This is a genomic window from Polynucleobacter sp. MWH-Aus1W21, assembly GCF_018687275.1.
Lineage (GTDB): Bacteria > Pseudomonadota > Gammaproteobacteria > Burkholderiales > Burkholderiaceae > Polynucleobacter.
In genome coordinates this window covers 1,030,923-1,261,608 of sequence record NZ_CP061287.1, presented here as the reverse complement: position 1 = coordinate 1,261,608, position 230,686 = coordinate 1,030,923, and the positions used below count along the sequence as shown (strand labels likewise).

Here is a 230,686-nt window from a genome sequence, read left to right as displayed (position 1 = left end):
AGGGCGCCTGGAACCGATCAAATGACTGCCAGGGCATTACGACGGGATTTATTAGGCAGTGATGATCGCTTTCCGCAAGATGTGAGAGAGCTTCAACATTACTTTGGTCCACTGCAGGAAGGTCAATCCGTTAAAGCAATTCCCGGCATGAATACCAACGTACCCATTTGGATTTTGGGATCCAGTCTTTACGGTGCCCAATTAGCTGCGCACTTCGGTTTGCCGTATGCCTTTGCTTCTCACTTTGCCCCTGAGCAGCTACTGGAGGCAATGAAGATTTATCGTGAACTCTTTAAGCCATCTGCGCAACAGGCAAAACCTTATAGCGCCTTCGTAATGAATGTAGTAGCTGCCGATACTGATGAAGATGCGCAACACCTATTTACTACTTTGCAACAGAATGTCGTGAGGATGCGTAGGAATACCAGAGGTCAGTTGCCACCCCCAATTGTAGATATGAATGAATTTTGTGAGCCTCATGAGAGAGCTGCTGCAGACCAAGCCTTACAAGTCTCGGTTGTGGGGTCGCTAGAAACGGTGAAGAAGGGTATGCATCATTGGTTAGAAGCTACCGGTGCAGATGAAATCATTTGTACGGGGCAAATATTTGATCATCAGGCTCGTCTCAAGTCATTTGAGATAGCCGCTCAGGCCGCGCAAAGTCTATAGGTCGATTGCCGTGTAGTCTGCGGTAATCAGGATCTGCTCTACAACCGCTTTATTTGCAAATCGAAGCACTTCATTGTCTTTGCTAATGAGGGTGCAGGGCTTTGCAGTAAAGGCAAGATCTAAAAAGACCTGATCATCAGAATCTTGGCATATCCAATGCGACTTAAGTAGGTCTTTATCATCAATCACCCTTGCTAAATCCCGCCATTGAAGAAAGATCTGCTCTTGCTGCGCTTGGTCCAATGAAAATAATGGGCGCGCAATGACATCTGCAAATTCTTCTAAGGTCGCTGGGGTTGCCAGAGCATCTATCTTACCTTCGAGGAGAGCTTGCTTCAAGTGCAGCGCCCTAAAGTCATTAAAGACAAATAGATCTAATAAGACATTGGTATCAAAAACCACTACTGTCATTTTTGATGCCTATTGATTGTTGCGCCAAATCTCTGGAGTAATCGTCACTTGACCCTGGTCAGATGAAACGTATGCTTCGCCATCTTGAATATTGACATGGATGACCATACTGCGCTCAACCAATTTATTTAAATCTTCAGCTTGTTCAGCTGGAATGGAAAACACTTGCAAATTGCGAGCGCGGGTCAATTTATTAGCAATACCATCCCACCAGATTTTGCTCGTTTGACCACCATAGCAATAGACAACGACTTGATCTGCTCGACCACAGGCTTTCAGAATACGACGCTCATCGGGTTGACCAATTTCAATCCATAGCTTAATGGCGTCAGTAAGGTCCTTGATCCAAAGATCGGGCTCGTCGGCATCGCTCAGGCCTTTTGTGAAGACCAAGTCTTCGTGCGCCTGCAACGCAAAAGCGATGATCCGGATCATCATGCGCTGCTCAGTTTCTGAGGGGTGCTTAGCGATGGTTAATGAATGACTGCCGTAGTAATGACGGTCAGAATCTGCGACATGAAGGTCGGCTTTGTGGATAGTTGCGCGTAGAGCCATAACGCATTATCGCCTTTATGTGCGATCTCCTAGCCTGAGCGAGCTCATAACCAGTATTATTTGACTTATGGCTTCTTCGGGGGCTAAAAAGGCCTTAAATCACTGTGTATCGTAAAACTCCATGATCCGTATTACTGAATTGCGTTTACCCATCGACCATGCTCCAGAAGCTGTGGAGCAGGCAATTCTGAAACGCTTGGATTTGAGCGCTAAAGAATTAATGGGCTTTGACGTTTTTAAGCGAAGTTACGATGCCCGCAAAAACGTTGCCTTATCTTTTATCTATACCGTAGATTTATCTGTAAAGAATGAAGATGCTCTGCTGAAAAAATTTGCAGGCGACATTCATATTAGGCCATCCCCAGATACGAGCTATCACTTTGTAGCCAAAGCGCCTGAATCCATTGATTCAGGAAAAGTGCTGCGCCCAGTAGTAATCGGTTTTGGACCTTGCGGAATTTTTGCTGCTTTAGTGCTGGCACAAATGGGCTTTAAGCCCATTGTTTTAGAGCGCGGCAAAAAAGTGCGCGAACGCACCCAAGATACTTGGGGCTTATGGCGAAAAAATACACTCAATCCAGAGTCCAATGTTCAATTTGGCGAGGGCGGAGCCGGTACCTTCTCAGATGGTAAGTTATATAGCCAGATTAAAGATCCTAAGTTTTATGGGCGTAAAGTCATTCATGAGTTTGTGAAAGCCGGAGCCCCAGAAGAGATTACTTATGTAGCCAAGCCTCACATCGGCACCTTTCGCCTGGTTGGCGTAGTGGAAAAGATGCGCCAGGAAATTATTGAACTAGGCGGTGAGATACGGTTTACCCAAAAAGTGATTGGCTTTGATATTCAGAACGAGCAAATTACCGGGGTCAAAATAGAAGGGCAGCCAGACTTAGCTGCGAGCCATGTGATTTTGGCTTTAGGACATAGTGCGCGCGATACTTTTGAAGCATTGCATCATGCCGGTGTCTATATGGAAGCCAAGCCATTCTCGGTAGGCTTTCGAATTGAGCATCCGCAGTCAATGATTGATCGGGCGCGTCTCGGTCCTCATGCAGGCAATGAACTCATTGGTGCCGCAGATTACAAATTGGTTCATCACGCCAAAAATGGTCGCTCGGTCTATAGCTTTTGTATGTGCCCTGGTGGAACAGTGGTTGCCGCAACCTCAGAGCCTAATCGTGTTGTCACCAATGGCATGAGTCAATACTCGCGCAATGAACGCAATGCAAACGCTGGCATCGTAGTGGGTATCACTCCAGAGGATTACCCTGGTGGTCCATTGGCAGGTATTGAGTTTCAGAGGGCGATCGAGTCCAAGGCGTTTGAGTTGGGTGGTGGCACTTATGAAGCACCAGGACAGTTAATAGGAGATTTTTTAGAGGGCAAGGCCTCTACTGAGTTCGGTAGTGTTTTGCCATCCTATAAGCCAGGTGTTCATCTAACGGATCTTGCTGATAGCTTGCCTGCCTATGCCATTGAGGCCATTCGAGAGGCCATCCCTGCGTTTGAGAAACAAATTAAAGGTTTCTCCATGAAGGATGCTGTATTGACAGGAGTCGAGACGCGCACTTCCTCCCCTTTGCGAATTACACGCGGCACTAACTATCAAAGTCTCAATATCAAAGGGCTTTACCCGGCAGGCGAGGGCGCAGGTTATGCGGGTGGAATCTTGTCTGCAGGTGTCGATGGGATTAAAGTAGCAGAAGCAGTGGCGCTAGACTATTTGTCAAAGTAACTCCATATAAGTCCTCCATGAACTCTGTAGCAAATCCATCTTCAACCCAAGAGAAAGAAGTTTTATTTCATCCTGAGTTGTTGAAAAAGTTTGATATCAATGGGCCTCGCTATACGTCTTATCCTAGTGCCGATCGTTTTCATAATGAGTTCTCCGAAGCTGATTATTTAGGGGCGCTAGAGCGGGTGGCGAAAGTGGATGAACCTCTTTCTCTCTATTTTCATTTGCCGTTCTGCCCCAATATTTGTTACTACTGTGGCTGCAACAAAATCATCACCAAGGATCATGGGCGTAGCGCCAAATATATTAAGTATCTGGCGAAAGAGATGGCGATGGTGACTAAAGCCATGGGCGCCCAGAAAAAGATTCCAATCACTCAATTACATTGGGGTGGCGGCACGCCAACCTTTCTGTCTCATGAAGAGATGATTGAGCTCATGCATCACACTCACGAGCATTTTGAGTTATTGCCTGGCGGTGAATATTCTATTGAGATTGACCCAAGGCGCGTTACCGAAAAAGATATCGCACTCCTTGCTGATTTGGGCTTTAACCGCATTAGTTTAGGAGTGCAGGATTTCAACTTAGCAGTGCAAGAGGCCGTGCATCGGATTCAAACAATTGAAGAAACTCAAGCGGTCATGGATTGGTCCAGAAAATATGGATTTAAATCGCGCAGTGTTGATTTAATCTACGGACTTCCCAAGCAAACGCCAGCGACCTTTAAAGAAACTGTAGATGCAGTCTTGGCAATGAATCCTGATCGCCTATCGGTCTATAACTACGCACATCTGCCGCATATCTTCAAACCGCAGCGCCGGATTGCTGAAGCGGATTTGCCGCCCGCTGCAGATAAGTTAGATATTCTTTCTAATACGATTGAGCGACTAGGCGAAGCTGGCTATGTCTTTATTGGCATGGATCATTTTGCTAAACCCGATGATGAATTAGCAATCGCTCAAAAAGAGGGTAAGCTCCACCGTAATTTCCAGGGTTACTCTACACAGGCAGAGTGCGATCTTTTGGCCTTTGGTATCTCTTCTATTGGCAAGGTGGATGATTGCTATTCCCAAAATGTACGAACCCTTGATGAGTATTACGAGGCGCTCGATCATGGACATTTACCAGTGCTACGCGGCTTAAGGCTCGATCAAGATGACTTACTACGGCGTGAGTTAATTGGCGAACTCATGTGTCAATTCGCGTTGGATACAAAATCCTTTGCAAAATCACACCAGATTGATTTCCAGACTTACTTCAAAACGGAGATTGAAGAGTTAAAACATCTAGGCGAGGCCGGCCTTCTGGATTGGGAGGGCGAAACGATATTGGTTCCCACAAAGGGGCGTCTACTAGCTAGACGGGTCGCCATGACTTTTGATCGACACCTCAGGGAATCACAAGCAAAAGGAACTTACTCTAAGGTTCTATAGGGTAATTCTCTAGCCATTTGATCTAGATCAAATAAGCTTTATAAGTGTGTTGCTTTTTAGCAATCAAAAAATTCTCAAGCACTTTGCCTTTGATTTACATCAAATTCTCACATTGGTATCAACTCGAAAATAGTTTCATCGAAATTGATAACAAAAAGGGAAACCATCATGCGTATTAAGTCACTCGTAGCAGCAATGGCTGCAGTAGCATCTTTAGCTCCAATCGCGGCTCAAGCTCAAGCGGAAGAAAATCCTTGGATGCTGCGTGTCCGTGCAGTTGACTTGTTATTTCAAAACGGTCAGTCAAATACTGTATCCACATTGAATGTAAAAGCACAAAACGAATGGATTCCTGAAGTTGATGTTTCTTACTTCTTTACAAAAAATATTGCTGCAGAGCTAGTATTGACATATCCACAACAAGTTAATATTACGGCTGGCTCAGGTAATTCCAATGTCGGTAAAGTTTCTGCTTTGCCACCTTCATTATTGGTTCAATATCACTTTACTGAGCTAGGTGCATTTAAGCCATATGTAGGCGTCGGCGTGAATTACACCATCTTTGGCAACCGTCAAAATTTCCCAGCACTAGGTAACTCCGTACAAGTTGATCAAAATAGCGTAGGTGTTGTTGGTCAGATCGGTGCAGATTACATGTTTGATAAAAACTGGGGTTTGAACTTGGATGTTAAATATGCAACTATGAGCACCAATGTAACAACAGTGCAGGGCGGAACAAACCTTGGTAAGTTGACATTGAACCCATGGATGCCTGCTGTAGGTGTGACTTATAAGTTCTAAGAATTCAGTTCTTAGGTCTTGCGATAGGGCTCCTTAGGGGGCTCTATTTTTTTATCTACAACTTACTGAACTATGTCATCGATGAGTTTCTCAAAGGAAACTTCATTAAAAATGGAGTTATCGAATCGATGCAATAAGGCGTGTGTAGGTGGCTCTGTCCTGCGCCTGGTGTATTGGTCCCAATGTGCCAGTTTCCACTCATCTCTGGGGTCAGCGCGCTTCTCCATGCGTTTTTTGGCTTCAGACTCGTCTAAATCAATCCAGGCAATCTGAATGGTAGTTTGCGGCGGCACACCAAGTGCTAGCGCATCAAACATTCTGCCGCTCTGAATTTCTCTCGAGAATGGTCCAACTAAAATGACATTCACCCCTAAGAGTAAATTTTCTCTAGCGATATCAATGAGCCCTTGGTATTCCCAATCGCGAAGATTTTCAAGATAGAAGGGACTATCCCGATCATTTGGATTTTGGGTAGTGAGTTGCATGACGTGGGCACTAAAGGCGCCATAGGCAGTATCTTTGTCGAGAAAGAAAAAATCTTCCCCAGTTTTTTCAATGATGAAAGGCAAGGCTTTTTTTGCCAAAGTAGATTTGCCAGTGCCCGCATGACCGGCGAATAGGATGAGGCGGGGCGCAGAAGGGGTTAATTTGCAGGCCATATAGGGCTAGTCTCGCAGAAATTGCTCAAAATATCTCGTCTTTTGGGGAAGTGACGATAATGTCGCCATGGCTTTAATCGTACTTACAGATGCAAAACTGGCTTTTGGCCACGTTGACCTCCTCGCAAACACTGCTTTTTCACTGGAATCCGGTGAACGTGTTGGCTTAATTGGCCGTAACGGCACCGGCAAATCTTCTCTACTGAAGATCCTGGCTGGCATTGAAAAAATGGATGATGGCCTCCTGCAGTATCAGCAGGGCCTGCGCATTGCTTACGTTCCTCAAGAGCCTATTTTTGAGGCTGAGGAAACCGTTTTTGATGCAGTGTCCAAGGGTGTGGCGCAAGCAAAAGCTTTGCGCGAAGAATATGAGGCGCTCAGCGTTGGCGAGTGGGATGACGCTTCCCATCATCGCCTAGATGAAGTGCAATCCCAGCTGGAAGCTCTAAGTGGTTGGAACTGGGAACAGCGCGTTCATGAAACTCTAGATCGCCTCCACCTAGAGGCTGATCTGAAAATCAATACACTTTCTGGTGGCACCAAAAAGCGGGTTGCTCTGGCGCGCGCTTTAGTAGAGATGCCCGACGTACTCTTGTTAGATGAACCAACCAACCATTTGGATTTGGATTCGATTGCTTGGCTAGAAGAGTTGCTGAAGGAATATCAAGGCTCGGTCATTTTGATTACCCATGATCGCGCCTTCTTAGACAACGTCTGTACTCAAATCGTAGAGCTTGATCGTGGAATTCTGCGTAGCTATCCCGGAAACTTCACACAATATGAAGTGCTAAAAGAGCAAGAGCTGAACTCCGAGTCTTTAGCAAATGCACGTGCAGACAAATTATTAGCCCAAGAAGAGGTTTGGATTCGCAAAGGGGTTGAGGCACGTCGCACTCGAAGTGTTGCCCGTATTGCGCGTTTAGAGAAGTTGCGTAGTAGTCGTGCTGAACGTAGAGATGCCATGGGGCAGGTGAAGTTGGCAGTTTCTGCTGGTGACCGAAGCGGCAAGATTGTGGCTGACCTCCAAAATGTCAGCAAGACTTATGATCGACCGATCGTGAAGGATTTCACAGCTACGATATTGCGTGGTGATAAGGTTGGTCTATTAGGACCTAATGGTGCCGGCAAGACAACCCTACTAAAATTGATTTTAGGAACCATTGCACCAGACTCAGGAACTGCAACGATGGGCACTCGTATAGAGGTTGCCTATTTTGATCAAATGCGCGAAGGTCTTGATCTCAATGCTTCATTGGAAGACTACATTAGCCCGGGTAGTGAGTGGATCGAAATCAATGGCAATAAAAAACACGTTAAAAGCTATCTGAGCGATTTCTTATTCGCGCCTGAGAGAACGAATTCACCTGTGAGCACCTTGTCTGGCGGTGAGCGTAATCGTTTGTTGCTTGCTAGGCTTTTTGCAAGACCAGCCAATGTGCTGGTATTAGATGAGCCAACCAATGACTTAGATATTGATACTCTCGATTTGCTTGAGCAGCTCTTGCAAGATTACAAGGGCACCGTTTTCTTGGTCAGTCACGATCGTTACTTCTTAGATAACGTGGTGACGAGCATTATTGCGAATGAAGGCGATGGCTTCTGGCGTGAATACGAAGGCGGCTATGAAGACTGGAAGATTCAGAAGGCCCGTTCAGACAAGATCCGTGCTTCTAACGCCAGCTCTAAATCAGCAGAGAAGACAGAGGTAAAGGCTGAAGTAAAGGTGGAGGCTAAAGTAGAGGCAAAGCCGGCAGCCAAAAGCGGTGTTCAAAAGCTCAATGGTAAAGAACGCCAAGAGTTAGAAGCTTTGCCATTGCAGATCGAAGGACTAGAAACTGAGCAAGCGGATATTGGGATCGCAATGAGCAATCCAGATCTGTACAAGAATGAGCCTGAGTTAGCAGCGAGCATGCAAGCTCGTCTGAGTGAAATTACGGCCGATTTAGATCAAAAGCTACAGCGTTGGGAGCAACTCTTAAGTCGCTCTGAATCTTAAGTTGTCGCGAGTTTAATCGTCTTACTTTAAACGCGCGCGCAGCTGAGCGATTTCATCAAGCAGGTCGAGTGCTAGGGCAACCCCAGGTACATTCAACTCAAGATCGTGCGTGAGATGGGCTGCAGTTTTAGCTCTTCTTAAAGAGTCGCCACTAAAACGCCAATCTTCTGGCGATGATCCTGCAGGGCTTAGTACGCCTTCAGAAACCCAAGTCATGATGAGATCTTCTGGTGTGCGTGATGCGTGCGAGAGTTCAACAATCGTCATATGAACTTCGTTCTCAACAACTTCGCCTTCAATCCAAGTGATATTAGTTTGTGTCATATCTATCATCCCTTCAAGTGAGATCTAGGGTTGAAATCAAAAGCCTTCTCAAAGTTTTGATAGGCTTCTTTTTGAGCATCAGTTTGTGCTGGTGGCAGGGCAATCGTAGGGACAACATATAAATCACCCGGTTCAGCACTAGGAATGCCTTTACCTTTCAGGCGCATCTTGCGACCTGCTACTGTTCCTGCTGGGATTTTTAATTCCAGAGTGCTGCCAGCTGGAGTAGGTACATTGACTGTTGTGCCTAAAGCCGCTTCCCATGGTGCCAAAGGAATGTCAATAAATACATCCTTGCCATCTACGCGATAGATGGGGTTTGGATGAAAGTCGATTTCTAAATAGAGATCACCAGCAGAGCCTTCGCCCATACCAAGACCACCTTGGCCAGAAAGGCGCAGGTTTTGACCGGCTTTAATACCTTTGGGAATGCTGACGTCTAACTTGCGCTCTTGCGTGCTGACATGACCACTCGCATCTTGTGTAGGCATGTGTAAGGCAATGGTGCGTTTGGCGCCGTTATAAGCATCTGCGAGATCAATCAAGATTTTGGCATGGTGATCTTGGCCTTTGAAGTTCATGCCCTGACGACTATTTCCACCACGTCCACCTTGGCGATGTTTGCCTCTACCAAAGAGTGATTCAAAGAATTCACTTTGATCACCCTCAAAGCCGCCGCCATAACCTGGATGACCGCCACCAAAGCCAGCATCAGAATATTCAAAGCCTTCATTCCAATTAGGGGGAGGGGTGAAGTCTTGACCGTTTTTCCAATTCTCGCCAAAACGATCATAGGCTGCACGTTTTTCAGTGTCTTTTAAAACGGCATAAGCTTCACCGATTTGCTTGAACTGCTCTTCAGCGCCAGCCTCTTTGTTGACGTCCGGATGGTATTTGCGTGCCAGCTTGCGATAAGCTGATTTGATTTCTGCTTCGGTAGCACCGCGTGCAACACCGAGTGTTTCATAGTAATCCCTGAATTTCATATGCTCGCTTCAGTCCTTGTGAATCAATAAGTTCAATTCTACAGTTGTCTGAGCTGATTTCAATCCACTTGTAGGCAAAGAAAAAGCGGGAGCAGGGCCCGTTTTTGATCAATGAGCGTTTGAGGTCTACTTAGCTCATAACTCCAATTTGCCACGGTACAAATTCATAATCTCCAAGCCCTAGTAGCTCGCTCTTAGAAGGTTCCCCAGAGGCAGTGCGTAAGAAAAGCTCAAAGATGCGCTGACCCATTTCCTGAACAGAGACTGTGCCATCGAGGATTTCTCCGCAATTGATGTCCATATCTTCAGTCAGGCGTTGATACATTGGGGTATTGGTAGCCAGCTTGATGCATGGCGCTGGTTTTGAGCCAAACATGGAGCCACGTCCTGTTGTAAAAGCGATCAGGTTGGCACCACCAGCAATCTGACCAGTAGCGGAGACAGGATCAAATCCAGGCGTATCCATAAACACAAAGCCTTTAGCAGTTACAGGCTCTGCATAGCGATAGACTTCCATTAGGGGGCCGGTGCCACCTTTCATTGAAGAACCAAGTGATTTTTCAAAGATGTTGGCTAGACCACCAATTTGATTGCCTGGACTAACTTGCCCATTAATTTGTACATCTCGCCCAACCGAGTATTCGTCCTTCCACCAGCGAATTCGTTTAATCAGTTTTTCACCAATTTCTTTGCTAGCAGCTCTGCGGGTGAGGGTGTGCTCTACGCCATAAATTTCTGGTGTCTCCGAGAGAATTCCGGTTCCACCATGGCGAGCCAGGATATCAATCGCCGCACCTAAGGCAGGGTTGGCGGTAATGGAAGAAAAGCCGTCTGAGCCGCCGCACTGCAAGCCCACACACAAGTGACTTGCAGAGACAGTCTGACGTTTTACTTTGTTGGCTTCTGGTAAGAGGGCTTTAACTGCTTCAATACCTGCTTCAATCGTTTTACGCGTACCGCCAGTTTCTTGCATGATGAAAGTATGCAGGGTGGAGTTTTCTTTAAGGCTCTCTTGCTCCATTAATCCTTTCAGTTGATTACGCTCACACCCAAGTCCAATAATGAGCGCTGCCGCAAGATTAGGATGCTGCGCATATCCCGCCATAGTTCTCCGCAGCAGTTGCATCGGTTCACCACTCATTTCCATTCCGCAGCCGATCCCGTGGCTGAAAGCGACAACGCCATCAATATTTGGAAAATCTTTTAAGCGCTCAGGAGTAAACCATTCAGCAATTTTGTTAACTACTGTTGCAGAGCAATTAACGGTTGAAAGAATGCCAATGAAATTACGTGTTCCCACTTTGCCGTTCGATCTGACATAGCCCTGGAATGTCGCGCGCTCTGACTCGGGAAGTAGCTTGGTAGGCTTGTATTCACTTGCATAGGCATAGTCTCGATCAAACTCCCTAAACTCCGTGTTGTGGCTATGAACCATCATGCCTGGCTCAATATCCGTATTGGCAAAACCAACCGTCACGTTATATTTGAGAATCGGCTCGCCTTTGAGTATTTTCTTGGCTGCGATTTTGTAGCCAGCTGGAACTTGACTACGGCTAGTAAAGTTTTCGCTAGGGACAGATTCACCAATGGCAACATCAATGCGAGCCACAACCACATTATCGTTAGGGTGAAGGCGAATAATGGGGCCAGCTAGCTTTTTCTCAGAAGTTTCAATCATTACTATCTTTCAATGTATATATGTAAATTACTCAGCACTGGCGCCTGATTTTTTCACAATCGGACCCCATTTAACAACTTCAGACTTAATGTAGTCTGCTGTTTGGGCTGGGGTGCTTGTGACGACATCAAAGCCCTTGGAGTTTAATTGCGTCTTGATTTCAGGATTATTTAGCACGCTAATTAACTGGGAGTTGAGCTTATCCACAATTGCTTTTGGAGTGCTGGCTGGAGCAACAATGGCATAAACCAATTCAACTTCAAATTTTGGCAAGGTTTCAGCAATCGCAGGAATCTCAGGAGCATTTGAGCCACGCTTTAGACTTGTTACCCCAAGCCCAGTTAACTTTCCAGATTTGACATAGGGCAATGCTGCAGGCGTACCTACAATGGCGGTTTGAATTTGACCACCTAAAACATCTGTCAATGCTGGTGCCGCACCTTTGTATGGCACATGCAAAATGTTTGTACCAGCCTGTGTATTAAAGAGCTCTCCAGCGAGATGTAATGGGGTACCTGCACCAGAAGATCCAAAGCTCACTTTCCCTGGATTGGCTTTTTCATAGGCAATAAGTTCAGGAACAGTCTTTACTGGAACCGAGGGGTTTGCCACCAGCATCAGGGATGATGATGCTACCAAGGATATTGGAGAGAAGTCTTTAACGACGTTGTAGTTTAATTTTTTGTACAAGGTTTCATTGATGGCTTGAGTACCTACCATCATTAGAAACAGTGTGTACCCATCACTTTTTGAATTAGCAACATATTCGGCGGCAAGATTGGCGCCAGCCCCCGGTTTATTTTCAATAATGATGGGCTGACCTAGGCTTTCCCCTAATTTTGGTGTAAATCCACGTGCTAAGACATCTGATGGGCCACCTGCAGCAAATGGAATAATTAACTTGATGGCTTGAGTGGGGTAGCTTTGTGAATTTACTACAGCAGGTAACAGAGCGCCTAAAACTGACAGTGTCAAAATAATTTTTCTCATGTATCGTCTCCTTAATTTTTTAAAATATATAGTGCGTAAAAATTCCTAGTAAATCAAAAAATGAAAATCCAGAACGCTAAAATCTATCCTCTTTCGATTCCTCTGATTGAACCTATCAAAATGTCTCGAGAGATTGTTGCTGATGCGAAAACAGTTTTACTTTGTCTAACTGATGAGCAAGGTAGACAGGGTTGGGGTGAAGCGTCTGTTGCGCCCTTAATGACTGGTGAAACCTTAGACAGCTTAGTTGGCAGTCTTAAATACTTGGTGGAAAAGGCTGTACAAGTAGATTGGGAATCTCCAGATGGTTTCGCAGAAATTTTTAATGCCATTTTGTATTCAAATGCATCTGCAAAATCATGTTTGGAGATGGCGCTCTTAGATTTGTATACACAAGAGGCATCAATACCACTATGGAAATTCTTGGGTGTCAATGAAGGGAAGTCAACATCACCAGCCCCAATCCCTATATTGCGTATGCTGGGTGGATCTTTAGATAAGGAGCTAAGTGATGCAAAAGCGTTACGTGAATTAGGCTTTAAGCACTGGAAAATTAAAATCGGCTCACTCTCTTTAGAAGAGGATCTCCATCGAGTAAATGTGCTGTGCGATTTTCTTGAGGGCGATATTGTTTCTGTAGATGCCAACTGCGCCCTCAAGCTGGCTGATGCGATTCGTTTTTGTGAGTCGACAGAGGCTGCTCGACTCACCTTTGTTGAGCAGTTAATTCCTGCGGACTTGCCGATGAGTGATTTCGTGGAGCTTAAAAGACGATCACCCCTTCCAATCGGTCTTGATGAATCTATCCACGGCATCAAGGAGCTTGAGGAGTTTATTGAGGCAAATGCATTTAATGGAGCAAGCTTAAAACTCATTAAAACGGGTGGGCTTATTCCCGCTCTGGAGTGCGCTAAGCTACTTACAAAGCATAAGTTGGCATTGAATTTGGCATGCAAAGTTGCTGAAACATCATTGTCAGTTGCAGCTACCGCATCTCTCGGCTTTGCTGTTGGCAATGTGGCTTGGGGATTTAGCATGTCAAATCAGTATCTGCAGGTGGATATCTGTGATAACCCGTTGACGGCGATAAATGGACATATAGAGGCGAGCCAGCTCGCAGTTAGCGGAGTTGGAATCACGCCAAATATCAGTCGCGTTAAGGAGGTCATTGCTAAAGGCTACTCCGTTATTCAATGTTGAGAACATCGAAAGCGGCTTTCAATCTTCTGGAGTAAGAGTCAGAAGTCTTTTTGATTTCCTCTGGTGACCACGTTCTGAAGCCTTCACCAGCCTTCATACCTGTCTTCCCTTCGCTCATCAGTTGAACGACTTTTGGGGGGAGGGTAGTGATATTGGATAGGGATGGATAAATTTCTTTTGCAGCATTAGCCATTCCATCCCAGCCTGAAATTTCTTTTTGGGTCATTGGCCCAACGGCAGCGTATCTAAATCCGAAGCTATAGCGTACAGCATCATCAATATCCTCTGGAGTGGCAATTCCTTCTTGGACTAAGGAGAGGGCCTCTCGCATTAAGGCGTGTTGAATGCGATTTGCTAAAAATCCGGGGATATCCTTTTTCACTAGCACCGGCTTTTTATCGATGGCTTTGTAAATTTGACATGCCTTTTCAGCAAAAGCGATGTCTGTTTTTTCGCCCATCACAATTTCTACTAATGGGACCACTTCAGCTGGCATGAAATAGTGCGCACCGATCATGCGGTTAGCCGTCTTTAATCCAAGTGCAATTTTGCTAATGGGAAAGCCAGAGCTATTGCTACCAATGGGGATATGCGCTGGAACAACTTCATCTAGATGCTTGAAGATAGCTTGTTTAAGTGCCAGGTTTTCGGCGATCGTTTCTATGACCCACTCACAGTCATCCCAATTTTTCCAAGCCTCAAGTACTTCAGTGGTTTGAGTGGAAAAAATTTCACTGGATTGTTTTTTTGAATTTTCACCGGAGAGGCCAATTTTTTCGGCAAGTGCTATTGCCTTGCTCAAGCAGGCATCCGATTTCTCTTTGTTTCTTCCAAGAATGACGACAGGGATGCTTTTGGCGATGAAGCCAGCGGCAATGCCTGATGCCATGATGCCGGTTCCAATAACAGCTACATAATTCATATATAAGACCTATACGGATGAGTTATAAATACCAGTAAGAGTAAAAACATAGATAATGTCTTAAGATTATCATTAATTATGGTTTAATGCTTTACCCACTAAATAAACTTGTCCGTATAACTTGAATAAGGATTTCTACAAATGACTATGCATAACCCCTTTCAGCCAGTTGAGAAAATTAAGGCCGAAGTATTTATGTCGATGCCGGCTAAATTTAGAAAGAAGTCACGCACTGGCTGGTCCGATCCAAATCGTCAAAATGCTGAAGTGGAGTGCTTCTTAGAGGGGCCTTCTTTTGACCGTGAGGGCAACCTATGGTTTTTGGATATCCCGTTTGGTCGAGTCTTCAGAATTACACCAAAGGGCGATTGGGATTTAGTAACCCAGTTTGATGGTTGGCCTAATGGATTGAAGTTTCACAAAGATGGTCGGGCATTTATTTGTGATTACAAGTTAGGCTTATTGGCCCTTGATCCAAAGACTGGAAAAGTCGAGACTATTTTGGGGTCAATGTATAGCGAGAGCTTTAAGGGATTGAATGATTTGCATTTTGCTTCCAACGGCGACTTGTACTTTACCGATCAAGGTCAAACTGGCATTGCAGATCCAACCGGTAGAGTATTTAGATTGCGCGAAAACGGTCAATTAGATCGTCTAGCGATTAATGTTCCAAGCCCTAATGGCATTACCTTAAACACACAAGAAAAGCATGTATTCGTAGCTGCTACACGCTCACAGCAAATTTGGCGTTTGCCACTGATGGCTGATGGCTCTATATCTAAGACAGGTGTAGCTGTTCAGTTGACTGGTGGCGTTGCTGGACCTGATGGTATTGAGATGGATTCTGAAAACGGTTTGTTAGTTTGCCATCTAGGTATTGGAATCTGGAGATTTGATAGCAATATGTTGCCAACACATCTCATTTACTCTGAAAACCCACATCATCATCACCTAGCAAATATGTGCTTTGGTGGAGAGGATGGTAAGGACCTCTACATTACTGAATCTCTATCTGGAGATATCTTGAAGGCTCGCTTGCCAGTTGCAGGCAAGAAAATGTTCGGTCTATCTTAAGTTGAAAGAAAGCTTACCCCTTTATAAGACTTTGGCGAATGCGCTGGGTAAGCGCATTCACGATGGCGACTGGGCTGTTGGATCCAATTTGCCTTCCGAGGCTGCGCTTTGTACTACCTTTAACGCTAGTCGGCATACCCTGCGGCATGCTCTACAAATCTTAGAGACCGATGGTTTAGTGTTACGCCGTCAGGGTGCGCCCACTCAAGTGATTTCAAGGCAGAAGGTCAGAAGATTTACCCAAAGCTTTAATTCGCCGATTGATATTTTGAGTTATCCAAGGGATACCTACCGAGAAAACATCATTGAAGAATTTATTGAGCTCGATAAGTCTCTCAGTGAAATGATTGGGGGTGCTGTCGGCTCCTCTTGGTATCACATCGGCGGTCTTCGCAAGCAGCGTGAGTCCCAGCAGGTAATTGCCTGGACTGATATTTATATTCTTCCTCAGTTTGCCTCACTAACATCTGATCCTGAGCATAGCCAGGTAATGGTCTTTGAACAAATCGAGAAAAAGTATGGCACTAGAATTGATCGAGCAGAGGTTGACGTTTATGCCGTTGGCGCTCCAGTGAATGTTGCTAAAAAACTCCAGCTAAAGCCGCATGACCCCTGTTTAGTGATTGTTCGGCGTTACTTCGACGATCAAGACAAGCTCTTTGAAACTACGTTTACCTACCACCCTGAAAATAAATATATCTATAAGATGGAGTTTAAGAGTGACTCAGGAAAATAATCATTTAGATCTGATATGAAATATTTACCAATAGATAAAGCCGAAGAATTCATTGCGACTGCGTTGCAGGCCAATCAAGTGCCTGCTGCCGATGCTAAGCGTGTTGCGCAGTTGATGATCCAGTCGGATATGGTTGGGGCTGATGGTCATGGGATTTTTAGATTGCCTGCGTATATTAAAAGAATTCGGGCTGGCGGTATTAATCTCAACCCCAATATCCGTATCGAGCGGGAGCAGGGTGCAACTGCGCTAATTAACGGTGATAACGCTTTGGGTCACCTGGTGATGAATCGCGCTGTTGAGGTCGCCATTGAGAAAGTGAAGCAACACAGTGTGTGTTGGGTAGGTAGTCACTTTGGCAATCATTCTGGCGCAGCATCTGTTTATGTGAGGAAGTTGGCCGAGCAAGGCTATATCGGAATCTATATGGCGGTTGGTAATGCAAACCACATGGCACCTTGGGGTGGCATTGATTTATTGCTGTCAACTAACCCAATTGCGATTGCAGTTCCAGCAGGCGATCATCCTACGGTGTTGTTGGATATTGCCACTACAGTTGCAGCCTATGGCAAGGTAAAAGTAGCAGCCCAAAAAGGGGAATCGATTCCGGATACGTGGATGATTGATAAAAAAGGTCAGCCGATTACAGACCCGCAAAAATCAAGTGAGGGCTCTTTGCTTCCAATTGGTGGGTATAAGGGTTATGGGCTGGCCGTGATGATTGGCTTACTTGCGGGGACGCTCAATAACGCAGCTGTTGGCAAGGATACGATTGACTTTAATGCTCACCACGATCTGATTACCAATACTGGGCAAACTATTATTGCGGTTGACCCAAACGCCTTTGGGGATCGTGAGCAGTTCGTGCAGCGTGTGATTACCTTGGTAAATGACTTGAAGGCTTCTTCGAAGTTGCCCGGCGTTAATCAAATTCGAGTACCAGGAGATGGGGCTGCCAAAGTAATGGCAGAGCGGAGCAAGCAGGGCATTCCAATTTCACCTGAATTAAAAGAAGCTTTGAATCAGTGCGCTAAGGAGTGTGGAATTTCAGTTTTAGATTTATAAACTCAATGGAGGAGACAGAATGATTAATAAAACCATTAAAAAAATAGTATTAAGTTCTTTGTTAGCACCCTTTGTTTTTGGAACAGCATTTGCTGCATACCCAGATAAGCCAATTAAGATGTTGGTTGGTTATGCGCCTGGTAGTTCAACTGACATTGTTGGTAGGATGGTTGCTAATGAGCTCAGCATTGCCTTAAAGCAGTCGGTCATTGTTGAGAATCGTGGCGGAGCGGCTGGCAGCTTGGCTGCAGATGCTGTGGCTAAAAGTGCACCAGATGGATATACCGTTTTGTTTGCTCAGAATGGCTTAGCTATTAACGTTGCGGCAAATCCAAGACTGCCATTTAATGGCCAAAAGGATTTATTGCCGGTGGTGGGGGTAGCTGCTACACCGCATATATTGATTGTGAACAACAATTCAAAAGCCAAGAATGTTGCTGATTTGATTGCCATGCTTAAAGCGGATCCTGGCAAGATGAGCTTTGGTTCTTCAGGCATTGGTAACTCTGATCATATGGCTGGAGAATTATTTCTAGCAACTACTGGCACTCAAGCAATACATATCCCATATAAAGGTGGATCTCCTGCTGCTACTGATTTGGTAGGTGGGCAAATCGACTTTTATTTTGCCGGCATGCCAGTTGGCCTTCCTTTGTATAAGGGCGATAAGGTAAATGCTTTGGCGGTTACTAGCAAAAACCGTTTTAGTGGTGTACCTGACTTGGTCACTATGCAAGAGGCGGGTGTCAAAGGTTACGAGATGGCACTCTGGCAAGGGATGTTTGTTCCTGCAGGCACTTCACCAGCGATCATCAGCACCTTAAATAATGCGGTTCTCAAAATTCTAGAAACCCCAGAAATGAAGGAGCGATTTGTGAAGGCAGGAGTTCAGATTGCCCCAATGAATACCCAGCAATTTACTGATTTATATATTTCTGATATTGCACGATGGAAAGTAGTCATCGAAAAAGCAAAGATTAAACTGGATTAAATTCAATCCATAAACTGCGGGGGTATTGACGAAAGTCGATACCCCTTTTTTATTGCGGGCTGAGATCAAAAATCAGGACTTCAGCATTGTTGCCGCCCTTGATGACAAGCTCATTCTCGCCTTCAATGAAGAGTGCATCGCCACCCTGCAGGGTAATGTCATTCACAACTAACTCACCTTTGATGAGGTGAATATATCCTTTGCGGCTGGGGTCGAGAGTAAGCGTAGTGGATTCACCCGCGTTAAATAGACCTGCATACATCTTGGCATCCGCATGAATCTTGACTGCGTTGTCGCCACCTTGGGGTGATGCAACTAGACAAAGTTTGCCCTGCTTATTGTTTTCTGGAATCGTTTTTTGCTCATAACTTGGAGCAACTTCCATGACATTGGGCTCTATCCAGATTTGCAAAAAATGAGTCGTTTGATCTTTGGCATGATTGAACTCACTATGAGTCACACCGCTACCAGCACTCATACGTTGAACATCCCCTGGAGGTATGGACTCAATGTTTCCCATGCTGTCTTGATGGGCTAATTCACCTGAGAGAACATAGCTAATAATTTCCATGTTGCGATGGCCGTGTTTACCAAAACCCATTCCGGCTGCAACACGATCCTCATTGATCACGCGCAGGTTCCCCCAGCCCATAAATTGTGGGTCATGGTAGCCAGCGAATGAAAAGGAGTGAAAGCTTTTTAGCCAGCCATGGTCGGCATAGCCACGATCTTGGGATTTTCTGAGATTTATCATGGTTTTAGGGGGTTTAAATGCGAATTGAAAGAATCTGCATAAGGACATTATCATTAGCTTTAATGAATTTTGCAGATTGCTAGCTCATGGGAAGTTTTAAACAAAATTTACAAGATACCTACTTAGGTCTTTCTGAGAGCCTTCAGGAGAAGTGGAGCGACTTCACCCAATTTTTGCAAGAGACTTGGCCCTTACTAATCCTGTTACTCATGGTTTTGATGGGTGTTTGGTGGTATGCAGACCCTCCGCCTCCAAGGCATGTTCTCATGGCTACCGGAACTCCGGGGGGATCCTATGAGGACCTAGGCAAAAAGTACGCTGAATTTTTTGCAAAGAGAGGGATCACGCTAGAGCTAGTCCCCACTTTAGGTGCGCAAGAAAATATTGATCGCTTAGCCAATCGCGACGATCCCATACAAGCTGGCTTTGTTCAGGCAGGTGTAGAACATGCAAATGAGGTTAAGGGCATTCAATCACTGGGCGCGATTGCCTATGACCCTATTTGGTTTTTTTATCGCGGGCCAGAACTTAAGAATGGTGACTTAGAAGCACATTCTGGAAACTTTAAAAACTTTACTTCTAAAACAATTTCAATTGGCATTAAGGGTGGCGGCACTTATGCGCAAGCCTTTAAGATCCTTCAGATTTCAGGATTTGAGCATATTCCACAATTCGTCAATTTATCTGGCGAGGAGGCTGTTAAGGCATTAAAGGCGGGGAAAATTGATGGTGCTTTTATCGTTGACTCCTTCGAAGCCCCCAATATCCAGGAATTACTAACCGATCCTAACTTGCATTTAGTTACCTTTAAACGTGCTGAGGCATATGTCAAGGTGATCCCACATCTTCATATATTGAATGTGCCGCAAGGATCCTTTGATTTAGCTCGCAACTTTCCACCGACTGATATGAAGCTGTTGGCTACAACAACCAATCTTCTGATTGATGATCGCATGCATCCAGCAATTCAATTTTTATTTATGGAGGCCGCCCGAGAAATTAATGGGAAGGAATCCTTCTTCTCGGAACGCGGAGAGTTTCCATCGTTCAAGGATTCAATGTTGCCCGAAAGCCCTGTTGCGGTTCATTATGAGAAAAATAATTACCCTATATTGATGGCTTATTTCCCATTTTGGATTGCTGAACTCATTAACCGTCTTATTTTTGTATTGCTGCCTTTCTGCGTTTTGGGTTACCCGCTTCTACAGTCTCTACCTGGCTACCGCGCTAAGCGGATGCAAAATAAGATCAATCGTTTATATGGCTCATTAAAAGCTTTAGAACAAGAGTTGCTGAATGGGTTTAACGATGAACAGCGAGATGAGTATCTAAAGAGATTAAATCTGCTTGAGTATCAGGCACTCAGAATCAAAATCTCCAAGCGCTTATCAAGTGATTACTACGCTTTACGTACTAGCATAGATTACGTTCGTAATTGCTTGAATAGAGGTGAGCACCCCTATGGGTACGAGGATTTGGATAGCAATATCACACCCATTTAGATTCATAGGTATGTTTTAGATGGCTTAGGTATATGATCTAAAGAAATAAAAAATTATATAAGCCATGAGACCATACGATCACCCCTCTAGAGCGCTGTTGCATGAAGAGGTTCACGCTCGACCTCCCATACCATTGTGGCCAAACGAGAGGGTGATTTCGCAATCCTTCTTATTAGACGCTGCTACACGTCAGCAGCAAATAGCCTGGGTACAAAAACTAAGCAATGCTTTAGGATGTGCCCCCAGTAGGGATGACCACTCATTTATGACGCTGCAGTTAGCGCCAGAACCAGAAAGAGTTTTGGTGAAATGGGAGTTACATGGTGAATTTTCAACCATTGCAGTTATTGTTCACAATCAAACTAAGGTTAAGGAACCTTTACTCAAGTCGAGATTAGAAATTGAGCGTGATCTGGATTTGCTTTTTAAGGGATTGGGTTGCCCAACTATTTCTGAGGCTGGTGGCCAACGAATTTCGGCCTTAGATTTGGTTTTTGAGCATCGCCCTCTATTTGCTGAGGCACAAGAAGTATCTGAAATTTTTAGCGGCAATACTGTACTGGGCAGTTTTATTCTTTCCAGCAAAAAGGCGCAGCTTTGGACCGACTTGCAGCTTGACCAAGACGGATTTATATCTTTCTTTATACCGCATGATGTTTTAGGCTCCAGACAGCTAGGTCGAATAGCTAGGGGTTTAGCTGAGGCTGAAACTTACCGCATGGTTGCCATGGTTTCGTTTCCAGTAGCCAAAAGCCTTTCGTTGCCTTTAAGGGAGGCGGAATCAGAGTTGGCGGCGGTATCTGAAAAAATCTCTAAACTACAAGCAGAGTCTGGAGTGAATACCGAAAAAGATGGCATTTTTCTAGAGGAGCTCTCTCGTCTGGCTTCCCGTATTGAGCAATGGATCTCGGGATATGGTCTTCGCTTTACTGCGGCTGAGGCTTATAGCCAGTTGCTATCAAAAAATTTACTCGAATTAAATGAAACATCTCTTCCTGGAGTGCAAACGTTGTCAGAGTTTATGGATCGACGTTTTCAGCCGGCCATGGGGACTTGTATTTGGACTCAACGTCGCTTGCGAGAATTATCTGACCGTATCTCTAGAACAACGCAAACCCTCAGAACCCGTATCGAGTTTGTGAATGAGCAGCAAACGCAAAGGTTATTAGCCAGTATGGATCAGCGCGCTAGACTGCAACTTAGACTTCAAGAAACAGTGGAGAGTTTGTCAGTGTTGGTGCTGACATATTATGCGGTTGGCTTGTTGGCATACATCGCCAAGGGGGGTAAAGAGGCTGGACTCGCTATTCATCCTGAGATCATTGCTGCAATAGCTGCCCCAATCATTGCCATTACATTTTTGGTGATAAGTAGGCGCAGACGGCGTAGGCAAAAGTCATAATTAACCTATGTAATAAAAAAGAGACCCGAAGGTCTCTTTTTTATTAACAGCGAAGGCCTTAGCTTCTTAACCCAAACTATCAGCCCAGATGTTGTGAGCCCAGCCCCAGGCATAGACTCCCTCCAGGGTCGATGGAGCAGGGGATAAGCCGCCAGAGCCAGGAACCGTTTTAAAAGTCTTTTCCGCTGCGTTGTATTGATGAACGCTAGCAACGTGAACGACTTCCTTGGAGTTAACAAAGCTATAGCAAGTATTGGTTAATACTGGCGCTGGGTTAACTTCCCAACCGCTGAGTTCCGCGACGATGGCAGCAGCAGCTACCTTGGCATGTTGGTTGGCCATATGCCCAGACTTGGGCATTGCTGGCGCAATTTGAATCGCATCGCCTAAGACGTGAATATCTTTACGTGCAGTCGATTCAAAATTGAGGAAGTTCACATTCGCCCAGCGACCATTAGAATTTGCTAAACCAGTCTTAATAGCAATTTCACCAGCGGCCATTTGTGGCAATACATTAAGCACATCTGCCTTCACGTCATCCTCAACTTCGAGTTTGAGTGTTCTGGTTTTGGCGTCTACACCAACCACATTACTCTTTGGTCGGTACTCAATGATTCCAGCATACTGCTCAGCCCAAACTTTCTTGAACAAAGCACCCTTAGAGGTGACGTCTTGGTTTGCATCCAAGATCAGTACCTTGCCACGCGGGTTATTTTGTTTCAGGTAGTTAGCTACCTGGCAAGCGCGCTCGTATGGTCCAGGAGGGCAGCGATACGGGGCCTCAGGAATGCTAATGGCAAAAGTTCCGCCTTCACGCATTGCTGCAATTTGCTTATGTAGTGCAATGGTTTCTGGACCAGCTTTCCAGGCTTGGAGGGTAACTCCATCTTTATTGGCTTGTGCAAGACCTTCAATGCTCTTGAAGTTGAGTGATACACCTGGAGACACAACTGCTTTGTCGTAACGCAAAGTCTTGCCAGAGGCCAGTTTTACGATCTTCTTGTCTGGATCAATGCTACTCACGCTATCTTGAATAATCTTGATGCCATGACGTTTGCTGAGTGTGTCATAAGGTGAAGTGATTTCAGCGAGAGTGCGTGAGCCACCAATCACTAAGTTAGACATAGGGCAAGAAATGAAAGAGGTATTAGGCTCAATCAATGTGACCTTGGCTGTGTTGTTGGAAAACAGGCGTAGATATTTAGCGGCAGTAGCACCGCCATATCCGCCACCAATCACCAGAATTTCTGCTTTTTGTAAATTTGCGTTAGCTTGTCCAGAGAAGCCAGCCAGCAAGCCAATTGCTGCTGCGCCTTGGCCAATAAAGTGTCTACGATCCATGATGGGCTTCCTTATTATTTCTTGCCAAGTTGATTGGCGATGGTTTCGAGTTGCTCGTCGGTATAGCCTTTAGCTAACTGCGGCATGATGGTGCCTTCACGCGCGCCAGACTTAAATGCTTTCATTTGAGTCAGAATTTGTTCGCTCGTGAGGTTGTTAATTAATGGCATACCGCCATCAACTACACCCTTGCCATCGGTTCCATGACAATTGGCACAGGTGGCTGCAAGGCCACGTTTATATAAATTACTGGCATCGGCATTCTGCGCGAGAGCAGCGCCACTCCAGTGGCTAATGCCAATATAAATAGATGCTAGGATTGCGGGTTTTAAATACCTTGCTCGCATATGGTGGTTCTCCGTTCGGATTATTTCTAAGTAATAAATTGCAAATTCGTTTGTAGGTATCTTAATCAAGAAACTCTTGTAAATGGATATTCACATCAGATTCGTTTTTCATAAGCTCATTCAAAAATACAGGCATTAGTTGTTTTATAGGGCTTTCCTGCAAGCCCTATAAACTATAGCTATGCGTGCCTCATTTTCTTACCGTTCTGCCGTATTAATACTGCTTTTAGGTGTATTTACCTATCTTTACGGCTTGGATAGTCGTTTTGCCCCTAAAAACGGTGACGAGTATCCCTATATGCATATTGTGCGCATGACGGCAGACTCAGGGCAGTGGTTGCCTTTGCAGTCTGAGATGGAGGGCATCAAAAATACTAAGCCCCCGCTTATTTTCTGGCAGGGCATTGCGAGCACCAACTGGGCGTCTGATTGGACTTTGGCTCATTTGCGCTGGCCTAGCGTTTTATATACCGGCCTAACTGCCTTCTTCTTATTTTTAGCAGTTCGTCGGTTTAGTGGCAAAACACAAACAGGGCTATTGGCTGCATTAGTCTGGCTATCCTTTTTTGCGACGTATCGTTATGGTCGCCCATTTTTAGCCGACCCTCCTGAGGTCTTCTGGATATCACTGCCATTTTTTGTAATCCTATATTGGGGCAAGAATGCATTTGAATCCAAATTCTTTTTCCCGCTCGTCGCGGGGATATGTTTCGGCTTTGCATTATTTGCAAAATCCTTTGCGTATATTGTGCCTGCAACATTAGCATTGGGTCTTTATTACTGGCGCTGGCGACAGTGGAGTATTCCGCAACTGGTGATACGGGATCTTTACAAGTTGATTCTCATTGTCGTGCTTGCCTTGGGTGTATTTGCCATTTGGTTTGCCTTGGACCCATATCCTGAGGCAGTTTGGATGGAGTTTGTTCTTGGCGAGAATGCAGGCAAGTTTGCTGCGCGTCAATCTAGTTACATCATGGACTTACTGCATGGTGGCGATAGCATTTGGTTCTTATTGGCCACTACGATTGCAAATGCTGGCTTATTCAGTTTTGTACTGATATCGACTTTGATGCAATGCTGGCGTGCGCGACGTTTTCTGGCTCTAGAAGAAGTTCTCTTGCTGTTATTGGTGGCTGCCTTCTTCATTGTGTTTAGTTTCCCTAGCCAGCGATCGGGGCGTTACTTACTCCCGGTCATGCCAGCGTTTGCTGCATTGATTGCCTTGTATTGGGATAAGTTGCCTTTTTGGGGATTCCGTATTGCCTTACTACTGCAGTTGCTGGTGATATCCCTATTGATATGGATTGGTGGCAATTTGCATTTTTCCCAATTGATGGGTGCTGCAGGTCAGTGGGCGTATTCATATTGCCATTGGATCTTGATGGCAGCGAGTTTACTGGTGGTGTTAGTTGGTTTGTTCAGACATGGTCAAACTAAGGTACTTGCATTGGCTGCTTGCTTTCTGGTCTATTGCGCTTTGACTAGCAGTCTTTCTCCCTTAGAGGGGCGTTTGGGGCACTACTCCACGGAGACTATTGCCCAGACACAAGGCAAGGACGTTTGGATTCCTTGTGACTACCGCGCTAAAGATGAGGAGTATCGCCTTCTTTTGCCGGGTGTAAAGTTGCACGGCTACTTGGCCAAAGATGCCGCTGATATCAATGGATTGACGGCTAAATATCCTTTGGTAGCAGTGCATGCACCTCTTGGTGTTGTGCCCACCTTATGTGAATCTTGTCAGATTGTTGGGCAAAGAATGGAGATGCGAGCCCGCCACTCCAATGAAGAAATTGCGGAGATGTTGGCAGGACAAATTAGCAAACACTTATTTGTAAATGAATATTTAATTGCCACTCCAGCTGCTATGCCAGATTTATCAAACCTGAAGGATGTTTGTAGATGAGCCGTATTGTTGCCCTCTGTTTTTTATTGCTTGCTGCCGTATTGGGCTTTCTTCATATTGATAGTCGTCCTGCTTGGGCGCCATTTGTAGTATCGGCTTTTCCTCAAGCAGAGGAAGCTGCGGATGAAGTCTTGACTACAACAGCCAAGACCAAGGTCCCATCTAAGGCTATTGCGCCAGCATCGCAGGCGAATTGGTTGCCCGATACTGGAGCTCCATCGGTTCACGCGGCTTCATTAATTGCTTTAAAGGATGGTGCTGTTCGGGCATTCTGGTTTGCAGGTAGTCGTGAGGGTGCTGCTGATGTCTCGATCTATAGCTCGGTATACGATGCGCATTCTGCCAACTGGAGTGCACCTACTGTTGTGATAGATCGCATTAGCGCCGAGAAGGGTTTGTCGCGCTACATTGCCAAATTAGGCAACCCTGTACCAAGTAGATTGCCCGATGGAAGGCTGCAACTATTCTTTGTAACCGTTTCTATCGGTGGTTGGGCAGGAAGCTCAATCTCTGCGATTACTTCGGATGACGAGGGATTGACATGGAGTCATCCGCAGCGCCTGATCAGCTCACCATTATTGAACTTAAGCACCCTTGTAAAATCCCCGAGCATCTCGTTCACCGATGGCTTGTTGGGCTTGCCTTCCTATCATGAGTGGATAGGGCGCTTTGGCGAGTTTTTGAGGGTAGATGCAGGGCGTGTAATTGATAAACGCCGCATGAGCTCTGGGCGGAGTGCAATTCAGCCACTGGTGTTTGTGAGTGACCCTCAAGATGCTAGCGCTTATTTTCGACAAACACGCAGCTCTGGATTGCCAAAGCAAGTACCGGTTAGTTACACCCAAAATGCAGGACAAAGCTGGCAACAGTCAGAGGATTTGGCAATTGCCAACCCTAATTCTGCAGTGGCAGGCATAACTCTTAAGAACGGCACTCGCATCTTGGCTTTAAATAATATTGAACATGGTCGCTATCGATTAGTGTTAATGATGAGCAGTCCCAAGCCAGGTCAATGGCAAACCGTCGAGGTATTAGAAGATGACGAAGCCTTGCCGGATGCACAGCGTAAAGAGTTTTCTTATCCGTACATGATTACTGTAAATGGTGATGATGCCCATTTGGCATACACCTGGGACCGTAAAAAGATTCGCCATCGTTATTTTTCGGGCGCTTGGCTAAAATATGCTTTTACTAAGATACAGACTCAAGCGCAAGAGACAGAAGCGCAGCGTTTGGAGGTTCAACAATGAATTCATTAATGCAAATCTTGCCTTTGATTGAGCTATCCATCACGACCTCAGTTATTTGTATTTGGATATTGCAAAAATTCTCCCCAAATCCTTTTCCATTCGCCGTAAAGCTTTTCTTGGTTCTGTTAATTGGCAATGCATTGTTCTGGCCGCTAGGCTTAGGCATGGAATTACCCTTAGTGGCTTATGTACGCGGCGTCACTGGAGATCTCAGCATTGTTTTAACTCTATTGCTGTGGAGCTCCTTGCTGCCTTCAAGCAAGCCGACACCTATGGCGTTTAAGTTTGCTGTTGCCATCGTGGCGTTCTGCTTTTATCCATTTGCCCTGGGATTGGGGATGATTGATCCCTACACATGGGGATATGGATCTATTACATTCTTAATAGCGGTTCTAGTATTCGCAGTAGTTTGCGCCTTAGCCAATTGGATTAAGGGCGTTTGGATTATTGCGATTGCCATCATTGCTTGGGCGGCTCAGTGGCATGAATCCAGCAATCTTTGGGATTATTTGCTCGATCCATTCCTCGCGATTTGGGCTTTGATTGCCTTTGTTGGAATGCTTTACAGAAGGCGTCGCGATAAGGCTCGCTCTGGATACTTATTTAGACCGGGCTAAGATTATTTAGCGACTCGCTAGCTCAACCGAGTATTTATTAAGAAATAAAAAAGCCAGCATTGCGCTGGCTTTTTTATTTGATGCGATTAATGCTTAGTCTGGAATGTTCGCTTTACGAATCACTGGGCCCCAAACGTTGATCTCTTTATCAAGATGATCTTTCAAGCCTTTGGCAGAAACTTTCTCTGCTGGAACGATGTCAATATTGGCATCTTCCAAACGCTTCTTCACATCAGGATTATTCAATGCTTTCTTCAAAGCAGCATTGATCTTATCCAAGATTGGCTGTGGAGTGCCTTTTGGTGCATAAACGCCGTGCCAAACTTTAACTTCGAAGCCTTTGAGGCCTTGTTCGTTCAAAGTTGGAACATTCGGAATGGCTGGCAAACGCTTCATGGTGGTTGTACCAAAAGCCTTTACACGACCATCCTTGATGTACGGAATAGTCTGAGTTGTTTGGTCACACAAGAGGTCAACTTGACCACCCAAAAGGTCTGTTAGAGCAGGGCCGGTTCCTTTGTAAGGAATGTTAGTTAACTTAACGCCCATGCGACTCTGAAATAACAATCCGCATAACTGGGAAACTGCGCCTGGACCAGCATTGGCCATGGTGACTTTAGAGCCATTGGCTCTGATATACGCCTCAAGTTCTTTAAAGTTGTTTGCTGGCAAATCTTTTTTGCCCAAAAGTACCATTGGTACGTCAGCAACTTGACCGATATATTCAAAGCTAGTCATAGGATCGTATGGGAGCTTGTCATACAAAGCCTGCGCAGTGGCCATGCCCATGTGGTGAATGTAGATGGTGTAGCCATCTGGTGCAGCGCGCGCTACTTTGGTAGAGGCGATTGTGCCGCCAGCGCCTGGAACGTTCTCAACAACCACAGTTTGGCCGAGGGCTTGACCCATTGGCACTGCAATTAAACGGGCGATAGAGTCAGTAGGGCCACCAGCTGCAAATGGAACGACCAATTGAATTGATTTAGTAGGCCAGTCTTTTTGCGCAAGAGCGCTAGTGCTTAGAAATGCGCCAGCGGTTAATGCTGCAGCAATTCCTGAAAATAAAAATTTCTTCACTTTCAATTTGATCTCCATGTTGTTGTTATGTTTGTCAATTTTGCCACTTATAAAGGGCTTTTGTGTTGAAAGACCCTAGTGTTTACCAGTAATTGCTAGGGTTCTTTGGGCCAATAACACCACTGGCCTATCAATCATGCGGCCATCCAGCTTTACGGCACCCCCTTTGGAGGATTTGTCCGCGTCAATCACTCGCTGGGCCCATGCCAGCTCTTCTTCAGTGGGTGTGAATGCAGCAATGACGATTCCTACCTGTTTGGGATGAATGCAGAGCTTTCCACCAAAACCCATGCGTTTTGCGCGTTCTGCATCTTCTGCAATACGCTCAACATCATCGGTAGAGGGCGTAACCCCATCAATTGGAGGGGCAATTTGTGCCAGGCGAGAGGCTAAAACAATTTGATAGCGAGCAGTTTGCAGTTCCGTTTCTTGGCGATCACAAACCATACCAAGGTCAGCCTGTAAATCTAGATTGCCTAAAGCAAGGCGAATAACCTGATTGGCGTTGGCGATTTCTTTCAGCTGATCCAAGCCGACTGCAGTTTCAATCATGGGAATAATTGCGGTGTTGGGCAATATCAAAGCGGCGCCGTTAATTTGATCGAGCGATTCGCTTTTGGGAATGAGTAGGCAGGCAACCTGGAGTTCTTGCGCCAGGATTAAGTCAGCCGCATAAAACTTGCTGCCTGGTGAGTTCGTACGAATCACCAAACGTTTCTTTTGCTCAGCACTAAAGCTTGGCCAAGCCGTACGAATGGCATCGCGTGCGCTGACTTTATCTTCCTCGGCAACAGCATCTTCAAGATCTAATACAACACCACTGGCACCGCTATCAAGTGCTTTTATAAAACGCTCAGGACGAGTACCTGGAACAAATAAAAAGTTGGTGCTAAATCCTAAAGGTGTATCAAGTGGGTTCATAGGTGGGTATGTGCTTAATTCGAAGGAAGTAGAAAGCCTATCTTGGCTTGTTTGCGGATATTCCACAAGAGATCAATTGCTTTATTCATCTCGGCTGGGCTGGCGCCACCACTAAAGGCGGCTAGACGCATCGCTTTGTCGGTAATTTCTGCGCGAGACAGGGTATTGCCGGGATCGCCCTTAGGTTCGTCTACACGACCATCCAATACTTGCCCATTCTTTAAATGTACTTTGACTTTACCAATCCAGCGTTGTGGATAGGCACCATCCACTTCAGGATCCAGAGTCATCGTAACGCGCTCGCGGAATGCGCAGATCTCATCATCATGAAAGTGCTTGTCGAACTCTTGAAGACCGGCAAATTGATAATGAGCAACTAAAGCCAAGACTGTGCCCATAGAAAACTTCGATTGATGGACGGTGGCCGGATTAGTGACCGGTCCTAAAACATCGATAGCGCCCTGATGAACTAAAGTCTCGACCTTGGCGATATCGCTAGGGGATAGCTTATTAGCCAACATCACTTGTAATAAGGCGTCAGCAGCAGGGTGGGTATGACGGCATGAGGCGTAGTACTTAAAACTAGTCTCTGCTAAAGCCCAGCGACTACCCAATCGATCTACGAGCTTACTTGGATCGCTATCGCTGGACATGCCAGCAGCGAGTCCTTGCTTGCCCTCAAGGATGTGCTGCGCACCTGTAAAGCCAGCTTGAGCAATATAAGCAGACATTAAGCCGGTAGAGGCTGCATGTGCGGTATGTAGTTGCTTAGAGTCGGCAGCATCGCGTAAAAATTCCCAAAGACCAGCTGACTGTGTCCCCGCTGAACCAAAGGCGTTGAGCATTTGCTCTGGCAAAAGTTTCAGAAGTCTTCCAGCTGCAGCCGCCGCTGCAAGAGTGCCAGCGGTTCCAGTGGTGTGAAACACTTTGTAATGAGAGCGACCTAGAAATTCACCAACTCGAATACCAACTTCATAGCCCGCTATTGCGGCAACCAATAATTCTTCACCAGATGCACCAATTGCTTGAGCACAAGCAAGTGCCGGCGGAAATACAACCGTTGCCGGATGAAAGACCGAGCCATTGTGTACATCATCTTGCTCTGCTACGTGGGATGCTGCCGCATTTGCCATTGCCGCCAAAAAAGGGCTCGAGGTTTTACGAGAGACGAGAACCTCGGATGGGCCAGCGTGGTTTGTATCAAACCCACCCATATTTTGTGCAAATTGGGTAATGAGCTCAACGGGGCGCGAGCCTTTCCCAGCGATGGCAGAGCCAAACCAGTCCACCAATAAATCTTCGGCGCGGCTCATGACTTCATCAGGTATGTCTGCGGATTTAAGGTTGGCCGCAAAGTTAGCTAGTTCACGAGAAAGATGTTGATTGGTCATAAATAAAAGTATTTGATTAGGCTAAAACAGCGGTTGCTTGCATGGTGAGCCAGCCTTCATGGTCTTGTGCCCAGATCGAAATCGTTTTACCACTAGGATCTTTTTCTAAATCAGGTTTGGCATTTACTTTAAATATATTGATATCAAAAGTAGGCCGTATTGCACGGAACTCAAAACTCTTGAGTTTGCACCCTGGAATACTTTGACGTACTAAATCAACCAGTAGGGTTGCAATTAAAGGACCATGCACGATTAAGCCTGGATAGCCCTCAACCTCAGTGACATATTTGCGATCATAGTGAATGCGATGACCATTAAATGTCAGTGCTGAGTAGCGAAACAGCAATACATCATCTGGCGTAATTGTTTTGCTCCATTTGGCATCTGTTGGTGCGGGGGTGGGTGCTACGGGCTTTTCGTCTGGTCCAGGAGCATCGCGATACACGATGTCATGTTCTTCAATAATTGCGAGTCCATTTTGATTGGAGATCTTGTGATTGACCAATACGAAAATCAAATCACCAGTGCGACCTGCTTTATGAGTGACAGACTCAATTGTGGAAACTCTTTCAATTTCATCGCCAACAGCTAATGGTTTTAGCCATTCGATTCGGCTGCCTGCCCACATGCGACGTGGCAAGGGAACGGGAGGCAAAAAACCGCCGCGTTTTGGATGGCCGTCAGGACCAATTTCAGATTCGCGGGCATGAGGTAAGAAGTACAGCCAGTGCCACAACTCCGGTAAAAAAGTGCCTTTACTTGGCGCAGGATCTTCACGATCTAAAGTGGCCGATAGGGCGCGCACTGGCGCTGATGTAACGGTGTCTTGTAATGACTCCGTTTTACCGAGCCATTCTTGAAGATGGGAGATGGTTTGAGGTTCGATTCGCATAACTTCCATTATGCCAATCTTGGGGAAAACTCACCCCATCAATATTGAGATGTAATAGAAGAGTAATCCAGCTAAGGCTGACCCACCCAATACCGTGAGAACACCTTTTTGAAATTTAAATAAGGCCAATCCAGCTAAGGCGCAGATTAAGATCGAGATCCAAGAAATCGAACCACCAAAGCCCCTCGGTAAAAAGACATGATATGCAAAAAAGAGACCTAGATTGGCGATGACGCCAACAACAGCGGCGGTGATAGCAGTTAGCGGGGCTGTAAAACCAAGTTTCCCGTGAGTTGATTCAATCAGCGGGCCGCCAACCAGGATAAAAAAGAAGGAAGGCAAGAAAGTAAACCAAGTAGCAACACATGCCCCCAGCACTCCAAACCAAAAAGGATTGCTAGCGCCTATCAAATGTTGAATATGACCAGCAAGGTAGCCCACAAAAGCAACCACCATGATCAACGGTCCTGGGGTGGTTTCACCAAGCGCCAAACCATCAATCATTTGATTCGCGCTCAGCCAATGGAAGTGATCAACGGCGCCTTGATATACATAGGGAAGTACTGCATATGCACCACCAAAAGTCAGAAAGGCTGCCTTACTAAAGAACCAGGCTATCTGTGGATATAACGTCTTCCAGCCAAAGAGAGCAATCAATCCACCCATAGGTAGCAACCAAAAGCTGAGTGCAATTAGCGAATGACGAATCGTTTTTTGATAACTAAATTGCGCATGTTCGGGAGTCGGAGTGTAATCATCAACGATTGCATTGCCGAATCCGCTAGGCTCTTTGCTGTCATGAATATTTTTTTGTTGAAAATATTCGGGATATTTTTTGCCACCCCAATAGCCAATAGCAGCAGCAATCGCCACGATGATCGGAAAGGCAAGATTGAGAATGAAGATGGCCAAGAAAGAACCTAAGGCAATCCATTGCAGTGCTTGGTTGTGAATGGTGCGCTTACCAATACGTACGGCAGCGTGCAATACGATGGCAGTGACTGCGGGCTTAATACCAAAAAAGATGGCTGCAATCCAAGGAACTTGTCCAAATGTAAGGTAAACCCAGGATAAGCCAATCAATATGAATAGAGAAGGCAGTACAAAAAGTATGCCCGCCAGAATGCCGCCCCAACTGCGGTGCATGAGCCAGCCTATGTAGGTCACGAGTTGTTGGGCTTCAGGCCCAGGGAGCAGCATGCAATAGTTCAGTGCATGTAAAAAGCGCCGCTCAGAAATCCAGCGACGCTTTTCAACTAACTCTTGGTGCAGAACGGCGATTTGTCCTGCTGGCCCACCAAAACTAATGAAGCCTAGCTTAGCCCAAAATTTCAGGGCCTCGCGTAGAGGAACGCTCAAACTTCGTCCATTCCGCCAACTACTTGGCTAAAGCCGTTATCTACATAAATGATTTCAGCAGTAATGCCGTTTGCTAAATCGGACAACAAGAATGCTGCAGTGTTGCCCACATCATCAATGGTTACATTGCGGCGGAGTGGTGCTGTTTGTTCAACTGCTTCCAAAATCTTGCCAAAGCCTTTGATGCCAGATGCCGCCAAAGTTTTAATTGGGCCAGCAGAAATACCGTTAGCACGAATGCCCTTAGGGCCAACCGAGCCAGCTAGGTAGCGCACGGAAGCTTCAAGAGAAGCTTTAGCTAAACCCATGGTGTTGTAGTTAGGAACATTCTTCATCGAACCCAAATAAGTCAGGGTGAGTAAAGACGATTTATCGCGCAACATCGGTAAAGCTTCTTTTGCCATCGCTGGAAAGCTGTACGCTGAAATGTCGTGGGCAATCTTGAAGCCTTCACGTGAGAGGCCATCTAAAAAATCACCAGCAATCGCTTCGCGCGGTGCAAAACCAATTGCATGTACAAAACCATCAAACTGAGGCCAGGATTTAGCTAAATCCTTAAAAAGGGCGCTGATTTGCTCATCGCTGCCCACATCACAGTCAAAAATGAGGTTGGTATTGAATTCTTTTGCAAAATCGACAATGCGGTCCTTGAAGCGTTCACCCACGTAGGTAAAGGCTAGTTCAGCGCCTTCGCGGTGGCAGGCCTTGGCGATGCCATAGGCAATGGAGCGGTTAGAGAGGAGGCCGGTAATGAGGATTTTTTTGCCGGAGAGAAAGCCCATGTTGTGTCCTTTGCTTCAAATATGATTAGCTATCTACAATTGTTGCATATATGCCCACCTTAAAACCCATTCGCCAAATTGCCCATTTCCTGCTGCTAGCCCTGCTAGTAGGGCTAGGAGTCAATGCAGCCATGGCGGGACAGGGCATTGCGCAATACGGCAAACCCAAGTATCTCGATGGATTTGCCCATTTTGATTACGTTAATCCAAATGCTCCCCGTGGGGGAACCTTGGTATTGCCCAATCCAGGGCAAAGAACCAGTTTTGATAAATTTAATCCGTTTACTCTGCGTGGCATTACCGCTCCGGGTATAGATTTGATGTTTGAGTCTTTGGCTGAGGGAAGCGCTGATGAGGTGTCGAGTATTTACGGGTTATTGGCAGACGATATCCAAGTAGCCAAAGATCACAAATCCGTGACGTTTCATATTCGTTCAGAAGCAAAGTTTTCTGATGGCAGTCCAGTATTGGCAGCTGACGTTAAATATAGCTTTGATACTTTAATGAGTGGTAAAGCCCACCCACGCTACAAGACAACTTTTGCTGATATTAAAGAAGCGGTAATTTTATCTGAGCGCTCCATCCGCTTTGACTTTAAAAATGACAATGCAGAGCTGCCAATTCTCGCTGGCACCTTTCCTGTGTTTTCACGCAACTGGGGTAAGCGGTCTGATGGATCGATGATTCCATTTGAGAAACTCGCCTTTGAAGCGCCTATCGCAAGCGGTCCTTATTTGATTGAGTCATTTAAAGCTGGCAAGTCGATTGTTTATAAAAAGAACCCAAACTATTGGGCCGATCAACTCAGCAAACCCTTGAATGTGCGCGTTGGTTTTTATAACTTTGATCGAGTGCTGTACAAGCTCTACAGTGATGATGCTGTCAGGTTAGAAGCCTTTAAGGCAGGGGAGTTTGATGCTCTAGTGGAGTATCGCGCCAAAATCTGGGCCAAAGGCTATGTTGGTTCAAAGTTTGATAAAGGCATCTTATTAAAGAAAGCATTCCTTAATCACAATGGCGCTGGTATGCAAGGTTTTGCAATGAATGTACGTCGCCCAATCTTTAAGGATGCGCGTGTTCGCGAAGCATTGGGATATGCCTTAGATTTTGAGTGGCTCAATCGTCAGATATTTTTTGATCAATACAGTCGCATCAATAGCTACTTTACGAATAGCGACTTAAGTGCCAATTTTGACGGCCCTCGTAAACCAACTGAAGCTGAGTTGAAATTACTTAAACCTCTGAAAGTTAAATATCCACAGTGGGTTCCAGATGCTGTTTTTGGTCCAATGCCTGCGGCACCATCAACTAAGCCACCTGGAAGTTTGCGTCAGAACCTGAAAAAAGCGCGAGAGCTTCTCATGCATGCGGGATGGCAGTATCGCGACGGCGCATTGCGCAATGAAAAGGGTGAGCCATTTCGTTTTGAGATTGTGGAAGATGGCGGTTTCTTCTTGCGGGTGATATCTGCGTATGTCCGGAACTTAGAGAAGTTGGGTGTACAGGTAGATATTCGTACGAGCGACTTTGCCTTGCATCAAAAGCGTATGAATGAATATGACTTTGATATGACCACCGTACGATTCCAGGATTCTCAAAACCCAGGCAACGAACTCTGGGACCGCTTTGGTAGCCAAGCAGCTAAAGAAAAGGGTTCCGATAATGTGATTGGTGTGCAATCACCCGTAGTTGATGCTTTGATTGAAGAAATTACCAAAGCGCAAAATCGTGAGCAGTTAAGAACCGCTACGAGAGCACTTGATCGTGTCTTGTGGAATAGTTATTACGTAGTTCCTCAGTGGTACAACCCAACCCATCGCGTTGCCTTCCGTCACGAGATGCGCTACCCAGAGCCACCTCTGTACTATTCAGCAGAGCTGTGGATCATGCAAAATTGGTGGAAAGAGGAGTCTAAATAATGCAGGGTCAAATGCGCGCCTACATCTTCAAACGTTTGCTCTTGATGATCCCAACGATCTTAGGTGTATTAACTCTTACCTTCGCCGTAGTGCAATTTGTTCCGGGTGGACCAGTAGAGCAAATGGTATTGGAATTAAAAGGCAAAGGCAGTGCAGCCACGGGTGGTTCTGAGTCTTCGGGTTCTGGCGCGACGTATCGCGGGCGTCAGGGTGTCGATGCGCAACGCCTCGAGGAAGTAAAAGCCTTATATGGTTTTGATAAGCCACCTCTTGAGCGTTATTTCATGATGTTGGGCCGTTTTGCTAGATTCGATTTAGGTCAAAGCTATTACCAACATGAAAGCGTTTGGCGTTTAGTAGTTTCTAAATTGCCGGTATCGATCAGCATCGGTTTATGGACCTTCTTTATTACCTATTTAGTTTCTATTCCTTTGGGAATAGCGAAGGCAGTCCGTGATGGCTCACGTTTTGATGCCATCACTAGCAGCATGATCCTCGTGGGCTATGCGATTCCAGGATTTGTGTTGGGCGTCTTATTGCTTGTTGTCTTTGGTGGAGGAAGTTTTTTACAAATCTTCCCGCTAAGAGGCTTAACTTCCGATAACTGGAGTGATCTCAGTCTCATAGGTAAGGTGATGGATTACTTGTGGCATTTAGTGTTGCCAATTACCGCATCTGTTCTAGGAAGTTTTGCAGTGGTCACGATGCTGACTAAGAATTCATTCTTAGAGGAGATTCGTAAGCAATACGTTCTGACTGCACGCGCAAAAGGACTTACGGAAAAACAAGTTCTTTGGAAGCATGTCTTCCGCAATGCACTCTTGCCACTGGTAACAGGTTTCCCTGCAGCGTTTATTGGCGCATTCTTTACGGGCTCCTTATTGATAGAGACTTTGTTCTCTTTGGATGGGCTTGGCTTGCTTTCATATGAGTCAGTGATGCGCCGTGACTACCCAGTAGTGTTTGGCACTCTGTACTTATTCACCTTAATTGGTTTATTTACAAAGTTAATTTCTGATCTTTGCTATGTATACATAGACCCACGCATTCAGTTTGGTGCGGGAGGCGGTTCATGAATCGTTGGCAACGTTTTAAAAATAGTCGCATGGGCTACGCCAGCCTATGGATTTTCATGGTGCTCTTCGGTTTATCGATGTGCGCCGAGTTGATTGCTAATGACAAGCCTTTGGTGGTTCGCTATGAAGGCCATTTCTATTTTCCGATCGTGAAGAGTCAGCCAGAAACGGTATTTGGTGGAGACTTCGCCACGCCGACGGATTTCTTGGATCCAGACATTCGTCAAAATATTACGAGTAACGGTAACTGGGCAATCTATCCACCGATTCACTATAGCTACGAGACACTTAATTACTTCTCTAAAGTGCCTAATCCAGCACCACCTTCATGGGAAAACTGGCTGGGGACGGATGACCGCGGGCGCGATGTGCTGGCACGTTTGATCTACGGCTTTCGCTTATCCATTCTTTTTGGTTTGGCGCTCACCATTGTTGGTGTCAGTGTGGGCATCATTACTGGATCCCTGATGGGATTCTTTGGCGGTAAGTTTGATTTGATTTCTCAGCGACTGATTGAGATTTGGTCGGCCATGCCGGAGTTGTACTTACTTATTATTTTTGCTTCGATCTTTAACCCCAGCGTTTCCTTGCTCATCATTTTGCTGGCAGCCTTTGGTTGGATGGGCTTATCGGATTACGTTCGTGCGGAATTCTTCCGCAACCGCGCCTTGGAGTATGTGCGTGCGGCACGCGCATTAGGTCTTACCAATGTGCAGATTATGTGGCGCCATATCTTGCCCAACAGCTTGACACCAGTGATTACCTTTTTGCCATTCCGCATGAGTGCAGCAATTCTTTCTTTAACGAGCTTGGATTTCTTGGGCTTGGGAGTGCCTCCAGGAACGCCAAGCTTGGGTGAGCTGTTATCTCAAGGCAAGAGTAATCTTGATGCTTGGTGGATCTCCTTATCAACCTTTGTGGTTTTGGTAGCAACCTTGCTGCTATTAACCTTTATGGGCGAGGCATTACGTAACGCATTTGATTCTCGTAAAGCCGGCTTGATGAGTGGAGGTCGCTCATGAGTTTGTTGCGCTATGAAGATCTGTGCATTTCTTTTGGAACGGGTCGTCGCGAAAAGTTTGCCGTCAATCATCTTGATTTAGAAATCGGTATAGGTGAACGTGTTGCACTCGTAGGTGAGTCTGGTTCTGGTAAGACCCTGACGGCGCTAGCGCCACTCAGACTTGAGCCGGAAGGCGCGAAAGTTTCTGGAAAGATTCTCTGGAATAGAAAAGACGGGAAGGGCGAAGTCGATTTGCTATCCATGTCTATTCAGGACATTCGAGAGATTCGTGGCCGCGAAATTGCCATGGTTTTTCAGGAGCCGATGACGGCTTTAAATCCGCTATTTACGGTAGGCAATCAAATTATTGAAGCGGTGCAGATTTATCAGCCATTGATCTCTAAAGCAGATGCGGTGGATGCCGCGGTTGATTTACTGCGCAAGACAGGCATTCCTGAACCAGAGCGCCGTTTTCACTCTTATTCGCATCAACTCTCTGGTGGTCAGAGGCAGCGCGCCATGATTGCGATGGCATTGGCATGTAAGCCACGCCTTCTGATCGCTGATGAACCGACAACAGCGTTAGATGTGAGTTTGCGTTTACAGATTTTGGAATTACTTAAAGAGCTACAAGAGGAGTCTAAAGATGATGGTGGCATGGGGATTTTATTGATCACTCATGACCTTAATTTGGTGAAGCATTTTGCGCAGCGTGTAGCAGTGCTAAACCAAGGCAATTTGATGGAGTCTGGAGCAACGAAACAAGTGTTTGAGCATCCTGAAGATCCATATACCCGCGCTTTGGTCAATAGCGAGCCTGTACGTGACTTGGCACCGCTGATGCCACTGGCTCCCGTGTTATTAAAAACAGAAGAGTTGTCTGTCGCCTACCCAAGCGCAGAGCCGGTATCTTGGTTTAAAAAAGCGCCACCACATAAGGTTCTGAAAAAAGTCAGCTTCTCGCTAAAGCAGGGCCAAACCATTGGCGTGATTGGTGAATCTGGTTCTGGAAAGACAACCCTGGGTATGGCCGTCCTGGGGCTATTGGGCGACTCAGCAGCGCAGGTCACTGGTGAAGTTGATGTCCTTGGTAGTGACTGGCAGAAGCTAAAGCCAGTTGAGAGAAGGGCGTTGCGCTCCAGTTTGCAAGTGATCTTTCAGGATCCATTTGGATCTTTATCGCCGCGCATGAATGTATTGCAAATCGTTTCCGAAGGTTTGGATGTCCACTTTCCGAAGCTGTCTGCTACTGAGCGCGAAACTCGCGTGGTGGATATGCTTAAAGAGGTTGGGTTAGATCGATCCGCTCTGCTACGTTATCCCCATGAATTTTCTGGTGGCCAGCGTCAGCGCATTGCGATTGCCCGTGCACTTATCTTGCGTCCCCAAATTTTGGTTCTAGATGAGCCTACCTCTGCGTTAGATGTTTCTATCCAGAAGCAGGTACTTGCCTTATTGACCGAGCTGCAAAAGAAGTACAACTTAGCCTATCTGATGATCAGTCATGATTTAGCAGTTATCAGAGCCATGTCTCACGAGGTAATGGTCCTCAAAGGCGGCAAAGTGGTGGAGTTTGGTGATACGGAAACTCTGATCAAGCACCCCCGCCAAACCTATACCAAAGAGCTTTTTGCAGCTGCAGAGCTGACCTAAGAGAGTTAAGGGCTTAGGCCAAAAACCCTGTTTTATGGGCTAAATTGGTGCATTTGCCCCTCTATTGTGAAAATTTATCTTTATAAACAAGGACTTGAGTCTAAATTGAGGACTTGGTTAATTAAGAGTTCTTTGTTAAACTGATTCGATGTCACTGAAAAAAGCGATGCTTACTAAAACCCTGGGCTTTGGCCTGGGCGTATTCATTTGCGTTTTCGCTTATGCGGCAGATCCTGTGGTCGAGGCAAGCGTAGATGCGGCTGAGCCTAAAGAAAGCATGTTTCAAGCTGGCCGTTCTTACATTGCGCGCGTTTCTGATCGATTGGCGGATACCGTTACAGGCAAATCAGAAGAGTTGATTAATCGCGCTATGGAAGTGATTGGTGTGCGTTATCGCTGGGATACGGAGCTGCCACAGTCTGGATTAGATGGTAGTAGTTTTGTCGGCTATGTTTTTAAAGATAAGCTTGGATTTTTATTGCCACGTAAATCTACTCAGATGAGTCGTGTTGGCAAGCCCATTACTCGTGAAGAATTACAACCAGGCGACCTCGTTTTCTTCAACACCATGCGTTTAACTTTTTCTCACGTTGGTATTTACGTGGGCGATAACAAATTTATTCATTCGCCTTCCAAAGGTACGAATGTCAGAGTGGATGATCTCGGTAGCCTCTACTGGGATAAGCGTTTTGATGGGGCGCGCCGTTTGGATGGCAGCGACAATCTTAATGATTCAGAGCGTCAAGAACTTCTCAACGAAGTAAAAAATCTTAAGCGTAAATCACGCAACCTTTAAAGTATAAGGGCTTTAAGCCTGATGCCTATTAGCCTTTCAGCTTTTCTTTAATTAGCCCCATTTGTTCTTGAGCGGCGGCTTCGCCAGCCAGAATAGCTGCGTTTCTGGATTTGAAATCCCCGCCACCCATTTGTTTTAATTGCGGTTGAATCACAATGTCAGCGCTTTTTAATTCGTATTGATTAATGCTTCGCTGCATGATGGAAATAGTTTGCTGCAAGACGCCAAGAGTTCCGCTGGCATCTTGATGAACCGGCTCAGAAGAGATGTTGACCGCAATTACTATAGTTGCGCCCATTTGTCGTGCGTAGCTAACGGGTACCGGGGCTACCAAACCACCATCCACATATTCCTTGCCACTAATCACCGCTGGCTGAAAAACGCCTGGTACGCTGCAAGAGGCGCGAACTGCCAAACCAGTATTTCCTGTCCTAAATAAAACACCTTTGCCTGACTGTAATTCCGTGGCAACAATGCCCAGGGGTATGCGCATTTGTTCAATGGATTTGTTTTGCACCTCTCGGTTCACCATGTTTTGCAGGGCATCGCCTTTAATGAGTCCCCCAAAACGTCCAGCAAAAGGGAGTCCCCAGTCAGCAATGGTGGCCTCATCAAGATTGAGGGCTAAGCGATTGAGTTCGTTACCCGTGGCTCCAGAGGCCAATAAGGTGGCAATCACGCTGCCAGCACTGCTGCCAACAACAATGTCGGGTCTGATGCCTTGGGCTTCTAAAGCCTTAATAACACCTACGTGAGCGAAGCCTCGGGCCGCCCCAGCGCCCAAAACCAAGCCAACAACTGGCTTTTTGGTGCTTATAAGACTGCAGGAGCTCAAGCTTGCGCCCCCAAGAATGGCGCCCACACCAATCCCAAGGCCCAGGAGTTTGCGACGCTCTATATGGACTGGGGCATTAGATGTCAGAAAAAGGGGTTTGGTGTATTTCTTATGCATGTGGCTATTGTATTGAGCCTACCTTATAATGGGCACAAGGTGAACGAAAAGGACTTCGTTTCAGCGCGGACATATTCCAATAAGAACTGATGAGATGGATTGTCCGTAGTCGCTAGAGAACACCAAAACCCATTACTAAATACATTTTTAAAGCCTAATCAGGATGATTCCTGGTAGCCCGACTTTTATGGACGATCACAATAAGCGCGTAATTGAAACAGCCCTCCTGTGCGCACAGGAGCCACTCACCGTTGCTGATTTGTCTCGCTTATTTGTTGAAGACATCACTACGGCAGATATCGATGAGGCATTGGTCGAACTGCAACGTGCTTGGGAAGACAAGGGTATGGAATTGGTTCATATCGCAACAGGTTGGCGTTTTCAGAGCCGTCTGTCGATGCGTGAGTACCTCGATCGCCTCACACCTGAGAAGCCGCCTAAGTATTCCCGTGCAGTAATGGAGACTTTGGCCATTATCGCTTATCGCCAGCCAGTGACTCGTGGTGAGATTGAAGAGATTCGCGGTGTAGCAGTTAGCAGTAATGTGATGAAGCAGTTAGAAGATCGCGGTTGGGTTGAAGTGATTGGCCATAAGGAAACAGTTGGCCGTCCTGGTTTATACGCAACCACTAAACAATTTTTAGACGACCTCAGTCTGACCAATTTACAAAGCTTGCCAATTTTGGAAGACGCGGCGCCAATGGCGGCTGCAGAACAATTAGGTCAAGCAGTAATGGAATTTGATCCGTCTGCAACTGTAGAAACAGTCATCATTGATGCAGATGCACAAGAAGTGAACGAGACTGAAGAGATAACTGAATTCACTGTAGAAGAAACAGTGATTGAAGTGACAGAAGAACTTACCGAAGAAGATACCCCTGAGTCAGATGACAAATCAGACGAAACAAAATAATTATTAATGACAAGCTCTAACGAAAACGATTCATCCCCGGTAGCAAATCCATCGGCAACCCCATCTAATACAGATGCTGCACCATCGAATGCTGATGGTCAGAAGACTGAGGGTGGGGAGCGCGGAGAACGTGGTGATCGTCGCCCACGCCGTCAAGGCTCGGGCAAACACCCATTTAATAAGAAGCGCCCATTTAATAAAGATCGGCCACGCCGTGAGGGTGGTGAATCTAATGGCCCACGCGAAGGTGGCAATCATCAAGGTAATAACCAATCCGCAAAACTGGCTCCAAACCCAGCCGAGAGCGAAGCTTTATTTGCTTCAGTAGTTTCTGGTGAGTTTGATGCAGCTTTGGATGCCCCAGAAGTTGAAGATGTTAAAAATCCTGATGGTCTAAATGAGAGTGAAATCTCTCATCAAACTGGAGCAGAGCGTCGCGCACAACGCGCTCAGCGTTCACGTGAGGATGAAGATCCAGATGCGCCAACAGAGGATGAGGTAAGTAGTTTGCAATTTGCAAACGTTGATGACTTGCCTTTGAGTTTGCGTGATGAAGTGTGGTCAGATCTTGATGGTCTAGATGATGACGCTGATGATGAAGATACTGTTAAGTTGCATAAAGTATTGGCTGACGTTGGCATGGGATCACGTCGCGACATGGAAGACTTGATTATTCAAGGACGTGTTTCTGTAAATGGATTACCAGCTCATATTGGGCAACGTATTGGACCAACGGATCAAGTGCGTATTAATGGTAAGCCGGTTCATCGCAAGATTCAAACTAAACCGCCACGCGTGATCATGTATCACAAGCCTGCTGGTGAGATCGTCAGTCAATCTGATCCTGAAGGTCGTCCGACTGTGTTTGATCGTTTGCCAAAGCCCCGTCAAGGACGTTGGATCGCAGTTGGTCGCTTGGACTTTAATACTGAAGGACTGTTGTTGTTTACTACTTCAGGTGAATTAGCAAATCGTTTGATGCATCCGCGTTATGGTGTTGAGCGTGAATACGCTGTTCGCATATTGGGTGACTTGAGCCAAGAAAACACCGCGCTATTAAAGAGTGGTATTACGCTTGATGATGGCCAAGCCAAATTCTTACGCCTAGCAATGGGTGGTGGTGAAGGTGCAAACCGTTGGTACCACGTTGCATTAAGTGAAGGTCGTAATCGCGAAGTGCGCCGCATGTTTGAAGCAGTTGGTCATACGGTATCTCGCTTGATCAGAACTCGTTACGGCATTTTCTTATTGCCTCCACGCTTAAGGCGCGGAAAATGGGAAGAAATTGAGGCGGGCGGCATCTATAACTTGATGAAGTCTGCTGGTCTAAAAATGCCGCAGCCACAAGACAAGGGTCGCAACCCTAACGCCAATTCAAATAATCGCGATCGTCGCCCTATGGGGGAAGATTTTCAGCCAGACCCAATGCAAACCTCGGTTTCTTACTGGGGCTCCCGTGACGCTTTGACCCTTGCTAGCGGTCATAACGGCCTGACTCATCAAGGTAGGGGTGGCAAACCTGGTGGTGGCGGTGGTTCTGGTGATGGGCGCGGTCCTTTCCGTGGTCGTACGCAGGGTGGAAGACCTGGTCAGGGCGGCCAAGGTGGCCGTGGAGGTCAAGGCGGTCAGGGCGGCGGCCAAGGTCAAAACCGCAGTAAAGGCGGCAAAGTGCACCATGGACAGTCCGCATTTGTGACTGGAAACCCTCAAAGCCCCGGAAATGGGCCTAAAAGAGGTGCACCAAAGGGGCGCAAACCCTTCAACAAGGGACCTAGAAAACCGCGTAATCCGGGCGAAAGCTTCTGATTTGTATCGGTTTTCTGCCAAATAGGCTATAATTTTGGTCTTACAGCAGGATTCTGCTGTTTTAAGTTGTTACCGACTGATGTTGCGATCAACGTAAGTCGGCCTGTTCTGAATTTCGAGAATATGGGCTTTGAAGCCCATTTTTTTTTGCCATTTTGGTATGAAGGGTAGTTGTGAAAGATCAGCAGGTTATTTCTGCAGAGCTGGAAAACTTAGGTTACACGCTAGTTGAGATTGAGCGTGAAGCCGGAGGTTTGCTACGCGTCACGATTGAAAACCCAGATTACGAGCGCTTGATTACGGTATTGGATTGCGAGAAGGTGAGTCATCAGTTGAGCTACACCCTACCGGTTGAAAATATTCCATACGAGCGCTTAGAGATTTCATCTCCAGGATTGGATCGTCCAGTGAAAACTGCTGCTGATTTTGAGCGCTTCGCTGGCATGCAAGTAGATTTGAAGTTGCGTGTTGCTGTTGGCAATCGCAAGAATTTTCGTGGTGAGTTGCAAGGTTTGCTGAGTGGTGAATTGAATTCACCTGATGCAAAGTTTGGTTTGGTATTTGAGGGTGCTGATGGTCAGCCTTCTCAATTGGAGTTCTCTTTAGCCGAGGTCGATAAGACTCGGTTGGTCCCTGTTATTGATTTCAAAGGAAGAAAGTCATGAGCCGAGAAGTTCTCATGTTGGCAGACGCGCTAGCGCGTGAAAAGAACGTAGATCAAGCTATCGTATTCGAGGCGTTGGAGATGGCTTTAGCCTCTGCAACCAAGAAGCGTTATGCCACAGAAGACGTGGATATCCGCGTTTCGATTGATCGCGAAACTGGTGAATACGAAACCTTCCGTCGCTGGTTGGTAGTTCCGAACGAAGCTGGTTTGCAAGAGCCTGATAAAGAGATCCTGCAATTTGAAGCTCAAGAGCAACTTGCTGACATGGAAGTTGGCGACTATATCGAAGAGCAAATCGAATCTTTAGCTTTCGGTCGTATCGGTGCACAAGCTGCTAAGCAAGTGATCTTGCAGCGTATTCGTGATGCTGAGCGTGAGCAAATTTTGAACGACTACCTTGAGCGTGGCGAAAAAGTCATGACCGGCACCGTGAAGCGTGCCGACAAGAATGGTCTCATTATTGAATCTGGTCGTGTTGAAGCGTTGCTGCGTCGCGATCAAATGATTCCAAAAGAGAACTTACGTTCTGGTGACCGTGTACGCGCTTACATCCTTAAAGTGGATCGCGAAGCACGTGGCCCACAAATCGAACTCTCACGTACTTGCCCAGATTTCTTGATTAAGTTGTTTGAGAACGAAGTTCCTGAGATGGAGCAGGGCTTGCTCGAGATCAAAGGCGCCGCTCGTGATCCTGGTGTCCGCGCAAAGATTGCCGTAATTACTTATGACAAGCGTATCGACCCAATCGGTACTTGCGTTGGTGTTCGTGGCACACGCGTTACAGCAGTGCGTAACGAAGTAGCTGGCGAAGCAGTAGATATCGTGTTGTGGTCTGAAGATCCAGCGCAGTTTGTGATTGGTGCTTTGGCTCCAGCCCAAGTTTCTTCTATCGTGGTTGACGAGGAGCGTCACGCCATGGACGTAGTAGTTGATGAAGAGAACTTGGCAATTGCGATTGGCCGCAGCGGACAAAACGTTCGTTTGGCGAGCGATTTGACTGGTTGGCAGATCAATATCATGACTCCAGAAGAGTCAGCTGAGAAAACTGAAAAAGAAGCTTCCTCTGTACGCCAGTTGTTTATGGACAAGTTGGACGTAGACCAGGAAGTAGCTGATATTTTGATTGAAGAAGGCTTCAATACGTTAGAAGAAGTAGCTTACGTACCATTGTCTGAAATGTTAGAAATCGATTCATTCGACGAAGACACTGTGAATGAGCTACGTACTCGCGCTCGCGATTCTTTGTTGACGATGGAGTTGGCAAAAGAAGAACGTATTGGCGAAGTTTCACAAGACTTGCGTTCCTTAGAGGGAATGACAACAGAGTTGATTGCGAAGCTTGCTGACAATCAAGTACATACCCGTGACGACCTTGCTGAACTGGCTGTTGATGAGCTAGTTGAGGCGACACAAATTGACGAAGAAACTGCGAAAACGCTCATCATGAAAGCGCGCGAACATTGGTTTACTTCATGAGAGGAAGTAGTGCATGGCAACAACAGTAAAAGTACTCGCTAAAGAATTAAAACGTACCGCGCCAGACCTCTTGGAGCAGTTGAAGGCGGCCGGTATCGAAAAAGGTTCTGAGGACGACAGCATTACCGAGAAGGACAAAACAGTCCTGCTTGAGCACTTGCAAAAAGCGCATGGTAGCGCTGACACGGGCGCGCGCAAAAAGATTACTTTAATCAAGCGCGAGAGCTCAGAGATTCGTCAGGCAGACTCTGCTGGACGCACTCGTACAGTTCAAGTTGAAGTTCGTAAAAAGCGCGTGCTAGTCAAGGCGGGTGACAAAGCTCCTGAGCCAGCAGTTGAAGAAGCTCCAGCGAAAGCGGCAGCTAAAGCTGCGCCAGCTAAACCAGTTATTTCTGAAGAAGAGTTAGAAAAACGCGCGGCTGAGGCAACCCGTCAAGCTGAGTTGCTAGCTCGTCAAGAAGCAGAAATGAAAGCAGCTGAAGAAGCGCGCCAAAAAGAAGTTGCTGCTCCAGTTGCGAAAGAAGTTACTCCTGTTGATGAAGCTCCAGCTGCAGCTGCAGCTGCAGCAGAGAAAAAGGCGACCGCTGAAAAAGCCGCAAAAGATTTGGCTGCAACTAAAGAAAAAGAATTGGCAGACATTCGTGTGCGTCGCGCTGCTGCTGAAGCGGAAGCTTTAGCAATTCGCGACATGATGAGTGCTCCTGCTCGCGTTCTGAAAGCGCCAAGTGAAATTGCTGCTGAAGAAGCGAAAAAAGGTACTTTGCATAAGCCTGCGAAAGCTGAAGGCGCTGATGATAAGAAGAAGGCTGTTGCCAAAGTTGGTGGCAAGACTATTAAATCTTCTGAAACATCATCTACCTGGCAAGAAGAGGGTGCTAAGAAACCTGGTGGCTTAAAAACTCGTGGTGATTCATCTGGTGGTGTTGGTGGTTGGCGCTCAGGTGGCGGTCGTAAGAAGCAGCGTCAAATCGCTGAAGCAAACGTCGACACAAACTTCCAAGTGCCTACTGAGCCAGTAGTACGCGATGTGCATGTTCCAGAAACCATCACTGTTGCAGAGTTAGCTCATGCAATGGCAGTGAAGAGTGCGGAAGTGATCAAGTTGTTGATGGGTATGGGCCAAATGGTCACTATCAACCAAGTGCTTGATCAAGATACGGCAATGATCATTGTTGAAGAAATGGGTCATAAAGCCTTCGCTGCGAAATTGGATGACCCAGATTTGGATCTTGGCACCGATGGTCACGATGCAGAGTTATTGCCACGTCCACCGGTTGTAACGGTGATGGGTCACGTTGACCACGGTAAAACTTCTTTGCTCGATAAGATTCGTGCAGCAAAAGTAGCTACTGGTGAAGCTGGTGGCATTACCCAGCATATTGGTGCATACCACGTTGAAACTCCACGTGGCATGATTACGTTCTTAGATACCCCGGGTCACGAAGCCTTTACGGCAATGCGTGCGCGCGGTGCTAAAGCAACCGATATCGTGATCTTGGTAGTGGCTGCTGATGACGGTGTGATGCCACAAACTAAAGAAGCGATTCACCATGCAGTAGCGGGTGGCGTACCTTTGGTTGTAGCAATCAATAAGATTGACAAACCAGAAGCAAATTCTGAGCGCGTTAAAACAGAATTAGTTGCTGAGCAAGTAGTTCCCGAAGAATACGGTGGCGATGTGCCATTCATTCCGGTATCTGCAAAAACCGGTGAAGGCATTGACGCTTTGTTAGAGAACGTTCTCTTGCAAGCTGAAATTCTGGAACTCAAAGCTCCAAAAGATGCTCCAGCTCAAGGCTTGGTCATTGAAGCACGCTTGGATAAAGGTAAGGGCCCGGTTGCAACTGTATTGGTTCAGTCAGGCACTCTTAAACGTGGTGACATGTTGTTGGCTGGCTCTACATTTGGGCGCGTTCGCGCCATGATGGATGAGAACGGAAAACCATGTAATGAGGCTGGTCCATCTATTCCAGTAGAAATTCAAGGTTTGTCAGAAGTGCCTGCAGCGGGTGAGGCAGTGCAAGTGGTTCCTGATGAGCGCAAAGCTCGTGAGATTGCATTGTTCCGTCAAGGCAAGTTCCGTGATGTGAAGCTGGCTAAACAGCAGGCATTCAAGCTTGAAACCATGATGGAAAACATGGAAGAGGGCGCAATTGAAGCGAAGTTGTTGCCACTCATCATCAAAGCGGACGTTCAAGGTTCACAAGAGGCTTTGGCTCAATCATTGATGAAGCTCTCTACTCCAGAGGTGAAGGTGCAAATCGTTCACGCTGCTGTAGGTGGCATTACTGAAACTGACGTGAACTTAGCTGTTGCTTCTAAGGCAGTCATTATTGGCTTTAACTCCCGTGCGGATGCAGCAGCACGTAAGTTGGCCGAGAACAATGGCGTGGATATTCGTTATCACAACATTATTTATGACGCAGTTGATGAAGTGAAGTTGGCTCTGAGTGGCATGTTGACTCCAGATAAGAAAGAAGAAATCACTGGTCTCGTCGAGATTCGTCAAGTCTTCTTGGTATCTAAAGTTGGCGCTATTGCTGGTTGCTTGGTCGTTGACGGTATCGTTAAACGCACTTCAAGCGTACGTCTCTTGCGTGACAACGTGGTTGTTTGGACTGGCGAACTGGATTCTCTTAAGCGCTTTAAAGATGACGCGAAAGAAGTTCGTGCCGGTGTTGAGTGTGGCTTGTCATTAAAAGGCTACAACGACATCAAAGAGGGTGATCAACTCGAGGTATTTGAAGTTACTGAAGTTGCTCGTTCACTCTAAGCACCATAGGCAATATGCATAAGACTAGTCCGCATCGCAACCAGCGTCTCGCCGATCAAATTCAGCGAGACCTGGCCGAGCTCATTCCTCGTGAATTGCGCAGCCCAAGTTTGGGTTTGATTACTTTGCAAAGCATTGAGCTTACTCCTGACTTGGCACATGCCAAAGTGTTCTTTACTGTTTTAGGCGCAGAGCCTGAGCATGCATTAAAAGCACTTCAGGAAAAAGCGGGCTACTTGCATTCATTATTATTTAAACGTTTGCACATTCATACGGTGCCTACATTGCATTTTCACTATGACAGTTCTGTAGAGCATGGCATAGAAATGTCTCGTTTGATCGATCAGGCAGTCGAGAGCGATCACAAAGACGAGACAAAGTAATTCATGGCTATCAGAATCGACGGCGTAGTGCTGCTAGATAAACCCGCTGGAATGAGTTCACAGGGCGCAGTTACTGCCGTCAAGCGTGCTTTCAACGCGGACAAAGCAGGGCACACCGGTACCTTAGATCCGATGGCCACTGGCTTACTGCCAATATGCTTGGGTGAAGCTACTAAGTATTCGCAAGACTTGCTCGAAGCAGACAAAACTTATATTGCTCAAGTGAAATTTGGTTCACGCACTGATACGGGTGATGCAGAAGGCCAAATTATTGAAGAGTTGCCTTTACCAGCATTCGCAAGTGACGCAGAAATGAAAGCCGCCTTAGATGCGCTGCTGCCTAAATTTACTAGTGCCATTTCACAAGTACCGCCAATGTATTCGGCATTAAAACGTGATGGCAAACCTCTTTATGAATATGCTCGTGCTGGTGTTGAATTAGAACGCGCACCACGTGACATCATTATTCACTCCATTCGCTGGACTAACATCAACTGGCCTGAAGCTACCCTAGAAGTGAGTTGCAGCAAGGGTACCTATATTCGTGTTCTGGCTGAAGATATTGGTAACGCCCTGGGTTGTGGCGCTCATTTAGTCGGCTTGCGCCGTACTGAAGTAGGGCACCTCACTCTCGAACAGTCTTTTACGATTGAATCAATTCAAAGCGGTCTACAAAATACTGCTGACTATATATTGCCAGTAGATGCTCTCTTGCAAACCTTGCCACACCTAACGGTAGATGAGCAACAGGCTAAGCGTCTGGAGATGGGGCAACGTGTTCCGCTCAATTTACCTTCTATCGAGGCATTGGTTCGCATCTATCGCGCCACTGCTGCTCCCCATAACTTTATTGGTACTGCCGATTGGCGTTCTGGAGTATTACATCCAAAGCGTTTAATTTCACAGGCACATTAAACAATCATTATTGAATCACTATTAACAACCCTTTTACTTATCTTTAACTTTAGAAGCTTCACATGACTAAACGCGCACTTCGTAACATCGCCATCATCGCCCACGTTGACCACGGTAAAACTACTCTGGTTGACCAACTCTTGCGCCAATCTGGCACATTCCGCTCCAATGAAAAAATGACCGAACGGGTCATGGACTCAAACGACTTGGAAAAAGAGCGTGGTATTACTATTTTGTCCAAGAACTGTGCGGTTGAGTATGACGGCACACATATCAATATCGTTGATACCCCAGGACACGCGGACTTCGGTGGTGAAGTGGAGCGCGTACTCTCTATGGTTGATGGTGTATTGCTTTTAGTTGATGCGGTTGAAGGCCCAATGCCACAAACTCGTTTCGTAACCAAGAAAGCCTTGGCTTTAGGTTTGAAACCAATCGTTGTTATTAATAAAGTTGACCGCCCAGGCGCTCGTACTGATTACGTTATCAATGCAACTTTTGAGTTGTTTGATAAATTAGGTGCAACTGAAGAGCAGTTGGACTTCCCGGTTGTATATGCTTCCGGTTTGAATGGCTATGCTGGCTTGACTGATGATGTTCGTGAAGGCGATATGCGTCCATTGTTTGACACAGTGTTAAAGCACGTTCCAGTTCGTGATGACAATCCAGAAGGTCCTTTGCAGCTGCAGATTACTTCGATTGAGTACAGCACATACGTAGGTAAGATTGGTGTTGGCCGTGTTAACCGCGGAACTGTTAAGCCTTTGATGGACGTTGTATTTATGGATGGTCCTGATGGCGTTCAACGCAAAGGCCGTATTAACCAAGTATTGAAATTCCGTGGCTTAGAGCGCGAAATCGTTGACGAAGCGCAAGCTGGCGACATCGTATTGGTAAACGGTATTGAAGATTTGGCAATTGGTACAACGATCTGTGCACCAGACGTTCCAGAAGCATTGCCAATGCTCAAGATTGACGAGCCAACATTGACTATGAATTTCATGGTGAACACTAGCCCATTGGCTGGTCGTGAAGGTAAGTTTGTAACTAGCCGCCAGATTCGTGAGCGTCTTGACCGCGAGCTAAAGTCAAACATGGCTTTACGCGTTAAAGAAACTGACGACGACACCGTATTTGAAGTGTCCGGGCGTGGTGAATTGCACCTTACCATCTTGGTAGAAACAATGCGTCGTGAAGGTTACGAATTGGCTGTTTCCCGTCCACGTGTTGTGTTCCATGAGGAAGATGGCGTGAAGATGGAGCCATACGAGAACTTAACGGTTGATGTTGAAGATACGACTCAAGGTGCCGTGATGGAAGACTTGGGCAAGCGTAAAGGTGAATTGCTCGATATGGTGAGTGACGGTAAAGGTCGCACACGTCTTGAGTACCGTATTCCAGCGCGTGGTTTGATCGGCTTCCAAGGTGATTTCATGACCATGACTCGTGGTAACGGCTTAATGAGTCATACATTTGATTCATATGCCCCAGCTAAAGACGGTATCTTGGGTGAGCGTCATAACGGCGTATTGATTAGCCAAGATGATGGCGAAGCAGTTGCTTACGCATTGTGGAAGTTACAAGACCGTGGTCGTATGTTCGTAAGCCCTGGCGATCCTTTGTACGAAGGCATGGTAATCGGTATCCATAGCCGTGATAACGACTTGGTTGTGAACCCAATTAAAGGTAAGCAATTAACTAACGTTCGCGCCTCTGGTACTGACGAAGCGGTTCGCTTGGTTACTCCAATCGCTATGAACTTGGAATATGCAGTTGAATTTATTGATGATGATGAGTTGGTTGAAGTGACGCCGAAGAGTATTCGTATTCGTAAGCGCTACCTCAAGGAGCATGAGCGTAAAAAAGCCTCACGCGAATAAGCTAGCTTAGCTTCACAACAAAAGTCACCTACGGGTGGCTTTTGTTCTTCAATCAATAGCAATATTCCAAAAATATAAACATCAGAGTAAGAAAACCAAATAAATGCTGCCATCCATTGAACAACGTCTTGCCCAAGAACTTTCCGCCAAACCTGCACAAGTAGCTGCAGCTATTGCCCTAATGGATGAAGGTGCCACCGTACCGTTTATCGCTCGTTACCGTAAAGAAGCGACTGGTGGATTGGACGACACGCAATTGCGTTTATTGGAAGAGCGTCTTAGCTATCTTCGTGAATTAGAAGACCGTCGCAAAACAATTGTTGCCTCAATTGAAGAGCAGGGCAAGATGACGCCAGAGTTACTCAAAGCCATCATGCTGGCGGAGGATAAGACTCGCTTAGAGGATCTTTATCTTCCCTACAAGCCCAAGCGCAGAACGAAGGCGCAGATTGCTTTGGAAGCTGGCTTAGAGCCGCTGGCAAATGATTTACTCGCTAACCCCAATTTGGATCCCGAAACAGAAGCCGCTAAATATATTAAAGAAGCATTTGACGTCGATGGCACCAATAACCCTGGAGTACCTGATACCAAAGCTGCTCTCGAAGGCGCTCGTCAAATTCTGATGGAGCGTTTTGCTGAGGATGCAGGCTTAGTTCAGTCCTTAAGGGAATATTTGCAAGACCACGGCGTAGTAGAGTCTAAAGTGATAGCCGGTAAAGAGCAGGAGGGCGAGAAGTTCGCTGATTACTTTGATTACTCTGAACCTATTAAAGCTATTCCATCGCATCGCGCATTAGCTTTATTTAGGGGTCGCCGCGAGCAAATGTTGATGGTGAACTTGCGTTTGGATTCCGAAGAAGAGAAGCCAAAGTGGGATTCACCTCACAATCCTTGTGAGAATCGTATTGCTAATCACTTCAAAATTAAAAATGATGGCCGCCCAGCCGATGCATGGTTAGCAGATACCGTGCGCTGGACTTGGCGTATTAAGTGCTCATTACATTTAGAGTCAGAGCTTATGACTGCTTTGCGTGAGCGCTCAGAAACTGAGGCAATTAATGTGTTTGCTCGCAATCTCAAAGACCTGCTTTTAGCCGCTCCAGCTGGCCCTAGAGTAACGATTGGTCTTGATCCCGGAATGCGAACTGGAGTGAAGGTGGCAGTCGTTGATGCTACCGGCAAAGTGGTTGACACCGATGTGATTTATCCGCACCAGCCTAAGAATGATTGGGCGGGTTCATTGCATACCTTGGCTAAATTGGCCGAGAAACACAATGCAACTCTAATCTCTATTGGTAATGGCACGGCATCGCGCGAGACCGATAAATTGGCTCAAGAGCTGATTAAAGCAAAGCCTGAGTTAAAGCTGACCAAGATTGTTGTCTCTGAAGCGGGTGCATCCGTTTATTCGGCATCAGAGTACGCTTCAAAAGAATTACCAGGTATGGATGTCTCATTGCGTGGTGCAGTATCTATTGCTCGACGCCTACAAGACCCACTTGCAGAATTGGTCAAGATCGATCCTAAATCGATTGGTGTTGGTCAGTATCAGCATGATGTGATGCAAACCCAATTAGCCAAATCGTTGGTTGCGGTTGTGGAGGACTGTGTAAACGCGGTTGGTGTTGATGTGAACACAGCCTCTGCGCCATTGCTGGCAAGGGTTTCAGGGCTAAGCACTACCGTAGCGGAAGGCATTGTGGCCTATCGAGATAGCAAGGGCGCATTCAAGTCCAGATCGGATCTCAAAAGTGTTCCGCGCCTTGGAGACAAAACCTATGAGCAGGCTGCGGGTTTCTTGCGCATCATGAATGGCGATGATCCATTAGATGCCTCTGCAGTTCACCCAGAATCCTATCCATTGGTTGAAAAGATTCTGAAGGACATTAAGAAGGGTGTAAAAGAAGTGATTGGGGATTCCAGTCTCCTTAAATCACTCTCACCAGAAAAGTATGCCGATGGTCAGTTTGGTGTCCCAACAGTGACTGACATCATTAAGGAATTGGAAAAGCCTGGTCGCGATCCGCGTCCTGAATTTACTACTGCCACCTTTAAAGATGGCGTAGAAAAAATCAGCGATCTGAAAACGGACATGATCTTAGAGGGGGTTGTGACAAACGTTGCAGCCTTTGGCGCCTTTGTCGATATTGGCGTTCATCAAGATGGCTTGGTGCATATTTCAGCGCTCTCTAATACCTTTGTAAAAGATCCGCATAGTGTTGTTAAAGCAGGGCAGGTCGTTAAGGTTAAAGTGCTTGAGGTGGATGAAAAGCGCAAGCGTATCGCCTTAACAATGCGTTTGAGTGATGAGGCGCCAAGAGAAGGATCTAAGGCCGGTGGAAAGCCCGAACAAAGAGCCCCAAATCGCCCTAGAACCGCTGAGCCTAGAAAGCCCCAAGAAGATAGAAGACAAGCGCCACCCATGAATAATGCGATGGCAGCGGCGTTTGGCAAGCTCAAAAAGTAAAGAGCGAACAAACTCAGGCTAAGTAGTAAAACATTTACAGGCCCTAGCGGCCTGTAATATTGCTGTCATATATTTCTATATAATTGGAAATATGAAAAATACAGATGCTGTTCAAGCTTTTCTGGCCCTAGGCCAAGAGTCTAGGCTTAACGTCTTTCGCTTGATTGTGCAACGTGGGGATGTTGGCCTAACGCCAAGCCAAATTATTGAGAAATTAGGCATTCCGAACGCTACTTTGAGTTTTCATCTCAAGGAGTTGGTGCATGCGGATCTCTTAATTGTTGAAAGGCAGAGTAGGAATTTAATTTATCGCCCCAATGCCAAGCTTGTGCAAAATCTCAGTGAATTTTTATTAGAAAACTGTTGTGGTGGGCAAGATTGCAGCACTGTCAAAGTAGTCAAAAGGTCTAAATCGGTATGAAGCAATACAACATTCTTTTTCTTTGCACTCATAATTCAGCACGCTCAATTTTGGGTGAGGCATTGGCCTCCACTCATCCAAGTGGCAAGTTTAGCGGTTTCTCAGCAGGCTCTACACCTGGAACCAGTGTCAATCCGATAGCAGCAGATATCGCAGTAGAGCTAGGCATGGACCGCGCCTTACTCAAATCCAAAAGCTGGGATGTTTTTGGCGAGCCTAATGCCCCAAAGATGGATTTCATTGTTACGGTTTGCGATAACGCTGCTGGAGAGGTCTGTCCATTCTGGCCAGGCAACCCTGTAACGGCACACTGGGGCTTTCCTGATCCATCACAAGTGCAAGGTAGTGATTTGAAAAAGAGGGCTGCTTTTAATGAAGTCATGAACGGCCTCAAAAAGCGCATCGATATCCTGGCTTCTATGCCTTTGGAAAAATTAGACTCCATGAGTCTCAAGAATATTCACACGCAGAGATAAATAGCACCATGACTTCATTAACTAAAAAACTATCTTTTCTGGATCGCTACTTAACGGTGTGGATCTTTGCCGCCATGGCACTTGGTATTGGTTTGGGGTACTTTTTTCCTGGGGTGGAGGGATTTATCAATTCATTTCAGGTGGGTAGCACCAATTACCCCATTGCCATTGGCTTGATTTTGATGATGTATCCACCGTTTGCAAAGGTGCGCTACGAAGATTTGCCTGATGTCTTTAGGGATAAGAAGATCTTTGCCATTGCCTTCTTAATGAATTGGATCATTGCACCTGCATTCATGTTTATTCTGGCGATTACATTTGTGCCTGACCAACCAGAATACATGGCTGGACTGATCTTGATCGGTATTGCGCCGTGTATCGCCATGGTCATCGTTTGGAATGACATCGCTAAAGGCTCTACAGAATACGCAGCTGGCTTAGTTGCATTTAATGCCATTTTTCAGGTTTTGTTCTTTAGTCTGTATTCCTATTTCTTTTTAACTGTACTGCCGCCATACTTTGGCTTGGCCGGATCCAATGTCAGCATAACAATTGCAGAAATTGCCAAAACTGTTTTTATCTATTTGGGCATTCCTTGTATCGCCGGATTACTCACTAGATACATTGCACTTAAATTTGTTTCTAAAGAGTGGTATCACGAACACTTTGTGCCAAAGATTGGGAAGATCACTTTAATTGCCTTGCTATTCACAATCGTGGTGATGTTTAGCTTGAAGGGTAAATTGATTCTACAGTTGCCTGGCGATGTATTCACTATTGCCATTCCATTGCTCGTTTATTTCGGTGTGATGTTTGTGATTACCTTTGTTATCACGACCAAGATGGGCATGGATTACAAACGCTGCTGTACTTTATCTTTTACTGCTTCGAGCAATAACTTTGAACTGGCTATTGCGGTAGCTATAGCTGTTTTTGGTATTAATTCTGGGGCGGCATTTGCTGCAGTGATTGGTCCTCTTGTTGAGGTACCCATCATGATTGGCTTGGTTACTGTAGCCTTATGGATAAAAGATCGGTATTTCAAAGCTATTTGAGATTAATTTAAACTAAGCTCCTAAGGGCATTTTTCAGTGGAGCTTTATGAAGGTTAATTCTGAAGGGGTATCAGCATCGCGGGTATATCTACCTGCTGATCAAGCCCATTCGAATTTGCTTTCCTTTTTTCTAAAACAATTTCCTCATATCGCAGAAGGCGAGTGGGTATCCCGTTTCAATGAGGGGCTGATACTTGATCAAGAGGGTCATGCTCTGGCGGCCAATGATGCATATCTCCCCAATGCCCATTTAGTCTATTTCAGGAGGTTGGCGCGCGAGCCAGAAATTCCTTTTGAAGAGAAAATTCTCTACCAAGACGAACATATTCTTGTTGCTGATAAACCCCACTTTTTACCGGTAACACCGAGCGGTCTTTACTTGCATCAAACATTGCTCAATCGCCTTAAGAAAACTACAGGCATACAAACGCTAAGCCCCATTCATCGGATTGATCGGGATACCGCTGGATTGGTAATCTTTTCGGTTAACCCGAATGAGCGGGCTCAATACCAAAACCTATTCAGAGATAGAGTGGTGAAGAAGGTGTATGAGGCTATTGCGCCATACTCAAAAGAACTCGAACAAAAGCTTCCAATGACTTATCAAAGTCGCCTGGAGGAATCTGAGCACTTCTTGCAGATGTGCGAAGTGCAGGGTGCCCCAAACTCGGATACCTTAATCGAGTTGCTAGAGGCTCAAGACATCTGGGCTAAATATCGATTAACGCCTGGTAGCGGTAAAAAGCATCAGCTTCGATGCCATCTAAATGCCCTCAGCATTCCCATTAAGAACGATCAGATCTACCCAGTTCTGACCCCTTATCAAGAATATGACTTGGACTTTTCTAAGCCTCTACAGCTATTGGCTAAGGAGGTCGCATTCGAAGACCCCATTACTGGGCAGTCAAGGGTGTTTAGCAGTCAGCAAGAGCTGTTGATTTAAAAAAGTTAGCCTTAGGCGCTCTAGTTTTTTAAGGCAGAAAAGCTCTGCGCTTGCGAGCGATGCCAATACAGCTCAAAAACTCGCGGTAAATTTAGACTCGGATCAATATGATCGGCCGTAAGCAGAAGTCCTGCAGGCATTTCTGGTAACAAGAAGGATAAAAGGCGTACTTCATGTTTGTTGATACGGCGAATGATGTGTGGTGCATCAATCTCACCAGGGTGATGCAATCCTGCTGCCTCAACCAGTGCCTTTAAGGTTTTTAGAGTTTCATTATGGAAATTAAATACGCGCTCGGCTTTATTCGGAACTACTAGCGCCTTTTGACGTAATGGATTTTGCGTGGTCACTCCGGTGGGGCAGTTTCCGGTATTGCATACCTGTGCCTGAATGCACCCAATAGAGAACATAAAGCCACGTGCGCTATTACACCAATCGGCTCCTAATGCAAAAGCCACCGCCATATCAAATGCGCTAATGATTTTTCCTGCGCAACCAATTTTGATTTGATCGCGTAAATTTACGCCCACTAGGGTGTTATGTACCAGACGCAGGCCCTCTTGAAGCGGGGTACCTACGTGATTGGTGAACTCTACTGGCGATGCTCCAGTCCCGCCTTCAGATCCGTCCACCACAATGAAATCGGGATAGATGCCGGTTTCTAGCATGGCTTTAACAATACCAAACCATTCCCATGGGTGACCTACGCAGAATTTAAATCCAACTGGTTTGCCGCCAGAAAGGTCGCGTAGCTTTTTAATAAAATGAATTAGCTCTAGCGGGGTGGAGAAGGCGCTATGCGAAGCAGGGGATATACAAGCTTCGCCTTCTTTGACGCCGCGTGCTGCAGCGATCTCAGCGGTTACCTTGGATCCCGGCAGAATTCCGCCATGACCAGGCTTAGCCCCTTGGCTTAACTTGATCTCAATCATCTTGACCTGAGGATCTAAAGCATTCGCTGTATATTTTTCAGCATTAAAACTGCCATCAGAATTACGGCAACCAAAATAGCCTGAGCCAATTTCCCAAATGAGGTCGCCACCATGAACGCGATGGTATTGCGAGATCGAGCCTTCACCAGTGTCATGGGCAAATCCACCTTTTTTAGCGCCAAGATTTAAAGCCAAAATTGCATTCGCACTTAGGGAGCCAAAGCTCATTGCCGAAATATTGAAAATGCTGGCTGAATACTTTTGCGTGCAATCTTTACCGCCAATGTCGATACGAAAATCATGGCTGGGTAGATGGGTGGGGGCAAAGGATTGATTCATCCACTGATAGCCTGGGGCCATGACATCTAACGTAGTGCCAAATGGAATTTGATCAGGAACTGCCTTAGCTCGTGAATAGACTAAAGTCCGTTGTTCTTTTGAAAAAGGTGTCTCATCGTTATCACCTTCAATAAAGTACTGTCGAATTTCTGGTCGAATAAATTCGAGCATGAAACGCAAATGTCCGATTACAGGATAGTTGCGAAGAATGGCTATTTTGGTTTGAAGAAGATCGTAAATACCAACCAAAGTTAGAAATCCAAATAACAGCATAAATTGGAATGCTTGCCGATGGAGCTCCAACGCTGCAAAACTAGCCATAGCCGCCAAAACGCAAAGTCCAAAGGGAATGTATCGAATGGGTATGTATTTATTGGGTGAGATGGCCATATTTAACCTAAATGTGGTTACTTTCAGTATACAAATTTAATACTAAGCAAACATTTTGACTTAAATCAAGCTCCCTCGTGATTCTGGAGCTTGGCAGGAGTATTCTCAAAGAGTAGTTAATATTAATAATAGGAAGAATATGTCATTAAATCACGCAGTTATTTGGATTGACCATAAAGAAGCTCATGTCATGTTTTTGAGCGCAGAGGCTAGCGAAGCAGAGGTCATTCGTAGCAAAACCACTCATGCACATTTACACCACAAGGGTGGTGAAGTCGGTAGCGGCAAGCTAGCTTTAGATCATAAGTATCTGCATTCAGTTATTAATGCCGTGAATGAATCTAAAGAGATTTTGATTCTTGGTCCAGGCTCTGCAAAATTAGAGCTCATTAAGCATGCCCACAAGCATGATGCAGCGATTGCGGAAAAAATTGTTGGCGTTGAAACTGTAGATCATCCTACTGATAAAGAAATTCTTGCCTATGCACGAAAGTTTTTCTATAAAGTGGATCAAATGATTTAAAAAGTCATATAAGGATATTGAAAATGAAAGACAAAACTCAAGAGCCCTTAGGACCTGATGGACTCCCTGGGCATGATTACTTTCTAGATGCGGTAAATCATATTGATAAGGCTGTAGCAAACAATACGATTGCAGCCGGCGCTGCCAAAGGAATTGTTTTTAGCCTAGTTGAAACTCTAGGCGCTATGGTTGGCGATCCTGATTTGCCCAATCATTTGAAGTCTGGCTATATGGGTGCTTTGGATCTTGCAGTAGAGCTTGAGGCTAAGCTAGCAAAATTGCGTTAATCAAGAAAAATCTTTGCTTTACAGTAAGGGCAGCTTTGGTTGCCCTTATGCATTTAAAATGACGGTCAATTGTTATTTAACCGAAGTTCATGACCAATACCCTAAAGAAACGTCTTGCAGTAGCGCCCATGATGGAGTGGACAGATCGTCACTGCCGTTCTTTTCATCGCACGCTTACTAAAGAGGCGATTCTTTATACAGAAATGGTCACTACTGGCGCGCTCCTGCATGGTGATGTCCCTCGGCATTTAGATTATTCGCAAGATCAACATCCAGTCGCTTTGCAGTTGGGTGGATCAGAGCCTTCTGATTTAGCAAAGTCTGCAGGGCTGGCCCAGCAGTGGGGCTACGATGAAATTGATCTCAACTGCGGTTGTCCATCTGAACGAGTGCAGCGTGGTGCCTTTGGTGCTTGTTTAATGGCTGAGCCTAATCTGGTTGCTGATTGTGTAAAGGCAATGAAGGCTGCTGTCGATATTCCGATCTCCGTAAAACATCGCCTAGGTTTGGATTCGATGGATGCTGCGAATTCAGAAGCCGATTATCAATTTGCACTGAACTTTATTCTAGCTGTTGCAGATGCTGGCGCAAGTCAAGTAACCATTCATGCTCGTAATGCAGTGCTCAAAGGCTTGTCCCCTAAAGAAAATCGCAGCAAACCACCGTTGCGTTATGAAGTAGCCGCAAAACTGAGACTAGATGCACAAAAGCAATTTCCAAATCTCAAAGTGTTGCTCAACGGTGGCTTAGAAACGAATGAACAAATTGCCGGTCACTGGAATGACTTTGATGGTTTTATGGTGGGAAGGGCTGCATATCATTTTCCGGCGCTACTTTTGGGTTGGGATGACATGATCAACACGGATGGCGATGCTGCTGGTTATCTTTTCAGTGAAACCGAGTGGCACCGTATTCAGATTGCTTTGGTGAAACAAGTTCACGCTTGGTTTGATGAGTGTCAGGCTAAAGGTAAGCCTTTTTATATCGGCGCATTCACGAGGCATATTCTTGGGTTGGCGCATGGCAGAGCAGGCTCTCGTTATTGGCGTCAGAGACTCTCAGATCATCATGCTTTAGCCAAAGTTCAGAGCAAGGCGGCGATCACCGACTTTTTCATTGATGCGAGCTTATGTCTCGGGGATTGGGCCGCTTTTGACTATGAAAGTGCCTAAACACAGCCCTTAGCGGGGTGTTTTTGACAGGTTTTTGGGCAAAAAGCTATAATCTAGGTCTTCAGTGGCGGACGTAGCTCAGTTGGTAGAGTCCCAGATTGTGATTCTGGTTGTCGCGGGTTCGAGCCCCGTCGTTCGCCCCACAGTATTAAAGCAAAAAGCCCCTAAATTGGGGCTTTTTGCTTTTTGGTCATGAGTGCTTATTTGTTATTGCGAGCTGATCTTGCAGACTCGGCAGCAAGATTAGACATCTTCACGGCTTCAGCGGCAGCTATCGCGGCTCGTTTAGTCGCCTCGGCTGCTTCGGCAGAAGCCAAGATAGATGACTCTTCAGCCTGATGAGCGACTGCGGCAGCGGCAGCGGCGGCAGCTGCTGAGGCAGCAGCGGCAGCCTCAATGGCGGCCTCAGCAGAGGCAGCGGCAGCATCGGCTGCGGCTTCAGCGGCATCTACTACTGCTTCGGATGCAGCTAACTTAGCTGCAGTAGCGCAATTCTTCGCGGACAGAGAAGCTTTTTCTGCAGACACTGCAGCCCTTTTCGCGGCCTCTAGGGCGCTAGCGGTAAGCTCCTTTAGGGTGCCCAGAGCCTCTGCATAGCGAGCATTCACGGTTATATAGCCCTGACGTAAATTTCCTACCTCAGTTTCTAGACTGACTAGCTTTGCATAAATCTTTTCAATATCGTCTTTCATGTTCCCTTTGTGAGAAGTCAATCTCTTAATACTGTGCCTATTTATTGCTAATAGCAAGGTTTTTTATAAGGATTTAGATCGATAATGAAAGTATGAAAAATGATTCATCGCAACATCAGATGGTAGCTTCTCAAGAAGAGATTCAAACAGAGTTGGAGAAGCGAGGATGGGCCATATCCGCACTCTCTGAAGCAGCTGCCGCATTGGCGCGTGCTAATTCAACTGAACTACTAATTCAAGAGGTATGTGAAGCAATTGCATCCCAGGGTCCATACGTTCTTGCTTGGGTTGGTAGGGCGGAAGACGATACTTTTAAAACCGTGAAAGTGATGGGAGCAGCCGGAGCAGCTGCGGGTTATATCAAAAATATTGTGGTGAGCTGGTCTGAAGCAGAGCAAACAGGACGCGGTCCTGCAGGCAGCTCCATTCGAAACAATAAAACAAGTGTAGTTGTAGATGGAGAAATTGATCCAGGATTTATAGCTTGGCGAGAACGAGCCAAGGAGTTTGGTATTCGGTCTGCGATAGGTTGTCCAATACCCGATGGTGTTTCTGGAATTCCATTCGGTGTGTTGCTGGCCTATTCAAAAATCCCAAATACGTTTGGAGCTTCAGAAGTTCAGTTATTTGAAAGTCTCGCCAAGGAGATTGGGTTTGGGTTGCGCTCTATTGAGCGTCAGCATAAGTTGGACGATCAAATCCATGAAAAAGAACTAACACAGGAGCGCCTATCAACTGCGTTGCGATCAACCATTGAGGCCATGTCTAAGACCATGGAATGGCGCGATCCCTATACCGCTGGTCATCAAAAGAGGGTTGCCAGCATTTCCATGGCAATTGCTCGCAAGCTAGGCTGGGAAAACGAGCGAATTCAGGCTCTTTATATGGCTGCAATGGTGCATGACATTGGCAAGATGGCAGTCCCTTCCGAGATACTGACAAAGCCATCCCGACTTAACGATATTGAAATGCAGTTGGTCCAAGGTCACGTCGAGGCTGGCTATCAAATTCTCAAGGATATTCCTTTCCCATGGCCGATTGCTGAGATGGTGCATCAACATCACGAGCGCTTAGATGGCAGCGGTTACCCAAACGGGTTAAAGGGGGATGAGATTTGCGAAGAGGCTAGGGTGTTGGCGGTGGCTGACACCATTGAAGCGATGGCAACGCATAGACCTTATCGTCCAGCAAAAGGTTTGGCTGCTGCTTTGGATGAAATTCGAATAGAGGCCGGGACGCAGTTAGATGCCAAAGTAGTTGATGCTGCTTTCAAACTCCTTGATGGTGAAAATGAGTTACAAAAAATTATTGATACCCAATAATTATGGGAGCTAAGTTTTTTTCAATCATCTTTTATGTGATGGCGGTGGTAGCGCAGGTAGGTATTACCGCATACGCTCTCAACTTATTTTTTCGATCCAAGCAGTATCGCCTGGCTAGCGGCCTATTAGCGCTTAGCTTTGGTTTGATGATCGGCAGAAGAGTGGCTCCGATACTGCTTTTCTATACAAGCGGACATTACAACCTATTTGATGCTTTCCTGGCCCTATCTATTTCGCTGCTAATGTTTTTTGGTGTAGTGCAGCTCAAAAAAATTATTACTGAATTGGAAATCAAGAATTTTATTTTGGACCGCAGCTCAAAAACAGATTCTTTAACCCAGGCGTTGAGCCGCTCTGAAACCTTCGCTAGAGCAGAATTGGAAATCGAAAGATCGCTACGCAGTCAAGAGCCCGTAGCATTTCTGATGTTGGATATTGATCACTTTAAAAATATTAATGATCAATATGGTCATCCGCTCGGTGATGTTGTCTTGATTAAGCTAGTGAAACATTGCCAAGAAGAGTTAAGGGCAATTGATATCTTTGGTCGGGTAGGGGGTGAAGAATTCTTTGTTGTATTGCCAGGAAGCACAATTGAGATGGCTAATGAAGTAGCGGAGCGCTTGCGTAAGAAGGTTATTTCCTTGCCTAGCGCGGTTTTCGATGGCAAAGAGATCTTTATATCGATCAGTATTGGGGTTGCTAGTTTTAACCCTAAAATCAATGGTCAGACCAAAGCGGGCTTGGTTTTGCAGGTCTTTTATGCCAGGGCAGATCAGGCTATGTATTTGGCGAAGTCAAAGGGTCGCAACCGAACTGAGCTCTGGACTCAATAGGCCAATAAAATAGCCAATATTCTTGATAAATCTTATGGTTATGCCAAAAAAACGAAATATCATTCACGCGACTATTAATGCCTTTGATGGCTTTAAGGAACTCATTAAGCAAAAGGCTGCTCGCAGGGAGTTATTGCTGGTTTTGATAGCTATTGGTTTTTTTTGCTATCGCCCAAATGTGTATACCGTATTAATAGCAGTTTTATCTCTAGTCTTGTTGGCGGTTGAGGCATTGAACACTGCGATTGAAAAGATCTGTGATCTGATTACCCTAGAAGAACATCCTGAGATAAAAAAAATTAAGGATTTAGGTGCAGCAGCAGTAATGATTATTGTGTTGGCTATTGTTTTAATCTTTATTCGCTATCTATCACCATTTTTCTGATGAGCGATTTCTTAAGCGCCTTTCATATACACATTATTCCTAGAGTGGATGTGGAGTTGCCCGATGAGGCATCTAATCATGCGGTGCGCGAAAAACTGATTCTTTTGATTGCAAGAATATGTAAAGATTTTCGTGGGACGGCATTTGAAGAATCTCAGGGAAAGCTGATGTATGCATTTGAACAAGTCAGTTTTGCAGCTCAAGCTGGCATGGCTATCCAAATAGAGGCGGACGCATTAAATGCAAAAAATCATTTATCCCCCATATGTTTAGCCTCTATTGGGATAGTTGCTCTAGTTAATCCTTTTACGGGAATAAGGGAAGAGGAGCGCTCGATTCAGTTGGCCTCTTTCATGGCCCAGTCAGCTGGGGCTGGAGAGCTATATTTATCTGAGGGCGCTCATGATTCCTTAAAAAATCCTGAGGCACTTCTCTGCCGCTTTACGCGCCAACTACTAAGAACAGGCGAAGATAGAGCCCTCAATGCCTATGAAGTATTTTGGAATCCAACCGAGGTTGACCCAGGAAAGCTTCATCAAGACCCCAATGCAGTTGATGCGGAGATTCAGCCTATACGCTCCTTTGGCTTGAAATTGGTTGCAGGAGTTTTGTTGCTGTTCTTTGGGGTGCTTCTCCTTACTGTGGGCTATGAAGCACTTTGGGCTTGGTTTTTATATTTGGTGAATCGCTAATGTTTATGCGCGATCGACACTTCCGCATTACTGCAAGCTTATTCATGTTTGCGTTCGGCATTGGCCTCATGATTTACTTTGCCGAAGAGTTGCTCAATCTTGGTGGCCAGCTATATCTAGGATGGGGTAGCTTCATCATCATTTTCCTCATGTCCAAGGTGAAGTATTTCCGGAATCAGCCTTGGCGATCCCTATTTATTGTTCTAGCGCTATTTGTTAGCTGCCGATACATTGCCTGGCGCATTTTCGACACCTTAACGTATACCAGCTTCTTTGATTTCATCGGTACCGCTTTGTTGTTCCTGGCGGAGATGTATGGTTTCACCTTGTTCTTGCTAGACATGTTCGTGAATTTTTCCCCGGCTTCTAGTGAAATCATTCCTTTGTCCGAAGATGAAGCTTCCTATCCAACCGTAGACGTCTTTATTCCTACCTATGATGAGTCTGAAGGCATTGTCCGCATGACGGTGACTGCCGCTACCCAGATTCAATACCCTAAAGAAAAACTACGAATCTATATCTTGGATGATGGCGGCACTCACGCCAAGCGCCGCAGTAAGGAAACCGGTCATCAAGCTTGGAGGCGCCATTACAACTTAAGAAGGCTTGCTAAAGAGCTGGGTGTGCATTACATCACACGGGATACCAATCAGAAGGCTAAAGCCGGAAATATCAATCATGCTTTACAGCATACGAACGGTGATCTGATATTGATTTTGGATTGCGACCAAATACCGACAAAAGATATTTTGAGTAATACGGTGGGGCAGTTCATAGACGACCCCAAAATGTTCTTGGTGCAATCGCCACATTTTTTTGTGAATGAGGGCCCAGTTAATAATGTCATTACCGGCATCTCTAATCGCCCAGATGAGAGTGAGATGTTCTATCGCAAAATTCAGCCGGCAATGAATTTTTGGAACTCTGCCTTTTTCTGTGGTTCAGCAGCCGTGTTGCGTCGTCAGTACCTCATGGAGGTGGGTGGCATTGCCATTAAGACGATTACCGAGGATTGCGAGACCTCGTTGATTCTGCATGCGCATGGCTATAACAGCAGCTATATCAATAAGCCAATGGTCTGCGGCCTTTCGCCAGAAACCCCGTCTGATTACCTGACCCAGCATTCTCGCTGGGCTAAAGGGATGCTCCAGATATTGATGCATTACAACCCCTTGCTTATGCGTGGACTGAGTCTGCCACAACGTTTAGCTTATTTTTCTTCGTCATACTCCTGGCTCTTTGGTTTTTCGCGCTACATCTTTTTCTTGGCGCCTTCAGCATTCTTGATCTTGGGCTTGAATGTGTACGCCGCCAATTGGCATGAGATGGTGGATTTCACAGTTCCTTATGCTTTGAGTATTCTTGTAGTGATCTCCTACTTCTTTGCGGGATCGCGGCAACTCTTCTTCTCAGAGATTTATGAAACCGTCAAAGGGTTCAGAATGATTCGAGAACTCATGCCTGTGCTCTTGAATCCTTGGAAGCAAAAATTCTTGGTAACACCAAAAGGAATCGCCTTAGAAAAAGAGCAGCTCAGCTGGGATGCCTTCCCTCTATTTATTTTGGTAACCATCAATGCCATTTCTATTTGTATTGCGATAGTGCGCTGGCATTACGAGCCCATTTGGCATGACAACATCGTTATTACTGGAATATGGTGTTGCATCAATATTTGGTTGGGCTTAATGTCCCTAGGTGCCTTTTGGGAAAAGCGCCAAATCAGGGCCTATTACCGCATTGGTGGCGGCGGAACAGTCACCGTTATTCGTGAGTATGGTTTACCTCTTATTGAGGCAGATTTAGATGATGTCTCGGTAAGCGGGGTTGGATTTACTCTGCCGTTGAACACGGATTTAAAGGTTGGAGAGTCCATTCAATTGGCGGCAAATGATAGTTATGGGAATAGCTATTTGTTTAAAGCAAAGGTAGTTCGACTCCAAAAAGAGGCTGCTCATTACTTTTGTGGAACTCAATTTGTTCCAGAACAAATTGGTAGTCCTGAAGCGATTGCCTTCGTCTATGGGGATAGCGGTCGCTGGCAGCGGATTTGGGATGCTAGTGCAGAACTTAAGCATTCAAAATTACAACTCTATTTATTAACCAAGTTAGGGCTTAAGGCCGTTCGCGAAAACTTTGCAGGTTATTTTGCTTATATTACAAAAAGCGTAGGCACTTTTTTAGTGATGCTTTTTAATCCCTATGTTTGGTTTTATGTAATCACCGGCCTAGCTAATTGGATTATTTATCTATTTTATTTGTTCTCGGTTTACACCATTGGCTTAGTCGACCACGAGCAGGCGCGAACCTTTCCTCGCCTACGGGCCGGTCAAAAAATGATAGTGTACTTTCCTAACTCAGACGCAACTTTAGAGGGATGGCTATTCGATATCTCTCTAACGGGCGTTGGTATAAAAGTAAATTTACCCTTTTTAATTGATGACAATGAATTGGTTGAAATTTGGGTATCTGGTGTACTCAAGGCGCAACAACGCATGGATTGCATAATTCGCCGCGTGATTAAAGAGGGTGATGAGGTGGTTTTGGGTGCTGAATTTATTGTCGACAACAGCAACTTCTTTAAGATCGTTAGTTTCGTTTATGGCCAAGGATCGAAAATGGTCTTTTCTTTAGCGGTTCAGAATTTAAGACGCATTCTGGCTTATCTCTTTTTTACGGGTGAGCTAAAGGATGAGCGCAAGAGCCTTTCTTCATCCAATAAGTCACTAAGCCAATAAGTCATTCCGTTGAAAAATAAAGCCTTTCATCTCTGCTTGAGCCTGGCCTTACTCTCATCGGTTGGGGTGGCAGAGCTCGTCTACGCTTCTGACAAAACGCTCAGCAGACAAGAGATTACAGAGGCTAGAAGGGTGCTGACCCAAGCAACTATTCTGCAAAAAAGTGGTAAATCTACCGAAGCAAATGCCTTATTAAAAGAAAAGTTCCCAGATGGACCGCCTGCGGGTGATCTAGCAGTTGGATATTACAAAATTATTGCTAGCTTGCCGGGCGGCTGGAATGAGGCACGTTCGGGGTTAGAGAGCTTGGTTAAGTCCGACCCAAAAAACTTGCAGTACTCCTTAGCTTTAGATACCTTATTGGGATCTAAGCGAGAGACTCGTGATCTTGCCATTCATAATTTGGCTGAAACCTATCAAGTTCGTAAAGTGGATAAGCAGCGTGTGCTTCAAGTGTGGCGAGAAGTGCTCAATGCTCAAGAGATTGGCCCCGACCTGATTCCGCTTTATGAGCAATATTTAAAGTTAGATCCTCATAACCAAGAAATTACTGGCCGCTGGATTCTGGAAAAGGATGCGCTTGAAGAGCGTAAACGTATTGCAAATGATCCTTTGCTCAGACGTCGTCAAGTTGGCCTAGATCTATTAGACAAGGGTGACATCGTAGGGGCGGAAGCGCCGCTGATGGATACCCTTAAGGCGCGTCCAAAAGATTATCTGGCATTAGGTGGCATGGGCCTCATTCGAATGAGGCAAGGTAATTATGAAGAAGCTGTTACTTATTATCAGAAAGCCTTGGCGCTCAATCCTGAAAACGCCGGTAAGTGGAAGAGTCTGATATCCACCAGTCAGTACTGGGGTCTAATTCATCAGGCCGAAGATGCTCGAGATAAAAAGAATTACCCCTTGGCGATGGAGAAAATCCGTGCCGCCATTAATCTTGAGCCGCAGGGTGCAGAGGGAATTGCTGTTTTAGGAACTATTGAGGCTGATCGTGGTAACAGTAAAGAAGCGGAAAAGCAATTTCGAGAAGCTTTAACTATTGAGTCAGATAACGGCATTGCATTGCGGGGATTGGTTCAGCTTTTAATTAATTCAGGCAAGCGTGATGAAGCACTTTCCTTAATTAATGCACGAGCACCTGAAAATAGTCCCGCCGGTAAAGGGTACGATTATTTACGAGTCAAAATTTTAAGCTCACAGACGGATGATTTGGTGAATAAGGGGCAGGGTGAGGCGGCTATTCCTTACTTGCAGCGAGCTTTAAGGCTTGAACCACTGAATCCCTGGCTGCGTTTTCAGTTGGCTGGAGTATATGAGGGATTGGGATCGGTTGATAAGGGCTTGTCTGTGATGAAAGACGGCCTACGACTTGCTCCTAACGATCCTGAGATGACCAACGCGAATGTACTGTTCTTGTTAAGTGCCGATAAAACAGAAGATGCATTAAGTCTGATGCGTAGCGCATTGGCAAAACCTTCATCAGATGCAAATTCACTACGTTTAACGTATGCCAATGTACTCAATCGCCTACAACGTGATGAAGAGTTAAGTCCTGTACTGCAACAACTTGCCAAAGCCCAGTTATCACCAAGTGATAAGCTCAAATTTACTCAAATACGCCTCGATTTCGATATTCGACAAGCCCTCAAGGCCGGAGATACTCAAAAGGCTATTGTTCTTTTGAAGCAGGCTATCGCACTAGACAAGGATGAGATTTGGTTGCGCTTAGATTTGGCCCGTTTATATGCCAAGTTACATCGTCCAAAAGAGGGTATTGCAATATTTGATGCCTTTCTGAAGGCTCACCCCAATAGTGTTGAGGGTTTGTACGCCTATGCTTTGTACTTATCCGGTCTTGAACAAAATCAACCGGCTCTCAAAGTATTGGAAAAAATTCCAGCGGAGGAGCGTACTCCTAAAATCACTCGCTTTCAAAGGGGTGTCTGGGTTGATTTGCAGCTGACGCAGATAAATAGGTTGAATGCCCAGGGAGATAAATCAAAGGCAAACACTCAGCTCTCCGCGCTCGAAAAAGAGGTATCTCATGACCCCGACCTTTCTTCTTTGGTGGCCCTGATGTGGGGAAAAATTGGCAAAGTAGAGCAAGCTAATGCGCTCTTTCAGAAGATAGAGCAATCCACTCCAAATCTTTCTGTTGAATGGCATTTACGTTACGCCAATTACCTTCTCAACAATGATCAGCCAGAGGCATTCCAGAAAGAGATGTCACTTGTAGTTACTCAAAAATTAAACCCAAGTCAAAAGCAAGACTATGCGGATCTTCAAGAGGCGGCTGAACTCAGGGCAATAGGTCAATACATTCAGTCTGGTGATATATAGTTGGCCAAGAAAAAACTACAACCGCTCATTTCTGTAACGCCGAATAATTACAAAATGATGTATTTAGATAGCCAGATCCAAAGAAGAGAAGGCTACCTGGATAAAGCAATAGATATTGAGCAGCGTGCGCTTGCTCAGTCGCCTGTACCACTCTCTAGTTACCATAGCCTTTCTACACTCAAGCCAGTTGCAAGCTCATCAGGCGTTTCTGTATTTCAGATTGAGCCACCAATATTGGAGCCATCAGCTGTCGCATCGGGAAGCGCTTATCAATATAAACAGATGGCCGATATGATTGAAATGCGCACTAATTGGCTAGATACGGCTGTTGATTATTTATCTCTCAACGGGACGCAAGGGCAGTCTTATTACCGTGCTACGGAGATTCCATTGGAGTGGAAAATGCCGATGCGTTCAGACGAAAGAGTTACCTTCAGGGCCGACCAGGTCAATATCAATGCCGGTACTATTGATGCAGGAAATGCATATCAAGTAAGCACCTTTGGCTCCATGGCTGCTTGCAAAACGAATTGCCCAACTTCATTTTCAAACCAATCGGCATCCGGCACCGCTCTGAACATTGGGTATGAAAAACAAAACTTTAAGGCTGACTTCGGTATGACTCCATTGGGCTTTCTGACACAAAATTGGATCGGTGGAGTAAAGCAGAAGCTAGATGCTGGTCCGGTTGGTATTTCATTGGAGTTGGCGCGTCGCCCTATGACGAGCACCTTACTTTCGTATGCGGGCACTCGTGATCCCGTAACTGGTTTGGTCTGGGGTGGTATGGTCGCCACTGGTGGAACGGTTGGCCTAAGTTTGGATCAAGGTGGAACCTTTGGTGGTTGGACTTACTATCGTGCACGAAGCCTCACTGGAACCAATGTCCAAAGTAATAGTGATAATCAGTTTATGGCTGGTCTGAACTATCGAATTATTAACGAAACAGATCGTCAGCTATCTAGCGGCCTAACTGGAATGCTTTGGGGATTTAAGAGAAATGCTGGTGAATTTACTTACGGGCAGGGTGGTTACTACAGCCCACAGAGTTATCGTTCTGTAACTGTCCCATTAAATTATGCACAACGATTTGCTCGCCTATCCTATGTGATAGGCGGCTCGGTTTCAACAAATTGGTCACGCACTGATGCGGCGCCTTATTTTCCAACTAATGCTCAATATCAGGCGGACTCCAATAATGCTACGTATTCAGCAAGCTCTGGACCGGGTAGCGCATATTCTGCATATGCTGCATGGGAGTATCAAGTATCGCCATCAGTCTTTGTTGGTAATCGCCTTAAGCTGGAGCGCTCTCCTTACTACGCTCCAAATAGTTTTGTGTTGTACATCCGTATTGCGCTTGATGGTACGGCGCCCAATCCAGTGCCATTGCAAACTCAGCCGGTAATACCGACATCTCGTTTTTAATGGGCTCTAGTAATGAATAATCGTACCTATACCTCCATCTTGCTGCTTGTGATGGGTTTGGTTTTTTGCTCTGCATTGAGAGCTCAGCCTTTAACGATTGCTCCTCAGTTTGATCCCTACCTTCCGGGGGAGTTGAATGAGCGAGCGCTTTACTCATTGAAAGAGGGTGATATTCCTACTGCAGTCATTCTTCTAGAGCGTGCATATCTCTTAAATCCACACAGCCCTGATATCAAAGTCAACTTGGAGTTAGTTCGCAAGATAGATCAAGATAAATCTCCTATTCAGGTAGGAGGCGAAGTTGTTTACTTGGATGCACTTGGTAATGCAGTAAGTCCTGAAAAGACGGTAGATGTTCCAGCGCTGTGGCCGGACTCACCCAACAAATCAAAACCTTAGTTATTGGTTTCGAACAGATTCCAGTTAATATCGTTAGAGCGGAAGTAGTATGAGGAGCCAAATTTCATGATTACGGAGTCTTCATTCTCAGCAACAAAACGCGTGCTCGGAAGATTCTTTAGATAGATTTCTGTGCTCGGGCTATTAGCGCCAAAAGGTGTCTTACCTACAAACCTCGAGATTAAATCGGAGGCGGCAAGATAGCTCGTTGGTTGTTCGATGATATTTGTTTTTACGGGGCTGTCTACTTTGCTAGTAAACATGATTCCCACGGGAATATTGGTCACGTTCGGACTTGGAATTTCGCGCATACCAACAATTTCATTTTTGTTTCTACGTATCGCTGCGCCATGTTCGGGTATAAAAACAATCACTACTTGTCGACCAGAGCTATTTACCTTGGCATAGAAACGATCTATATCAGATAGTAATTTACGGGCTCTGCGAGAGTACGTTTCGACGCTATTTTCTAGTCGACTGCCATCCAGTGCGCGATTGCCATCATGAAGTGAGATGGTGTTGTAAAAGAGCGCAACTCTCTCATTGGAGGACTTCATGCGTGCATCCCACCAATTAGATAGCACCGAGTAGTCATCATAAATTTGCGAGCCATCAAAGCCTCTTAAGTAGGGGGCGGCTTGCGTGTTATCGAATAATGGAGCGGCCATGCCACCCTCATTGCGGATTTCTTTCAAGAGGTCGCCATACTTGCCATCATGATTAAGAGCAAGCTGCACTTGGAAGCCTGTTTTATTGAGGTTGTTAAACAGCAGAGAATCTTCAACTGCAGGCTTATATAAATCTCGTTGGTCTTGTTGTCCGCGGCTGGCGCGCAATAAACGAATAATCGAAGGACCGCTATACGAGGAGGCGGAATTAAAGTTGGTGAATAAATAATGAAAGCGTTGGAATAGCGGATTGTTGTCCTCTTTAATGTATTTCAGATCGTCCCAAGCGAGTGAGCAGACATTGATTACCAGGACGTCAAATGGTGCTCCGCTCGCTTTTTGAGAGCGATTAAAGGCGGTGCGGGAAGCCTCTTCAATGAAGAATCCATCAAGCGATTCTGTCAGTTCGGTATCGCTAGGCAGTCCAATCACTTGTCCGTCTGCATCGTAGGCTAGGGGAGTCATATTTGCCCCCAATGGGAGCAATGTGCTCAAGATCGCCAAAGAGGCGATGGTTGTCATTCTTAACTTCTTGGAAAGAAGGAGGTAAATGATATAGAGACCTAATAAGAGCGCAATGACTCGCCAGTCAAAAATTCGGGTTAAGAGCTCTACGTAGTATTGAAAGCTAAAGTCCAGGAGCTGGCTAATCTTGGGGATGATATTGCGAAGGGGCGGCAGCGGACTATCAAAATACAGAATGACGATACCAATTGGTAAAGCTACCCATTTGCGAATTCGCAGCAATATAGGATTAGCGTGGGAAAAAATCAGAAATAGCGCAAAAGCGGCATTAACAAAAAAATGGAAATGAATATAGCCTGTATAGAACAGGATGATCTTGATGAGGTAATAAAAACTCCAAATTCCCATATTACTTTTTGAGATCCTCTAGAGCCATTTTTGTAAATAGGGACAGCATAGAAGAGTAGTAACCTTGGGATGGATTAAAGCTGGGCAATTGAGTCGAATTTAAATCGGGATAAGCAAGCGTTATGGCTGCAACACTATAAAACCCCGCAGAAGCATTGTACGTTGCCATTTCGCCAGTATTGACGTTTACCCAAGCTGGTAGAAGCGGTTTGCCTGCAAAAGACCCCCAGAAGTTCTGAAAGGGCTTTATTGAGGATGAAGAGGCTTGTCCGCCCCAAATCAAATACAGAGGGATTCTGACTGCGTCGTATCCAAATTGATCTTCATCGACTGCTGTCAGTTTATCGCCCTCAAGCATCAGCCAGTCTGGCGGTAATTGCCATTTGCCAAACCGAGCTTCTTGAGTCAGGTGTAGACCGGTTATGAGTAGATCTTCCCATTCTGGGGCAGGATCTAATTTGGATAACTCAGTAATTGCTGGATATACCCAGTAAGAGAGGTTAATTTTTAACCCTTCAGGTTTTTCAAACCCTATCTCCCCTGGAAGTAGAACGGTGCCTTTGCTGGTTTTGCGAAGTAGCTTTTCACGTATTGACTGACTGACTTGCAAAGCAGCAAATAAGTATCGAGGTTCATTCCATTGTCGATATGCCTTAGATAAAGCCCAGGCAATAAATAAATCCCCATCACTGGCGTTGTTCATGTCATTGACTCCAGCACTGGGGGACCAACTCCAGGCAAAGAGCTTATCTGGGCGTACTTGTAAATTACGCTGCGTCCAATCCCAAACTTGGGAAAATGTATTTTGGTCGTCATTTTGAACGGCTAGTAGCAAAGCCATTCCCTGGCCCTCGGTATGGCTGATGCCATTTTGGCCTTTATCAATCACTCGACCATTTGTAATGAATGCGGTTTTAAATTGCTCCCAATCCTCGCTTCCAAATGCATTGTTCAGACCAGCCAAAACAAGGGCAAGGCTCAAAACAAAAATTCGAAGATGGGGGTGCCAAGTCATGGGATGAATGAATCTGGATGAATAATATGCTGGCAATTGATTATGATTTGTAATGCCAGGGAATAGGGTACATTATGACTTAATAGCTTTTATTTAGCCCAATTTATTTGGTATTTCATGCAGTTAGCAAATCAAACCTTTTACCTAGCGATATTCATTGTCCTGTTTGGGCTGATGGCCCGTTTCTTGTCAAATAAGGATGATGATCGTGCGCAGTTTAGGGTTATTTACTGGCCAGCAGGCTTGAGCTTTTTGGCTGCCTCCATGCTTGGCTATGCCACTGCTCCATGGGGTGGAATATTTGTCTTGGCTTTAGCCAATATCTTTTTAATTGCAGGCATCGCTAATATTTCTTTATTGTTTAGCTGCTGGAATGATTCTCTTGCTCGGTCAAATAAGGTCGCTGCTAGCGCATTATTTGGTGTCGCTTCCTTAGTCTATATTTATTTACAGTTTTTTGGGGAAACACAAGACCGCGTTCATTTAATGAATATGGTTCTTGCCGTCTTTTGTATTTGGCAGATCGCAGCATTGACCCAGTTGTTAAAGAAGGATAACGCCTATCAAATTAAAATATTGTTAGGCGTTGAGTTCATACAGCTCGGCGCCCTAGTTGTACACTCTCTCTTGGCGCTCCATGAATTGAGTCATCCGGGAACGCTTTATCAAGAGAGTGGCTGGGCGTTCGCAATGCGTATTGTCTCGATACTAGCAATCACTTCGGTTTGTATATTAATTAATAATTATTATCTCGAGAAGCTGTGGCATGAGTATCGCCGTAGCTCGCGTGCAATTGAAGATGGAATGCTTAATAGTCTCAATGCGCTTTCAATGGTGCGGGATAACGAAACTGGTAATCACATCCTGCGTACCAAAAACTATGTTCGTGCTTTAGCTGAAAGACTGAGAGTTAACGGTGCATATACGGATGAATTATCTAAAAGAGACATAGAAAATATTGTGAAGGCCGCCCCCCTGCATGACATAGGCAAGGTGGGTATTCCAGATACCATTCTGAAAAAACCTGGGTCGTTGACCGAAGAAGAGTGGCTCATTATGAAGACTCATGCCGCTCTTGGGCAGGACGTTTTAACTGCTGCCAAGCTTAAAGACGCTAAACATACGAATGTTTTAGATGCTGCAATCAAGATTGCTGGTTGTCATCATGAGAACTGGGATGGCTCTGGCTATCCTAATGGATTAAAGGGGGAGGAAATTCCTTTGCCGGCGCGTCTAATGTCCTTGGCAGATACCTATGATGCATTGATCAGTGAACGTGTATATAAAAAGCAGTGGTCCCATGATGAGGCTTGCGCTGAAATTGTGAATCTTAAGGGTAAGCGTTTTGACCCACTAATCGTTGAAGCCTTTATGCAAGAAAAGGATAACTTCCTTCAAATTGCGCAAATGTATAAAGACAAGCCATGACTATTAGCTTTGAGCCAAGATCGGTGATACGCCGCAATTCTATATTTATCATTAGCGGCGCAGTTCTGCTGGCTATTATCTTTGCCATTAATGCGATTGTTTCTGGCTATTTATTACGCCGCAATACAGTGGACGATAGAGCCGAGCAAATCGCAACACTATCTTTAATCTTGGCTGAACATACCTCTCAGATCATATTCTCTGCAAATACTGTTTTGCAAAGTATTGAGGATGTTATTGCTGTAGAGAAAATTGAAAATGAAAAGAGTTATCGAGAGTTTGCTGCTAGTAAAAAAAGTTTCGAGTTGCTGAAAGAGAAAACAAAATCTAACTCCATATTAGATGTCGCCACATTTGTCGGTAGCGACGGCAAGGTCCTCAACTTCTCTCGATCCTATCCAGCTCCAGCAATTGATCTCTCGGACCGTGATTACTTTGAATATTTCAAGACGCATAATGATTCAGATACTTTTTATAGTGTACCTGTCCGAAATAAAGGTAATGGGAAGTGGGTTTTCTATTTAGCAAAACGGGTTAATGGAAAAAATAATGAGTTTCTTGGGGTGATATTGACGGGAGTCTCTGTCGAGGTGTTTTCTTCGCTTTATGAAAGAATTGGTGTCAATATTGGTGATGGGGTTGGAATTACGCTTTATCGAACCGATAAGACCTTGCTTACTCGTTGGCCTTTAGTTGAGAGCCTCATCGGTAAGATAAATACCAATCCGTTTATTGATCAATCCCTAGCGGCTGCAGGGGTGGGTAATGGCGTTGTATTCTCATCTGAAACTGGCTTTAGTAGGCAGAATGCGGAACCGGTAATGAGAATGATTTCTTACCGAAAAGTAAATCAATATCCTTTTATTGTTGGTGTAGTTGTTCCGGAGTCTTTGTATTTATCCAAATGGTATAAGAATGCCTTCGGCGTTTTAATAGCCAGCGTGTTGAGCGTCATTATTATTTTGATCGGTGCATATACCTTTCTCATATCCTATAGAAGGAGCGCTGAGAACGAGTATCGCGCACACCATGATTCATTAACTCAGTTACCGAATAGAACGTTATTTTCTGATCGCCTATCTACAGCGCTTGCGGTATGTAAGCGCAGGCAATCTGAGCTTGCATTACTGTTCATCGACTTGGATAACCTAAAAACAATTAATGACGTCAATGGCCATACTGCCGGCGATGCGGTTTTGCTTGAAGTTTCTAAGCGCATGCAGCTTTGTCTGCGTGAGTCAGATACCGTGGCGCGTATCGGTGGTGATGAGTTTATAGTCTTATTGCCTGATGTTGGGACCGAAGAGGCGGCCATGAATGTTGCTGAGAAAATTCGTTCTGCTCTGGTTGAACCAATAGATGCCGATGGCTATAGTTTGACAACTAGCGCGAGTATTGGAGTAGCAATATTCCCATTCCATGGTCTTAACGCTACGGATTTAATGAACAATGCAGATACTGCAATGTATGCCGCTAAATCCAAAGGTCGCAATGCTATTGTGATGTACGGTGAGCATACGGTGAAGATCGCATTAAAAGACCTCATCTAAGTTCAGATTTGTACCTGCTTTTTAAAGAGTTTTACTGTCCATGAAAAAATTCGATATTCTGCCAATTGTTTTTGGAGTGTTACTTAGCATTGTGGCTTTGTATTTCATGCTCAGATCGACCCCGGCCCAGAGTGCAGCGTCCTCGACAATTCCAGTTGTGCGGATCGGCAACCTCGCTTGGGATCAAACCGAGATGACTGTTGCTGATGTCAAACCATATGCTTCCTCGACTGGCTTTGTGAGTGCTGCGGAGAAGAAGGGCGGCGGTCTATCGTATGAAGGTGGCTTTGTGCAAAAGGCGGGATGGACTTGGAAGGCGCCTTATGGAGTGCCTGCAAAAGATGCTGAGCCAGCAGTTCACCTCAATCAAAAGGAGGCGGAGGCCATTTGTCATTATTACGGCAAACGTTTGCCAACAGATGCAGAATGGACCAATGCTGCTTTCTTGGAGCAAAGAAGTAATCCTCCTGCTGGGTATATCAAAGGCCAGCGCTATCCATTCCCGGGTGGTAGCAATCCTTCTCCATCGCATTGTCTCAATGGCTGTGGCGATTACAAGGGCCTAGCCCCGGCAGGCGCCCTTAATCGTGGCACGGGACATGTTGCAACCAACACCACTAAGCCTGGGGTCAACGGCATGTATGACATGGGTGGCAATGTTTGGGAGTGGACTGCCACTGAGCGTAATGGTGGCTACATTACTCGTGGCGCTTCCTGGTGGTATGGCCCCGAAAGACAGCAGGAGTCTGATATTGAATCTAAGCCGGGTGATATTTCAGTGGTTTATATCGGATTTCGGTGCGTAGCTGATGCCGTGAAACAATAGGGGATGTCTACCCCAATCCCGCAGTCATCCGATATAGAAATCACACCTGATTACGAGGCGGTGATTGAAGCCATAGAGCGGCACGATCCCTATATCTTTGTTAGTGGTAAAGCTGGTACAGGCAAGACAACTTTAATCGGCTATTTGCGAGAAACCATTCCAGGTAATGTGGTGGTTGTTGCCCCTACTGGGGTAGCTGCGTTGCAAGTCAAAGGGGTAACGATTCACTCCTTTTTTAGATTGCCACCGCGATTGATCTTTCCTGAAGAGGATATCAAGCCACTCCGTGACAAGCGTCTGTATAAAGACATTCGCCTGCTGATCATTGATGAGATCTCGATGGTTCGTGCTGATGTGGTCGATGCTATGGATTTGTTTTTACGCGAGAACGGCCCCCAAAAAGGCAAACCCTTCGGCGGCATTCAGGTGATGTTTGTGGGTGACTTGTTTCAGTTGCCCCCTGTAGTTTCGAGTGCTGATATGCAAGTCTTATCAGATAGGGGGTACGAAGGGCCTTATTTCTTTTGCGCTATGGCATTGCATCGCAAAGACGTCACGATGGTTGAACTCTCTAAAATATTCCGCCAAAAAGATGAGCACTTTGCCGGTTTACTTAATCGCATTCGAATAAATCAAGATATTGATGAAGCAATTGATACCCTGAATGCTCAGTGCTTTCAAAAAGATGCTGAAGTAGATGAGCAAACCATTACGTTGACCACCACCAATGCGCGTGCTGATCAAATCAATGGAGCGGGGCTGCGAGCGATCACCACTGAAGGCAAGGTGTATGCCGGTAAGTCGACGGGGAAATTCAATATAGATGAACGTAATCTGCCGTCACCAAATAATTTAGTACTCAAGGTTGGCGCTAAGGTGATGTTTACAGCAACAGATCCAGGATTTCCGAAGCGTTGGGTGAATGGCACAATTGGTGTTGTGCGGGAGATGCTACCCGACAAGGTAAAGGTCATGGTACAAAACGGCCCATATTCCAATACCGTTGAGGTGACTGGGCATCAGTGGGAATCTTATCGCTACGATCACGACATGATGTCCGGAAAGATTTCTCCAAGTGTCATTGGTACTTATGTGCAGATTCCGTTAATGCTTGCTTGGGCGGTGACTATTCATAAGAGTCAGGGTAAGACGCTAGATAAGGTGAAGGTTGATCTCTCATCGGGTGCCTTTGCCTCAGGGCAGGTTTATGTGGCTTTAAGTCGTTGCAAAACCATCGAAGGCATTTCTCTGCAAAGACCAATTGAGCCGAGGGATGTGAGCTGCGATCAAGAGATCAAGCATTTCTACATGAACTGTTTGCCCTCTAAATAGGGTTATTCATCCCCATTTGACGCTCGTTTGTTTATGTAATAACATTGTTATTACTATGAAAAAACAGTTGCACCTCCAAATTCGCCAAATCGGTAACTCTCGTGGAGTGGTTATTCCAAAGGCTATCCTTGAGCAAGTTGGCTTTGAGGATGAAGCGGATTTGATTATTGAGGGCAACAGACTGGTGTTAAGTAAGCCCAAAAAAAATCCCCGTGAAGGCTGGGCTGAGGCTTCAAAAGCAATCGCTGAGGCTAAAGAAGATCACTTAGTATTGGGTGAATTCATGAACGAGGGTGATGAGGATTGGATTTGGTAAAAAATATCGTTACATGCGGAGATATTTGGCTCATTAATTTGGATCCAACGAAAGGAAGCGAGATTAAAAAGACTCGACCTTGCATTATTGTGTCTCCTCAAGAGATACATGATTTCTTGCGAACAGTCATCATTGCGCCAATGACCACAAAAGGTCGCCCAGCACCTTTTCGTTTGCCCATCACTCATGACGGCAAAAAAGGACTGGTAATGCTTGATCAGATACGTACGATTGATAAAGGTCGCCTAGTAAAGCGATTAGGCTCAGTAAACAGTAAAATATTAGGCGCTAGTTTGAGTATTCTTCAAGGGGCATTCACTCTATAGAAGTTATATCCACGAACTAAAACCCAGCCGCCAATCCATCTCTGCGGTGATCGCTACCAGCGATAAATGCTGAATCAGCATCTTCATTAAGTTTTGCGATTGCTTGAGCACTCCCAAAATCTAAGCTGTTGGCAGGCTGCACTGCCACTTCATGACCCAGGGCTTTTAAGCCATCTACAACACTCGCTGGCATCGACGCCTCAACGGTAAGCTTACCTAAATCATCAATTCTCCAGCGGGGTGCATCGGAACAAGCTTGGGGGTTGAGGTATTCATCGACAAAGCGCATGACGAACTGAATATGTCCTTGCGGTTGCATGTTGCCGCCCATCACACCAAATGCCATGGTGGGCTTTCCATCCTTTGTTAAGAAGGCAGGAAGAATTGTATGGAATGGACGCTTGCCCGGACCAACTTGATTAGGGTGACCATCTTCGAGTCTAAAACTCATGCCGCGATTATGAAAAGCAATGCCGCCCGGTGCAACTACTCCAGACCCAAATCCTTTGAAGTTCGATTGAATATAAGAAATCATCATGCCAGATGCATCGGCAGCGCAAAGATATACCGTGCCTCCTGAGTGCGGATCACCAGGCCCATAACTGCCAGCCTGATTGTGATTAATCATTGCAGCGCGACTCGCTAAGTAATCTCGATCCAAAAGAGAACTCACTGGCATTTGCATGGAGCGCGCATCAGAGACATAAGCATAGACATCGGCAAAGGCCATTCTCATCGCTTCAATCTGGAGGTGAATACGCTGCGCTGAATTAGCTGGGTACTGTTTTACATTGGCTGCCTGCAAGATGCCTAAAGCAATTTGTGCGGCAATGCCTGAGCCATTAGGTGGAATTTCAAGAAGGGTGTAGTCGCCATAATCAAAGGCTAGCGGCTCAACCCATTCTGATTGGTTATCAGCAAAGTCTTGCATGGTGAAACAACCACCAGTCGCTTGTGCAAAATCCACCATACTTTGTGCAAGAGGACCTTTATAAAAAGATTCACCTTCTGAGGCGGCAATTTCTCTCAGTGTTTTGGCTTGAGCTGGGTATTTCCAGATTTGCCCTGCTTGAGGTGCTTTGCCGTCTATTAGGAAGGACTCTGCAAACCCTGGTTGATTTTTGAGAATCGGAATCGCTTCACGCCACTGACGTGCGATGACCGGTGAAACTGGAAAACCATTTTCTGCATAGTCAATCGCTCGTGTAAATAATTGGGCGAATGGTATCTTGCCAAATTTTCTGGAGAGATCGATCCAGCCAGCAACCATGCCGGGGACTGTGACGGTATTCCAGCCAATGAGATCCATCGCCGATTTACCAGCAAAATATTCTGGCTTCCAGGCTGCTGGCGCGCGACCGGAGGCATTTAAGCCGTGTATTTTCTTGCCGTCCCAAAGAATTGCGAAACCATCTCCGCCTAAGCCATTCATCGTAGGTTCAACAACGGTAAGGGTGATCGCTGTTGCTAACGCAGCATCAACTGCATTCCCTCCATTCTGCAATGCTTCAATGCCAGCTTGTGTAGCAAGGGGTTGAGAGCTTGCAACGGTGTTTCTGGCTAGAACAGGTGCGCGACCGCCGCCAAAGGGTGGGGATATCAACATAGGGGCTTATCTATTTGTAGGGACTTAATCAACTTTAATATTCGCTGACTTTACTACCTTCGTCCATTTGTTTGCTTCTTCAATAGTAATTTCGGCTAATTTTTCAGCGTTTGCAAACTGCGGATGAATACCTTGGGTTGCCATGCGTGCTTTGAAATCCGGATTAGTCAAAATCTTGCGAATCTCTCTTTCTAATTTTGCAATGATTGCTGGTGCGGTGCCTTTGGGTACATATACAGCGTAGAAGTTTTCTACATCAAATTGCTTCATGCCATCCTGGCCCAATGTTGGAACATTAGGCATTAAAGGTGAGCGTTCCGCGGCAGCTATGGCAATTGGACGAAGCTTTCCACTCTGAATGTGAGGTAACGACGCCGTCACGCTATCAAACATCATGAGAGTGTTACCGGCGATTAAGTCGGGCAAGGCGAAGCTACTTCCCTTGTATGGAATGTGTGTACCCGTTGCGCCAATACGCTGCATAAATAATGTGGACTCTAGGTGCGAGAGGCTGCCATTTCCTTGGGATGCGTAATTAAAGTCCCCCTTTTTAGATTTAATGAATGCAATGAGTTCTGGGAGATTCTTGGCGGGAACGGTTGGGTTAATAACAATTAAGTGGGGAATTGTTCCAATTAATGCTACCGGCGCAAAATCCTTTTGCAAGTCAGCTGGTGGATTTTTAAATAAGGCTGATGAAATCGATTGATTGGTCAAGGCGCTGATATGAATGGTGTAACCATCGGGGGCGGCTTTGGCGGCAGACCCCAAGCCAATCATCCCGCCAGCACCAGGTTTGTTCTCGACAACAATAGATTGACCAAGGGCTTCCGCTAAAGGGGCGGTTACGCTGCGCGCAAAAATATCGGTGGAGCCACCCGCTGGAAAAGAGACTATTGCAACAATCGGTTTTTTAGGCCAATCGGTGTCTGGGGCAGCAAAAGCTGAGCTAGCCAGAGACAGAAGGGCGCAAAGGTAAACAAGAGGGGATTTCAGAATAGTCATTTCAGTATCCGTAAGGTCAATGGGTAATATAGTATTGGATATTACAAATGCAGTTTATATAAAAATACCAGAGAGACAGATGACAGCGCAGAACAAGACCACCAGTGGTGTTGATATGTCAGCCTATTGGCTACCGTTCACTCCTAACCGATATTTCCAGCATCACCCGAAGATCATGCAATCTGCAAAAGGAGCTTACTACTTTGATGATCAGGGACGTAAGCTGTTTGATGGTCTATCTGGGCTTTGGTGCTCCCCATTGGGGCATGCGGATCCACGAATTGGTGCAGCTATTCAGAAACAGTTTGAAACTATGGACTATTGCCCTGCGTTTCAGATGGCTAGCGAAACTACTTTTAGCTTGGCCAAGCGGATTGCCAAAATGGCGCCAAATGGATTGGATAAGGTCTTTTTTACAAACTCTGGTTCTGAGGCGGTCGATACTTCCTTGAAGATTGCAATTGGTTATCACCGCGTGATGGGTAATGCATCCCGCATCCGACTCATTGGACGAGATCGCGCTTATCACGGAGTTGGAATTGCGGGCATCTCTGTGGGCGGCATGGTTGCCAATCGCAAAATGTTTGCCAGCATGATGATTCCCGGAGTGGACCATTTGCCACACACGCTCAATCTCTCACAGATGGCTTTTTCCAGAGGGCAACCAAAGTGGGGAGCCCATTTGGCAGAGGAATTAGAAAAGATTGTGGCACTTCATGACGCCAATACGATTGCTGCCGTCATTATGGAGCCCGTCCAAGGATCTACTGGGGTAATCGTGCCACCAGATGGGTATTTGCAAAAGATTCGCGAGATCTGTACTAAGCATGGCATTTTGCTAATTTTTGATGAGGTCATCACTGGCTTTGGTCGCTTGGGTGCAAACTTTGGCGCTGATCGCTTTGGGGTTACTCCCGACATGATTACGTTTGCCAAAGGAATTACCAACGGCGTCATTCCAATGGGTGGGGTGATCGTGCGTGGTGATATTTATGACAACATCATTGCCAATGGCGGCCAAGAACAAGCAATTGAATTCTTCCATGGCTATACCTATTCAGGTCATCCAATACCGGCAGCTGCGGGACATGCGGTGCTTGACATCTTTGAGTCAGATGATTTGGTGAATCGAGCCAAAGCACTTGAGCCCGTTCTAGAGAACGGATTGCATGCCTTAAAGGGTAGAGCAGGGATTTTGGATATTCGTAACTTTGGGTTATCGGGTGCCGTTGAGCTTGATCCTGTTCCTGGTAAGCCGGGCCTTCGCTCAATGAAAGTCCTCGAGGCTTGTATCGAAAGAGGCGCGCTAGTGCGTGTAGCAGGCGATGCAATTGCAGTGGGCCCACCATTTATTTCAAAACCTGAAGAGGTCGAATTTTTATGTAGCGTATTGGGTGATGCTATTGACGTCGCAATGAAATTAAATGCATAAGCAACTACTAGAATCAATATTGATAAACACGGAACAATAATGACTATTCACAGAACAAGATTTTCGGAACGACTTGCTAAGCCTGGTTTGATTGTTGCTCCAGGTGTACATGAAATGGTTTCGCTACGCCTCGCAGATCGAATGAATTTTGATGCCCTTTATATGACGGGTTATGGAACAGTTGCTTCTTTATTGGGATTACCAGATGCAGGCTTAGCAACTTATACAGAAATGGTTGGTCGCGTAACCGCGATGGCAGGTATGGCAAAGACGCCCTTGATTGCTGATGGTGATACTGGTTACGGGGGATTGCTAAATGTACGTCATACCATGCGGGGTTATGAGGCTGCAGGTGCTGTAGCTATACAGCTAGAAGATCAGGAATTTCCAAAGAAATGCGGTCATACACCTGGACGAAGAGTGATTCCAATGCAGGACATGGTGAAGAAGATTGAAGTGGCTGTAGCTTCGCGTACCGATCCACAGTTCAAAATTATTGCTAGAACAGATGCTAGGACAACTTTGGGATTGGATGAAGCGCTTCGACGCGGCGATGCATATGCCCGCGCTGGTGCGGATATCTTATTTATTGAATCCCCAGAGACTGAGGATGAGATGAAGCGTATTGGCCAAACCTTTCCAGAGCATCCCTTGATTGCCAACATGGTTGAAAAGGGTAGAACACCCGTTTTATCAAAGCTTGCTCTAGAGGAGTTGGGTTACAAGATTGCAATCTTTCCAGTCACATCCTTGCTAGCTTCTGTTCAGGCAATGACAAAAGTGTACGAGCACTTTAAAGACACTAGCTCATCAATCAATAATCCAGTGGACTTGTATGATTTCGGTGATCTCTCTAAGTTGATGGGTTTTGAGGATGTATGGGAGTTTGAAAAACGTTTTGTCGAGACTAAATAAAGGGTAATTATGAAATTGCATCGTTTGTTTGCCTGTACCGTCATCGCAGTTGCGGCACTTATTCCATCGCTTGGACACGCGCAATCGAATTACCCCAATCGTCCCATCCGATTAATTATTCCGTTTACTCCGGGTGGAGTTACTGATACCTCAGGGCGATTTATCGCTGAGCAACTTTCGCTTAAGTTGGGGCAGCAAGTGATTGTGGATAACAAACCAGGCGCCTCGGGAAATATTGGCACTCAAATGGTTGCTACCGCTGAGCCTGATGGATACACCCTTTTATTGGGTTACGCTGGCACTCTGTCCATTAATCCAACGTTATCTGACAAAATTCCGTTTGATAGTGTGAAGGATTTTGCCCCAATAGGAAAAATCGGTGATGCCGTATTGATACTGGTTGCCAATAATGATTTTGCTGGCAAGAGCTTGTCTGATGTGATTGAGATATCTAGAAAAAATCCTAATGGATTGTCGTACGGAACATCGGGCACTGGGGGCACACCAAACATTGCGGGTGAATTATTTAAGCAAAAAACAGGTGCAAATTTAGTTCACATTCCTTACAAAGGTGGTGGCCAAGCATTGCTGGATTTATTGGGCGGCAATATTCCGTTGGTATACACAGCAGTAGCAGGTGCGAATCAGTATGTGAGCTCGGGACGCATTAAAGCCATTGCGGTATCAAGTGCAAAAAGAAGCGCAAGCATGCCTGACGTGCCAACCTTTATAGAGGGTGGCGTTAAAGATTTTGTTATCGACGATTGGGTTGGATTATTGGCTCCAGCAAGAACGCCAAAACCCATCATCATGAAACTGAATCAAGCGCTCAATGAGATCCTCAATTCAACGGAGGGTAAGGCTAGATTATTTGCGATGGGCATCACGCCAACTCCTGGAACGCCAGAAAAGTTTGGAGAGCAAATCAAGGGTGACTTAATCCGCTTTGCGCCTATCGTAAAGGCAGCGAATATCAAGTCTGAATAAGGCAAATAGCCTTACTTATTAAATAAGTGATAGATCACAGGTATGGCAACGGCGCTGACAACGCCGTTCATACCCATGGCAAGGCTTGCATAGGTACCTGCTTCGGGGTGGATGCTAAAGGCGCGTGAAGTTCCAATGCCATGTGCCCCAATCCCAATAGCGAAGCCTCTTTGCCACCAGGCTTTCATACCCAATGCATTGAGAACAAAAGGCGCCAAGATGGCCCCCAGTATGCCGGTGCTAACAGCAAAGATTGCAGTGAGGGTGGGTGAGACTCCGATGCGCTCCGCAATGCCCATTGCAATGGGGGCGGTCACTGATTTGGGATACATGGCTCCAGTGATGTTGGAGTCAGCTCCAAGCAAAGTAGCAATGCCAACCGCGCTGATAATCGACACTAGGCCGCCGGTGCAAAGCGAGGCAATTAAAGGAATCGAGCGACCCTTTAAGCTACTCAAGCCGCGATAAATGGGTATCGCCAAAGAGACAGTCGCCGAACCCAGTAAGAAGTGAATAAATTGGGCGCCCTCAAAATAGGTCGAATAGGGCATTTCAATGAACTGAATCATGCTCGCCACAATCAGAATGGCAATCGCTACGGGGTTGGCTAGAGGATTCTGGTGGGTTGCTTTGTAAATGGCTAGCCCAATTTGATAGGCAGCTAGGGTGATAAATAAGGCAAACAACGGGCTACCAGATAGGTAGACCCAAATCTCGACTATGGAGTGCTTTTCACTCATGAGATTCTTTCTTGCTCAGTAAGCGTGCAACAAAAGCGCTAGAAGCAATGGTGAGTATGACGCTGCCAACCAGAGCGCTAATAATGGCTAGCGCATTGGCTTGCAGTTGGGGTAGAAATAGCACAACGCCAACCGCCGCTGGGACAAAAAGTAGACCAAGGTACTGGCTAAATCCATCAGCAACCATTGCAAGATCAGAATTAATGCCCTTGCGTAAGACAAGCCACAAAACCAGAAGGACTAACCCTATGACTGGGCCGGGTAGTGTTGGTAGCAGAAACTTTGAGGCAAGCTCGCCAAGACTTTGAAAGAGTAGGATTTGTACGAGGCCAGAGATCATGGTTCGATCTTACTGCGCAATAATTTATGTTGCAAAGCAATAAATTAATTCTTGGTTAAGATGAACGTACTAAAAGCAGGGGTATTTTTAATGCCCTAAGAACAATAAAAGAGTTAACAGGAGAGCACGCATGGCCGAACTAAATGTGAATGGCAAAAAGTACAAGCTGGATGTAGATCCAGAGACCCCTTTGCTTTGGGTAATCCGCGAACAAGTAGGATTGACTGGCACTAAATATGGTTGCGGCATTGGTGCATGCGGTGCTTGTACAGTCTTGTTCGAAGGTCAGGCTATCCGCAGTTGCGCAATTCCTGTTTCTGCTGCAGAAGGCAAAAAAATTGAGACCATTGAAAGTTTGGAAAAGAATGGTCAATTATCTAAAGTGCAAAAAGCTTGGGTTGATAACCAAGTTCCTCAGTGCGGTTATTGCCAGTCCGGTATGGTCATGGCTACTACAGCTTTGTTGCGCAGCACACCGAAGCCTACAGATGCGCAAATAGATGCAGCCATTACCAATATCTGCCGTTGCGGCACCTTCCAAGAAGTACGTGCAGCTATTCACGCTGTAAGCAAGGCTTAAGGGGAAATTACATGACTACAAATACAAATACTTCCCGCCGCCACTTTGTTATCGGCTCTAGTGCAATTGCCACTGGGCTAGCAATTGGTTTTGATCTCTCCTTCATGTCCACAGCTCATGCTGCAATGGGTACTGGCGCAACTGCAATGACTCCATTGGCTACACCTGAAATTGGTGTGTGGGTTGTTGTTAAGCCAAATGATGATGTGGTCGTTCGAATCGTTCGCTCTGAAATGGGTCAAGGCACTATTACTGGCTTGGCGCAGATGGTTGCTGAAGAGTTGCAGTGCGATTGGAAAAAAGTGTCTTATGACTACCCATCTCCTGCAGAAAATTTGAAGCGCAAGCTTGTATGGGGCAGCTATTCAACAGGCGGTAGCCGTGGTATTCGTACTTCCGAACAATATGTTCGCAAAGGCGGTGCCGCAGCACGCATGATGTTGATTCAGGCTGCTGCCAATCAATGGAATGTTCCGGCTGCAGAGTGTGTTGCAAAAGACAGTGTTATTACTCATGCACCGTCTGGCAAGAAAACAACTTTCGGTAAGGTGTCTGTCGCAGCATCTCAGTTAGAGGTGCCAAAAGATGTGCCGTTGAAAGATCCCAAAGAGTGGACTCTCATTGGTAAGTCTGTGAACCGTATTGATGGTGTCTCTGACAAGGTTACCGGCAAACAGATCTATGCAATCGATTTAAAGATGCCAGGTATGTTGGTGGCCAACATCAAGGAATCCCCGGTATTTGGCGGCAAAGTAAAGAGCTACGACGCTACCAAAGCCCAGAGTATGAAGGGCGTTAAGAAAGTGGTCCAGGTTGGCGACACAGCAGTAGCGGTTGTTGCAGATACATTTTGGCAGGCTAAAACTGCCTTAGACCAAGTCAACATTGTTTGGGATAACGGTTCAAATGGGGATGTCTCTAGCGCTAGTATTAAAAAGATGCTGGAAGAGGGACTCAATGCAAATGATGCATTTACTCATAACTCGAATGGCGATGTAAAAGCGGCCATGTCAAGCGCATCTAAGACATTGGAAGCGACGTATTTTTACCCATTCTTGAATCATGCAACGCTGGAGCCACAAACCGCTACTGCCAAGTGGACTGCAGATTCTTGCGAGGCTTGGGTGCCAACTCAGGACGGTGAGGCATCATTGGCTGCAGTAATTGCAGCGTCTGGATTGCCTGCTGAAAAATGCAATGTGTACAAAGTGAACTTGGGCGGAGGCTTTGGTCGCCGTGGCGCTTTCCAGGATTACACAACACAAGCGGTGAATATTGCTAAGCAAATGCCAGGCACACCAATTAAGTTAATTTGGACTCGCGAAGAGGATATGACGCAAGGTCGTTACCATCCCGTCATGATGTGCAAGATGTCTGCGGCAATCGATGACAAAAAGAATGTGACAGCAGTCAATATGCGCTTATCCGGTCAATCTATTTTGGCTGCCGTTCGTCCAGCAGTAGTGGCGGCAAATAAGGGCAAGGATCCTTTGGCATTCCAAGGTGTTGAGCCATTGGGTGAGCATGGCATTACATACAGTTTCCCAAATCTCAATATTGATCATGCCATGCGCAATACTCACGTGCCGCCTGGATTTTGGCGTGGTGTGAACGTGAATCAAAATGCGGTTTTTATTGAAACCTTCATGGATGAAATGGCTGAAGCCACTGGCACTGATGCTGTTGAGTTCCGCCGTAAGCATATGGATAAATTTCCTCGTGCTGTAGCGGTATTGAATGCTGTTGCTGATGGCATCGGCTGGAATACCCCAGCTAAACCAGGCGTATTTCGTGGCGTAGCTCAAATGCGCTCATTTGGTAGTTATGTGGCTGCTGCTTGTGAGCTTTCAGTGACCAACGGTAATGAGGTGAAGATTCATCGCATTGTTGCCGCTACTGACCCAGGTTATGTCGTTAATCCTGCACAAGTTGCACGTCAAGTATCAGGCTCCTTTGTCTACGGCTTGTCCGCTTTATTTGAAGAAGAGATCACGATTGAAAAAGGCGCTGTTGTACAAAAGAACTTTGACACCTTTAATTCAATCCGCCTCTCACAGATGCCTAAAGTTGAAACCATCATCATTCAAGGTGGCGGTAAAGATTGGGGTGGGGTTGGGGAGCCAACTATTGCGGTAGCTGCACCTGCGGTTCTCAATGCTATTTATCGTGCAACTGGCAAACGTCTGCGTACGGTTCCTCTGAAAAACAGCGGTATGAAGCTGGTTTAAGAGTTGGCTTATTGAGATTGTGCTCATGAGAAAGAGGATTGCGCTAGCGTTAACAATGCTAGTCATCCTCAATCTCGAACTTGCACAAGCTCAAGTTATTCAAGGGGATTCGATTATTGAATCCCTTTCTATTGAGCCTGGTGATCCAGTGCGTGGTCGAGCGATTGTGGCAAGTCGGCAAACCGGACTGTGTTTGCTGTGTCACAGCGGGCCCTTTCCGGAAGAGCGCTTTCAAGGCAACTTGGCTCCAGAGCTAAAAGCAAGCGTAGCCCGCTTGAGCCCACCTCAACTCAGGGCGCGCATTGTGAATGCAGCACATTTCAATCCGCAGACCATCATGCCTTCATATTATCAAGCAGGCAATCTGAATCGGGTTGCTCCTAAATTTTCTGGGCAGACCATATTGAGCGGTAAAGAGATAGAGGACGTCATTGCCTTTTTAGTGACATTGAATAATTAATGAGATATTTAAAATAAGATGAAGAAAATCATTCACCATCAACGACGACGTTTGTTAAAGCAAGTTCAAGGGCTTGGCCTACTAACCCTGAGCGCTTGCTTAATTCCTCTGAAGGCTTTTGCAAAAAAAGAAGATGCTGATGAGGTTATCAAAAAAATTACTGGCGGAGCGAGCATTAAAGACGGTAAGGTTACATTAACGATTCCCCCGTTAGTAGAAAATGGAAATTTAGTTGTTCTAAAGGTTGGCGTGGATAGTCCGATGACGGCTAACGACTATGTCAAGGCAATTCATGTCATTGCAGAGGCTAATCCATCACCCAACATCTTTACCGTTTACCTAACACCACGCTCAGGCACTGCAAACATAACGACCCGTGTACGTTTGGCTGACAGTCAGACGGTCTGGGCAATTGCGCAGATGAGTAATGGTAGCTTTTGGCGGGGGTCGGCAGATACCTTGGTAACTCTTTCTGCATGTACGGAGATGGTATGAGTAAAACTTCCCGTACATCTATCACCATGCCCGCAACGGCGAAGAAAAATTCCATTATTGAGATTCGTGCGATTGCGCAGCACGATATGGAGTCAGGATTTCGTTATACCGAAGGTGGTAAGCTAATTCCTCGTGACATTATTCGCACCTTTACTTGTACTTACAATAATGTAGAGGTATTCAAGGCAGATTTTTATTCCGGCATTGGTGCAAACCCATTAATCATCTTCACTACAGTAGCAGTGGAGTCCGGAACCCTTGAATTTAAGTGGGTTGGGGACGGTGGCTATGAAGCTGTTAACCAAGCACGTATTACAGTTTCGTGAAATTAGTTATATCAATTTGCCTTAGCAGTGTATTGATCGCTCTAGCTAGTTCATTTGCATACGGCGCATCTAAAGACGCCACAGCAAAGCAGCAGTCTAGTTATGAATTGATGTCTGCTGAAAATAAGGCGATGCAAGATGACCCATCTTTAAATCCTGCGATGTTCTGGGTGGGTGATGGCGAGAATCTTTGGCAACAAAAAATAGGCTCTCAGAATAAGTCTTGTAGTTCTTGTCATGGGAACGCCAATAAATCGATGCGTGGTGTTGCAGTTCAGTTTCCGAAGGTGATTAAAGGCCAATTACAGACCCTGGAAGGGCAAATAAATCAATGCCGTACTGGAGCGCAGGGCGCATCCCCATTAGCTTATGAGAGCAAAGACCTTCTGGCGCTAACAGCCTTCGTTGCTTTTCAATCTAAGGGTATGCCAATCTCCATTAGGGAGAATCCAGCAAATGCAATATTTTTGAAGAAGGGCCGCCAAACATTCAATGAGAGGATGGGGCAGCTGAATTTATCTTGCGCGCAATGCCATGAAGATAGGGCGGGCTTAAAGTTGGGTGGTAGCCTGATTCCGCAAGGACATCCTAATGCATACCCTATTTATCGTTTGGAATGGCAAACTCTAGGATCTGTTCAGCGTCGTCTTCGTAACTGTATGAGTGGCGTTAGGGCGCAGCAGTTTGAATACGGCTCACCAGAGATGGCGCAGCTCGAGTTATTTCTAATGTGGCGTGCTAGAGGCTTACCTCTGGAGTCTCCAGGGGTAAGGCCTTAAGAAACAGTTTCTGTTTAATTAATCGGAGAAGACTACTGAAGTCGCGCCGTTAATGAGAACGCGATCATGTAGGTAGTAACGTAGAGCTCTAGATAGAACCGTACGCTCTAAATCACGTCCTTTGCGCACCAAATCATCTGGTGTATCGCCATGCGTAACGCGTGTAACGTCTTGCTCAATGATCGGACCTTCATCCAAATCGCTAGTAACAAAATGGGCTGTTGCGCCAATCAGTTTGATTCCGCGTGCATGAGCCTGATGGTATGGTTTGGCACCTTTGAAACTAGGTAAGAACGAGTGATGTACGTTGATGCAGCGCCCGGAGAGCTTGGTAGATAAATCATCAGACAAGATCTGCATGTAACGTGCCAAGATCACCATATCCACTTTAGTTTCTGCAATGATCTCTAGGAGTTTGGCTTCCTGTGCTGGCTTGGTGTCAGGAGTCACTGGGAGGTGATAAAAAGGAATATCAGCAAAATCAATGCTGGCGTATACGTCACGAGGGTGATTGGAAACGATGCCACAAATAATCATTGGCAGCTCACCAATTCGCCAGCGATAAAGTAGATCAACGAGACAATGATCTAATTTTGATGCCATGATTAAGACGCGCTTGAGGTCTTTCACAGCACGCAATTCCCAAGTGAGCTCAAAGCGCTTTGCAATTTCCAAAAATCCAGCTCTCAGAGAGTCTACATTCGCAGGGCAGCTAAAGCTTACGCGCATGAAGAAGCGCTTGGAAGCTTTGTCATCAAACTGTTGAGCCTCTTCAATGTCACCACCTAATTCAAAAATATATGTAGAAACTGCTGCCACAATTCCAGGCTTATTTGGGCAGGTAAGGGTGAGGTAGTAATTTTCTGTGGCCATATTAAGTCGTTCGTTATTTGCTATTAAGAATCAATTTTAGTCTGTTATGCCCTTGGAAGGGTTGTCAGGTCATTATTGTTTGGCAGTATTTCTGCTTGAGTCGGCTGGACCCAATAAAGGTTGGCTTTTATCTGTCACTGTAGGAAAAACTACATCGATGCAGATGGGTTTGAAGTCGATGACATTGAAGAAGCTGCATTCCTTTTTAGTTGCTGCAGAAGCGACGTGTTCTAAAGGGGATTTGCCTGTTGCTGCGGTTGAGGCTAGGCTGGCTGCAGTGCTGGGATTTGCAACAGCAGCAGTTCCTGCAGCGCTGGCTGCTGTTGTACTACCGCTGCTTAGTACTGCTAGGGGTGCTGCGCAAGCACTCAATAATCCCAGTGTAAAAATGAAGCCAAACCAGAGGGAGATAACCCGCCCCCAAAGGTTCTGATTACTTGCTACGACACGCAACATTAAATACTCCGGCTGCCCATGAGCCGTTTGGGATGGCATCAAAAATGCTGTCAGGAGTTTTTTGATCAACGATCACCTTCCCTTTACCGCGATTTCCGGCAAAGACTTTAAATTCAATGGGGCGGTATTTCCCGGTGCTGCAATCATATTCATTCAAACCAATAATGGAATTCACATTCTCTTTGGTTGCTGGATCTTGACCGGGCTTTAAAAAATCTAACATCGACATGATTTGCGCTAAATCACCTTGAGTTTGCAAAGTAGCCGTATCCACAAATACAACTGACTGTTCATTTTTGCCAATCTCTTGCCAGGCTGCTGAAGCATTTCCGCTAATAAGTAATGTGGTAGAAAGGGTAAGTAGGGCGGCGATGGATTTCATGGGTATTTAGACCTTAGTAATGGCTGTTGGCATTGATGCAGTATTTTAACTATCCCTAACTACTGCGCCAATATTGATTAGGTAGTTTATTTATTGCTCAATTCTAGCTGGCGACTGATCTTTTCGGACTTCATTTGCAATGGAAGGTACTCGTTATTAGCCCATAAGGGGTTCATATTGCGGTAGAGCTTGCTCTGTATCCACCCAGATTGCCCTGATTGGTACACAAACACAGACTTTTCCAGATCTGATAAGTCATAGACTGTCCGTAAACTAGCGGCTTGCAGTGTTTCATAGGGATTTTTTGACCGCAAAAGCTCTAGTCGTCCCACATTGACAGAAAAGCTATCGCCAGGGAACGGGGTTTTGATGTTAAACAAGCTACCCAACAAGGGAACCTTGCTAAATGGTCGATGCTCGGAGACGGCTATGTGTGCCTTCCCCCAAGACCAAGACTGCGGATTATTGCCATACTCTTTCCCAAGGTACTCAAGTGCGTTATCAAGGGCAAGGTTTGCCGATTCCTGGCAAGACTCTACATGCTCCGTTTTGGGATTGTCACACCATGGACTATTGGGATTTTGCACTTGGTTTAACAAAGGAGCCCGATAGTTTCGAGAGCCGTAATTTTCCGTAAACATATAACTTAATCGCGAGAAGAGATTGCGTGTAAGTTGATCAGCCCAGGCATTGAATATCAGAGCGCCAGCACTTTCAACCCGCATGTCACCATTAAAATTCCGGGCGATGTCCATCGCTTGAGCGCTCAAAGGATGTGAGGATTGACTGGACTTAAATAGTTCTAGCAATGGTGTAGCACCAAGCGAGAGCGTATCCCCTTGCATTGTTTTCATATCGTCAAATGAGTGAATATTTTTAGACTTAATCAGCTCAACAATACGGTTATATCGCGTCGGCATCTCCCAATCAGCCGTTAAAGGATTAGGATCATTTGCCGCAATAATTTTTTGATTGGCTGTAGCTATCCAGCCCTGCTCAGGATTATTGCTAGCAGGAAGCTGCTCAAATAAAACATAACCATCCCAGTCATATTGCTTGTCCCAGCCAGGGGCAGGCGCTACTCCATATAGGCCATGATGCAATTGCCTTTTGGGGGCAACGCCAGCTGCTTGATAGGCAATATTGCCCTCTATATCTGCCATCACTACGTTCTGCATGGGCGCATAATTTTTACGTAGTGCTTGCTTAAACTGATCGATATCAGCAGCGCGGTTTATTTCCAGCAAACCAGCAACCGATTGATTCTCAATATCAAGTGCCGTCCATCGGAGTGCCAATGCAAAGCGATCAGTATCAATCACGCGTTTAGCTTGGCGATACGAATCGGAAATCACCGGCCCATGTCGAGTTTCCTTTATCAAGAAGGTAAGAGAGGGCGCTCCTTTGATATCAATAATCTCTTGATGAACTTTAAATGGCAGGGGACCATCGGGACCGCGATACATGCCGGGATTTTTTGCATCAATTTGCTCAATGTATAAATCCTGTACATCGGGACCGGTATTTGTAAAGCTCCATGCAAACTTATCTGTTCTGCCTAAGACTACCGCTGGGATGCCAGGTAGTGTGCCGCCGATCACATTCAATCCAGGCGCCTCGAGATGGGCAAAGTACCAGATAGCTGGCGCGGATAGACCTAGATGTGGATCATTGGCCAGTAAAGGCTTGCCTGAAGTGCTCAGCTTTCCGCTTAGGGCCCAATTATTAGAGCCAATGCCATCCTTTCCACCAAGCTGATCCCATTGAGTCAATTCAGTGGCAGGTAAATTTTCAGGCTTTGCTTCAGAAGGCCCAGGGATTGGATGAAAAACTTTCAGATCTTTGTATAGCTTGGAGAAATCTACGTTGCTGACAAGCTCGCCAGGCTCATTTGGTGGGGTAACTTCCCATACTTGTTTTGTGCTGAGGTATTGAGAAAGCTCAAGCCTTTGCAATTCTTTATGCCAGTTACCGCCAAGGTCATAAGCCATCATTAGCATCCAGGCAACGCTATCAGTTGGCGACCAATGTCCTGGCTTTGATCCTGTCAAGAAGTATTCAATTGGCAATGCCCATCCCAATTGCGCATTGCCAGCGTTAACGCCATCCGCATAGGCTTGTAATAGTCGCTTGGCTGAAACGGGGTAGCGATCAAATTGACGTTCCGCTGCACGCTTGATACCCAATGTGCGTATAAAGCGATCAATTTTGACGGTGTCATTGCCTAAAATTTCTGAAAGTCGGCCGCTGGCAATCCGGCGATTCATTTCCATTTGCCAAGAGCGCTGATTTGCGTGGAGGTAGCCTAAGGCAAAGTAGGCATCTGCCTGACTTTTGGCTTTGATGTGAGGTATATCGGCTTCATCAAAGGAGATGGCAATAGAGTCCCCAAGACTTTTAATGGTTCGCTTGCCAGAGATATTGGATTGGGCGGAATACAGGTAGGCAATGGCTATTACCAAAACGACAGCTAGACTCAATCCGGCAACCAATAGGCTGGCTCGTAAAAGCTTGCGCAGTCCAGTAGATTTTCCTAGTAAGGTCATATGGATATTTTAGTTGTTTTGCCCGGCATAGCCTCGGTCAGCAGGGCAAAGGGGGCTCTAGGGGCTCGCATGCTAAAATTTGCCCTGTCTTGATTTATTTAGCACAGTTGTATTGTTCAGTGCGAGCCCGAGTGGTGAAATCGGTAGACACAGCAGATTTAAAATCTGCCGACTCAAAAAAGTCGTGCCGGTTCGATTCCGGCCTCGGGCACCAAAGACACTCACACTTCATTTATGAATTTACCCAAACTTTTCATTTGTTCTTGCTTGACAATTGCTCCTGTGCTCGCATGGGGTGTTGATGTCATGGAATTTCATTGCAAACGTTCTGAAAAAGGCTATACCGAAGAATATGCAATGAAACTTATGCTTGCTTCTGGTTCTCAGAAGGCAAAGGTCTTCTTAGATGATCGCGACCTAGATCAGTCTGATGCATTTGGATCTCAGGTGGTCAAGAGCATCACTCTTGCGCGCCCAAATATTTTGATTGCCATCGAGGCGCAGTTTCCACCAGAAGAGTTAATGGGCGTTGCTTATCCCGCGGGCAGCGTCATCACCAACATTACTCTTGATCCAGTTACAGGAAAGTTTAAGAAGATCGAAAAGATACAGGGCGGTATTTTGGGTGCGACCATTGGAAATGGTACGCATACCAGTGAAGAGACTTGCTTGCCTTCAAAAATGCCATACAAGGCTAAATAAAACCAAATACAGATAAACCAAACTTAGTTTGGCTCAGTCACAAATCCCAATTTAGTTAAGCCAGCGCGACGTGAGGCTGCTAATACTTGCGCTACATATTCATACCTTACTGACTTATCGGCGCGCAGATTAATTTCTGGCTGCGGCTCTTTCTGAGAAGCTTTCTCTGCATAACCATCAAAGGTCTTGAGATCAATCGGCGTGCTGTTCCAGAAAATTTGGCCATTGGCATCAATCGAGAGCTGCACTGATTCAGGTTTTACTTCATTGCGAACACTATTGGCCTTAGGTAGCTCTACTTTTACTGCCTGTTGGATTACCGGCAGCGTGATGATGAAAATAATTAAGAGTACTAACATGACGTCCACCATCGGCGTCATGTTAATTTCCGACATGATGTTATCGTCAGAATGGTCGTCTTGCATATAAAAAGACATGACTATTCCCCGGAGTTAACGCGTGCGCCAGTAACGAAGTAGGCTAATAAGTCATTACCAAAACGGTTTAAGTCCGCTACAAATAATTTGTTGGCACGATTGATGGCGTTAAAACCTAAAACCGCAGGTATGGCCACCGCCAAACCAAATGCAGTCATGATGAGCGCTTCACCAATAGGCCCTGCAACTTGATCAATTTGCGCGCTACCAGAGCTACTGATGGCGATCAATGCATGGTAGATGCCCCAAACAGTTCCAAATAGGCCGACAAAAGGAGCAATTGCGCCAGTAGACCCTAAGAAGGTCAAGCCTTTTTGTAGTCCAGCAGCAATCGTATCAATACTATTTTTCACACTTCTAGCCATCCATTCGGAGTAGTTCAGTGTTTGTAGTAATTCACGGTGATTGGAGGATTGGTTTTGGTGGTGCGCCGATGCCTTGGTTGCCAATCTAGCAATTTGATAATAGGGGTTGGATGCATGGTCGCTAAATGCTTTTAATCCTTCATCAAAAGAAGTAGCACGCCAAAACTGCTCAAGCTCAGGGGTAAGTTTGCGTAGATTGCGTAGATCCCAAAGTCGCGTGAGCAATATTACCCAAGTCACAATAGAGCAGGTGAGCAAAATAATTGCCACGAATCTCGTAATTGCATCGCCTTCAAGCCAAAGATTTGCTATTCCAAATGGTGTATTCATATTGATTAATTCTTGAGGTTAAATTTAATTAGGAGATTGGTTGAAATTCGTTGGGGTGAGCCATTTACTAAAAAAGGTTTAAAGCGATAGCGTTTGCCGATTTCTGTAGCGGCACGATCCAGTCTTGGAAAAGTGCTTGATTGCAGTAAGGCTACATCTTCAACGTTACCTGTTTCATCAATAATTAATCGCACTACTACTGCGCCTTGCTCACCAGAGCGTTTTGAAAAAGAGGGGTAATAAGCATCTGCATCAGGCTGATACACCACAACTAGTTTACCAATGTCTGTTTGAATTGGAGTTCCGCTAGCACCCCCACTAGTTGCAGGGGCTACCGCTGCATTCTGTGGTTGAGATTCTGACTTGCTTTGCGATTGACTTTGCTGTTGTGGAGCCTGCTGCGCCTGAGTGGGGCTAGGTTTCTCGAGCGGCTTTTCTTGAGGCTTTTCTTTTGCCACCTTCTTCTCTTCTTTTGGTTTTGGTGGGGTCACTGCCGGTGGTTGCTGGGTCTTGCTAGCCTCTGGACTGACTAAATTTGCCATGACCCTTGTATCGTCCATTGGAGGAGGGCGTTTGCTGAGGTGCACAAACTCAAGTGCAGGCAAAGCGTGCAAGAGTAATACAACGCCAATGATGATGCGCTCAGTTTTATTAAACGGCAGGTGAGCATCTATTTTTTTTAGTAGAGCGCTCATCGTACTTCATCCAAGATATGTGCTTCAACTGAATGTGATGCCAAATCTGCAGACATTAAGTCTTGCGCCATTGCTAGAAGTAAATTCTCATTCTTACTGCTGAGCAAAAGTACTGATCCAAACTCAGAATTAGTGCCGCTAGGTTGAAGAGCTTCTAGTTGCCTCTTTAGCTGCCTTACCACTGCATCACTGGTATCAATCAATGTGATCGATTCGCCTAGCAACTTGCGAATAACTTTTCTGAGGAAGGGGTAGTGGGTGCATCCAAGAACGATGGTGTCAGCGCCAGCATCTTGAATAGGTTCTAGGTGTTTAGCCAACAACTCCAGAGTCTCTTGACCATCGGCTTTGCCAGATTCAATTAAAGGCACTAAGCCAGCGCCAGCCTGTTTGATAAATTGACAGTCGCTAGGCAGGGTTGCGAGTAAGGAATTGAATTTATCGCTATTAAGTGTTGCCTCTGTCGCCAAGACACCCACAATATGATTTTGTGACTGCATAGCTGCTGGTTTGATGCCAGGTTCAACACCAATAATGGGAATAGACAACTCTTCGCGAATTTGTTTAATCGCTTCAGCAGTTGCAGTATTACAAGCAATCACAATGGCATCGCAACCGTGGCTTGCTAGATGGCGGCAAAGCACTAGACTGCGTTGCGCTATCCAATCACTGGATTTTTCTCCATAGGGTGCATGTGCGGAGTCAGCAAGATAGATATAGTCATGTTGCGGTAGCTGGCGCAGAGCCTCATCCAAGATGGATAAGCCTCCAACGCCAGAATCAAATACCCCGATGAGTGCCAATGAGTTGTCAGTGCCTATGGATGAATTGCCAATTCAGCGATTAAGCAACTTTGACCGGAATGCCAGCAATCTTTGCCTGCCATTCACGTGGGCCTTCATTGTGCATCGAAATGCCTTCGGAGTTCACTGCAACAGTCACCGGCATATCTTTTACGTCAAACTCATAAATTGCTTCCATGCCTAAGTCGGCAAAGCCAACGACTTTTGAGGTTTGAATGGCTTTAGAAACTAAGTAAGCAGCACCACCAACAGCCATTAAATAAGCAGACTTATGTTTCTTAATTGCTTCGATGGCTTCAGGTCCGCGCTCTGCTTTACCAATCATAGAAATCAATCCAGTCTTAGAGAGCATCATCTCCGTAAATTTATCCATACGAGTTGCAGTTGTGGGGCCGGCAGGGCCAACTGCTTCGTCGCGAACTGGATCAACTGGGCCAACATAATAAATAACGCGGTTCTTAAAACTCACTGGTAGCTCTTCGCCTTTAGCTAGCATGTCCTGAATGCGCTTGTGAGCAGCATCACGGCCAGTCAAAATTTTGCCGTTGAGTAAAAGTGTTTCGCCTGGTTTCCAGCTAGCCACTTCTGCTGCTGTCAATGTGTCCAAATTCACGCGCTTAGATTTTTGAACATCTGGAGTCCAGGTGACGTCTGGCCAATCAGAGAGGGATGGGGCTTCAAGTTTTGCTGGGCCATCGCCATGCAAGTGGAAATGTACGTGACGCGTAGCTGCGCAGTTTGGAATCATTGCTACTGGCAAAGAAGCGGCATGCGTTGGATATTCCATGATCTTGATATCCAGAACGGTAGCCAAGCCACCAAGGCCTTGTGCCCCAATACCCAGTTTGTTTACTTTTTCATAAAGCTCTAAACGCAATTCTTCAGCACGAGTTTTGGCGCCACGAGCAATCAGATCCTGAATATCAATTGGCTCCATCAAGGATTCTTTTGCCATCAGCATGGCCTTTTCTGGTGTGCCGCCAATGCCGATACCCAAAATGCCAGGAGGACACCAGCCTGCACCCATAGTAGGAACGGTTTTCAGAACCCAATCCACAATCGAGTCAGATGGGTTGAGCATTACCATCTTCGCTTTATTTTCAGAGCCACCACCTTTAGCGGCGCAAATTACTTCTACATCATCACCTGGCACGATTTCGTAATGAATCACGGCAGGCGTGTTGTCGCCAGTATTTTTACGTTTGCCAGCAGGATCAGAGAGCACTGAAGCGCGTAAGGTATTTTCTGGGTTGAGGTAAGCGCGACGCACACCTTCGTTCACCATGTCAGTCACACTCATTGTTGCGTCTGGCCACTGCACATTCATACCAATTTTGAGGAAAACCACCGCAATACCTGTGTCTTGACACATTGGTCGATGACCTTCAGCGCACATCCGGCTATTGGTCAAAATTTGAGCAATAGCGTCTTTTGCGCCATGACCTTGCTCTAACTCATAGGCCTTGCCCAAGGCGGTAATGAAGTCCTTTGGGTGGTAGTAGGAGATGAATTGGAAAGCGTCTGCAACACTCTGAATAAGGTCGTTTTGTTTGATATTTGTCATGGTTTTATGCTTATTTCCACATTATTAGTAAGGTTTGCCCTATTTTAAGGGTTTGCCATAGAGCAAATCCCCCGTGTTTTCACTTATCTTCTAGGGTCTTGAGGGTGTAAACCTGTCATTTTGCGACACTTTTTCGCATTTGTAGTTGATTTTAGATTATTGATTATTTGATAGAGGGCTGTGAAGCATGGAACCATTAAAACAAGAAAACCGCGTATTTAACCCACCTGCAGACTTTGTAAAGGGTGCGGCTATTCCAGGTATGGAAGCCTACAAAAAGCTTTGTGATGAAGCAAATTCAGATTACGACGGTTTCTGGGGTCGCCTTGCTAAAGAGAATATCTATTGGAAAAAGCCCTTTACTAAGGTTTTGGATGAGTCCAAAGCGCCTTTCTATAAATGGTTCGAAGACGGCACAACAAATGCTTCTTATAACTGCTTAGATCGTCAAGTTGAAGCTGGTCTAGGAGATAAAACTGCCATCATCTTTGAAGCAGATGACGGCACCGTTACTAAAGTAACTTATAAAGAGATGTTGGAGCGCGTTTGCAAAATGGCAAATGCACTTCGTAAGATGGGTGTGAAGTCAGGCGACAGCGTCATTATTTATATGGCAATGACCATCGAAGGCATTGTTGCTATGCAAGCATGTGCTCGTATCGGCGCAATTCACTCTGTCGTGTTTGGCGGCTTCTCTGCTCAGGCATTACGCGATCGCATTATGGACGTTGGTGCAGTAGCAGTGATTACTGCTGATGGCCAGTTCCGTGGTGGCAAAGCATTGCCATTGAAAGCTATTTGCGATGAAGCCCTATCAACAGGTGAGTGTCCTAAAGTTAAGCATGTCATCGTAAGCAAGCGCACTGGCACAGATGTTGCTATGCAAGCAGGTCGCGATGTCTGGATGCAAGAAATCGTTGCCAATGAAGCAACTACTTGCGAGCCAGAGTGGGTCAGCGCTGAGCACCCACTATTCATTCTGTATACATCCGGCTCAACTGGTAAACCAAAGGGCGTGCAGCACTCTACTGGTGGCTACCTCTTGTGGGCGATTCTCACAATGAAGTGGACTTTTGACATTAAGCCAAACGATGTGTTTTGGTGTACTGCTGACATTGGTTGGGTAACAGGTCACTCTTACATCACTTATGGCCCTCTCGCAGTTGGCGCCACTGAGATTGTGTTTGAAGGCGTTCCTACATATCCAAATGCTGGCCGTTTCTGGGAAATGATCCAAAAACACAAAGCAACCATTTTCTACACAGCACCAACAGCAATTCGTTCATTGATCAAAGCATCAAGCAATGATCAAGCTGTGCATCCAAAGAGCTACGATTTGTCATCACTGCGTCTCTTGGGTTCAGTAGGCGAGCCAATCAATCCAGAAGCTTGGATGTGGTACTACGAGAATGTTGGTAACTCCAACTGCCCAATCGCCGACACTTTCTGGCAAACAGAAACTGGCGGTCACATGATTTCTCCATTGCCAGGTGCAACCCCAATGATTCCAGGTTCATGCACATTGCCATTGCCAGGTATTCAGGCAGCGATTGTTGACGAAGCTGGTGTTGATGTGCCTAACGGTCAAGGCGGTATCTTGGTTGTGAAGCGTCCATGGCCTTCGATGATTCGTACGATTTGGAATGACCCTGATCGTTTCGTGAAGTCTTATTTCCCAGAAGAGTTGGGTGGCACTTTGTATCTGGCAGGTGACGGCGCAATCCGTAACAAAGATACTGGCTACTTCACAATTACTGGCCGTATTGATGACGTGTTGAACGTTTCTGGTCACCGTATGGGAACCATGGAAATTGAGTCATGCTTGGTTGCTAACCCATTGGTTGCTGAAGCTGCGGTAGTAGGTCGCCCTGATGAATTAACTGGTGAAGCGATTTGCGTATTCGTAGTTCTCAAAGGCGGTCGCCCAACAGGCGAAGAAGCTAAGAAGCTCGCTACGGAATTACGTAACTGGGTTGGTAAAGAGATTGGCCCGATTGCTAAGCCTAAGGACGTTCGTTTCGGTGATAACTTGCCTAAGACCCGTTCTGGCAAGATCATGCGCCGTCTCTTGCGTGTGATTGCTAAAGGTGAAGAGGTTACTCAAGACACCTCAACCCTTGAAAATCCGCACATCTTGGACCAGCTCAAAGAGTCTCTGTAAGCCCCTAAACAAGCTTTTAGAGGAAACCCTTTCGGCAATCGTATAATCATCGATTCCGGAAGGGTGGATGAGCGGTTTAAGTCACACGCCTGGAAAGCGTGCGTAGGTTAATAGCCTACCGCGGGTTCGAATCCCGCCCCTTCCGCCAAGCAGTCAAGAAACCACCTTCGGGTGGTTTTTTATTGTCCCAAGAGCCAGTAATTATTATTAATTAAAGTATCATTTCGCAAAGGTATGCATACCCCAAAGTGCTGGACTCAACCAGCAAGAAATTACAGAAAAAATCCGGAGACTGCGATGTTCTTAAAAAAGATATTAATCGGAATGTTGGCAGCTTCATTTCTGACTTCACCTGCATTTGCACAGAGTACTGAGACAAAGCAAAAGAAGCCTAATATTGTTTACTTCTTAGTCGACAACACAGGATGGGGTTCATTTGGTGTGTATGGTGGAACCGTACCCACGCCGAATATTGATAAGTTAGCCAGTCAGGGTATTCGTTTTAATAATTACAACGTAGAGGCTCAGTGCACACCATCACGCTCGGCCATCATGACGGGTCGTCATCCTGTTCGATCAGGAACAACTTCAGTGCCTTGGCCTGGTCAAGGAAAAGCTGGGATGGCTCCTTGGGAATACACCATCGCTAAGTTGCTCTCTGATTCTGGTTATGCAACAGCGTTATATGGTAAGTGGCATCTTGGCGATACCCAGGGACGCCTTCCGAATGATCAAGGCTTTGATGAATGGTGGGGCATCCAAAATACTTGGTTTGAAGCCGGCTATACGCAATGGCCGCTCTTTAAAGAGAGCGGTCTTCCTGTGCCAATGGTTTGGGAAGGCAAAAAGGGGCAGAAATCTAAACCCGTTATGCCACTCGATCTCAAGATTCGCCCAATCATAGATGAGAAGTACATCATTCCTAAGACTGTTGATTACATCAAGAAAAATGCAGCAGCTGATAAACCATTCTTTGTGTATGTAGGGTATTCAGAAATGCATGAGCCACCCATGCCTAACCCAAACTTTTCACAAAAATCAACGAAACGCGGTGGAGTATTTGCAGACCTGATTGCTGAGATGGACTATCGTGTTGGCCAAGTAATGGATGCTGTTAAAGAGGCTGGCATCGAAGACAACACTATCTTTATTTTCAGTAGTGATAATGCTGGTGGTGGCGCCAGTCCTCAGATTGGCGGTGCTACCAATGGACCATTTCGTGGTGACTTTTTCAATACACCTTTTGAAGGGAGCATGAGAGTCCCCGCAATGATTCGCTGGCCAGGAAAAATCCCCTCAGGCGTCGTTACCGAGGAGATGTTTGCTGCGGTTGACTGGATGCCTACCATCGCCGGAATGGTTGACTCTTCCAACTTGGTGCCCAAGGATCGTCCAATTGATGGAATTGATGCCTCTAAATTCATGTTTGGTAAGAGCAAGTCTACGGGTCGAGACTATTACCCATTCTTTGGTATTGACGGTGAATTAATGTCAATCAAATGGAAGATCTATAAAACTATTTACAGGTATGCGCAGTCTCCTATATCCATACAACAGCCATTTGTAACGGCGCAGATTCCGATGATTTATGACTTGAGTAGTGACCCGCATGAAGATAACAATCTCATGTATACGGATCTCACCTTAGGTTGGGTTTACGCCATGAATTTCAAGTGGATTGATGGCTATGAGAAGAGTGTTAAAGAGTACCCAAATATCAAAGTAGGTGAGGACTTCAAGGGTTACCCTAAAAAGCAAGCATCCAATTAACTTGAATTTAAATTAAAGAGTTCCGCAATGTTATTCAAACGCATTCTGATCGGGGTTTTGTCTGCTGCGATGGTTGTACCAGCAGCATTTGCACAATCTACTTCAGCACCAAATCAAAAGAAACCCAATGTGGTTTTCATACTGGCGGATAACGTTGGTTATGGCGACTTAGGTTCTTATGGTGGCGGTGAATTACGTGGTGCACCGACGCCACGTGCTGATGAATTGGCAAAAAGTGGATTGCGCCTTACGCAATATTTGGTTGAGCCTGCTTGCACGCCATCACGCGCTGCGTTGATGACTGGGCAATATTCAATTCGCAATGGTTTGTCGCTCGTTGCTGAGCCAGGAACACCAAATACCTTGTCATCCAAAGCCTATACCATGGGGCAGTTGTTTAAAGACGCAGGTTATTCAACTGCCATTTTCGGTAAGTGGCACTTAGGTGGAGCGCCCCAAAGTTTGCCTGGCGCTCACGGCTTTGATCAGTATTACGGAATTCCACCCGATACTTCTTGGGATTCTGCTGCCTATGTGCAAATGGCAATGCAAACGCACTCGTTTGGAAATGTTCCTGAAAAAGTTCTTTATGACAAAGGCCCTTGGATTAATCAGCAAAAGGGCAATGGTCCGCTAGAGCGCGTGAAGCCCTACACCATGGCGGTGCGTGCTGAGATTGACAATGAGATTACTGACAAGTCGATTGCATTTATTAAGCAACAGAATGCAGCAGGTAAACCTTTCTTCTTGTATCTGCCATTTTCAATGGGTCATTCACCGAATCTTCCGTCAAAACAGTTTGCTGGTAAGTCACGAATCGGACAATATGGCGACAAAATGATGGAAGGGGACTATCACGTTGGTCAAGTGATGGACGCCCTAAAGGAAATGAATATTGAAGACAACACGATTCTCGTATTTGCTTCTGATAATGGCGGCACCGGTCAGTACTTTATGAATTGGGATCGCTTGGGTCTTGGTGCTCCTGATATGGGATCCAATGGGCCATTTAGAGGTGATCTAGGTGAACCAACCGAGGGTGCGGTACGCACCTTCTGCATTATTCGTTGGCCTGGACACATTGCCCCAGGAAGCACCTCGTACGCAATGTTTTCAACAATGGACTTTATACCAACTTTTGCATCCATTTTGGGTGTGAAGCTTCCAACTGATCGAGCTATAGACGGAGTCAATCAGTTGCCCGTCCTCAAGGGCGAAAGCACGAAGGGTAATCGCGAATCTTTATTAACGTTTATCGGCCCTGATTTAGTTGCCGGTCGATGGAAGCAGTGGAGATATTATTTTAAGGATATGGCTCGCACGGGCACCGGTCAGCAGATGGTTGGTGGTATTTATGCCAATGCTGCACCCATGTATTACCCAAAGTTTTACAACATTGAAATGGATCCTCATGAAGATTTACAGATGACCAACTATGGTTGGACAGCTGAGCCAATCTTCCAGGTGATTCAGGAATACTTGGCGTCTGTTAAGAAGTTTCCAAATCCACCGCCTTCTAATGTGACTAATTTTTCTCAGCCCCTAGGGAGATGACTTTCTGGCTCCCAATAAGCTAGGAGGCCATTAAAAATAGAATGAGAATTTTTAGCGGAGCCCGGTATCAGATTGCCGGGCCTTTTTTTCTTCTAACGATTTCCCTGTTTTCTTCAGGCGCTTATGCCGATGAGGGTGGCGTTCCATTTTGGCTCTCTGGCCAATATGCCAGTATGGCGGCAGTCCCTATGGCAACAGGATGGTCGTTGGTCGCGATGCCATATTCCTACAGCGGTAGTGCTGACAAATCAAAAACATTTCAGCGCGGCCAAAGTCTTAATGCTGGTTTGAGTGCGCGCGAGTCATTTGTATTGATGCAGTTAGGATATGTAGCTGAAGAAAAAATCCTTGGTGCTCAACCCTATATTGGAATTGGATGGGGGCCTGGCACAAATACCACGACAGCATCAGTGAGTGTTACCAATCCAAGCGTGCAATTTAATCGGGCCAATACCAGTAATGGAGGCACGGATATATACCCACTTGCCAGCCTAACTTGGAGCGCCGGAAATAATAATTACAAAACTTATATAACTGGCGACATACCAGTTGGAACCTACAGCTCAACAAGCCTATCTAGTATAGGTATCGGGCATACAGCCATGGATGCTGGCGGCGGTTATACCTACTTAAACAATACAACTGGCTTTGAATTCTCTGGCATCGTTGGTGCTACTTATAATTGGCAAAACAACCAAACCAATTATAAGAATGGGATTGACTCGCACTTGGATTGGTCGATTTCTCAATTTGTTTCGCAAAGTTGGCAGATAGGTATTGCGGGTTATGTTTACTATCAGCTGACCGCAGATTCTGGCATTGGCGATAATGTGGGTGCGTTTAAGTCTCGCGTTGCCGCTGTTGGCCCTCAAATAGGCTATCTATTCAAAATGAATGGCAATGATGCATATATTAATTTGCGAGCTTATAAAGAGTATTGGGCACAGAATCGGGTAGAGGGGTATGCGGCCATTGCAACGATCAGCCTCCCGCTGGGAAAATAATTTAATGAAGAAGCTTAAGCGCTTATTTCTCTATGTGTTGATATTGCTTTCAGTAGTAATTGGCGCATATCTGCTTTGGAGTCATTTTTCGTCAAAGCCTCAAACTGAAGTTGTTGTAATCCGTTTGGGTGATGGTGTTAATGGCCCAAAGGGTATGGCATGGATACCTGGTGGCGAATTCCTTATGGGGAGTGATCATAAGAAAGCGCAGGCCAATGAGAGGCCAGCGCATAAAGTAAAGGTGTCTGGATTTTGGATGGATACCACGCACGTTACGAATGATCAGTTCGCACAGTTTGTAAAAGCAACTGCTTACAAAACTACCGCAGAGCAAGTTCCCGATTGGGAGACTATCAAAGTGCAACTGCCCCCCGGTACTCCTGAGCCACCAGCCTCTATTTTTGTTCCGGGCGCGATGGTTTTTGTTGGCACACAAGCAAAAGTAAACCTCAATGATTATTCGCAATGGTGGGCTTATGTTCCTGGAGCAAGCTGGCGTCATCCCACTGGTCCTCAGAGCAATATTGATGGCAAGGGCAATCATCCCGTGGTGCAAGTAAGTTATGAGGATACCTTGGCTTATGCCAAGTGGGCTGGCAAAAGATTGCCTACCGAGGCGGAGTGGGAGTTTGCTGCGCGAGGGGGTCTAAACCAGGCTACTTATGTTTGGGGTGATCAGCTAGAGCAAGAGGGAAAACTGCCGGCTAATATTTGGGATGTAAAGAAGCAAGCCTTCCCGGTCATCAGTCCTAAAGCTGGCGGCGCAATAGGTACTAGTTCCGTTGGAACCTATCCTCAAAATGGTTATGGCTTATTTGATATGACAGGTAATGCCTGGCAGTGGGTTGCTGATTGGTATCGTGCTGATTATTTTGCAATTCAAACCAAAGAATATGGCAATAGCGCGATCAATAATCCTCAAGGACCTACGAGTTCTTATGACCCAGACGATTATGGCGTTCCACCCAATGCCCCTAAGCGAGTCATTCGTGGAGGATCATTTTTATGTAACGAAGATTATTGTCAATCCTATCGACCCAGCGCTCGCCGCGGAGCAGATCGCTACAGTCCAATGTCTCATTTAGGATTTCGTTTGGTTAAGGATGCCGGACAATAGGTTGGATTTTCCTGGGGGGCTGACATAGCACCCCTTGATATTTTGCAAGTGGATTACTGAATCAATAGCGCTAAATTAGAAATGGAGAAAATATGATTTTCACAATGTTATTAATGGATCGCGCCGGAACTGCAGACTTGCGCGTACAAGTTCGACCTGAGCATCGCGCCTATTTGGCAAAAATGGCTGATCGCATGGCTTTTGCTGGGCCGCTTACCTCAGAGGATGGGCAAACCACTCTGGGAAGTTTGATTGCAATCGACTTTCCAAGCAGGGCGGATGTTGATGCATGGTTAAAGGATGAGCCTTACACCAAGGCCGGTGTTTATGAAAAGCCGATTATTAACGTCTTCAACAATATGTGGACTCAAAAGGCCGGCTTTCCGCCGGTACAATAATTTGTTGTAACTATCTTGTCGAATTGAGTCGGTAGGGGTTAAAACAGTTGAGCGGGGAAGCAGGGCATTCCCCTCGATATTGCAACCAGAATCAAGTAGACTTGAGGTCATGAATTCAACAAAAATGCGCATTTTCTCTATCCTCACAATCCTTTCTGCCCTCGGTTTAACAGGCTGCGGCTCAATTGAATCAGCCGCTCAAGAAGACTGCACCTCAATAGGCTGGCAAATTGGTAGCAAGGGTTACCAGGATTGCTACAAAGCTAGGCTTTACGAGCGCAAGTTGGATTACTCACTTCCGCCTGGCGACAGACCATCTCCATCCCTTCTATAACTAGGGTAAACCCTTAATTCAAGTCCTTGAGCGCCGTCAAGGACTTGGGGTGTTAAATAACCCAAAATAAAGCGTTATTTTGCGTATTGCTGGTCAGCTAAGCCATTGGCTTGGCAGGACTTTTGGTGGGCAAGATGGGTAAAGCTCTGCATTCGTGCAAAGCAATAAATATAAAAATTAGAGACTACAAAATATGAATCATCCAAAGCCTTCTGGAGAAGTCAAAGCGGTTGCTGTAGCAACGGCAGATGATTTGAGGGAAACCATTCGTCGCAAGAGTAAGTTGAAGGGGCGTCAAGCTGACGATACTTCTGTTGCAGAAGTACGCAAACTGATTGGTGACGCACCACATCGCAGAGACTTGCTCATTGAGAATCTTCATAAGCTCAACGATGAATATCGCGCTTTGCATGATCGTCATTTAGTTGCCTTGGCAAAAGAAATGAATTTACCAATGGCAGAGGTATATGAAGTTGCTACTTTCTATCATCACTTTGAAGTGGTGCGTGGAAATGATCCAGTAGCCGATATTACTATTCGTGTTTGCGATGGTATTGCCTGCGAATTGGCTGGTGCGCAAAATCTATTAGCAAAATTACCAAGCATCTTGGGTAATTCCAATATTAAAGTCATTGCAGCCCCATGTGTTGGTCGTTGCGAGCAAGCTCCTGTAGCGGTAGTACATCAATACCCAGTGTTGTTTGCTACAACCGATAAAGTCTCGGCTGCTGTCAAAAATAAGTTGACCACGCAGCCGATGGCTAAAGATGATGCTGTGTTTGAACCTGCTGCTTTAGCAGAGCAGGGTGTGTCGCCTCAAGGTGAGATGCAAGCGGTATCTCCTGACTATGTAGGTTACGAGTCTTACCGCGCACAAGGTGGCTATGCTTTAGCGAAAGAAATTCACGAAGGCAAAAAAGATGCGGAGAGCATCATTAAGGCCATGGAAAATTCTGGCCTGCGCGGATTAGGTGGCGCAGGATTTCCGGCGGGTCGCAAATGGCGCATTGTGAAAGATCAAGTTGCTCCTAAGTTAATGGCTGTGAACATTGATGAAGGTGAGCCAGGAACATTTAAAGATCGTACTTATTTAGAACGCGATCCTCATCGTTTCTTAGAGGGCTTATTGATTGCCGCCAATGTAGTCGGTATTGATGCTTGCTATATCTACTTGCGTGATGAATACCATGGCTGTAGAGAATTGCTTGAAGTTGAGTTGGCAAAACTCCAAGCCAATCCCCCATTCAAATTACCTACGATTGAATTGCGTCGTGGTGCAGGTGCCTATATCTGCGGTGAAGAGTCTGCGATGATTGAGAGTATTGAAGGCAAACGTGGTGAGCCACGTATGCGTCCTCCATACATTGCACAAGTTGGTCTGTTTGGTAGACCAACGCTCGAACACAACTTTGAAACCTTGTACTGGGTGCGCGACATTGTTCAGCGCGGACCGGAGTGGTTTAGCTCTTTCGGTCGCCATGATCGCAAGGGCTTGCGTAGCTTTAGCGTGAGCGGCCGTGTGAAAAAGCCTGGCGTGAAATTGGCTCCTGCCGGCATCACGATTCAAGAGTTGATTGATGAATACTGTGGTGGCATGCAAGATGGTCACAAGTTCTACGGCTATTTACCGGGTGGAGCATCAGGCGGCATCTTGCCGGCAACCATGAATGACATTCCACTTGACTTTGATACCTTGCAGCCCTACGGCTGTTTCATTGGTTCTGCTGCAGTGATGGTATTTAGTGATAAAGACAAAGCGCGCGATATGGCTCTGAATGTCATGCACTTCTTTGAGCATGAGAGCTGTGGCCAATGCACCCCTTGCCGTGTGGGTACAGGTAAAGCAGCCAAACTGATGCAAGCCAAATCATGGGATCAAGAAACCTTAGAAGACTTAGCCACAGTGATGGTGGATGCTTCTATTTGTGGTCTAGGTCAAGCTGCACCAAACCCCATACGTTGTATTCATAAATATTTCCCAGAAGAAGTGAAATAACCCACTTATAAATAACAGGGAATAACGAGACAAACATGAACGCACCAACAAATCCTAAAGAGCTTGAATTGCAAACCGTTGAGTTCAAGCTAGACGGCAAGACCATCGTTTCCTACGAAGGCGAAACGATCCTGAAAGCTGCTAAACGTCACGGCATTGATATTCCTCATCTGTGCTTTAAAGATGGCTACCGTCCAGACGGTAATTGCCGAGCATGCGTGGTAGAAATTAATGGTGAGCGTACTTTAGCGCCAAGCTGCTGCAGAAGTGCAACGCCTGGTATGGAAGTAAAGGCTAATAGCGAACGCGCGATCAAGAGTCAGAAATTGGTTCTGGAGATGTTGTTGTCAGACATGCCGGATGAAGGATTTAAGTGGGTTGGAGACAGCAAGGAAGAAGAGCAAAAAAATCAACATGGCGAACTCAGCACCTGGGCAGCACGCATGGATGTCACGGTTCGACCAGAGCTCAAAGCATTAAGACGTGAGAAGGTAAGTAGCGATATTTCGCATCCGGCGATGGCAGTCAATTTAGATGCCTGTATTCAATGTAACCGCTGTGTGCGTGCTTGTCGTGAAGAGCAGGTCAATGACGTGATTGGCTATGCAATGCGTGGCGCTCACAGTGAAATTGTTTTCGATTTAAATGATCCAATGGGCGATAGTACCTGCGTCGCTTGTGGCGAGTGCGTACAAGCATGTCCCACAGGCGCACTAATGCCTAAGGGATTAATTGGTTCGCAAGCAGTTGATCGTAAGGTGGATTCTGTTTGTCCATTTTGCGGTGTGGGTTGTCAAATTACTTACAACGTTAAAGACGAAAAAATTGTCAGCGTCGAAGGACGCGATGGCCCAGCTAATCACAATCGTCTTTGCGTTAAAGGTCGTTTTGGGATGGATTACATTCACAATCCACAACGCCTGACAAAGCCGCTTATTCGTAAGACGGGTGTCGCTAAGGATGAGTCCATCTTAGAGGGTAAACAAGATTGGTCTGATATTTTCCGTGAAGCGACCTGGGAAGAAGCCCTTGAGTTTGCTGCTGGCGGTCTCAAGAAGCTTAAAGATCAACATGGCTTAAAAGTATTAGCTGGCTTTGGTTCTGCAAAAGGCAGCAACGAAGAGGCCTATCTATTCCAGAAGTTGGTTCGAACTGGCTTTGGTAGCAATAACGTTGACCACTGCACACGTCTTTGTCACGCATCGTCAGTTGCTGCGCTTTTAGAGGGCGTAGGCTCAGGCGCTGTAAGTAATCAAGTGAACGATGTTGAGCATTCCAGCTTGATTTTTTTGATTGGCTCCAATCCAACCGCGAACCATCCGGTTGCGGCCACTTGGTTTAAGAATGCCGCTAAACGCGGCGCCAAAATCGTATTGTGTGATCCACGTGCAACAGAAATTAGTAAGCATGCCTGGCGTACGATGCAGTTCAAGCCAGACACTGACGTGGCGATGCTCAATGCCATGATCTATACGATTATTGAAGAGGGCTTGGTTGATAAAGACTTCGTCCAAAATCGTGCCAACAATTTTGCGGCTCTAAAAGAAAATATCAAAGGCTACAGCCCAGAGGCGATGGGACCTATCTGTGGAATTCCATCAGAAACACTGCGTGAAGTGGCTAGAGAGTTTGCAACTACCAAGTCAGCAATGATTTTGTGGGGCATGGGAGTCAGCCAGCACGTACACGGTACAGATAATGCACGCTGCTTAATTGCTTTAGTAAGTATCACCGGTCAAATTGGTAAGCCTGGTTCTGGTTTGCATCCATTGCGTGGTCAAAATAACGTGCAGGGCGCCAGTGATGCCGGCTTGATTCCGATGATGTTCCCGAACTATCAACGTGTTGATAATCCAGAAGCGCATGCTTGGTTTGAGAAGTTTTGGGGTACACCATTAGATAAAAAGCCTGGCTACACCGTAGTTGAGATCATGCATAAGATCACTGCGCCTGATAGTGATCCAGACAAGATTCGCGGTATGTATGTCGAAGGTGAAAACCCTGCGATGAGTGACCCGGACTTGAATCATGCACGTCATGCATTGGCATCTTTAGAGCATTTGGTTGTGCAAGATATTTTCATGACAGAAACGGCACTTTTAGCCGACGTAGTATTGCCAGCAAGTGCATGGCCTGAAAAGGTAGGTACGGCAAGCAATACCGACCGTATGGTGCAAATGGGCAAGAAAGCTATCAATCCTCCTGGCGATGCAAAGCCGGACTTGTGGATCATTCAAGAGATTGCTAAAGGCATGGGCTTGAATTGGAACTACCAAGGCCCTGATGCCGGTGTTGCTGAAGTCTATGACGAGATGCGCCAAGCTATGCATGGTGCTATCAATGGTATTACTTGGGAGCGGCTGGAAAAAGAGTCTAGCGTGACTTATCCATGCTTATCAGCTGAAGATCCAGGTCGTCCGATTGTGTTTGATGATCAATTTGCTACAGCAGATGGCAAGGTGAAGTTGGTTCCAGCAGACATCATTCCGGCAAATGAGCGCCCAGATGCTGAATACCCATTTGTATTGATCACAGGTCGTCAGTTAGAGCATTGGCATACCGGCAGCATGACTCGTCGCGCCACTGTGCTAGATGCAATTGAGCCTATGGCTACCGTATCTATGAATGGTGAAGATATGACTCAATTAGGTGTATCTGCTGGTGATGTGATTACTGTTCAGTCTCGTCGTGGTGAAGTAGGAATTCACGTGAGAAGAGATGACGGCACACCAAGAGGTGTGATCTTCATTCCGTTTGCATACTATGAGGCTGCAGCTAACCTTATTACAAATCCTGCCCTAGATCCATTTGGCAAGATTCCAGAGTTTAAGTATTGCGCAGTGAAATTAGCAAAAGGCGGCCAGGCTTCTGCATTGATGGGATATGGCACTAACGATCCCAAACTCAATCCGGCGGCTATTGTTTAATATGACCCCTGTGTGTAAATGAGTCTAGTAGTCATTAAGCTTGGAATAGTCTCTTCTAACCCCGTCTTTATGGCGGGGTTTTTATTTGTGGCTTGATTCCTTTGGTTGATGTAGATACAATGTATATACATCTTGAAAGGGGCTTATATGCAAACAATCATTAAGAAATGGGGTAACAGCCCGGCTTTACGTTTAAATGCTGCGGTAATGAAGTCTGCCCAATTGAATATTGATCAACTGGTCTCTGTAAAAGTTCAAAAAGGTCGTATCGTGATTGAGCCTATGGTCAAGCAGGAGTATCCACTCGAAGAATTGTTGGCTGGTATTACCGCTAAGAATCTACATAGCGAAGCAGACTTTGGCGGTCCTGTGGGTAAAGAGCTTCTTTAATGGTGAGAGCTTATGTGCCGGATGCTGGTGATGTTGTATGGCTGGAGTTTGATCCTCAGGCCGGAAGAGAGCAAGCGGGTCGTCGACCTGCTGTCGTATTGACGCCAGAGATCTATAATAAAAAAACTAATCTTATGATTTGCTGCCCATTAACAACCCAGATTAAAGGTTATCCCTTTGAGGTGTTGGTTGAAATAGATGGGATTGAATCTGCAATCTTATCTGATCAGGTTAAGTCCTTGGATTGGAAAATAAGAAAAGCAAAATACAAAAATAAAGTGAGCTCGGTGATCCTCGGCGAAGTAAAAGCTAAGGCAAAGTCTTTGCTTTCTATTGCGTAGATGTCTGCTGCACTATGTTAGAGAGTAATTTATGTATATATGTGAGGACCATGGCCTCGGAGCAAGGTTATTCAGAAGAAGATCAAACGCAATTCTTGGTTAGATTAGAGCGCGCTTGCATAGATAATCCTGATCTTCCACCTACTTTTGTGGCTAACTGTTTAATGTCTCTTTCTGAGACTAGGTTAGATGAGACGCCTCCTTTTGCGCCACGTAATTCAGGAATTCAAGCGTGACCCATTTTTCTAATGCCAGTTAGAATAAGACCTCCATGGCCAGTTCAAAACCCTCCTCAAACACCAGCGATAAGGCAGAGCTACCTGTCCTCATTATTGGGGCTGGGTTAGCAGGTTTAACCGTCGCATTGCATATGGCCGAGTCTCAGCCAGTGATCCTGATGGCAAAGCGTGGTTTAGGCGAAGCGGCAACGGCTTGGGCCCAAGGTGGGATTGTTGGGGTTGTTGATAAAGAGCATGACAGCATTGATTCGCACGTAGCCGATACCTTAGATGCCGGCGCAGGTCTCGTGGTTGAATCGACTGCACGATATATCGCGGAAGAGAGTGTTGAAGCCATTCGTTGGTTAGTAGAGCAGGGAGTCCCATTCACAACCGATGAATCTGGCCCAATGGGCTTACATTTAACTCGCGAAGGTGGCCATAGTCACCGTCGCATTGCGCATGCTGCCGATGCTACTGGTAAAGCCATTCATGAAGTACTTTTGGATAAAGCTAAGGCACACAAAAATATTCAGATCTTGGAGCATTGGATTGCGCTTGATCTCATTACCAATCGACAACTGGATGCTAAGACACAGCGTAGCAAGCCCAATCGTTGTTATGGTGTTTACGCACTCGACATTAAAAATAATCGAGTAGAAACCATTGAAGCAAAGTCAGTTGTGTTGGCTACAGGCGGTGTAGGCAAGGTCTATCGCTACACCAGCAATCCTGATACTGCCACTGGTGACGGTATTGCTATGGCCTGGCGCGCAGGCTGTCGCGTAGGCAATATGGAATTTATTCAATTTCATCCGACATGCTTGTATCACCCGAGTGATCGCACTTTCTTGATTACAGAAGCGATGCGCGGTGAGGGCGGTTTATTAAAGTTGCCTGATGGCACCCGTTTCATGCCGGATCATGATGAGCGTGACGAGCTGGCGCCAAGAGATATTGTTGCCCGTGCGATTGACTTTGAAATGAAGAAGCACGGTCTAGATTACGTTCATCTAGATGCAACCCACTTAGGTGAGGTATTCATAAAAGAACATTTTCCGATGATTTATGCGCGCTGCTTAAGTCTTGGTTTGGATATCACCAAAGAGCCAATTCCAGTGGTTCCCGCGGCACATTACACCTGTGGTGGCGTAGTGACTGATCTTAAGGGTCGCACTGATTTACCAGGACTCTATGCAGTAGGAGAAGCAACGTACACCGGCTTACATGGTGCTAATCGTTTAGCAAGCAACTCCTTGTTGGAATGCGTTGTTATTGGCAAAGCTGCCGCAGAAGACATCTCTAACCTGAAGACTCCAGCAATGCCGAACTTGCCTCTATGGGATGAGAGCCAAGTTGAGGATGCTGACGAGCAGGTAGTGATTGCTCATAACTGGGACGAATTGCGCTCATTGATGTGGAACTATGTCGGCATTGTGAGAACAAATCGACGTCTAGAGAGGGCGCTACATCGTATAAAGTTACTTCGTTATGAGGTACAAGAGTATTACGCGAACTTTAAGGTGACGCGTGACTTAATTGAGCTGCGCAATCTTCTAGAGTGTGCAGAACTCATTGTGCGTTCAGCCTTGATGCGCCGCGAAAGCCGCGGCCTCCATTACAGTCGCGACTATCCGGGCACTTGGGCCGTCTCATACCCAACCATTCTCACCCCACAGGTAGAAGGCGCAGAGGGCGATTCAGCCCCTTAAAACCTTTACCAAACTCTATAAAACAGCATTGTTTGGTGATAAGCTAGCCCAATCTTAAGAGGAATTTCATGGCCAGCTTTAAAGAGGATATCTACGAACATATCTCTGCGGTATATCAAACTGCTGCAGATGAAATTAAGAATGGCCTAAGCTTCATTAAAGAGGTATGGCCGCTGATCTTTTTATTGCTTATTGCACTCAGTATTCTTATTTGGTTTGCTAAACCTGCGCCACCCAATAAAGTATTGATGGCTACAGGTACAGGCGGATCCTACAAAATCTTGGGCGAAAAATATAAAGCCTATTTTGAAAGAAAAGGCATTGAGCTCAAGCTGGTAGAGACTAATGGCTCCAAAGAAAATCTACATCATCTAATCGATCGCAAAGACCCTATACAGGCGGCTTTTGTGCAAGGTGGCATGATAAGCGTAGACAATCTATCGGGTGTTCAATCCTTAGGTAGCATTGACTATGAGCCCCTATGGATTTTTTACCGTAAAAATACATTCAATGAAAGTGCGCATGTTTCGGACCGAGATATTGCTAAGCTTAGAATCAATATTGGCGCAATTGGAAGCGGTACCCATGCTCAAGCTGTATGCATTCTGATGCAAAATCACCTAAACCCTAATGCCTCTAATTTATCGAGCATGAGTAATGCCGATGCTGTTAATGCCATTGAGCAGGGCAAAATCGACGCCGTATTTTTAGTTGACGGCTATGAATCGCCTAACGTACAAAGACTGATTAGTAATCCTAATATTCGTTTGGTTACGTTTAGCCGAGCTGATGCCTATACCCGTTTATTGCCATATTTTGAAGAGTTAACAGTGCCTATGGGCGGCTTTGACCTCGGAAAAAATAATCCAAACCATCCCATTCAGCTCATTTCCACTACGACGAATCTCTTGATTGATGATCGTTTGCATCCGGCGATTCAGGTCCTATTTCTAGAGGCTGCAACTGAAATCAATGGTGCAAAATCATATTTTTCAAAAGCCGGTCAGTTCCCCGTCTATTTGAATAGCGAGGCTCCACTAAGCAATGAGGCAAAATTTTTCTATGAAAAGGGTACTCCGACCTTGATGAAGTATTTGCCATTTTGGTTGGCAGAGTTTTTGGAGCGCATGTTTTTTCTTTTATTGCCTTTTGCTGCTTTTGCTTATCCGATCATTAAATCGATCCCAAGCTATAGAACGAATTTGGCCAAGAAACAAATTAATTCAATATATAAAGAGCTGGATAAATTTGAGCAAAACACAATTAAGACATTCGATCCAAATCGTCGTGGCGAATACATTGAGGTCCTTAACGAGATGGAGCGTAGGGTCCTTAGCTCTAAAGCTGCCAAGCTAGCCACTGCTGATTGCTATAGCCTCAGAAACAATATTGAATTTATTCGCAATGCCCTAGAGAAGCAGGTCATTTATAAGGGTAGGTGAAGCTAAGTAATTTAGCTCAAGATCCTCATCGAAAAATCAACTGCATTCACATCCTTTGTTAACTTGCCAAGAGAGATGCGGTCTACGCCAGTGCTAGCAATGGCACGCATTTGATCTAGGTTGATGCCACCAGAGGCCTCTAATAAAGCCCGTCCGGCGGTGATTGCAACCGCTTGCTTCATTTGATCGGTATTGAAGTTGTCAATCAAGATACTCTTTGCGCCTGCAGCCAAAGCTTCTTCGAGTTCAGTAAAGTTTTCTACTTCAATCTGAATATCTACGCCTGCATTAAGTGCTTGAGCATTCTTAAGAGCTGCAGTCACGCTACCAGCTGCAGCAATGTGATTCTCTTTAATAAGGATTCCATGCCAGAGTGCTAAACGTTGATTCTTACCGCCACCAACGAGTACTGCATATTTTTGAGCCTGGCGTAATCCTGGAATTGTCTTACGAGTATCTAAAGCGGCACAGCCACTGGGATTGGGGCTGGCACCAGCAATCGCATCAACGTGTTGACGGGTAATGCTGGCCGTCCAAGAAAGGGTTTGTAAAAAATTAATACAGGTACGCTCAGCAGAGAGTAGGGCCTGAGAGTCGGCCTCAATATCGCAAACCTTGGTGTCGGGCCTCATTAAATCGCTCTCTAGGTAATGCCAAGTAACTTTCGCATTGGGATCGAGCTTCTTGAGTGTTCCCTCAAACCAGTCAACACCACACAAAACGGCTTCTTGACGAACGATTAACTGCGCATGAACAGGTTTGCTTGGAACGAGTTTGGCAGTCCAGTCACCAGTTCCGATATCCTCCATAAGTGCGTCATGAATGTTGCGTTGGCGGGCTTGCTCTAAAGACTCGTTGTACTCAAACATGTAAATTCAATCTCAAATAAGTAACTCAATTAAGCTGCGCCAATATTCTTCACAAAACCATGCTGCGCCTTAGCCAACAGGTCAGGGTGATTCTTCGTGAAATCGAGCATGCGCTCAATACAACCTAAAGCTTCAACACGAATTTGCTCTTCAATGAAGATTTCACTAGAGGCATTCTCGAGACAGTCTAAGATGCCTTGCAAACCATTCATAGCCATCCAGGGACAGTGAGCGCAGCTCTTACAAGTTGCACTATTACCAGCGGTAGGAGCTTCAATCAGTTTCTTATGGGGAGCTAGTTGACGCATGCGATGCAATATGCCGTTATCCGTTGCAACAATATATTCGCTAGCAGTGCCTTCTACTACCGCCTTAATCATGGCTGAGGTCGAGCCTACGACGTCTGCCAGGTCAACTACTGCTTGTGGCGATTCAGGGTGAACCAAAATCATGGCATTTGGGTGGGCTGCTTTGAGCATTTCGAGCTCCACCGCCTTAAATTCATCATGAACAATGCATGCGCCATTCCAGAGGAGCATATCTGCACCAGTTTGATCTTGTATATAGCGACCTAGGTGACGATCAGGTGCCCAGAGAATCTTTTTACCCTCTAACTTCAGTTGGTGAACGATGGCCAAAGCGCAGGAGCTCGTTACCATCCAGTCGGCCTGTGCTTTGACGGCAGCACTTGTATTGGCATAAACAACCACGACACGATCAGGATGCAAAGCCCGAAATTTAGCAAAGTCAGCGGCATCACAACCTAGATCCAGAGAGCAGGTTGCATCCAAGTCTGGCATGAACACGCGCTTTTCAGGGCTCAGAATCTTGGCGGATTCACCCATAAAGCGCACGCCCGCTACTACTAAGTTCTTGGCAGGGTGATTCTTGCCAAACCGAGCCATTTCTAGAGAGTCTGCAACATAACCACCAGTTTCTATGGCCAAGTCTTGAATGTCACTATCTACGTAATAGTGGGCAACTAAGGTGGCGTCTTTTTCAACTAAGAGCTTTTTAATGTGAGCAATGACAGCTGCTTTTTCATCGCCGTGCAGTTGAGGGGGTGTCTTAGCCCAGGCTTGGGCAGTGCATGTTGCTCCAGCAGCATTTTGCTGTGGGTAATCAAAGGCAATTGGGGTGCTGACAGTTGAATTCATACGAAATCTTAACCTGTCTGCTCAGTTTTCTCTCAAACTCTTATTTCGAGGTAATTTCGCATAAAATTTGGGGGTGAAAAAACATCTTCTTTCGCTATCCGTTCTGTCGCTTGTAGTGGCATCCCATTGGGCAAAGGCGGCCGAAAATAGCAGATTAAACAGGGTATCAAAAGCTATGATATCTTTGGCGCCCCCTGTTGCACGTCATTAATAATGCCTTTGTTGGAGAGTCGATTATGCACAACCCTAAATATATAGTTTTACTTTGATAATGAAGTGCGGTGTGTGTAAAGCGGTAGCATTCTTCCTGAGCGCCTTACTTTTTGCCTGTTCAACTGCAAATAAAAAACCCCTAAATGTACAAGTCCCCAACGATGTTTGGTGGCGAAGCGCTAGCACCTCTAAGTCAGCAAGTTCATCTGAAAAAAATCTCGCCACTGTTCGCCAGAATATGCAGAAGGTAGTGCCATTCCAATTTACGGTTGGCTTAGCTGATTCTAGCGATATTAATGCTTATGCTGATTTGCAAGGCAATCAGAGATACATCATCTTTACAACGGGATTTATTAACCAATTTGGCGGCGATCCAGATGTCCTAGCTTCAGTCATGGGTCATGAGTTGGCCCATCACCAGCTCGGTCATACGCAGCCTGACTACGCTAAAAATCGCGATGCAGCGATTGATGCCGCTAGTCAAGCGCTGGGAATGGTCGCAAGTTATTTCATTCCCTTTAGCGGCTTAATTGTGGGCAATGCGGCTAAAGGTGCTGGCTTAACTTGGAGTCGCAACGATGAGCGTGCGGCTGACTTTCAAGGAATGCGATGGGCGGAGCAGGCCGGGTATTCAGCATGCGGTAGTTATCGCTTTGCTGCCAAGATGAATAGCTTAGGCGAGGGCGCTGCGATTACTTTTCTTTCTACTCACCCTGGCAATGGCGAGCGCATGGAAAACGCATCAAACTATGTTCAAGCTAATAGGGCCGCTCCTTGCGGTAGCGACCCTAACTTAGTACAGTCAAATACATCTAATAATTAAAAAGGCAACTTCGCATCCGGTTTAGCTGTTAGCAATGCAGTCCTAAATTCTGCCTGAATGCGTTTAATAGCTTCTTCACTATCCGCCTCAAAGCGCATCACAACTACTGGAGTGGTGTTGGATGGACGGGCTAAACCAAAGCCATCCGCATATTCAACGCGTACGCCATCAATCGTATTGATTTGCTCCGAAGTAGGGAACTTCGCATTGGCTTTGATCTTTTCCAGAATCGCAAATGGTTCACCTTCAGCGCAAGTGAGTTGCAATTCTGGGGTACAGATGGCATTTGGCAGGTCATTGAGCGTTTTATTAGGATCTTTTTCTTTGCTTAGAATCTCCAATAAACGTGCACCGGTATAGAGGCCATCATCAAATCCAAACCAACGGTCTTTAAAGAAGATGTGGCCACTCATCTCGCCAGCAAGTGGAGCGCCAGTTTCTTTAAGCTTGGCTTTTACTAAAGAGTGGCCTGTTTTCCACATCAAAGGCTCGCCACCATACTGCTTCACATAGGTTGCGAGATTGCGGGTGCATTTAACGTCATAAATAATCTGGCCGCCTGGATTTCTGCTGAGGACATCCTTGGCAAACAACATCATTTGACGGTCCGGGAAAATGACTTGGCCATCTTTGGTGACCACACCAAGTCGATCAGCATCACCATCAAAGGCGAGGCCTAATTCATTATCGGTAGTCTGCAAGTTCTTCATGAGATCTTGCAGATTTTCAATATGCGCAGGATCGGGGTGGTGATTGGGGAAGTGACCATCGACCTCACAAAAGAGTTCTTGTACTTCACAGCCCAAGGCTCTGAAGAGCTGGCCTGCAAAAGCACCGCCAACACCATTACCGCAATCCACTGCAATCTTCATTGGACGAGCTAGTTTCACATCGCCAACAATGAACTTGATGTACATCGGGAAAATATCAAATGTGCTGCGTGAGCCTTGGCCAGTTGCAAACTGCTTGGCTTCAATGCGTTTGCGCAATGCTTGGATCTGCTCGCCATAAATAGCCGCTGTACCCAAAACCATTTTGAAGCCGTTGTAATTCGGTGGGTTATGGCTACCCGTAATCATGATGCCGGACTTCGGCTTTTTGCCATCAATCGTGTGATTAGCCGCAAAATACACCATCGGCGTAGCCACCATACCCAGATCAATCACATTAATGCCAGTAGAGAGTAGGCCTTCAGTCAACGCTTCAATCAGGCTTGGGCCAGATAGACGGCCATCGCGACCGATCACGATATCGGTTTCGCCAAGCTCACGCATTTCTGTACCAAAAGCTTGGCCAATGAGTTTAGCTATAGATGGATCTAACGTCTCATCAATGATCCCGCGAATGTCATAAGCTTTAAAAATAGAAGGTGACAGTTGCATGTAAATCTTTCAGCTGAAAAATCAACGCCAATTAGGGTTGGTGATTAAAGGAATAAATAATAAAAAGATTAATGATTAAATAGATTGATGCGCGCCGCTGTGATGGCATCGATATTGCCATTGGCCTGAACTGGATTACCCTCCTTGAGGGCTGCCTCAATAGGCTTTGCCAATACCTTACCTAATTCCACGCCAGGTTGATCAAAGCTATTGATATTCCACAAAGCGCCCAGTGTTGTTGTGCGGCTCTCATATAAAGCCAACAGTGCGCCAAGATAAAAGGCGTTTAGCTTAGGCAGAATCAGTAAATTGCTAGGCCGTTTTCCTGGGTAGGTGTTGTTGGGGTTATCTGTTTTCTTGCCATTAGCCAAGGCCTGGGCTTGTGCTAAGCAATTCGATAGCAAAATACGATGATGCTCTTTGGCTTCGGGCAAATGACTCATCGGCTCACGAATCGCAATGAAGTCAATTGGAATAACTTCAGTACCCTGATGCAGGAGCTGGAAGTAAGAGTGCTGTGCATTGCTGCCTGAGCTGCCAAATACAACTGGACAAGAATATTTAACAGGCTTGCCATCGCGATCAACACTCTTGCCATTGCTTTCCATATCCAATTGCTGCAACCACTTCGGAAACCAATCTAAAGCGTCGGCATACGGAATAACTGCAAAGGATTTGATGTGATGTTTTTGTTGCTGATAGAGCAGGGTCAGCGCCATGATGACTGGCAGGTTTTCTTCTAGCGGTGCAGATTGATAGTGCTGGTCAATCGCTTGCGCACCAGATAAAAATTCTTTAAATGTGTCAAAGCCATACTGCAACGCAATTGGCAGACCTACAGCAGACCAGACGGAATAGCGTCCACCAACCCAATCCCAGAAAGGGAAAATATTCTCTTCTTTAACCCCGAATTCTTTCGCAGCAGGCACATTTGCTGTCACCGCAAAGAGGGTATTATTTATTTGACTCTCGGTGCGTCCGCTATCTTTAAGCCAACGTACTATAGCTTTAGCATTTTTAGTGGTTTCTAAAGTAGTAAATGACTTGGAAACAATAATGACGCGAGTGCTGTGTGGCAATGCACGCTGTTGTATGCGTGCTAATTCTGCGGTATCAATATTGGCCAAGAAATGCATACGCATCCCACGGCTCTCAATATCAGGAATATGAGCCAAAGCTTCGATTGCTAAGCGAGGGCCAAAATCTGAGCCGCCAATGCCGATATGAATGACATCAGTCACGCCGACCCATTTGTTGCATAAAGCTTCTATTCGGTGCCAAACCTCTGCAACATCTGGCATGACATCTTTGCCGTCCACTATAACTGGTGATTTATCAAGATTACGAAGTGCTGAATGTAGTGCTGGGCGATTCTCAGAGTTGTTGATATGTTTGCCGCCAAACAAGTCAGCAATAAATTGCTTTAAGTGAGCATTTTTGGCTTGCTGAAAGAGGGAAAGCCAACCAGCCTCATCAATTCCTTGGTAGGCGCTATCTAAAACGATGCCGTTGCTTTGATGGAGGTGTTGAGGGTTCTTATCAGCGGGTTTTAAGGACATCTATGAATTTTATCAATAACTAACCCTAAAAAATCCCAAAATCACCTTAAACCACTGAAAATGTTACGATTTCACCATGAATATAAGCAAAATTAGATGCAGGATCGGTTAAATGGACCGGGTTGACTGTGTTGTTATTGGGGCTGGAGTTATTGGTCTAGCTGTTGCCAGAGAAATGGCGCTACAAGGCCGCGAAACGATTTTGCTCGAGCGTGAAAGTGCTTTTGGCACGATCAGTAGCGCCCGCAACAGTGAGGTCATTCATGCAGGTATTTATTACCCCAAGGATTCTTTGAAGGCTAAATTGTGTGTTCAAGGTAATCGCATGCTCTATGAGTATTGCCGCACACATCATGTTGTCACTCAGCAGTACGGAAAATTGATCGTCGCCAGCGATGAGTCTCAGTTGGATGATTTGCAGGCAATCCTATACAAGGCACAGCAAAATCAAGTTCCAGATATCAAAATGATTGCTGCTGAGCAGGCTAAAGTAATGGAGCCTGAGCTCGATTGCGCTGCTGCAGTTCTCTCGGCATCAACCGGTATTGTTGATAGTCATGGATTGATGTTGTCCTTGCTTGGCGGCTTTGAGGATGCTGGCGGTATGATTGCCTATCAATCGCCATTGATCAGCGCTAAACCAATAGGGGCAAATGCCCAAGATGGATTCGAATTACAAATCGGCGGCGCAGATGGCATGAAGATCCAAACGAAGCTTCTGATCAATTGTGCGGGTATGAGCGCTCCAGCGATTGCAAAAAAGATTGAAGGATTAACTCAGGAAACAATTCCAAAAGCGTATTTTGCTAAAGGCAATTACTTTTCTCTATCTGGAAAATCACCATTCAAACATTTAATCTACCCAATTCCAGAACCAGGTGGATTAGGAGTGCATCTGACTCTAGATATGGGTGGCCAAGCCAAATTTGGACCTGATGTGGAATGGCTAGAAATCGATGAAGAAAATCAAATTGAGTACACAGTAAATCCAAAGCGGGGCGAGGGCTTCTACGAAGCAGTCAGAAAGTATTGGCCTGGTCTAAAAGACAACAGTCTGCAGCCGGATTATTCAGGCGTGAGGGCAAAAATTGTCCCTCCTAACGCACCTGCAGGGGACTTTTGCTTCGACACCCCAAAGGAGCATGGTCTAGAAGGACTCTTTAATCTATATGGCTTTGAGTCCCCTGGATTAACCTCAAGCCTAGCCATTGCCCAGTATTTGGAGGGGCAAATCAAAAGTTCTCTATAATCTAGGGCTTGAATCAACCTTGATTCACAAGAAGTCAAATCAAAGGAAGAGTGGCAGAGCGGTTGAATGCACCAGTCTTGAAAACTGGCGAGGATGAAAGTCCTCCGTGAGTTCGAATCTCACCTCTTCCGCCAAATTCCGCAAACCACCTTAGGGTGGTTTTTTTATGAGTTAGCCCGATAGCTTCAAATACGGGGATCCCTTGCAGTCGGCTAATAAATTAAAGCAACCAACTCAGGCGCACAAAAATATTTAATGATGCTCTGGTGAGTAAAAGGTAGGCTGGATAGACGATTGCATTGGCTGCACCTTGCCTAGCAAGATGTACCATAGACCCTATGAAGCTTATGCTCGCCCTATATTTCTTTATATTAGCCATCATCCAGATGGGCTTGCTCTTTGGTATCTATCACTACTACCGCTCCCAAAACTTAGCACGTCCGAATCTCTACTGGATGAGTTCGTTGACATTAAGTGTTATGGCTTTGGCGATTTTTGGTGGTGGCATTCTTACGATTGAAGATATTGCTAGGCCTGAATTTAATTTCACTATTGCTAACACATTTTTTTACGGCGCTGCAGTTTTGCAGGCTTTATTTTGCCAATCCTTAAATCGTGATGTTGGTAAGCCTGTAAAAATTTCACTGGTCGTATCCATTGCATTATTTTTAGTGATATTCGAGTGGTTGCGTAATGAGTCGACCTTCGAAATTCGCACAGCATTTATGTGTGTTTTGGCGGGCTTTTTTTATGCCTGGCAGATTTTTGAGGTGCGGATCAAACGAAAAACAGCCCCATCCAGTCAACTGATTTATATGCAGTACGCCAGTGTGGCCGAATTATTTTTTGCTACGGGACGGCTTGCTATTGTCATTGTTGGTTCTCTGTCGATCAGGCAGGTAGAGCAGATCCCACAGATTCTGATTTTGTTTACGATTGCGCAACTCGTGATGAATACGCTTTCATATATTGCAATTGGCAGCTATTGGGCCGAGCTGATTGCTTATTCGAACTACAAGTCGAGCCAAGAGAACCAAGAGATTAAAACCCTTCTAAAAGAGCGTGAGACCCTCATTGGCTCATTACTCAAAGTCAATAAAACTGCTAGTACTGGCGCTTTATCTGCTGCGATTGCGCATGAGTTAAACCAGCCCTTAGGTGCTTCAAGTCTCAATATTCAATTTCTACAGAAGAAGCTTTCTGAAGGGCAGTTAGATCCAATGCTTCAAAAAGAAATTTTGGATACCTTGTTGGCTGACAATCAGCGTGCCGCCGGAATCATACGATCATTGCGATCAATTTTTTCCGATGAGAAGGTCGACTCCACGAAGATCGATCTTGCCGAGTTGATTGAGGCTGTTCTTAGTATTGCCAAACCAGAAATCACTGCAAAATCAATTCAGATAGTCCTAAGTATCGAGCCCCACTTATTCATTCAAGCTAACCGCGGTGAAATTCAGCAGGTATTGCTAAACTTAATCAATAACGCAATTCAAGCATTAGTTACCTCATCACAACTTGCAAAGAAAATCACTATCGACGCACGCCATGTTGGAAGTGCTGTTTTGCTTTCGATTGCCGACAATGGTGACGGTATCCCTAAGGCATCTCAAGATCATTTATTCGAACTTCTAACTAGTACCAAATCGTCTGGAATGGGTCTGGGTCTATGGCTTTGTAAGCATATCGTCACGCGTCATGGCGGCTCTATTGGTTTCGAGCCAAATGACGGGGGCGGCGTAAAGTTTTTAGTCTCATTTCCTGATGCAATTGGATCGACTTAATCCTCGCTGAATTCGTTAGCCCTTAAGCTAATTGCTCAAGATGAAGTAGGTCATATCATTTGATGCACGGGGTTACCTTGATTTTTCCCATTAGGATAAGCGCATGAATACCAAACTTTCTCAAATAACACTAGCTGCATCTTTATTATGCTCAGGCTTTGCATTTGCTGCGGGCGGCGGCGGTGTAGTTGCCGATCCCGGCGCAATGCAAGGGAAGCACTTTGACGCCAAAGGCAAAATGCCGTCGAGCTACACAGTTGAATTACAAAATGGTTTGCGTAAAACACTGCCCTTTGAAGATAAGCGCGATTTTGAAGAATCCAAGAGGGGCTTTATAGCTGCGCCTACTTATAAAACCATCATGGCTGATGCTGGCAATGTGGCATGGGACATGGGTAGTTATGAATTCCTCTTGCAGGGGAAGGATTTTGATAGTGTGCACCCATCCTTGCAGCGCCAAGCCATCCTTAATATGGGCTACGGTTTGTATGAGGTGGTGCCAGGCAAGATTTATCAAGTTCGCGGCTTTGACTTATCAAATATTAGTTTTGTTAAAACAAATACCGGTTGGATTGTTTTTGACCCATTAACTTCAAAAGAGACTGCTAGGGCGGCCTTGGAATTGGTTAATGAGAAGTTAGGAAAGCGACCAGTTGTTGCGGTGGTGTATTCCCACTCACATGCAGACCATTTTGGTGGGGTGCGTGGTGTAGTCGAAGAGGCTGATGTGAAGAGTGGCAAAGTGAAGATTATTGCTCCAGCAGGCTTCATGGATCATGCTGTAGCAGAGAACGTTTACGCTGGCAATGCCATGACACGTCGCTTGTATTTTCAATACGGCGTTTTATTGCCACGCAGCCCATTTGGTCACGTTGACCAATCGATTGGTAAAAATACTGCCGCAGGAAACCTTGGATTAATTGAACCAACCATCCTGATTAACGAACCATTTGAAAAGATGACGGTAGACGGCGTAGAAATGGAGTTCCAAAATACACCAGGAACTGAAGCGCCTGCCGAGATGAATACGTATTTTCCGCAGTTAAAAGCATTCTGGGCGGCTGAAAATATTACCGGCACCATCCACAACATTTATACCTTGCGCGGCGCTTTAGTACGTGATGCTTTGGCATGGTCCAAGAACATTAATAATGCTTTATATCGCTATGGCAATGAAGCGCAGGTGATGTTTGCTTCTCATTCATGGCCACGCTGGGGCAATGATCGCGTTCAAGAAGTCATGCGCACTCAGCGTGATAGTTATGCTCACCTGAACAACGAGGTTCTCCACTTGGCAAATAATGGTGTGACGATCAATGAAGTGCATAACGTCTACAAGCAACCGGAGAGTTTGAAGAAGCAATGGGCGGCACATAGTTATCACGGCTCAGAAGAGCACAACAGTCGTGCGGTGATTAATCGTTACTTGGGCTACTGGGATGCAAATCCTGCCACCTTGATTCCATTATCACCAAAAGATTCAGCACCACTGTATGTTGAGATGATGGGAGGCTCTACTAAGATTATGGCCAAAGGTAAGCAGCTCTATCAGCAGGGTAAATATCGTGAGGCGATGGAGATTGTGAATAAGTTGGTTTATGCAGAGCCAAACAATACTGCCGCTAAAGACTTACTGGCCGATATTTTCGAACAAATAGGTTATCAAAAAGAAAGTCCTAGCGTGCGCAATAGCTTCTTGGGTGCGGCATACGAATTGCGTCATGGCATGCCAGCTGGTGCATCACCGAAGACCAATGGCCCAGACATGATTAGGGCAATGACGACAGAGCTTTGGCTCAATGCGTTGGCAATTAGCATGGATAGCAAAAAAGCTGTCGGCATGAAGTTCGCTATTAATCTGAGCACTCCGGATAATGGTGAAAAGTTTGTCGTGGAGATGAGTAATTCTGCGTTGACCAATATCAAAGGCTATCAGGATAGGAATCCAAACTTGACCATCACCGTGAATCGTAGCGACTTGGAGAAAGTCATGGGCGGTCAAACCACTTTTGAAAAACTATTAGCCGAAGGTAAAGCAAAGTTTGATGGTGATCGTAAAGTCTTCGATCAATTGAGAAGCACCATGACTACCTTTACACCCGATTTTGAGTTAATGCCAGGTACCAAAACTAAGGCACCACCAGCTAAACCAAGCAAGGATCCTTTTGAGGCGCCCCCCATTGCCAACTCTGACGGGGCCTAAAGTTCTGACTGGGCATGTACAAAAATGGGCTCCAAGGAGCCCATTTCATTTCCTGGATAGGCTAAATTCAGGCTGTGAAAGCACCGCCATCTTCTAAGGACTTGAGTTCTTCGCCGGCAATGCCCAACTCTGCAAGAAGCTCGCTAGTGTGTTCGCCCAATAAAGGGGGATGCCTGTAAACCTGTTGCGGGGTACCATTCATCTTGACGGCAAAGCCAATGTTTGGAACTTTTCCCTCAATTGGGTGATCGATTTCCATGCGCATCTTGCGGTGACGCCCGTGATCACTATCAAAGGCTTCTGGGTAGGTATTGATTGGACCTGCTGGAATTCCTGCGGCCAGTAATGCATCCACCCATTCACCACAAGTTTTATTGGCAAAAGATTTTTCTAATTCAGCGGCAAGCTCTAATCTATTGGCTAAACGAAGTGGATTGGTTTTAAAGCGTGCATCTTCAAATAATTCAGGTCGCTCAATCTTGTCGCAGAGTATCTTCCATAGTTTTTGATTTGTAGCGCCCATTACAAAATAGCCATCCGATGCTTTCATGGCCTGATAGGGTGCACTCATGTGATTTGCCGTGCCGAGCTTGTATGGCTCGACACCGGTGCCCCAATACTGCGCGGTATCCCAAATAGAGAATGCTAGAGCGGAATCAAAAAGCGATGCATCAATAAATTGACCCTCGCCCGTTTTGGTTTTGCCAATATAGGCAGACAAAATTCCATATGCCGCGAATAGCGCACAGCCAATATCGGCAACTGGGACTCCAGCTTTGACTGGTGGACCATCTGGATAGCCGGTGACACTCATCACACCAGACATGGCTTGCGCCATTAAATCAAATCCAGGGCGATCAGCCCACGGACCAGTTTGACCAAAACCGGAGATGCTGGCATAGACCAATCCTGGATTTATATTTTGTAGTGATGGATAGTCAATGCCTAACTTTTTCATCACACCAGGACGGTAATTTTCAACCAAGATATCGGCTGTTTTGACTAGCTCAAAAAATACCTTTTTACCTGCTTCAGTTTTCAGGTTAAGGGTGAGACTGCGTTTGTTGCGATTCATATTCAGAAAGCCCATGCTATCTGAACCCTTCATTTTGAATCCCATGGCGCCGCGAGTTTGATCACCTGTTCCCGGCGGCTCAATTTTGATGACATCAGCACCGAGGTCGGCCAAGAGCATGCAGCAGTAGGGACCCGCCATTACTTGACTCACGTCAAGAACACGAACCCCGGAGAGGGGTAATGGCCTAGAAGATCCATGATGAGCGCCATCTAAAGCGCCATTTATAGGTGTTTTCGTCATTGTCTCAATTGTTTTTATATGTTTAGAATAACTCTGTAATAGTATCAAACACAAATAAAACAATATTGGAGACTTTATGTTGGTTAAAACGCCTAAATGGGCTATGCGAAGCTTGCTCGCAATCACGCTGGCCACAAGTTCATTTGTTGCAATGGGGCAGCAAGCCTTTCCAACCAAACCCATTCGCCTGATTGTAGGATTTGCACCTGGCGGCGGTACAGATATTGTTGCCCGTGCAATTGCCCCTAAGATGGGTGAGATTCTTGGCCAGAGCGTAATCGTAGAAAATAAATCTGGAGCCGCTGGAACAATTGCTGCGGATCAAATTGCTAAAGCCAACCCAGATGGCTATACCTTGCTCGTAGGGCACTCCAACTCCAATGCGATTGCGCCCTTTGTTTTAACCAACGTTCCATACAATCCAGCAACTGATTTCACACCTATTACTTACTTGGGATATGTTCCCAATGTGTTGGTGGTGAAAGCATCTTTACCGGTGAACTCAGTCGCACAACTTATTTCACTTGCTAAAGCCAATCCAGGGCAGATGACTTACGGATCATCAGGCATTGGCAGTACTCAGCATTTAGCAGGCGCATTGTTTGCCAAGATCGCAGGTATTCAGCTCAATCACGTTCCTTACAAGGGAAGTGGTCAAGCCATTATTGATTTACTTGGTGGACAAATCACAATGAACTTTGATACCTTGCCGCCTAATTTGCAGCAAATTAAAGACGGTAGTCTGAAAGCTTTGGCGATCTCCACTCCAAAACGTTTATCAATCCTTCCAAATGTTCCAACCTTTAACGAGGTAGGAATTACAGGCTTTGATGTGACGAACTGGTACTCCGTCATGGGACCAAAAGGTATGGATCCTGTAGTAGTGAACAAGATCGACCAAGCCGTTAAGGCTGCGATGGCGGATCCTCAAATTAAAAAGACATTGGATTCCCAAGGATTGCAACCCGAAGGCCCTGCAACACCAGCAGCTTTTAGTTTGTTCCTCACTGGTGAGCTTGCCAAATATCAGCGTCTTGTTAAGAGCTTAAATGTCAAAGCTGAATAAATTGCATGACTGAGCTCGGTAGAGGGGGTAATGTTGCGCTCGTTGCATTAGAGATACGCGACAACATTGCCCACATTACCTTTGATCATGTGGCAGCACGCAATGCGATGACTGTTAGCATGTATCAATCACTAAAAACCATCTGTGAAGACCTGGCTAAAAATCCAAAGGTGCGGGTGGCCATCTTTCGTGGAGCTGGTGGCAAGTCCTTTGTGTCTGGTAGCGACATAGCGCAATTTGCTAGTTTTTTGGATGGTGATGATGGTGTACGCTACGAAGAAGCTATTGATAACTATCTCGCTCCACTGGCCTCCTTGCCCATTCCAACCATTGCAGTGATTGATGGCATGGCAGTGGGGGGTGGATTGGCCATAGCGAGTTGCTGCGACTTTCGTTTAGCCACTCCGGGCGCAAAATTTGGCGTGCCGATTGCTAAGACACTCGGTAATTGCTTGTCGGTAGGAAACATAGCATGGCTCGTTGCACATCTGGATATCAATATAGTGAAGCGGATGTTGCTATTGGCGGAAATGATTTCTGCCGAAGAGTTGGCAAAACAAGGCTATGTATTTGCCATCCATAATCAAGAGCAATTGAGTCTAGAGGCTGAAGAGCTTGCCGGGCGCCTTAGTAAATTAGCGCCTATTACACAAAAATCAAGCAAGCTAGCTCTTGCAAGACTGATCAAAAATAATCTACCCGATTGCAAAGACCTCATTAGCGAAACTTATGGCAGCGCTGATTTTAAGAATGGCGTTGCTGCATTTTTAAATGGCGAGCCACCCCTTTGGACTGGTAATTAGCAATCTAAAGCTGCAAGCTCAATCCAAAAACATCTCTTGCAGATTGTTGAGGTAGTGAATTCCCATTTCAGTGGCTTTTAGTCTGCTGGGATTTTCATCCAATAACCCTTTTTTGCTTGCCTCATCTAAGCCTTTACTAATCATGCTTAAAGGCAAGCCAGTACGCTCACTAAAGGTTTTGGTTTCAACGCCATCAGTCAGTCTTAAGGTGTTGAGCATAAATTCAAATGGAAGATCCTTGGCTGCTATTTCACGGTTTTCAATCAATGCGTTGCCTTTGGATTCCATGGCAGTCATGTAAGCCTCAGGTTGGCGTTCTCGAACCTGCCGGGTAACTCGATCTGGATAAGAAACTTTTCCATGCGCCCCAGCGCCAATGCCAATGTAATCACCAAAGCGCCAGTAGTTCAGATTGTGTTTACATTCTTGATTTTTCTGGGCGTATGCAGAAATTTCATAGCGTTGGTAGCCCGCCTTGGTGAGCAGATCTAAATTTTGCTCATAGATCGCATCAATTTCATCTTCATTTGGAAGGTTGGGTGGAAAGCTGGCAAAGTAGGTGTTGGGTTCTAAAGTCAGGTTGTAGAAAGACAGGTGGGGAGTCTTGAATGACAGGGCAGTTTCTATATCCGCTCTTGCTGCTTCTAGAGTTTGCTTGGGTAAGCCATACATTAAATCTAGATTTACTGATTTAAAGTGCTTCATGGCAATCCCAATAGCACGCTTTGCTTCCTCGCCATTGTGAATTCTGCCTAAAGCTTTAAGTTGTTCATCTTGAAAGCTTTGAATGCCTAGAGAAACGCGGTTGATGCCTGCTTTAGCAAATCCTGCAAACTTTTCAGTCTCAACAGATCCGGGGTTAGCTTCCATGGTGATTTCTGCATCGGGTTCTAGGTTCACTCTGGCACGGATTGCACAAAGTAGTTGATCCATGCCTTCAGCAGATAGAAGGCTAGGCGTTCCGCCGCCGATAAAAATACTATGGACCTGGCGCCCCCAGGTATTGGGCAGTTCAGTTTCTAAGTCGGCAATCAGTGCCTTGATATATCGCGCTTCATCAAAACCTATCTTGCTATCCTTCACTTGATGTGAATTGAAGTCGCAATATGGGCATTTCTTTTCACACCAAGGAAAGTGAACATACAAAGCCAATGGAGGCAATGCAGTTAGACTTACTTTATTGAGATTGGAATTAAGCACGGGCTTTGAGTTGTGAAATCAGCTCGCGTAAGGCTTGACCGCGATGGCTTATTAAATTCTTCTGAACGGGTTCCATCTCAGCAGCGGTGCAGTTTTGACTCTCCAAAAAGAAATGGGGGTCGTATCCAAAGCCATTGCTACCTGATGCTTTATCCACAATTTGCCCATACCAGCGTGTCTGGACGATGAGAGGTTCTGGATCATTCGCGCTATCAACCAAAACAAGTGCGCAAACATAATGTGCACCTCGATCAGTATGCCCCTTTAATTCTTGAATGAGTTTTTGATTATTCGCCGCATCATCACCTTGCTCTCCTGCAAAGCGGGCTGATAAAACACCAGGACTGCCATTTAAAGCATGAGCGCAAATGCCGGAGTCATCGGCTAAAGCAGGTAAACCAGAAGCGGCGCTAGCATGGCGTGCTTTTGCAATTGCATTTTCAACAAAAGTGCAGTGAGGTTCTTCTGCAGATGGAATGCCTAATTCACCTTGAGGAATGATCTGAAAATTCAGGGGCGCTAAAAGCGCCTGAAATTCCTTTACCTTACCGGCGTTATTAGAAGCAAGTACGATCTTTTGCATTGCGATCTTTATTTCAATGCTTTTATTTGCATTTGGGTGAGCTCTTGAATTCCTTGCTCAGCAAGATCCAAGAGTGCGTTAAGTTCTTTTCTAGAAAAAGCGGCGCCTTCAGCAGTGCCTTGAACTTCAATCATTCCGCCTTTACCAGTCATGACGACATTCATATCGGTATCGCACGAAGAGTCTTCAGGGTAATCCAAGTCAAGTACCGGAGCGCCTTCATAAATACCTACTGAGATAGCGGCTACGCTATCGATAATTGGATCCTTTGCGAGAACGCCGCTTTTTAAGAGTTGATTAACTGCATCTCTAGCGGCGACGTATGCGCCTGTAATGGAGGCGGTACGTGTACCGCCATCGGCTTGCAAGACATCGCAATCCAGATGAATGGTTCTTTCGCCCAGTACTTTTAAGTCAAAAACACTGCGCATTGCTCGACCAATGAGGCGCTGAATTTCTTGGGTGCGACCAGATTGTTTGCCGCGAGCTGCTTCACGATCACTGCGGGTGTGAGTAGAGCGGGGGAGCATGCCGTATTCAGCAGTAACCCAGCCCTCACCAGAACCTTTTTTGTGGGGAGGCACCTTTTCTAGGATGCTGGCGGTGCAAAGAACCTTGGTATCTCCAAAGGCAATCAAAACCGAACCTTCGGCATGCTTAGTAAAGGCCCTGGAGATGGTTACGGGGCGCAAATCTTTTGGCTGACGTCCGCTCGGGCGGGCAATTTTGGCTGGGTTGGCAGTGCTCATGGAAATGGGGTCCTATGGGTTTTGGTCTGGATCAATAATGAATCTACAATGTTCATATGATATCGAGCATGACTGGTTATGGCAGCGCTTCTCGCCAAGTCTCCCTAGGGGCTGGCGTAGTTGCTGATCTGCAGGTGGAATGTCGGGCTGTAAATAGCCGCTTTCTGGATCTTGGATTTCGTCTTCCGGACGAATGCCGTGGGGCTGAGCCTGCCTTAAGGGAAATGGCTACTCAAAGCCTCTCCCGAGGCAAGGTTGAGTTCAGGGCCGCTTGGAGGGTGAACGCAGGTGCGGCTAATGCACCTAAATCTAATCCCCATGCACTAGGCGCCATCAATAAAGATCGCTTAGATGCTTTATATACCCTGCAAGAAAAAGCTCAAGACGCATTCCCGAAAGCGCAAGAACTGAGCATTGCTGAAGTATTGCGTTGGCCTGGCGTTGTCTCTGAGCCTCGCGGCGAAGAAGATAGTTGGATCACTGCAGCCGTTGAGGCTGGCCGGGCAGCTCTAGCAGCATTAATGGAAAGTCGTCATGCTGAAGGCAAAGCCTTAGTTGGCGTTCTCACCAGCATTACTAGCAAGATGCGCGACATTGTTAAGGTAATTGAGCCTAAGGTTCCTGAATATGTAGCGCAATATCAAGAGAAGTTGACTGAGCGATTATCAGAAGCTCTGGCTGCACAAGAACAGGCCAAAGCTGGAGCTGAGCTCATGGAGCGCATACGCCAAGAGGTTGTTTTGTATGCAGTGCGTATCGATGTTGCCGAAGAGTTTGCGCGTTTAAAAACCCATCTTCAGGCTGTAGATACCGCGCTTGCAGGCAGGGGCCCGGTAGGTAAGCGTTTAGATTTCCTGATGCAAGAACTCAATCGCGAAGCCAATACCTTGAGCTCCAAATCAGTTTCAGAAGAATGTACACAAGCAGCGCTTGAGCTCAAATTATTTATCGAACAAATGCGTGAGCAAGTACAAAATCTTGAGTAACCCTTGAGTAATTAATTCATTCATGACCAACTCTACTTCGAACCCATCCTACCAAGGCAGCATGTTGATGATTGTTGCGCCCTCCGGTGCAGGCAAGTCTTCATTGGTGAATGCTTTATTGAAAGATGATCCGGGATTGAAATTATCTTTATCAACCACGACGCGGGCACCAAGACCTGGAGAAGTGGACGGTAAGGATTACCGCTTTTTGAGCAAAGACGATTTTCTGCAAGAGCGCGACCAAGGTCATTTTCTAGAGTGGGCAGAAGTGCATGGCCATTTCTATGGCACATCTAAGCCGTGGATTGAGTCTCAAATGCAAGCGGGCAATGATGTCATGTTGGAGATTGATTGGCAGGGCGCCCAACAGATTCGCAAGTTAATTCCTTCTGTGCAGTGGATCTTCATTTTTCCACCGTCAATTGAGGCCCTGGAAGAGCGTCTACGCAAGCGAGGTCAAGACGATGAAGCCACCATTGAGCGACGTCTAGCGGCAGCCCATATCGAACTCACGCACGCCCATGAGGCGGATTACATTGTTGTGAACGATTCGTTCGATCAGGCTTTAGTGGATTTAAAGCATATTTTGGCCTCCAGCCGCCTGCGCTCTGGGCCCAGTATGGCCCGAAATCCAGCGCTTTTGAAGCGTCTCGGGGTCTAATCAGTTATCCTATAGGTATTGAAGCTAAATTAAGTGAGTTCAGCATGGCCCGTATTACTGTAGAAGATTGCCTTAAAACGATTCCGAACCGATTTGAATTGGTTTTGGCTGCCACTTATCGTGCACGCCAATTGGTGCAAGGTCACTCCCCACGTGTTGAGTCCAGAGATAAAGCTACTGTAGTTGCATTGCGCGAAGTAGCTGCTGGTGTAACCGACCGTGACATGTTGACCAAAGTACCTCTGTAATTAAGGGGTTCCGGTGTGGAGCTCCCTTTAGGAATAGTTAAAACATCGGAAAAAGTAGGGAGCGTCTTGCCTATAGACACTTCGCTTGACTCAGCTCAAGCACAATTTTTGGATACAGATTCCAAATCATCCCAAAGCGGCAAGAAATCGATCATTGCGAGTTTGTTGGCGCAATCGAGTCGTCATTTATTTGGCCCAACCTCGGCCCCAAATCTTCCCTTAAAGCATCAAGTAGTTTCGATTGAGGGATTGCTATCAAAACTCTCTTATTTGAAGTCTGAAGAAATTGCGCAAATTAAGAAAGCATTTCAGTTTTCGGATGCTGCTCATTTGGGTCAATATCGCCATAGCGGTGAACCTTACATCACTCACCCAGTTGCCGTCGCTGAACTCTGTGCCACATGGCGATTAGATGCCCCATCAATCATGGCAGCGTTAATGCATGATGTGATTGAGGATACGGGCTGTACAAAAGCAGATCTAGTAGAAAAGTTTGGTAACAAGGTGGCTGAGTTGGTTGAGGGTCTAACCAAGCTCGATAAATTAGAGTTTCAGAGTCATGCGGAAGCGCAAGCGGAAAGTTTTCGCAAAATGTTCATGGCCATGGCGCGCGATGTTCGTGTCATCTTAGTAAAGCTAGCAGACCGTACGCACAATATGCGTACTCTTGATGCGGTGCCGATGGAGAAGCGTCGCCGTGTAGCGACTGAAACTATTGAAATCTACGCACCCATTGCCCACCGTCTGGGCTTGAACGTCATTTACCGCGATTTACAAGATTTGAGCTTCCGGTACTCAATGCCGATGCGTTTTAGGGTGATTGAAGGCGCTGTCAAGCGGGCGCGTGGCAATCGAAAGGAAATGGTTGAGAAGATTTTGCAGGCTTCTCGCATGGCATTTGCCAAAGCCAACTTAGATGTAGATCTTCGTGGTCGTGAAAAAACACTCTTTAGTATCTACAACAAGATGCGCGCTAAACATTTAAGTTTTTCGCAAGTTCTCGATGTTTATGCTTTCCGCGTAACCGTTCATTCTATTGATGAATGCTATCGCGCTTTAGGTATTTTGCATTCCTTGTATAAGCCTATGCCTGGTAAGTTTAAGGATTACATTGCCATTCCAAAATTAAACGGCTATCAATCTTTGCATACCACCTTATTGGGTCCATCAGGTGTGCCAGTAGAGTTTCAAATTCGTACGACTGAAATGCATGCAGTTGCCGAAGCTGGTGTAGCAGCGCATTGGGCTTATAAAGATGGTTCGCCTGATATGAGTGAGGTGCAGAATCGTGCTCATCAATGGTTGCAGTCCTTGATTGATATTCAGGATAGTAGCGGCGACTCTCAGGAATTTTTAGAGCACGTCAAAATCGATTTGTTCCCGGATGCGGTTTATGTATTTACGCCAACTGGACAGATTAGGGCGCTCCCAAGAGGCGCCACCGCACTTGATTTCGCATATTCCATCCATAGCGACCTTGGTAATACTTGCGTGGCTGTAAAGATCAATGGCTTGCAATTGCCGCTGCGTAGTGAGTTAAAAAATAGTGATATCGTTGAAGTGATTACTTCCGCAAGTTCACAGCCCAACCCAGGTTGGCTCGCTTTTGTTCGTACCGGCAAAGCCCGTGCCTCAATTCGGCATTCTTTAAAGACTAAGCATTATTCCGAATCTCTACAGCTCGGTGAGCGCCTCCTAGCGAATGCACTACGCCAGCAGGGTGTCGATGCTGCATTGCTTAGCCCGGAGATTTGGGAGAAGCTAACCCATTGGACTGGCGATAAAACCAGAGAAGAAGCTTGCGTCAATATTGCCCTGGGTAGACGATCTCCGCAAGAGCTAGCAATTCGTCTGAAGATATTGATTGATGACGAGGGTGGTTCTGAGCAGATGCGTTTGGGTGCTACCGATTGGGTTGCGCCAAACCAAGAAATTAACCATCACCAACGCCAGGCAATTTTGGTTGATGGTCGTGAAGGCAATTCCATTCATTTCCAGAGTTGTTGCCATCCGATTCCAGGAGATAACATCATTGGCTATCTCGGTAAGGGTGAGGGTCTGCAAGTGCATACCAATGATTGTCCGGTGGCTTTGCGCATGCTTTCTAAAGACAGTGACAAATGGGTTGAGGTGGAGTGGGGTAAAGAGCTCAATCGTGAGTTTGAGTTAGATCTTGCAATTGATACTCGCCAAGGTAAAGGGGTATTGGCAAGAGTTGCTAGTAGCGTAACAGCCGCTGATTCAAACATCATGAATGTATCTATGGAAGATCGATTCAAAGAGGATTCCGTGACAATCCGCTTTACGATTCAAGTCTACGATCGACTGCATCTTTCTAAAGTCATGCGCAGTCTGCGCGCCAATCCTGACGTAATGCGGGTCACTCGCACCCGCGCTATATAGTTTTAAAGGTACTGAACATCTAGGATTTCAATTTCAGCGGGTCCGGTTGGCGTCTGAATGAAAACGCAGTCACCGATTCGAGACTTAATGAGTCCTTTGGCTATAGGTGACACCCAACTCACATGGCCTTTATCTAAGTCAACCTCATCTACCCCAACAATAGTAATTACGGTCTCTTTGCCTGCTTGGGCACCCTCGAGGGCTGAGTAGGTTACGGTTGCCCCAAAGAAGACCTGGTCGGCATCATTTTCACCGGATTTTCGGGCGGAATTGTCCACAACTACGGCAAATTCAAGGCGTTTATTGAGGAACCGAATACGCCTATCTATCTCCCTAAGGCGCTTTTTTCCGTAGATATAGTCACCATTTTCAGACCGATCGCCATTGCTGGCAGCCCAGTGCACAACCTTGACAACCTCGGGTCTATCAAGGTTTAAGAGCTGCAGGAGCTCGGTCTTGATACGTTCGTGACCAGCGGGGGTGATGTAGTTCTTCTCTTCCATGGCATAATTATGGCTGTTGCGGCTGTAGCTCAGCTGGATAGAGTACTTGGCTACGAACCAAGGGGTCGTGGGTTCAATTCCTGCCAGCCGCACCAACTTATACGAGGGCCTAGTTGCAAAACTGGGCCCTTTTCATTTTTAAGCGTTTTATAGAACTTAAACCTACATCCCTTATAGTTGGGTTATGAGCATTTCTGACACCATTTCTGCCGTTTCTGAGGCCCCAGTTGCTGTTTGGTCGCAGATGGATACCAATTCCGCAAAGGTGTCGCTTAATGGAGTTGTGAACGCTTATTCCCTAGGTGGAGTTTGGACTCAAATTCGCGATGCTCAAGCGGCCTGGCTAACGCAAGGCGATAGTAAGGCAAAAACTCTCAATGTTGATTCTTCAGCAGTCGCTTCTCTTGATGGTGCTGGTATCGCCTTTTTAATTTCATTAGAAGAGGCGCAGACCATTGCCGGTGCTAAATATGCGTTGTCAGGATTGGATCCTCGTTACCAGCCTCTGCTGAAAGAGTTTGATCCAATCAGTAATTTATTTCCCAAGCCGGCTACAAAGCCTCAAAGAAGCTTTGTGGTGAGCACGGGGATGGCAGTTCAAAATATTATTGATGACACTGTAGGTTTAATTGAATTCACAGGCCATCTATTTTCTGATTTAGTTTGGTCAGTTAGAAATCCAAAACAAGTGAGGTGGGGTGACTTTATCAATGCTGCAGTTGAGGCAGGTATTGCGGCATTGCCAATCGTTGGTTTGGTTGCCTTTTTAATTGGTGTAATTCTATCTTTCCAGGCTGCCATTGGTATGAAGCAGTTTGGCGCTGTCTCTTTTGTGGGCCCGCTGGCTGCCTTGGGTATTGTTCGCGAAATGGGCCCATTAATAACGGCTATTTTGTTGGCGGGTCGATCATCCGCGGCTTTTGCTGCCGAGATTGGCACAATGACGGTCAATAGCGAAGTGGATGCTTTAGTTTCAGGCGGCTTAAGTCCCATCCGTTTTTTAGTCGTGCCGCGCGTTTTAGCAGGCATTATAGTTGCGCCGATTTTGACTTTATTTGCCGACATCGTCAGCATATTTTCATCCATGTTAACGATGTTGATCTACGGTATTCCATTTATAAATTTTTACAATGGCATGTTAGCTGCAGTTGATGTCGAAGATATTCTTTCTGGTTTATTAAAGGCAACTCTGTTTGGTGTGGTTGTTTCGGCGATGGGTTGTTTACGTGGCATGCAAACTGGTACTGGTGCGGCAGCTGTAGGTATCTCAGCAACGCGTGCAGTAGTTAGTAGTATCGTCATGATCGTCATCGTTGACGGTATTTTTGCTTTCATCTCCTATAAAACAGGCTTCTGATGGACGCACAAATTACCCAGAATAATTCTTCCTACGCAATTGATGTCCAGAACCTAACGGTTGGTTATGGTTCTAAGGTGCTCATGCAGAACTTGAATTTCACTGTTAATAACGGTGAAATTTTTGTCATTCTGGGCGGTTCAGGTTGCGGGAAATCTAGCCTTCTGAAAAACTTATTCGGCCTGTATCAGCCGTTAGCTGGGAATGTTCTGATCGAAGGGCAAAACATCACCACCGCAACGGGTGCTGAACGTCAAAAAATCATGACTAGTTTTGGTGTGATGTATCAGCAGGGCGCGCTATTTGGATCAATGAATCTCCTGGATAACGTTACCTTGTTTATGCAGGAATATACCCATCTGACGCAGCCACAAATGGATCTCTTGGCGCGCTGCAAACTTGATTTAGTTGGCCTTTTGCCGTATGAGTCCTATATGCCCAGCGAAATCAGTGGCGGCATGCAAAAACGTGCAGCTATAGCAAGGGCGATGGCACTGGATCCTAAAATTTTGTTTTTGGACGAACCTTCCGCAGGTCTTGATCCAATCACCTCGGCTGATCTTGATAGCACTATCCAGGATTTGTCAAAAAACTTAGGCATTACCTTTGTCATTGTTTCCCATGAATTGGCTAGCATTTATGCCATCGCTGACAAGGTCATCATGTTGGATAAGGATGCCAAAGGAATCATCGCCGAAGGCGACCCGAAAGTGCTAAGAGATACCAGTAAGGACCCTAGAGTGCATCAATTCTTTAATCGCATTATGAGCAAGGACGCAGCATGAGCAATAACTCAAATCCGAATTATTTCCGCCTAGGCGTCTTTGTTCTGGCCGCAATAGGGGTGCTAATAGCTGTTATTTTGATCTTTGGATCCGGACAGTTTTTTAAAAAATCTTTCTATATTGAGACCTACATTAAGCAATCTGTTACTGGATTGGATGCTGGTGCTGCAGTCCGCTTTAGAGGGGTAAAGGTTGGTCAAGTCACCATGATTAGCTTAACTGGAGATATTTATGAAAAAGATATTCCCTTTGAAAAGCGTCGACAGTATGTAGTGATCCGTATGCAGATTTATGGCGAACAAGTGGATATGGACCATCTGAATAGTTTTGTAAAAAATAATTTACGCGCACGTGTTAAATCTATGGGTATCACAGGCGTTAACTACGTAGAGTTTGATTTTGTGAATGATGCTAACCATACTGAAGTACTTCCATATAGTTGGAAGCCTGATTACCCAGTTATTCCTTCTTTGCCAAATCAAGCGGATGAGATCATCTCTGGTATTCAAAAGCTCATTGGCGCGCTAAATGAAATGAATATTGATGCTACACAGAAGAAGCTGGATAAGATGATTACCAATCTGAATGTATTGATGGCGGGTGACGGCAAGGGTAATGAGGGTGTAATTGAATCTGTAAAACAACTTAATACGATCATGGCACGCATTGCTAAGGTAACCGATAAAGATGAGCTCAGTATTTTGATGCGAGAGCTAGTCGGCACGATGGTTGCATTGCGCCAAACTGTAACCAGCATTCAGGGCGACACTAGTGCCACGATTGAGAATCTGAAACAGACCAGTGAGAACCTCAACGAATTCAGTCGTATTGCTAGTCAGTCCCCATCAAGCTTAATTTGGGGTGAGCCGCCAGCAAAAATTACACCGCCGCTAAATGGTTCAAGCGGATCTGGAGCGCAAAAATGATAAAACGAGCCCTTTTTATTGCGGCAATATTGGGATTGTCTGCTTGCTCATTACCATCCCGTGCACCATTGGCCTCTGCAAGTTGGATGGTCGCACCTGAGCGAACAGCTGCTCCTCTCAAAACACGCTCAGATCTGTGGTTAAAAATTGGTTCAGTTACTGTGGCGCCGCCATTTGATTCTAAGTCTTTGGTTTATCGCTTAGGTGATCAGCGTTATGAAAAAGATTTCTATAACGTGTATACCGTCATCCCATCAGAGATGATCTCAAATGCAGAACGTAAGTGGTTTAACCAGGCAAATATCTTTGCTGCAACCGTTGGCCAGGGTAATAGCTTTTTCCCTTATTACACCCTGCAGTTATCTGTAAATGAGTTTTATGGCGATTACCGTGTTAAGCCTGAGGCGGTTGTGAGTGTTGAATTTTTCTTAACTGCAACTAATGCAGGCAAGAGTAATCCCTTAATTGGTGCAAATCGATATTCAAAACGAGTGGCGCTTAAAGACAATACTCCAGATGCGCTTGTATTAGGTCAACAGCAAGCTCTCGCAGAAATCTTTCGGGAGTATGAAGATCAGCTTTCGAAATATGCGGCAAATTTACCCAAACCTTTAGGTCAGTAAGCTTATGAAATTCACAAAACTAAATCTTATTAATTTATTTGGCGCGACCGTATTAATGGCGATAGGATCTGCTGCTATCGCACAGACGCAAAATTTTCCTGTGAAGCCAATTCGTTTAGTGGTGCCATTTGCACCAGGTGGTAGTACTGACATCATTGCTCGTGCAGTAGGCGATGCCCTGGGTCGCCAATTAGGTCAACCAGTCATTGTGGAAAACAAAGCGGGTGGTGGTGGTTCTATTGGCGCGCTAGAGGTTATGCGCGCACCAAAAGATGGTTACACCATCGGTATGGCAACTGTGTCTACAACGGCGGCTAATCCGGCCATCAATCCGAAGATTGGTTACGATCCCATTACTGATTTCACAGCTATTAGTAATATCGCAGCGACACCAAACATCATTGCGGTCAATCCATCATTTCCAGCCAAAGACTTTAAAACCTTTATGGAGGTATTAAAGGCAAATCCTGGTAAGTATTCTTATTCGAGCTCAGGTACAGGCGGGATTGGACATCTACAAACTGAATTATTTAAAAGTTTGACTGGTGTGTTTATCGTGCATATCCCTTATCGTGGCGCCGGTCCAGCGCTGGCAGATACGGTTGGTGGACAAGTGTCGATGATTTTTGATAACTTACCATCATCATTGCCCTTCATTAAAGACGGCAAGCTTGTTCCGATTGTGATTGCTGCTCCTAAGCGTTTAGCCCAATTACCTAATGTGCCGACCTTTGCAGAAGTGGGTTTGGCGCCCGTCAATCGCATGGCTTACTACGGTTTATTAGGCCCTGCGGGCATTCCAAAAGATGTGGTGGAGAAATACAACGTAGCACTACAAAAAGTAGTTGCAGATCCAGCAGTGAAAAAGCGTATTGAAGATACTGGCTCGATCATTAACGTGAACGGCTCTGAAGCCTTTGCAAAAGAGATTAAGGCTGAGTACACCGTTTACAAAGAGGTTGTTACTAAACAAAAATTGCAGTTAGACTAAAAATATAAAATAGCCTTAGGAGACAAAATGGATTTAGGAATTCAGGGTAAGGTTGCTCTAGTAATGGCCTCTAGTCGTGGCCTAGGTCAGGCCATGGCAGTATCGCTTGCCCGTGAGGGGGTGAAAGTCGCTGTCACTGGGCGAAACGCGGAAGGCTTGAAGGAGTCTGTCAAGTTAATTGAGGAAGCCGGAGGAAAGGCGCTGGCGCTAAATTGGGATTTGTCTGACCCGTCAGTTATCGATGGCTTAATCTCAGAAGTAGAAAAAGAGCTGGGCCCAATTGATATCTTGATTAATAACACTGGCGGTCCTCCGCCGACACCAGCCGCAGGACAAGACCCAGCACTTTGGCAAAAAAGCTTTAACGATATGGTGCTCTCACTGATCGCTATTACGGATCGCGTCTTGCCGGGTATGCGTCAACGTAAGTGGGGTCGCATTATTACCAGCACGACTTCAGGCGCAATTGCTCCTATTAAAAACTTGGCTATTTCTAATACTTTGCGCGCGGCATTGCTGGCTTGGTCAAAAACCTTGGCATCAGAGGTAGCTGCTGATGGTATCACTGTGAATATCATCATGCCGGGTAGGGTGGCAACAGATCGCTTACGTCAGCTTGATGAGGCTCGTGCTAATCGCGAAGGTAAGAGTTATGAGGATGTAGTCAAGCTAAGTTTAGGTCAAATTCCGATGGGGAGATATGGGGACCCTAAAGAATATGGTGACACAGCAGCATTCTTGGCTAGTCAAAACGCCTCCTTTATTACTGGCACTGTCATGCGCGTTGATGGCGGTCAAATACAGGCCGTTTGAGTCAATTGATTCTTCGCTTCTTGGATGGTCTGAAGCGCGATTTTCGCTCTAGTGAATTAGCTTGGCTTTTTGTTGCGCTAACACTATCTGTAACAGCGCTTTCCAGTGTGAGTTTTTTGGCAGACCGAATGCAAAGAGCATTTGCATTCGATGCTAGGCAACTCTTAGCATCGGACTTGCTCATTGTTTCAGACCAGCCCTTACCAAGCGTATTTTTGAAAGAAGCGCAAAGCAAGGAACTAAAAATTGCGCAAACGGTGGTATTTCCAAGCATGGCTACTGTTGGTTCTAGTAGCAAGCTTGCATCTCTTAAGGCAGTAAGTCCTCAGTATCCATTGCGCGGTTCACTGCGCGTTCAGAGAAATTCAGAAGGTAAAGCGCTAACTGGTAGTCCTGAGCAGGGTTTTGTTTGGGTTGATCCGGCCATGTTGGCTAGCTTGTCTGCTAAAGAGGGTGACTCCATCAAGCTAGGCGATAAGACCTTTGTGATTGCTGGCGTTCTTGAGCGAGAGCTTGATCGTGGCGCAGGTTTTATGAACTTTGCTCCTAGAGTCATGATGTCCTTGTCTGATTTGAGTTCAACAGGCTTGATTGGGCTGGGCAGTCGAGTGACTTATCGACTATTGCTTGCAGGTTCTGACGAACAGGTTTCAGCCTATAGCGCATGGGCTAATCAATATATTGAAAAAGATGATCTGAAGGGTGTGCGCATTGAAACCCTTGAGAATGCTCAGCCAATGATGCGCAAAACGCTTGAGCGCGCAGATCGATTTCTGTCCTTGATTGCATTGTTAACTGCGATGGTGGCGGCAGTTGCAATTGCTCTGTCTGCGCATCGTTACACGCGCAATCAGGCAGATGCTTGTGCAGTTCTAAAGTGCCTTGGAGCTAAATCAAATTCAATTCTGGTTTGGCAGGGTCAAACGCTTTTGTCGCTTGGTTTAGTTGCTGCATTTCTAGGTTCATTATTAGGTTATCTTGGTCAAAGTCTGTTGACACTTCTATTGGGCAATCTTGTGATGTCAGATCTGCCGCAAGTATCGATATGGCCCGTTCTTTGGAGTGTTTTGGTTTCCTGGAGCTTGCTGTTTGGATTTGCTGGACCAGCCATTTTCAGGTTGGTAAAGGTTTCGCCGATTCGTTTGATTCGCAAAGAATTTGATGGTGTAGATATCTCTACATTTTGGACTGTTGCTTGTGGGCTGCTTACCGCCCTTGGGCTGATTATGATTGCTGCGCGCGATTGGAAATTGGCTTTATGGACTAGTCTTAGTTTTGCTGCTGCAATTGCTATCTTCGCATTTGTCTCTTGGGGTTTTTTAAGGCTCGCATGTTCAATGCCAACAAAGCGATTTGCTCTTGGTTTTGTGATCCTGTCGCAAGGTCGAAGAACGGGTCTTGCTATTGTCCAAATCACTGCTTTAGGCATAGCGTTAATGGCATTGCTACTGGTTCTTTTATTGCGTGCCGACTTTTTAAGCGCATGGCAAGGCAATATACCTAGCGATGCACCTAATCGCTTCATGATTAATGTACAAGAGGATCAAAAGCAGGGACTCACGCAGTCTTTACAAAATGCAGGCGTATCTGCGCCACAGTTTTACCCGATGATTAGAGGTCGATTAATTGAAATTAACGGCAAAGATATAGCTCCCAATAATTATGCTGAAGAAAATGCCCGCCGCCTTGTGGATCGCGAGTTTAATTTATCGTATACAGAGCAATTACCAATGGGCAATCAACTCCTGGCGGGTAAGTGGATCCAGGGTGATGCTCCTCAGATCTCCATGGAAACAGGAATAGCCAAAACCCTGAAGTTAAAAATGGGCGATCAACTGACGTTTGAGGTGGCAGGAGAAAAAATTACTGCTCCGATCACCTCATTGCGTAAATTAGATTGGGGTTCAATGCGGGTGAACTTCTTTGTCATCATGCCTGCCGCTCAGTTGCAGTCATTACCTCAATCTTGGATTACTTCTTATTATCAATCGCCTAAACAGGAATCCTTAGATTTTCAGTTGAGTCAAACATATCCCAATGTAACGATTGTGGATGTAACAGCTTCCTTGCAACAAATTCAGGAAGTGCTGAATAAGCTTTCATCTGTCCTAGGTCTGCTCTTAGCCTTCACTATCGTTGCTGCTATTTTGGTTTTAATGTCCGCTATTGCAGCTACACAGGACGAGCGCTATAAAAATGCAGCACTCTTAAAGGCACTGGGTGCGTCTCGAAATACCCTGGCGAATATTGCCAACATCGAGTTATTAATGATTGGCTTAGTGTCAGGAGTGCTAGCTGGTCTTGCGTCTGGAATGGCTGCCTGGGCTTTGGGTCATTACGTGATGGAAATTCAATTCAATGCGTTTGGTGAGGCGCTACTCATGGGCGTTACCTTTGGCGTAGTAGCTTGTCTGGCATCGGGATATCGCTTCCAAAAGAGGATTCAGAAGGCTACGGCAATTGAATGTCTGCGCGAAGCTTAGTCGAAATTATTATTTCAGAGTCACGAGGTTTTTAGGCAGCTCGACTAATCGGGTTCCTGCCAAGCGATCGGGCAGCCCCTGTCGATACAGGCCATGCTGGCGGTCTAAGTAAATGCTTAATGGCCAAATAAATAACGCTACAGCAAAAAGCATTTCAATGATTTGCCACTTTTCTAAGTGAAAAGCCCATTGCAATAAGACGCATGGAATGAACCATAGAGAACCATAGACATAGCGCCAAAAGGCCTGTCGTTTAGTGAGGGTGTGTCCATCCCTACCAATGATGCGCACGCGCCACGTTTGCATGGCTAGCGTCTGGCCGGACTTGGTCCAGTACCAAACAAAATACAGTCCCAACACAGCGTATAGATATAAAAAAGTTAGCCAGCTTGGCAATGAGATACCGAAAAGCATTCCCAATCCAAGATTTGGAACTAAAAAAGTAAATGCTATTACACCAAGCAATACAAGTTGCTCATAGAGGCAGCATGAAACGCGGCGCCAAAATTGTGGGGAGGGTAATACGTTTAGCTCAGCAGGCGACATAGACTGCTTAATTGTTTGTTGGGTTGCTAGATGTGGTGCCAGAAGAACCGCTTTCCGCAGAAGATCCAGTGTTATCTATTGTTGCAGGTGTGTTTGTGTTTATGACGGCAGGAGGTAGGGCTGCTTTTGGTGATATTGGGTGCTGTTGAAGTGTTGGGGCATTAGCGGCGGTTGGTTTTTTCTTTGCTTCGGAATCCGCCAGCTTCTTCTTTTGATCATCGCTCAGTTTTTGATAGGCAGACCACGCCTCTGCCTTTTTCTCGGCCGGAAATTTCAGGCTGGCGAGATAATTCTCACGTGCAAGGCGACGCTCTTTTTGAGAGAGATTTGACCAACTTGCCATGCGAGATTGCAGACGATCTTGATCCTGAGTAGTCATCTTGGGGTAAATATTGGCAACTTGAATCCACTTCTTGCGGCTATCAGGGAGCATGTAATCCCAATCGCTTTCAAGTGGCGCAAGTATTTTCTGTTGAGCGGGCTTTAGGCCTTCCCATGTCCCATCAGGTTTTTTTTCAGGAATCGCTGTTGCTTTTCCGTGTGGGGCGCTTGGTGGTAACTGCGCGATGGCTGGGCTAACAATGAATGCGCATAAAAAAGCACATAGGGCTAGCCCACAAGTCTTTTGCATTCCAGTTGTTGATGACATCGAATGAGTCGGGATTATTTGCTTTGAACTGAGTCTGATGAACTGTCTGACTCAGAGAGAGGGCCGTACTTAAGAAAGGCCATAAATCCGCTATCAGCATAAGCATCTGGTGGAACGTCATCAGACAATAAAGCCGCATCTACTTCAGCAATGTCATTAATGCGTGAATCATCTTGCCACTGGGCAATGCCAATCAAGCCAAATACCAAGACCACCAGTGGAGCAATCCAACCTAAGGTATCCCAAGTGCCGTTTGATCCAGATGTCCAGTTGCGGGCAGATCCAGCCAAAACTTGTTTTTGAATGCGTACTTTTTCAGGCTTTTTAACAGATAGCGCTTTCATACGGGCTGCGTATAGGCGATCTTTGATATTTTGAGGAATTGTTTGGACACCTTGACGGAGCAGGGCAGCGCTAGCCTGGCCAAATTGGTCGGCTTGAGTCTGGAGTTGTTGGTCATCAAAGTGTTTCACAGCGTAATTCCTTTTAATTTCAATGCTTTAGCTAATGTTTGGGTGGCTCTAGAACAGTGGGTTTTGACACTTCCTTCACTACAACTCATTGCCAGCGCCGTTTCAGTAATGCTTAGCTCATCCCAATAACGCATTAGGAAGGCTTCTCGTTGACGTACAGGTAATTTAGATATTTCTGACTCTAAAGCCTGTAAAAGCTGACTTTTTTCAAGCTTTTGCGCCCCATCTTGGTGAATTTCACTGTCATCTGGGGCTGAAAGGGACTCTAGAGGGTCAAAATCATCGTTTTCATCAGCCTTTTTGCCCATATTGGAAAAAAGGGTGACCCAAGTATTCCTTACTTTTTGCCTTCGAAACCAGTCATGAATGCGGTTTTGCAAAATTCTAGTAAAAACTAAGGGCAACTCTGCCGCTGGTCGATCACCATATTTTTCAGCCAGCTTGATCATGGCGTCTTGAACAATATCTAATGCAGCGTCATCGTCACGCACGGCGTAGACCGCCTGCTTAAAAGCGCGTTGCTCAACATTGCTCAGAAAGTCAGATAGTTCTTGGGCTGATGCCATGAAATGGATTAGACCTGAATCTGTAAGAATTCAGCCATTTTAGGGGATTGCTATAGAATATAGGGCTTACTACCTAGAATCTCATTCAAGAAGTGGTTTTTCCGGTAGCAGCGCCGTTCGAACTCAGGCCATAAGCAGGGGATAGAACAGACCAATCAATTTTTTGCCGAAAATTGCAAAGGACGAAAGAAAATGAATACAAGCAGCGCCGAATTTTTAGCTAGCAAAGCTAACAAAGACACAGCAAATACAAATAATGATGCAGCGCCTCCAGAAATGATTGGTGCTGAGATGCTCGTGCATGCATTGCACAAAGAGGGTGTTGAATTCGTTTGGGGTTACCCAGGTGGATCCGTTCTCTTTATCTACGACGAAATTTTTAAGCAGGACAAGTTTGAGCATATTCTTGTTCGCCATGAGCAGGCAGCTGTTCATGCGGCTGATGGTTATGCACGAGCAACCGGTAAGGTTGGAGTGGCCCTAGTTACCTCAGGCCCAGGTGTGACCAATGCAGTTACTGGCATTGCTACTGCTTACACTGATTCGATCCCTATGGTGATCATCAGCGGTAACGTTCCCACTTACGCTATTGGTGAAGATGCATTCCAAGAGGCTGACACAGTAGGTATCACTCGCCCAGTTGTGAAGCACAACTTCCTCGTGAAAGATGTTAAAGACCTTCCATTGGTTTTGAAAAAAGCATTTCATATTGCGCAGACAGGTCGCCCTGGCCCCGTCTTGATTGATATTCCTAAAGATGTATCCGCAGCTAAAGGTCCTTTCGTATATCCAGAGACTCTGGAAATGCGTTCTTACAACCCGGTAGTTAAGGGCCATAGCGGTCAGATTCGCAAAGCGGTTGCTTTGTTGCAAGAGGCAGAGCGCCCATACATCTATACCGGTGGTGGCGTGATTTTGTCTGATGCAGCCCCTGAGTTAAAAGAGTTTGCCGACTTGTTGGGCTATCCAGTTACTAATACGTTGATGGGCTTGGGTGGATTCCCTGGTACGAGTCCGCAATTTGTGGGCATGCTCGGCATGCATGGCACGTATGAAGCAAATATGGCTATGCAGCACAGTGATGTATTGATTGCGATTGGTGCGCGTTTTGATGATCGTGTGATCGGAAACACCGTACACTTTGCAAGTCATCCGCGCAAGATTATTCACATAGACATCGATCCTTCTGTAATTTCTAAGCGCGTGAAGGTAGATGTGCCTATCGTTGGCAACCTTAAAGAGGTGTTGGTTGAGATGACCGCCCAAATTAAGGCAGCTGGCCCGCGTAAGAATGGCGATAAGGTTGCTGCTTGGTGGGATCAGATTAATGAGTGGCGCAAAAAAGATTGCTTGAAGTACGACGAGGCATCTCAAATTGTGAAGCCGCAGTACGTTGTTCAAAAGTTGTGGGAGCTCACTGGTGGTGATGCATTCATTTGCTCTGACGTAGGTCAACATCAAATGTGGGCCGCACAGTTCTACAAGTTTGATAAACCACGTCGCTGGATTAACTCTGGTGGCCTAGGCACCATGGGTGTTGGCTTGCCCTACGCAATGGGCATCAAGAAGGCATTTCCTGAAAAGGATGTTTTCACTATTACAGGTGAAGGCTCAATTCAGATGTGCATTCAAGAGTTGTCTACATGTAAGCAATACGACACCCCAGTGAAGATCGTGTCCCTGAATAACCGTTACCTAGGTATGGTGCGTCAGTGGCAAGAATTAACCTATAACAAGCGCTACTCCAGTTCATACATGGATTCCTTGCCTGACTTTGTGAAACTGGCAGAAGCCTATGGTCACGTTGGCATGCGCATTGAAAAGAAATCCGATGTTGAGGGCGCTCTTAAAGAGGCGATTCGATTAAAAGATCGTACTGTATTCATGGACTTCCAGACTGACCCAGAAGAAAACGTTTGGCCTATGGTTCAAGCAGGCAAGGGTATTACTGAAATGCTTTTGGGTAGCGAGGATCTCTAATGCGACACATTATTTCTGTACTCATTGAGAATGAGCCGGGCGCCTTATCACGTGTAGTAGGTTTATTTTCTGCTCGCGGCTACAACATTGATACTTTGAGTGTCGCGCCTACTGAAGATCCATCCTTATCTCGTATGACTATCGTGACTTTTGGTTCCGATGATGTTATTGAACAAATTACCAAGCACTTAAACCGTCTGGTTGAGGTTGTTAAGGTATTTGATCTGAGTGAAGGCCCTCATATTGAGCGTGAGCTCATGATGATCAAGGTTCGCGCTGTTGGAAAAGAGCGTGAAGAGCTCAAACGTACTACCGATATCTTCCGTGGTCGCATCATTGATGTGACTGACAAGAGTTACACCATTGAGTTAACCGGTGATGGTGCCAAGTTGGATGCCTTTATTGATTCGATCGATCGCGCATCGATTCTGGAAACTGTCCGTTCGGGTGGGTCTGGAATTGGTCGTGGAGAGCGCATCCTCAAGGTTTAATTTTTTTAACTGATTACTGCATTAATTACATTTTCAATACAAGGAAAGAGCATGAAAGTTTTTTACGATAAAGACGCTGATTTGTCCCTCATTAAGGGCAAGAAAGTCACCATCATTGGTTATGGTTCACAAGGTCACGCACACGCATTGAACCTCAAAGATTCTGGCGTTAACGTTACTGTTGGTTTGCGTAAAGATGGCGCTTCCTGGAGCAAAGCAGCAAATGCTGGCTTGACAGTAAAAGAAGTTGGCGAAGCTGTTAAAGATGCAGACGTAGTAATGATGCTCTTGCCTGATGAACAAATCGCTGATGTTTACAACAAAGAAGTGCACGGCAACATTAAGCAGGGCGCTGCTCTTGCTTTTGCTCACGGCTTTAACGTTCACTACGGTCAAGTGCAGCCACGTGCTGATTTGGACGTGATCATGATCGCTCCTAAGGCTCCTGGACACACAGTGCGTGGTACATACGCACAAGGTGGCGGCGTACCTCATTTGATCGCCGTGTACCAAGACAAATCTGGTTCAGCACGTGATGTTGCTTTGTCATATGCGACTGCTAACGGCGGTGGCCGTGCTGGCATCATCGAAACAAACTTCCGTGAAGAAACTGAAACTGACTTGTTCGGCGAGCAGGCTGTTCTTTGTGGTGGCGCGGTTGAATTGATCAAAGCGGGCTTTGAAACTCTGGTTGAAGCTGGTTACGCTCCTGAAATGGCTTACTTCGAGTGCTTGCATGAGCTCAAGTTAATCGTTGACTTGATCTACGAAGGTGGTATCGCGAACATGAACTACTCAATCTCTAACAATGCTGAGTACGGTGAGTATGTAACTGGTCCACGTGTTGTTACAGAAGATACGAAGAATGCAATGCGTCAGTGCTTGAAAGATATTCAAACTGGCGAATACGCTAAGAGCTTCATCTTGGAAAACAAGGCGGGTGCTCCTACTTTGATTTCACGCCGCCGTTTGAATGCAGAACATGACATCGAAGTAGTTGGTGCTAAATTGCGCGCCATGATGCCTTGGATTGCTAAGAACAAGTTGGTTGACCAGACTAAAAACTAAGCTTAAAAGCGAAGTCATTAACCAATAGAAGTAAATAAAAAGGCTCAGAACAAAGATGATGTATCCACACCCCATTATTGCGAAAGAAGGTTGGCCGTATTTAGCGTTAGTGGGGGCGGTGACTTTACTTGTCCACTATCTTGGTGGCATTGCTTGGTCATGGCCGCTTTGGATCATCTTTATCTTTGTTCTGCAGTTCTTTCGCGATCCGCAGCGCATTCCTGCGATGGGTCGTGATTTAGTGTTATCTCCAGCTGATGGTCGCATTGTGGTTGTTGAGAAAACCAATGATCCTTATGCTGGTCGTGAAGCGCTCAAAATTAGCGTGTTCATGAATGTATTCAATGTCCACTCAAACCGAAGTGCGGTAAACGGTTTGGTTAAAGAAATTCAGTACTTCCCTGGTAAGTTTGTAAACGCAGATTTAGATAAAGCATCAACAGAGAATGAGCGCAATGCCGTTGTGATTGATGCTAATGGTCAAATCGTGACTTTGGTTCAGGTGGCTGGGTTAATTGCCCGCCGTATTCTTTGTTATATCCATGTCGGTGATCGCCTTAAGGCGGGTGAGCGTTATGGATTTATTCGTTTTGGTTCACGTGTAGATGTGTATTTACCGCTGACTGCAGAGCCGCTCGTTAGTGTTGGTGATAAAGTATTTGCAACAAACACAGCCTTGGCCCGTTTGCCAGGCTTAGAATGATTAGAAATATTATTCACTAGGACATTTTTTGACTACATTTCGCCGTCGTGGTCGCATAGACCGGAGTCGTCTCCCCCATCAGCATACCGCCACTTCAGATAAGCAGTGGGCCGAGGAGTTAGGGGATGGAGTTGATTACGAAGTAGAAGAGCTGCACCCACAAAAGCCCCGCTTACGTAGCAAGGGTATCTATCTCTTACCAAACGCTTTTACTACTGCCGCATTATTTTGTGGTTTCTTTGCTATTGTGAATGCAATGAACCATCAGTTTGAGATGGCTGCTATTGCGATCTTTGCATCTTTGGTTTTAGATGGCATGGATGGTCGAATAGCGCGTATGACTAATACTCAGAGTGCTTTTGGTGAGCAGTACGACTCTCTAGCTGATATGGTTTCCTTTGGTGTTGCGCCTGCGTTAGTGGCTTATGAATGGGCCCTAAAAGATTTAGGTAAATGGGGTTGGCTGGCTGCATTTACTTATTGTGCTGGTGCCGCTTTGCGTCTGGCTCGCTTTAATGTAAACACTGGCGTTGTCGATAAGAAGTTTTTCCAAGGTTTGCCAAGCCCAGCGGCAGGTGCCTTGATGGCTGGTTTTATTTGGTTGGCAGATGACAACAAGATTCCAGTGCGGGACACTGCAATTCCCTGGGTCACCTTCTTTATTGCTGTATATGCTGGCCTTACTATGGTTTCTAATGCTCGTTTTTATAGCGGTAAGGCCTTAGATGTTCGCTACCGTGTGCCTTTTGGCGTCATGGTTTTGATGATCCTAACTTTTGTTTTGATCTCATCAAACCCCCCATTGACTCTATTTGGCTTGTTTGTGGTGTATTCCATATCGGGCTATGTTATCTGGGCCTGGGAGCGACTTAGCGGAAAACGTTTTAGCTAATTCCATAATTTTGGGGTATAGTATTTCCATGACTATGAATTTCTCACTTTTATCTAGCCTTCTTCTACTAGCACTAAGCCTAAAGCTTGGGGCGGGTAAGGCCTGAGTTAATGAGATAAAAGATTCATTAGCCACCACATACCAGCCCCAGCTAATTGCTGGGGTTTTTGTTTTTAAGATCGAAGTTAATAGATTTACAAGTATTTAAAACCGGAGAGTAGTAATGAGCGACAAAGTAATCATTTTTGACACCACCTTACGTGATGGCGAGCAGTCTCCAGGCGCCTCGATGACTAAAGATGAAAAAGTGCGGATTGCCCGCCAGCTTGAGCGTCTCAAAGTGGATGTGATTGAAGCTGGTTTTGCCGCTAGCTCTGAAGGTGATTTCCAGGCGATATCTGCTGTTGCTGCTGCGGTAAAAGATTCAATAGTCTGCTCCTTGGCTCGCGCCAACGATAAGGACATTACCCGTGCTGCTGATGCCTTGCAGGCCGCTAATGCAAAACGCATCCATGCCTTTTTGGCAACTAGCCAATTGCATATGGCTGTGAAGTTGCGCATGTCTCCAGAAGAGGTTTTAGAGCAGGCTAAGCGTTCTATTCGTTTTGCGCGTAATTTAGCCGCTGATATCGAATTCTCTGCTGAAGATGGCTATCGTTCAGAGATGGATTTCTTGTGCCGAGTGGTGGAGGCAGTCATTAACGAGGGCGCATCCACCATCAACATTCCAGATACAGTTGGTTACGCAACTCCCGAGTTATATGGTGAGTTTATTAAGACCTTGCGTACTCGTGTGCCCAATTCAGACAAGGCGGTGTGGTCTGTGCATTGTCACAATGATTTGGGTATGGCGGTAGCGAACTCTTTGGCCGGCGTAAAAATTGGCGGAGCCCGTCAAATCGAGTGCACGATAAATGGTTTGGGTGAGCGCGCTGGTAATACTGCATTAGAGGAAATTGTGATGTCATTGCGCACGCGCAAGGATTATTTCGATATGGTCTGCGGTATAGATGCAACTCAAATCGTACCTGCATCTAAATTGGTTTCTCAAATTACGGGTTTTGTCGTTCAGCCTAACAAAGCAGTGGTTGGAGCTAACGCCTTTGCACACACATCAGGCATTCATCAGGACGGCATTTTGAAAAACCGTGACACCTATGAAATCATGCGCGCAGAAGATGTGGGTTGGTCAGCAAACAAGATTGTTTTGGGTAAGTTATCTGGCCGCAATGCTTTCAAACAACGCTTGCAAGAGTTGGGCATTACGGTCGAAGCCGAGGCTGATTTAAATGAGGCATTTACTCGTTTTAAGACCTTGGCTGATCAGAAGTCCGAGATTTTTGATGAAGATATTATTGCCATCATGTCTGATTCAGCAGCAGCAGAAGAGGGTGAGCATTACAAATTTATCTCCTTAAGCCAGCATTCTGAAACTGGTGAGCGTCCTAAGTCACGTGTGACTTTTCGCATGGGTGACAAAGAGATTAGTTCAGAAGCAGAAGGTAATGGTCCAGTTGATGCTAGCTTGAATGCTATTGAAGGTATTGCTAAGAGTGGAGCAGAGCAGTTGCTTTATTCAGTTAATGCGATTACTTCAGGAACGCAATCGCAAGGCGAAGTGACCGTGCGTTTAGCAAAAGGTGGCCGTATTGTGAATGGTGTTGGTACCGATCCCGACATCATTGCAGCCTCTGCGAAAGCCTACTTGGCAGCCTTAAATAAGTTGCATGATCCTAGCCAGGCTAAGCTCAATGCGCAGATGACGCCTTAAGCGTCTTCACCTCTATTTATTTAAGTCAGTATTTTTATAGTACTTGGTGCCTTTGCCGGTGATTTCAGCGGCAAGGCCTGAGTCGGTTAGTTGATACATTAAGACCCCTGGTGCAACAACCGTTGCATCCTGATAGGCGTCACCATCTTTTTCATACTTGGCGGCTGCAGTAACTTGCCCGCCAAAAGTCCAGCCTGAATTCACAAAATCATTCATTGCTGCATCAGTTTGAAAAACAAATATGTTCTGAAAGGATTTGATTCCAATTCCAAGGCCGGCTTGAACCTCTGCCATATTCATATAAACCGGCTTTTTATTTTTGCTGACGACTACGCCGCTACCTGTACCACCGCCAGCTATCAAAATTTTCATTCCAAAATTGCTGAAAGTGGCATAGCCAGTAGATTTTTCGATCGCATCCTTCGCTTTAGGCTGAATGGCATAGAGCTGCTTCAAGGTTTGTTCGCTCTTAGCAAGTATGTCCTGGCGTTGCTGAGCAACCGTCTTGTCTGATGCAAACGGGTTCGAAAATTGGGCAAAAACAGGGGCGTTTAGGCCAAAAGCCAGGAAAAGAAGGGTGCTGATGGTTCGAAAAAAGGCAGACATATTTGTAAATTATTGATTTATATAGATTATTTGCAATTAAACAAAGTATTCACCCCTAGAGAATACGAATACTTGTAAGCCAATTCCCTCTTTTGGTGTGTCGTCTGATACAATTCGATGGCTTTGATTTTTAAAGCTTTTTTGTTTTATTTTGTTAAACACGCACGACGCTTAATGGGTGAAAGCTCAGGTGTTCGCAAGTTAGGAGTATTAAAAATGGCAGTTGCTGATATTAAAACGGCGGAAATCGTCAAAGAAAACGCGCGCAGCGCAAACGATACGGGTAGTCCTGAAGTACAAGTTTCATTGCTCACAGCCCGCATCAATGAATTAACCCCCCATTTCAAGGCTAACGCTAAAGATCATCACAGCCGTCGTGGTTTGTTGAAGATGGTTTCACGTCGCCGTCGCCTCTTGGATTACCTCAAAGGCAAAGATTTGGATCGCTATCGCGCATTGATTGAGAAATTAGGTCTCCGTAAGTAATTCTTATCGGAATGCAATGCCATCTTTCTTAGGGTTGTTTCTTCGCAGAATCAGTCTTAAGCAGATGGCATGTTTTTTTGGGCGCTTTAGATCATTTGTGTAGGGGATTGTGTCATTCCAATGAGTTTCTGGGTTGTATGCAGAGCCTCCCTGGAATGGCATCCCTTGTGATCCGAAATCGCTCCAGTGTTGTCGTGACACTGCTTTATCCCACGACAAGCGTAATGCTCATGTGAGTCTTGCGTGAACAATTTGGAGAAGATCAGAATGACAATGTTTAAAAAAGCAGTAAAAAGTTTTCAATGGGGCAACCATCAAGTAACAATGGAAACAGGTGAGATTGCTCGTCAAGCTGGTGGTGCCGTTATCGTTAATGTAGATGACACAGTAGTAATGGGTACAGTTGTAGCCTCTAAGTCTGCAAAGCCAGGCCAATCATTTTTCCCATTGACTGTTGATTACTTAGAAAAAACTTACGCAGCTGGGAAGATCCCCGGTGGCTTCTTCCGTCGTGAAGGTCGTCCATCTGAAGGTGAGACATTAATCTCCCGTTTGATTGACCGCCCATTGCGTCCTTTATTCCCAGAAGGTTTCTTGAACGAAGTTCAGGTTGTAGTGCACGTGCTATCTATCAACCCAGACGTACCTGCTGATATTCCTGCTTTGATCGCAGCATCTGCAGCCTTAGCTGTTTCAGGCATCCCATTTGCCGGCCCAGTTGGCGCAGCACGCGTTGGTTATGCAAATGGCCAATACCTTTTGAATCCAACACGTACAGAACAAGCTACTAGTGAACTCGATTTGATCGTTGCTGGTACACAAGCAGCTGTCTTGATGGTTGAGTCTGAAGCAAATCAATTATCTGAAGAAGTCATGTTGGGCGCAGTTGTATATGGCCATGACCAAATGCAAACAGCGATCAATGCTATCAATGATTTAGTTCGTGAAGCAGGCAAACCTGAGTGGGATTGGACTGCAGCCCCTAAAGATGAGCCATTTATCGCTAAGGTAACTGCATTGGCTGAAGCGCCATTGCGTGAGGCTTATCAGATTCGTCAAAAGGGCGCTCGTTCAGACAAGCTCAAAGAAATTTCTAAAGAAGTAATGGCTAAGTTATCCGAAGAGGGTGATGTTGATGCTGTTGCTGTGAGCGACATCATGTTTGAAATCGAAGCGAAGATTGTTCGTAGCCAGATTTTGAATGGTGAGCCACGTATTGATGGTCGCGATACACGTACTGTTCGTCCGATCGAAATTCGTAATGGCGTATTGCCACGCACACACGGATCAGCATTGTTTACTCGTGGTGAAACTCAAGCATTGGTTGTTGCAACATTGGGTACTGCCCGTGATGAGCAGATCATTGACGCGCTCGAAGGTGAGTACCGCGATCGTTTCATGTTCCACTACAACATGCCTCCGTTTGCTACTGGCGAAACAGGTCGTGTAGGCAGCCCTAAGCGTCGTGAAATTGGTCACGGTCGTTTGGCTAAACGTGCATTGATTCCAGTATTGCCAAGTGCAGAAGATTTCGCATACAGCATTCGTGTGGTTTCAGAGATTACTGAGTCCAATGGTTCATCTTCAATGGCTTCTGTTTGCGGCGGCTGTTTAGCAATGATGGATGCTGGTGTTCCAGTTAAAGCACACGTTGCTGGTGTAGCAATGGGCTTGATCCTTGATGGCAATCGCTTTGCTGTGTTGACAGACATCTTGGGTGATGAAGATCATTTAGGCGATATGGACTTTAAAGTAGCAGGTACAGCCAATGGCATTACTGCTTTACAGATGGACATCAAAGTACAAGGCATCACTAAAGAAATTATGCAAGTAGCTTTGGCGCAAGCTAAAGAAGGCCGCTTGCACATCTTGAGCAAAATGCAAGAAGCGATGGGTTCAGTTCGTACAGAATTGTCAGCTCACGCTCCACGCATGGTTTCTTTCAAGATTCATCCAGACAAGATTCGTGAAGTAATCGGTAAGGGCGGCGCAACAATTCAAGCGTTGACCAAAGAAACTGGTTGCAGCATCGATATTAAAGATGACGGCACCGTAACTATTGCTTCCACATCAGCTGAAGGCATGGCAGAAGCAAAGGCACGTATTGAAGGCATTACTGCTGAAGCTGAGGTAGGGAAGATCTACGAAGGTCCAGTTGTGAAATTGCTCGAGTTCGGTGCTTTGGTGAATATTCTTCCAGGTAAAGATGGTCTCTTGCACATTTCTGAAATCTCTAACGAGCGTGTAAAAGAAGTTAAAGACTACTTAGCAGAAGGCCAAGTGGTTCGCGTGAAGTTGTTGGCTGCTGATGAGCGCGGTCGTTTGCGTTTATCTCTCAAGGCTGCGATGGCTGACGAGGGCGGCACGATTGCTCCTTTAGCTGGTGCTACTGAAGTGGTTGCTGAGGCGGCTCCAACATCTGGCGAGTCTGCTTAATTCCTTTGGTTAGCAGGAGCATTCATGCGCGTAGTTGAAATCAAAGAATTTGGCGCACCAGAGATGCTGGTGCCGGCCAGTCGTCCAGATCCAGTGGCTCCTGCTGCTGGTACTGGCGAAATTTTGATCAAAGTTTTGGCCGCTGGGATTAATCGCCCTGACGTTTTACAACGCAAAGGACACTACCCAGTTCCAGCGGGTGCATCTGATATTCCTGGTCTTGAGGTGGCTGGTGAGATTGTTGGCGGTGATTTATCTCATCCTGATAATGTATTTGGACTCAAGCTTGGCGATAAAGTGTGTGCATTAGTTCAAGGTGGTGGCTATGCAGAGCTATGTACCGCACCTGTTGCGCAGTGCTTGCCATACCCTAAAGGATTTAGTGACCAAGAAGCTGCTGCTTTGCCTGAAACTTTCTACACCGTTTGGAGCAATGTCTTCATGCGTGGTGAGTTGGCTGAAGGCGAGACTTTATTAGTTCAGGGTGGTTCCAGTGGTATTGGGGTTACTGCAATCTTGATTGCAAAGGCATTAGGCCATAAAGTTTTTGTGACTGCTGGCACTGATGAAAAATGTGCAGCCTGTGTTGCTTTAGGTGCTGACCTTGCTATTAATTACAAAACTCAAGATTTTGTTGAAGAGGTTAAAAAAGCTACAGATGGCAAAGGTGTCAACGTCATTCTGGATATGGTTACCGGCACTTATGTGCAAAAAGAAATCGACTGCCTAGCTGATGATGGTCGTATTGTCATCATTGCAATTATGGGTGGCTCAAAGGCTGAAGTGAATACTGGCCAAATTTTGCGTCGTCGCTTAACGATCACGGGTTCAACTTTGCGCCCACGCCCAGTTTCATTCAAAAAGCAGATTACAAAGCAGCTCTTTGAGAATGTTTGGCCCTTGCTCAATGCGGGGAAACTCAAACCAGTGATTTACAAGACATTCACGCTAGATCAGGCCGCTGATGCTCATGCTTTGATGGAGTCATCTGAGCATGTTGGCAAGATTGTTTTAACTGTATAGAAAATTCAATACCCTTATGCGACCACTCATCGTTATCGGCAATTGGAAAATGAATGGCAGTCTTGCAAGTAATCAAGACTGGATCAAGACCGTTGCTCGTGGCATGGAGAGTGGCATGCCATCAGGTCGTAAGTACGCTGTATGTGCACCATTTCCATATTTGTCGCAGTGCGCAGAATTAATTAAAGCGCATTCAATGGCGTTTTTGAGTTTAGGTGCGCAAGATGCATCTGCTCACAGTTCAGGTGCCTATACCGGTGAGGTTTCAGCTTCAATGCTCAAAGAATTAGGCTGTACCTACGTCATTGTTGGCCACTCAGAACGTCGTCTAATGCATCATGAGGTTGATGAAATTGTTGCCGCTAAAGCGCTTCAAGTGCTGGATAACGGTATGACACCAGTCATTTGCGTTGGCGAGACTGCTGATGAAAGAAATTCCGGCCGGGCCGAAGAAATTGTTTGCTCACAGGTTGCTAAACAAGTCAGCGTTCTGCAGGATCGCTTGGCTGACTGTCTGATTGCCTATGAGCCTGTTTGGGCTATTGGCACCGGAAAAGTTGCTAGTGCCCAGGTAGCTCAAGACATGCATCGAGCTATTCGTTTGCAATTGGCTGAATTTAATGAAGATGTAGCTTCTCATGTCGGAATTTTGTATGGCGGCAGTGTCAAACCTGATAATGCCGTTGAGTTGTTTGCCATGCCGGATATTGATGGTGGATTGGTTGGGGGTGCTTCACTAAATCCTCAGGACTTTCTATCCATCTGCCAGGCATAGATTTTTTATTTGGAGATAAGCTGTGGAATGGTTTAAGACTTTATTAATCGTATTGCAGGTAATTTCAGCCTTGGCTGTGATTCTCTTGGTTCTGTTGCAGCAGGGCAAAGGCGCCGATATGGGTGCAGCCTTTGGTTCTGGCTCTTCTGGCAGCCTCTTTGGCGCTAGTGGCTCAGCCAACTTCCTTTCTCATGCGACAGCTATTTTTGCTGCTGTTTTCTTTATCAGCACCCTGGGTATTACCTGGATTGGTAACAAGAAAGAAGTGAGCCCTGGTGTGCTTTCTGGAACGGTAGCCCCAGCAGCAGCTCCCGTTGCCCCAGTTCAGGACCCTAGCAAGCCAGCAGTTCCTAAGTAAAAAAGTAGGTTTTACGTATTTAACTGCCCTAAAAATAGGGTAGTTCAGTTGTGCAATGCAGTAGAATTGATGGGTTTTGCAAGATGCCGACGTGGTGAAATTGGTAGACACGCTATCTTGAGGGGGTAGTGGCTTAGGCTGTGCGAGTTCGAGTCTCGCCGTCGGCACCAAAAATGAGTATTGATAAGGGTTTTTGCTCTAAATCAATACTTTATGTAGTGGAATAATTAATAATTTGCTGCTTTTAGGATTTACCAGACAAACGAATCAGGGCTATTTTGAATCTCGCTAATTACTTTCCTGTTCTGCTTTTTATCCTCGTAGGTATTGGGGTGGGATTAGTCCCCATGTTCCTCGGAAAAATTTTGGCTCCTTCGAAGCCTGACGCTGAAAAACTCTCTCCATATGAGTGCGGTTTTGAAGCTTTCGAAGATGCGCGTATGAAGTTCGACGTACGCTACTACTTAATCGCCATTCTCTTCATCCTGTTTGACTTAGAAACTGCATTCCTGTTCCCATGGGGTGTAGCTTTGCGTGATATTGGATGGCTTGGCTACGCCTCTATGGTGATTTTCTTGTTGGAATTCATTGTGGGATTTGTATATATCTGGAAAAAGGGCGCTCTCGACTGGGAGTGATAGATATGGCATTAGAAGGCGTTCTCAAAGAAGGTTTTGTAACCACTACAGCTGACCAGTTGATTAACTGGACTCGCAATGGTTCTTTATGGCCAATGACCTTTGGTCTGGCCTGCTGCGCGGTAGAGATGATGCATGCTGGCGCATCTCGTTATGACTTAGACCGCTTTGGCGTAGTGTTCCGCCCATCACCACGTCAATCAGATTTGATGATTGTGGCTGGTACCTTATGCAACAAGATGGCTCCCGCTTTGCGAAAAGTTTATGACCAAATGCCTGAACCACGTTGGGTGATCTCAATGGGTTCTTGTGCAAATGGCGGTGGCTACTACCATAACTCGTATTCAGTTGTTCGCGGTTGTGACCGCATCGTGCCAGTGGATATTTATGTCCCTGGTTGCCCTCCAACTGCGGAAGCGTTGATCTACGGAATTATTCAGCTGCAATCCAAGATCGCACGTACCAGCACGATTGCGCGGAAGGCTTAAATCATGTCAGATCGCTTAAATCAATTAGCTGCTAATTTAGAAAAAGTTTTAGGTAAGCGCGTTCAATCAATTGAGATTGCATTAGGTGAAGTTACTGTTGTTGTTAACGCAGATACCTATTTTGAATCCGCCATGTTGTTACGTGATGATCCATCTCTTGCTTTTGAGCAATTGATTGATTTGTGTGGTGTAGATTATCAAGACTTCCGTGAAGGCGCGTGGGGCGGTCAACGCTTCGGTGTTGTGAGCCATTTGCTTTCTATTGAGCATAACTGGCGCTTGCGTGTGCGCGTATTTGCACCTGACGATAGCTATCCATTGGTTGCCTCAATTACTCCGGTGTGGAATTCCGCTAACTGGTTTGAACGTGAAGCGTTTGACCTCTACGGTATTTTGTTTGATGGTCATGACGACTTACGTCGCATCTTGACTGACTATGGCTTTATTGGTCACCCATTTAGAAAAGATTTCCCAATCAGCGGTAATGTGGAAATGCGTTATGACCCAGAGTTAAAGCGCGTTGTCTATCAGCCAGTCACGATTGAGGCTCGCGAAATTACTCCACGCATTGTTCGTGAAGAGCAGTACGGAGGTCCGGTTTAAGTCATGGCACAAATTAAGAACTACACCCTCAATTTTGGTCCTCAGCATCCTGCTGCACACGGCGTATTGCGTTTAGTGCTTGAGCTCGACGGCGAAGTAATCCAACGCGCCGATCCGCATATTGGTTTGTTGCACCGTGCTACTGAAAAATTAGCAGAAACTCGTACATGGATTCAAAACGTTCCCTACATGGATCGCTTGGATTACGTTTCTATGATGTCCAATGAGCATGCCTATGTCATGGCCATTGAAAAGTTATTGCAAGTAGATGTTCCATTACGTGCTCAGTACATCCGTGTAATGTATGACGAGCTAACTCGCCTATTAAATCACTTACTCTGGATTGGTTGCCATGGTCTTGACGTTGGCGCGATGGCTGTGTTCCTTTACGCCTTCCGCGATCGTGAAGATATCTTTGACATGTATGAAGCAGTATCTGGCGCACGTATGCACGCTGCTTACTATCGTCCAGGCGGTGTTTATCGTGACTTGCCAGATCAGATGGCCCAGTACGATAAATCTAAGATTCGTAGCGCTTCTGCGGTAAAGCGTTTGAATGAAAACCGCAGCGGTACCTTATTGGATTTCATTGAGCAATTTACTAATGGCTTTGACGCCAATGTCGACGAGTATTGCAATCTCTTAACGGATAACCGTATTTGGAAGCAACGCTTGGTAAATATCGGCATCGTTACTCCTGAACGTGCATTGCAGCTTGGCTTTACTGGCCCTATGTTGCGCGGCTCTGGTATCGAGTGGGATTTGCGTAAGAAGCAGCCATACGAAGTGTATGACCGACTTGATTTTGATATTCCGGTTGGGGTAAATGGCGACTCCTATGATCGTTATTTAGTTCGCATGGAAGAAATGCGTCAATCTAATCGCATCATCAAACAGTGCGTGGCTTGGCTAAAAGCAAATCCAGGTCCTGTCATGAGCGATAACCATAAGGTTTCTCCACCGAAGCGCGTGGATATGAAAACCAATATGGAAGAATTGATTCACCATTTCAAACTCTTTACTGAAGGTATCCACGTCCCTGATGGCGAGGCTTATTCTGCTGTTGAGCATCCAAAAGGTGAGTTTGGTATTTACTTGATTTCAGATGGCGCCAATAAACCATACCGCATGAAGATTCGTGCACCTGGATTTGTACATTTATCTGCAATGGATGAAATGTCACGTGGCCATATGTTGGCTGATGCGGTGACCATTATCGGTACCCAAGATATCGTGTTCGGGGAGATTGACCGCTAATTAGCGTGCCAAGGATTATTTAATGACTACAACTCTTCAACTATCCGACAAAACAATGGCCGATATTCATCGCAATATCGCCAAGTACCCACCAGAGCACAAGCAATCTGCAGTAATGGCTTGTTTAATTGCCGCTCAAACAGAGGTGGGCTGGGTTACTCCTGAAGTCATAGAGACTATTGCTCAGATCTTAGAAATGCCAAGCATTGCAGTGGATGAGGTGGCCACTTTCTACAACATGTACAACACCAAAAAAATTGGTAAGTACAAATTGGTAATTTGCACAAACTTGCCATGCCAGTTAACGCATGGTGAAACTGCTGCTACATACCTCAAAGAAACACTCGGCATTGGCTACAACGAAACAACTCCATGCGGCACGTTTACTCTGAAAGAGGGCGAGTGCATGGGTGCATGTGGTGATTCACCAGTAATGCTCGTGAATGACAAGCGTATGTGCAGCTTCATGAGCAAAGAAAAGATTGATGCATTGTTAAATGAATTACGTGCAGAAGGGAAAGCAGCATGACCAGCTTGCACGATCGTCATATCAAGCCGCTGATCCTTGCTGGATTAAATGGTGATAACTGGCGTTTAAAAGATTACGAAAGCCGTGGTGGGTATCAGCAATTACGTCGTTTAATCAACGATAAAGTTGCGCCTGATGCCATCATTGCAGAATTGAAAGCTTCATCACTACGTGGACGTGGTGGTGCGGGCTTCCCGACTGGTTTGAAGTGGAGCTTTATGCCACGTCAATTCCCGGGGCAAAAATATTTAGTTTGTAATAGTGACGAAGGTGAGCCTGGTACTTTTAAAGACCGCGACATCATGCGTTACAACCCACATGCTTTGATTGAAGGCATGATTATTGGTGCATACACCATGGGTATTGCAACTGGCTACAACTATATCCACGGTGAAATCTGGGAAGTGTATTCACGCTTTGAAGAGGCCCTGGAAGAAGCGCGCGCTGCAGGTTATTTGGGCGACAAAATTTTAGGTAGTGATTTTTCATTCCAATTGCATGCATCTCCAGGTTGGGGTGCTTACATTTGCGGTGAAGAAACTGCATTGTTAGAGTCCTTGGAGGGAAAAAAGGGTCAGCCACGCTTTAAGCCTCCTTTCCCAGCAAGCTTTGGTTTGTATGGCAAACCAACAACGATTAACAACACCGAAACATTCGCTGCTGTGCCATTCATTTTGGCAATTGGTGGTCAGGCTTACTTAGATCTTGGTAAGCCTAATAACGGTGGAACAAAAATCTTCTCTATCTCTGGGGATGTAGTTCACCCAGGTAATTATGAGATTCCTTTAGGCACCCCATTTGCAGAGCTATTGAAGCTTGCTGGTGGTATGCGTGATGGCAAAGCATTAAAAGCGGTTATCCCTGGTGGTTCATCTTCTCCAGTTGTGCCTGGCGCGCAAATGATGGAACTCACCATGGATTACGACAGCATTGCAAAAGCTGGATCGATGTTGGGTTCAGGTGCTGTGATTGTGATGAATGAAACACGTTGTATGGTTCGCGCATTAGAGCGCTTGTCTTACTTCTATCACGAGGAATCATGTGGTCAGTGCACCCCTTGTCGTGAAGGTACTGGTTGGTTATGGCGCATTGTTCACCGTATTGAGCATGGCAAAGGGCGTCCAGAGGATTTGGATTTGCTCAATGACGTAGCAGCAAATATTCAAGGTCGTACGATTTGCGCTTTGGGTGATGCAGCAGCGATGCCAGTACGCGGCATGTTGAAGCATTACATGGATGAATTTGTGTATCACGTAGAACATAAGCGCTGCTTAGATTCTGCAAAACCTTTATAAAGATTTAGAGCACGGGATATCTAAAAGTGAGCATGGTAGAAATCGAATTAGATGGTAAGGCAGTAGAAGTTCCGCAAGGTTCGATGGTGATGCACGCCGCGAATAAGCTCGGCACCTACGTACCTCACTTCTGCTATCACAAGAAATTATCAATCGCTGCCAACTGCCGTATGTGCTTGGTGGAGGTTGAAAAAGCCCCCAAACCTTTGCCTGCATGTGCAACACCAGTTACTCAAGGTATGAAGGTGTTTACGCATTCAGCTAAAGCAGTTGAAGCGCAGCGTTCTGTAATGGAATTCTTGCTCATTAACCACCCATTAGATTGCCCAATTTGCGATCAAGGCGGTGAGTGCCAGTTACAAGATTTAGCGGTAGGTTACGGCAAATCCAATTCTCGCTACGACGAGGAAAAGCGCGTTGTATTCCATAAGAATGTTGGACCATTGATCTCCATGCAGGAGATGACTCGTTGTATTCACTGCACACGTTGCGTTCGCTTCGGCCAAGAAGTGGCTGGGGTGATGGAATTAGGTATGGTCAACCGTGGTGAGCATTCAGAAATTACTACTTTCGTAGGTCAGACAGTGGATTCAGAGCTTTCTGGAAACATGATTGACTTATGCCCAGTGGGCGCTTTAACCAGCAAGCCATTCCGTTATGCAGCGCGTACTTGGGAATTAGGACGTAAGCGTTCAGTAAGCCCGCACGATAGTTTGGGTGCAAATACCACCGTTCAAACTAAAGCAAATAAAGTAATGCGTGTTGTAGCGCTTGAAAATGAAGCAATTAATGAATGCTGGATTAGCGATCGCGATCGTTTCTCCTATGAAGGTTTAAATAGTACTGATCGTGTAACTACGCCAATGGTGAAGCAGGGTGGCCAATGGTTAGAAACTGATTGGCAATCAGCGCTTGATTATGTTGCACATTCATTGAAGACTATTTCAGCGGAAAGTGGTTCTGAGGCAATCGGTGCTTTAGCCCACCCAATCTCCAGCACTGAAGAATTACATCTCTTGCAAAAGATGGTTCGCGGTTTAGGCTCTAAGCAAGTAGAAACTCGTTTGCGCCAATCTGATGTTGCTGCTTCTGTAAGCGCGCCATGGCTCGGTATGCCGATTGCCAAAATCAATGAATTAGATCGCGTTTTAGTTGTTGGTAGCTTTTTGCGTAAAGATCAGCCCGTATTGGCGGCTCGGGTTCGTACTGCAAGCAAACGTGGATTACAGGTAACCCGTATTGATGCTGGTGGTGACGACTGGTTAATTCCAAGTAATGGCATCTCTGCTGCTCCAAGCGCGTGGCTCAATGCATTAAGTGAAGTTGCTCAAGCAGTAGCTAAAGCAAAATCAGTTAGCGCACCTGCTGGCACGGCTAACTTAGCAGTCTCGCCTGCAGCCCAAAAAATTGCAGACAGTCTGATTTCTGGTGAATCAGCGGCTGTATTGCTTGGGTCTGCTGCTATTGCGCACCAACATGCGTCTGACTTACATGTACTGGCTCAATTTATTGCAGAGCAAACCGGTGCAACTTTAGGCTTCTTACCTGTTGGCGGCAATTCAGTTGGCGCCTCACTGGTTAACGCTAACGGAGCTGGTGTTGAATCGGTTCTGTCTGGCGAGCGCCGTGCGGTGATCTTGATGAATATCGAGCCTGATGCAGACCTTCCAAATCCAACTGCAGCACGTGCTGCTTTGGCAAAGGCAAACACAGTTATCGCATTGAGCGCTTACAAGAGTGCAGATTTGCTTGAGGTGGCTGATGTCATTCTGCCAATTTCAACATTCTCAGAAACAGTTTCTACATTTGTAAACCTAGAGGGTAGAGCCCAAACTGTTCAACCTTCAGTAAAACCATTGGGCGATTCACGTCCGGCATGGAAAGTCATTCGTGTGCTCGGCGGTCTTTTGGGTCTTGATGGTTTCTTATTTAATCTTCCTGAAGAAGTCTTGGGGGAAGCGTTACCTGAAAACTATTGCACTCGCTTGAGCAATAACACTCCAGCTACATCTATTGCCAATGGAAATGCGGCTCCTATGAATGGTCTTGAGCGCTTGGCTGATGTCAATATCTATGCCGGCGACCAAATTGTTCGTCGTTCATCAGCGCTGCAACTTACACGTGATGCAAAACGTGGCAATCAAGCTGGCTTAAATCAAAAGACATTCTCTGAATTAGGCTTGAAAGAGGGCGATGCTGTGCGCGTTACTCAAGGCAGTCAGACGGTAGATATGCCAGCAACATTAGAAGTAAACCTAGCGCCAGGCGCCGTCAGAATTTCTGCTGGCACTATGGCTAGTGCGAAATTGGGCTCTATGTTTGGCCCTGTAACTGTTAGTAAGGCATAAGGTCAGAGATGGATAATTTCTTGAACCTCGTTACCACCCAAGGTGAAGCTATTTTTGGTTCTTTGTGGCCATTGGTTTGGGCTTTGGTGCGCATCGTCATTATCGTATTGCCAATGTTTGGTTGTGTAGCTTACTTAACCCTCTGGGAACGAAAGCTCATCGGTTGGATGCATATTCGTCTTGGTCCAAACCGTGTTGGTCCATTAGGTTTGTTGCAGCCAATTGCAGATGCATTAAAGCTTTTGATGAAGGAGATTATTGCTCCGGCACAAGCAAGTAAAGTTCTTTATTTCATAGCGCCAATTATGGTGATCATGCCTGCGTTTGCAGCATGGGCAGTCATTCCATTTCAAGCCAAGATGGTTTTGGCTGATGTTAATGCTGGTTTGCTTTACATCATGGCTATTTCATCGATCGGTGTTTATGGCGTGATTTTGGCTGGCTGGTCATCTAATTCAAAGTATCCGTTCCTTGGTGCCATGCGCGCATCAGCCCAAATGATTTCATACGAAATTGCGATGGGCTTTGCATTGGTAACCGTGTTGCTTACTTCTGGCTCCCTAAACTTAAGCGCAATCGTTGCATCTCAAGAACAGGGTGTATTTGCAGATATGGGTCTGAATTTCCTTTCTTGGAATTGGCTCCCATTGCTACCGATGTTCTTGATTTACTTTATTTCTGGTGTTGCCGAAACTAACCGTCATCCATTTGATGTGGTTGAGGGTGAGTCTGAGATTGTTGCTGGACACATGGTTGAGTACTCAGGCATGTCTTTTGCGATGTTCTTCTTGGCTGAATACGCCAACATGATTTTGATTGCAGCTGTTGCTTCCATCATGTTCCTAGGTGGCTGGTTACCGATTGTTGATTTGCCAATCTTGCGCGACATTCCAGGTTTCTTCTGGTTATTTGGCAAGACATTCTTCCTCTTGTCTTGTGTGATCTGGTTGCGTGCCACATTGCCACGCTATCGCTATGACCAAATCATGCGTTTGGGTTGGAAGATCTTTATTCCCATCTCCGTATTCTGGGTGGTTGTTATCGGCGCATGGGTTGTATCCCCATGGAATATTTGGAAATAAGTTGACCAATCATGTTTAAGAAAATTTCCCAATTCCTCGATAGCTTGATGCTCAAAGACATCCTTACTGGTATGTCGATTACTGGCCGCTATCTTTTCAAGCCAAAAATTACTGTTCAGTATCCGGATGAGAAGACACCATTGTCTAATCGCTTCCGCGGTTTACACGCACTCCGTCGTTATGAAAATGGTGAAGAGCGCTGCATTGGTTGCAAACTCTGTGAAGCAGTATGCCCAGCTTATGCAATTACTATTGAAACCGCTGAGCGTGATGATGGAACTCGTCGCACCAGTCGTTATGACATTGACTTAACAAAGTGCATTTTCTGTGGATTCTGCGAAGAAGCGTGTCCAGTTGATGCAATTGTTGAAACTAATATTTTTGAATATTTTGGCGATAAGCGTGGCGATCTGTATTTCACTAAAGACATGCTTTTGGCTGTCGGCGATAAGTATGAAAAAGATATCGCCGCTAACCGTGCAGCTGATGCACCTTACCGTTAATCGAATTGAGCTGAACTGAATATGACATTCGATCCATCTACTTTGTTTGCTGTTTTTTTCTACGGCTTTGCGGGCTTACTTGTTATCTCTGCATTGCGCGTGATTACAGCTCGTAACCCAGTCCACGCAGCTTTATTTTTGGTATTGGCATTCTTCTGCGCATCTGGTCTTTGGATGTTGCTCAAAGCCGAGTTTTTAAGTCTTGCCTTGATCTTGGTTTATGTTGGCGCGGTGATGGTTTTATTCCTTTTCGTGGTCATGATGCTCGATTTGGATTTAGAGCACTTGCGTCGTGACTTCAAAAAATTCCTACCGGTTGCCTTCTTGATGGGTGCCGTTATTGTTCTTGAACTATCTATAGTGATCATTCGTAGTTTTATTGGCACTAATGCACCAGTTCAGCCAATGCCTGAAGAAATGATGGCAAACAATACTCAAGCTTTGGGCATGCTGATCTTTGTTGATTATGTTTACGCGTTTGAAGTTGCTGGAGTGATCTTGCTGGTAGCAATTATTGCTGCCGTTGCTTTGACCTTGCGTAATCGCAAGGACTCTAAGTCACAAAATATTCACGAACAAGTCAATGTGGTTGCGGCAGATCGTATGCGCATTGTGAAAATGGGTTCAGACATGGCTGCAAAGCAAGATACAAGAGGAGAGAAGAAATGAACATTACTCTCGCTCACTACTTAGTATTAGGTGCAATTCTCTTTGCAACTAGTGTTATTGGTATTTTCTTAAATCGTAAGAATGTGATCGTATTGCTGATGGCAATCGAATTGATGCTTCTTGCGGTCAACATGAACTTTGTTGCCTTCTCTCATTACTTGGGAGATATGGCGGGTCAAGTATTCGTATTCTTTATTTTGACAGTGGCAGCTGCTGAAGCAGCTATCGGCTTGGCAATTTTGGTTGTGCTCTTCCGTAAGGTTGACACCATTAATGCCGAAGATCTTGACCACCTTAAAGGCTAGTCATGCAATTGACCTTAAATATTCCTGTACTCTGCGCAATTCCATTGGCGCCATTGGTTGGCTCCATCATTGCCGGATTCTTTGGCACTAAATTAGGCGGCAATCGCATCGGACACGGCGCAAGTCAATTTGTAACCATCTTAGGCGTCACAATTGCATTTGTTTTGTCTTGTAATGTTTTAGTACAAGTGATGGATGGTTTCTATTTCAATGGAACCGTTTACCGCTGGATGCAATTGGGTGAGCTCAATCTGGATATCGGTTTCTTAATTGACCCCCTAACAGCGACGATGATGTGCGTAGTGACCTTTGTGTCGCTCATGGTTCACATCTACACCATTGGTTATATGCATGGTGAAGAGGGTTATAACCGCTTCTTCTCTTACATTTCCTTGTTTACCTTTGCCATGTTGATGCTGGTAATGAGTAATAACCTATTGCAACTTTTCTTTGGTTGGGAAGCAGTTGGCGTAGTTTCTTATTTATTGATTGGCTTCTACTTTGAACGTCAATCTGCCGTGTTTGCCAATATGAAGGCTTTCTTGGTTAACCGCGTTGGTGACTTTGGTTTCATCCTTGGTATCGGCATTTTGTTGGCTAGTACAGGCTCGATGCAATACGACGTTATTTTTGCTCAGAACTCTGCTTTAGCTGCGCAAACATTGCCTGGCACCAGCTGGAATTTAATGACTGTTGCTTGTATTTGCTTGTTCATTGGTGCAATGGGTAAATCGGCTCAATTTCCATTGCATGTTTGGTTGCCTGACTCAATGGAAGGTCCAACTCCAATTTCTGCATTGATTCACGCTGCAACCATGGTTACCGCTGGCATCTTTATGGTGTCGCGCATGTCGCCTTTATTTGAGTTGTCTGATGCTGCATTGAGCTTCATCTTAGTGATTGGTTCCATCACAGCACTCTTTATGGGCTTTCTTGGTATTGTCCAAAACGATATCAAGCGAGTGGTTGCTTATTCAACCCTGTCGCAGCTGGGGTATATGACTGTTGCTTTGGGTGTTTCTGCTTACCCAGTAGCCATCTTCCACTTGATGACTCATGCTTTCTTTAAAGCCTTATTGTTCCTTGCAGCAGGTAGTGTGATTCTTGGCATGCACCATGAACAAGACATGCGTAAGATGGGTGGTCTCTGGAAATACATGCCAATTACTTGCCTCATGATGTTGCTTGGCAACTTAGCGCTTGTAGGTACGCCATTTTTCTCAGGCTTCTATTCAAAAGACTCCATTATTGAAGCGGTAGCAGCAAGCCATATTCCTGGTTCTGGATTTGCATACTTTGCGGTTATGGCGAGTGTATTTGTAACAGCCTTGTATTCATTCCGTTTGTATTTCTATGTATTCCACGGCAAAGCACGCTGGGGTCACGATGATGTACACGCGCATGATCATCATCATGATCATGCAGAGCAGGGCGATGACCATGCGCATCATGGATTGGCTCCAGGTCAAAAACCACACGAATCACCATTTGTAGTGACCTTGCCTTTGATTCTCTTGGCTATTCCATCTGTGATCATTGGTTTCTACACAATCTCACCATTGTTGTTTGGAACATTCTTTGGTGATTCAATCTTTATTGATTTAGTACGCCATCCAGTGATGAAAGAGTTGGAAGATGAATTCCACGGTCCAGTTGCTATGGCGATTCATGCATTTACTTCGCCTGTATTGCTATTAGTAGTGTTAGGTGTACTTACTGCAGCTATCGGCTATTTATGGGCACCTAAATTGCCCGGCAAAGTTGCTGAAACATTTGCACCAATTAAGAAATTGTTTGATAACAAATACTACCTCGATGAAATCAACCAAGCTGTATTTGCTAAGGGCCTCATTTGGATCGGTGGATTCCTATGGCATCGTGGCGACCAAAAGGTTATCGATGGATTCTTCGTTAACGGCAGTGCTCATACAGTAGGGCGCTTTGCTGGAGTTATTCGCCATTTGCAATCCGGTTATCTATATCACTATGCTTTCGCAATGATTGCGGGCCTAGCGGTATTGTTAGCTTGGGTTTTGTACGCTTATCTGCCTTTTGTTCGCTAGGCCTTTGTTACTTAAGTAGCCACTATGATTCTTTCTTACGCCATCTGGACCCCGATTGTCTTTGGACTCATTATTTTGTTTTATGGGTCTGAGAAGCCATCTGCCGGCGTACGCTGGTTAGCTCTAATTGGTGCCGTACTCGGCTTTATTGCAACTCTTCCATTGGTGATTAATTTTGATATTGCCAATTCTGGAATGCAGTTTGTAGAAAAGATTAGCTGGATTCCGCGCTACGACATTAACTATTACCTAGGTATCGACGGTATCTCCGTTTGGTTTATTGTCCTCACAGCTTTTATCAACATCATTGTGGTGATTGCAGCATGGGAAGTTATTGAAACCAAAGTATCTCAGTACATGGCTTCTTTCATGATCCTGTCTGGATTGATGATTGGCGTATTTTGTGCGCTTGACGCATTATTGTTTTACGTCTTCTTTGAGGCTACCTTGATCCCGATGTACATCATCATTGGTGTGTGGGGTGGTCATAATCGTATTTACGCTGCATTCAAGTTCTTCTTGTATACCTTGCTTGGCTCTTTGCTTACATTGATTGCCATGCTGTATCTGTACAACGTAACTAATACCTTTGATATCTTGGCTTGGCAAAATGCACGCTTAGACATCGTTGAGCAGATCCTATTATTTGCTGCATTCTTTATGGCATTTGCTGTGAAAGTGCCAATGTGGCCATTGCATACTTGGTTGCCAGATGTGCACGTTGAAGCTCCAACCGGTGGCTCCGTAGTCTTGGCTGCAATTATGTTGAAGCTCGGCGCTTACGGTTTCCTGCGTTTCTCATTGCCTATTGCTCCAGATGCAAGTCAATATTTGGGACCATTTGTAATTTTCCTATCTTTGGTTGCTGTGATCTACGTAGGTGCGGTTGCTTTAGTCCAGAAGGATATGAAAAAGCTGGTTGCTTATTCATCTGTAGCGCATATGGGTTTTGTAACCCTAGGCTTCTTCCTCTTTAGCCCTTTGGGTATTGAGGGTGGCATTGTGCAGATGATTTCTCACGGCTTTGTTGCTGGCGCAATGTTCCTTTCTATTGGTGTGCTTTATGACCGTATGCATACCCGTCAGATCGCCGATTACGGTGGCGTAGTACACCGCATGCCAGCTTTCACTGCATTTGCAGTATTGATGGCAATGGCTAACTGCGGTTTACCTGCAACATCAGGATTCGTTGGCGAGTTTATGGTGATTTTGGCTGCCGTTGATTATGACTTCGTCATTGGTATCTTGGCTGCAACAGCCTTGATCCTGGGTGCTGCGTATTCTTTATGGATGGTCAAGCGCGTATTTTTCGGCACGATCAATAACGCTCATGTAGAAGAGTTGAAAGACTTAAACTGCCGTGAATATTTCTTGATGGCAGTTCTATCGATCTGCGTGATTGGTATGGGTGTTTATCCAAAGCCATTTACCGACATTATTCATCCAGCTGTGATTAATCTGCTGCAGCATGTTGCTGTTAGCAAACTCTGAGTAAGCACAAATGCAAGCATTCGACCTATACGCCATCCTGCCGGAACTTGTTTTACTGATAGCAACCTGCTTGCTGTTGGTTGCAAGCGTTTACGTTCCTGAGAGAGTGATATCAACTCCTGGCGTGGAACAAGATGTTTTCCATACCCCACGTGGCGTAGGATTTGTCTACTTCTTCACAATCATTTTGTTGGTTTACTTGGTATTTGCATTTGTGGGTCGCATGGGTGATCCAGCTCTAGTTGCAATGAATGGTTTATTTCAGTCAGACCCTTTCTCAAACTTGCTTAAAGCGTGTTCTTGCATTGCTGTATTGGTAAGCTTGATTTATTCCAAACAGTATTTGATGGATAGAGCTTTATTCCGTCCGGACTTCATCGTATTGGCTTTACTCGCCTTGCTTGGTCAATTTGTATTGATCTCTGGCGCAAATTTGTTGACCTTGTATCTCGGTCTCGAGTTAATGGCGTTACCAACTTACGCTCTAGTGGCGATGCGCCATAGTAGCGAGAAGAGTGTTGAGGCTGGTATTAAGTATTTCATCTTGGGTGCATTGGCGTCAGGCTTCTTGCTTTATGGCATGTCCATGCTTTATGGCGTTACTGGCTCTTTGGATCTCATTGAAATTTTCAAGGTAGTAGCTGATCCTAGAGTTAATCACTTGGTGATGGCTTTCGGTTTGGTATTTATCGTAGCTGGCTTGGCATTTAAATTAGGCGTGGTGCCATTTCATATGTGGGTACCTGACGTTTATCAAGGTGCACCAACGGCTGTAACTTTGATGATCGCAGCAGCTCCAAAGCTGGCTGCTTTTGCATTGTTGTTCCGTTTGTTAGTAAACACCTTGTTGCCATTGCTAGGTGACTGGCAGCCGATGTTGGTGTTGTTGGCAGTCTTATCTCTAGTTGTCGGTAACGTTACTGCGATCGCTCAAACTAACGTTAAGCGTATGCTGGCTTACTCAGCTATTGCGCAAATGGGCTTCGTTCTTTTAGGCATGTTATCTGTATTTGATGATCATGCTTTTAGCGCTGCAATGTTCTACGCCATTACTTATGTTTTGACTACTCTAGGCACCTTCGGCCTGTTGATGGTTCTGTCACGCAAGGGTTATGACTGCGAAACCCTGGATGGTTTAAAAGGTCTTAATAAGAAGCACCCATGGTTTGCCTTTATTGGTCTTGTGATGATGTTCTCCCTGGCTGGTATTCCGCCAACAGTTGGCTTTGCTGCTAAGTTGGGCGTTCTTGAGGCATTGGTAGATGCTGAACATACTTTCTTGGCCGTTATTGCTGTGATTGCATCATTGATCGGCGCTTTCTACTACCTCAGAGTTGTCAAGGTAATGTACTTTGATGAGCCTGAGCATGAGATCACTGTCAGCGGCTCTGGTTTTGCTAAAGGCATCTTGGGTTTAAATAGTATCCTCGTATTGGCTATTGGCATTGTTCCTGCTGGTTTAATGAGTCTATGCTTGGATGCCATGCGCCGCACCTTGTTGGGCTCCTAATCAATAGTGCGGCATTACGTAAGGCTCCTTAGGGAGCCTTAATTATTTGTGACATTTAAATGTCATGGCTGTTTTGTATGATGAGGCTATCGTATTCAAAAGGAATTTATGAATGACTGAAAAATCATTTAAAGATCTACCATCAGGTGATTCTCATTTACGCGAAGAGCGCATTTCTGGAGAGGACATTTATGGTGGCCTGTTCCTAAATATGAAACGCGACAAGATTGCTTTGCCAAATGGCGAAGTAGCTGTGCGTGAATACTTAACTCATCCAGGGGCTGTAGCGATTGTTGCAATCCTTGAAGATGGAAGGATATTGCTTGAGCGCCAATATCGCTATCCAATAGCAAAAGCTTGTATAGAGATCCCTGCAGGAAAACTTGAGATAGGCGAAGATCATCTTCTGTGCGCCAAAAGAGAGCTTGAAGAAGAGACAGGTTACAAGGCAAGGAAGTGGAGTTACATTCGTCGTATACACCCGGTGATTTCTTATTCAACTGAACTTATTGATATTTACTTGGCTGAAGATTTGGTCGCAGGTGCGAGCCATCTTGACGATGAGGAGTTCTTAGACGTCTTTGCGGCTACCCTAGAGCAGTTAATCGGGTGGGTTGAGGATGGTGAGATTACGGACGTTAAAACAACGATTTCAGCCTATTGGCTCGACCGTTATCGTAGGGGTTTGGTCAAGCCAACGCCGATCGAATAGGGCGTTTTCAAACCCGACTAAAATGGTGGTATTGAATTTATTGTTTTTGCCCCTATATACGTTTTATGAAAGTCTATAACTTAGCCTGCCCACTTGATCACCGTTTTGAAGGGTGGTTTGCCTCCGAAGAGGATTGTCTTGCTCAGCAAGACAAGGGGATTCTTGCTTGTCCGGTCTGTGACAGCACAGAAATTACCCGCATGCCATCAGCACCCCATATAGGTAAGTCATCTTCTACAGAACTAGCAATCCCTAAAGTTGAATCTGAAAACCTGAGCGGAGGCGTAGTTGCTCTTACTGGTAGCGATCATTCCCAGCTAGAGGCGCAAGTCCAAGCAGCCTTCTTGAAAGGCATGAGAGATCTGATGGGGCGCTCAGAAGATGTTGGTGATTCATTTGCAGATGAGGCTAGAAAGATTCACTATAAAGAATCGCCTGAGCGAAGTATTCGTGGTCAGACTACTTTGGACGAGGCTGAGGCCTTAAGAGAAGAGGGTATTGACGTGCTATCAATGCCAATGATTCCTGCGCTGAAGAATACCCTTCAGTAAGGCCCTAATGGAAACTCAGCAATGAAAAAAGCGATCCGGAGATCGCTTTTTTGCTATATACATCCAAAAATTACTTAGAAGTAGGCATCACAAACTCCGCGCCTTTAGCAATGCTTTCAGGCCAGCGTTGCATCACGCTTTTTTGCTTGGTGTAGAAACGAACACCTTCTTTGCCATATGCATGCATATCGCCAAAGATGGATTTTTTCCAACCACCAAAACCATGCCACGCCATTGGCACTGGAATAGGCACGTTAATACCAACCATGCCTACCTGAACACGACGTGCAAACTCACGAGCAATATTGCCATCACTGGTGAAACAAGCAACGCCATTGCCGAATTCGCAAGAATTCACTAGGTTGAGTGCATCTGTAAAGTTTGCAACGCGCAGGCAAGACAATACTGGCCCAAAGATCTCTTCTAGGTAGATCTTCATATCAGGGGTGACATTGTCAAATAATGTGCCGCCAATAAAGAAGCCATTTTCATTACCAGGAACTTTGAGGCCGCGACCATCTACCAATAGTTTTGCGCCAGAAGCTACGCCACTTTCGATATAGCTAGTAATGCGCTCAAGAGCTGCCTTAGAGACGATTGGACCCATTTCGGCATCAAGCTCCATACCGTTCTTCACTTTTAATGTCTTAGTGCGCTCGATCAGCTTTGGCATGATCTTTTCGGCAACATCACCAACCAAGACTGCTACTGAAATCGCCATGCAGCGTTCGCCAGCTGATCCGTAAGCGGCGCCAACCAATGCGTCAATCGCTTTTTCAATATCGGCGTCAGGCATGATGACCATGTGATTCTTAGCCCCACCTAATGCTTGTGAACGTTTGCCGAAATGAGCGCAGCGCTCATAAATGTAGTTCGCAATTGGGGTAGAGCCTACGAAGCTTACCGCCTTAATATCTGGATTTTCAATCAAAGCATCAACTGCCTCTTTGTCGCCTTGGACCACGTTGAATACGCCATCAGGAAGACCGGCTTCCTTGAGGAGCTTAGCCATAAAGAGAGATGCAGTTGGGTCGGTAGGACTAGGCTTCAGAATGAATGTATTGCCGCAAGCAATAGCCATTGGGAACATCCACATTGGCACCATGACAGGGAAGTTAAATGGTGTGATGCCAGCAACTACACCCAATGGCTGACGCATTACCCAATTATCAATGTCTGTTGATACTTGTTCCGTGTAATCACCTTTGAGCAATTCTGGAATGCCAGTGGCAAATTCCACAATTTCAATTCCACGAGTAACTTCGCCTTGAGCATCGGTAAATACTTTGCCATGCTCTGCTGTAATGATCGCAGCCAATTCATCGCGATTGGCGTTTAAGAGCTCTAAGTACTTAAATAAGATACGCGAACGACGTAGGGGGCTAGTTTGACTCCAGGTCTCAAAGGCCTTCTGTGCAACTGCTACAGCTGCATCGACTTCCTTGCGGCTAGCAAGGGCGACTCGACGAGCTACAGACCCTTTGGTAGGGTTATATACATCGGCAAAACGGCCATCCTTAGGGTTAACTACATTACCGCCAACAAAGTGGCCAATATCTTCTTTTGATTCAAAGGCTTGAGGTTCGTTCATAGTCTCTTATATTGTGTGTTTATATAGAATTATTGGAAAAAAGATGCTTGGCTATATGGCCTGCACGACTTTGCTATCTCGTTTATTCTGATTTGAAGTATTTTATAACTTTACGGCAATTTTCGTTTTTTTGACCCTTATTTGGGCTTTTTAAGGCATGCAATGAGTCTTTTATTCTCTAGTTATACCCTCAATTCGCCACGCGGGCCCCTGGAGCTGGCTAATCGTATAGTGGTGGCCCCAATGTGCCAATACTCAGCTAATAACGGCGAGGCAACAGACTGGCATCTAATGCATTGGGGTAACTTGCTCAATAGCGGCGCGGCACTTTTCATTATTGAAGCAACGGGCGTTAGCCCAGAGGCTCGCATAACTCCGGCTTGCTTAGGTTTATGGGATGACCACACAGAAGCGGCACTAAAAGATAAATTAACTCGTGCGCGATCCTTGGCCCCCGCTGTACCAGTATTTATCCAACTAGCTCATGCAGGTCGTAAAGCCTCTAGCGCTACTCCTTGGAATGGCGGTCAACTGCTTGCCAAAGATCAAGGTGGCTGGGAAACGCTAGCGCCTTCAGCTATTCCGCAGTTAGACGGAGAGCGTCCACCTCATGAATTAAGCAAAGATGAGTTAAAGAAGTTGATCGCTGATTTTGTTGCATCGGCCAAGCGCGCAGATCGCATTGGTATTGATGGGATTGAACTTCATGGGGCGCATGGTTATTTATTACATCAATTTTTATCGCCGATTGCTAATCAACGTACCGATGAATATGGCGGCTCGTTTGAAAATCGAATTCGCTTTCCACTGGAGCTATTTGCAGCTGTAAGATCTGCTTATCAAGGCGTTCTTGGCATCCGAATTTCCGCTAGCGATTGGATTGAAGGAGGGTGGACGCCCGAAGAAACTGCGGATTTCGCTAAACAACTAAAGCCATTGGGCTGTGATTTTGTTCATATTTCTTCAGGCGGCATTTCTCCTAAACAGAAAATTGCGATTGGTCCAAACTATCAGGTGCCGTTTGCGAAGATTGTTAAGGACCAATCCGGTTTGCCAACCATGACAGTTGGTTTAATTACAGAGCCTCAGCAAGCAGAAGATATTTTGCAGGCTGGTGACGCTGATCTAATTGCATTGGCAAGAGCATTTTTGTATAAGCCACGTTGGGCTTGGGAGGCTGCTGCGGCTTTGGATGGAACAGTTACGGCAAATGAGCGTTATTGGCGCTGCTTGCCGCGTGAAGCGCAAGCAGTATTTGGTAGTGTAAAAATTGGGCAAAGATAAGTTTTAATAATAAAAATCTGGAGACACTGATGAATAAATATAGAGCTATAGGTAACGTATTGGCGGTTTTAAGCTTCGGCTTGGCGGGATTGGCATCTGCTCAATCATTTCCGGATAGGCCGATTACTTTGGTTGTTCCTAATCCACCAGGTGGATTGGTTGATACCTCAGCGCGTTTGTTGAGCGAGCCATTGACAAGGGTGATTGGTCAAACGGTGGTGGTCGATAACAAGCCAGGCGCTAGCGGAAATATTGCGTATCAATATGTTGCCAATGCAAAGCCTGATGGATACACATTATTAATTTCTTACTCTGGGTATCACGTTGGTAACCCTGCATTATTTGACAAGCTTGCTTGGGATCCCATTAAAGACTTTTCACCTGTAGCTTTGTTAACTGTCTCAACTAATGTGATTGCAGTGCATCCATCGGTTCCGGTTAATAACCTGAAGGAGTTCATTGCATACGCAAAGGCAAATCCAGGTAAATTAAATTACGCATCCCAAGGTAATGGCTCGGTTTCTCATATTGGCACCGAGATCTTCAAGCAAACCACTGGTGTAGAAATGGTCCATGTTCCTTATAAGGGGTCGGGTCCCGCAATTCAGGACGTATTGGCAGGGCAGGTTCAAGTATTTATAAGTACACCGCCTTCTCTGATGCAGCATGTGCAAAGTGGAAAGCTGAAAGGTTTGGCTGTTACTGGAAAAAATCGTCATCCTGGTATGCCTAATGTACCAACTACTGCAGAAGCAGGTCTTCCTTCATTTCAGCTAGAGTCTTGGGTTGCCTTATATGCACCAGCAGGCACACCAGCCCCTGTTATTGCAAAACTGACGAACTCAGTAAAACAGAGCTTAGCTTTACCAGAGGTTAAAGAGCGTTCCGATGCAGCTGGAGTAGAGTTGCGTTATCTCAATCCAGCGCAAACTGATGCTTTAGTGAAGAAAGAAATTCCTTTCTGGAGTAAAGCAATTAAAGCGGCAAACATTACGCTTGACTGATACTTGCTCTATGCCTGATCTCTTAAAGTGGGATCAGGCAGAGCATGCACGAAAGCTCTTGCTGCGCTTAAAAGAAAATGATCTTTGCCTGGCCCAGCTATCAGCTGTACGCCAACGGGCAATCCATTGGGACCACTGGCTACATTGATATTGATGCAAGGCAATCCCAAGAGAGTCCATTCTCGACAGAAGACAGGATCACCGGTCCCATCTTTTAATTCAGGTGCCTCACCCCTAGCGCTGGGAGCTATCAATAGATCAATCTCATCATTGAATAGTGCGTTGATGGATGATTTAGCATTGCCTGCAAACAGTAAATCTTTTGCGTACTGCTCATAACTAATTGCAGCGCCGTCAGTGAGTTGCTTGCTCAATATCAAGCTTAATTTCTTTGGAAATTGGGTTCGCTCAAATAGAAAGCTGCGAGACATTTCGGAGAGCATGATGCGAGTTTGTACTTGCGTGATGTCATCACAGGATTTGGGTAGTTTTAAGTCCACAACAGCCGATTTGCCAATGCGTTCAGCAGCATGGCGTGCTACAGCCATCGCAGTTGCAGTTTCCTGTTGGGCAAGAGACCAGTTTGAAGTCTTGCAAATCGCAATGCGGGGTTTGTTATGCAGCGTCTCAATCTTTGCAAGACGATGATCGCCACTCATGGCTGCCACGCCTAACCCTACATCCTCTACAGACCTGCCAAAGCATCCCAAAGTATCCAAAGAGACCGAAAGGCTCTTCACGCCCGCGATACTGACTTTGCCCAAACTCGGTTTAAAACCTACTACCCCACAATAAGACGCTGGACGAATCATAGAGCCAGCAGTTTGACTGCCAGTTGCTAGAGGCACCATGAAGTCAGCAACCGCTGCAGCAGAGCCGCTTGAGGATCCTCCGGGCGTATGCCTTGAATTATGTGGATTTGTTGTTGGACCACTTTTAAATGATGCCAACTCGGTAGTAACCGTTTTACCGAGAATGATGCCGCCCGCCTGTCGCATTAATGCAATCGAGACGGCGTCAGTTACTGGATAGTGATTGGCGTAGATGGGAGAGCCGTAAGAGGTTGGCAAGTCATAGGTGTCATACAGATCTTTCACACCGATAGGTAGGCCATGCAAAATACCCTTAAATGCCCCCTTATCCAGCTCTTTGGCGCGCGTTAAGGCATTTTCTTTGCCAAGGCTCGTCCAAGCCTTTACATGATTCTCCCGTTGTCCTATGCGGTCGAGACAGGAGAGCAGCAAATCAGTGGCCTTTATCTCCCTTTTTGAGAGGGCTTTAATGGCTTGGGAGGCGCTGAGGCTTTCTAGATCTTTCATTGGTTCATTCTACTTATGGTGGCGTATGATCGCAATTTAAGCTTTTTTTCCCAGAAATTCGATAGAAGATAAGTTAGATGAAGCAACATACAGTACGTGAAGCATGGCTTGAGGATGCTGTAAGGCATTTGGAGCCAGTATTTTCAAAAGCGGGTTACGCGATCCCTCCAGTCAGGGTTTCTTGCGGCTTTCCAGCCTCTAGCAGCCCCAGAACAACACTCGGTCAGTGTTGGCCTCGCGAGCGATCTGGCGGCGGTGTTAATGAGATTTTTATCTCCCCTAAATTAGATGAGCCGGTACAACTTTTGGATACCTTAGTGCATGAGCTTTGCCATGCAGTAGACGACTGTTTTAGTGGTCACGGCGAGGATTTCAAGGGAATTGCTCAGACGGTAGGCCTAGAGGGTCCTGCCAGAATGGCTCATGCCACTGAAGAATTAACGGTAAAGCTGATGATGATTAGCCAGGAATTGGGGCCATACCCACACCAGGCCATCGTTTTTCCACCTCCTAGACCTAGCAATGCTAGTCGCAGCAAAGCAAAATGTAGTCAATGTGGCTATGAGGTTAGCTTGCTTAAAAAATGGGCTAGCTATGGCGCACCAATTTGCCCAAAAGATAATATTCGCATGCTAGAAGCAGTTCCAGAGACAATTGAAAATACAGCTGATTACGATACCGATTCTGTAGAAAAGGGTAGTAAAAAGGCACCGGATGAGATCCGCCGCGCCATTAGCTAGAAATTTGTAAAATTCGTATTCATCAAAATAAAAAGAGACAAGTCACTTATGAACGCTAAGAAAATTTTCAAAAACCCAAAGATTGCCGTTATTCCTGGCGATGGCATTGGTAAAGAAGTTATGCCTGAGGGCGTACGCGCACTAGAGGCTGCCAATCGTAAATTTAATCTCGGAATGCAGTTTGATCATTTTGACTTCGCAAGCTGTGATTACTACCTCAAGCACGGCAAAATGATGCCGGATGATTGGTTCGATACTTTAATGAAGTACGACGCAATCTTCTTTGGCGCAGTTGGAATGCCTGATGTTCTTCCTGACCATGTTTCATTGTGGGGTAGCTTAATTCAATTCCGTCGCGGCTTTGATCAATACGTCAATTTACGTCCAGTACGCTTGCTGCCAGGTGTTCCTTGCCCATTAGCTAACCGTAAGCCTGGTGATATTGATTTCTTTGTCGTACGTGAGAATACTGAAGGCGAATACTCTAGTGTTGGTGGAAAAATGTTCCCCGATACGGATCGTGAGATTGTTATTCAGGAGTCTGTATTCACAAGGCAAGGGGTTGATCGTATCTTGCAATATGCATTTGATCTTGCGCAAAGTCGCCCTAAGAAGCACCTGACATCAGCTACCAAATCTAACGGCATTGCCATTACGATGCCATATTGGGACGAGCGTGTAGAAGCAATGTCGAAGAAATTTACAGATGTTAGAGCCGACAAATATCACATTGATATTCTGGCGGCACACTTTGTTATGAATCCAGATCGTTTCGATGTGGTTGTTGCATCTAATTTGTTTGGTGACATTCTCTCTGACTTAGGGCCTGCCTGTACCGGCACAATTGCCGTAGCACCATCAGGAAGTATTAATCCAGAAGGCAAGTTTCCATCATTGTTTGAACCTGTGCATGGATCTGCTCCTGACATCTTTGGAAAGATGATCGCCAATCCGATTGGTCAAATTTGGAGCGGGGCGATGATGCTTGATCACCTTGGCTATCCAGAGGCTGGTAAAGCAATATTTAATGCAATTGAAAAGGTATTGGCCTCTGGCCCTGGACATGCGCCCTTAACACCTGATCTTGGCGGAACAGCAAAAACTGACGATTTAGGTAAGGCGATTGCAGATGCAATCTAATTATTTACTCAACTAGCGGTACTTAAAGGGCTCCAAATGGAGTCCTTTTTGCTTGCCTTGGCAATTTCAGCAAGGATTTTTTCATGACTTAGCATGTCATCCTCGGAGGCCGAAAGGATCTTTAGGTTGGTTGGTAGAGCTTTGGTGTGGCCAGACGAATCTGCGCCTACCGTATAGTCAATGAGATCAATAGATAAGTCCTCTTGACCCCGAGTCATTGCTACATAGACTTCGGCTAAAAGTTGGGCGTCCAGTAAAGCGCCGTGCAAAGTACGATGCTTATTGCTGATAGAGAAACGTTCACACAAGGCATCCAAAGAATTTCTTTTCCCCGGGAACATTTGACGCGCATCGAGCAGGGTATCCGTAATTTTTGATGCAAGGTTACGAAATGGCGGACGTTTTAATAGCGCAAACTCATTATCCAAAAATCCCAAGTCAAAGGCTGCGTTATGAATCACGATTTCAGCGCCATCTACAAACTCAATAAGCTGCTCAACAATATTTGCAAAAATTGGTTTATCAGATAAAAACTCTCTTGAGAGACCGTGTACCGCAAAGGCTCCCGCATCAATATCACGCTCTGGATTGATGTAGTAATGAAAGGTTCTATCCGTTAAGCGACGACCAACCATTTCAACGCAACCGATTTCAATTATGCGGTCACCAGTAGCAGGATTTAAGCCTGTGGTTTCGGTATCGAGAATAACTTGACGCATTAGGTCCCCTCTAGAATGGCAGGTGGAATATCCATTGGACCATTGCCCGCATATTTATCTAGGTAAAGATAAATTACCGGAGTAATGATGAGTGTTACAAATTGAGAGAATATCAATCCGCCGGCAACACTAATGCCTAAAGGTTGGCGTAACTCTGCTCCAGCACCAAGGCCGAGTGCAATTGGCAGCGCACCCATCAAAGCGGCAATCGTGGTCATCATGATGGGTCTGAAACGCAAGATGCAAGCCTCTCGGATTGCTTTCTCTGGACTCATGCCTTGATTGCGTTGCGCATCCAGGGCAAAGTCAATCATCAAGATTGCATTCTTCTTAACAATACCAATCAGTAGTAGGATGCCAATTGAAGCAACAATGGTGAGTTCAAAGCCAAAAATACGCAGGGCCAAGATGGCACCAATAGCAGCGGAAGGTAGTCCAGCCAAAATGGTGAGTGGATGTATGTAGCTCTCGTATAAAACGCCAAGCAAAATATAAATTACACCTAACGCTGCCAGCAACAAGATTACTTGACCTGATTGATTGTCTTTAAAGACTGCGGCATCACCGCCATAGCTGGTAATGATGGAAGGTGGCAGATCAACCTCTTTTACAAATCGGTCAATTGCTTTGGTGGCATCACCCAAAAAGACATCTGGTGCCAAGTTAAATGAAATCGTTACAGCAGGAATTTGACCTTGATGATTTACGGCAGTTGGTCCAACCGTTCTCACAAAGCTAGCCAAGCTAGATAACGGTATGAGTTTGTCAGTAGCTCTGCCTCGTACATAAACTTTATTTAAGTCTGTTTCAAACTGCCTGTCATCCTCTGCCGTTTCAAGAATGACATAGTAGGTGTTAACTGGCGTGTAAATGGTAGACACTTGGCGCTCGCCAAATGAAGAGTAGAGGGCTGTTCGTATATCGGCAATGGATACACCAGCGCTTGCAGCTTTTTCACGGTCAATATCGATTTTGACGTTAAGGCCCTTGAGTTGTGAATCGCTGGTCACATCTCTAAAGATCGGATCAGTGCGCATCTTTTGTAACAACTTGTCAGCCCATTCATTTACACCCTCAAAGCCAACGCTTTGTAATGTGAACTGATAACGGCTCTTACTGCTTCGTCCGCCTAGTTGCAAATTCTGCACTGGGCTCATGTAAACCTGGATGCCAGGAATTTCTCTGAACTTGGTTCGTAGACCCTCTATTACCTTACTCATTTTTTGACGCTCGCCTTTTGGCTTCAAAATAATGAAGAACCGACCGGTATTACGTCCTGAGCTTTGACCGCCACCCATAATAGAAATCGATGTCGCAACGTTAGGGTCGCTATCAACGATTTTGGCTGCTTGATCTTGCAAGGCAATCATCGTTTTAAACGAAGTGTCCTCTGAGGCTTCAACCGTCACTCGCAATTGACCAATATCTTCTTCGGGGAAGAAGCCTTTGGGGCTATAGATAAAGAGAGCAACAGTAATGACACAGCTAGCAATTGCTCCCCACAGCACCTTTTTGCGATTGACTAAGGCTAAGTCTAAAAAGTGAACATATCCCTTTAGAGTCCAATCGAAGAGGCGATCAAATTTCTTTGTAATTTTATATTCTTTTGGTTTGTGGCCAGGCTTTGGTAAATAGCGACTACAAAGCATTGGCACCACTGTTAGTGAAACAACCGCAGAGACCAAAATAGAGAGGGTAACGACAACCGCAAATTCTCTGAAGAGTAGGCCAATCGGTCCCGCCATAAAGAAGAGCGGAATGAAGACTGCCACCAAGGACAGCGAAATGGAAACAATAGTAAAGCCAACCTCTTTGCTTCCCTTAAGCGCGGCTTTAAGTGGATCCATGCCTTGTTCAACGTAACGCATGATGTTCTCTAAGACAACAATCGCATCGTCAACAACTAGGCCAACAGCTAGCGTGATACCCAATAGGGAGATGTTATCCAGGCTGTAGCCCAAGAAGTAGAAAACAAAAAAGGCGCCTATTAAGGAAATAGGAAGGCTAATTGATGGAATAACAGTTGCTGATACATGCTTCAGGAATAGGAATATGACCAGAATCACCAATGCAATAGTGAAAAGCAGAGTGAGATTAACGTCATGGATGGACTCAATAATTGAGAGTGAGCGATCGTTGATGAGTGTCAGCTGAATCGAATCCGGCATCTGCGCCTTGAGCGAGGGCAATAAGCGTTTAATCGAATCAACCACTTCAACCGTATTGGCATTTGGTTGTCTATTAATACCAATCGCAATCGATCTTTCACCTTTTGCTGAGGCAAAGGTTTTTACATCTTCGTAGCTCTCTTGTACATCTGCTACATCCTTAAGATAGATTGGATATCCATTGCGCTGTGCAATGATGAGGTTGCCAAACTCTTCTGCCTTAACTAATTGAGGATTTGCATAGATGGTAATGAGTTGTCGTGGACCGTCTAGGGTGCCAACAGGGCTATTCGTATTGGCTTTATTGATTGCGGCAGCCACTTCATCCATCGTAATGTTGCGGTTACCTAAGGCATCTGGCCTCACGCTAACACGTACAGCATAGCGTTTAGCGCCGTAAACAGAAACCTGAGAAACGCCTGAAATCGTCGATAAATTAGGTGCCATTAGATTCTCGGCATACGCATTCATTTCCGAGAGACTTATAGATGGCGAGCTCATGCGGACAATTAATACTGGTGTATCTGCAGGATTAATTTTTCGATAAGAAGGCGGCACTGTCATTTCAATAGGAAGACGCCTTTGTGCGCGCAAGAGAGCTGCTTGCACATCTACCGCCGCCTTATCAATATCGCGATCATTATTGAATTCAAGGGTGATGCTAGTCGAACCGAGTGAATTGGTTGAGCTAATGACCTTGATGCCATCGATAGTTGAGAATTCTTTCTCAAGCGGCAATGCCACTGCAGAGGCCATGTTTTCTGGTGCAGCTCCAGGCAAACTTGCAGTGACCGAAATAATTGGTGTGTTGAAGCTCGGTAGGGCGGCTACTGGAATTTTGAAATACGCCACGCTTCCAGCAATGACGGTTGCAATAGATAACAACACCGTCATGACGGGGCGTCTAATGCATAACTCAGAAAGCGTCATTTTTGCTCTGTAGCAGAATTATTGTTTGCGGGAGCATCAGGAGCTGGGACTTTTCCAGCCTTAGCCTCGCGCACTTTGCTGCCACTTCGCAAATTCTGCTTGCCTTCAACAACAATGCGGTCACCAGCTTGAATGCCTGTAACTACTGAGGTACCTTGGTATTCATATGTAACCTTTACCGGCTTCGCGGTCACTTTGTCATCCTTGTCTACAACATATACAAGGCGACCTGTTGGGCTAATCACAATGGCTTGCGTTGGTAGTGCCAAGGCATCTTTTAATGTGTTGGCATTTAGTGATATGCGTGCAAATTGTCCGGGCAAGAGCTCCATTTTTTCATTGGGAATTTGTGCCTTGACTCTCACAGCGGCAATCGCTGGATCCACTTGGTTATCAATCACCAAAACCTGGCCTTCATAAGCAGTCTTGCCAGAATTGCCAACGGTTACCTTAACTTTTAAGGGCTCATCGACCTTTTTGTTTTCCAGAATAATTGGAATATCCTTTTCTGGAATAACAAATTGAACATTAATTGGATTCAATTGCGTAATGGTGACCATTGACCCAGTGGTCGAAGTAGCGGAAGCGTTGGTGGAGCTAATTACTGCGTTGCTAGCCTGCACGAATGAGCCTGGAAATACGTTAATGATGCCGGCGCGACCGTTAATAGGGGAGCGTATCGAATCAAAAGAAAGTTGCACCTCGGCTGAGCGAGCAGCTGCTTGTGTTGATTTAGCGTTCGCAAGAGAAGTTTCTAGACCTGCTTTTGATATGAAATTTTTTGCAACCAATTCCTTAGCGCGCAAATATTGCTTTTGAGCATCATCTGCCAAAGCCTTCTGTTTTTCGTAATTAGCTTTATCGTTGCGGTCATCTAGACTGAAGAGAAGTTGACCCTCTGTTACTTCTTGCCCATCCTTGATGTGAATTTTGGTAACGGTGTTAGTAATCATTGGACGAATATCAACAATACTATTGGAGACAATCGTGCCAGTTGCCTCGATGATCAGTGGTACATCCTTTTTCTCGACCACAATACTAGTAATCGTTTGAGGGCCGCCAGCTTTCTTGCCTGCTGGGAAAAAATAATCGTATGTTTTTGATCCCGCATACAGCAGTATCAAGACGATCAAAATACGCCACTTAAAACGTTTGACGAACGCCTTGATAGAGGCGTAATTAATGTCTTTAAGCCTATCAACCTGAGGCAAATATTTACTCCAAAGCGCGCATAAACGCGACTTGCCCGCATCCTTCAGTTGCACGAGCTTGCCTAACAACTTATCAAGGGAGGATTCAATTTTTGACACAGACTCGTTTTTCTTGGTTTTCTAGGGTTTATATGCTGTTTCTGGGGCATTTAAAGCAGGACTATTCTCTCATAAGATGCCTTAAAAGGTAGTCGCCGAAGGGCGTTGACCTAAGGTAGAAATTCTTCAACACCTTTATTAGCCAATTGGTCTGCCAGCTCATTCCCGGGGTGGCCGTTATGACCTCTTACCCAGTGCCAGGAGATTTCATGGCTTGGGAGGAGGGAGTCTAGCTCCTGCCAAAGATCCGCATTTTTAACAGGGTCCTTGCTGGCTGTTTTCCAGCCGCGCCTTTTCCACCCCTCAAGCCATTCTGTAACCCCCTTTTGGACATACTGGGAATCAGTCCAAAGCTCAACCGTACTGCGTTGTTTTAAGGCCTTTAGGGCAAAAATAACCGCACAAATTTCCATGCGGTTATTGGTTGTGAGTTTTTCACCGCCATGGATATGTTTTTCATGCCCACCTGAGCGCAAAACGGCACCCCAACCACCTGGTCCTGGGTTTCCTTTGCAGGCACCATCGGTATAAATCACGATATGGGGGTGTTTGGTATGCGGCATAGCAATAATTTACTGGTTATTGTTGCTCTTGAGACGTTTTTGCAGATTACTTCGCTCCGCAGCGGGGCTTAGTTGCTTAATTGCCGGAATTCGGACTAGAGAAGCTGGGCCGATGAGGCGCATTCCTTGTTGGCGCTTAATAGCTGAAACCAGAAAAACTGCCCCAAATATTGGCCACCAACGATTCCCCATTTTTTCAAGGAAATTCATCTTGCCCATAACAGCCTCCCCTTGTAAGGGAAATTTGTAGCATCCAAAGTGGCCGCGATCGAGAGAGAAATTGAGAAGCTCAAGCCAATCTTTAATGCGAATGAGGCTGATGAATTGACCATCTCTAGGAAGATAGGGTGTGCCTATCAATCTACTGAGATATTGTCGAGCGCCCCACAGGCTAGCTGGATTGAAGCCGGAGATGATTAGGCGACCCTCGGGTCGTAGCACACGATCCACTTCTCGAAGTATCTGATGGGGATCAGATGCAAATTCCAAAACATGAGGCAGAACTATTAAATCGAGGCTCTCGCTAGCAAATGGGAGTTCAGTAGAGTTAGCTTCAATTAAATGCCAGTTAAAGCGACCAGCAAACGTACGGTTGTCGTTTGAATGAATCAGGAGCGCCTGCATGGGCATCCGATTCTCGTTAAGCGTGTTGATTTGTGGCAGACCAATTTGGACCGCATGAAACCCAAAGACATCGGCAACGATTTGATCAAAGCATTGCTGCTCCCAATTAAGCACATAGCGACCTGGCGGGGATTGGAGCCACTTTTCCCAGGAGCTCCAAGGGGGTGCAGGCATCTGAGAGGGGATGGGTGGGGTTGGTATCATGAGTACATGGATAAGAATACTTTATTGCAGGTCTGGCCCATACCGGCCTTTGATGATAACTACATTTGGTGCATTCACGATGGTAGCAATGCATTGGTTGTCGATCCGGGGGATGCTGAGCCGACCCAAGAATATCTAAAAGCAAATAAATTAACCCTCAAGGGAATCTTAATTACGCATCACCATGCTGACCATACGGGTGGAATTCTGACCTTATTGGAAAAGTTAGGCGCCAATATTCCTGTCTACGGGCCGGTGGGAGATAACATTCCCGGTCGTACTGTGGTTGCAATGCAAGACGACAAAATTGAAATTGCTTTTCCACGAGTTAGCTTGAAAGTATTTGAAGTTCCTGGTCACACCCTTAGCCATATTGCTTATTTTGCCAATATGCAGGCTAACGTTGTAGAGCCTATGTTGTTCTGTGGCGATACTTTATTTGCTTCTGGCTGCGGAAGATTGTTTGAGGGTACGCCTACACAAATGAGTCAGTCCCTAGGAAAGTTTGCAGCCTTGCCAAAAAATACTTTGGTTTATTGCACTCATGAATACACCTTATCCAACATTCGCTTTGCATTGGCTGTTGAGCCAGATAATCACAATTTATTTGCGTGGTCAGAACAGGCGAAGTCGTTACGAGAGCAAGGGTTGCCAACGCTTCCCACTACGATCGGCCAGGAATTACAAGTCAATCCCTTTATGCGTTGCGACCAGCCAGAGGTCATTGCAATGGCTAAAGAGGTTTCAGGGCAGCCAGAACTGCCAAGTCCTGCACATGTGCTTGCGGTTATTCGCGCCTGGAAAGATCGCTTCTGATGCGTATGCTTTATGTAGCAGTGTTGATTGTTACTTTATTAAGTGGCTGTGCGAGTACCGGCGATTGGTCATCCGATACTCCAACAAAGACAAATCCAAAATCGTCTAAAGCAACGCGTGTAAACCTTAAAAATCAATCAGTCAGTAAGGTCTATGCGCCTTCGGATAACTTATGGATACGCATTCGTGATGGCTTTCAAATGGAGCCCATGAATACCCCCCTAGAAATTGAGCAAGTTCGCTGGCTCGCTGCTAGACCCGATTATGTCAATCGATCAATGACTCGTTCATCGCGCTATTTGTTCTACATAGTTCAGGAAGTAAATGCGCGAAATATGCCAACTGAGATTGCATTGCTTCCATTTGTTGAAAGTGCATTTGTAACGAACGCTAAGTCAAGCGCAAAAGCAGTGGGCTTATGGCAATTTATGCCGGCTACTGGTAAAGATTTTCGATTAACGCAAAACGTATTTAGAGATGAGCGTCGAGATGTTGTCCAATCAACTGATGCAGCATTAGATTACTTGCAGCGTTTGAATAATCAATTTGGCAGCTGGGAGCTGGCATTGGCTGCATATAACTGGGGCGCCGGGAACATTGCTAAAGCGCAAAAGCGCAATGCCGCAGCTGGTTTACCAACGGATTATGAGAGCTTAACCCTGCCTCGTGAGACTAGAAACTACGTTCCCAAGCTTATGGCGTATCGTCAAATTGTCTTAGATCCGCAGGCATATGGCATTGTTTTGCCTGAACTTGACAATCACCCGTACTTTGTTGCGGTAGATGTGGGTGCTGATATTGACGTTGCTATTGCAATTAAATTGGCCGAAATTCCTTCTGATGAATTTCATAGTTTGAACCCCTCATTTAACAAACCAGTCATTCTGAGTAATGCCAATCAGCAAATTCTTTTGCCTTTTGCACATGCTGAAATCTTCCAAGCCAACTTGAAGCAATACGACAAACCGCTTTCTTCATGGACAGCCGTAAAAGTATCCAAAACTGAAAGCGTAGATCAAGCGGCGAAAACTTTGGGCGTAGATGTGGACACCCTAAGAGAAGTGAATGGCATCCCCCGGGGAATGAGGATACGTTCTGGCTCTACAGTGTTGATACCTAAAACCAATCGCCGTCCTGGTGATGTATCGACTGCCATGGCAGAAAATGCCAGCTTAAGTTTGGAAAAACCTGCACCACCAGCACCTAAGTGTCCAAAACCAGCAAATGCAGCGAAGGGTAGCAAAACAGCTAAATGTGCCCCAACTACAACATCTAAATCTTCAGGAAAAACCACCTCTAAGGTTAATTCTTCTGAAAAAAATGCTGCATCTCAGCATAAATCCGCATCGACAGGGCTTGCAAAATCTGCGAAAAATGGTAGTTCAGCCGCCTCCAGCAGCAATAACGGCAGTAAAGGGGCGAGCAAAAGCCAGTAATTACAGTAACTTTTTAAAGAAATCAGGTTGACCATGTCCTATAAAGCACACCACGAACGCTCCATTAAAGACCCAGACGGATTTTGGGGTGAGCAAGCGCAGTTAATTCACTGGGAAAAGCCATTCGATAAGGTTCTGAACTACAACAACCCGCCATTTGCTAAATGGTTTGAGGGTGGACTTACGAATCTTTGCTACAACGCAGTAGATCGCCACCTCAAAGATCGCCCGGATCAAATCGCTCTGGTTGCTGTTTCCACAGAAACCAATCAAGAGAAAACTTACACATTTAAAGAGTTGTACGAAGAAGTTAATCGTATGGCTGCAATCTATAAAGCAAACGGCATTCAAAAGGGCGATCGTGTGCTCATTTATATGCCAATGATTGCTGAAGCATGTTTTGCAATGTTGGCCTGTGCTCGTATTGGCGCAATTCACTCTGTTGTATTTGGTGGCTTCGCATCACACAGCCTTGCTTCGCGCATTGATGATGCAAAACCAAAACTCATCGTTACTGCAGAGGCTGGGGCACGCGGAGGCAAAGCAGTTCCATATAAGCCATTGTTGGATGAGGCAATTACTTTGGCTGAATACAAACCAGCAAAGGTTTTGATTGTGAATCGCGGCTTAACCGAGTTCACAACCGTTGCCGGTCGTGATTTGGACTATGCAACCGAACGTCAGAAACATCTCAACGATGTAGTTCCAGTTGAGTGGGTTGATGCAACTCATCCTTCCTATATTTTGTACACATCCGGCACAACAGGAAAACCAAAAGGTGTACAACGCGATACCGGCGGTTATGCAGTTGCGCTCGCTGCTTCGATGAAGCATATTTTTACTGGTAATCCAGGTGAGACAATGTTCTGCACCTCTGACATTGGCTGGGTAGTGGGTCATAGCTACATCATTTATGCGCCATTACTTTCTGGTATGGCCACAATCATGTACGAAGGTACGCCTTTGCGTCCAGATGCTGGTATCTGGTGGGAGCTGGTTGATAAATACAAAGTTTCTGTCATGTTCTCTGCGCCAACTGCAGTTCGCGTTTTAAAGAAACAAGATCCTGCATTTTTGACAAAGCACGATCTTTCTAAATTGCGTGCATTGTTCTTGGCGGGCGAGCCTTTGGATGAGCCAACAGCAAGCTGGATTCATGGCGCCATTAACAAGCCAATTGTGGATAACTACTGGCAAACAGAGACTGGCTGGCCAATGCTGGCAATTCAACGTGGTGTTGAAGTAATGCCACATAAATTTGGTTCGCCAGGAGTGCCATCGTTCGGCTACAACATGAAGTTGTTAGATGATGCAACCTCCGAAGAGTTGGGCCCAGATCAGAAGGGTGTTATTGCCATCGAGGGCCCATTGCCTCCAGGTTGCATGCAAACTGTTTGGGGTGATGACAAGCGCTTTATCAGTACCTATTGGGAAACCATCCCAGGCAAGCTGATTTATTCCACATTTGACTGGGGCATTAAAGATAAAGACGGTTACTTCTTTATTCTTGGTCGTACAGATGATGTGATTAACGTTGCAGGACATCGTCTTGGCACGCGTGAGATTGAAGAGAGCATTTCTAGTCACCCCAATATTTCAGAGGTGGCAGTAGTTGGTATTGAAGACAAGCTGAAGGGACAGGCTGCAATTGCATTCGTCATTCCTAAAGACGCTTCAAATACTGCTACCTTAGAAGCGGAATGCATGAAAACTGTAGATACGACTCTTGGTGCTATTGCCCGACCAGGCCGCGTTTACATTGTCACTGCATTGCCTAAGACTCGTTCAGGCAAGATTGTGCGTCGAGCCCTCCAGGCGGTAGCCGAGGGTCGCGATCCTGGCGACATCAGCACCATGGACGATCAGACGGTATTGGCTCAAATTAAGACCATTATTGAGCAAAGCTCTAAGGCTTAAAAACCCTTAATTTTGGCTAAAAAGCTCCGCCAGCCTTCAGGTTGGAGGGGCTTTTTCCTTTGTAGGCCCCATTTGACTGGATATTCAAGGGTTTACGAGCAGAAATGGTATGATTGCAGGGTTCGAAACTAATTAAATACCCTAGCGCTTAAAGACACTCACCTCCCGCAAAAACATCCTCGGGTTGGTCTTTTTGAGGGTTTTGAGCGTCGGATGGAGCAGGGACTGGAGATGGTTTGTCACCCTTGCTTCCTTCTTTTCCCCCAGCCGTGTTGGCCTTAGCCGACGGCACTTTATTTCCCGGATTTAGCATTGGCGCCCCTGGCGAAACTACCGGCGAAGTTGTCTTTAATACCGCCTTGACCGGATATCAAGAGATCATTACTGATCCTAGTTACTCGCGCCAAATTGTTACATTGACTTACCCGCACATTGGTAACGTCGGCGTGAACGCTCAGGATGCAGAATCCGATCAAATACATTCAGCCGGATTGGTCATCAAAGACCTTCCAAAACGTGTATCGAACTTCCGATCTGAAGACTCTTTAGATGGCTATCTCGCTAAAGCAGGTGTTTTGGGGATTGCTGGAGTTGATACTCGCAAGCTCACTAGAATTTTGCGTGATAAGGGCGCCCAATCCGGTGCAATCGTTGCTGGCAAAGTAGGCGATGATTACGAAACTTTAGGTAACAAAGCTCTTGAGCTTGCTAAAGCCTTCCCAGGCATGTCAGGGTTAGATCTGGCAAAAGTAGTTACAACTAATAAGTCTTATGAATGGCGTGAGGCCGAATGGGATCTTCATGGCCCTGATGGCAAACCAGCATATAGATCTTTAGATACTAGCAAGCCAGTCAAGAAAGTGGTTGCTTATGACTTTGGTGTGAAGCGCAATATTTTGCGTATGCTCACAGAGCGGGGTTGTCAGTTAACAGTTGTTCCAGCACAAACTAGTGCTGCTGAAGTGCTGGCGATGAATCCTGATGGCGTGTTCTTTTCAAATGGTCCTGGAGATCCTGGGCCTTGTGATTACGCAATTACCGCCGCAAAAGAAATCATTGAAAAAGGTGTTCCAACCTTTGGTATCTGCTTGGGCCATCAAATTATGGGTCTTGCTGCTGGCGCAAAAACTTTGAAGATGAAGTTTGGCCACCACGGCGCAAACCACCCGGTTAAAGATTTAGATGCCGGTCGTGTAGCAATTACCTCTCAGAACCATGGCTTTGCAGTTGATGCCAACACATTGCCAGACAATATTCGTGTAACCCATGTTTCTTTGTTTGATGGTTCCTTGCAAGGTTTGGCTTGGAAGGATAAGCCAGCCCTGTGTTTCCAAGGACATCCTGAGGCCTCGCCTGGACCTCATGACATTGCCTATTTATTTGATCGTTTTGTGGAGCTCATGAATGCTGCCAGCAAGAAGGAGGGCAAATAATGCCTAAGCGTAGCGACATTAAGAGCATTCTGATTATTGGTGCAGGGCCGATCGTGATTGGTCAGGCTTGTGAGTTTGACTATTCTGGCGCGCAAGCTTGTAAAGCACTTCGTGATGAAGGCTACAAAGTCATACTGGTAAACAGTAATCCTGCAACTATCATGACTGATCCTGAGATGGCTGATGTCACTTACATTGAGCCAATTACCTGGGAAGTTGTAGAGCGCATTATTGCCACTGAAAAACCAGATGCGATATTGCCAACGATGGGTGGTCAAACCGCGTTGAACTGCGCATTAGATTTACATCGTCATGGCGTCCTTGAGAAGTACGGATGCGAGCTTATTGGCGCTTCTCCCGAAGCGATTGACAAGGCAGAAGATCGTCAGAAGTTTAAAGAGGCCATGACTAAGATTGGTCTAGGCTCTGCTAAATCAGGTATTGCGCATTCTATGGATGAGGCGCTCGAAGTACAGCAGCGCATTCAAAAAGAAACCGGAAGCTCTGGATTCCCTGTTGTTATACGTCCCTCCTTCACAATGGGTGGATCTGGCGGCGGTATTGCCTATAACCGCGAGGAATTTGAAGAAATTTGCAAACGCGGTCTTGATTTATCTCCAACCCGCGAACTTCTTATCGAAGAATCTTTGCTTGGCTGGAAAGAGTTTGAGATGGAAGTAGTTCGTGATCGCAATGACAACTGCATCATAGTCTGTTCGATTGAAAACTTGGATCCGATGGGGGTGCACACTGGTGATTCCATCACCGTTGCTCCTGCGCAAACTTTGACGGATAAAGAATATCAAATCATGCGTAATGCATCGATTGCAGTCTTGCGAGAAATCGGTGTAGATACCGGCGGATCAAACGTTCAGTTCTCGATCAATCCAGTTGATGGTCGCATGATCGTCATCGAAATGAATCCACGGGTGTCACGTTCATCCGCATTAGCATCCAAAGCAACTGGCTTCCCAATTGCAAAGATAGCTGCCAAATTAGCAGTTGGATATACATTAGATGAGCTTAAAAATGATATTACTGGTGGAGCTACACCAGCATCTTTTGAGCCATCAATCGACTATGTAGTTACAAAGATTCCACGCTTCGCGTTTGAGAAGTTCCCGCAAGCTGACTCACGCTTAACTACTCAAATGAAATCCGTTGGTGAAGTGATGGCGATTGGTCGTACTTTCCAGGAGTCTTTCCAAAAAGCGCTGCGTGGCTTAGAGGTTGGTGTTGATGGACTTGATGAAGTTTCTACAGACCTCGATGACATCATTAACGAAATCAACGAGCCAGGACCAGATCGAATTTGGTATTTGGCTGATGCCTTCCGAATGGGTATGGGTCTCGATGAGATTTATGCGGAAACCAAAGTTGATCCTTGGTTCCTAGAGCAAATTGAAGAACTCATTACGATTGAGAACGAATTAAAGCAACGCAAAATTGATAGCCTTACTGCACCAGAGTTGCGCTTTGTTAAACAGAAGGGTTTCTCTGATCGTCGCTTAGCAAAATTATTAGGTGTTGATGCCGCTTCAGTTCGTGCTGCTCGCCACCGCTTAAAAGTAGTCCCTGTTTATAAACGTGTTGATACTTGTGCCGCTGAGTTTTCGACAAACACAGCATATTTGTATTCAACCTATGAAGCTGAGCATGGTGAGTGCGAATCCAACCCAACCAATAAAGACAAGATTATGGTTCTGGGTGGAGGCCCAAATCGTATTGGCCAAGGTATTGAGTTTGACTATTGCTGCGTGCATGCAGCTTTAGCAATGCGCGATGATGGTTACGAAACCATTATGGTCAACTGCAACCCTGAAACAGTATCGACCGATTACGACACCTCTGATCGTTTGTACTTTGAACCATTAACCCTTGAAGATGTTTTGGAGATCGTGGCCAAGGAAAAGCCAAAGGGCGTCATTGTGCAGTACGGCGGTCAAACCCCTTTGAAGCTGGCTTTAGATCTAGAGCGTAATGGAGTGCCTATTATTGGTACCTCACCAGACATGATTGATGCCGCAGAAGATCGCGAGCGCTTCCAAAAACTATTGCAAGATCTGGGCTTGCGTCAACCCCCCAATCGCACTGCGCGTACCGAAGAAGAGGCTCTTAAGCTTGCAGAAGAAATTGGCTATCCATTAGTTGTGCGTCCTTCCTATGTTTTAGGCGGCCGCGCAATGGAAATCGTTCATGATGGTCGCGACCTAGAGCGCTACATGCGCGAGGCTGTAAAGGTGTCGCATGACTCACCTGTGTTGCTAGACCGTTTCTTAAATGATGCGATTGAGTGTGATGTTGACTGTATTAGCGATGGCGAAAAAGTATTCATCGGTGGCGTTATGGAGCATATTGAGCAAGCCGGCGTTCACTCTGGTGACTCTGCCTGTTCTTTACCTCCATATTCTCTATCTGATGCAACAGTTGAAGAAATCAAACGTCAAACTGCAGCTATGGCCAAAGGATTAAATGTTATTGGCCTAATGAACGTTCAATTTGCTATACAAAATGTAGATGGAAAAGATGTTATCTATGTTCTTGAAGTAAATCCACGCGCTTCCCGCACCGTGCCTTTTGTTTCCAAAGCCACTGGTTTGCAACTAGCTAAGATTGCTGCTCGTTGTATGGTTGGTCAAACACTTGCTCAGCAAGGCATTACTGCTGAAGTGAAGCCTCCATACTTCTCTGTAAAAGAAGCGGTGTTCCCATTTAATAAATTCCCTGGTATCGATCCAATCCTTGGGCCAGAAATGCGCTCAACTGGTGAGGTGATGGGTGTAGGCAAAACCTTTGGCGAGGCTTTGTTCAAGTCTCAATTGGGTGCTGGCATTAAGCTTCCTAAGAGCGGAACCGTTCTTTTGACCGTAAAAGATAGCGATAAACCTAAGGCAGTTGAAGTTGCCAAGCTATTACATCAACTTGGCTTCCCAATGGTTGCCACCAAGGGTACAGCTGCTGCAATTGAAGCGGCTGGATTGCCTGTAAGGGTTGTTAACAAGGTAAAGGATGGACGTCCACATATTGTGGATTTCATCAAGAATGGTGAGATATCCTTGGTATTTACTACTGTGGATGAAACACGCACTGCCATTGCTGACTCTAGGTCAATTCGAACTAGCGCTCAAGCTAATGGTGTTACTTACTACACAACAATTAGCGCGGCCCGTGCAGTAATGGATGGCTTGTTGGCTTCTCAAAATGGTAAGTTAGAGTCTCTTGAGGTGTATTCATTGCAAAACTTACATCAGTCGCTTATTTAATCTAAAATCAACTTTTATACGCGTAATTTTGCGCAAGATTTTAAGTTAGGTTGGCAGCATGAGCACAATTCCAATTACCAAACGCGGTGCAGAACTTCTAAAGGAAGAGCTGCACCGCTTAAAGCATGTAGAACGTCCTGCGGTCATTATTGCTATTTCGGAGGCGCGCGCTCAAGGCGACCTCTCTGAGAATGCTGAATATGATGCCGCCAAAGAAAAGCAAGGCTTTATCGAAGGTCGAATTCAGGAGTTAGAAGGTAAGTTATCTGCAGCCCAGATAATTGATCCTGCTTCTCTTGATGTCACTGGTCGCGTGGTATTTGGAGCGACTGTTGACCTAGAGGATCTTGAGGATGGCACTAAGCTAACTTATCAAATTGTGGGCGACGATGAGGCCGATATTGCTTTAAATAAGATTTCAATTAGCTCACCCATTGCGCGCGCATTAATTAGCAAGGAAGAGGGCGACGTAGTTGCGGTTCAAGCTCCTGGCGGAAATCGTGAAGTTGAAATTCTGGCAGTGCGTTACGTCTAATGCAGCATGTTCTAACCCAGAGAGTATTTAGCCTGATTACAGGTCTCTGGGTTGGTAGCTTAATTACTATCGGATTTATAGTCGTACCAATTCTGTTTTCCAGTTTGGGTGACCGACAAGTTGCAGGCATGGTGGCTGCATATCTTTTCAAAGTTACAGCTTATGCCGGTGTTGTTATCTGCACCACCTTGATGGTGACGGCAAATTTTCTGGTTCGACACAATATATCGCAATACCGTCTGGCGCGCTGGATATTGCTGGGTATGTTGGCTTGCTCAATTGGGTCTGCATTTATCCTAATCCCTTGGATGAGCTCCCTTAGAGATCATGCTCTATATTTGGGGTTGTCTGTCCGTGAATCAAGTCACGCACCTTTATTTAGTAAGCTTCATGGAGCATCTAGCGCCCTCTATATGATTCAAACAGTACTTGGACTTCTACTCGTTTGGCGCACAACAAAAAACGCCGACTAGCGGCGTTTTCGATCATTTAATAGAAGACTTCCTAGCCCAAAGACTTTTTCTTGGTGCTACTCATGCGTACTTTGCGCTTCTTGATTGGCGCTGGCGCAGCAGCAGCTTTTCTGTAGCCAGGAGAGGACCAACCAATCTTTGATTCAGCAGCTTCTGAGCGTAGTACACGTTTTTTAGGTGTTGCTGACTTCACGGCAGCTGCTCGCTCAAAAGGAGATTTATTGGAAGCAGAGCGACGATCCGATCTTTCAGAAGTACTCGTACGAATACCTGCTTTGGTTGCAGTACGGTTTGGTTGACGTTTAGTACGAGGGGCTTGTAAAGTTTTCTTAGTTTGCTTACTGAATCGACCTAAATTACTGAACGCCTCATCAACAACATCCTTTGGTTTCCATAGCACTAATAACTTACCAATATGCTGCACTGGGGCAGCATCCAATTTGTCGCATAGCTCTTCATAGATCGCAACACGCACCTCACGGTCATCGCCAAAAACACGAATCTTAATCAAACCATGATGGTTAATGGCTAATTTTGCTTCTTTGATTACAGCAGGTGTTAAACCGTCACCGCCGACCATAACCACAGGACTTAAATCATGTGCGTCAGCTTTGAGGGATTTGCGTTGTGCGGGAGTAAGGATGAGTGCAGTCATGGGCTTGATGATAGAGCATTCACCATCAAAATCATCCGATTAAAGCCAATTTAGAGCTAATTTTCTCGATTCCTTTTGCTTTAGGCTGAAGAAACTAGGAAAATGGAGGATGAAAGTGGGTAAGTTGTGGCAAAGAATAAATTTAATAAAAGTTGGTTGCAGGATCATTTAACCGATCCCTATGTGAAGATGGCTCAAAAAGAGGGCTATCGCGCTAGAGCGGTTTACAAGCTCAGCGAAATTGACGAGCAAGATCACCTCATCAATGCAGGAATGACCATTGTCGACCTTGGTAGCGCCCCAGGGAGCTGGTCTCAGTACGCCCGCAATCGTCTAACCGAACTTGGAAAAAGCGATCCCAAGATTGAATCCGGCAAACCAGATGGACAGATTATTGCGATTGATATTTTGCCGATGGAAGATATTGCGGATGTAAGCTTTATTCAAGGTGATTTTCGCGAGGAGGAGGGTCTTGCTGCGCTTGAGGCTTTACTGCCAAAAGAAGCCGAAGGAAAGGTGGATTTAGTCCTTTCCGATATGGCGCCTAATTTATCCGGTGTTGGCGTTGCAGATGCTGCAAGAATGGCCTTTTTGGCAGAAATAGCCTTAGATTTTGCAGTTGCACACCTTAAACCCGAAGGTGCCTTATTGATCAAATGTTTTAATGGCAGTGGCTATAGCCAGATTGTCGAATCCTTTAAAAAGGTGTTTAAGACCGTAGCCTCACGCAAACCAAAGGCATCCAGGGCGCGCTCTTCTGAGATCTTTCTCTTAGGAAGAAACCTCAAGCCTCCGAAATAAACATAAAAAACCCTTAATTTATAGGGGGTTTATCAAATAAATATGCCATTAGCTCTTGAAAAAGGGTGGTAGTAGAATCAAATACATAGGAAGCGTTTTGCTTTAACTCCTGGCTTAATCCAGAAAAGGACTCATTTTGAACAGCAATATGTTCCAAAAAATCGGCGTGTGGCTCATTGTGGGCTTAGTGCTTTTTACTGTTTTCAAGCAGTTTGATAAGCCTAAGGATCAGAATCAAGTTACATACTCCCAATTCATGGATGACGCTAAAGCGGGCAAAGTAAAGCGCGTTGATGTACAAGGCCGCACTTTACAAGTGACGCCTGCTGATGGCGCTAAGTATTCCATCATCTCTCCAGGCGATATCTGGATGGTTGGCGATCTTATGAAATATGGGGTTCAGGTCACTGGTAAGGCTGATGACGAACCAAATATGCTGGTTTCTGCTTTGTACTATCTTGGACCAACGCTTTTAATTATTGGTTTCTGGTTTTTCATGATGCGCCAGATGCAGGGTGGCGGTAAAGGCGGCGCATTCTCTTTTGGTAAATCAAAAGCACGTCTGATAGATGAGAACAGTAATACAGTTACTTTTGCTGATGTTGCTGGTTGCGACGAAGCAAAAGAGGAGGTCTTTGAGTTAGTTGATTTCTTGAAAGATCCTCAGAAATTCCAAAAACTTGGTGGTCGTATTCCGCATGGTGTATTGCTAGTTGGCCCTCCGGGTACTGGTAAAACCCTTTTGGCGCGTGCTATTGCGGGCGAAGCTAAAGTTCCATTTTTTTCGATTTCCGGCTCAGACTTTGTGGAAATGTTTGTAGGTGTTGGCGCATCTCGTGTGCGTGATATGTTTGAAAACGCAAAGAAAAACTCTCCATGCATCATCTTTATTGATGAGATTGATGCGGTAGGTCGTCATCGTGGCGCTGGTATGGGTGGCGGCAATGATGAACGCGAACAAACATTAAACCAAATGCTGGTTGAGATGGATGGTTTTGAAAGCAATAGTGGTGTGATCGTTGTTGCAGCAACCAACCGTTCCGACGTATTGGATAAAGCATTGTTACGCCCTGGTCGTTTTGATCGCCAAGTGCATGTAGGTTTGCCAGATATTCGTGGACGCGAGCAGATCTTGCAAGTGCACATGCGTAAAGTACCCATTGACCCAGATGTGAATGCGGCTGTATTGGCTCGTGGCACTCCTGGCTTCTCTGGTGCCGACTTAGCAAACTTAGTGAATGAAGCAGCATTGTTTGCAGCTCGTCGCAATAAGCGCTCAGTTGATATGAAGGACTTTGAAGACGCGAAAGATAAGATCTATATGGGTCCAGAGCGCAAGTCTGCCGTCATGCGCGAAGAAGAGCGCCGTAATACTGCCTACCATGAGTCTGGTCATGCGGTAGTGGCGAAAGTCTTGCCAAAGGCAGATCCTGTGCATAAGGTCACAATCATGCCGCGTGGCATGGCCTTAGGCGTGACTTGGCAGCTCCCTGAATTTGATCGCGTGAACCTTTATAAAGACCGCATGTTGGAAGAATTGGCTATTCTGTTTGGCGGCCGTGCTGCTGAAGAAGTTTTCTTGCATTCAATGAGCACTGGTGCATCGAACGACTTTGAGCGTGCCACTAAGATGGCTCGCGATATGGTGACTCGATACGGCATGAGCGATAGCTTGGGCACAATGGTTTACGTTGACACTGAATCTGAAAGCATTTTTGGTCGCAATAGCACTAAGACTGTTTCTGAGTTGACACAACAAAAAGTAGACGCAGAGATTCGTATGCTGATTGATAGTCAATATGCTTTAGCTAGATCGATCTTGGAACAAAACCGTGACAAGGTTGAGGCTATGGTTGCCGCACTGCTTGAATGGGAAACGCTTGATGCGGAGCAGATCACTGACATTATGGAAGGTCGTCCACCACGATCACCTAAGCCACCGCCAGCAACCCAGTTTGGTAATTCCGCTGGCACACCTGGTCCTGCTACCGGTAGTGCGCCGGCAACGGCATAAATAGGAATTGCTTTAGCCTTTGATGCTAAATCAAAGTATTCAAACAAAGCCCACAACATGGCGTTGTGGGCGTTTTCTTTTTGATTTTGCTAAACGTAAACGTCCAATAGTCATGGGCATTCTGAATGCCACGCCAGATTCATTTTCAGATGGCGGTAAATTTAGATCGCCTAAAGACGCAATTGCACAAGCAGAGCGCATGCTTGCTGATGGTGTTGATCTCATCGATATCGGCGGCGAATCAACCAGACCTGGTGCAGAACCCGTTGGACTCCAAGAAGAGCTGGATAGGGCGCTGCCTGTAATTGAGGCGCTCAAAGATTGCGGAGTTCCGCTTTCAATCGATACCTACAAATCAGAAACAATGCGCCAAGCACTGCATGCTGGTGTGGATTGCGTCAATGATATTTGGGCGCTTAGACAAACTGGCGCTGTAGACGTAGTATTGGAAAGTCAAAATTGCGGCATTGTATTGATGCATATGCAACGCGATCCTCTAACGATGCAATTTAATCCCGAATACATCAATGTGATTGCAGAAGTAAAACAGTTTCTAAAGGATCGAGCTAACTTCTTAATTTCTTCTGGCATTGCAAATGACCGCATTGCAATTGATCCGGGTTTTGGTTTTGGCAAAAGCTTGGAGCACAATCTCAATATGTTGGCAAACTTCGCTGATTTTTCAACATTAGGTTTACCTGTACTTGCGGGTATTTCTCGTAAATCCATGATTGGCAAAATAACCGGCAAAGGTACTAATGATCGAGTGGCTCCCAGTATTGCTGCAGCGATTATGGCGGCAGATCGTGGAGCTACTATTGTGCGGGTTCACGACGTAGCCGAAACAGTTGATGCTCTTAAGCTATGGGAAGCCATTCAAGTAGATATGTCTGCCTAAGTTTTATAATTAATCACATGAAAAAACAATACTTTGGCACCGACGGAATCCGAGGGGAGGTAGGCCAGTTTCCTATCGTTCCAGAATTTATGACTCGCTTGGGTTATGCGGCTGGCAAGGTATTAACACGCAATGCGAAGCCAGGCGAGCGCTGCAAGATACTGATTGGTAAAGATACTCGGGTGTCGGGCTATTTGCTGGAGGCGTCATTAGAGGCTGGATTTGCCGCTGCTGGAGTAGACGTCATGCTTTGCGGTCCCATACCAACGCCTGGCGTTGCATATCTCACTAAAGCTTTACGTTTATCCGCTGGCTTGGTAATTTCTGCATCTCACAACCCTTATCAAGATAACGGTATTAAATTTTTCTCCGCCAATGGGGATAAGCTATCTGATGATTTTGAATTGGCCATTGAGTCTGAATTAGAAAAGCCAATGGGATGCGTGAACTCCAAGGAACTTGGCAAAGCATTTCGCCTGGATGATGCTGCAGGACGTTACATTGAATTCTGCAAATCTACATTCCCTGGAGATTTAAATCTAAAGGGGTTAAAGCTTGTAGTGGATTGTGCTAACGGCGCTGCCTATCATACCGCTCCTCATGTATTTCATGAGCTTGGTGCTGAGGTGATTGCCATTGGCGTCAATCCTGATGGTCGCAATATCAATGATGGTTGCGGAGCAACTGCACCAGCAGCCTTAATAGCAAAAGTTAAAGAAGAAAAAGCGGACTTGGGCATTGCATTGGATGGTGATGCTGATCGTCTACAAATGGTGGATGCTTCAGGTCGACTTTTCAATGGAGATGAACTTCTATATGTGTTGGTAAAGGATCGTCTTGATCGCGGGCATGAGTTAGGCGGAGCCGTTGGAACATTAATGACCAATCTTGCTGTTGAAAATGCCATTAGAAATCTCGGCATTGGTTTTGAACGCGCCAATGTTGGAGATCGTTATGTTTTGGAATTGCTAAAGACAAATGGCTGGATCATTGGCGGTGAAGGTTCCGGTCACTTGCTATGCCTTGATCAACACTCCACTGGTGATGGCACAATTGCAGCCCTTCAGGTACTGGCTGCAATGAGTTTGAATAAGAAGGGGCTCGCGCAACTTTTGGAAACTGTCAAAACCTTCCCTCAAGTCTTGTTGAACGTGAGATTCAAACCTGGCTACGATTGGAAGTCTGATGAAGCTCTTAAGAAGCAAATTTCCTTGGTTGAGAATAATCTCAAAGATATCGGTAGGGTATTAATTCGCGCTTCTGGTACTGAGCCTTTATTGCGCGTGATGGTGGAGACTAAGGACGCTACTATGGCAATGAATGCCGCCAAGAGTATTGCTGACTTAGTGCCAATCTCTTAACACTGGCATCTACTTAGAATGTTCCTCTAAGACCGACCATGAAGCTTCGACCTGGTTGAGGTGCATAAAGCCTTACAGCCATTGGCGTTGTTGCATAGCGAATTTGCTCATTGAGTAAATTTTTCATATTCAGATAAATTGTCCAGTTCACTTGCTGAATTCTTTCGGTGTAAGAGATGCCAGCATTCAATAGGTTGTAACTTGGTGCAGGGCCTTGTTCCCAATTGGCTAAACGATTTTGTTGATAGCTGTAGATATAACTTACATTGCTTAGCCAGCCATTTCTTTGATGGGCGATCTCGGCTCCTATACGAGGCGCTGGTTGCAGCGGAAGATTTCCTCCGGCATCAAATGTACCCTGAGAGGCGTCACCAAAGATTCGGCCGCCGATACCAGGTTCTCGCCAGTTATACGTAATTTCACCTTCAATGCCTTTAATGGTTGCGGAGGCTTGTTGAGCTGTAACTACGCTAAACCCGTCGCCCTCCTGGCCACCATTATTGATGGAGTTACCGGTGTAATAGCCATAAATGTAGTTATTAAAACGATTGGCGTAGATACTGGCTTTGCTCCGAAGAATTCCCAAATTCTTTTGAAAGTTGAACTCCAGATTGTGAGAGACCTCTTTGCTTAAATTGGGGTTACCTATATCAAATGTTGCGGTGGATTCGTGTGCGCCATATGAATACAGCTCTTGGGCGCTTGGGGCTCGTTGAGATACTGTATATGCCACACCCAAGCCATGACCCTGCATAAAATTCCATAGCGCACCAGCCGAATATGACATCAAATTGAAATTTCGGTTTTGAAGAGTAATTCCTGGCGTAAAGGTACCGGCAGTTGTATCTTGCGCCTCAAGAACTGTGGTGGTATTTGGGTTTTGAGCAACATTGTTGTACCTGAGACCAAGACTTCCTTGCAGACTATTCCATTTGCCTTCCTCGATCCAGAATAGGGCATTGGAATTTGTTTTGGTCGGCGGAACAATTGCATAGCTGCCACTCCCTACCTCTGTAGCATTTAAGGATGCGGCTGTTAGCTGCGCACCAACTGTACCTTTCCATCCAAGCAGGGGATTATGACTTAGTTCAAAGCGCGCTTCATTTGCTAGATTTTTCCATAGCGCAGCTGCTTTACCAGCATTATTAAATTCTGTGTGGTTGTAATTGGTGTTCGCGGCGCTAAATTTAAATGATGAGAATCCATTGAATGGATCACGTGTTTGGTGTTGTAAATCGTATCGATTTTGTGTTTGGTTTATGGACCCACCTTCAGGAGTAGGAATTCCATAATTGTTATTTAGACGCTCGACAGAAACGCCGGTATATCCAGAATTACCAATATATGAAACACCAAAACCTAAATTATTTTGATTGCTAAAAGTATTGGGTAATTTTCCGGTGTAATTATTGCCACCATTTCCTGCGGGTGGGACCGTCCAACCACCAACAGGCTCACCCTGAGATTGCGTTGAGTTACCGGGAATTGAATAATTGTTGGCGTTATTAATTGCAGTATCTACATGAACGGCAACCGATCCTATAGCTCCGTCAACTTCAACAGATCCAGCGCGGCCATTATTTACAGTCTCATAACTAGTGTTGAATGCACCCGTAGGTCGATCGGGTAAATTTGTTAGGATTCGGTCATTGACAACATTCACCAAGCCACCGCTGGAGCCCGAACCATATAGTAGGGCGGCAGCGCCACGCAATATTTCAACCTGATGGGTATTTTGCATGCTGTTACCAACAGCATGATCTTGCGATATATTGGATACATCTCCAACTGATAAACCGTTTTGCAGAATTTGTACACGGGAGCCTTCGAGACCTCGAATAACGGGACGGGATGATCCAGCGCCATAGCCGGTTGCAGATACTCCCAACTCATTAGCCAATGTTGCACCCAAGGTTCCCCCTAATTTATTCGCCAGCTCATCGCCCTGGAGAATCTTGGTTGGCGTCAAAATACTTTGTGCAGCCTCATGGCTGCCGGTTGCAGTTATCTCAAGACTGGGGGCTTGATTTTGAGCTATTGAATAAGAGCTGAAAAAGCCGCCCAGTAGCACGCAAATAATGCGCGGCTTTAATATTTTTTTACACTGCATTTGAAACCCTTTTATTCTCGCATCCTAATAATGGAAGCAAATAAATCATTTACTAGATAATGGATCTAGTCGCAATAACGACTTATAAAAGAAGGGTTGGTGGTGCTCTTGACTGATAGTGCTCGGTGACGGCTTGGACAATGAAGGTGTTGACTAATCCATCAGACTGATTGTCGTGATTGCCCAAAGTTCCGGGAGAGATCGTGTCAGACGCTAAGAATCCAGCTAAGGTAATAGCATCGAATAAGTGACATACATCTGAGCTATGGCTTAAGGATGGGGAAGCGTGTACTGCAATCGTGCTTGCTTCAGATTGGCTTTGCATGTTCGCATGCGAAATGCTATGAGACAAACCTATCCAGCGGGTTCCCAATAAGCAAAATGCAAGCAAAGCAACACTCAGGGCGACTTGAATTTGCTTCTTAAATTTGCTCGAAAAATAGGCAGCCATGCCACGAATATTACAGGATTTGCCTGTAATAGTGCTCTCGGTGTAGAATATCGGTTCCGTCGGAGTGTAGCGCAGCCTGGTAGCGCACCTGCTTTGGGAGCAGGGGGTCCAAGGTTCGAATCCTTGTACTCCGACCACCATCTCTTTTGTTTTACGATTTTCAGTCCCAGTACTTACTGCCTATAGCTCAGCTGGATAGAGCAACGCCCTTCTAAGGCGTAGGTCGCACGTTCGAATCGTGCTGGGCAGGCCACCCCCTCATTCTTGCGCCCTAAATTGTGGCTAATCTGTCTTTTAAGTTATCCGCTACGACTTAGAATGAATCAATGCATATAAATTTCCTCAAGATTTGCTCTTTATTTAGCATCATTTATTTCCTTTCAGCATGTTCGGTAGCTAAATTAGAAGCAAGACTTGAAGCTAATCCGCAGTGCAAAGATGTTATCAATCCAAAAACAGGCGCACTCATGCCTTGTCCTGGGTCAGAAAAGGCTTTCTACAAAGAGGCAGGCTTAGCTCCAGTAAAGGTGGAGCCCCTAAGCAGCATTCCAGCAAAACCTTCTCCTGGCACTTCAACTTCAGATGCTGGGGCAAAGATTGCCGTTCAAAACGATTGCAAGCCTCAGATTCATAAAAAGACTGGCGGAACCTTGCCTTGCCCCGCACCAGAGTAACTTTAAGTAGGTATGATCATCCGTATTAGAACTCCCTAACAAACAAATTGACCCATGGAAACGCTATGAAAAAAATGAATGTATTGCTGGTTACCTTTGCCACTGCGATTGCTTTGGGCGCCTGTAGCAATGCTCCTAGATTAGCGACTGAATCAATGCCAAGATCTGGGTTTTTGCCGGATTACAACCTTCTAGTTCCAATGGCTACTAGCGATAGCGATACCCGTGTTTGGAGATATCGAGTCTCTGGCGTCAATCCAGGGGCATATACATCTGTAATTCTTGATCCAATCTACTTGAATCAAAATGCAACTAAAGATGTCAGTCTCGAACTGATTAATAAAGCAAAAGCTGCATTACAGGAATCAATGGTCGAGGCTGTTAATGCGCGCGGGAATATTCGCATTGTTACTAACCCTGGTCCAGGAGTTGCGCGTATTTCAGTAGGCATTACTGGTGCAGAAAGTTCGGCAAATAGTTTGCAGCCTTGGAACTTCACACCAATAGGATTAGCCATGAATGCTGCAGCTTATGCTGGTGGCGTTAATGCTAAAACACCTGCACTTTTAGTCGAAAGTAAAATTATTGACAGCCAATCTAAGCAACTATTGGGTGAGGGTTTAATTACCGTTCAAGGTGAATCTTTCCGAACAAATGCTGGGTCCGCAGATTCTTTTATTGCTATGGCTAAAAAGGTGGTTCGCACCGCCTTAGAAACATCGGCCAATCCAACTCCAACTGGTAAATAAGTTGCTTACATGAAAATATCACCCTTTGCTTTAACTCTCAGTCTTATATTGGCAGCGCCTATACTTGCGCAGGCAGATGATGCATCTCGTGACCAAGAAATTATTGAACGCTTTACAAAATGTGACGCTAATAAAGATGGGAAGCTAACCAAGGAAGAGGCGAAGGGGTGTATGCCTCGAATCTACAACAACTTTAGTTATATTGATAACTCTGGCAAAGGTTACGTTACTGTTGCTCAAATTCAGGCAATGGCAAATAGATAGTTGCATTAAACCTCTAGCGCCTCTTTCGGAGCTCTTTTTTATTGGATGAATGATGGCAGTTTCTTTTCCTGGTTTTACAGAAAGCAAAATTACCGTTTTATCAGATGACGGTCCAATTGAAATAGCTTATTTAATTGGTGGTAGCGGTCCACCATTATTGTTATTACATGGCTTTCCTCAAACTAAAGCAATCTGGAGTCAAGTTGCGCCTGAGCTTGCGAAACACTACACCGTTGTGGCCTCAGACCTCAGGGGCTATGGAGCCTCTTCAAAGCCTCATGGCAAAACAGACCATTCCACTTATTCAAAACGTTCAATGGCGGCAGATCAACACTCGCTAATGCAAACATTGGGATTTGATCAATTCTTTTTGCTTGGCCACGATAGAGGTGGGCGGGTTTCTCATCGTTTGGCTCTAGACTTTCCTGAGAGCGTACTTCGTTTAATGGTTCTGGATATTTCCCCAACATTAACGATGTATGAAAAAACCACAATGGCATTTGCAAAAGGCTATTGGCATTGGTTTTTCTTAATTCAACCTGAGCCTGTACCTGAAACGATGATTGGTGCAAACCCAGAGTATTGGTTAAAAAATCATATGGGTCGTCATGCAGGCACAGGTATTTTTTCTGTTGATAGATGGGCTGAATACTTGGCTGGTGCTAGCAGCCCTCAATGCATGCATGCAATGTGTGAGGATTATCGCGCTGCAGCCTCGATTGATTTAATTCATGATCGCGCAGATCGATCTACTGGCAATCTATTAAAAATGCCCCTAAAGGTTCTTTGGGGTGAGCACGGACTAGTCAATCAGTGTTTTAAGCCGCTCGATGACTGGCAAGGTGTGGCAATGAATGTCACAGGTAGGGCCGTTCCAAGTGGTCACTACATCCCAGAGGAAATTCCAGAGGTTTTGCTATCTGAGGCCAGGAATTTTTTTAGCTAGGAAAGCAAAATGCTGCAATAAGAGAAAAACCCCAAATAAATCAATTATTTAGGGTTTTTTTAACATTACTCTGGGTGAAAGTTGTTGCTGGCCATGAAGCTGATCGTGCGTTCAAAGCCTAGGATACGGATATAGCGCCAGGCAATATCGCGATATTTGCTATCTAAATAGCCAATTGCGACTTCAGGCGTCCTTTTGGACAAGTCGATCTGTTGAATTGCGCGGGCCCAGCGTTTGAGTCTTGTTGACATATTTGCCACCTCCATGTCCATACAACGCATGAAAAAGGAGGAGAGATGACATGAATTACAAAAAATTTAACAAAAAACTGTTTAATTTCTCTAAATGGAGACAACTTTATGTGGGTTAAGGATATTTTGGGGGTCTAGGGCTGATTTGAGGGTCCTCATAAGCTCATGAGCAACCTCACCCTTATGACCCCTTAAATCGTCCAATTTAAGCTGACCAACCCCATGTTCTGCGGAGATTGAGCCTTTGCAACGCTCCACTTGGGCATAAACCAGACCATGAATCAGCTTTTCGTTTGCTTCATTGAAGGCTTTAGGGTTCACGCCCAATGGTGGGGCTATGTTGTAGTGCAGATTACCGTCACCAAGATGCCCAAAATTAATGATTCTGACGCCTGGAAACTTCTCCCTTATCAAGGTGTCGGTCGTACGTATAAAGTCATCCAGTGATGACAGGGGTATGGTGATGTCATGCTTCAGGTTTGCGCCTTCTTCAGCTTGCGCAAGGGTGATGTGCTCGCGCATGTGCCAAAACATATTTGCTTGAGTTAAATTGCTGGCGATTACCGCATCGCTAATAATGAGTTTCTCAAAGGCATCCCCCAAAATTGTTTCAAGAAGTCTCCTTACATGTTCTTCACTTTCGTGATCCGATAATTCAATTAAAACTGTGTATGGCGGATTTCCTTGTAATGGATTGACCATTTGTGGAAAGTGCTTTTCATTCAGATCCAGAGACTCTCTAGTCATCATTTCGAAGCCCGTGAGCAAAGAGTTTGCTCGTTTTTGAAAGAGAGTTAGCAGCTCAATGGTAGATGCAATGCTTTCGCAAGCGACCAAAGTTGTCCATTGTGATACGGGAAGGGGATACAGCTTCATAACTGCCGCCGTGATGATGCCAAGAGTACCCTCTGAGCCTATAAATAGGTCCCGCAAGTCATAGCCAGTATTGTCTTTGCGCAATCCTTTAATGCCGTTCCAAATATCTCCTTTGGCAGTCACTACTTCGAGCCCTAAGCAAAGATCTCGTGTATTTCCATAGCGCAGTACATTGGTTCCGCCCGCATTAGTTGCTAAGTTACCGCCAATCATGCAGCTACCTTCGGCGCCAAGACTAAGCGGAAACAGGAAGCCATTTTCTACAGCTGTTTCTTGGACTGTTTGCAAGATACATCCAGCCTCGAGGGTAATCGTTTGGTTTGCAATATCAATTTCACGAATTTGATTCATTCGCTTGAGGTTAAGGGTCACCTGATTGCCGCTATTATCTGGTGTGGCTCCACCACAAAAACCGGTATGTCCACCTTGTGGAACTAGTGCAATTTGGTGCTGAGCGCATAACTTTACGATTTCTGCAACTTCGTTGCTAGTGCTCGGCAATAGAACAGCAAGTGCTTTTCCGCTAAATCGCTTCCGCCAATCCGTTAGATAGGGCGCCTTATCTTCATCCTGAGTCAATATATATTTCTTATCAAGCACTTCGGATAGTTGGTTGATGAAGTTTTGCATTTTTTATTTTTCAGCAGAAATCTTCTTTAAAGCTTTAGCCTCTTTTTTAATTGGCTTCAAATACATTAACAAGCAAATAAAACCAATGGTTGCGATTAACGTTTCAATCGCGGCAAGCCAAAAATTAGCGCCAGTTTCTAGGATGCGCACTAAGCCTTCAGTGACATAAAGCAAGATCAACATTGAGGCCCACTGCATGGTGTAGACATTTCCCTTCCATAGACCAGGAATGGCAAATAGCAAAGGAATGCCCTTTAGGATTAACCAAGATCCACCGGGTCTTAGTGGGGAGATGAACCACTCCCAACATACGCAAAGAATAAATAAGTCTACAAAGGCAGCAGTAGCTATAAGTTGGTAGGGGTTCTTATCGAGGATCTTTTTAATCATGATGCACTTTAAACGCCTTACGTTTTATTTGGGTACAACATTAAAGCGGCTTCAGCCAGACGCTTTCCTTGCGCCTTAGCTAAACGTTGCTCTTCTGGACTGATTGGCGCTCGACCATCTGCATGTGCAAGATGTGTAACGCCATAAGGGCTACCTCCAGTACTGGATGACATCAGATCTGGTTCGCTATAGGGAATACCCATCACCATCATGCCGTGATGCATTAGTGGAATCATCATCGTCAACAGAGTGCTTTCTTGGCCCCCATGCATGCTGCCGGTGCTGGTAAAGACGCAAGCGGGTTTGCCAATTAGGGCTCCATTCATCCACTCAGAGGAACTGCCATCCCAAAAGTATTTCATGGGGGCGGCCATATTGCCAAAGCGGGTGGGGGATCCTAAAGCGAGTCCGATACACTCCTGCAGGTCTGAATATTCCACATAAGGCGCCCCATCTTGGGGGATGGAGGGTTCGGTTGCTTCGCAAACGGTAGAAACGGCGGGTACTGTTCGTAGCCTGGCATTTACCCCATTTACGCTTTCAATGCCCTCAGCTATAAGGCGCGCTAGATCCTTGGTTGCACCATAGCGGGAGTAGTACAAAACTAAAATATCGGGTTGGCTCATATTGATCTCTTATGATACGGCGATGCGCCTCATTCGTAACCCCCAATTATGGCTCTCTCTTGGAAAAGAGATCTGGGAGCGCAATCGTGGTCAAAATTTAAAGCAAATTGCCGCGAGCCTAGCTTTTACAACGACCTTATCAATGGTCCCCATGGTAACTATAGCCACCATGTTAATTGGCTACTTGCCAAGTGTTATTCAAGTCAAAAATGCATTTAAAACCTGGCTTTTGGATACCTATATGCCTGGCGGCATCAATCAACAAGTGTTTGTTTACTTGGATCAATTTTCTTCGCAAGCTAAGGGCTTAACATTCGTGGGCTTAGCGGGCTTAATCATCACCACAATTATGACTTTGGCTGTGATTGAGGGCGCCTTTAATCAGATCTTTAGGGTCCATGCAAGTAGACCTCTATACAAAAAAATCGCCATCTATAGCGCCGCAACAATTTTGGGGCCAATACTGCTAGGTATTGGCATATATCTCAGCGGTATTTTGTTTAGCGCATCGGAAGGGTGGATCAGCGCCATATCTTTTGGCTTCCAATTAGTGGCAACTATTGCACCCATTTGCTTGGCAATTGTTGTTTATGCGGTGGTCTATAAAGTTCTTCCATACGCAAAAATCTTGTGGCGTGATGCTTTTGCTGGGGCTTTTGTGGCGGCACTAGCTTTTGAGTTGATGAAATTTGGCTTTGCTATTTTCTTAAGTCATACTGCCTTCTATAAGACGGTTTACGGGGCTTTTGCCATCTTCCCCTTGGGTTTGATGTGGATTTATATGACCTGGTGGATTACCTTAACTGGTGCGGTCCTTGTGGCAAATCTTCCAGAAATCCGCAGTGGCTTCATTAGGGTTATTCGTTACTAAAAGTAATGACTTAACCCTTGATTCAGAGTGGTCTTAAGTCTATATTGATTACATACATGCATTGTTTTTTGGAGATCAAATGAAAGTTCGTGACATATTGCGCGTTAAGGGCAGCACCCTTTTTACGGTAGCTCCAGATACAGCCCTACAAACGGCGGTTCTGGTGATGAGCGAACACGATATTGGCTCCCTGGTTGTCATGGAGTACGACAAGCTGGTCGGCATTCTGACTTTCAGAGAGGTTATTGCAGCATTAGCAAAGCATCATGGCAAGCTCGAGGGTTTGCAAGTGAGCTCAGTTATGAATCAAAGACCTCTTACCTGCAATATGGAGACGGAGATAGATGAAGTTCGTCGCATGATGTTGGTAGACCACGCTCGGTATCTGCCGGTGGTCGATCAAAAGATGTTGATGGGTGTAATTTCTTTCTATGACGTTGCGAAATCCGTAGTGGAAGCTCAGGACTTTGAAAACACGATGCTCAAAGCCTATATTCGCGACTGGCCTGAAGATACCGAAAAAACAGCTTCTTAAGCTGTTCTGACCATCATTTTCTGACAAATGACATAATGTCGGTATGTCAGGAAATACATTAGGCCTTCTCTTTACAGTCACCACTTTCGGTGAATCCCATGGTCCGGCTATTGGAGCGGTAGTTGACGGCTGCCCACCGGGTATGGAGCTTTCTGAGGCTGATATTCAGCTTGATTTGGATCGACGCAAGCCCGGCACTTCAAGACATGTTACTCAGCGCAAGGAAGAGGATAAGGTTGAAATTCTCTCCGGGGTTTTTGAAGGTAAAACTACCGGTACTCCGATCGCACTATTAATTCGAAATACTGACCAACGTAGCCAAGACTATGGCGATATTTTGCAGACCTTTAGACCGGGTCATGCGGATTATGCATATCAATCAAAGTATGGCATTCGTGACCCTAGAGGCGGCGGAAGATCTTCTGCGCGCTTAACGGCCCCGGTTGTAGCTGCTGCAGCGATTGCAAAAAAATGGTTGCATGAAAAATATGGCACGCAGTTCTATGGCTATATGAGTCAATTAGGTGAACTAGAAATTCCATTTAAAGACGTAGCAGAAATCGAAAAGAATCCTTTCTTTGCTGCTAATGCAGATATGATTCCTCAGCTCGAGACTTATATGGATGACTTGCGCAAAGCAGGTGACTCTTGTGGTGCTCGCATTGAAGTTCGCGCTCGAAATGTTCCTATAGGGCTGGGCGAGCCATTATTCGATAAGTTGGATGCTGATATTGCGCATGCCATGATGGGTATTAATGCGGTGAAGGGTGTTGAGATTGGTGCAGGCTTTAAATCTGTTGCTCAGCGTGGTAGCGAGCATGGGGATGAGCTTCACCCTGATGGTTTTGCTACTAACAATTCTGGTGGAACTCTTGGCGGTATCAGTACTGGACAGGATTTGCGCGTATCCATTGCCATCAAACCCACTTCAAGCATTATGAGCCCCAAGCAGTCGGTAGATTTAAATGGCAAACCTATAACCGTTCAAACGAAGGGCCGGCACGATCCCTGTGTTGGTATACGCGCAACCCCAATTGCCGAAGCAATGCTTGCACTCGTGCTAATGGATCATGCTTTGCGTCATCGCGCTCAATGCGCTGATGTCCTTGCGTCTACTGCGTCCATCCCAGCAGCAAAGCCGGGCTCTTATCGCGATTGATATGGCCGATTAAATGACGCCTTCGCTTCGCTGGGCCTTCGGGTCCTTTTTCTTTTTGTATTTCGCTTATGTTGGACTAGTTTCCCCATATGCAAGCCTCTTCTTTTTGGAGAGGGGTTTTAGCGTGATTGAAATCGCAGCGTTGATGTCCATGTTGCAGATCACCAGAATTGTTGGCCCTTTCTCGTGGGGTTGGTTGTCAGACTATCTATCAAATCGTATTAGCATCATTCGTTTTTGCGCCTGTCTGGCCGCACTCGTTTTCTTGTGTATCTATTTTTTACAAGACTACATTGGTTTTTTCATTTGGATGTTTGTTCTGCACACCATCTTGAGTAGTTTGATGCCCTTGGGTGAATCCGCCACCATCCATGCTTTATACAAAGACAATTCTTTTGATAAGCGCTATGGACGATTGCGACTATGGGGCTCAATTGGCTTCATAGCCATGGTTCTTGCTGCAGGCGAGTTATTTCAGCGCAAAACTATTGAGTTATACCCAATCGTAGGGACAGTAGTTTTATTCGCCTTAGCCTTTATTACCTTTTGTCTGCATGAACCAAAAATGGATCGGCGCAAGATGGTGAAAGGCGAGCTATTAATAGTGCTCTTTAATCCTGATGTGCGCTGGTTCTTGCTATCCGGATTCTTTATGATTTTTGCTCACGCCGCTTTATATGTTTTTTATTCCCTTTATCTTTCCGATCTTGGCTACGACAAATTTCAAATAGGCCTTTTCTGGGCGCTTGGTGTAGCTGCGGAAGTTATTTTTTTTTACTTTCAAAGTAAGGTGCTGAGTAGGCTAGATGCCGAAGTCATCTTGCAAGCCGCCTTTGCAATTGGCGTGATTCGCTTTGTCTTGATTGCTTTCTTGCCCATTACATCAGTCTTAATTCTTGCACAATTAATGCATGCGGGTACATTCGCCGCTCACCATAGCGCTGCCACTAAATTATTGCAGCGTTGGTTTACGGGACCTGTGCAGGCTAGAGGCCAAGCCTTAATGGCCACTATTTCATATGGCTTGGGTGGCACGCTAGGCGGCCTATGTGCCGGCTGGATTTGGGAGGCGTCACAACCTAGGGATGTATTTGTAATGTCCGCATTTGCATGCGGACTGGCGGGCATGGCGATCCAAAAACTTAGACCGCGACGTTACCCCGCCAGATAAAGCCTTAAGATATTTTTACTGAACCTTTGCTTTAGCACGTAGTTTTTGCATCATCTCAGCGAATTTGGCTTTCTGCCAATTCTTATCTGAGACAATCATTTGCTTAAGCTGATCCTTTATTTCTTCCATACTCGGAGCTTTCACATCACGACCATCAATCATCTTGATGATGTGCCAACCAAATTGAGATTTAACCGGCTTATCTGTAATTTGACCATTTTTCAATTGGACCATTGCTTTAGAAAACTCCGGTACTAGTGCTTTGTCACTTACCCAACTAAGATCGCCACCATTTTTAGCTGAGCCTGGATCCAAGGATTTAGCCTTAGCAATCTCTTCAAAATTTGCTCCGGCTTTTAACTGAGCAATGATTGCCTTAGCATCCGATTCCTTTTCAACCAGTATGTGCTCTACGTGATATTCCTTGCCGGTGTATTGGGCTTTAACTGATTCATACGCCGCTTTTAGTTCGGCCTCTGCAACACCTTCTTTTTCAACATAATCTTCAAACACGGCCGATACTAGTACGCCTATACGCGCTTGTTCGAGTTGTTCACGAACAACTTCTTTTTGAATAACGCCACGTTTGTCGGCCTCTTGCAAAATAAGTTCACGAGTCACAAGCATTTCACGTGCCTGATCGCGTACTTGAGGATTGTCTGGTTGACCTGAACGTTGAACCAATTTATCAAGTTGCGCTTTTGGAATGGATTTGCCGTTCACAATGACAGCGTTCTGCGCATAAGCACCTGAAGATATAAGGGCAGCGCTAAGTAAACTTATTGAGAGTAATTGATGTTTAGTAAACATAGTATTTAATGGGTTGATGAAGGATAGGGCTATTTTAAGGCAGCCTTAGGCGGATGCTTCGTCTGGCGCTAGGGCAACGATGGTCAAGGCATGAATTTCCTTGGGAATATGACGATTTAGGGCGGCATAAACAGCTCTATGGCGAGCCACTAGGTTTAAACCCTTAAATTCCGGAGCAACGATTAGTAGCTTGAAGTGACCGCCGCCACTGGCTGCGCCTGCATGACCTGCGTGAAGATGGCTTTCATCATCAATTACTAAGGACTGAACCTGAAAAGCCTTACGCAAGTCTTGGTCAAAAGCCGCAATTCTCAGTTGATTCACATTCATTCGCTTGGGTGCTCCATATGTTTAGAGAGCCAAACACCTTGAATAATGACAAACACCACCAATAAGCCGGTGCTTCCGAATAATTTAAAGTTAACCCAAGTCTCTTCGGAAAATTCAAAGGCAATATACAAATTGAGCGCACCCATAGCAAAGAAAAAGGTTGCCCATGCCATATTAAGTTGATGCCAAACAGAATGGGCGCTTTTTTCTTTCAGAGTCACCTGTTTACCCATCAACACCTGTATCCAGTTTTTCTGAAAAAATTGCGCGCTAATAAAAAGAGCGCCAGAAAAGAGCCAATAAAGAGCGGTTGGCTTGAGTTGAATGAATGTTTTGTCGTGCAAAAAGATAGTTAGGCTACCAAACACAACAATCATTACCAAGCTAATCCATTGCATAGCATCGATTTTGCGATGGCGGTAATAGACCCAAAGTATCTGGCCAATAGTGGCTACCATCGCAACAATAGTTGCGGTGTAGATATCACCAAGTTTAAAGGCGATAAAAAATAGGATGATAGGGAAGAGGTCGAATAAAAATTTCATTTACTAATTATCCCGCTATTTCATTATTCAGATGTCTTTGTAGGAATTGCATTTGAGCTTGGCTCAAAACTCAATGAAGCTGAGTTAATGCAATAGCGTAGGCCAGTTGGCATTGGTCCATCTTCAAACACGTGACCCAAATGAGCATCACAATGAGCGCAGCGGACCTCTGTGCGAATCATGCCATGACTGGTATCCCGAATTTCCTTGATGGAGGAGGCGACTTCTGGAGCGTTATAGCTAGGCCAACCGCATCCAGCATCAAATTTTGTTTCTGATAAAAAGAGTGGCGTATCGCAGCAGACGCATTTATAGCGGCCTTTATCCCAGTGATCCCAGTACTTGCCAGTAAAGGGTCTTTCAGTTGCGGCTTCGCGTGTCACTCGATACTCAATATCGCTGAGAGACTGCTTGTATTCTTGGTCGGTTTTTTTCATATTTAATCCAGGGGGAGGTCAATCAAATTACATTTAGGATGAGCAGCTGACTTCTACCGCCTGTAAATTAGGGGGTGGGGCCAGAGAATACGAATCATATTCTGACTGCTCATCATAGGGTTTGTTCAGGATTTTGAGAAGCTTGGTAACCTCTGAAAAATCTTTATCTTGAGCCTTTTCAATTGCTGTCTGAGCCAGATGATTACGGAGTATGTATTTTGGATTCACTTGATTCATAGCGTGCTGACGAACCTCATCAGGCACAGATTCAAGCTTTAATCGCGCTACATAATCGTCGAACCACCGATCAATTGATTCTCTATCTATAAATTCATCTCTCAATGAGTTTTGCAAAAGTGATTCACCGCTCTTCAACTTGCCGAGATTACGAAAGAAGTTAGTGAAATCCACTTTCGAATCATGCATGGCCTGCAATAACCTCTCTATAAGATCTATATCCCCCTCTTCAGAAGTAGTAAATCCCAGTTTTTTGCGAAATAGGGATTGCCATGCATGGGCATAAACCACTGGAAACTGATCGAGAGCAGATCGCAACTTTTCTTGCGCTAGCGCTTCATCAGACTTCCCCGCCAGTAAAGGGATCATTGCGCTGGCAAGGCACGCCATATTCCAGTGCATGATCTGAGGTTGGCGATGATATGAATATCTTCCGCCTTGATCACTATGATTGCAAATGTGATCAATCTGAAATTGATCCAAGAATCCAAATGGCCCATAGTCCATGGTTAGACCAAGGACACTGATGTTATCGCTGTTAAGTACGCCATGACAAAAGCCAACGGCTTGCCACTGGGCTACAAGACTAGCGTTGCGAGCGCATATTTCTTGAAATAGATTTAAATAAGGCTCATCGGTATTTTGAGAATCAGGATAGTGGTATTGAATTAAATAATCCGCGAACTCCCTCAAGCGATCAACATCGTCTAGCGCAGCAAAGTGTTCAAAGTGGCCAATCCTTAAAAAGCTAGGGGCAAATCGTGCACAAACTGCGGCAGTTTCAAAGGTCTCTCTTTTAACCGGCAAATCGGACCCAACGATTGATAGAGCTCTTGTGGTCGGAATGCCTAGAGCATGCATTGCTTCACTACACAGAAACTCTCTGATTGAAGATCGAAGTACTGCTCGCCCATCGCCCATTCGTGAAAATCGCGTAATACCAGCGCCTTTGAGTTGCAACTCTTGACCAGCAATATCGCCCAATAAAATTGCTCGCCCATCGCCCAACTGTCCGGCCCAAACGCCAAATTGGTGACCACTATAGACGGTTGCTATTGGATTGGAAAAATGATGATCGCTTGTATTTAATTGGTTTCCAGACAAAACCCCCAGCCATTCTTTGTCCACCGGCAGGCCAGTGTCGTCCAATGCAATACCAATGAGATTGGCTGAGGAGTGTGAAAATGCAACCCAGTAGGGTGCGGGGATTGGTGTTGGTGTGGTTGTTTGGCAAACGTCATCGCCACTAAATATAAAGGCCATGGGCTTATTCTAGGGGGATTTACCAAAACACGTACATGCCTCTAAAATTATTCAATGAATAAACAAGTCCAAATCAATCCACAGACCCAACTAGCCAATTTAGGAGAAGAATTAAATGTTCCTTTTTTAAAGCTCCTTGGGGTTCGCTGCCTAAGCGCAGAAATGGGTAAAGGGGAGATTTTGCTGGCCCTTAAACCTGAACATAACAATACCTGGGAAGTTGCTCATGGTGGTGTATTACTGACGCTAATGGATGTAGCAATGGCAGTAGCCGCACGGTCAGGTGATCCTGGGGACCGTAGTGTTGTCACCATTGAAATGAAGAATAATTTCATGCAGGCCGCAACCGGTGTGTTGCGCGTTAAAGCGGATACAGTTCGAAGAACTGCAACTATGGCTTTCTGCGAAGCCAAGCTCTATAACGATCAAGGTGAAATATGTTGCATGGCCACTGGCACATTTAAATTTCTGAAGCGCTTGGCAACTCGTAATGCCGATGGTGATCGTGTTGTGAACGACGATGGTCGTTTCGACTAACGCTATACAGATAAATTAGAGTCAGAGGACGAGCTAAGCGCTCCAGTCACAACGTCATGCCCAACCGTTCCGGATGAATCAAAGCGGCGCTCGACTAATTCAAACTGACCATCTTTTCGTATTCTAAGAACTGTGCTGGAACGCGTTCCGTAAGCGGGCGTTTTAATAAATGCAGGGGAAAGTGCCTTCTCCCATTCCTTGCTTACACCTGTATTGGGAAGTTCATGATCACTTGCAAGATGTGTATCAGCCAGCAGTTTTAAATACTGATCTGCATTCTTAAGCTTGCCTTGATCCATTGCTAATGCTTGGGCAAATGCCGCTACACGATGATTAACTTTAGGCCAGGGCGTATCAAGCATGGCATTAGAAAGCCCATAGACTCCTGGTTCTAAGGGCTGCGGCGGAAAAACTTTGCGAGGACGTACGTTTTGGCCCATCATCATCCGATTGCTAACCCAATGCATCTCTGCGTTTACTGGGTTGCTAAGATCGGCCATGAGTAAATTAAAGCCGTTATATTGCGAAAAACGTTTTGAGTAACTTTGAACAAACTCAGCTGGACGATCATTACCAGTTAAATACATTAAGGAGAGTTCGCCCCTAGTCCTGGCATCTGGATTTTTTTCGCTTGGAGCTCTTACGTTAGTCAATGCGGCAAATTTTCCCGACTTAGTAAAGCCTAGCCATGTGCCTGGACTACCCAAAACATCGGCACGATCTCTTCCTGCAAGAACGTGAGGGTGTTCTGGCCACCAGGAAACTCCCTCTGTATCACGTTCATAAAACTCGTCGCGGTTGGCTGCAACCACCAGAGAGTAGTCTGGATGAGAGTTCCATGCGAAAAGAATAAGGCACATAAAAAAGAATTAAATTTCTATCAAAGGATACGGTAATGAATCTATTTTTAACACAGGTCCAGTAGTGCTACCTAGGTGAATTTCACCACCTTCAAGAGCTTCTAGCTTGCACTCAATTTGGAGATCGATGCGTCCAGGTTCGACTGGGTGCTTGGTCGACAAAACAACCATTCCGGCGGGCTGTGCAGGGTCATTACTGTGGAAAAGCTCTGCTCCAGGCAAAGCGAAATCATCATTCAATTCGGAGATCATTACGTGTGCGATTTGAAGCCTTCTTTTGATAGCGCCACGATACTGACTGCGGGCTACGATTTCCTGACCTGGATAGCAGCCTTTTTTAAAGTCTATGCCGGCGACGGATTCAAAATTAATCATTTGCGGTACAAACTGCTCTTGTGTAGCTTCAACAATACGTGGAATGGCACTTAATACTTCAAGCTCATTCCACGAGAGCAATGATTCCTCGGAGTCTTGGACAACAATATCGGCTTGATTCGAATATGCCAACAAAAGACGTGTAACCGAATGAGATCCAACCAGAACATCCGGCAGCTTTAGCGCTAGACACCGATCATTCAACTTCACGCTATTTGTGATTTCAGTAGGGCCATAAAGACCTGCAACTGACCAGCTTGCAGAAAGATCAGTTACTTTGACTTTTGAACGCAGAACATACATAGACAAACGTTTAGCAGTGCTAGCCGCAATATCTCTTGAGATAAATAAAGCAAATCGGTCTTCTCCATCGGGTGTAGATGGAAATAAGCCAAGCCAAGCACTTGCCAACAAACGACCCTTTGGATTGCAATAACCTACGAGACGACTTCCTGAGTAGCCCTGAGCTATTGATCCCGGCAGGGTTCGGTTGAGCCCCAAGACAGAGTTTGTTAATTGATTTTGCAAAAAGCTTGCAGCATCAGAGCCCTCTACTACGATAAGACCCCACTGGGTCAGGCTGCAGGGTAGGGAGGGGCTGTTTTCTAGCCAGTTTTGCTGGATTTGGGTGGAATATGTCATGACCCTTTTATCATAGCCTGATGAGTAGAAAAATTCAGAAGAGGAGCTTTTTTATGAAGAGATGGCCCTCATACCGAGATCTTAAAAAATGGCTTACCCTCGCTGTGGCCCTATTAGGCCTTCTTTATGGAACTATTTTTTTATTCCCAGTCGTCCCTAATCAGTCAAATACTGTTGATGGCACTAGTTATAGAGTGAAGATTAACCCCAATTCTGGGTTAACAAGCATTGCTGAACAGTTAAGAGCGCAAGGAATGGCTGTTAATTCATTTGCCCTACATTTAGGTGCCAGAAGCTTATTGGTTGCCTCCAAGCTAAAGCCGGGAACATATTTATTGCCAAATGGTGCGAGTCTTGGAAAGGTGCTTTTGCAAATTGCCCGCGGGGATCGCGTTAGAGAAGCAGTTGCCATTATTCCTGGAATGACGGTTTGGCAATTGAGAGCATTAATGGATTCGCAAACGGCAATGATTCATCGTACCAAGGGTATGGGCAATAAGGAGTTACTCCAACAGTTAAATTTGAGTTATACAAGCGATGAGGGTCTTTTTCTACCTGATACATATGTTTTTGATCCAGACGAGCTTGATATCAATATTTATCGTCGAGCAGCGCAAGCTATGCAAAAACAGCTTATGCAAATCTGGGAGCAACGAGATTCAGAATTGCCTCTTAAAACACCTTATGAGCTATTGATATTGGCATCAATCGTAGAGAAAGAAACTGGTCGTCTAAGCGATAGGAATCTAGTTTCGGCTGTTTTTATCAACCGGCTTAATAAAGACATGCCGCTTCAAACTGATCCTACGGTTATTTATGGAATAGGGCCTAAATTTGACGGAAATTTAAAGAAAGCGGATTTACGTAGAGACACTCCCTACAATACCTATATGCACAAAGGTCTACCTCCAACCCCTATCGCCATGCCTAGTAAAGAGTCAATTCTGGCCGCAGCACACCCTGCAAAAAGCAATGCTTTATTCTTTGTTGCTAAAGGGGATGGAAGTAGTCATTTTTCACAAAACTTAAAAGAGCATGAAGCTGCAGTTGATCGATATCAACGCAAAATAATGCCTAAAAATAACAGTAACTAATTTCACTTCATATGACATCAATGCATACAGGATATTTCATCAGCTTCGAAGGAATCGATGGAGCAGGAAAAAGTACCCATGTCTATGCTTTTCGCAATCTGATGCAAGAACGTTATCCAGATAAAGAGGTGGTAATGACGCGTGAGCCTGGAGGAACTGCTTTAGGTGAGCAGCTTCGTAACTTGCTTTTAGATGCGCCAATGAATTTAGAGACGGAGGCCTTACTCATGTTTGCGGCACGACGCGAACATCTAGCCCAGGTCATTGAACCCGCTCTTCAAGCAGGCAAGATAGTGATATCCGATCGGTTTACAGATGCTAGCTTTGCATACCAAGGAGGAGGCCGGGGTTTAAGTTTGGAAAAATTAAATGCGTTAGAACGTTGGGTTCAAGGCCAACCTGATGGTTCACTCTTGCAGCCCAACTTAACTATTTTGTTTGATTTACCTGGTGAGGTTGCGGAGGCTCGCCGCTCAAAGGTTCGTGCACCAGATAAATTTGAAAAAATGGACTTAACTTTTTTCGAAAGAGTTCGCCAAGAATATCTACGCCGAGCAAAGGAAAATGCTAAGCGCTTTCATCTGGTGGATGCAACACAAACGCCTGAGGCAATTTGGAATGGTTTAAAACAGATTCGGATTGCTTTTTAAGTGAAACAAAAGACTCAAATAGCGCCTTGGCTTCAGCCTCTTTGGGATGGTCTGGATTTTGATCAATTTCCAAATGCCGTATTGCTACATGGCCAGTCCGGAATTGGTAAGTTCGCTTTTTCGATTGAGCTAGCTAAAGCGCTACTTTGCGAGAATGATGATAGATCCGTAAAACCATGCAATCAATGTGAAGCCTGCCATTGGTTTGATACAGGCAATCATCCGGATTTTATTTCTCTCGTACCTGAGACCCATCGCAAGCTTCTGCCACACGCTGAATACGAGGGCGACGATTCGCCCAAGAAGGGAAAGGCTATGCGTGACGACGACAGTGAACCAAGCGAGAAAAAAGAAAAGAAAAATATCTCGATTGAAGAAACGCGACATGCTCTTGAGAATTTGTCTATTGGCTCTCATCGCGGCGGTAATCGCGTGATATTAATTTATCCACTAGAAATGCTTCGCTCTGATTCTGCCAATACATTATTGAAGTCTTTGGAAGAGCCACCCAAAAATACTATCTTTATATTGCTTGCCGATAGATTGGATCGCGTATTGCCAACCATTCGCTCACGTTGCCGCCTCTTAACGGCGCCACGCCCAAATCGCGTGGTAGGCGTTGCCTGGCTGAAATCTCAACTGAATGAAATTGCAGGGTTAAAGACGGTCGATGCAGATGTAGAGAATATCTATGATGAACAGGGTGGGGCGCCATTTTCGGTTCTGAGCTCCCTCATTGCGCAACATAATAAGGACGACAAGGACGAGCTAACCATATCAATCCAAGCCTCCCGTTATTTGCTCCAGTCCATGGCTCAGGGCGCAAGACTCAACTGGCTTGATGCCGCCGAAAAAACACATAAGGCGCAATATTCCCTCCTACTAGCTAGCATGCAACGCTGGGTATCCGACCTGCAGTCCGTTGCACAGGGCGGAGTGCCACGTTATTACCCAAAGCATTTAATCGTGCTTCAGGGTCTATCCAAATTGGCTAATGTACAAAAGTTGCATAATTTTTGGAAATCTCTAGTGCAAGCGCGTAGACACGAGAATCACCCTCTTGCAAATAAAATTCAATTAGAGGCATTACTTTCACAATATCAGCAGATATTTGGCTCTTAAGTTGCCCTTGGGCGGACTAAAATAGGGGTCATGTTTATAGACTCCCACTGCCACCTCGATTTCCCGGAATTTCAATCTCGATTGCCAGAGGTTCTGGCTAATATGCAGTCTGCCAAAGTAAGCCATGCCTTATGCGTATCCGTTGATTTGCCAGACTTCCCGAATGTATTAAAGTTGGCTCAGGATCACCCCAATCTTTATGCATCCGTTGGCGTGCATCCTGATTACGAGGATACGCCCGAGCCGAGCCTGGAATTTCTAGTGGATACAGCTTTAAAACACCCAAAGATAGTTGCTATTGGTGAAACCGGACTTGACTACTATCGCATGGGGGATCGTAGCTATGAATCCATGGAATGGCAGCGTAACCGTTTTAGAACGCATATCAGGGCATCAATAGCCTCCAAGAAGCCATTAATCATTCATACGCGCTCAGCCTCTGAGGACACCATCAAGATCCTGAAAGAAGAGGGCGCTCAGAAAATCGGTGGGGTAATGCACTGTTTCACAGAGTCCTTTGAAGTGGCAAAGGCTGCAATGGAGATGGGTTTTTATATCTCCTTTTCAGGAATAGTGACTTTCAAAAGCGCGAAAGAATTACAAGATACATGCAGACAGGTGCCATTGGACCGTATGCTGATAGAGACCGACTCTCCTTATTTAGCGCCAATTCCATATCGCGGCAAAACCAATGAACCTGCATGGGTTTCCAAGGTAGGTGAATTTATTGCGGATCTAAAGGGTGTACCTATTGAGGTGCTGGCCAAGCAAACAGCTGGTAATTTTTATGATTGTTTTCAAATAGATAGAGAACAATTATGAGATTGAAGTTTAATATTTATGCTTCCTATTTTGTGCTCTCAACAATGTATTTTGGGCTGTCGCATGGCCAAACAGCAGAACAAATTACGGAATTCGCTAAAGCGGCCAAGTTTAACGATGTATCTGCCGTCAAAAGCCTGATTTCAAAGGGTGTTAACCCGAATGTAACGGACTCTAAGGGCGACCCCATGCTCAATCTTGCGATTAAAGATAGATCTGACGACGTAATTAACTTCTTAATTGCCAATAAAGAAACCGATGTAGACCTCTCCAATAATTCTGGAGAAACGCCTTTGATGATTGCTTCCATTAGCGGTAATTTGCCTGTTGTTAAAAGCCTTGTTTTGCAGAGAAAGGCTCAAATTAACCATATTGGCTGGACTCCATTGCATTATGCGTGCGCCAATGGTCATCTTGATATCGCTCAGTTTCTTATTGCAAACGGCGCCTCGATAGACTCATTAAGCCAAGGAAATACAACACCATTGATGATGGCAGTTCAATCCGGCAATGAAGTGCTGGTTAAGTTGTTGCTTGATAAAGGTGCTGATCTGCAATTACGCAATTCCCAGGGGCTTAGTGCTATAGATATAGCTGCTATATATGAAAAGCCTTGGATAGCGGAAGGTTTAGTTGCACGCTGGCGCAAGCTTTATAAGCAGCCATACAAATGGCCCAGAGGGCTTGAGCCTCCCAGGTCCTAATTAACTAATTTGCGTATAATCATTATTATGTCAAATAAGATACTTCTGTAATCCAATACATCACCAACGACCATGTTTAACTTATTTCAACATACTGACCTACCTAGCTTTTCCACTCTCTTTGGTGAAATCAATGCCGATATGGGAAATCGTCATATCTGGGTTGTTGTAGTTTGTGCATGCCTAATGCTGGCCAT

At 45.6% G+C, this 230,686-nt stretch carries 218 protein-coding genes and 8 tRNA genes (2 of these 226 only partly in view); 157 read left to right on the top strand and 69 right to left on the bottom strand.

The window, feature by feature from the left end; translation table 11 throughout:
* A protein-coding gene (locus ICW03_RS06465) for an LLM class flavin-dependent oxidoreductase (protein WP_215346662.1) crosses the window boundary here: on the top strand, positions 1–669 show its 3' portion. The gene continues 330 nt to the left of window position 1, outside the view; only the last 669 of its 999 coding nucleotides appear in the window; its start codon lies beyond the left edge, outside the window; the stop codon is at positions 667–669.
* On the opposite strand, the gene ICW03_RS06460 is transcribed toward ICW03_RS06465, so the two are convergent.
* Together ICW03_RS06460 and ICW03_RS06455 are read right to left on the bottom strand one after the other, a co-directional pair.
* Positions 664–1,080: a putative toxin-antitoxin system toxin component, PIN family gene (locus tag ICW03_RS06460; RefSeq protein WP_215346661.1), complete on the bottom strand. Its 417-nt coding sequence runs from the start codon at positions 1,078–1,080 to the stop codon at positions 664–666. The two genes, ICW03_RS06465 and ICW03_RS06460, sit on opposite strands and share 6 nt — an antisense overlap.
* A 9-nt stretch (positions 1,081–1,089) precedes the next feature.
* Entirely contained in the window at positions 1,090–1,635 is a 546-nt protein-coding gene (locus ICW03_RS06455) for a YaeQ family protein (protein ID WP_215346660.1), read from the bottom strand.
* Positions 1,636–1,756: 121 nt separating this feature from the next.
* Between ICW03_RS06455 and ICW03_RS06450 the strand changes: the two genes are divergently transcribed.
* The 3 genes from ICW03_RS06450 (at position 1,757) to ICW03_RS06440 (ending at position 5,604) form a co-directional block, all read left to right on the top strand.
* Positions 1,757–3,370, top strand: coding sequence for an NAD(P)/FAD-dependent oxidoreductase (locus tag ICW03_RS06450; RefSeq protein ID WP_215346659.1), 1,614 nt, complete (start codon positions 1,757–1,759; stop codon positions 3,368–3,370).
* Between the two features lie 17 nt (positions 3,371–3,387).
* Entirely contained in the window at positions 3,388–4,803 is a 1,416-nt protein-coding gene (hemN, locus tag ICW03_RS06445; RefSeq protein ID WP_215346658.1) for an oxygen-independent coproporphyrinogen III oxidase, read from the top strand.
* 168 nt (positions 4,804–4,971) lie between these two features.
* Positions 4,972–5,604, top strand: coding sequence for an OmpW family protein (locus ICW03_RS06440; protein WP_215346657.1), 633 nt, complete (start codon positions 4,972–4,974; stop codon positions 5,602–5,604).
* Between the two features lie 62 nt (positions 5,605–5,666).
* On the opposite strand, the gene ICW03_RS06435 is transcribed toward ICW03_RS06440, so the two are convergent.
* Positions 5,667–6,263, bottom strand: a complete 597-nt coding sequence (locus ICW03_RS06435; RefSeq protein ID WP_215346656.1) for an ATP-binding protein — start codon at positions 6,261–6,263, stop codon at positions 5,667–5,669.
* A 67-nt stretch (positions 6,264–6,330) separates the two neighbouring features.
* Here ICW03_RS06435 and ICW03_RS06430 point away from each other — a divergent pair, with 67 nt between their 5' ends.
* A complete protein-coding gene (locus tag ICW03_RS06430; RefSeq protein WP_215346655.1) occupies positions 6,331–8,259 on the top strand; it encodes an ATP-binding cassette domain-containing protein in 1,929 nt (642 codons plus the stop codon).
* 21 nt (positions 8,260–8,280) lie between these two features.
* Here ICW03_RS06430 and ICW03_RS06425 read toward each other — a convergent pair whose 3' ends face one another.
* From ICW03_RS06425 to ICW03_RS06410, 4 genes are all read right to left on the bottom strand, one after another.
* Complete coding sequence (locus tag ICW03_RS06425) at positions 8,281–8,583, bottom strand: chaperone modulator CbpM (protein ID WP_215346654.1); 303 nt, start codon at positions 8,581–8,583, stop codon at positions 8,281–8,283.
* A gap of 5 nt (positions 8,584–8,588) precedes the next feature.
* The gene (locus tag ICW03_RS06420; RefSeq protein WP_215346653.1) at positions 8,589–9,569 is read right to left on the bottom strand and encodes a DnaJ C-terminal domain-containing protein; all 981 of its coding nucleotides are present in this window, start codon (positions 9,567–9,569) and stop codon (positions 8,589–8,591) included.
* 130 nt (positions 9,570–9,699) lie between these two features.
* Positions 9,700–11,247 carry a UxaA family hydrolase gene (locus ICW03_RS06415; RefSeq protein ID WP_215346652.1) on the bottom strand — a complete coding sequence of 516 codons (1,548 nt, stop codon included), beginning with the start codon at positions 11,245–11,247 and terminating at the stop codon, positions 9,700–9,702.
* A gap of 27 nt (positions 11,248–11,274) precedes the next feature.
* Positions 11,275–12,237 (bottom strand): tripartite tricarboxylate transporter substrate binding protein, encoded by a 963-nt coding sequence (locus tag ICW03_RS06410; RefSeq protein WP_215346651.1) that lies wholly within the window; start codon positions 12,235–12,237, stop codon positions 11,275–11,277.
* 60 nt (positions 12,238–12,297) lie between these two features.
* Between ICW03_RS06410 and ICW03_RS06405 the strand changes: the two genes are divergently transcribed.
* On the top strand, positions 12,298–13,437 hold the full coding sequence (locus ICW03_RS06405) for a mandelate racemase/muconate lactonizing enzyme family protein (RefSeq protein WP_215346650.1): 1,140 nt from the start codon (positions 12,298–12,300) through the stop codon (positions 13,435–13,437).
* On the opposite strand, the gene ICW03_RS06400 is transcribed toward ICW03_RS06405, so the two are convergent.
* A complete protein-coding gene (locus ICW03_RS06400; protein WP_215346649.1) occupies positions 13,424–14,359 on the bottom strand; it encodes a 3-hydroxyacyl-CoA dehydrogenase family protein in 936 nt (311 codons plus the stop codon). The two genes, ICW03_RS06405 and ICW03_RS06400, sit on opposite strands and share 14 nt — an antisense overlap.
* A 141-nt stretch (positions 14,360–14,500) precedes the next feature.
* Between ICW03_RS06400 and ICW03_RS06395 the strand changes: the two genes are divergently transcribed.
* From ICW03_RS06395 to ICW03_RS06380, 4 genes are read left to right on the top strand one after another with little or no spacing between them, the layout of a single operon-like run.
* Positions 14,501–15,433: an SMP-30/gluconolactonase/LRE family protein gene (locus tag ICW03_RS06395; RefSeq protein WP_251374368.1), complete on the top strand. Its 933-nt coding sequence runs from the start codon at positions 14,501–14,503 to the stop codon at positions 15,431–15,433.
* Between the two features lies 1 nt (position 15,434).
* Positions 15,435–16,169, top strand: a complete 735-nt coding sequence (locus ICW03_RS06390) for a GntR family transcriptional regulator (RefSeq protein ID WP_215346648.1) — start codon at positions 15,435–15,437, stop codon at positions 16,167–16,169.
* Between the two features lie 15 nt (positions 16,170–16,184).
* The gene (locus tag ICW03_RS06385; RefSeq protein ID WP_215346647.1) at positions 16,185–17,234 is read left to right on the top strand and encodes an Ldh family oxidoreductase; all 1,050 of its coding nucleotides are present in this window, start codon (positions 16,185–16,187) and stop codon (positions 17,232–17,234) included.
* 19 nt (positions 17,235–17,253) lie between these two features.
* Positions 17,254–18,225, top strand: coding sequence for a tripartite tricarboxylate transporter substrate binding protein (locus tag ICW03_RS06380; RefSeq protein ID WP_215346646.1), 972 nt, complete (start codon positions 17,254–17,256; stop codon positions 18,223–18,225).
* Between the two features lie 49 nt (positions 18,226–18,274).
* Here the strand turns inward: ICW03_RS06380 and ICW03_RS06375 are convergent, their stop codons facing one another.
* Positions 18,275–18,979 carry a pirin family protein gene (locus ICW03_RS06375; RefSeq protein ID WP_215346645.1) on the bottom strand — a complete coding sequence of 235 codons (705 nt, stop codon included), beginning with the start codon at positions 18,977–18,979 and terminating at the stop codon, positions 18,275–18,277.
* A gap of 86 nt (positions 18,980–19,065) precedes the next feature.
* Here ICW03_RS06375 and ICW03_RS06370 point away from each other — a divergent pair, with 86 nt between their 5' ends.
* Together ICW03_RS06370 and ICW03_RS06365 are read left to right on the top strand one after the other, a co-directional pair.
* The gene (locus tag ICW03_RS06370; protein ID WP_215346644.1) at positions 19,066–20,481 is read left to right on the top strand and encodes a TAXI family TRAP transporter solute-binding subunit; all 1,416 of its coding nucleotides are present in this window, start codon (positions 19,066–19,068) and stop codon (positions 20,479–20,481) included.
* Positions 20,482–20,545: 64 nt separating this feature from the next.
* Positions 20,546–21,883, top strand: a complete 1,338-nt coding sequence (locus ICW03_RS06365; protein ID WP_215346643.1) for a DUF3422 domain-containing protein — start codon at positions 20,546–20,548, stop codon at positions 21,881–21,883.
* Positions 21,884–21,949: 66 nt separating this feature from the next.
* Here the strand turns inward: ICW03_RS06365 and ICW03_RS06360 are convergent, their stop codons facing one another.
* Both ICW03_RS06360 and ICW03_RS06355 read right to left on the bottom strand, forming a co-directional pair.
* On the bottom strand, positions 21,950–23,224 hold the full coding sequence (locus ICW03_RS06360; RefSeq protein WP_215346642.1) for an NAD(P)/FAD-dependent oxidoreductase: 1,275 nt from the start codon (positions 23,222–23,224) through the stop codon (positions 21,950–21,952).
* 14 nt (positions 23,225–23,238) lie between these two features.
* Positions 23,239–23,571 (bottom strand): c-type cytochrome, encoded by a 333-nt coding sequence (locus ICW03_RS06355; protein ID WP_215346641.1) that lies wholly within the window; start codon positions 23,569–23,571, stop codon positions 23,239–23,241.
* 181 nt (positions 23,572–23,752) lie between these two features.
* On the opposite strand from ICW03_RS06355, the gene ICW03_RS06350 reads away from it, so the two are divergent.
* From ICW03_RS06350 to ICW03_RS06340, 3 genes are read left to right on the top strand one after another with little or no spacing between them, the layout of a single operon-like run.
* Positions 23,753–25,474, top strand: coding sequence for a glycosyltransferase family 39 protein (locus tag ICW03_RS06350; protein WP_215346640.1), 1,722 nt, complete (start codon positions 23,753–23,755; stop codon positions 25,472–25,474).
* A complete protein-coding gene (locus ICW03_RS06345; RefSeq protein WP_215346639.1) occupies positions 25,471–26,724 on the top strand; it encodes an exo-alpha-sialidase in 1,254 nt (417 codons plus the stop codon). The genes ICW03_RS06350 and ICW03_RS06345 overlap by 4 nt, the downstream gene beginning before the upstream one ends.
* Positions 26,721–27,341, top strand: a complete 621-nt coding sequence (locus ICW03_RS06340) for a hypothetical protein (protein ID WP_215346638.1) — start codon at positions 26,721–26,723, stop codon at positions 27,339–27,341. Before ICW03_RS06345 ends, ICW03_RS06340 begins: the two co-directional genes overlap by 4 nt.
* 93 nt (positions 27,342–27,434) lie before the next feature.
* On the opposite strand, the gene ICW03_RS06335 is transcribed toward ICW03_RS06340, so the two are convergent.
* Genes ICW03_RS06335 through fabI form a run of 6 tightly spaced genes read right to left on the bottom strand, consistent with a single transcriptional unit; the run spans position 27,435 to position 33,763 of the window.
* Positions 27,435–28,436 (bottom strand): tripartite tricarboxylate transporter substrate binding protein, encoded by a 1,002-nt coding sequence (locus ICW03_RS06335; protein WP_215346637.1) that lies wholly within the window; start codon positions 28,434–28,436, stop codon positions 27,435–27,437.
* Positions 28,437–28,493: 57 nt separating this feature from the next.
* Entirely contained in the window at positions 28,494–29,339 is an 846-nt protein-coding gene (locus ICW03_RS06330; protein ID WP_215346636.1) for a CoA ester lyase, read from the bottom strand.
* Between the two features lie 14 nt (positions 29,340–29,353).
* A complete protein-coding gene (locus ICW03_RS06325; protein WP_215346635.1) occupies positions 29,354–30,730 on the bottom strand; it encodes an MmgE/PrpD family protein in 1,377 nt (458 codons plus the stop codon).
* A 16-nt stretch (positions 30,731–30,746) separates the two neighbouring features.
* A complete protein-coding gene (locus ICW03_RS06320; protein ID WP_215346634.1) occupies positions 30,747–31,631 on the bottom strand; it encodes a MaoC family dehydratase N-terminal domain-containing protein in 885 nt (294 codons plus the stop codon).
* A gap of 21 nt (positions 31,632–31,652) precedes the next feature.
* Positions 31,653–32,981, bottom strand: a complete 1,329-nt coding sequence (chrA, locus tag ICW03_RS06315; RefSeq protein ID WP_215346633.1) for a chromate efflux transporter — start codon at positions 32,979–32,981, stop codon at positions 31,653–31,655.
* Positions 32,978–33,763: an enoyl-ACP reductase FabI gene (fabI, locus tag ICW03_RS06310; RefSeq protein ID WP_215346632.1), complete on the bottom strand. Its 786-nt coding sequence runs from the start codon at positions 33,761–33,763 to the stop codon at positions 32,978–32,980. Before fabI ends, chrA begins: the two co-directional genes overlap by 4 nt.
* A 50-nt stretch (positions 33,764–33,813) precedes the next feature.
* On the opposite strand from fabI, the gene ICW03_RS06305 reads away from it, so the two are divergent.
* The 5 genes from ICW03_RS06305 (at position 33,814) to ICW03_RS06285 (ending at position 40,210) form a co-directional block, all read left to right on the top strand.
* Entirely contained in the window at positions 33,814–35,682 is a 1,869-nt protein-coding gene (locus tag ICW03_RS06305) for an extracellular solute-binding protein (protein ID WP_215346631.1), read from the top strand.
* 11 nt (positions 35,683–35,693) lie between these two features.
* Positions 35,694–36,758 carry a microcin C ABC transporter permease YejB gene (locus tag ICW03_RS06300; protein ID WP_205627523.1) on the top strand — a complete coding sequence of 355 codons (1,065 nt, stop codon included), beginning with the start codon at positions 35,694–35,696 and terminating at the stop codon, positions 36,756–36,758.
* A complete protein-coding gene (locus tag ICW03_RS06295; RefSeq protein ID WP_215346630.1) occupies positions 36,755–37,780 on the top strand; it encodes an ABC transporter permease in 1,026 nt (341 codons plus the stop codon). Before ICW03_RS06300 ends, ICW03_RS06295 begins: the two co-directional genes overlap by 4 nt.
* Positions 37,777–39,414 (top strand): ABC transporter ATP-binding protein, encoded by a 1,638-nt coding sequence (locus tag ICW03_RS06290; protein ID WP_215346629.1) that lies wholly within the window; start codon positions 37,777–37,779, stop codon positions 39,412–39,414. The genes ICW03_RS06295 and ICW03_RS06290 overlap by 4 nt, the downstream gene beginning before the upstream one ends.
* A 148-nt stretch (positions 39,415–39,562) precedes the next feature.
* A complete protein-coding gene (locus ICW03_RS06285) occupies positions 39,563–40,210 on the top strand; it encodes a C40 family peptidase (protein ID WP_215346628.1) in 648 nt (215 codons plus the stop codon).
* A gap of 28 nt (positions 40,211–40,238) precedes the next feature.
* Here the strand turns inward: ICW03_RS06285 and ICW03_RS06280 are convergent, their stop codons facing one another.
* Positions 40,239–41,162 carry a patatin-like phospholipase family protein gene (locus ICW03_RS06280; protein ID WP_251374367.1) on the bottom strand — a complete coding sequence of 308 codons (924 nt, stop codon included), beginning with the start codon at positions 41,160–41,162 and terminating at the stop codon, positions 40,239–40,241.
* Between the two features lie 187 nt (positions 41,163–41,349).
* Here ICW03_RS06280 and scpB point away from each other — a divergent pair, with 187 nt between their 5' ends.
* The 13 genes from scpB (at position 41,350) to ICW03_RS06215 (ending at position 57,337) form a co-directional block, all read left to right on the top strand.
* Positions 41,350–42,075, top strand: a complete 726-nt coding sequence (scpB, locus tag ICW03_RS06275; RefSeq protein WP_251374366.1) for an SMC-Scp complex subunit ScpB — start codon at positions 41,350–41,352, stop codon at positions 42,073–42,075.
* A 6-nt stretch (positions 42,076–42,081) separates the two neighbouring features.
* The gene (locus ICW03_RS06270; protein ID WP_215346626.1) at positions 42,082–43,881 is read left to right on the top strand and encodes a pseudouridine synthase; all 1,800 of its coding nucleotides are present in this window, start codon (positions 42,082–42,084) and stop codon (positions 43,879–43,881) included.
* Positions 43,882–44,054: 173 nt separating this feature from the next.
* Entirely contained in the window at positions 44,055–44,546 is a 492-nt protein-coding gene (gene rimP / locus ICW03_RS06265) for a ribosome maturation factor RimP (RefSeq protein WP_215346625.1), read from the top strand.
* On the top strand, positions 44,543–46,024 hold the full coding sequence (gene nusA, locus ICW03_RS06260) for a transcription termination factor NusA (protein WP_215346624.1): 1,482 nt from the start codon (positions 44,543–44,545) through the stop codon (positions 46,022–46,024). Before rimP ends, nusA begins: the two co-directional genes overlap by 4 nt.
* Positions 46,025–46,037: 13 nt before the next feature.
* Entirely contained in the window at positions 46,038–48,797 is a 2,760-nt protein-coding gene (gene infB, locus ICW03_RS06255) for a translation initiation factor IF-2 (RefSeq protein ID WP_215346623.1), read from the top strand.
* Between the two features lie 14 nt (positions 48,798–48,811).
* The gene (gene rbfA / locus ICW03_RS06250; RefSeq protein WP_215346622.1) at positions 48,812–49,180 is read left to right on the top strand and encodes a 30S ribosome-binding factor RbfA; all 369 of its coding nucleotides are present in this window, start codon (positions 48,812–48,814) and stop codon (positions 49,178–49,180) included.
* Between the two features lie 3 nt (positions 49,181–49,183).
* The gene (truB, locus tag ICW03_RS06245; protein ID WP_215346621.1) at positions 49,184–50,095 is read left to right on the top strand and encodes a tRNA pseudouridine(55) synthase TruB; all 912 of its coding nucleotides are present in this window, start codon (positions 49,184–49,186) and stop codon (positions 50,093–50,095) included.
* Between the two features lie 62 nt (positions 50,096–50,157).
* Positions 50,158–51,975, top strand: a complete 1,818-nt coding sequence (typA, locus tag ICW03_RS06240) for a translational GTPase TypA (RefSeq protein ID WP_068323346.1) — start codon at positions 50,158–50,160, stop codon at positions 51,973–51,975.
* A gap of 103 nt (positions 51,976–52,078) precedes the next feature.
* Positions 52,079–54,442, top strand: a complete 2,364-nt coding sequence (locus tag ICW03_RS06235) for a Tex family protein (RefSeq protein ID WP_215346620.1) — start codon at positions 52,079–52,081, stop codon at positions 54,440–54,442.
* Positions 54,443–54,533: 91 nt separating this feature from the next.
* Positions 54,534–54,863, top strand: coding sequence for a helix-turn-helix transcriptional regulator (locus ICW03_RS06230; protein ID WP_215346619.1), 330 nt, complete (start codon positions 54,534–54,536; stop codon positions 54,861–54,863).
* Positions 54,860–55,339 (top strand): arsenate reductase ArsC, encoded by a 480-nt coding sequence (locus tag ICW03_RS06225; RefSeq protein ID WP_215346618.1) that lies wholly within the window; start codon positions 54,860–54,862, stop codon positions 55,337–55,339. The genes ICW03_RS06230 and ICW03_RS06225 overlap by 4 nt, the downstream gene beginning before the upstream one ends.
* 8 nt (positions 55,340–55,347) lie before the next feature.
* A complete protein-coding gene (gene arsB, locus ICW03_RS06220) occupies positions 55,348–56,394 on the top strand; it encodes an ACR3 family arsenite efflux transporter (protein WP_215346617.1) in 1,047 nt (348 codons plus the stop codon).
* Between the two features lie 46 nt (positions 56,395–56,440).
* Positions 56,441–57,337, top strand: a complete 897-nt coding sequence (locus tag ICW03_RS06215; protein ID WP_215346616.1) for a pseudouridine synthase — start codon at positions 56,441–56,443, stop codon at positions 57,335–57,337.
* A 20-nt stretch (positions 57,338–57,357) separates the two neighbouring features.
* Here the strand turns inward: ICW03_RS06215 and ICW03_RS06210 are convergent, their stop codons facing one another.
* Positions 57,358–58,998, bottom strand: a complete 1,641-nt coding sequence (locus ICW03_RS06210) for an FMN-binding glutamate synthase family protein (protein ID WP_215346615.1) — start codon at positions 58,996–58,998, stop codon at positions 57,358–57,360.
* 139 nt (positions 58,999–59,137) lie between these two features.
* On the opposite strand from ICW03_RS06210, the gene ICW03_RS06205 reads away from it, so the two are divergent.
* The 4 genes from ICW03_RS06205 to ICW03_RS06190 all read left to right on the top strand — a co-directional run bounded on the left by ICW03_RS06205 (position 59,138) and on the right by ICW03_RS06190 (position 61,123).
* Positions 59,138–59,521, top strand: coding sequence for a translational machinery protein (locus ICW03_RS06205; protein ID WP_215346614.1), 384 nt, complete (start codon positions 59,138–59,140; stop codon positions 59,519–59,521).
* 23 nt (positions 59,522–59,544) lie between these two features.
* Positions 59,545–59,808 carry a hypothetical protein gene (locus ICW03_RS06200; protein WP_215346613.1) on the top strand — a complete coding sequence of 88 codons (264 nt, stop codon included), beginning with the start codon at positions 59,545–59,547 and terminating at the stop codon, positions 59,806–59,808.
* 89 nt (positions 59,809–59,897) lie between these two features.
* Complete coding sequence (dusA, locus tag ICW03_RS06195; RefSeq protein ID WP_215346612.1) at positions 59,898–60,980, top strand: tRNA dihydrouridine(20/20a) synthase DusA; 1,083 nt, start codon at positions 59,898–59,900, stop codon at positions 60,978–60,980.
* Between the two features lie 67 nt (positions 60,981–61,047).
* A tRNA-His gene (locus ICW03_RS06190) sits at positions 61,048–61,123 on the top strand.
* Positions 61,124–61,180: 57 nt separating this feature from the next.
* Here the strand turns inward: ICW03_RS06190 and ICW03_RS06185 are convergent.
* Positions 61,181–61,672: a hypothetical protein gene (locus tag ICW03_RS06185; RefSeq protein WP_215346611.1), complete on the bottom strand. Its 492-nt coding sequence runs from the start codon at positions 61,670–61,672 to the stop codon at positions 61,181–61,183.
* Positions 61,673–61,764: 92 nt separating this feature from the next.
* Here ICW03_RS06185 and ICW03_RS06180 point away from each other — a divergent pair, with 92 nt between their 5' ends.
* From ICW03_RS06180 to ICW03_RS06145, 8 genes are read left to right on the top strand one after another with little or no spacing between them, the layout of a single operon-like run.
* Positions 61,765–62,994, top strand: a complete 1,230-nt coding sequence (locus tag ICW03_RS06180; RefSeq protein ID WP_251374365.1) for an HD domain-containing phosphohydrolase — start codon at positions 61,765–61,767, stop codon at positions 62,992–62,994.
* A 2-nt stretch (positions 62,995–62,996) separates the two neighbouring features.
* The gene (locus tag ICW03_RS06175; RefSeq protein ID WP_215346610.1) at positions 62,997–63,830 is read left to right on the top strand and encodes a GGDEF domain-containing protein; all 834 of its coding nucleotides are present in this window, start codon (positions 62,997–62,999) and stop codon (positions 63,828–63,830) included.
* A 40-nt stretch (positions 63,831–63,870) separates the two neighbouring features.
* Positions 63,871–64,215, top strand: coding sequence for a diacylglycerol kinase (locus ICW03_RS06170; protein WP_215346609.1), 345 nt, complete (start codon positions 63,871–63,873; stop codon positions 64,213–64,215).
* Complete coding sequence (locus tag ICW03_RS06165; RefSeq protein ID WP_215346608.1) at positions 64,215–64,907, top strand: hypothetical protein; 693 nt, start codon at positions 64,215–64,217, stop codon at positions 64,905–64,907. The genes ICW03_RS06170 and ICW03_RS06165 overlap by 1 nt, the downstream gene beginning before the upstream one ends.
* Positions 64,908–64,912: 5 nt before the next feature.
* Positions 64,913–67,642, top strand: coding sequence for a UDP-forming cellulose synthase catalytic subunit (bcsA, locus tag ICW03_RS06160; protein WP_215346607.1), 2,730 nt, complete (start codon positions 64,913–64,915; stop codon positions 67,640–67,642).
* 9 nt (positions 67,643–67,651) lie between these two features.
* The gene (locus ICW03_RS06155) at positions 67,652–69,985 is read left to right on the top strand and encodes a tetratricopeptide repeat protein (RefSeq protein WP_215346606.1); all 2,334 of its coding nucleotides are present in this window, start codon (positions 67,652–67,654) and stop codon (positions 69,983–69,985) included.
* 54 nt (positions 69,986–70,039) lie between these two features.
* The gene (locus ICW03_RS06150; protein WP_215346605.1) at positions 70,040–71,413 is read left to right on the top strand and encodes a cellulose synthase subunit BcsC-related outer membrane protein; all 1,374 of its coding nucleotides are present in this window, start codon (positions 70,040–70,042) and stop codon (positions 71,411–71,413) included.
* A gap of 12 nt (positions 71,414–71,425) precedes the next feature.
* Positions 71,426–71,812 carry a tetratricopeptide repeat protein gene (locus ICW03_RS06145; RefSeq protein WP_215346604.1) on the top strand — a complete coding sequence of 129 codons (387 nt, stop codon included), beginning with the start codon at positions 71,426–71,428 and terminating at the stop codon, positions 71,810–71,812.
* On the opposite strand, the gene bcsG is transcribed toward ICW03_RS06145, so the two are convergent.
* Together bcsG and ICW03_RS06135 are read right to left on the bottom strand one after the other, a co-directional pair.
* On the bottom strand, positions 71,809–73,353 hold the full coding sequence (bcsG, locus tag ICW03_RS06140; protein ID WP_215346603.1) for a cellulose biosynthesis protein BcsG: 1,545 nt from the start codon (positions 73,351–73,353) through the stop codon (positions 71,809–71,811). The genes ICW03_RS06145 and bcsG overlap by 4 nt on opposite strands.
* A gap of 1 nt (position 73,354) precedes the next feature.
* Positions 73,355–74,368 carry a glycosyl hydrolase family 8 gene (locus ICW03_RS06135; RefSeq protein WP_215346602.1) on the bottom strand — a complete coding sequence of 338 codons (1,014 nt, stop codon included), beginning with the start codon at positions 74,366–74,368 and terminating at the stop codon, positions 73,355–73,357.
* A 117-nt stretch (positions 74,369–74,485) separates the two neighbouring features.
* Here ICW03_RS06135 and ICW03_RS06130 point away from each other — a divergent pair, with 117 nt between their 5' ends.
* From ICW03_RS06130 to ICW03_RS06105, 6 genes are read left to right on the top strand one after another with little or no spacing between them, the layout of a single operon-like run.
* Entirely contained in the window at positions 74,486–75,796 is a 1,311-nt protein-coding gene (locus ICW03_RS06130; RefSeq protein ID WP_215346601.1) for an HD-GYP domain-containing protein, read from the top strand.
* A complete protein-coding gene (locus ICW03_RS06125) occupies positions 75,793–77,346 on the top strand; it encodes a diguanylate cyclase domain-containing protein (protein ID WP_215346600.1) in 1,554 nt (517 codons plus the stop codon). The genes ICW03_RS06130 and ICW03_RS06125 overlap by 4 nt, the downstream gene beginning before the upstream one ends.
* Positions 77,347–77,386: 40 nt before the next feature.
* Positions 77,387–78,172, top strand: a complete 786-nt coding sequence (locus tag ICW03_RS06120; protein WP_215346599.1) for an SUMF1/EgtB/PvdO family nonheme iron enzyme — start codon at positions 77,387–77,389, stop codon at positions 78,170–78,172.
* 3 nt (positions 78,173–78,175) lie between these two features.
* Positions 78,176–79,504 carry an ATP-dependent RecD-like DNA helicase gene (locus ICW03_RS11660; RefSeq protein ID WP_215346598.1) on the top strand — a complete coding sequence of 443 codons (1,329 nt, stop codon included), beginning with the start codon at positions 78,176–78,178 and terminating at the stop codon, positions 79,502–79,504.
* 55 nt (positions 79,505–79,559) lie between these two features.
* On the top strand, positions 79,560–79,820 hold the full coding sequence (locus ICW03_RS06110) for an AbrB/MazE/SpoVT family DNA-binding domain-containing protein (RefSeq protein ID WP_371819858.1): 261 nt from the start codon (positions 79,560–79,562) through the stop codon (positions 79,818–79,820).
* A 5-nt stretch (positions 79,821–79,825) separates the two neighbouring features.
* The gene (locus ICW03_RS06105) at positions 79,826–80,146 is read left to right on the top strand and encodes a type II toxin-antitoxin system PemK/MazF family toxin (RefSeq protein ID WP_215350222.1); all 321 of its coding nucleotides are present in this window, start codon (positions 79,826–79,828) and stop codon (positions 80,144–80,146) included.
* A 16-nt stretch (positions 80,147–80,162) separates the two neighbouring features.
* Here ICW03_RS06105 and ICW03_RS06100 read toward each other — a convergent pair whose 3' ends face one another.
* Positions 80,163–81,752 (bottom strand): gamma-glutamyltransferase family protein, encoded by a 1,590-nt coding sequence (locus ICW03_RS06100; RefSeq protein WP_215346597.1) that lies wholly within the window; start codon positions 81,750–81,752, stop codon positions 80,163–80,165.
* 24 nt (positions 81,753–81,776) lie between these two features.
* Positions 81,777–82,757, bottom strand: coding sequence for a tripartite tricarboxylate transporter substrate binding protein (locus tag ICW03_RS06095; protein WP_215346596.1), 981 nt, complete (start codon positions 82,755–82,757; stop codon positions 81,777–81,779).
* Positions 82,758–82,836: 79 nt separating this feature from the next.
* Between ICW03_RS06095 and ICW03_RS06090 the strand changes: the two genes are divergently transcribed.
* Genes ICW03_RS06090 through ICW03_RS06080 form a run of 3 tightly spaced genes read left to right on the top strand, consistent with a single transcriptional unit; the run spans position 82,837 to position 86,091 of the window.
* Complete coding sequence (locus ICW03_RS06090) at positions 82,837–84,189, top strand: aspartate aminotransferase family protein (RefSeq protein WP_215346595.1); 1,353 nt, start codon at positions 82,837–82,839, stop codon at positions 84,187–84,189.
* A 39-nt stretch (positions 84,190–84,228) separates the two neighbouring features.
* Positions 84,229–85,104, top strand: coding sequence for an oxaloacetate decarboxylase (locus ICW03_RS06085; RefSeq protein WP_215346594.1), 876 nt, complete (start codon positions 84,229–84,231; stop codon positions 85,102–85,104).
* A 9-nt stretch (positions 85,105–85,113) separates the two neighbouring features.
* Positions 85,114–86,091: a tripartite tricarboxylate transporter substrate binding protein gene (locus tag ICW03_RS06080; protein WP_215346593.1), complete on the top strand. Its 978-nt coding sequence runs from the start codon at positions 85,114–85,116 to the stop codon at positions 86,089–86,091.
* Between the two features lie 11 nt (positions 86,092–86,102).
* On the opposite strand, the gene ICW03_RS06075 is transcribed toward ICW03_RS06080, so the two are convergent.
* Together ICW03_RS06075 and ICW03_RS06070 are read right to left on the bottom strand one after the other, a co-directional pair.
* Complete coding sequence (locus ICW03_RS06075) at positions 86,103–86,831, bottom strand: LrgB family protein (RefSeq protein WP_215346592.1); 729 nt, start codon at positions 86,829–86,831, stop codon at positions 86,103–86,105.
* Complete coding sequence (locus ICW03_RS06070; protein WP_215346591.1) at positions 86,824–87,171, bottom strand: CidA/LrgA family protein; 348 nt, start codon at positions 87,169–87,171, stop codon at positions 86,824–86,826. The genes ICW03_RS06075 and ICW03_RS06070 overlap by 8 nt, the downstream gene beginning before the upstream one ends.
* Positions 87,172–87,301: 130 nt before the next feature.
* On the opposite strand from ICW03_RS06070, the gene ICW03_RS06065 reads away from it, so the two are divergent.
* Genes ICW03_RS06065 through soxA form a run of 6 tightly spaced genes read left to right on the top strand, consistent with a single transcriptional unit; the run spans position 87,302 to position 92,039 of the window.
* Entirely contained in the window at positions 87,302–87,751 is a 450-nt protein-coding gene (locus tag ICW03_RS06065) for a (2Fe-2S)-binding protein (protein WP_215346590.1), read from the top strand.
* Between the two features lie 11 nt (positions 87,752–87,762).
* Complete coding sequence (locus ICW03_RS06060; RefSeq protein ID WP_215346589.1) at positions 87,763–89,979, top strand: molybdopterin cofactor-binding domain-containing protein; 2,217 nt, start codon at positions 87,763–87,765, stop codon at positions 89,977–89,979.
* A 25-nt stretch (positions 89,980–90,004) separates the two neighbouring features.
* Positions 90,005–90,439 (top strand): sulfur oxidation c-type cytochrome SoxX, encoded by a 435-nt coding sequence (soxX, locus tag ICW03_RS06055; RefSeq protein ID WP_215346588.1) that lies wholly within the window; start codon positions 90,005–90,007, stop codon positions 90,437–90,439.
* A gap of 18 nt (positions 90,440–90,457) precedes the next feature.
* Positions 90,458–90,934 carry a SoxY-related AACIE arm protein gene (locus tag ICW03_RS06050; protein ID WP_215346587.1) on the top strand — a complete coding sequence of 159 codons (477 nt, stop codon included), beginning with the start codon at positions 90,458–90,460 and terminating at the stop codon, positions 90,932–90,934.
* Complete coding sequence (locus ICW03_RS06045) at positions 90,931–91,260, top strand: thiosulfate oxidation carrier complex protein SoxZ (protein ID WP_215346586.1); 330 nt, start codon at positions 90,931–90,933, stop codon at positions 91,258–91,260. The genes ICW03_RS06050 and ICW03_RS06045 overlap by 4 nt, the downstream gene beginning before the upstream one ends.
* Positions 91,257–92,039, top strand: coding sequence for a sulfur oxidation c-type cytochrome SoxA (gene soxA, locus ICW03_RS06040; RefSeq protein ID WP_251374364.1), 783 nt, complete (start codon positions 91,257–91,259; stop codon positions 92,037–92,039). The genes ICW03_RS06045 and soxA overlap by 4 nt, the downstream gene beginning before the upstream one ends.
* An 18-nt stretch (positions 92,040–92,057) precedes the next feature.
* On the opposite strand, the gene purU is transcribed toward soxA, so the two are convergent.
* Positions 92,058–92,912, bottom strand: coding sequence for a formyltetrahydrofolate deformylase (gene purU / locus ICW03_RS06035; protein WP_215346585.1), 855 nt, complete (start codon positions 92,910–92,912; stop codon positions 92,058–92,060).
* Positions 92,913–92,991: 79 nt separating this feature from the next.
* Here purU and ICW03_RS06030 point away from each other — a divergent pair, with 79 nt between their 5' ends.
* Complete coding sequence (locus ICW03_RS06030) at positions 92,992–93,345, top strand: hypothetical protein (RefSeq protein WP_215346584.1); 354 nt, start codon at positions 92,992–92,994, stop codon at positions 93,343–93,345.
* Here ICW03_RS06030 and ICW03_RS06025 read toward each other — a convergent pair whose 3' ends face one another.
* Both ICW03_RS06025 and ICW03_RS06020 read right to left on the bottom strand, forming a co-directional pair.
* Positions 93,346–93,750, bottom strand: coding sequence for a surface-adhesin E family protein (locus ICW03_RS06025; RefSeq protein WP_215346583.1), 405 nt, complete (start codon positions 93,748–93,750; stop codon positions 93,346–93,348). It abuts the gene before it with no gap.
* A gap of 86 nt (positions 93,751–93,836) precedes the next feature.
* On the bottom strand, positions 93,837–96,296 hold the full coding sequence (locus ICW03_RS06020) for a penicillin acylase family protein (protein ID WP_215346582.1): 2,460 nt from the start codon (positions 96,294–96,296) through the stop codon (positions 93,837–93,839).
* 125 nt (positions 96,297–96,421) lie between these two features.
* Here ICW03_RS06020 and ICW03_RS06015 point away from each other — a divergent pair.
* Together ICW03_RS06015 and ICW03_RS06010 are read left to right on the top strand one after the other, a co-directional pair.
* Positions 96,422–96,510, top strand: a tRNA-Leu gene (locus ICW03_RS06015).
* A gap of 20 nt (positions 96,511–96,530) precedes the next feature.
* On the top strand, positions 96,531–96,998 hold the full coding sequence (locus tag ICW03_RS06010) for a hypothetical protein (protein ID WP_251374363.1): 468 nt from the start codon (positions 96,531–96,533) through the stop codon (positions 96,996–96,998).
* Positions 96,999–97,021: 23 nt separating this feature from the next.
* Here the strand turns inward: ICW03_RS06010 and ICW03_RS06005 are convergent, their stop codons facing one another.
* Genes ICW03_RS06005 through ICW03_RS05985 form a run of 5 tightly spaced genes read right to left on the bottom strand, consistent with a single transcriptional unit; the run spans position 97,022 to position 101,192 of the window.
* Positions 97,022–97,435 (bottom strand): biopolymer transporter ExbD, encoded by a 414-nt coding sequence (locus ICW03_RS06005; protein ID WP_215346581.1) that lies wholly within the window; start codon positions 97,433–97,435, stop codon positions 97,022–97,024.
* Positions 97,436–97,437: 2 nt separating this feature from the next.
* Positions 97,438–98,130 carry a MotA/TolQ/ExbB proton channel family protein gene (locus ICW03_RS06000; protein ID WP_215346580.1) on the bottom strand — a complete coding sequence of 231 codons (693 nt, stop codon included), beginning with the start codon at positions 98,128–98,130 and terminating at the stop codon, positions 97,438–97,440.
* A 5-nt stretch (positions 98,131–98,135) separates the two neighbouring features.
* On the bottom strand, positions 98,136–98,825 hold the full coding sequence (locus tag ICW03_RS05995; protein ID WP_215346579.1) for an energy transducer TonB: 690 nt from the start codon (positions 98,823–98,825) through the stop codon (positions 98,136–98,138).
* Positions 98,822–99,628: a glutamate racemase gene (gene murI / locus ICW03_RS05990; RefSeq protein WP_215346578.1), complete on the bottom strand. Its 807-nt coding sequence runs from the start codon at positions 99,626–99,628 to the stop codon at positions 98,822–98,824. Before murI ends, ICW03_RS05995 begins: the two co-directional genes overlap by 4 nt.
* Positions 99,629–99,668: 40 nt before the next feature.
* Positions 99,669–101,192, bottom strand: a complete 1,524-nt coding sequence (locus ICW03_RS05985) for a fumarate hydratase (RefSeq protein ID WP_215346577.1) — start codon at positions 101,190–101,192, stop codon at positions 99,669–99,671.
* 187 nt (positions 101,193–101,379) lie between these two features.
* On the opposite strand from ICW03_RS05985, the gene acs reads away from it, so the two are divergent.
* The 15 genes from acs to ICW03_RS05910 all read left to right on the top strand — a co-directional run bounded on the left by acs (position 101,380) and on the right by ICW03_RS05910 (position 118,556).
* Positions 101,380–103,353, top strand: a complete 1,974-nt coding sequence (gene acs, locus ICW03_RS05980; RefSeq protein ID WP_215346576.1) for an acetate--CoA ligase — start codon at positions 101,380–101,382, stop codon at positions 103,351–103,353.
* Between the two features lie 57 nt (positions 103,354–103,410).
* A tRNA-Ser gene (locus ICW03_RS05975) sits at positions 103,411–103,501 on the top strand.
* A gap of 149 nt (positions 103,502–103,650) precedes the next feature.
* Positions 103,651–105,123: an arylsulfatase gene (locus ICW03_RS05970; protein ID WP_215346575.1), complete on the top strand. Its 1,473-nt coding sequence runs from the start codon at positions 103,651–103,653 to the stop codon at positions 105,121–105,123.
* Positions 105,124–105,150: 27 nt separating this feature from the next.
* Complete coding sequence (locus ICW03_RS05965) at positions 105,151–106,677, top strand: arylsulfatase (RefSeq protein ID WP_215346574.1); 1,527 nt, start codon at positions 105,151–105,153, stop codon at positions 106,675–106,677.
* 188 nt (positions 106,678–106,865) lie between these two features.
* Positions 106,866–107,681 (top strand): transporter, encoded by an 816-nt coding sequence (locus ICW03_RS05960; RefSeq protein ID WP_215346573.1) that lies wholly within the window; start codon positions 106,866–106,868, stop codon positions 107,679–107,681.
* A 4-nt stretch (positions 107,682–107,685) separates the two neighbouring features.
* Positions 107,686–108,798: a formylglycine-generating enzyme family protein gene (locus tag ICW03_RS05955; protein ID WP_215346572.1), complete on the top strand. Its 1,113-nt coding sequence runs from the start codon at positions 107,686–107,688 to the stop codon at positions 108,796–108,798.
* 92 nt (positions 108,799–108,890) lie between these two features.
* Complete coding sequence (locus ICW03_RS05950; RefSeq protein WP_215346571.1) at positions 108,891–109,196, top strand: YciI family protein; 306 nt, start codon at positions 108,891–108,893, stop codon at positions 109,194–109,196.
* A gap of 109 nt (positions 109,197–109,305) precedes the next feature.
* Positions 109,306–109,530 carry a hypothetical protein gene (locus tag ICW03_RS05945; RefSeq protein WP_215346570.1) on the top strand — a complete coding sequence of 75 codons (225 nt, stop codon included), beginning with the start codon at positions 109,306–109,308 and terminating at the stop codon, positions 109,528–109,530.
* A gap of 193 nt (positions 109,531–109,723) precedes the next feature.
* Positions 109,724–111,526 (top strand): NAD(P)H-dependent oxidoreductase subunit E, encoded by a 1,803-nt coding sequence (locus tag ICW03_RS05940; protein ID WP_215346569.1) that lies wholly within the window; start codon positions 109,724–109,726, stop codon positions 111,524–111,526.
* A gap of 35 nt (positions 111,527–111,561) precedes the next feature.
* A complete protein-coding gene (fdhF, locus tag ICW03_RS05935; protein ID WP_215346568.1) occupies positions 111,562–114,453 on the top strand; it encodes a formate dehydrogenase subunit alpha in 2,892 nt (963 codons plus the stop codon).
* 147 nt (positions 114,454–114,600) lie between these two features.
* Entirely contained in the window at positions 114,601–114,843 is a 243-nt protein-coding gene (locus tag ICW03_RS05930) for a PbsX family transcriptional regulator (RefSeq protein ID WP_215346567.1), read from the top strand.
* The gene (gene mazF / locus ICW03_RS05925) at positions 114,843–115,184 is read left to right on the top strand and encodes an endoribonuclease MazF (RefSeq protein ID WP_215346566.1); all 342 of its coding nucleotides are present in this window, start codon (positions 114,843–114,845) and stop codon (positions 115,182–115,184) included. Before ICW03_RS05930 ends, mazF begins: the two co-directional genes overlap by 1 nt.
* 50 nt (positions 115,185–115,234) lie before the next feature.
* Positions 115,235–115,420 carry a hypothetical protein gene (locus tag ICW03_RS05920; RefSeq protein WP_215346565.1) on the top strand — a complete coding sequence of 62 codons (186 nt, stop codon included), beginning with the start codon at positions 115,235–115,237 and terminating at the stop codon, positions 115,418–115,420.
* 35 nt (positions 115,421–115,455) lie between these two features.
* Positions 115,456–117,114 carry an L-aspartate oxidase gene (gene nadB, locus ICW03_RS05915; RefSeq protein WP_215346564.1) on the top strand — a complete coding sequence of 553 codons (1,659 nt, stop codon included), beginning with the start codon at positions 115,456–115,458 and terminating at the stop codon, positions 117,112–117,114.
* 68 nt (positions 117,115–117,182) lie between these two features.
* A complete protein-coding gene (locus ICW03_RS05910; RefSeq protein ID WP_215346563.1) occupies positions 117,183–118,556 on the top strand; it encodes a TAXI family TRAP transporter solute-binding subunit in 1,374 nt (457 codons plus the stop codon).
* Between the two features lie 11 nt (positions 118,557–118,567).
* Here the strand turns inward: ICW03_RS05910 and nadC are convergent, their stop codons facing one another.
* Together nadC and nadA are read right to left on the bottom strand one after the other, a co-directional pair.
* Positions 118,568–119,425: a carboxylating nicotinate-nucleotide diphosphorylase gene (nadC, locus tag ICW03_RS05905; RefSeq protein ID WP_215346562.1), complete on the bottom strand. Its 858-nt coding sequence runs from the start codon at positions 119,423–119,425 to the stop codon at positions 118,568–118,570.
* 29 nt (positions 119,426–119,454) lie between these two features.
* On the bottom strand, positions 119,455–120,582 hold the full coding sequence (gene nadA / locus ICW03_RS05900) for a quinolinate synthase NadA (protein ID WP_215346561.1): 1,128 nt from the start codon (positions 120,580–120,582) through the stop codon (positions 119,455–119,457).
* 283 nt (positions 120,583–120,865) lie between these two features.
* Here nadA and ICW03_RS05895 point away from each other — a divergent pair, with 283 nt between their 5' ends.
* The gene (locus ICW03_RS05895) at positions 120,866–121,618 is read left to right on the top strand and encodes a M48 family metallopeptidase (RefSeq protein WP_215346560.1); all 753 of its coding nucleotides are present in this window, start codon (positions 120,866–120,868) and stop codon (positions 121,616–121,618) included.
* Here the strand turns inward: ICW03_RS05895 and ICW03_RS05890 are convergent.
* Together ICW03_RS05890 and pgi are read right to left on the bottom strand one after the other, a co-directional pair.
* Positions 121,615–123,000, bottom strand: a complete 1,386-nt coding sequence (locus ICW03_RS05890) for a phosphomannomutase/phosphoglucomutase (protein WP_215346559.1) — start codon at positions 122,998–123,000, stop codon at positions 121,615–121,617. The two genes, ICW03_RS05895 and ICW03_RS05890, sit on opposite strands and share 4 nt — an antisense overlap.
* 68 nt (positions 123,001–123,068) lie before the next feature.
* Positions 123,069–124,559 carry a glucose-6-phosphate isomerase gene (gene pgi / locus ICW03_RS05885; protein ID WP_215346558.1) on the bottom strand — a complete coding sequence of 497 codons (1,491 nt, stop codon included), beginning with the start codon at positions 124,557–124,559 and terminating at the stop codon, positions 123,069–123,071.
* A gap of 112 nt (positions 124,560–124,671) precedes the next feature.
* On the opposite strand from pgi, the gene ICW03_RS05880 reads away from it, so the two are divergent.
* The 4 genes from ICW03_RS05880 to ICW03_RS05865 all read left to right on the top strand — a co-directional run bounded on the left by ICW03_RS05880 (position 124,672) and on the right by ICW03_RS05865 (position 129,795).
* Positions 124,672–125,808, top strand: coding sequence for an NAD(P)/FAD-dependent oxidoreductase (locus ICW03_RS05880; RefSeq protein WP_215346557.1), 1,137 nt, complete (start codon positions 124,672–124,674; stop codon positions 125,806–125,808).
* Between the two features lie 44 nt (positions 125,809–125,852).
* Positions 125,853–125,942 (top strand) — tRNA-Ser (locus ICW03_RS05875).
* Between the two features lie 204 nt (positions 125,943–126,146).
* Positions 126,147–127,592: a sensor histidine kinase gene (locus ICW03_RS05870; RefSeq protein WP_215346556.1), complete on the top strand. Its 1,446-nt coding sequence runs from the start codon at positions 126,147–126,149 to the stop codon at positions 127,590–127,592.
* A 103-nt stretch (positions 127,593–127,695) separates the two neighbouring features.
* Positions 127,696–129,795, top strand: coding sequence for an alkyl/aryl-sulfatase (locus ICW03_RS05865; RefSeq protein ID WP_215346555.1), 2,100 nt, complete (start codon positions 127,696–127,698; stop codon positions 129,793–129,795).
* 67 nt (positions 129,796–129,862) lie between these two features.
* Here ICW03_RS05865 and ICW03_RS05860 read toward each other — a convergent pair whose 3' ends face one another.
* Positions 129,863–131,113 (bottom strand): CaiB/BaiF CoA-transferase family protein, encoded by a 1,251-nt coding sequence (locus ICW03_RS05860; RefSeq protein ID WP_215346554.1) that lies wholly within the window; start codon positions 131,111–131,113, stop codon positions 129,863–129,865.
* A 76-nt stretch (positions 131,114–131,189) separates the two neighbouring features.
* Between ICW03_RS05860 and ICW03_RS05855 the strand changes: the two genes are divergently transcribed.
* Complete coding sequence (locus ICW03_RS05855) at positions 131,190–132,179, top strand: tripartite tricarboxylate transporter substrate binding protein (RefSeq protein ID WP_215346553.1); 990 nt, start codon at positions 131,190–131,192, stop codon at positions 132,177–132,179.
* A 5-nt stretch (positions 132,180–132,184) separates the two neighbouring features.
* Positions 132,185–132,982: an enoyl-CoA hydratase/isomerase family protein gene (locus ICW03_RS05850; RefSeq protein WP_215346552.1), complete on the top strand. Its 798-nt coding sequence runs from the start codon at positions 132,185–132,187 to the stop codon at positions 132,980–132,982.
* Between the two features lie 18 nt (positions 132,983–133,000).
* Here the strand turns inward: ICW03_RS05850 and hemW are convergent, their stop codons facing one another.
* The 3 genes from hemW to rph are packed head-to-tail and all read right to left on the bottom strand — an operon-like array spanning position 133,001 to position 135,514.
* Positions 133,001–134,182, bottom strand: a complete 1,182-nt coding sequence (gene hemW / locus ICW03_RS05845; RefSeq protein WP_215346551.1) for a radical SAM family heme chaperone HemW — start codon at positions 134,180–134,182, stop codon at positions 133,001–133,003.
* The gene (gene rdgB, locus ICW03_RS05840) at positions 134,175–134,765 is read right to left on the bottom strand and encodes an RdgB/HAM1 family non-canonical purine NTP pyrophosphatase (RefSeq protein ID WP_215346550.1); all 591 of its coding nucleotides are present in this window, start codon (positions 134,763–134,765) and stop codon (positions 134,175–134,177) included. The genes hemW and rdgB overlap by 8 nt, the downstream gene beginning before the upstream one ends.
* 8 nt (positions 134,766–134,773) lie before the next feature.
* A complete protein-coding gene (rph, locus tag ICW03_RS05835; protein WP_215346549.1) occupies positions 134,774–135,514 on the bottom strand; it encodes a ribonuclease PH in 741 nt (246 codons plus the stop codon).
* A 56-nt stretch (positions 135,515–135,570) separates the two neighbouring features.
* On the opposite strand from rph, the gene ICW03_RS05830 reads away from it, so the two are divergent.
* The 4 genes from ICW03_RS05830 to ICW03_RS05815 all read left to right on the top strand — a co-directional run bounded on the left by ICW03_RS05830 (position 135,571) and on the right by ICW03_RS05815 (position 139,812).
* On the top strand, positions 135,571–136,500 hold the full coding sequence (locus ICW03_RS05830; RefSeq protein WP_215346548.1) for a YicC/YloC family endoribonuclease: 930 nt from the start codon (positions 135,571–135,573) through the stop codon (positions 136,498–136,500).
* A gap of 22 nt (positions 136,501–136,522) precedes the next feature.
* Positions 136,523–137,161, top strand: coding sequence for a guanylate kinase (gene gmk / locus ICW03_RS05825; protein WP_215346547.1), 639 nt, complete (start codon positions 136,523–136,525; stop codon positions 137,159–137,161).
* Positions 137,162–137,205: 44 nt separating this feature from the next.
* Positions 137,206–137,409, top strand: a complete 204-nt coding sequence (gene rpoZ, locus ICW03_RS05820; protein WP_011902918.1) for a DNA-directed RNA polymerase subunit omega — start codon at positions 137,206–137,208, stop codon at positions 137,407–137,409.
* Between the two features lie 108 nt (positions 137,410–137,517).
* On the top strand, positions 137,518–139,812 hold the full coding sequence (locus ICW03_RS05815) for a bifunctional (p)ppGpp synthetase/guanosine-3',5'-bis(diphosphate) 3'-pyrophosphohydrolase (RefSeq protein ID WP_251374361.1): 2,295 nt from the start codon (positions 137,518–137,520) through the stop codon (positions 139,810–139,812).
* Positions 139,813–139,814: 2 nt separating this feature from the next.
* Here ICW03_RS05815 and greB read toward each other — a convergent pair whose 3' ends face one another.
* The gene (gene greB, locus ICW03_RS05810) at positions 139,815–140,315 is read right to left on the bottom strand and encodes a transcription elongation factor GreB (protein ID WP_215346545.1); all 501 of its coding nucleotides are present in this window, start codon (positions 140,313–140,315) and stop codon (positions 139,815–139,817) included.
* Positions 140,316–140,333: 18 nt separating this feature from the next.
* On the opposite strand from greB, the gene ICW03_RS05805 reads away from it, so the two are divergent.
* The 8 genes from ICW03_RS05805 (at position 140,334) to ICW03_RS05770 (ending at position 148,293) form a co-directional block, all read left to right on the top strand.
* A tRNA-Arg gene (locus tag ICW03_RS05805) sits at positions 140,334–140,410 on the top strand.
* 89 nt (positions 140,411–140,499) lie between these two features.
* Positions 140,500–141,672: an ABC transporter permease gene (locus tag ICW03_RS05800; RefSeq protein ID WP_215346544.1), complete on the top strand. Its 1,173-nt coding sequence runs from the start codon at positions 140,500–140,502 to the stop codon at positions 141,670–141,672.
* Positions 141,672–142,457, top strand: coding sequence for an ABC transporter ATP-binding protein (locus tag ICW03_RS05795; RefSeq protein WP_215346543.1), 786 nt, complete (start codon positions 141,672–141,674; stop codon positions 142,455–142,457). The genes ICW03_RS05800 and ICW03_RS05795 overlap by 1 nt, the downstream gene beginning before the upstream one ends.
* Entirely contained in the window at positions 142,454–143,383 is a 930-nt protein-coding gene (locus tag ICW03_RS05790; protein ID WP_215346542.1) for an MlaD family protein, read from the top strand. The genes ICW03_RS05795 and ICW03_RS05790 overlap by 4 nt, the downstream gene beginning before the upstream one ends.
* Positions 143,380–144,006, top strand: coding sequence for a membrane integrity-associated transporter subunit PqiC (locus ICW03_RS05785; RefSeq protein WP_215346541.1), 627 nt, complete (start codon positions 143,380–143,382; stop codon positions 144,004–144,006). The genes ICW03_RS05790 and ICW03_RS05785 overlap by 4 nt, the downstream gene beginning before the upstream one ends.
* Positions 144,007–144,061: 55 nt before the next feature.
* On the top strand, positions 144,062–144,997 hold the full coding sequence (locus tag ICW03_RS05780) for a tripartite tricarboxylate transporter substrate binding protein BugE (protein WP_251374494.1): 936 nt from the start codon (positions 144,062–144,064) through the stop codon (positions 144,995–144,997).
* A 27-nt stretch (positions 144,998–145,024) separates the two neighbouring features.
* A complete protein-coding gene (locus ICW03_RS05775; RefSeq protein ID WP_215346539.1) occupies positions 145,025–145,810 on the top strand; it encodes an SDR family oxidoreductase in 786 nt (261 codons plus the stop codon).
* Complete coding sequence (locus ICW03_RS05770) at positions 145,807–148,293, top strand: ABC transporter permease (protein WP_215350045.1); 2,487 nt, start codon at positions 145,807–145,809, stop codon at positions 148,291–148,293. Before ICW03_RS05775 ends, ICW03_RS05770 begins: the two co-directional genes overlap by 4 nt.
* A gap of 9 nt (positions 148,294–148,302) precedes the next feature.
* Here the strand turns inward: ICW03_RS05770 and ICW03_RS05765 are convergent, their stop codons facing one another.
* From ICW03_RS05765 to ICW03_RS05750, 4 genes are read right to left on the bottom strand one after another with little or no spacing between them, the layout of a single operon-like run.
* The gene (locus tag ICW03_RS05765) at positions 148,303–148,839 is read right to left on the bottom strand and encodes an RDD family protein (protein ID WP_215350043.1); all 537 of its coding nucleotides are present in this window, start codon (positions 148,837–148,839) and stop codon (positions 148,303–148,305) included.
* 7 nt (positions 148,840–148,846) lie between these two features.
* Positions 148,847–149,488, bottom strand: a complete 642-nt coding sequence (locus ICW03_RS05760) for a DUF3106 domain-containing protein (protein ID WP_215350041.1) — start codon at positions 149,486–149,488, stop codon at positions 148,847–148,849.
* Between the two features lie 14 nt (positions 149,489–149,502).
* Entirely contained in the window at positions 149,503–149,961 is a 459-nt protein-coding gene (locus tag ICW03_RS05755; protein ID WP_215350039.1) for a DUF3619 family protein, read from the bottom strand.
* Positions 149,958–150,527: an RNA polymerase sigma factor gene (locus ICW03_RS05750; RefSeq protein ID WP_215350038.1), complete on the bottom strand. Its 570-nt coding sequence runs from the start codon at positions 150,525–150,527 to the stop codon at positions 149,958–149,960. The genes ICW03_RS05755 and ICW03_RS05750 overlap by 4 nt, the downstream gene beginning before the upstream one ends.
* 192 nt (positions 150,528–150,719) lie before the next feature.
* Here ICW03_RS05750 and ICW03_RS05745 point away from each other — a divergent pair, with 192 nt between their 5' ends.
* From ICW03_RS05745 to ICW03_RS05720, 6 genes are all read left to right on the top strand, one after another.
* The gene (locus ICW03_RS05745; RefSeq protein WP_215350036.1) at positions 150,720–152,507 is read left to right on the top strand and encodes an acetolactate synthase 3 catalytic subunit; all 1,788 of its coding nucleotides are present in this window, start codon (positions 150,720–150,722) and stop codon (positions 152,505–152,507) included.
* Positions 152,507–152,998 (top strand): acetolactate synthase small subunit, encoded by a 492-nt coding sequence (gene ilvN, locus ICW03_RS05740; protein WP_011902903.1) that lies wholly within the window; start codon positions 152,507–152,509, stop codon positions 152,996–152,998. The genes ICW03_RS05745 and ilvN overlap by 1 nt, the downstream gene beginning before the upstream one ends.
* Before the next feature lie 51 nt (positions 152,999–153,049).
* Positions 153,050–154,066 carry a ketol-acid reductoisomerase gene (gene ilvC, locus ICW03_RS05735; RefSeq protein ID WP_068323077.1) on the top strand — a complete coding sequence of 339 codons (1,017 nt, stop codon included), beginning with the start codon at positions 153,050–153,052 and terminating at the stop codon, positions 154,064–154,066.
* Between the two features lie 55 nt (positions 154,067–154,121).
* Positions 154,122–154,769: a phosphatidylserine decarboxylase gene (locus ICW03_RS05730; RefSeq protein WP_215350034.1), complete on the top strand. Its 648-nt coding sequence runs from the start codon at positions 154,122–154,124 to the stop codon at positions 154,767–154,769.
* 28 nt (positions 154,770–154,797) lie between these two features.
* The gene (pssA, locus tag ICW03_RS05725) at positions 154,798–155,661 is read left to right on the top strand and encodes a CDP-diacylglycerol--serine O-phosphatidyltransferase (protein ID WP_215350032.1); all 864 of its coding nucleotides are present in this window, start codon (positions 154,798–154,800) and stop codon (positions 155,659–155,661) included.
* A 223-nt stretch (positions 155,662–155,884) separates the two neighbouring features.
* Positions 155,885–157,432, top strand: a complete 1,548-nt coding sequence (locus tag ICW03_RS05720) for a 2-isopropylmalate synthase (RefSeq protein ID WP_215350030.1) — start codon at positions 155,885–155,887, stop codon at positions 157,430–157,432.
* A gap of 12 nt (positions 157,433–157,444) precedes the next feature.
* Here ICW03_RS05720 and ICW03_RS05715 read toward each other — a convergent pair whose 3' ends face one another.
* On the bottom strand, positions 157,445–158,038 hold the full coding sequence (locus tag ICW03_RS05715; protein WP_215350028.1) for a YSC84-related protein: 594 nt from the start codon (positions 158,036–158,038) through the stop codon (positions 157,445–157,447).
* A 216-nt stretch (positions 158,039–158,254) separates the two neighbouring features.
* On the opposite strand from ICW03_RS05715, the gene rpsO reads away from it, so the two are divergent.
* The 22 genes from rpsO (at position 158,255) to ICW03_RS05605 (ending at position 179,160) form a co-directional block, all read left to right on the top strand.
* Positions 158,255–158,524 carry a 30S ribosomal protein S15 gene (rpsO, locus tag ICW03_RS05710; RefSeq protein ID WP_068323724.1) on the top strand — a complete coding sequence of 90 codons (270 nt, stop codon included), beginning with the start codon at positions 158,255–158,257 and terminating at the stop codon, positions 158,522–158,524.
* 267 nt (positions 158,525–158,791) lie between these two features.
* On the top strand, positions 158,792–160,960 hold the full coding sequence (gene pnp / locus ICW03_RS05705; RefSeq protein WP_215350026.1) for a polyribonucleotide nucleotidyltransferase: 2,169 nt from the start codon (positions 158,792–158,794) through the stop codon (positions 160,958–160,960).
* Between the two features lie 24 nt (positions 160,961–160,984).
* Positions 160,985–161,983: an NAD(P)H-quinone oxidoreductase gene (locus tag ICW03_RS05700; RefSeq protein WP_215350025.1), complete on the top strand. Its 999-nt coding sequence runs from the start codon at positions 160,985–160,987 to the stop codon at positions 161,981–161,983.
* 16 nt (positions 161,984–161,999) lie between these two features.
* Positions 162,000–162,758: a triose-phosphate isomerase gene (tpiA, locus tag ICW03_RS05695; RefSeq protein ID WP_215350023.1), complete on the top strand. Its 759-nt coding sequence runs from the start codon at positions 162,000–162,002 to the stop codon at positions 162,756–162,758.
* A gap of 22 nt (positions 162,759–162,780) precedes the next feature.
* On the top strand, positions 162,781–163,116 hold the full coding sequence (gene secG / locus ICW03_RS05690; RefSeq protein WP_215350021.1) for a preprotein translocase subunit SecG: 336 nt from the start codon (positions 162,781–162,783) through the stop codon (positions 163,114–163,116).
* A gap of 85 nt (positions 163,117–163,201) precedes the next feature.
* Positions 163,202–163,286, top strand: a tRNA-Leu gene (locus ICW03_RS05685).
* A gap of 108 nt (positions 163,287–163,394) precedes the next feature.
* Positions 163,395–163,754, top strand: coding sequence for an NADH-quinone oxidoreductase subunit A (locus tag ICW03_RS05680; protein WP_012357790.1), 360 nt, complete (start codon positions 163,395–163,397; stop codon positions 163,752–163,754).
* Between the two features lie 5 nt (positions 163,755–163,759).
* Entirely contained in the window at positions 163,760–164,242 is a 483-nt protein-coding gene (locus ICW03_RS05675) for an NADH-quinone oxidoreductase subunit B family protein (RefSeq protein WP_011902891.1), read from the top strand.
* 3 nt (positions 164,243–164,245) lie between these two features.
* Positions 164,246–164,845: an NADH-quinone oxidoreductase subunit C gene (locus ICW03_RS05670; protein WP_068323054.1), complete on the top strand. Its 600-nt coding sequence runs from the start codon at positions 164,246–164,248 to the stop codon at positions 164,843–164,845.
* A 3-nt stretch (positions 164,846–164,848) separates the two neighbouring features.
* Complete coding sequence (locus ICW03_RS05665; protein ID WP_215350019.1) at positions 164,849–166,102, top strand: NADH-quinone oxidoreductase subunit D; 1,254 nt, start codon at positions 164,849–164,851, stop codon at positions 166,100–166,102.
* Between the two features lie 22 nt (positions 166,103–166,124).
* On the top strand, positions 166,125–166,631 hold the full coding sequence (gene nuoE / locus ICW03_RS05660; protein WP_215350017.1) for an NADH-quinone oxidoreductase subunit NuoE: 507 nt from the start codon (positions 166,125–166,127) through the stop codon (positions 166,629–166,631).
* The gene (gene nuoF / locus ICW03_RS05655; protein WP_215350015.1) at positions 166,628–167,926 is read left to right on the top strand and encodes an NADH-quinone oxidoreductase subunit NuoF; all 1,299 of its coding nucleotides are present in this window, start codon (positions 166,628–166,630) and stop codon (positions 167,924–167,926) included. The genes nuoE and nuoF overlap by 4 nt, the downstream gene beginning before the upstream one ends.
* 32 nt (positions 167,927–167,958) lie before the next feature.
* Complete coding sequence (gene nuoG / locus ICW03_RS05650) at positions 167,959–170,274, top strand: NADH-quinone oxidoreductase subunit NuoG (protein WP_215350013.1); 2,316 nt, start codon at positions 167,959–167,961, stop codon at positions 170,272–170,274.
* 8 nt (positions 170,275–170,282) lie between these two features.
* Positions 170,283–171,356, top strand: a complete 1,074-nt coding sequence (nuoH, locus tag ICW03_RS05645; protein WP_215350011.1) for an NADH-quinone oxidoreductase subunit NuoH — start codon at positions 170,283–170,285, stop codon at positions 171,354–171,356.
* 11 nt (positions 171,357–171,367) lie between these two features.
* Complete coding sequence (gene nuoI, locus ICW03_RS05640) at positions 171,368–171,859, top strand: NADH-quinone oxidoreductase subunit NuoI (protein WP_215350009.1); 492 nt, start codon at positions 171,368–171,370, stop codon at positions 171,857–171,859.
* A gap of 21 nt (positions 171,860–171,880) precedes the next feature.
* Positions 171,881–172,528 (top strand): NADH-quinone oxidoreductase subunit J, encoded by a 648-nt coding sequence (locus ICW03_RS05635; protein WP_068323033.1) that lies wholly within the window; start codon positions 171,881–171,883, stop codon positions 172,526–172,528.
* Positions 172,525–172,833 carry an NADH-quinone oxidoreductase subunit NuoK gene (gene nuoK / locus ICW03_RS05630; protein WP_215291988.1) on the top strand — a complete coding sequence of 103 codons (309 nt, stop codon included), beginning with the start codon at positions 172,525–172,527 and terminating at the stop codon, positions 172,831–172,833. The genes ICW03_RS05635 and nuoK overlap by 4 nt, the downstream gene beginning before the upstream one ends.
* Before the next feature lie 2 nt (positions 172,834–172,835).
* Positions 172,836–174,896 (top strand): NADH-quinone oxidoreductase subunit L, encoded by a 2,061-nt coding sequence (gene nuoL, locus ICW03_RS05625; RefSeq protein WP_215350007.1) that lies wholly within the window; start codon positions 172,836–172,838, stop codon positions 174,894–174,896.
* Positions 174,897–174,920: 24 nt separating this feature from the next.
* The gene (locus tag ICW03_RS05620) at positions 174,921–176,387 is read left to right on the top strand and encodes an NADH-quinone oxidoreductase subunit M (protein WP_215350005.1); all 1,467 of its coding nucleotides are present in this window, start codon (positions 174,921–174,923) and stop codon (positions 176,385–176,387) included.
* A gap of 10 nt (positions 176,388–176,397) precedes the next feature.
* Entirely contained in the window at positions 176,398–177,897 is a 1,500-nt protein-coding gene (nuoN, locus tag ICW03_RS05615) for an NADH-quinone oxidoreductase subunit NuoN (protein ID WP_215350003.1), read from the top strand.
* Positions 177,898–178,009: 112 nt separating this feature from the next.
* Positions 178,010–178,609, top strand: a complete 600-nt coding sequence (locus ICW03_RS05610; RefSeq protein ID WP_215350001.1) for an NUDIX domain-containing protein — start codon at positions 178,010–178,012, stop codon at positions 178,607–178,609.
* 65 nt (positions 178,610–178,674) lie between these two features.
* Positions 178,675–179,160: a DUF1178 family protein gene (locus ICW03_RS05605; RefSeq protein ID WP_215350000.1), complete on the top strand. Its 486-nt coding sequence runs from the start codon at positions 178,675–178,677 to the stop codon at positions 179,158–179,160.
* Positions 179,161–179,230: 70 nt separating this feature from the next.
* On the opposite strand, the gene ICW03_RS05600 is transcribed toward ICW03_RS05605, so the two are convergent.
* Positions 179,231–180,751: a CoA-acylating methylmalonate-semialdehyde dehydrogenase gene (locus tag ICW03_RS05600; RefSeq protein WP_215349998.1), complete on the bottom strand. Its 1,521-nt coding sequence runs from the start codon at positions 180,749–180,751 to the stop codon at positions 179,231–179,233.
* A 162-nt stretch (positions 180,752–180,913) separates the two neighbouring features.
* Between ICW03_RS05600 and ICW03_RS05595 the strand changes: the two genes are divergently transcribed.
* Positions 180,914–182,035, top strand: a complete 1,122-nt coding sequence (locus ICW03_RS05595) for an NADH:flavin oxidoreductase/NADH oxidase (RefSeq protein WP_215349996.1) — start codon at positions 180,914–180,916, stop codon at positions 182,033–182,035.
* 29 nt (positions 182,036–182,064) lie between these two features.
* Complete coding sequence (locus ICW03_RS05590) at positions 182,065–183,039, top strand: tripartite tricarboxylate transporter substrate binding protein (protein ID WP_215349994.1); 975 nt, start codon at positions 182,065–182,067, stop codon at positions 183,037–183,039.
* An 8-nt stretch (positions 183,040–183,047) separates the two neighbouring features.
* On the opposite strand, the gene ICW03_RS05585 is transcribed toward ICW03_RS05590, so the two are convergent.
* Positions 183,048–184,358 (bottom strand): amidase, encoded by a 1,311-nt coding sequence (locus ICW03_RS05585; RefSeq protein WP_215349992.1) that lies wholly within the window; start codon positions 184,356–184,358, stop codon positions 183,048–183,050.
* Between the two features lie 77 nt (positions 184,359–184,435).
* Between ICW03_RS05585 and ICW03_RS05580 the strand changes: the two genes are divergently transcribed.
* Together ICW03_RS05580 and ICW03_RS05575 are read left to right on the top strand one after the other, a co-directional pair.
* Positions 184,436–185,098, top strand: a complete 663-nt coding sequence (locus ICW03_RS05580) for a SprT family zinc-dependent metalloprotease (protein ID WP_215349989.1) — start codon at positions 184,436–184,438, stop codon at positions 185,096–185,098.
* A 48-nt stretch (positions 185,099–185,146) separates the two neighbouring features.
* Positions 185,147–186,238 carry a tartrate dehydrogenase gene (locus ICW03_RS05575; RefSeq protein ID WP_305849371.1) on the top strand — a complete coding sequence of 364 codons (1,092 nt, stop codon included), beginning with the start codon at positions 185,147–185,149 and terminating at the stop codon, positions 186,236–186,238.
* 8 nt (positions 186,239–186,246) lie between these two features.
* Here the strand turns inward: ICW03_RS05575 and dnaQ are convergent, their stop codons facing one another.
* The 5 genes from dnaQ to ICW03_RS05550 form a co-directional block, all read right to left on the bottom strand.
* Complete coding sequence (gene dnaQ, locus ICW03_RS05570) at positions 186,247–186,957, bottom strand: DNA polymerase III subunit epsilon (RefSeq protein ID WP_215349987.1); 711 nt, start codon at positions 186,955–186,957, stop codon at positions 186,247–186,249.
* On the bottom strand, positions 186,957–190,055 hold the full coding sequence (locus tag ICW03_RS05565; RefSeq protein ID WP_215349984.1) for an efflux RND transporter permease subunit: 3,099 nt from the start codon (positions 190,053–190,055) through the stop codon (positions 186,957–186,959). Before ICW03_RS05565 ends, dnaQ begins: the two co-directional genes overlap by 1 nt.
* Complete coding sequence (locus ICW03_RS05560) at positions 190,052–191,365, bottom strand: efflux RND transporter periplasmic adaptor subunit (RefSeq protein ID WP_215349981.1); 1,314 nt, start codon at positions 191,363–191,365, stop codon at positions 190,052–190,054. The genes ICW03_RS05565 and ICW03_RS05560 overlap by 4 nt, the downstream gene beginning before the upstream one ends.
* A 110-nt stretch (positions 191,366–191,475) precedes the next feature.
* Complete coding sequence (gene rnhA, locus ICW03_RS05555) at positions 191,476–191,928, bottom strand: ribonuclease HI (protein WP_215349978.1); 453 nt, start codon at positions 191,926–191,928, stop codon at positions 191,476–191,478.
* Between the two features lie 9 nt (positions 191,929–191,937).
* Positions 191,938–192,726 carry a class I SAM-dependent methyltransferase gene (locus ICW03_RS05550; protein ID WP_251374477.1) on the bottom strand — a complete coding sequence of 263 codons (789 nt, stop codon included), beginning with the start codon at positions 192,724–192,726 and terminating at the stop codon, positions 191,938–191,940.
* Positions 192,727–192,762: 36 nt separating this feature from the next.
* On the opposite strand from ICW03_RS05550, the gene gloB reads away from it, so the two are divergent.
* From gloB to ICW03_RS05515, 7 genes are all read left to right on the top strand, one after another.
* On the top strand, positions 192,763–193,572 hold the full coding sequence (gene gloB / locus ICW03_RS05545) for a hydroxyacylglutathione hydrolase (protein WP_215349972.1): 810 nt from the start codon (positions 192,763–192,765) through the stop codon (positions 193,570–193,572).
* Entirely contained in the window at positions 193,572–195,008 is a 1,437-nt protein-coding gene (locus tag ICW03_RS05540; RefSeq protein ID WP_215349970.1) for a transglycosylase SLT domain-containing protein, read from the top strand. Before gloB ends, ICW03_RS05540 begins: the two co-directional genes overlap by 1 nt.
* Positions 195,009–195,041: 33 nt before the next feature.
* Positions 195,042–196,925, top strand: a complete 1,884-nt coding sequence (locus ICW03_RS05535; RefSeq protein ID WP_215349967.1) for a propionate--CoA ligase — start codon at positions 195,042–195,044, stop codon at positions 196,923–196,925.
* A gap of 245 nt (positions 196,926–197,170) precedes the next feature.
* Positions 197,171–198,358 carry a glutamine-hydrolyzing carbamoyl-phosphate synthase small subunit gene (gene carA / locus ICW03_RS05530; protein ID WP_215350215.1) on the top strand — a complete coding sequence of 396 codons (1,188 nt, stop codon included), beginning with the start codon at positions 197,171–197,173 and terminating at the stop codon, positions 198,356–198,358.
* Positions 198,358–201,621 carry a carbamoyl-phosphate synthase large subunit gene (gene carB / locus ICW03_RS05525; RefSeq protein ID WP_215349965.1) on the top strand — a complete coding sequence of 1,088 codons (3,264 nt, stop codon included), beginning with the start codon at positions 198,358–198,360 and terminating at the stop codon, positions 201,619–201,621. The genes carA and carB overlap by 1 nt, the downstream gene beginning before the upstream one ends.
* A gap of 58 nt (positions 201,622–201,679) precedes the next feature.
* Complete coding sequence (gene greA / locus ICW03_RS05520; protein ID WP_215349963.1) at positions 201,680–202,156, top strand: transcription elongation factor GreA; 477 nt, start codon at positions 201,680–201,682, stop codon at positions 202,154–202,156.
* On the top strand, positions 202,156–202,629 hold the full coding sequence (locus ICW03_RS05515; RefSeq protein ID WP_215349962.1) for a DUF4149 domain-containing protein: 474 nt from the start codon (positions 202,156–202,158) through the stop codon (positions 202,627–202,629). Before greA ends, ICW03_RS05515 begins: the two co-directional genes overlap by 1 nt.
* Before the next feature lie 31 nt (positions 202,630–202,660).
* Here ICW03_RS05515 and ICW03_RS05510 read toward each other — a convergent pair whose 3' ends face one another.
* Positions 202,661–203,284, bottom strand: coding sequence for a YhbY family RNA-binding protein (locus ICW03_RS05510; RefSeq protein WP_215349959.1), 624 nt, complete (start codon positions 203,282–203,284; stop codon positions 202,661–202,663).
* 126 nt (positions 203,285–203,410) lie between these two features.
* On the opposite strand from ICW03_RS05510, the gene ICW03_RS05505 reads away from it, so the two are divergent.
* The 4 genes from ICW03_RS05505 to glmM all read left to right on the top strand — a co-directional run bounded on the left by ICW03_RS05505 (position 203,411) and on the right by glmM (position 208,358).
* Entirely contained in the window at positions 203,411–204,085 is a 675-nt protein-coding gene (locus ICW03_RS05505) for an RlmE family RNA methyltransferase (RefSeq protein WP_215349956.1), read from the top strand.
* A gap of 136 nt (positions 204,086–204,221) precedes the next feature.
* The gene (gene ftsH, locus ICW03_RS05500; RefSeq protein ID WP_215349953.1) at positions 204,222–206,099 is read left to right on the top strand and encodes an ATP-dependent zinc metalloprotease FtsH; all 1,878 of its coding nucleotides are present in this window, start codon (positions 204,222–204,224) and stop codon (positions 206,097–206,099) included.
* 22 nt (positions 206,100–206,121) lie between these two features.
* A complete protein-coding gene (gene folP / locus ICW03_RS05495) occupies positions 206,122–206,997 on the top strand; it encodes a dihydropteroate synthase (protein ID WP_215350213.1) in 876 nt (291 codons plus the stop codon).
* 17 nt (positions 206,998–207,014) lie between these two features.
* Positions 207,015–208,358, top strand: coding sequence for a phosphoglucosamine mutase (glmM, locus tag ICW03_RS05490; RefSeq protein WP_215349951.1), 1,344 nt, complete (start codon positions 207,015–207,017; stop codon positions 208,356–208,358).
* Positions 208,359–208,371: 13 nt separating this feature from the next.
* Here glmM and ICW03_RS05485 read toward each other — a convergent pair whose 3' ends face one another.
* Both ICW03_RS05485 and ICW03_RS05480 read right to left on the bottom strand, forming a co-directional pair.
* The gene (locus ICW03_RS05485; protein WP_215349949.1) at positions 208,372–210,468 is read right to left on the bottom strand and encodes a TonB-dependent receptor; all 2,097 of its coding nucleotides are present in this window, start codon (positions 210,466–210,468) and stop codon (positions 208,372–208,374) included.
* 82 nt (positions 210,469–210,550) lie between these two features.
* A complete protein-coding gene (locus ICW03_RS05480; protein WP_215349946.1) occupies positions 210,551–210,919 on the bottom strand; it encodes a hypothetical protein in 369 nt (122 codons plus the stop codon).
* 60 nt (positions 210,920–210,979) lie between these two features.
* On the opposite strand from ICW03_RS05480, the gene ICW03_RS05475 reads away from it, so the two are divergent.
* The 6 genes from ICW03_RS05475 to ICW03_RS05450 all read left to right on the top strand — a co-directional run bounded on the left by ICW03_RS05475 (position 210,980) and on the right by ICW03_RS05450 (position 213,552).
* A tRNA-Pro gene (locus tag ICW03_RS05475) sits at positions 210,980–211,056 on the top strand.
* A gap of 39 nt (positions 211,057–211,095) precedes the next feature.
* Positions 211,096–211,172, top strand: a tRNA-Arg gene (locus tag ICW03_RS05470).
* Between the two features lie 73 nt (positions 211,173–211,245).
* Positions 211,246–211,593, top strand: coding sequence for a hypothetical protein (locus ICW03_RS05465; protein ID WP_215349943.1), 348 nt, complete (start codon positions 211,246–211,248; stop codon positions 211,591–211,593).
* A 65-nt stretch (positions 211,594–211,658) separates the two neighbouring features.
* Positions 211,659–212,342 carry a DUF3313 domain-containing protein gene (locus ICW03_RS05460; protein WP_215349940.1) on the top strand — a complete coding sequence of 228 codons (684 nt, stop codon included), beginning with the start codon at positions 211,659–211,661 and terminating at the stop codon, positions 212,340–212,342.
* A gap of 9 nt (positions 212,343–212,351) precedes the next feature.
* A complete protein-coding gene (locus ICW03_RS05455; RefSeq protein ID WP_215350357.1) occupies positions 212,352–212,606 on the top strand; it encodes a hypothetical protein in 255 nt (84 codons plus the stop codon).
* A 52-nt stretch (positions 212,607–212,658) separates the two neighbouring features.
* Positions 212,659–213,552: an alpha/beta fold hydrolase gene (locus tag ICW03_RS05450; protein ID WP_215349937.1), complete on the top strand. Its 894-nt coding sequence runs from the start codon at positions 212,659–212,661 to the stop codon at positions 213,550–213,552.
* Between the two features lie 65 nt (positions 213,553–213,617).
* On the opposite strand, the gene ICW03_RS05445 is transcribed toward ICW03_RS05450, so the two are convergent.
* From ICW03_RS05445 to wrbA, 4 genes are all read right to left on the bottom strand, one after another.
* Positions 213,618–213,803: a hypothetical protein gene (locus tag ICW03_RS05445; protein ID WP_015420997.1), complete on the bottom strand. Its 186-nt coding sequence runs from the start codon at positions 213,801–213,803 to the stop codon at positions 213,618–213,620.
* 90 nt (positions 213,804–213,893) lie between these two features.
* Positions 213,894–215,309: an FAD-binding oxidoreductase gene (locus tag ICW03_RS05440; protein WP_215349934.1), complete on the bottom strand. Its 1,416-nt coding sequence runs from the start codon at positions 215,307–215,309 to the stop codon at positions 213,894–213,896.
* A gap of 3 nt (positions 215,310–215,312) precedes the next feature.
* On the bottom strand, positions 215,313–215,699 hold the full coding sequence (locus tag ICW03_RS05435) for a DUF2069 domain-containing protein (protein WP_215349931.1): 387 nt from the start codon (positions 215,697–215,699) through the stop codon (positions 215,313–215,315).
* Between the two features lie 17 nt (positions 215,700–215,716).
* The gene (wrbA, locus tag ICW03_RS05430) at positions 215,717–216,325 is read right to left on the bottom strand and encodes an NAD(P)H:quinone oxidoreductase (protein WP_215349928.1); all 609 of its coding nucleotides are present in this window, start codon (positions 216,323–216,325) and stop codon (positions 215,717–215,719) included.
* A gap of 22 nt (positions 216,326–216,347) precedes the next feature.
* Here wrbA and ICW03_RS05425 point away from each other — a divergent pair, with 22 nt between their 5' ends.
* The 4 genes from ICW03_RS05425 (at position 216,348) to ICW03_RS05410 (ending at position 220,061) form a co-directional block, all read left to right on the top strand.
* Positions 216,348–217,196 carry a YhjD/YihY/BrkB family envelope integrity protein gene (locus ICW03_RS05425; protein ID WP_215349925.1) on the top strand — a complete coding sequence of 283 codons (849 nt, stop codon included), beginning with the start codon at positions 216,348–216,350 and terminating at the stop codon, positions 217,194–217,196.
* Between the two features lie 79 nt (positions 217,197–217,275).
* Positions 217,276–217,731: a CBS domain-containing protein gene (locus tag ICW03_RS05420; RefSeq protein ID WP_215349922.1), complete on the top strand. Its 456-nt coding sequence runs from the start codon at positions 217,276–217,278 to the stop codon at positions 217,729–217,731.
* A gap of 43 nt (positions 217,732–217,774) precedes the next feature.
* On the top strand, positions 217,775–218,890 hold the full coding sequence (gene aroC / locus ICW03_RS05415; RefSeq protein ID WP_215349919.1) for a chorismate synthase: 1,116 nt from the start codon (positions 217,775–217,777) through the stop codon (positions 218,888–218,890).
* A gap of 13 nt (positions 218,891–218,903) precedes the next feature.
* Positions 218,904–220,061, top strand: a complete 1,158-nt coding sequence (locus tag ICW03_RS05410) for an MFS transporter (RefSeq protein ID WP_215349915.1) — start codon at positions 218,904–218,906, stop codon at positions 220,059–220,061.
* A gap of 15 nt (positions 220,062–220,076) precedes the next feature.
* Here the strand turns inward: ICW03_RS05410 and ICW03_RS05405 are convergent, their stop codons facing one another.
* Genes ICW03_RS05405 through ICW03_RS05385 form a run of 5 tightly spaced genes read right to left on the bottom strand, consistent with a single transcriptional unit; the run spans position 220,077 to position 223,683 of the window.
* Positions 220,077–220,871 carry a peptidylprolyl isomerase gene (locus ICW03_RS05405; protein WP_215349912.1) on the bottom strand — a complete coding sequence of 265 codons (795 nt, stop codon included), beginning with the start codon at positions 220,869–220,871 and terminating at the stop codon, positions 220,077–220,079.
* A gap of 45 nt (positions 220,872–220,916) precedes the next feature.
* A complete protein-coding gene (locus tag ICW03_RS05400) occupies positions 220,917–221,201 on the bottom strand; it encodes a BolA family protein (RefSeq protein WP_215349910.1) in 285 nt (94 codons plus the stop codon).
* Complete coding sequence (locus ICW03_RS05395) at positions 221,198–221,746, bottom strand: septation protein A (RefSeq protein ID WP_215349908.1); 549 nt, start codon at positions 221,744–221,746, stop codon at positions 221,198–221,200. The genes ICW03_RS05400 and ICW03_RS05395 overlap by 4 nt, the downstream gene beginning before the upstream one ends.
* Positions 221,747–221,769: 23 nt before the next feature.
* A complete protein-coding gene (gene msrB, locus ICW03_RS05390; RefSeq protein WP_215349906.1) occupies positions 221,770–222,183 on the bottom strand; it encodes a peptide-methionine (R)-S-oxide reductase MsrB in 414 nt (137 codons plus the stop codon).
* A gap of 33 nt (positions 222,184–222,216) precedes the next feature.
* Positions 222,217–223,683: a YdiU family protein gene (locus ICW03_RS05385; RefSeq protein ID WP_215349903.1), complete on the bottom strand. Its 1,467-nt coding sequence runs from the start codon at positions 223,681–223,683 to the stop codon at positions 222,217–222,219.
* Positions 223,684–223,737: 54 nt separating this feature from the next.
* On the opposite strand from ICW03_RS05385, the gene ICW03_RS05380 reads away from it, so the two are divergent.
* Positions 223,738–224,220, top strand: a complete 483-nt coding sequence (locus tag ICW03_RS05380) for a PaaI family thioesterase (protein ID WP_215349900.1) — start codon at positions 223,738–223,740, stop codon at positions 224,218–224,220.
* A 2-nt stretch (positions 224,221–224,222) separates the two neighbouring features.
* Here ICW03_RS05380 and ICW03_RS05375 read toward each other — a convergent pair whose 3' ends face one another.
* Together ICW03_RS05375 and ICW03_RS05370 are read right to left on the bottom strand one after the other, a co-directional pair.
* Positions 224,223–225,080: an NRDE family protein gene (locus ICW03_RS05375; RefSeq protein WP_215349898.1), complete on the bottom strand. Its 858-nt coding sequence runs from the start codon at positions 225,078–225,080 to the stop codon at positions 224,223–224,225.
* A gap of 9 nt (positions 225,081–225,089) precedes the next feature.
* Positions 225,090–226,097 (bottom strand): folate-binding protein YgfZ, encoded by a 1,008-nt coding sequence (locus ICW03_RS05370; protein ID WP_215349895.1) that lies wholly within the window; start codon positions 226,095–226,097, stop codon positions 225,090–225,092.
* 20 nt (positions 226,098–226,117) lie between these two features.
* Between ICW03_RS05370 and mltG the strand changes: the two genes are divergently transcribed.
* The 6 genes from mltG to ICW03_RS05340 form a co-directional block, all read left to right on the top strand.
* On the top strand, positions 226,118–227,191 hold the full coding sequence (gene mltG / locus ICW03_RS05365; protein ID WP_215349892.1) for an endolytic transglycosylase MltG: 1,074 nt from the start codon (positions 226,118–226,120) through the stop codon (positions 227,189–227,191).
* Between the two features lie 11 nt (positions 227,192–227,202).
* On the top strand, positions 227,203–227,841 hold the full coding sequence (tmk, locus tag ICW03_RS05360) for a dTMP kinase (protein ID WP_371819915.1): 639 nt from the start codon (positions 227,203–227,205) through the stop codon (positions 227,839–227,841).
* The gene (locus ICW03_RS05355; RefSeq protein ID WP_215349889.1) at positions 227,842–228,963 is read left to right on the top strand and encodes a DNA polymerase III subunit delta'; all 1,122 of its coding nucleotides are present in this window, start codon (positions 227,842–227,844) and stop codon (positions 228,961–228,963) included.
* A 30-nt stretch (positions 228,964–228,993) separates the two neighbouring features.
* Positions 228,994–229,785, top strand: coding sequence for a TatD family hydrolase (locus tag ICW03_RS05350; protein ID WP_215349885.1), 792 nt, complete (start codon positions 228,994–228,996; stop codon positions 229,783–229,785).
* The gene (locus ICW03_RS05345) at positions 229,782–230,489 is read left to right on the top strand and encodes an ankyrin repeat domain-containing protein (protein WP_215349882.1); all 708 of its coding nucleotides are present in this window, start codon (positions 229,782–229,784) and stop codon (positions 230,487–230,489) included. Before ICW03_RS05350 ends, ICW03_RS05345 begins: the two co-directional genes overlap by 4 nt.
* 72 nt (positions 230,490–230,561) lie before the next feature.
* Positions 230,562–230,686 carry the 5' end (the start) of an ion channel gene (locus tag ICW03_RS05340; protein WP_215349879.1) on the top strand. It continues 403 nt past the right edge of the window, so 125 of the gene's 528 nt are visible here — the first part of the coding sequence; its start codon is at positions 230,562–230,564; its stop codon lies beyond the right edge, outside the window.

Coding starts and splice junctions, on each gene's coding strand:
- ICW03_RS06460 (WP_215346661.1), bottom strand. CDS start 1,080: ATGACAGTAGTGGTTTTTGATACCAATGTCTTATTAGATCTATTTGTC.
- ICW03_RS06455 (WP_215346660.1), bottom strand. CDS start 1,635: ATGGCTCTACGCGCAACTATCCACAAAGCCGACCTTCATGTCGCAGAT.
- ICW03_RS06450 (WP_215346659.1), top strand. CDS start 1,757: ATGATCCGTATTACTGAATTGCGTTTACCCATCGACCATGCTCCAGAA.
- hemN (WP_215346658.1), top strand. CDS start 3,388: ATGAACTCTGTAGCAAATCCATCTTCAACCCAAGAGAAAGAAGTTTTA.
- ICW03_RS06440 (WP_215346657.1), top strand. CDS start 4,972: ATGCGTATTAAGTCACTCGTAGCAGCAATGGCTGCAGTAGCATCTTTA.
- ICW03_RS06435 (WP_215346656.1), bottom strand. CDS start 6,263: ATGGCCTGCAAATTAACCCCTTCTGCGCCCCGCCTCATCCTATTCGCC.
- ICW03_RS06430 (WP_215346655.1), top strand. CDS start 6,331: ATGGCTTTAATCGTACTTACAGATGCAAAACTGGCTTTTGGCCACGTT.
- ICW03_RS06425 (WP_215346654.1), bottom strand. CDS start 8,583: ATGACACAAACTAATATCACTTGGATTGAAGGCGAAGTTGTTGAGAAC.
- ICW03_RS06420 (WP_215346653.1), bottom strand. CDS start 9,569: ATGAAATTCAGGGATTACTATGAAACACTCGGTGTTGCACGCGGTGCT.
- ICW03_RS06415 (WP_215346652.1), bottom strand. CDS start 11,247: ATGATTGAAACTTCTGAGAAAAAGCTAGCTGGCCCCATTATTCGCCTT.
- ICW03_RS06410 (WP_215346651.1), bottom strand. CDS start 12,237: ATGAGAAAAATTATTTTGACACTGTCAGTTTTAGGCGCTCTGTTACCT.
- ICW03_RS06405 (WP_215346650.1), top strand. CDS start 12,298: ATGAAAATCCAGAACGCTAAAATCTATCCTCTTTCGATTCCTCTGATT.
- ICW03_RS06400 (WP_215346649.1), bottom strand. CDS start 14,359: ATGAATTATGTAGCTGTTATTGGAACCGGCATCATGGCATCAGGCATT.
- ICW03_RS06395 (WP_251374368.1), top strand. CDS start 14,501: ATGACTATGCATAACCCCTTTCAGCCAGTTGAGAAAATTAAGGCCGAA.
- ICW03_RS06385 (WP_215346647.1), top strand. CDS start 16,185: ATGAAATATTTACCAATAGATAAAGCCGAAGAATTCATTGCGACTGCG.
- ICW03_RS06380 (WP_215346646.1), top strand. CDS start 17,254: ATGATTAATAAAACCATTAAAAAAATAGTATTAAGTTCTTTGTTAGCA.
- ICW03_RS06375 (WP_215346645.1), bottom strand. CDS start 18,979: ATGATAAATCTCAGAAAATCCCAAGATCGTGGCTATGCCGACCATGGC.
- ICW03_RS06370 (WP_215346644.1), top strand. CDS start 19,066: ATGGGAAGTTTTAAACAAAATTTACAAGATACCTACTTAGGTCTTTCT.
- ICW03_RS06365 (WP_215346643.1), top strand. CDS start 20,546: ATGAGACCATACGATCACCCCTCTAGAGCGCTGTTGCATGAAGAGGTT.
- ICW03_RS06360 (WP_215346642.1), bottom strand. CDS start 23,224: ATGGATCGTAGACACTTTATTGGCCAAGGCGCAGCAGCAATTGGCTTG.
- ICW03_RS06355 (WP_215346641.1), bottom strand. CDS start 23,571: ATGCGAGCAAGGTATTTAAAACCCGCAATCCTAGCATCTATTTATATT.
- ICW03_RS06350 (WP_215346640.1), top strand. CDS start 23,753: ATGCGTGCCTCATTTTCTTACCGTTCTGCCGTATTAATACTGCTTTTA.
- ICW03_RS06345 (WP_215346639.1), top strand. CDS start 25,471: ATGAGCCGTATTGTTGCCCTCTGTTTTTTATTGCTTGCTGCCGTATTG.
- ICW03_RS06340 (WP_215346638.1), top strand. CDS start 26,721: ATGAATTCATTAATGCAAATCTTGCCTTTGATTGAGCTATCCATCACG.
- ICW03_RS06335 (WP_215346637.1), bottom strand. CDS start 28,436: ATGGAGATCAAATTGAAAGTGAAGAAATTTTTATTTTCAGGAATTGCT.
- ICW03_RS06330 (WP_215346636.1), bottom strand. CDS start 29,339: ATGAACCCACTTGATACACCTTTAGGATTTAGCACCAACTTTTTATTT.
- ICW03_RS06325 (WP_215346635.1), bottom strand. CDS start 30,730: ATGACCAATCAACATCTTTCTCGTGAACTAGCTAACTTTGCGGCCAAC.
- ICW03_RS06320 (WP_215346634.1), bottom strand. CDS start 31,631: ATGGAAGTTATGCGAATCGAACCTCAAACCATCTCCCATCTTCAAGAA.
- fabI (WP_215346632.1), bottom strand. CDS start 33,763: ATGGGCTTTCTCTCCGGCAAAAAAATCCTCATTACCGGCCTCCTCTCT.
- ICW03_RS06305 (WP_215346631.1), top strand. CDS start 33,814: ATGCCCACCTTAAAACCCATTCGCCAAATTGCCCATTTCCTGCTGCTA.
- ICW03_RS06300 (WP_205627523.1), top strand. CDS start 35,694: ATGCGCGCCTACATCTTCAAACGTTTGCTCTTGATGATCCCAACGATC.
- ICW03_RS06295 (WP_215346630.1), top strand. CDS start 36,755: ATGAATCGTTGGCAACGTTTTAAAAATAGTCGCATGGGCTACGCCAGC.
- ICW03_RS06290 (WP_215346629.1), top strand. CDS start 37,777: ATGAGTTTGTTGCGCTATGAAGATCTGTGCATTTCTTTTGGAACGGGT.
- ICW03_RS06285 (WP_215346628.1), top strand. CDS start 39,563: ATGTCACTGAAAAAAGCGATGCTTACTAAAACCCTGGGCTTTGGCCTG.
- ICW03_RS06280 (WP_251374367.1), bottom strand. CDS start 41,162: ATGCATAAGAAATACACCAAACCCCTTTTTCTGACATCTAATGCCCCA.
- scpB (WP_251374366.1), top strand. CDS start 41,350: ATGGACGATCACAATAAGCGCGTAATTGAAACAGCCCTCCTGTGCGCA.
- ICW03_RS06270 (WP_215346626.1), top strand. CDS start 42,082: ATGACAAGCTCTAACGAAAACGATTCATCCCCGGTAGCAAATCCATCG.
- nusA (WP_215346624.1), top strand. CDS start 44,543: ATGAGCCGAGAAGTTCTCATGTTGGCAGACGCGCTAGCGCGTGAAAAG.
- infB (WP_215346623.1), top strand. CDS start 46,038: ATGGCAACAACAGTAAAAGTACTCGCTAAAGAATTAAAACGTACCGCG.
- rbfA (WP_215346622.1), top strand. CDS start 48,812: ATGCATAAGACTAGTCCGCATCGCAACCAGCGTCTCGCCGATCAAATT.
- truB (WP_215346621.1), top strand. CDS start 49,184: ATGGCTATCAGAATCGACGGCGTAGTGCTGCTAGATAAACCCGCTGGA.
- typA (WP_068323346.1), top strand. CDS start 50,158: ATGACTAAACGCGCACTTCGTAACATCGCCATCATCGCCCACGTTGAC.
- ICW03_RS06235 (WP_215346620.1), top strand. CDS start 52,079: ATGCTGCCATCCATTGAACAACGTCTTGCCCAAGAACTTTCCGCCAAA.
- ICW03_RS06230 (WP_215346619.1), top strand. CDS start 54,534: ATGAAAAATACAGATGCTGTTCAAGCTTTTCTGGCCCTAGGCCAAGAG.
- ICW03_RS06225 (WP_215346618.1), top strand. CDS start 54,860: ATGAAGCAATACAACATTCTTTTTCTTTGCACTCATAATTCAGCACGC.
- arsB (WP_215346617.1), top strand. CDS start 55,348: ATGACTTCATTAACTAAAAAACTATCTTTTCTGGATCGCTACTTAACG.
- ICW03_RS06215 (WP_215346616.1), top strand. CDS start 56,441: ATGAAGGTTAATTCTGAAGGGGTATCAGCATCGCGGGTATATCTACCT.
- ICW03_RS06210 (WP_215346615.1), bottom strand. CDS start 58,998: ATGGCCATCTCACCCAATAAATACATACCCATTCGATACATTCCCTTT.
- ICW03_RS06205 (WP_215346614.1), top strand. CDS start 59,138: ATGTCATTAAATCACGCAGTTATTTGGATTGACCATAAAGAAGCTCAT.
- ICW03_RS06200 (WP_215346613.1), top strand. CDS start 59,545: ATGAAAGACAAAACTCAAGAGCCCTTAGGACCTGATGGACTCCCTGGG.
- dusA (WP_215346612.1), top strand. CDS start 59,898: ATGACCAATACCCTAAAGAAACGTCTTGCAGTAGCGCCCATGATGGAG.
- ICW03_RS06185 (WP_215346611.1), bottom strand. CDS start 61,672: ATGAAAGACGATATTGAAAAGATTTATGCAAAGCTAGTCAGTCTAGAA.
- ICW03_RS06180 (WP_251374365.1), top strand. CDS start 61,765: ATGAAAAATGATTCATCGCAACATCAGATGGTAGCTTCTCAAGAAGAG.
- ICW03_RS06175 (WP_215346610.1), top strand. CDS start 62,997: ATGGGAGCTAAGTTTTTTTCAATCATCTTTTATGTGATGGCGGTGGTA.
- ICW03_RS06170 (WP_215346609.1), top strand. CDS start 63,871: ATGCCAAAAAAACGAAATATCATTCACGCGACTATTAATGCCTTTGAT.
- ICW03_RS06165 (WP_215346608.1), top strand. CDS start 64,215: ATGAGCGATTTCTTAAGCGCCTTTCATATACACATTATTCCTAGAGTG.
- bcsA (WP_215346607.1), top strand. CDS start 64,913: ATGCGCGATCGACACTTCCGCATTACTGCAAGCTTATTCATGTTTGCG.
- ICW03_RS06150 (WP_215346605.1), top strand. CDS start 70,040: ATGATGTATTTAGATAGCCAGATCCAAAGAAGAGAAGGCTACCTGGAT.
- ICW03_RS06145 (WP_215346604.1), top strand. CDS start 71,426: ATGAATAATCGTACCTATACCTCCATCTTGCTGCTTGTGATGGGTTTG.
- bcsG (WP_215346603.1), bottom strand. CDS start 73,353: ATGGGAATTTGGAGTTTTTATTACCTCATCAAGATCATCCTGTTCTAT.
- ICW03_RS06135 (WP_215346602.1), bottom strand. CDS start 74,368: ATGACTTGGCACCCCCATCTTCGAATTTTTGTTTTGAGCCTTGCCCTT.
- ICW03_RS06130 (WP_215346601.1), top strand. CDS start 74,486: ATGCAGTTAGCAAATCAAACCTTTTACCTAGCGATATTCATTGTCCTG.
- ICW03_RS06125 (WP_215346600.1), top strand. CDS start 75,793: ATGACTATTAGCTTTGAGCCAAGATCGGTGATACGCCGCAATTCTATA.
- ICW03_RS06120 (WP_215346599.1), top strand. CDS start 77,387: ATGAAAAAATTCGATATTCTGCCAATTGTTTTTGGAGTGTTACTTAGC.
- ICW03_RS11660 (WP_215346598.1), top strand. CDS start 78,176: ATGTCTACCCCAATCCCGCAGTCATCCGATATAGAAATCACACCTGAT.
- ICW03_RS06110 (WP_371819858.1), top strand. CDS start 79,560: ATGAAAAAACAGTTGCACCTCCAAATTCGCCAAATCGGTAACTCTCGT.
- ICW03_RS06100 (WP_215346597.1), bottom strand. CDS start 81,752: ATGTTGATATCCCCACCCTTTGGCGGCGGTCGCGCACCTGTTCTAGCC.
- ICW03_RS06095 (WP_215346596.1), bottom strand. CDS start 82,757: ATGACTATTCTGAAATCCCCTCTTGTTTACCTTTGCGCCCTTCTGTCT.
- ICW03_RS06090 (WP_215346595.1), top strand. CDS start 82,837: ATGACAGCGCAGAACAAGACCACCAGTGGTGTTGATATGTCAGCCTAT.
- ICW03_RS06085 (WP_215346594.1), top strand. CDS start 84,229: ATGACTATTCACAGAACAAGATTTTCGGAACGACTTGCTAAGCCTGGT.
- ICW03_RS06080 (WP_215346593.1), top strand. CDS start 85,114: ATGAAATTGCATCGTTTGTTTGCCTGTACCGTCATCGCAGTTGCGGCA.
- ICW03_RS06075 (WP_215346592.1), bottom strand. CDS start 86,831: ATGAGTGAAAAGCACTCCATAGTCGAGATTTGGGTCTACCTATCTGGT.
- ICW03_RS06070 (WP_215346591.1), bottom strand. CDS start 87,171: ATGATCTCTGGCCTCGTACAAATCCTACTCTTTCAAAGTCTTGGCGAG.
- ICW03_RS06065 (WP_215346590.1), top strand. CDS start 87,302: ATGGCCGAACTAAATGTGAATGGCAAAAAGTACAAGCTGGATGTAGAT.
- ICW03_RS06060 (WP_215346589.1), top strand. CDS start 87,763: ATGACTACAAATACAAATACTTCCCGCCGCCACTTTGTTATCGGCTCT.
- soxX (WP_215346588.1), top strand. CDS start 90,005: ATGAGAAAGAGGATTGCGCTAGCGTTAACAATGCTAGTCATCCTCAAT.
- ICW03_RS06050 (WP_215346587.1), top strand. CDS start 90,458: ATGAAGAAAATCATTCACCATCAACGACGACGTTTGTTAAAGCAAGTT.
- ICW03_RS06045 (WP_215346586.1), top strand. CDS start 90,931: ATGAGTAAAACTTCCCGTACATCTATCACCATGCCCGCAACGGCGAAG.
- purU (WP_215346585.1), bottom strand. CDS start 92,912: ATGGCCACAGAAAATTACTACCTCACCCTTACCTGCCCAAATAAGCCT.
- ICW03_RS06025 (WP_215346583.1), bottom strand. CDS start 93,750: ATGAAATCCATCGCCGCCCTACTTACCCTTTCTACCACATTACTTATT.
- ICW03_RS06020 (WP_215346582.1), bottom strand. CDS start 96,296: ATGACCTTACTAGGAAAATCTACTGGACTGCGCAAGCTTTTACGAGCC.
- ICW03_RS06010 (WP_251374363.1), top strand. CDS start 96,531: ATGAATTTACCCAAACTTTTCATTTGTTCTTGCTTGACAATTGCTCCT.
- ICW03_RS06005 (WP_215346581.1), bottom strand. CDS start 97,435: ATGTCTTTTTATATGCAAGACGACCATTCTGACGATAACATCATGTCG.
- ICW03_RS06000 (WP_215346580.1), bottom strand. CDS start 98,130: ATGAATACACCATTTGGAATAGCAAATCTTTGGCTTGAAGGCGATGCA.
- ICW03_RS05995 (WP_215346579.1), bottom strand. CDS start 98,825: ATGAGCGCTCTACTAAAAAAAATAGATGCTCACCTGCCGTTTAATAAA.
- ICW03_RS05985 (WP_215346577.1), bottom strand. CDS start 101,192: ATGACAAATATCAAACAAAACGACCTTATTCAGAGTGTTGCAGACGCT.
- acs (WP_215346576.1), top strand. CDS start 101,380: ATGGAACCATTAAAACAAGAAAACCGCGTATTTAACCCACCTGCAGAC.
- ICW03_RS05970 (WP_215346575.1), top strand. CDS start 103,651: ATGTTCTTAAAAAAGATATTAATCGGAATGTTGGCAGCTTCATTTCTG.
- ICW03_RS05965 (WP_215346574.1), top strand. CDS start 105,151: ATGTTATTCAAACGCATTCTGATCGGGGTTTTGTCTGCTGCGATGGTT.
- ICW03_RS05960 (WP_215346573.1), top strand. CDS start 106,866: ATGGCAACAGGATGGTCGTTGGTCGCGATGCCATATTCCTACAGCGGT.
- ICW03_RS05955 (WP_215346572.1), top strand. CDS start 107,686: ATGAAGAAGCTTAAGCGCTTATTTCTCTATGTGTTGATATTGCTTTCA.
- ICW03_RS05950 (WP_215346571.1), top strand. CDS start 108,891: ATGATTTTCACAATGTTATTAATGGATCGCGCCGGAACTGCAGACTTG.
- ICW03_RS05945 (WP_215346570.1), top strand. CDS start 109,306: ATGAATTCAACAAAAATGCGCATTTTCTCTATCCTCACAATCCTTTCT.
- ICW03_RS05940 (WP_215346569.1), top strand. CDS start 109,724: ATGAATCATCCAAAGCCTTCTGGAGAAGTCAAAGCGGTTGCTGTAGCA.
- fdhF (WP_215346568.1), top strand. CDS start 111,562: ATGAACGCACCAACAAATCCTAAAGAGCTTGAATTGCAAACCGTTGAG.
- ICW03_RS05930 (WP_215346567.1), top strand. CDS start 114,601: ATGCAAACAATCATTAAGAAATGGGGTAACAGCCCGGCTTTACGTTTA.
- mazF (WP_215346566.1), top strand. CDS start 114,843: ATGGTGAGAGCTTATGTGCCGGATGCTGGTGATGTTGTATGGCTGGAG.
- ICW03_RS05920 (WP_215346565.1), top strand. CDS start 115,235: ATGGCCTCGGAGCAAGGTTATTCAGAAGAAGATCAAACGCAATTCTTG.
- nadB (WP_215346564.1), top strand. CDS start 115,456: ATGGCCAGTTCAAAACCCTCCTCAAACACCAGCGATAAGGCAGAGCTA.
- ICW03_RS05910 (WP_215346563.1), top strand. CDS start 117,183: ATGGCCAGCTTTAAAGAGGATATCTACGAACATATCTCTGCGGTATAT.
- nadC (WP_215346562.1), bottom strand. CDS start 119,425: ATGTTTGAGTACAACGAGTCTTTAGAGCAAGCCCGCCAACGCAACATT.
- nadA (WP_215346561.1), bottom strand. CDS start 120,582: ATGAATTCAACTGTCAGCACCCCAATTGCCTTTGATTACCCACAGCAA.
- ICW03_RS05890 (WP_215346559.1), bottom strand. CDS start 123,000: ATGCAACTGTCACCTTCTATTTTTAAAGCTTATGACATTCGCGGGATC.
- pgi (WP_215346558.1), bottom strand. CDS start 124,559: ATGTCCTTAAAACCCGCTGATAAGAACCCTCAACACCTCCATCAAAGC.
- ICW03_RS05880 (WP_215346557.1), top strand. CDS start 124,672: ATGGACCGGGTTGACTGTGTTGTTATTGGGGCTGGAGTTATTGGTCTA.
- ICW03_RS05870 (WP_215346556.1), top strand. CDS start 126,147: ATGAAGCTTATGCTCGCCCTATATTTCTTTATATTAGCCATCATCCAG.
- ICW03_RS05865 (WP_215346555.1), top strand. CDS start 127,696: ATGAATACCAAACTTTCTCAAATAACACTAGCTGCATCTTTATTATGC.
- ICW03_RS05860 (WP_215346554.1), bottom strand. CDS start 131,113: ATGACGAAAACACCTATAAATGGCGCTTTAGATGGCGCTCATCATGGA.
- ICW03_RS05855 (WP_215346553.1), top strand. CDS start 131,190: ATGTTGGTTAAAACGCCTAAATGGGCTATGCGAAGCTTGCTCGCAATC.
- ICW03_RS05850 (WP_215346552.1), top strand. CDS start 132,185: ATGACTGAGCTCGGTAGAGGGGGTAATGTTGCGCTCGTTGCATTAGAG.
- rdgB (WP_215346550.1), bottom strand. CDS start 134,765: ATGCAAAAGATCGTACTTGCTTCTAATAACGCCGGTAAGGTAAAGGAA.
- rph (WP_215346549.1), bottom strand. CDS start 135,514: ATGAGCACTGCCAACCCAGCCAAAATTGCCCGCCCGAGCGGACGTCAG.
- ICW03_RS05830 (WP_215346548.1), top strand. CDS start 135,571: ATGATATCGAGCATGACTGGTTATGGCAGCGCTTCTCGCCAAGTCTCC.
- gmk (WP_215346547.1), top strand. CDS start 136,523: ATGACCAACTCTACTTCGAACCCATCCTACCAAGGCAGCATGTTGATG.
- rpoZ (WP_011902918.1), top strand. CDS start 137,206: ATGGCCCGTATTACTGTAGAAGATTGCCTTAAAACGATTCCGAACCGA.
- greB (WP_215346545.1), bottom strand. CDS start 140,315: ATGGAAGAGAAGAACTACATCACCCCCGCTGGTCACGAACGTATCAAG.
- ICW03_RS05800 (WP_215346544.1), top strand. CDS start 140,500: ATGAGCATTTCTGACACCATTTCTGCCGTTTCTGAGGCCCCAGTTGCT.
- ICW03_RS05795 (WP_215346543.1), top strand. CDS start 141,672: ATGGACGCACAAATTACCCAGAATAATTCTTCCTACGCAATTGATGTC.
- ICW03_RS05790 (WP_215346542.1), top strand. CDS start 142,454: ATGAGCAATAACTCAAATCCGAATTATTTCCGCCTAGGCGTCTTTGTT.
- ICW03_RS05785 (WP_215346541.1), top strand. CDS start 143,380: ATGATAAAACGAGCCCTTTTTATTGCGGCAATATTGGGATTGTCTGCT.
- ICW03_RS05780 (WP_251374494.1), top strand. CDS start 144,062: ATGGCGATAGGATCTGCTGCTATCGCACAGACGCAAAATTTTCCTGTG.
- ICW03_RS05775 (WP_215346539.1), top strand. CDS start 145,025: ATGGATTTAGGAATTCAGGGTAAGGTTGCTCTAGTAATGGCCTCTAGT.
- ICW03_RS05765 (WP_215350043.1), bottom strand. CDS start 148,839: ATGTCGCCTGCTGAGCTAAACGTATTACCCTCCCCACAATTTTGGCGC.
- ICW03_RS05760 (WP_215350041.1), bottom strand. CDS start 149,488: ATGTCATCAACAACTGGAATGCAAAAGACTTGTGGGCTAGCCCTATGT.
- ICW03_RS05750 (WP_215350038.1), bottom strand. CDS start 150,527: ATGGCATCAGCCCAAGAACTATCTGACTTTCTGAGCAATGTTGAGCAA.
- ICW03_RS05745 (WP_215350036.1), top strand. CDS start 150,720: ATGAATACAAGCAGCGCCGAATTTTTAGCTAGCAAAGCTAACAAAGAC.
- ilvN (WP_011902903.1), top strand. CDS start 152,507: ATGCGACACATTATTTCTGTACTCATTGAGAATGAGCCGGGCGCCTTA.
- ilvC (WP_068323077.1), top strand. CDS start 153,050: ATGAAAGTTTTTTACGATAAAGACGCTGATTTGTCCCTCATTAAGGGC.
- ICW03_RS05730 (WP_215350034.1), top strand. CDS start 154,122: ATGATGTATCCACACCCCATTATTGCGAAAGAAGGTTGGCCGTATTTA.
- ICW03_RS05720 (WP_215350030.1), top strand. CDS start 155,885: ATGAGCGACAAAGTAATCATTTTTGACACCACCTTACGTGATGGCGAG.
- ICW03_RS05715 (WP_215350028.1), bottom strand. CDS start 158,038: ATGTCTGCCTTTTTTCGAACCATCAGCACCCTTCTTTTCCTGGCTTTT.
- rpsO (WP_068323724.1), top strand. CDS start 158,255: ATGGCAGTTGCTGATATTAAAACGGCGGAAATCGTCAAAGAAAACGCG.
- pnp (WP_215350026.1), top strand. CDS start 158,792: ATGACAATGTTTAAAAAAGCAGTAAAAAGTTTTCAATGGGGCAACCAT.
- ICW03_RS05700 (WP_215350025.1), top strand. CDS start 160,985: ATGCGCGTAGTTGAAATCAAAGAATTTGGCGCACCAGAGATGCTGGTG.
- tpiA (WP_215350023.1), top strand. CDS start 162,000: ATGCGACCACTCATCGTTATCGGCAATTGGAAAATGAATGGCAGTCTT.
- ICW03_RS05675 (WP_011902891.1), top strand. CDS start 163,760: ATGGCATTAGAAGGCGTTCTCAAAGAAGGTTTTGTAACCACTACAGCT.
- ICW03_RS05670 (WP_068323054.1), top strand. CDS start 164,246: ATGTCAGATCGCTTAAATCAATTAGCTGCTAATTTAGAAAAAGTTTTA.
- ICW03_RS05665 (WP_215350019.1), top strand. CDS start 164,849: ATGGCACAAATTAAGAACTACACCCTCAATTTTGGTCCTCAGCATCCT.
- nuoE (WP_215350017.1), top strand. CDS start 166,125: ATGACTACAACTCTTCAACTATCCGACAAAACAATGGCCGATATTCAT.
- nuoF (WP_215350015.1), top strand. CDS start 166,628: ATGACCAGCTTGCACGATCGTCATATCAAGCCGCTGATCCTTGCTGGA.
- nuoG (WP_215350013.1), top strand. CDS start 167,959: ATGGTAGAAATCGAATTAGATGGTAAGGCAGTAGAAGTTCCGCAAGGT.
- nuoH (WP_215350011.1), top strand. CDS start 170,283: ATGGATAATTTCTTGAACCTCGTTACCACCCAAGGTGAAGCTATTTTT.
- nuoI (WP_215350009.1), top strand. CDS start 171,368: ATGTTTAAGAAAATTTCCCAATTCCTCGATAGCTTGATGCTCAAAGAC.
- ICW03_RS05635 (WP_068323033.1), top strand. CDS start 171,881: ATGACATTCGATCCATCTACTTTGTTTGCTGTTTTTTTCTACGGCTTT.
- nuoK (WP_215291988.1), top strand. CDS start 172,525: ATGAACATTACTCTCGCTCACTACTTAGTATTAGGTGCAATTCTCTTT.
- nuoL (WP_215350007.1), top strand. CDS start 172,836: ATGCAATTGACCTTAAATATTCCTGTACTCTGCGCAATTCCATTGGCG.
- ICW03_RS05620 (WP_215350005.1), top strand. CDS start 174,921: ATGATTCTTTCTTACGCCATCTGGACCCCGATTGTCTTTGGACTCATT.
- nuoN (WP_215350003.1), top strand. CDS start 176,398: ATGCAAGCATTCGACCTATACGCCATCCTGCCGGAACTTGTTTTACTG.
- ICW03_RS05610 (WP_215350001.1), top strand. CDS start 178,010: ATGACTGAAAAATCATTTAAAGATCTACCATCAGGTGATTCTCATTTA.
- ICW03_RS05605 (WP_215350000.1), top strand. CDS start 178,675: ATGAAAGTCTATAACTTAGCCTGCCCACTTGATCACCGTTTTGAAGGG.
- ICW03_RS05600 (WP_215349998.1), bottom strand. CDS start 180,751: ATGAACGAACCTCAAGCCTTTGAATCAAAAGAAGATATTGGCCACTTT.
- ICW03_RS05595 (WP_215349996.1), top strand. CDS start 180,914: ATGAGTCTTTTATTCTCTAGTTATACCCTCAATTCGCCACGCGGGCCC.
- ICW03_RS05590 (WP_215349994.1), top strand. CDS start 182,065: ATGAATAAATATAGAGCTATAGGTAACGTATTGGCGGTTTTAAGCTTC.
- ICW03_RS05585 (WP_215349992.1), bottom strand. CDS start 184,358: ATGAAAGATCTAGAAAGCCTCAGCGCCTCCCAAGCCATTAAAGCCCTC.
- ICW03_RS05580 (WP_215349989.1), top strand. CDS start 184,436: ATGAAGCAACATACAGTACGTGAAGCATGGCTTGAGGATGCTGTAAGG.
- ICW03_RS05575 (WP_305849371.1), top strand. CDS start 185,147: ATGAACGCTAAGAAAATTTTCAAAAACCCAAAGATTGCCGTTATTCCT.
- dnaQ (WP_215349987.1), bottom strand. CDS start 186,957: ATGCGTCAAGTTATTCTCGATACCGAAACCACAGGCTTAAATCCTGCT.
- ICW03_RS05565 (WP_215349984.1), bottom strand. CDS start 190,055: ATGACGCTTTCTGAGTTATGCATTAGACGCCCCGTCATGACGGTGTTG.
- rnhA (WP_215349978.1), bottom strand. CDS start 191,928: ATGCCGCATACCAAACACCCCCATATCGTGATTTATACCGATGGTGCC.
- ICW03_RS05550 (WP_251374477.1), bottom strand. CDS start 192,726: ATGCCTGCACCCCCTTGGAGCTCCTGGGAAAAGTGGCTCCAATCCCCG.
- gloB (WP_215349972.1), top strand. CDS start 192,763: ATGGATAAGAATACTTTATTGCAGGTCTGGCCCATACCGGCCTTTGAT.
- ICW03_RS05540 (WP_215349970.1), top strand. CDS start 193,572: ATGCGTATGCTTTATGTAGCAGTGTTGATTGTTACTTTATTAAGTGGC.
- ICW03_RS05535 (WP_215349967.1), top strand. CDS start 195,042: ATGTCCTATAAAGCACACCACGAACGCTCCATTAAAGACCCAGACGGA.
- carB (WP_215349965.1), top strand. CDS start 198,358: ATGCCTAAGCGTAGCGACATTAAGAGCATTCTGATTATTGGTGCAGGG.
- greA (WP_215349963.1), top strand. CDS start 201,680: ATGAGCACAATTCCAATTACCAAACGCGGTGCAGAACTTCTAAAGGAA.
- ICW03_RS05515 (WP_215349962.1), top strand. CDS start 202,156: ATGCAGCATGTTCTAACCCAGAGAGTATTTAGCCTGATTACAGGTCTC.
- ICW03_RS05510 (WP_215349959.1), bottom strand. CDS start 203,284: ATGACTGCACTCATCCTTACTCCCGCACAACGCAAATCCCTCAAAGCT.
- folP (WP_215350213.1), top strand. CDS start 206,122: ATGCTAAATCAAAGTATTCAAACAAAGCCCACAACATGGCGTTGTGGG.
- glmM (WP_215349951.1), top strand. CDS start 207,015: ATGAAAAAACAATACTTTGGCACCGACGGAATCCGAGGGGAGGTAGGC.
- ICW03_RS05485 (WP_215349949.1), bottom strand. CDS start 210,468: ATGCAGTGTAAAAAAATATTAAAGCCGCGCATTATTTGCGTGCTACTG.
- ICW03_RS05480 (WP_215349946.1), bottom strand. CDS start 210,919: ATGGCTGCCTATTTTTCGAGCAAATTTAAGAAGCAAATTCAAGTCGCC.
- ICW03_RS05465 (WP_215349943.1), top strand. CDS start 211,246: ATGCATATAAATTTCCTCAAGATTTGCTCTTTATTTAGCATCATTTAT.
- ICW03_RS05460 (WP_215349940.1), top strand. CDS start 211,659: ATGAAAAAAATGAATGTATTGCTGGTTACCTTTGCCACTGCGATTGCT.
- ICW03_RS05455 (WP_215350357.1), top strand. CDS start 212,352: ATGAAAATATCACCCTTTGCTTTAACTCTCAGTCTTATATTGGCAGCG.
- ICW03_RS05450 (WP_215349937.1), top strand. CDS start 212,659: ATGGCAGTTTCTTTTCCTGGTTTTACAGAAAGCAAAATTACCGTTTTA.
- ICW03_RS05445 (WP_015420997.1), bottom strand. CDS start 213,803: ATGTCAACAAGACTCAAACGCTGGGCCCGCGCAATTCAACAGATCGAC.
- ICW03_RS05440 (WP_215349934.1), bottom strand. CDS start 215,309: ATGCAAAACTTCATCAACCAACTATCCGAAGTGCTTGATAAGAAATAT.
- ICW03_RS05435 (WP_215349931.1), bottom strand. CDS start 215,699: ATGATTAAAAAGATCCTCGATAAGAACCCCTACCAACTTATAGCTACT.
- wrbA (WP_215349928.1), bottom strand. CDS start 216,325: ATGAGCCAACCCGATATTTTAGTTTTGTACTACTCCCGCTATGGTGCA.
- ICW03_RS05425 (WP_215349925.1), top strand. CDS start 216,348: ATGCGCCTCATTCGTAACCCCCAATTATGGCTCTCTCTTGGAAAAGAG.
- ICW03_RS05420 (WP_215349922.1), top strand. CDS start 217,276: ATGAAAGTTCGTGACATATTGCGCGTTAAGGGCAGCACCCTTTTTACG.
- aroC (WP_215349919.1), top strand. CDS start 217,775: ATGTCAGGAAATACATTAGGCCTTCTCTTTACAGTCACCACTTTCGGT.
- ICW03_RS05410 (WP_215349915.1), top strand. CDS start 218,904: ATGACGCCTTCGCTTCGCTGGGCCTTCGGGTCCTTTTTCTTTTTGTAT.
- ICW03_RS05405 (WP_215349912.1), bottom strand. CDS start 220,871: ATGTTTACTAAACATCAATTACTCTCAATAAGTTTACTTAGCGCTGCC.
- ICW03_RS05400 (WP_215349910.1), bottom strand. CDS start 221,201: ATGAATGTGAATCAACTGAGAATTGCGGCTTTTGACCAAGACTTGCGT.
- ICW03_RS05395 (WP_215349908.1), bottom strand. CDS start 221,746: ATGAAATTTTTATTCGACCTCTTCCCTATCATCCTATTTTTTATCGCC.
- msrB (WP_215349906.1), bottom strand. CDS start 222,183: ATGAAAAAAACCGACCAAGAATACAAGCAGTCTCTCAGCGATATTGAG.
- ICW03_RS05385 (WP_215349903.1), bottom strand. CDS start 223,683: ATGGCCTTTATATTTAGTGGCGATGACGTTTGCCAAACAACCACACCA.
- ICW03_RS05380 (WP_215349900.1), top strand. CDS start 223,738: ATGAATAAACAAGTCCAAATCAATCCACAGACCCAACTAGCCAATTTA.
- ICW03_RS05375 (WP_215349898.1), bottom strand. CDS start 225,080: ATGTGCCTTATTCTTTTCGCATGGAACTCTCATCCAGACTACTCTCTG.
- ICW03_RS05370 (WP_215349895.1), bottom strand. CDS start 226,097: ATGACATATTCCACCCAAATCCAGCAAAACTGGCTAGAAAACAGCCCC.
- mltG (WP_215349892.1), top strand. CDS start 226,118: ATGAGTAGAAAAATTCAGAAGAGGAGCTTTTTTATGAAGAGATGGCCC.
- tmk (WP_371819915.1), top strand. CDS start 227,203: ATGACATCAATGCATACAGGATATTTCATCAGCTTCGAAGGAATCGAT.
- ICW03_RS05350 (WP_215349885.1), top strand. CDS start 228,994: ATGTTTATAGACTCCCACTGCCACCTCGATTTCCCGGAATTTCAATCT.
- ICW03_RS05345 (WP_215349882.1), top strand. CDS start 229,782: ATGAGATTGAAGTTTAATATTTATGCTTCCTATTTTGTGCTCTCAACA.